Raw genomic sequence first — 230,686 nt, forward strand, 5'->3', positions numbered from 1 at the left:
CGTGAGGCATGTTATAATAAGCGGTATTCTGAGGAGGTTACCATGGTTATCGGCAATGTATACCGTAAATATTTCAAGAACAAATTATTTTTGAAAATGATTTTGTTCTTTTCAATCATCGCGATTGTGACAATTATAACTTTCTCGTACCTGATGTTCTTATCCTTGTCGGAGGCTGCCGTGCAGCGGCAGATGAACGTTCAGAAGCGGGCCGTTGAAAGCGTTAGCAGCTATATCAGCGGTAAATACGAATCCGTGCAAAATATGATGCGCGATGTATACCGGGACAGCGAGCTGGCTAACAACACTTCATTTTTTATGGAGCACCCTTATGAGGAGTATGTCCGTTTCAGATTGGATAAGTTCTACAACGATATCGGGTCAACGACCGATGCGGTACAGTTTTTCCGCAATAAGATGGAGGATGACCCTGACATTCGCAGCTTGATGCTGTACAGTGCGGATCAACAGCATTTATATGTTTACAATCAGCATAAGCAGTTCAAAATCATATCCACGAACGCCGCTCGTTCATTCATTCCTGATGTCATGTATTTGGAAGAGGAGGCTCAGGTCTCCATTCCGAACGTTTGGGTACGGAAAACGATTAATTTGCCGGACGAGCCCATGTACTCGCTTCGCGTTCCGGTAAATAACAAGCAATCGCTGCGCAATATCGGACAGCTGCTCGTTTATTTTGACGGGGAGCGGATTAGGGAGAGTCTCGCCAACTATCGGGAAGATCTTAAAGGAACGATTGTCGTGCTGTCCGCCGATGGCAATGTGCTGTTCGATTCATCAAATACGCTGTATGGCCAAAAGTACCCTTATGCCGAGCAGCTCAATTCGATTTATGATACAGGTGTCATCGGTGGGGACATGACCGTAACGAAGCTGACCCAGAGTCAGGGAGGATTTACCGTACTCAGTGCCGTTCCCAAAGAGGAAATCGCCGCCACCTATGAGGGCATTCGGAACTCAATCATTATGATCGCCTTGATGGGTATATTGGTGGCAATCGTCGTTCCCTCCTTATTCATTGGCAATTTTGCCAAACGAACCTATAACATTATCCGTTTTATGAGAAAGGTGAAGAAGGGCGACCTGAAGGCGCGTATCGCAGACTCTCGGGAGGATGAGCTCGGCCAAATTTCCAAGAGCTTTAATGATATGCTCGATGAATTGAACCTGTATATCGACCGGGTGCTTAAGGCGGAAATTAAACAGAAGCACACCGAGCTTGCCGCGCTGGAAGCTAGGGTGAATCCCCACTTTTTATACAATACGCTTGAGGTCATCCGCATGCGGGCTATATCGCAAGGAGCCGGCGATGTCGCTGAGATGATCTACAGCTTGTCGGTTCTTTTCAAAAGCTATGTTCAGCAAAAGAGCAACTACACGCTGAAAGATGAGCTGGAGGCTTGCCAATTGTATCTCGAGCTGTTTCGCATTCGCTATAGGGATAAATTCGCTTATACGATCCATTGCAACAAGTCCTTCGAGAGTATCCCGATTTTCAAGATGTCCTTGCAGCCGATCATCGAAAATTACATTTTGCACGGCATGAGACTTGACCGAAATGACAATCATATAGAAATATCCGTCGAGTCCCGCGGCGAGGATTGCATCGTTCAGGTCAGGGATAACGGAAAGGGCATACACCCGGATCGATTGGAGCAAATCATCCTGGGGCTATCCCGTCCGCAGGAGAACGCGGAGTCATTCGGGCTTCGCAGCATACATGAAAGACTGGGGCTGCTCTTTGGCGAGCGTTACGGCCTGAAAATAGAAAGCGAGGAAGGACGGGGCACCACGCTGACCGTTCGTTTTCCCCGGCAGGGAGAGGGGGCAATCCAACATGTTTAAAGTGTTTATTGTCGACGATGAACCGTTCATTATTGAAGGTCTTTACGATATTCTGGACTGGGCCAAGCTAGGCATGGAAATTGTAGGTCATGCCGAGAATGGCGCCCTCGCGCTTGAAGCGATGAAGGGAACGCCGGCCGATATTTTGATTACGGATATTTCGATGCCGGTAATGAACGGGCTGGAGCTGATTCGCCAGGTGCGGGCCATTCACCCCGAGCTCAAGGTTATCGTCCTTAGCGGCTATAATGAATTCGATTATTTGAAGGAAGGCATGGCTTTGGGCATAGAGAATTATTTGCTGAAGCCCATTAATTTGGAGGAATTCCAGGGGACTTTACGAACGGTTGCACAGAAATTGAACGAAACTCGATCAGAGCTTGCTTTTAACGAGCACAGCATCCGGATTTTGAAGGATAATGTGATGTATCGCTGGCTTCGCAATCAAATTAGCCCGAAGGAATTCCAGGAGCGGGCGGATCTTCTGGGCACCCAATTGGATAAGCCTTTTGTACAGGTCGCCGTCATTCGCGTCGAGCATTCGTTCACGGAGGTGTTCGATTCCATTACGAATCAATTGATTCAGGCGTCCGATGTTGTTCCTTTTCGCGATATGGATGGCGATATTGTGTTGGTCTTTAACGTCGATGACGAGACATCAGGCAAGGAGTATGCGGAATGGGTCAGCGATAATTTACGCCTGCTGCTATCTTCTCATAACAAGCTCTATGTCTCGCTTGGCAGCGTAGAGAGGATCGAGGACGGCTCCCAAAGCTACGACAATGCCAAGCGGGCTCAGGAATATTTTATGGTCAGGCAGCCTGACCGGATTTTACGCTACGAGGATTTGGTCAGCCAGCAGCAGGAGACGCGTCTAAAGGATGGGCCGATCGACTGGAATGAATACGAGAAGGAGGTTATGGCAAAGGATACGGAGGCGCTGTTTCTCCGAATCGAGAGGGATTTCACCTACCTGCAGCAATTGGAAGACATTACGCCGGATATGCTTCAGGAGATGGCGATGGAATGGCTGATCCGCTTCAAAATGCTGCTTCAGGAAATCACCCATACTGAAGAGCCGGAGCTGTATAAGGGCGGCCTTAGCCAAATTCGGAGGACGATGACGGTAGCTGGGCTGATCGAAATGATCAAGGAAGCAGCAGCGATGACGGTGGACATGCTGGATCGCGATGTGAAAAGTCCGGTCGTGCAGCAGGTGCTCAATTATATTCATGACTCGTACAATGAGGACTTGTCGCTTAAGGTGCTCGGCTCGATGTACAATATTCATCCGGTGTACCTGGGACAATTGTTCCATAAAGAGGTCAACGAGACGTTTACGGAGTACATTAACCGATACCGGATCGAGAAAGCGAAGGAGCTGCTCCGAACGACAAACCTGAAGGTGCAGGAAATTGCACGCAATGTCGGTTACTGGGAGACGGGTTATTTTTATAAACAATTCAAAAAATATGTCGGCATATCGCCGACCGAATTCAAAGGGCTTATCTAGCGGAAGGATCGCTGGAGAGCTCTTTTCTTTATTTTAGACATGATTTATTTAATTTAGCTTCTATTTGAAAATGCTTTCATAAATTACAGTAAAGATAGTCCTTATAAGGAAACAAGGCGAAAAGCCAGCCTGCGAACGGCAATCCGGTCAATTCCTCCAGCAGGAGCCGAAGCATGAATAATTCGGAAATCCGGAGGAACGATAGCGTTGTCATGCTTTATCATTCGACAGGCTACATCAAAGGGGAGGTTCACAAGTAATGGCTAAACAAAGAAAAAGATTTTCTCTGGTGCTTGCGTCTCTGATGGCGCTTACATTGGTGCTCAGCGCATGCGGAGGCGGCAAGGCTAATGATAGTGGAGCGGCTGCAGGCTCGGGGGGCAGCTCGGATAAGCCGGTTGAGCTGATCTGGTACACGATCGGTCCGCCGCAGAAAGACGTAAACAGAGTCATGGAGGAAGTCAATAAATACACCGCTGAAAAAATCAATGCGACGGTCAAAATGAAAATGATCGATTTCGGCGATTACACGCAAAAAATGCAGGTCATGGCCGCATCCGGCGAGCCGATGGACATTCTGTTCACCAGCTCATGGGCCTTTGATTACGTGCAAAATGCACGCAAGGGCGCATTCATGGAAATCGACGAGCTTCTGGAAACGCATGGCCAAGGCATCAAAGAAGTGCTGGATCCTGCTTTCCTGGAGGGCTCCAAGGTTGACGGACATAACTATGCGGTTCCTGCCAACAAGGAATTGCCAGCTCAGGAGGTTTACCGCTTCAATCAAGATTTGCTTGATAAATACAATTTAGACATTTCGAGCGTTCGCTCTCTGGAAGGCCTCGAGCCTCTGCTGAAGGTCATCAAGGAGAATGAGCCGGGCATAACGCCATATGCCATCGTGAATGACCATGTACCGCTGATGCCGTTCGACTATGTGATTGAGAAAATGCCGATGGCTGTATACACGGATACCAAGGACTATAAGGTCGTGAACATCCTGGAAACCCAGGAAGCGAAGGAAATATTAAAGACGATGCGTAAGTTTTATCAAGCCGGTTACATTTCTCCAGAGGCAGCAACCACGACTTCGGTAGACGACTTGTATAAATCCGGAAGATGGTTCTCGGATCGTGCTGCTACACAGCCGCTGGCTAATAACCTCTGGTCCGCAAGCTACGGTTACCCTGTAACCTCAACGCCGGCTGGCGATGCTTATGTATATAACTGGTCCGTTATGGGTTCGATGCAGGCGATTTCCGCGAACTCGAAATACCCTGAGAAAGCCATGGAATTCTTGAACCTGCTCAACACAGACCCTGTGCTTCGCAACATGATCGATTCGGGGATCGAAGGCGTCCACTATGAAAAAGTTGGCGACAACGTCATGAAAAACCTGGAGGAATCCAAGAACTATGACATGCCTACCTTCTCCCTGGGGAACATCCTGATCACTTACTTGAACGAGAACGATCCTGCCGACAAATGGGAGCAATTCAAGGAGTTCAATGCTTCAGGTAAAAACGCGCCGCTGCTAGGCTTCAACTTCGATGCGACGAATGTAGCCAGTGAAATTGCCGCCGTTCAGAACGTGAAGGATGAGTTCTGGGCATCTCTCATGACGGGTACCGTAGATCCTGAAGAGTACCTGCCAAAAGCAAATGAGAAATTAAAAGCCGCAGGTCTGGACAAGATTATGGCGGAAGCTCAAAAACAGATTGACGAGTGGAGAGCTGCAAACAACAAATAGGAACGAATCGAAGATCGGGCGGGTGAATGGCCCGCCCGGTCTTCTTTTTCAATAACCAACAGGAGGGGTAAGCGTGAGAAAAATCGGCAGCTTTTTTAAAGACATCGCGAAAAACAAAGTTATGCTGCTAATGGTTTTGCCGGGTGCATTGTGGTTTCTCTTCTTCTCCTATCTGCCGATGCTGGGTACCGTCATTGCCTTCAAGCAGTATCGTTTCCATAGAGACGGCTTCTGGGCGAGTATCGTGAACAGTAAATGGGTCGGATGGGACAATTTCAAGTTTCTGTTCAGCACGAACGACGCTTACATTATTACGCGCAACACGCTGCTGTATAATCTAGCATTTATTTTTATCGGTTTAATATTGTCCGTTTTACTGGCCATTGTACTTTCCGAAATCGTAAACAAACGCTTAGCGAAAATATATCAAACCGGCATGTTCCTCCCGTATTTTTTGTCCTGGGTCATCGTCGGCTATTTTGCGTTCAGCTTCCTGAGCTCCGAGCGCGGGCTGCTGAATCAGGTATTCAAAGGTTTTGGCATGGATCCTATCCAATGGTATGCCGATCCGAAATATTGGCCTTTCATCATTATTTTGGTCTATCTGTGGAAGGCGGTCGGCTACAACAGCGTCGTCTATCTGGCGGCGATTATGGGGATCGACAGATCGCTATATGAAGCGGCGATGATCGACGGTGCGAACAAATGGCAGCAAATTCGCCGCATCACGGTGCCGATGCTTGCTCCGATCATTACGATTATGACGCTGCTTGCGGTCGGGAAAATATTCTATGCGGACTTCGGTCTCTTCTACCAGGTGCCGAGAAACTCCGGAAGCCTGTATGCCGTGACGAACGTTATCGATACGTATGTGTACCGCGGTCTTAAGACGACAGGCGAAATCGGCATGAGTACCGCAGCAGGCCTGTATCAGTCGATCGTCGGCTTTACGCTCGTCATGACGTCAAACTACATTGTGCGCAAGTTCGATAAGGACAACGCACTGTTCTAGAAGGGAGTGAGAAGCAATGGCACAAAGTGCTATAAAAACGAGGGATTTTCACCATTTATCCAAGCCTTGGAATATTATATTCAATCTGGTTGCCGGGATTTTCTCCTTTATATGCGTATTTCCATTTCTATTCGTAGTCATCATTTCCTTCACGGATGAAGGAGTATTGGCGCGTGACGGCTATCGCCTGCTGCCTGCCAAGTGGAGTCTTGAAGCCTACAAATACGTGTTTCAGACGGGGGATACGCTGCTCCGTTCATATGGAGTAACGATATTCGTAACCGTCGTAGGGACGTTGATCAGTCTATTGTTTATCGCATTTTATGCTTATGCCATCTCGCGCAAAAGCTTTAAATATCGCAATTTTTTCTCCTTCTTTGCTTTCTTTACCATGCTGTTCAACGGCGGACTCGTTCCGACGTATATCGTTACGACGCAGCTGCTCGGCCTGAAAGATACGATTTGGGCGCTGATTCTGCCGCTGGCCGTTAATGCGTTCTATATTATGATTCTGCGAACCTTCTATAGTACGAGTGTTCCGGATGCGATTCTGGAATCGGGTAAAATCGACGGGGCGGGCGAATTCCGTATTTTCCTGAAGCTTGTATTGCCGCTGTCTTTGCCGGGCCTCGCTACGATTGGACTGTTCAGCACGCTGGGCTACTGGAATGACTGGTTCAATGCCCTGCTCTATATCGACAATCCTAATCTGGTTCCGCTGCAATCGATGCTGATGCGGATCGAGACGAGCATGCAATTCATTATGCAAAACTCTCAGAATAGCTCACTTAGCCTGGAGGCGCTGCGTTCGATGCCGCAGGATACATCCCGTATGGCGATGGTTGTTCTCGCGACAGGGCCGATTATTTTCGCTTATCCCTTCTTCCAGCGCTATTTCATTCAAGGTCTGACCATTGGCGCTGTTAAAGAATAAGATCATCGATAGAGGAGAGAGTGGAGACGATGACTATGATCTATAAAGATATCAACAAACCAACGGAAGAACGGGTAGAGCATCTGCTCGGGCTTATGACTTTGGAAGAGAAGGCGGGACAGCTGATTCAAAATTTCGGCTGGCAGGCCTATGAGAATATAGATGGAAAAATCAGTCTTGCTGAATCCTTCAAGGAACAGGTGAAAAACGGAGGCATTGGCTCTCTCTACGGTACGCTTCGAGCCGACCCTTGGACAGGGGTTACGCTGGAGACGGGTCTGTCACCCCGGGAAGGGGCCGAGGCCGTGAATGAAATTCAGCGCTACGCCATCGAGAATTCCCGGCTCGGCATCCCGATTCTGATCGGGGAGGAATGCTCGCACGGTCATATGGCGATCGGCGCAACGGTGTTCCCCGTGCCGCTGTCCCTCGGCAGCACTTGGAATGTAGAGCTGTATCGCGAGATGTGCCGGGCTGTCGCATTGGAGACAAGAAGCCAAGGCGGAGCAGTCACTTATTCTCCCGTGCTGGATGTCGTTCGCGATCCGCGCTGGGGCCGCACAGAGGAATGCTTCGGGGAAGACCCGCACCTCATTAGCGAAATGGCGGTCGCTTCGGTGGAAGGGCTGCAAGGAGATTCGTTAGATCGGGAAGACGCCGTTGCAGCTACCCTCAAGCACTTTGTCGGGTATGGCAGCTCCGAAGGCGGCAGAAATGCCGGGCCTGTACACATGGGCATGCGAGAGCTGCTGGAAGTGGACATGCTTCCGTTCAAGAAGGCGGTCGAAGCAGGCGCGTTGTCGATTATGCCGGCTTACAACGAAATTGACGGGGTTCCTTGCACGACGAACCGGGAGCTGCTGGAGCAGGTGCTCCGTTTGGAGTGGGGCTTCGATGGCATGGTCATTACCGATTGCGGCGCAATCGATATGCTTGCGGCGGGGCATGATGTGGCTGAAGACGGGATGGATGCCGCGATCCAGGCCATTACCGCAGGCATTGATATGGAAATGTCCGGCGAAATGTTCGGCAAGTACCTGGTTGAAGCGGTACGCCAAGGAAAGTTGGATGTGGAAGTGGTCGATACGGCCGTGCGCCGGGTGCTGACGCTGAAATTCAAGCTGGGCTTGTTCGAGCGTCCGTATGCTGACCCGGAGCGGGCGGCGGAAGTGATCGGCAGCGATGAGCATAAAGAGCTGGCTCGCCAAATCGCCGGTGAAGGCATCGTGCTGCTGAAGAACGAGGGCGGCATTCTGCCGCTGTCGAAAACGGCAGGCAAGGTCGCGGTGATCGGGCCGAATGCGGACGTGGGGTACAACCAGCTTGGGGATTATACGTCCCCTCAGCCGAAGGATAAGGTGGTCACCGTGCTGGACGGCATTCGCAGCAAGCTTGCCGACCAGCCGGAACGGGTGCTGTATGCGCCAGGATGCCGCATTAAGGGTGATTCAAGGGAAGGCTTCGAATATGCATTATCCTGCGCGGAGCAGGCCGATACGGTCGTTATGGTCGTTGGAGGCTCCAGTGCCCGCGATTTCGGCGAGGGCACGATCGATCTGCGGACGGGAGCATCCAAGGTGACGGAAAATTCCTGGAGCGACATGGACTGCGGCGAAGGGATCGACCGCATCTCTCTGCAATTGTCGGGCGTACAGCTGGAGCTTGTTCAAGAGATTCACAAGCTGGGCAAGCCGGTTGTGGTCGTCTACATTAACGGCCGGCCGATTGCCGAGCCATGGATCGAGGATCATGCTCATGCGGTCGTAGAGGCTTGGTATCCGGGACAGGAGGGCGGCCACGCGGTCGCGGACGTGTTGTTCGGCGATGTGAACCCTTCAGGGCGTCTGACGATATCGATTCCGAAGCATGTCGGTCAGCTTCCGGTCTACTATAACGGCAAGCGCTCGCGGGGCAAGCGCTATTTGGAAGAGGACTCCCAGCCGCGCTATCCGTTCGGTTATGGTCTGAGCTACACCGAGTTTGCTTATTCTGGCCTGCGCGTAGAGCCGGAGGTCATTTCGGCGGATGAAGAGGCTGTCGTCAGCCTAACCGTGACGAATGCCGGTCAGCTTGCAGGAGCAGAGGTCGTGCAGATGTATATTTCCGATGTAGCGAGCAAAGTAACAAGACCGGCCAAGGAGTTGAAGGGCTTTGAGAAGATCCGGCTCGCGCCGGGGGAAAGCCGGGAAGTAAGCTTTAAGGTCGGCCGGGAGCAGTTGGAGTACATCGGGCTCGATCATAAACCGGTCGTGGAGCCGGGGCAATTCAAAATCTATGTCGGCAAGCACGTGAACGACGGACAGAGCGTTGAGCTCAGGGTACGGGAGGAGGAATAGCGATGGAACGGATCAGGAGATTCATTCGTGAGTTGTCGGAATGTCAGTGGCTCGAGTACCGTGAGCTGACGAATTGGGATATTTCTTATGCGACGTATCATTTGCCTGGTCAGTATGAGCATTTCGGAACGTATACCGAAGGACGGAATTTGCAGCGGTTCCCGAGTACGCAGGGGACGACCTATTTTTTCAGACAAAAGCTTGAAATTCCTGCGGCTTGGCTTAACGGGCACATCGGTCTCATCTTTGAGTCGGGCGGAGAAGGACTTCTTCGAATCAATGGAGCCTCTTATCAGGGGCTGGATCGCAACCATACGTTCGTTACGTTAAGACCTGGGCGGGATAGCCGAGAGCTGGAGCTTGAAATTGAGCTCTTCGATCCGATTCCCGAGCCGGTGGATCCACTGAATCAGCAGGCGGTCATTCAGCCGCCGATTACGGCGATCCGCAGCGGTCTGGCGCTGGTGAATCGTGCCGTGCAAAGCCTGATGTACACGGTTACGATCGTCCGTGACTCTGCGATTCTCCTGCCGGAACAGGATTTCCGCCGTACTCGGCTGATCGAGGCGCTGTATCATGCGATGGATCAGTTTGTATCCTTGAGCGAGGCGGAAGTCTATAACGGTGAAGCCGTTGAACATATAGAGAAAGACCTGAAGGAAAGAATTCAGGAAATTGGCGGAAATGCGGAAGGCACGCTGCATATGGTAGGGCAATCGCATATCGATATCGCCTGGCTGTGGCCGGTACGAGAGACGGTTCGCAAGGCGAGCCGCACCTTCTCAACGGTTGATGCCCTGATGGATGAGTATCCGCAGTATCGTTATGCGCAAAGCCAGCCGCAATTGTTCGCTTATTTGAAGGATAACGACCCGGAGCTGTATGAACGCGTCAAAGAAAGAATCCGGGAAGGGCGCTGGGAGCTCGTTGGCGGTATGTGGGTCGAACCGGATTTGAACATTCCGAGCGGCGAATCGCTGATGCGGCAAATGCTGTACGGTCAGCGGTTTTACCAAGAGGAATTCGGCATGACTTCAAATATCGAATGGCTGCCGGATACATTTGGGTATTGCGCTTCGCTGCCGCAAATTTTGCAGCACGGCGGTATTCGCTACTTCATGACCACGAAGCTCGGCTGGAACGATACGAATGTGTTCCCGTATGATCTGTTTCACTGGGTCGGCATAGACGGAACGGCGATGCTGTCCTATTTGAACCATGGCGTGAACGAAAATACGCTGCCGAAGGATGTCCATGATCACTGGCAGTCCTACCGGGAGAAGGCCAAGCATAACGAGCAGATGCTGCTCTATGGCCATGGGGACGGCGGAGGCGGCGTCACTCGCGAAATGCTGGAGTATATTGACCGTGCAGAGCTGATGGTCGGGCAGCCTGCCAGCCGGTACAGCACGGCGAAGGAGTTCTTTGCCGGAATCACGGAGGCGGAGCCGAAGCTGCCGGAATGGCACGGCGACCTGTACCTGGAGCTGCACCGCGGAACGTATACGACCCATGGCCGCAACAAGCTGAACAATCGCAAGGCGGAAATATTGTATCGCGAGGCTGAGCTGTGGAACGCATTGGCGGGGCAGGATATGAAGCCGGAGCTGCAGCAAGAGGTCGATCAGCGCCTCCATGACGGCTGGAAGCTTATTTTGCTGAACCAGTTCCATGACATTATTCCTGGCTCGGCGATCACCGAGAGCTACGTTACTTCCATGAAGGAGTATGCCGAAGTATTCGACCACGGCCAGTTTGCGCTGAAGCATGGCGTTAACGCACTGGCGGAAATGATTACGACGATACCAGGCGCAGATACAGGGAATGATGCAGCCCAAGGTATTAGCCAAGACGACACGGGTAAGCCCTATATTATTTTTAACAGCCTGGGGTGGAGCCGCAGTGAAGTCGTCGCGATTGAAATCGGGGAGAGTAATGCGGAAAAGAATGATTCCCCTGCTGGTGTTGCCGCTTATGATGCGGAAGGACAGCGCCTCACGCTTGACGTTTACACCGATGAACAGGGCAAGCGGACAGCATCGGTACTGGTAAAAAATATTCCGGCCTTCGGTTATACGACAATTTGGCTCAAGAAGGATGGCGCAACGGCTGACGCGTCAGCTGATCTTGGATTGCACAGCAGCGAGAACTCTATTTTGCCTGCTGACAAAGCCGAAGCCAAGCAGGAACTTGGCGACATCTGGGAGACGGAGTATTACCTTGTCCGCTTCAATCCAAGAGGCGAAATCGTCAGCCTGCTCGACAAGCGGGCGAGTCGCGAGATTGTGAAGCAAGGAGAAGCCGCCAATAGGTTTCATTTCTTCCATGATCGTCCGACACTATGGGACGCATGGGATATCGATGACCGTTACGAACAGCAGCCGGCGGGAGAGGCTGGGCTGCTGGAGAAGCGCATTTTGCGGACGGGGGCGACCAAGGACGTGCTTCGCTTCCGTTGGAGCATCAGCCAGTCGATCATTACGCAGGATGTGATTTTCTATCACGATAGTCCGCGCATCGACTTCAAGACACATGTCGACTGGAATGAGGCGCACAAGCTCCTCAAGGTCGGTTTCCCGATCGATGTTGTGACGGACAAGGCGACCTATGAAATTCCTTTCGGGGCCTTAGAACGTACGACTCACCGCAATACGAGCTGGGAGCAGGCACAATATGAGGTGTGCGGCCATCGCTTTGTCGATGTGTCCGAGCGGGGGTATGGCGTAAGCCTGCTCAATGATAGCAAATACGGATATGATGTTCAGGGCAGCACTATCCGGCTATCCTTGCTGCGCGCGCCGAAATGGCCCGATATAACGGCAGATCTTGGCGAGCATGAGTTTATATACTCGCTCTACCCTCACCAAGGGGACTGGCAGTCTGCGCATACGGTAAGGCAAGCGTCCGAGCTGAACCATGCTTCCGTCATTGCCGCCGCTGAGCGGAGACAAGGCCAGCTTCCTGCGGAGCATTCTTTCATCGCCTTCACGGGAGAGCACGTGATTATCGATACCGTCAAGCCGGCAGAGGATGGAAGCGGGACGATCCTGCGTTTCTATGAATCCTCCGGGGGCCGGGAGGACGTGGAGCTTCGCTGGGCACAGCCTGTGCAGGACGCTTGGCTGTCTAATGCACTGGAAGAGGAAGCGGAACGGCTAAGCCATGACAACGGGGTTATTGCTCTGTCTTTTGCGCCGTATGAGATTAAGACGTTGAAGATCAAGCATTAAATATTCGCACTCATGAAGCCTATTATTACTGATATATAAGGAGAGAAACGACATGGAACAATTCAGATTACCGAAGATTCCAATGCCGAAGCTGGAGCTGCCAAGGGCTGTGCAGGAGGTACTGCAGGAGGCCGAGGAGAAGCTGGCGCACCGTCCTAAGCTGCTGAAGCTGTTTAAAAATACTTTTCCAAACACGCTGGAGACAACCACCAAGCTGATGGATGACGGCACAACCTTCGTCATTACCGGCGATATCCCGGCGCTATGGCTGCGCGACTCCGTGGAGCAGGTCATTCATTACGTTCCTCTAGCTAAGAATGATGCGGATTTGCAGCGTATTATCGGCGGGCTGATCAAGCGCCATATTCAATATATCCATATCGACCCGTATGCCAATGCGTTTAATGAGACAGCCAATGACTGGCACTGGAACACGACGGACGAGACGGAAATGTCGCCATGGGTATGGGAGCGGAAGTTCGAAATCGATTCATTATGCTTCGTGATTCGTCTCGCTTATATGTATTGGAAAGAGACGGAGCTTACCGATATTTTTGATGCGGGATTTAAAGCGGCTATGCGTAAAATCGTCGATGTATTCAAGATAGAGCAGCGTCATTTCGAGCAATCGTCCTATCGTTTTACCCGGAATAACGGGATACCGGAGGATTCCCTTCGCAACAACGGCCTGGGGATGCCAGTCAACTATACCGGCATGATCTGGTCAGGCTTCCGTTCGAGCGACGATGCGTGCGATTTCCACTACAACATTCCGGGCAATATGTTTGCGGTCGTGGCTTTGCGTCAGATGCAGGAGTTTGCGGAATGGGTGTTCCGGGATATGGACTTCCTGGCGGAGCTGAAGGAGCTGGAATTTGAAGTGGACTACGGAATCAAGCTGTACGGCATTTACCGCCATCCGGAATTTGGGCCGATTTATGCTTACGAAACCGACGGCTACGGCAACTACTGTCTGATGGATGATGCGGGAACACCGGGATTGATGTCGATTCCGTATCTCGGCTATGTAACGGCAGACGATGAAATTTATCAAAATACACGTCGTTTCGCGCTCAGCAAAGAGAATCCATTCTACTTCGAAGGCAAGGCGGCGCGAGGAATCGGCAGCCCGCATACGCCGAAGGATTACATCTGGCATATGGCTCTGTCCATGCAAGGCATTACCGCTCAGACGAAGGAAGAGAAGCTGGAAATGATTGCGCTGCTGGAATCGACAGACGCCGATACAGGCTTTATGCATGAAGGCTTCCACGCGGACGATCCTACGGTCTTTACGCGGAGCTGGTTCGCTTGGTCGAACAGCTTGTTCTCCCAGCTCGTGTACCGTGCGATGAAGGAAGGTATATTGTAAGCCCAGCCATCTTGTGATTTTGTAAGATTTTCGATGATTAGCAGGTTCTTCGGTTATGGATTGAACCCCAATTTCAATGAATGATAACCCAAGTGCAGTGCAATTATGATGCAAAGGAGACATAAACAATGAGTAAAATTATTGGAGAGTCCTTAAAAAATATCCCTTGGCAGGATAAGCCTGCTGGTTTGAACGCGCCGGTCTGGCGTTATTCTGCAAACCCGATTATCGAACGGAATGCGATACCTAATTCCAACAGTGTATTTAATTCCGCCGTTGTTCCATTCGAGGGCAAGTTTGCTGGTGTGTTCCGCTGCGATTCCAGATCCGTGAGCATGGATATTTTCGCCGGGTTTAGCGATGATGGCGTGAACTGGACGATCAATCACGAGCCGATTGTTTTTGAGGGCGACCCTGAAATCACCAAACGGGAATACCGTTACGACCCTCGGGTGATTAAGATTGGAGAACGCTATTATATTACCTGGTGCAACGGTTATCATGGCCCAACGATCGGAATCGGCTATACGACCGACTTCAAAACGTTCCACCAGCTGGAAAACGCCTTTTTGCCATATAACCGCAACGGGGTGCTGTTCCCGCGTAAAATCGGTGATTATTATGCTATGGTCAGCCGTCCGAGCGATACGGGGCACACGCCTTTTGGGGATATCTTTTACAGCGTAAGCCCGGATCTCACTTTCTGGGGAAAACACCGCTATGTGATGGGAACCGTTAACGGCGATGAATCCGCCTGGCAGTCCAAAAAAATCGGGCCTGGCCCGGTTCCAATCGAAACCGACAAGGGCTGGCTGTTGATCTACCACGGGGTTATCAATACTTGCAATGGATTTGTTTACCGCATGGGTTGTGCTTTGCTTGACCTGGATGAGCCATGGAAGGTGATCGCTAGGTCGCGCAACTATATCCTCGGCCCTGAAACGATGTACGAGTGCGTAGGCGACGTGCCGAATGTAACCTTCCCTTGCGCTGCTTTGACGGATGCAGATACCGGCCGCATTGCGATCTATTACGGCTGTGCTGACACGGTGACAGGACTGGCCTTCACGACGGTGGATGAGCTGCTGAGCTATATGGATGAGTACCCACTATAAGTTGTAGTCAGTGTGATATAAATAGTTAAAGAAGGCGGGTAATCGAGACATGAAAAAAATAAAAACAGCGCACATCATTTCCCATACCCACTGGGATCGGGAATGGTATTTGCCTTATGAGAAGCATCATGTAAGGCTGGTGCAGCTTATCGATGCTTTGCTGGACAAGCTGGACGGAGATAGCGAATTCCGCAGCTTTTATCTCGATGGACAGACGATTATCCTGGAGGATTACCTTCAGGTTCGCCCGGAAAATCAGGAGCGGCTGCAGCGGCATATTGCCGACGGCCGTCTGCTGATTGGCCCTTGGTATATTTTGCAGGATGCCTTTCTGACGAGCGGGGAAGCCAATGTGCGGAACATGCAAATCGGACATCAGGATGCCAAACGTTACGGAGAGGTCGCCAAAATCGGCTACTTCCCGGATACGTTCGGGCTGGTGGGACAGACTCCGCAGCTTATGCAGCAGTCCGGGATTACGAACGTATTCTTCGGACGCGGCGTGAAGCCGACCGGGTTCAACAATACGGTATCGGATGCGGGTTATGAGTCTTCCTTCTCGGAGCTGATCTGGGAGGGGCCGGACGGCTCCAAGGTGCTCGGCATTCTATTTGCGAACTGGTACTCGAACGGGAATGAAGTACCGGCAGATGAAGCGGAAGCAAGAGCGTTCTGGGATCGCAAGCTGGCGGATGCGGAGAAATACGCTTCGACGAGCCAGCTGCTGTTCATGAACGGCTGCGACCACCAGCCAGTGCAGCTGGATTTGCCGGAGGCGATCGAAACGGCGCGGAAGCTGTACACGGATACGGAGTTCGTTCATTCGAACTTCCCGGATTATCTACAGGCGGTGGAGCAGGCGATAGACAACGACAGTCTGTCGACCGTTAAGGGCGAGCTGCGCAGCCAGCGTACGGACGGATGGGGCACGCTCGTCAATACCGCGTCGGCTCGTGTCTATTTGAAGCAGATGAACCAGGAGGGACAGGCGCTGCTGGAAAAGGTCGCGGAACCGCTGGCATCGTTTGCTCAGGTGCTCGGCCAGGACTATCCGCATCATTTGTTTACCTACGCCTGGAAGACGCTCATGCAGAATCATCCGCATGACAGCATTTGCGGCTGCAGCGTAGACGAGGTTCACCGGGAGATGGTGACGCGCTTTGATAAGAGCCGCCATGTCGCGGAGTCGATCATCGACGATAGCAAGCAGGTTATCGCGTCTGCGGTGGATACATCTGTCTTCGCTTCCTTTGGCGAGGATGCGCTGCCGCTTGTAGCGATGAATACAACGGGCTGGAAGCGTTCCGGCACGATTAGTGTCGAGCTGGATGCAGCCCGCCTGTATTTACGGGAAGGCTTTACGCTCGAGGAGACGGCTCGGCGCATGAAAGAGGTCGACCTCTCCGGCCGCGTGCTTGTAGACGATCAAGGAAATACGCTCGATGTGACGGTAGAGGATCTCGGCCTGCTGTTCGGCTATGATCTGCCGGACGACAAGTTCCGTCAGCCGTACATGTGCCGCCGGGTGAAGCTGACGTTCCTGGCGGAGCAGGTGCCTGCGCTTGGACTCCGTGCGTATGCATGGGTACGTCGTTCCGAGGCTGCCGCGCCTCGCGCCGGCAAATCGCTTCTGAATGGCCAGCGGATGATGGAGAACGAAATGCTCCAAGTCGAGGTGGCTGATGATGGATCGTTCTCACTGACAGACAAGGCGACCGGCCGCGTCTACCGCGATCTTGGCGTGTACGAGAACACGGGAGATATCGGGAACGAGTATATGTACAAGCAGCCGGAGGGGGAAGCAGCGCTGACGACAAAAGGGCTACAGGCTAGCATTTCTATACTGGAGGATACCCCCTACCGCGCATCCTTAGAGATTTTGCATGATTGGGAGATTCCGGCTTCGGCGGATGCCAAGCTCGATGAGGAGCAGCGTGCACTCGTGTACTATCCAGAGCGTAAAGCTCAGCGCAGCCGGGAGACCGTAAGCTTGAAGCTGCGGACGATCTTGTCCCTGGAGCGGGGCGGCAGAGGGGTTCATATCGAGACGACCATCGATAACAAGGCCAAAGATCATCGGGTACGGGCTTTGTTCCCGACGGATCTGTCGGCTTCCGCGCATCATGTCGATTCGATGTTTGAAATCCCGGTACGGGACAACGAGCCGGCGCCGGAATGGGTCAACCCTAGCAACACGCAGCATCAGCAGGCGTTCGTGGATGTTAGTGACGAGGCTGGCGGGGCAGGCTTGACCGTAGCTAACCTCGGCTTGAATGAATACGAAGTGCTGCGCGACGGGCGCAACACGATTGCGATCACATTGCTGCGCAGCGTGGGCGAGCTTGGCGACTGGGGCTTGTTCCCGACGCCGGAAGCGCAGTGCCTTGGGGAGCATACGGCGCACATGATGCTGATCCCGCATTCCGGAGACGGCATGACGTCTGGTGCTTATGCGGAAGCCTACCAGTTCCAGATTCCGTGGACGGTATGCCAGACTGAGGTGCATGAGGGAGTCATTGCACCGGCTTATACGCCGTTTCAATGGGAGAGCCCAGAGCTGGCCTTCTCTTCATTGAAAATGAATGAGGAGACGGGAGATCTGCTGCTGCGCTGGTACAATATGAGCAATCAGACGGCAGAGCTCACGTTGACTTCAGATATGAATCAGAAGTATTTCTATAAAACGACGATTCTGGAACAGCCGCAGGAGCCGATTTCCGGCAATGCCGCAGGCGGATTATCCCTGCTGGTACAGCCGAGCGAAATTGTGACCTTGGGTCTTCGCCGATAAGTTGCGCTAGTTTCGTTCCAAAGACTGTCTCCAATGCCAATAGGCTTGGAGGCAGTCTTTTTGCTTCGGTACGGAAAGTTGACTTTCGAATATGCAGCTAGTAAAATGTGTGGAAAATAAGCGAAACCAAATGTTTTCCTTGTTTTTCAGTCGTAAGTCTACTAATGAACGGAATGCTAGAGATATGTATGCACGCTGCTTCATTATTAAAAAGCGGTATAAAAAGGAAGGTGCAAGGTCATTGAGAGAGGCTATTATTCAAGCGGCGACGACGGAGATTCGCTACAGGGGGCTGAAATTTTCGATTCGCGATGTCACTGCACGGCTCGGTATGAGCACGAAGACATTGTATCAGTATTTTTCGTCCAAGGATGCCTTGATAAGTGCAGTCATTCAGCAGTCCATTGAGGAAATGCGGGCGACGGAGAGGCGGATCCGGGAGGATGAGACCTTAAGCTTGACGGATAAATTGCGGCAGTCGCTCGTCATTTTGCCTGGTAGTATGGCCTTTAAGGATCTGCGTATGTTGAATGAGCTTCGAATCGGCTATCCTGAGGCATGGGAATATGCGGATAAGTACATGCGTGAGGGCTGGGATGGAATCAGGCTGCTCACGGAGGAAGGGATTCAAAGCGGGAAGATCAGGCCATTTAACTTCGAGCTTTTTGTGCAAATGTATATAGGTTCGATATATCAGCTTACTGAGCATGTATTGGCATCGCGGTATGACGGTCTTTCCTTCCAGGAAGCGTTAAACGGGATTGTCGATATTTTGCTAAATGGCATAACTGAGGGAAAAGGGGGTTGCTAGCATGGCATATGTTTGGCTTGCGATTGCTATCGTATTTGAGGTTATTGGCACAACTTCAATGAAAATGTCGGAGGGCTTTACCCGGCTGTGGCCTTCCATTGGCATGGCTGTCTTTTACGTAATCAGTTTTTCTTCTCTAAGTATGTCGCTTAAAAGCCTGAACGTTGGTACGACCTATGCGATTTGGTCAGGGCTAGGCACAGTTCTAATCGTCATCGTCGGCATGTTCCTGTTCAAGGAACAGATGACCTGGTTTAAGGCCATTTGCCTCATGCTCATTATCGCGGGTGTTATTGGTCTTAATCTGGCCGAGGCTACGAAGGATTCCGTTGCAGCCTCCGGGAGGATGGACGCGGAGAGTAGCTATCAAGGTAAATAACAGGGAACCGCGGGAACAAGGCTGTTTATCAATAAGGGATAGCCAAAGGTGGTTACCGTTATACTGTGTCGGTTAGTTAAGCAATGATTTAGGTGGTAAAAAAAGCCCCTCTGCTAGCAGTGGAGGCACATCTGTGATCGCTAGGCAATGTACAGATGTCTTCGCTCGCTGCTGGCTAAGAGGGGCTTAATATTTTAATGAGTGATGGAGATACGGATTGGAGCTGCTTGTCGTCAGACTTCGTTCCAGATCCGGTTTACGTTGTCGAAGGCGATTTTCGTGGCTGCTCGGCATTCCTCCATGCCCTCGTACTCGATGGACATGTAGCCGTCGTATCCGGACGCCTTGATCAAACGCAGAATTTCATATAAGTCAAGATCGCCATGTCCGGCGATGGCGCCGCGCAGGTAGTCGCCGCCTGTGCTTTTAAACCAGCCTTCCCCCGGATTGCGGTACGAAGGGCGGATGTAAAAATCCTTGATATGAATCATGGAAGCATACGGAAGATTGTTTTTTACAGCAGCGACCGGATTTTCATCTACGCATACGAAGTTGCCGACGTCGAGCGTCGTCTTGAAGTTCGGGCGGTCTACCGCATGAATAAGCGCTTGTACCCGATCGCTGGCTTGTACGTAGTAGCCATGATTCTCCACGCTCGTCGTAATGTCATACTGCTTGGCATGATCGGCGATGCGCTGGCAGGCCGCGGCAATTTTGTCCAAATCTTCATTGAAGCGGGCAATGGAAGTATCCGGGCGGGAAGCAACGTCATGGCGCATCAATTTGGCACCCAGGCGATGAACGCGGTCTACCTCGCGAATGAGCCGGGCGATTTCCGCTTCGTACTGCTCCTCCGTCTCCGTGATAAAGTTGCCGCCGATGGCATAGTTGGAAATATCCAGACCAACGGCTGCGGCCTTCTCCCTGATTTGATCCTCCAGCTCAGGATTCGCCTCAAAGTCAAAGCCGAGGTTCGGCACAATCTCGATATGGCTGGCGCCGATTTCCGCCACCCATTCGATAACCTCCCCAATGGTCATGCTGCCCGCGTGCATAGCTTGATACAAGCTGTAAGAACTGATTCCCAATTTCATAAGGATGACTCCTTTTCGGTATGTTTAGGTGTGAAAGTATAAGCAAGTATCTTCAATGATTTAGCCTCGGTAAGAGCGGATGAATTCCACGGCCTTGCGGATATCTTCAGCCGGGTTGGTGCCGACCTCCCGCTCAATCGTCAAATAGCCTTTATAGCCAATTTCTTGTAATGCCGCAAAATAAGCCGGGAAGTCGACCGCGCCTTCGCCAAGCGGAAGCTCTTCAAAGGCGGCCCCGGAGGAAGCCATCTCGGCGATTTTCTCGTGATCCATAGCGCCGTATCCCAAAAAGCCGTATACATCCCTCGGATCAACCGGTCGCAGTCTCCGTCCGTCTTTGACATGGGTATGGACAAGATAGTCTTTCAGCAGTTTAACCCCTTCCACAGGGTCATCGCCCGTCACCATCACCATGTTGGCCGGGTCAAAGTTAACGGAGACTCCGTTCGTGCTCAGCGTGTCCAGGAAGCTCTTTAAATGTGCGGCTGGCTCCGGCCCGGTCTCAATGGCAAAATAAGCATTCATGCTCTTCGCGTATACGCCAAGCTCTTCACAGGCCTCCTGCATCGCATTGTAGATGCGTCCATTCTTATCGTCCGGGACGATGCCGATATGCGTTGTTACGACGTTGCTGCCGAGCTCGACGGCCAGGTCGAGAATACGCTTAGACTTTTCGATTTTCTCGGGATTGGCTTCTGCATCCTGGAACCCATGTCCGGCCAGATCACCGCAAAGGGCCGATATTTCGAGCCCAAGCCCGTCAATGTAGCTGTACAGCTCCTTGCGTTTGGCCGGTGTAAGCACCGCAGGATCCATTTCGCCGGATACGGCATAGATTTGTACCCCTTCCGCACCGACTTCCTTTGCTTTTTTCAATCCTTCCGTTACGCCAACTCCAAAGCTGTCTACAATTACACCAATTTTGTTGTTTAGTTTCATCTTTCCTTCGCCTCCTTTAATACTAATAAAAGTTTGACTATATATAAGTCGAACGGATGGCACGACAACAGCGGAGAGCACGAAATGATTCTGAAGAAGTGAAACGGTCGCCTTTGTCCCCGAATTTCAACGATTAGAAAGACTTAATTAAGAAATTTGGGGACAACAGCGATCATAAGAATATTTCGTACTCGTAGCACCTAGAAATGGATTTCGCGGCCTTCTGCGGCGGACTGATAAATCGCGTTCAAAATTTTGATCATTTCCACGCCGTCTTCAACCGGACTGTTCGTGTCGATTAATCCGAGGCAGCTATCGACGAAATGATCGATCTCGCGATTGAAGGCTCCCTGAAAATCAAAGCCTGGCGTGCTGATTTGCGGATCGATGTTAATAATCGTGTCATGGCGCTCCGTGACGATGGACAATAAGGGTTCGACTTCGGCGCCGCCTTTGTCGCCGTAGATATTGATCTGGGCCGAGTTGTCCTTGGCATGCAGCGAGAAGCTGACATCGACCATCAGGGAGGCGCCATTTTCAAAACGAATAAGGGCATTAGCCATATCCTCGACGGTATTCAACGATGCATCGTAATCGGCGGCTTGGTAGAACTCGTAATTTTGAATGTTCGAGCGGTTGCCTAGCTTGTTATATGTGTTGCCGCTAACGGATTTAACCTTCGGTTTGCCCATCAAATACCAGCACAGGTCAATGGCGTGAACGCCGATGTCGATCAGCGGGCCTCCCCCGGAACGCTCGCGATCCGCGAACCATCCGCCCGGGTTGCCGAGGCGGCGGATCAGGCTCGCTTTGGCATAATAAATGCTGCCAAGGTCTCCGGCATCAATGAATTTCTTCAATACGGCAATATTGGAAGCATGGCGCCGCACATAGCCGACCTGGAGCAGCTTGCCGGTATCGCGTACCGCCTGTTCGACTTGCAGGGCTTCATCCACGGTTTTGCAGAGCGGTTTTTCGCAAAGCACATTTTTACCTGCCCGAAGTGCTGCGATGCTGATTTCGGCATGGGAGTTGTTCCATGTGCAGATGCTGACCGCTTGTACCTCCGGGTTGGCAAGAAGCTCGCGATAATCGGTGTATACATGCGGAATATTGTATTTTGCGGCGGTGTCGCGTACTCTATTCTCGTTCAAATCACAGACAGCGACCAGTTGTACTTTCGGATTGGCTTGATAAGCTTGCAGATGGGATTCGGAGATCGATCCAGTACCGATAAGGCCAATTTTCAGTTCACTCATGCGTACGCTTACATCCTTTCGTTTATCTGTGTAGAATTTGTGCGATTGAGCAGGACGTTTCAACACAGATATGTTATATTTATTCATAATTGTTTAAGCACAACTAATTTAACATAGTTGTTTTAAAGGGAGAATGTATAGGATGACAAAATACATGGACTATATGATCAGTTCTCATCCGATCCGTATCTTCAACCCGATGGTGGATTCCAGCCGCCAGAAGGTCAAATCCCTGAACCTGGTAAATGCCGGGCATTTGCCGGGTAGAACCATGCAGCGGAGACAGGCCAACTTCAATAATTGGGCCTTTGTGGTGATTACGGGCGGGAGCGGGTATTACCAGGTGAACGGTGGAGAAATGCAGCAGGTTGAGGCGGGCAGCTGGTTTTGTCTTTTTCCCGATGCCGTATTTAATTATGGCCCCCATACGGGTGGCTATTGGGACGAATACTATTTTACCGTAAAAGGCAGCCGGGTGGCCGAATGGCTGACGGACTGGCTGCCCCATCCAGGCCTGGTGAAGAAAGCTGCTTTCGACGACTCGTTCATCCACCGGATGGAGATGATGTTCCTTCTGATTGACAGCGGGGTGCCGACCAATCTGGATCGAGCTGCGTTGATGCTGGAATCCTTTCTTTATGATGTGGTGTCGCAATCGGATCGTCGCGAGGCGAACAATCGGGAGAGATTCGTGCTGAAGGTGATCGAGGATCTATCGCAATCTCTGCATACGCCTCAGGAGCCCGCGCAAATGGCAGCGCGGCATCATATATCCGTATCAACGCTCCGTCGTATAGTACATGATTACACAGGCTACCCTCTGAACGAATTCCTTCACCGGCTTAAAGTCGCGGAGGCGAGGAATATTTTGCTGAATACGGAGCTGACCGTAAAAGAAATCGGCGAGGCCCTGGGATATAAAGATACGTTTTATTTTTCCCGGGTATTCAAAAGAATTACAGGCGTCTCTCCAAGAAGCTACCGCAATAGGGGCGGCCAGTAGCTGGAACGCGGGTTAGCAGGCTGTAGGCTATATACTTTGTTCCTCATGAAGTATCGCCCCCGTCATGCTAACCTTTAATGGAGTAAATTTGAAATATGCTATAGTATTAACGTTGTTAATTAGATGGAGTTAGTAAAGATGGGAGTGGACGGTCAACATGACGATCCGTGAAGCTGTAGAAAATGAGTTCGTGGACGCTTCTATTGCCAGGATCGGCAGAGAGGCTTTATATCTATATACGCCTTTATGCGGGACATGCAAGCTGGGGGAGACGATGCTGGATATTGCCCTGCAATCCGGGTCTACCATGCCCGTGTCGAAGCTGAATATTAACTTTGCGCCCCGGCTGCGGAATGATTGGCAAATATCCAGCGTGCCTTGTCTTGTCCTGCTGGAGCATGGAAAACCGGTGGCCAAGGAGTATGCGCTGCGTTCGGTAGTAGATCTGCATCAGTGGCTCAAAATATAACAAGCAGGCGTCGGCAAACTGCACCAAGGATGGATTATTTTGATCAATGGATGGATGATCTATCCCTTTCGGGCATAGGCTAAACACACGGCGGAAGTCTTCCGCATAGGGTGTAGCATCATCATATTCTCGAAGGATAGGGAAGGAGCAGAACAGTATGGCAGAAATGGAACGTCACTATTTTGCGCGGGGCAACACGGCTGAAGGCTTGGTAAGCCTGGTGGAATCTATCTATAATAGATTGGATACGATATACGTGCTGAAGGGAGATCCTCAGGAGATCGGCACCATTCTAGCCCGCCTGGCTAACGGCTGGAGCCGCAAGGGCTGGAGCCTGCATCATATCCACCAGCCGCTGCAAAGCGATTTGCTGGAAGGGATCATTATCGAGGACGCGCGGATTGGCCTGATTGATCGCCGGGCTTGGCCGGAGGATTGGAGCGCGGAGGGAACGGAGATTTATCACGTCGATTTCCGAAGTGATCCGGACGGTGTACAATTAGCAGAGCATCAGGAGCATATTGCCGCGCTGGAACAAAATATTGCCGAAGGCTATACGAAAGCGTATGAGACCTTTCAACGTACCCTGCGCATTCATGACGATTGGGAGAAAATTTACATCGACAGCCTGGATCGTGCAGTCATGAACCAGCTTGCCGTAGATTGGGCCGATCAGTATCTCGTAGCGGCGGCAGATTCGGGAAAGGAAACGGAAGCAAGCAAAGAACCTGGCACGATAACTCGCCGCTTCCTTGGAGCTGCCACCTGGAGAGGGGCGGTTGATTTCATTCTCAATCTGACCGAGGATGTACCGACACGAATATTCGTGAAGGGCCGTCCCGGCTCAGGGAAATCTACTTTATTCAAAAAGATTGCGGCCACCGCGGCCGAGCGCGGCATAGATACCGAGGTGTACCACTGCGGCTTTGATCCGAACAGCCTTGATATGCTGGTTTTTCGCTCGCTGGGCGTAGCGATTTTTGATAGTACGTCGCCGCATGAGCACTTCCCGCTGCGTGAAGGGGACAGCATCCTGGATGTCTATGAGCTGGCCATTGCGCCGGAAACGGATGAGAAGCATGCGGAGGAAATTGCCGATGTAAAATCCCGTTACACTACCTCCATGCAAATCGCCATTTCCTATTTGGCGGAAGTGAAGCAAAATCAGGATCAATTAAGCGCCATTTACCGCAGTGTGAGGGACGAGGAAGCCGTATCCAAGCAGGAGCAGCGATTGGCCGAGGAAATCGAAGCGAGGGTGGCGAAATAAGACGCGAAATCCGCAGAATTGGGACAAATCTTGGAACGGAGACGGGCGCTCTGCAGGGGCGTGCGTCTTTTTTCCATGAATGCTCTATATCTTGCTTTTTAAATATGTAATAATCTTATTATGATAGCGCATACAAAACTATGAACAATCGGGTGACATTATGATATCAAGCAGACAACAGCGCATGGTCAAGCAATTGATGGAAAGCGATGTCTATATACCCTTGCAGCAGCTGGCCGAGGATTATGGGATATCCCTGCGTACGGTGCGGGGCGATTTGCTGCAGCTGGAGGATTGGCTCCGGAAGCGGGGCGTCCGTCTGGATCGTGACCGTTCTGCCGGCGTTCGTCTGCGGCTGGATACCGGCCAATCGGAGAGCCTTACCGTTCAAATGGGGAAGAGGCCAGATTACATGGATGCCGAGCAGCGAATCAGCCTACTGTTGAGGCAACTGCTGCAGGAGACGAAGCTAGCGGTGAAGGCAGTCATGGAGGAGCTGGGGATCAGCAAGAATACGCTGCTGCAGGATTTGAACGAAATTAAGCTGTGGCTCCAAGATTGGGAGCTCACCTTGGTTCGGGATCGAGGCCTGCTCCATATCGAAGGCGCGGAGAAACGAAAGCGCAGAGCTTATTTGAATTTGCTTCGATCCGAAATTACGGATGACAAGCTGCTTCGATATATTCTCGATCAGCGGGGAGAGTCGTATTTGCCGATGGCGCCGTGGAAAGAATGGTTTGAGACGGACGATGCGATCATGCTGTTCGATACGATCCAGCGGCTGGAGGAGAAGATGGGCGTGCAGTTCACGGATGCCGGGTACTCTACGCTGATCCTCCATATGCTGATGGCGATGGAGCGGCTGAAGGGCACGCATTCGATCGAGATGGATCAGGACTCGCTGTCCGAGCTGCAAGGCCACGAAGTATATGAGCTGGTGAACAACGAGGTCGCGCCGCAGATTGAGCAGCACTTCGGGGTGAAGCTGCCCGCTTCAGAGATTGGGTACATTACGCAGCATATTCTAGGCGCGCAGAAGCAGAGTCTGCCTGCCGAGGAGCTGATCATTGCCGATTTGGCCAAGCAAATTATATTGCGAACCGAGCAGGAGCTCGGCCGTCCACTGCAAATGATCGATCAGATCGTGCAGGGCTTAGTCATCCACTTGAAGCCGGCCATTTACCGGGCAAAGTTCGGGCTGCAGTCCAAAAACCCGCTCATGGAACAATTGGAGGCGCAGTACGGATCGCTGCTCAATTTGCTGGAGCGGGTGGTGAACGAAGTGATGGAGCCTTGGTCGGTCGTCTTCGACCGGGATGAGGTCGGCTACATTATGTTCCATATCGGCAGCGGGCTCATTCCACCGAAGGCCCCTGTTCGGAAGCGCGTGGCGATCGTATGCGGCTCGGGGCTCGGCACTTCAGCGATGCTGAAGCGGCGGGTGGCGGTGATTTTTCCGCAGGTGGATATTTCAGGCACCTACTCATACAAGGAATCTGCGGGCATTACGCTGGAGGAAGCGGATGCGGTTATCAGCACGATGGAAATCAGCCATGCCTTGCAGGTGCCATGGATCAAAGTATCGCCGCTGCTGAATCAAGAGGATCAGAAGCAGATTACCAGCTTCCTCGGCGTGGCGCCTTCGGGCGAGTCGGCAGCGGCTGCAGCGGCGGTGCAGGCGGTGAATGATATTTTTCAGGTGGTGGAGCGGAACGCGCATATCCATAACCGCAATCGATTGCTGGAGGAGCTGCTGCACCTGTTTCAGGGCGGAGGCCGGTTGGACGAGCAGGAGGAAGAGAATTACGCATTGACTGCGCTGTTATCGCCAGAGTCGATCCAGCTTGGATTAGCGGCTATGCCGTGGGAGGAAGCGGTTCGCGAGGGCAATCGGCTGCTCATGGATCGCGGCGTATCGGACGCCAAATACGGGGACAAGCTGATCGAGATTATTCGTTCCAACAAGCATCCGTTCATCATTCGTTCCGGCGTGGCTTTTCCCCATGTGTATATGCCGGAGTGCGTGAAGCGCACGGGATTTAGCGTGATGACTTTTCGCGAGGAGCTTGCGTTTGGGCCCTCTGCACAGCCGGTCTGGCTCATGATCACTTTGGCGGCTGTGGATAAGGAGCGGCATGTCGCCGCCTTGGGAACGCTGCTTGATGCGCTGAACGATGAAGCGTTCATGACGGATTTGCGGCATTCGCAGGATGCGCGGGCGATGTGGCAAAGGCTGCGGGAGAAGGAGGGCTTATGAAGAAAATCATTGTAGCTTGCAACAGCGGCCTCGGCACCAGTCTGATGATTCGGCTGAACGTGGAGGCGCTATTGAAGGAATGGGGGCTCAAAGCGTGGGTTGAGCATACGGACATTTCGTCGGTTGATGCTTTTGATGCCGATCTGATTATAGGCTCCAATTATGTTATGGAATCGCTGCAGCTCGCCAAGGACGTCGAGACAATCGGGCTGGACGATATTACGGATCGCCAGTACTTAAAGGCTAGGCTGCTGGAGAACGATACGTTCCAACAATGGCTGGCCATGTAGGCATTATAATTTATAGGTCAAAAAATCAGATTTTCAGCACCAAAGCTTATGCTTTCGATGTAGCGTTTTGTCAAAACGCTTTAGGTCGGATGAAGGTGAAACTGAGGAGTGTAGCGTAGGAGAAGCCTACGTGAGCACCGGAAGGTTCGATTGAATTCAAGATTCGATGTCGAATTCGCTCCTGGGAGTACTTCGTGATCAAAAGATGTTTTTTTGACTACCTATATAGATATAGACAAATATTATGACAAAAGCGGGGGCTACCCATGAACGCAACGCAAATGATCAGTAAAGGGCTGCTCGGGGAACCTGCCCTGCTGCTCGGGTTAATCGCGTTTGTTGGATTACTGCTGCAGAAGCAGCCGTTCCAAAGGCTGATTCACGGTACGATCAAGACGATGCTCGGGTACACATTATTGCAAATCGGGGCTAATGCCGCAGGGTCTTCCCTTTCCAATTTATCGGCGGTCATCCAGAAGGGGTTCCAAATTATCGGGATCATTCCCCATAATGAGACGATTACCGCTTTGGCACAAATCAATTACGGCGAGGAAATTGCGTTAATTATGCTGGCCGGTATGATCGTCCACTTAATGATCGCCCGTTTTACACGGATCAAATATATTTTCCTAACCGGGCACCATATGCTGTTCATGGCTTCTCTTCTGGCGGGAGTGCTAGTGTCGATGTCCATGCCATTATGGCAAGTCATGGTGGGCGGAGGAATCGTGCTGGCCTTGAGCATGTCCTTTGCTCCGCTGATCACGCAGCCGTATGTTCGGCGGGTCACGGGGAGCGATGACTTTGCTATAGGGCATTTCAACAGTGTCGGCTATGTGCTGAGCGGATTTATCGCTTCCTGGTTCAAAAAAGGGCCGGAGCCGCCGGAGTCGAAGGGGCTGCAGAAGCTGCGCTCTTTTTTCCAGGATCATATGGTCGTCATTACGGTGTTTACCTTCGTGCTGTTTCTCTTCTCGGGACTATTCATCTCGCCCGGCGGGATTGAGGAAATGTTCTCGGGCAGGCATATTCTGGTCGTGTCCTTGATCCAGGCGACTTGGTTCGCGGGGGGCTGCTACGTCATTCTGGCGGGGGTTCGCATGCTGCTGTCCGAAATCGTGCCCGCCTTCAAAGGGATTGCCGACCGGATCGTACCGGGGGCGATTCCAGCGCTCGACTGTCCGGTGTTATTCAAATTTTCGCCGTTTTCGGCGATGATCGGGTTCCTGCTTAGCTTTGCCGGAGGGCTTGCGGCCATGGTCGTTCTGCTGCAGGTTCAGTATACCGTTATTATACCCGGGGTTATCCCGCATTTTTTCTCCGGAGGAGCGGCTGGGGTTATCGCTTATAAAATCGGGGGTCGTCGGGCGCTGATCGTATCGTCCTTAATCCATGGGTTTGCGATTACGATTCTGCCGACCTTCCTCATTCCGCTGCTGTCGAATCTTGGCTATTTGCGGGCAACCTTTGCCGACAGCGATTTTTCGGTGATCGGGGTGCTGGTGAATGAGCTGTTCAGCTGGTTCAAGTGACGACGGATCAAAGGCGATCATGAGAAGCCTGATTCCATCCTTGCAAGAGGGGTGGGGTCAGGCTTTTTTGCTGTCTATTTTTTTGCCGGAAGAAGTGGCAGAGACTTGGACTCACGCTATTGTAAGCGCATCCAATATAATTAAGCCATAAACAACAAAGGGGGATATTCAATATGGGTATGAAAAAATGGATGAGCTCCGTTACCGCATTAACGATGGCTGCGCTTCTGTTCACAGGCTGCGGGTCATCGGGCGGCAACAGTGCCGCAACGGGGAATAACGGAGGCGGGGACGCCGCACCGGCGAAGCCGCAAGGCAAGCTGACGGTGTACGTCGGATTCCAGGAAGACCACGCGGTAGCCGCGATCAAAAAGTTCACAGAAGATACAGGCATCGAGGCCAGCATGATTCGGATGTCTGGAGGCGAGATTCTCGCGAAAGTCCGGGCGGAGCAAGGCAACCCGCAAGCCGACGTGTGGTATGGCGGGCCAGCGGACACGTTCGTGCAGGCCACGGCGGAAGGACTGCTGCAGCCGTACAATTCGCCGATCGCCGAAAAGGTCGACGCGAAGTATAAAGATCCGGATGGCAACTGGACAGGCATCTATGTAGGGGCGCTTGGTTTTGCTTCCAATAAGGAGTTTTTGGCGAAAAAAGGCCTGGAAGCTCCAAAGACATGGGAAGACCTGCTTAACCCGGCGTATAAAGGCGAAATCGTCATGGCGGATCCTGCTTCCTCCGGTACGGCTTATACGGCCATGTATACCGTGCTGAAGGTTATGGGCAGCGAAGAGAAGGGCTTCGAGTATCTCAGCAAGCTGCATCCGCAAATCCAGCAGTATACGACCAGCGGCTCCGCTCCAGGACGAATGGTCGGTATGGGTGAAGCTGGCGTAGGCGTTCTGTTCGCGCATGACGTGATCAAGTATCAAGAGGAAGGCTTCGATAGTCTGGAGTTGACGATTCCTGAAGACGGGACGGGCTACGAGACAGGCGCGATCGGGATTGTCAAAAATACGAAAAACGAAGAGCTTGCGCAGAAGTTCGTAGACTGGGCACTGTCTCCGGCAGGCCAAGAGGTCGGCAAAACCGTAGGCAGCTACCAGAACCTGACGAATCCAGATGCGGTAGGTCCGGAGAAAGCCGTCAAGCTGTCGGATATCAACACGATCGACTACGACGTCGTTGAAGCCGGTAAAGAGCGTCAACGCTTGATCGACAAATGGAGTGCCGAGGTTAAGAAATAACTATCAGTAGATACTCAGAGAGGAGAGAGCTTGAATGAGCGCCATGTTCAAGAGATTCAAGCGCGAGCCGCTCCTGCCGATTCTCATCGTGTTGGTCATGCTCTGCTTACTCGTATTCATCGTCTATCCATTATTCCAAATCGCGAAATCCAGCTTCGTCGGGTCTACCGGCGAAGTTGGCTTACAAGGGTATCAGCGGGTGCTGTCCGGGGGAGGATTATTCCAGGCCCTGGTCAATTCCCTGGTGCTGGCCGTCCTGACGGCCACGTTGTCCACGGCGATTGCGTATGTTTTTGCCTATACGTTTGCTTATGTAAAAGTACCATTCAAAAAGCTGTTTAACGGCATTGCCATTCTGCCGGTCATTTCACCGCCGTTCGTCATTGCACTATCCGCCATGCTGCTTCTCGGGAAGCAGGGGCTGATCACGAAAAATTTGCTGGGACTCGAAAATGCGAATATTTACGGGCTGCACGGCCTGGTTCTCGTTCAGACGCTATCTTTTTTCCCGATTGCATTCCTGACACTGTCAGGGCTGCTGCGTTCCATTAGCCCTTCTCTGGAAGAGGCCAGCCAGAACATGGGGGCCAGCCGGCTGAAGACGTTCCTTAGCGTCACGCTGCCGCTGTCCGTACCGGGCATCGCCAATGCGTTCCTGCTCGTGTTCGTCCAATCGCTTGCCGACTTCGGGAACCCGATGACGATCGGGGGGAACTACTCCACCGTTGCCAGAGAGATTTATTTGCAGGCCGTCGGAAGTTATAATTTGCAGGCCGGTGCCGCTCTAGCGATGGTATTGCTCACGGTGACAATTATCGTCTACATTCTGCAAAATTTCTGGGTAGGCAAGAAAAGCTATGTCACTGTAACGGGCAAGCCGACCGGACAGCGGAGAATGATTGAGTCCGGGGCTATTAAATATGGACTATTCACATTTTGTATGATCATGTCGATAGCTGTTATCGCGTTCTATGCACTTGTACCGATCGGTTCGTTCATCAAGCTGTGGGGCATCAACAACAGCCTGACTTTGGATCATTACAAATATGTATTCTCTATAGGACAGAAGGCGGTTAAGGATACGCTGATGCTAGCCATTGTCGCCACGCCGATTGCTGGCTTGCTGGGTATGATCATTGCCTTCCTGATTGTCCGCAAACGTTTCTTTGGTAAAAAAGCTTTGGAAATCATCAGCATGCTGTCGATTGCGGTGCCGGGCACGGTCATCGGGATCGGGTATATTCTCGCTTTCAACAAAGCTCCATTAGCGCTGACCGGCACAGGGATTATTATCGTTGCTGCGTTCGTCGTGCGCTCCATGCCAGTGGGCATTCGCTCCGGCGTCGCAGCCCTGCAGCAAATTGATCCGAGCATCGAGGAGGCGGCGACGAATCTGGGAGCCAGTGGAGGCAAAGTGTTCACGAGCGTCGTGCTGCCGCTGATCAAGTCCGCCTTTTTCAGCGGTCTCGTGAACAGCTTCGTCAAGAGCATGACCGCGATGAGCGCCGTTATTTTCCTCATCTCGGCCAAGTACAACCTCATTACCGCGTCGATTTTGGCGCAGGTCGAGGCCGGCCGGATCGGCGTCGCCAGCGCCTATTGTACGATCCTGATCCTGATCATGATCGTGGCGCTAGTATTGTTAAACTTGCTTGTGAAATGGGTGGGCGGCAAAGAGCAGTCCGCTTGATGTGCGGATGGTTAGGAGCAGCGGTTGGCCGAACTGGCGGGGGCGAGTGTGTAGTTGGCCGAGTGGGTGTAAAGCCGCTGCCATAGTGCAGTCACTGGTGTTTTAGTGAAGTTACTGTTGCTTGGTAAAGCTGCTGAAGCTTAGTGAAGCCGTTGTGCTTAGAGCAGCCGAAGCGCTTAATGTGCCATTGATTTGATGGGCAGCTTCTAGTACTAATACAGCCAATAGTTACTGCCCACTCGCCTAACGCTGCTCTCTGACTGTTCTGCATTTTCTCGAGACTAACGCTTCCATTGCCGGTTGGAACCATCCTTAAGGAGGTATGTTAAATATGGCTAAATCAGTCACACTTAAAAATATATCCAAAGCCTTCATGAACGATAAAGGCGAGAAATCCTACGCCGTGACCGGGGTCAATTTGGAGATCGGGCAGGGAGAGTTCGTAACTCTCCTTGGCCCGTCCGGCTGCGGCAAAACGACAACGCTCCGCATGATCGCCGGATTTGAGGATATCACCGAGGGGCATATTTACTTCGGGGACGAAGCGGTGGATCAGATTCCGCCGAACCGCAGGGACTGCACGATGGTGTTCCAATCCTACGCCTTGTTCCCGCACCTGAACGTATTCGACAACATCGCTTACGGCCTCAAGATCAAGAAAATGGCCAAGCCGGAAATTAGCTCGAAAGTTGAATCCGTCTTGGATATAATGAATCTACAGGATTATCGGGATCGGATGCCGAACCAGCTGTCGGGCGGTCAGCAGCAGCGGGTAGCGCTGGCCAGGGCGCTCGTCATGGAGCCGGGCGTGCTGCTGTTCGACGAGCCGCTGTCCAACCTCGACGCGAAGCTGCGCCTGGTGATGCGGGATGAAATTCGCCGCATTCAGCAGCAGATCGGTATTACTGCCGTGTACGTCACGCATGACCAGAGCGAAGCGATGAGCATGAGTGATAAAGTAATTGTCATGAATAAAGGTAGAATCGAGCAGGTCGGTACGCCGATGGAGATTTACCAGCGTCCGAAGACAAAGTTTGTAGCAGACTTTATCGGAACCGCCAACTTTATGGAGGGTACGGTCAAAGGTTCGGAAGACGGCCGTTTGCTCGTAGAGACAACTTCCGGTGTACTGCGGGTTCGCCGTGAGGGATACAAGGCAGGAGACCGGGTTATCGTTGTGATTCGCCCGGAAGCCGTAACACTGGCTAAAGGCTCGGGGCATAAAGGCGTCGTTAAGAAAAGCGTATTCATGGGACAAACGCAGGAATACGAGGTGCAGGTGGAGGATCAAGTGTTCCAGATTACCGAGCATAACCCGATTCAGGAGAAGGTCTATTCAGTCGGCACTACTGTATCGCTGCAGTTTGCGGAGGATGCCCTTCATGTAATTTAACTTCAGCCTGCATCTAGAATCGTTGACATCATGCCACAGAAAGAAGGGGATTGCATGAAAAAAATAGCCATAGGCGGTTTGCTGCTCTCCCTGCTGATGTCATTATTTCTGTCCGCCTGCGGCAAGGAGAGCCCGGGAACGCTGACGGTGTATGCCGGGCTGTATGAAGACCATGCGATTAAGGCGATGGAGACCTTTCAGAAGCAAACCGGGATCAAGGTGAATTACGTGCGCATGTCGAACGGGGAGATTTTGTCGAGAATCCGGGCGGAGCGGAATGCACCGAATGCCAGCATTTGGTTCGGCGGGCCGGCAGACACGTTTATTCAAGCCAAGACGGAAGGCCTTCTGGAACCGTATGTTTCTAAAAATGCCGAATCCATCCCTTCGGAATATCGAGATCCTGAGGGATATTGGACGGGGATTTATGTTGGCTCAATCGCTTTTGTCTCCAACAAAACCTGGCTGCAGGAGGTTGGACTGCAAGCACCGCAATCTTGGCATGATCTGCTGAAGCCGGAATACCGGGGCATGATCTCGATGGCAGATCCCCGTTCCTCTGGGACGGCCTATACCACATTGGCTACACTGGTGCAGCTGTTTGGCGAAGAGAAGGCGTTTGACTATTTGCGCCAGCTGCATCAGCAGGATGTTATCTACACCACCTCCGGCAGTGTTCCCGGGCGGACGGTTGGCATGGGAGAAGTGGGAACGGCCATCATGTTCTCTCATGATGCGCTGAAGTTCTACAAAGAGGGCTTCCGCAATCTCATCATCGGCTTCCCGACCGAAGGCACGGGCTACGAGATCGGCGCCGTCGGCATCATCAAGGGCGGCCCGCACCAGGAGGAAGCCCGCCAATTCGTCGACTGGGCGCTGACCAAGCAAGCCCAGGAGCTCGGCAAGCAGGTCGGCAACTATCAGCAGCTCACCAACCGCGACGCCGTCGCGCCCGAGGAAGCCATCCCGCTGGAGAAGCTGAACGTCATCCCCTACGACCTCGACTGGGCCGGCCAAAACCGCGAGCGCCTGATCAATAAATGGACGACCGAGGTGCTGGGAGTGGGCAAGGGGAAGGATTGATGGCGTTTTTTGGCAAGTGAGGGTTTGGTGAGGGAATGCAAAGAGCTTAACTACAATGTTGTAGTTAGGCTCTTTTTGTCGTTTCCTTGATTTTACAAATGGGCTATAATCTTGGGTAATGATGGATGGTGTTGGGGGTAGAGGTACAGCAAAGAAAGGATGGGAGGGATGAGGGGGGAATTCCGCAGGAATGGAACGGTATGCGAAGTTCGAGAAGCATCCGCTTGGAGCGGATTTGCGAGGCTCGCAAAAAGTAGTTATAGGAATTCAATGCAAAAAATGATAGGAGTAATTCAAGATGACATTTCCAAAAAGAAATAAGAATCAATTAAAAGGGAACGTAGGACAAACATTCTTTCAACATTTTGTTAATGCAGAACTTAATTGTATATATCACCCCATTAACCAAGAAAACGATTTTGGAATTGATGGTTATATTGAACTAGTAGAAAATGATAATGTTACAGGAAGACTTATAGGTATTCAATTGAAGCATGGAAATTCATTTTTTAAATCAAAAACTAGTGGAGGATACAAGTTCATTGGCGAGAGCAAGCATTTAAACTACTATTTAAACAATCAATCTCCGGTATACATTGTCATAATGGATGAAGAATTTAAGCGTATGCACTGGGTTCAGTTCGAATTAGATAAAACCTCACCTTATGGTGGAAATGGCTGGTGGATAGAAGTATCAAAAGATAATGTACTTACAAGTAATTTTATTAATGAACTTTTTCAAACTTCAGGTCCTATTGTTGATTATGAAGAACAGATCAAACTAAACTGGGCAATTGACGCTCTTCTGTACGATTCCAAATTTAGAATTGTAGCGATTCCAAAAAGTGAAATTCTTACAGGAAGCTATGAATTTTTAACTGGTTTTATTGAACGATTATCAAAAAATAAAGATATGTTAATAAGATCAAGAGCAACATTGGATATATTCTTTCCGGAATACGATGAAGATGACCGAGAAATTTTTCAAATACCAGAAATAATGAATTGGTTAAAAAACTCTATAGAAATAGGAATACCGTGGTTTTACTTTTTGAATACATATAAAAAAAGTGCTGGACTAACATTGTTAATGCACTCCTTTTGTAAGAAAATCAATATTTACGAGAAGGATAGAGGTTATTTGATTGAATTCGACAAAAATGACTTAGGTCAATTCTTAGAACAAAATTACATTAATCTGAATGCTTACATGGAAAAAAATAATCTATCGTTAAAAATTAACAAAGAGATTTCATCAGGTATATTTGAGTACTTAAAAAAATATTTACTAGAAAAACCATAAATTCGAATTTCTCTTCATATAACACCGTATTCACGCTGCGTTGCTATCGCTCCTTGGTCCGGCCGAAGTAGGAAGATGAGGTTTCGAAGAAGGGAATTCAGTAGCAGGAAAGATTATTCAGCCGGACAACCTTGAACTGCCTAACCGCATGGCGGCCACTCCCTATAGTCGTTTAAGGCAGTGAAGATTCGTGAATGCAAGAACGTTAGGTGAAATGCTCTAAACAGATATAATCAATGATATCAATCGTTTTTTCTTTAGAATTCTAATTCAGGAGGTAGTTTTTTTGAATGTCATCGAAAAGTTTTTGAAAAGTTATTCAAAAGAGTATGATTTTTATCTGAAATTAGCTGGAATGTGTGCTGTTCAATGTGAAAATATACTTGAAGGTAGTGGTATTAGAGCAATAGTAACATATAGAGCAAAAAGACCAGATAGACTTAAAGAAAAGCTAGAGAAAAGAATTATAGACAAAAAGTATAAAAGCGTAGATGCAATCTATAAAGATATTGTAGATCTTGCAGGCGTACGAATTGCCATATATTTTCCAGGGGATAGAGAAGAGATTAATAACTTTATTGCAAAGAATTTCTTTATACATAGTAAGAAAGAATTCCCTAGTGAAGCCACCCCGTCATATGATAAACGATTTTCTGGTTATTGGGCATATCACTATCGTGTTTCTTTACAACCTGAAGTGTTAACAGATTCAAACAAGAGATATACCGATGCAATTGTAGAAATACAGGTTGCATCGGTATTAATGCATGCATGGTCTGAAGTTGAACATGATTTAGTTTATAAGCCCTTAAGTGGTGAGCTTTCTGTAGAGGAATACCAAATATTAGATGAGCTAAATGGGCTTGTTCTGACTTGAGAAATTGCTTTAGAGCGTTTACAAGATGCAGCAAAAAATCGCGTCTCAAAAACGGATAAAGAATTTAATAATCATTACGAGTTGTCAGCTTACCTTTATGATTTAATAAGAAGTCACATCAAAAAGGGCGACTATAAAAACCTGTTATGGGTAGAGCAGATGTATTATATAAATTTTTGCAATATGTTGAATTAAACTCACCCCAAAAATTATCTCAATTTACAGTGGATTTAGATCCTGATACTGAAAACAGGCCGATAGTAGACCAACTTGTAGATAGAATCTTGTTAGGAAGTGAAGACAATTATGAGTTTTACAGCAGAGCAAAAAATGAAATTGGAGCTAGAAACCCTTACAGCACTAAAAACGAAAAAGTATCGTCTTTGGTAAATACTAAATTGGCTCTAGGATTATTTTTGTCCAAGTGGATTATTTTTGAATCTGTATTAAGAGAAATTTCTAATATCCAAAATAATAATATGGTCACAATATTTGAATCAAGAAATCAAGTTTTTAATTTTAGGCGGATAGAATCTTTAGGGATTTTTGATCAAGCATCATTATTTGAAATAAATAGTACTAGAAAACTCAGAAATGAGGCCGTACACGGAATTAGGGCATACCCTGATAATGTGTTATTTAATGCTGCTGCTACCTTAGAAGCTGTGCTGGAACATAGTAAAGAGAACGTTCCAAATGAATATAAAGAAATAATGAACAATGCAATTAACGAGATGAAGAAAATTAGCATGTAGGAATCTAAACTCTTAAGTCGTATCATTTGTTTGTAATCCAGAAAGAAGGCCACTCCACCTAACATAATATTCAAGCTGCGGCTTCTAAGGGAATCTTGGTCTGCTTGGATGAATTTCGAAGAGGTGTTTCAGCAGATACATCCGGCTTTGCCGGACGTCCTGAATACGGGAACGTTATGCGAAAAAATTCTGAAAATGATAGGTGATAGTTTGATCGGTGATGAAGAAACCCTACAGGATAAACTTGAGTTGTTTCATTTAGTTTTTGCAGAAGAGTTTGATTCAATTTTCTCCGCTAATATTATTGGTTGTGAAAACTGAAGATTTATTAAAACTTAAAGACAATATGAAGTAATAAGTGTGTAACGCAAGGATGACCCCAATATCACATAACACGATATTAGATATTCCACGCATCGGGCATTCGCCCTTTGTCTGGCAGAAGTTTAAGAGGTTGACTGGAGCGAGCTCAGATTACAGGGAAGCGGAATCAGGCCGGGTACATCGCACTGGCTACGCAAGCGCAGCCGGTTCCTGACGAAACCTCAAGCCAGCGGGATGTCGTGAATACGAGAACGTTATTTGAAATTGAAGATTAGTCTGGAGGTAATTATGATTTGGAGGATAATTACAATAATTACTTAATGGCAAAGCGAGATTTTGAAAACATCGCCAAGGAAGTTCCGTTGCTTTTTACATGGTTAATCGACATGCTTCAGAAGTTAGAGTATAAGCTCGCTACTATATTGTTTTTAAGAGAGCAAGCAGAACTTGTGGAAAAGGAAGGGGTAAGCAAGCTAAGTCCGGATCTTTTCGACGAAAATATGGAAGTTCATATTAGTGAGAAAAATAGAAAAAGATTCGTTGAAAAGATTGAAAAATCAGTTGGAGATGTATCATTTGACAATGAGAAGTTACTAACTATTTTGAGAAATGTTGAGTTTAATGTTTTTAAGTTTGGAGATAGTAGTAGATTCGTAGATATTTTTCATGAATGTAGAAAGTACAGAAATTATCTAGCTCACGACTTTTTTGTGAAACACACCCTTAGTGGAGTTGAGGTAAATAAAGTGAAGGAAATGGAAAAAGAACTTGAGAACATTCTATGGGATACAAATAAAGTAGTTTTCTTGGCGGATCAAATATGTTATTCATATGCTCATTTTATTCTTCAATTCATTGTCGCTGAAGCTGAGGAGATAGAATGGACAGAGTAGTGTTAGAATTACAAAAACTTCAACTTTACATAACAATAAATCTACGCTGCAGGCTTACCCTCGGTTCGCAAGATGAGGTAAGTGGGAAGTCATTCATTTTACAGCTCTTTGAGGCTAAGCACCTTAAGCTTTTCGGGTTCCTAGATACAATATTAAACTTTAATATTATATTAAGAGAATTCTTTGGGGGGGGGATAAGTTGAAAGAAAAATTTAAGATCTATTATAAAGGTAGTGAGGAAGAATACTCCGAGTTATGGGGGGATTGTATATTTGTTTTCGACGCAAATGTATTTTTAAATTTATATAGATACTCTGAAGAAACAAGAAATCAACTAATAGATATTATGAATCAGTTAAAAGATAGAATCTGGATACCCCATCAAGCTGCATTAGAATATCATTCTAACAGGATATCTGTATTACTTGAACAACAGGATGCCTTTAATAATGTGCAAAATAAACTCCAAGAGGTATCAAATGACTTTTTGAAGGATCTTGAAAAAAGATTAAGAGACTATAATAAACAACATCCAAGTATCAATATTAAATCTATCCATGAACGTATAAAATTGGCAATCTCAGAAATAATTGATGACTTAAAAGGTAAAGAGACAAAGCATCCTGATTTTTTTAAATCTGATTCAATACTGGAGACATTAACGGAAGTATTCACCAATAATGTAGGAAATGAATATGACCAGCAAAAACTTGATCAGATATATCAAGAAGGAGAGAAACGTTATAAAGATAAGTATCCACCTGGATACGAAGATGAGGCTGATAAAAAAGGGAAGAAAAAATACTATAATAACCTAGTTATTTTAGATATGTATGGGGATTTGATTATCTGGAATCAAATAATAGATAAAGCTATAGAGCTAAATAAGGCAGTTATATTTATTACAGGTGATAATAAAGAGGATTGGTGGCAAAAGATACGTGGAAGAACGATTGGCCCTAGGGTTGAACTACTGAATGAATTTCAAACTAAAGTTAATTTACAATTCCATATGTATCAACCAGAAAAATTTATTGAATACGCTCAAAATTATCTTAACCAACAAATTAATACTAAAGCCATTAATGAGATAATTGACCTGAGAAACTCAGACGAGGAGAAGATGAACTTATCGGATGATGACGATTTGATCGAAGAATTTTATGAAGTTTCCGAACCACCAGAAGAAATATTAGACGAGATTAAAAAAATGTTTAACTTAAATGAAATTCACAAAGCACCAGTTAAAATACCTAAAAAAAGAGAGGTGAATTATTCAATTGGAGAGCAAGTTGCACATTCTAAATGGGGGATAGGTGTGATTGTTAATGTTTTAAAGTGGAAGGGAGAACAAGAAATACATGTAAGCTTTCCTGCTCCTTTTGGTGTTAAACGATTATTAGCAAGGTATGCTCCAATCACGAAGGTAGAAACATAAATTTTGAGGGTTACCTTAAAAAGAGCGGCTTCGTATAACACCGTATTCATTCTGGGTGCTTTTCGACCTTTGGTCACAACCTTGTACTGGCTAAGTCCCCCGGATCTGGAACTAAGCTCCCTTTAAGCCAGTGCAGGGTTCGTGAATCTAGGACGTTATATGACAGGGTCAGAAAATAAAAAGAAAAGGGCCACAGGCCCTTATTTCATTTTGATATGTAATTCATTAAAAAGATATAATGCATCTTTAAAACCTTGTAGATATATTTTACTTTCCAAAACAGTTTGTAATGAAGTCAGGGCATCTTCATAAAGGAATAGGGTATGTTGAAGGTTATCGGGAAGCGATTCTCGAAGTATTTTTAGATACTGCTCACATTCAGAAGAAAATGGTTCAAGGTTTGAGTTTGAGCATAACTTTTCTATACGATTGCGAATTAAAGGCTCAGCTAAAACATCTAATGATTCAATCAATGACTTCCCTCCTTTTATTAACTCTACAAGGTGATTATATACCTCTTTGAGGTTAGTTGTAAAGATAATTATTAACTCCGTAAGGCGAAATAATGATTTCTAATTGAAAAATATGATTTTGAGAGATAATATAGTGGGCATAGGAGGGAGTTCGTTTGATAAAGTGTAATATTAGAGTCCTAATGGCAGAGCACCGGATCGATGATATAACAGAGTTGATGGAAAAATCAGGACTGAGTAGAAATTCGATTAACAAACTTTATAAAGAATTAAATATTGAGACGACAAAATTAGAAACATTATTTAAGCTGTGCGATACATTTGAGTGCCAGCTATCTGATTTAATTGAATACACACCTGATAATTAAAGACTGTTAATGATGAGGGTATATTCATAGAAAAGTCCTATCGTATAACAATGCATCTACGCTACGGGGCATTTGCTCCTTGGTTGTCAAATGTAAAAGCATAGAAGAATATTATGACAACACACGACCCGACCTAAGATAAGAACTATCTAAGGCCGGGTTTCGTCGTAGATCCGGGAATTTTTTCAGAATTACAAAAATAAAAGGGGAGAAAACATTATGAACTATAGTCAGGAAGCAATAAAATACGTAAAAGATTTCTTTAAGGATGTACCAAATGAAGTGTTGAGTAAAAGGATGTATCTGGAAGAGAGAGATGATTCCAGAGAAAGGAATCAATATCAAAGAGACTATGCTAGAATTCTATATTCCTCGTCTTTTAGAAGGCTTCAAGGCAAGATGCAACTTCTTGGAGTGCAAAGTGAACAGTTTTATAGGAACAGGTTAACTCATAGTCTTGAGGTTTCACAAATTGCTCGTGCTATAGCACATGATTTAGGATACAGCGAGGAAGAGTTATATATTGTCGAATCATGTTCACTAGCTCATGATATTGGGAATCCCCCATTTGGTCATTATGGAGAGACAATATTAAATCAAATATCCGATGATTTTGGTGGTTTTGAAGGTAATGCACAAACTTTACGTATTCTTTTGGATTTAGAAAAGAAAAGCCCAAACATTCCTGGATTAAATCTTTCTTTAAGAACAAATTTAGGAATAATAAAGTACTTTAATACTAGGGAAAAGGGGAAAAAGAAATTTATATATAAAAAAAACTATGATCAAATTAATCATTTTGTGAGTGAATATAAAATCAATCCTAGAACTATTGATGTTCAGATAATTGATTTAGCTGACGAGATAGCATATGCTGCCCATGATCTGGAGGATGCATTAAGTCTCAAACTGTTCACAATAGATGAACTAGTACATGAGTTTTATTTATATACAAAAAAAAATGAACAATTAAAAGTATTACAAGATATCATTGAGCAAGCATCTGATGTAGCTAGGAAGGGCTGTGCATTCAACTCTTCAGAAGAATACTCCTTTCTATTCAGAAAAGAACTAACTTCAATTATTGTAAATAAACTTGTAAATGATATTGATCTTGTAGAAGTTACTACAGAGTTTATTGAGAAAACGGGAACTAGAAACAAGAAAGAACTAGGGTTTAAATCTTTAGATTTCCTTGCCAAGGGCCTTAAGGAAATAACATTTAAATGTATAAATAGATCAAATGTAATTCATATATATGAAAAACGTGGAGAGAAAATATTAAAAGGTTTGTACGAAGTTTATATAAATGAAAAATATAATTCGAAATTTAACCTATTACCAGTAGAGTACAGGCCACGGGAAGGAATGGATAAAAGAAGACTTGTTATTGATTATATCTCCGGTATGATGGATTTATTTTCCGTATCAATGTATGAAAAATTTTATGGTAAGGGTAGTCTTGAACAGCATTTTGATAAGAATATTTTTATGTAGCACCACAGAGTAGGGTCGGTCGCCGATTCCTTAAGGTTCTAGCTATCGTGAATACAAAAACTTTAACTAAAACAGACGAGGAGGACATATGTGAAAGACGGATTAATCTATATAACGGATGGGATAACATTTCAAGATTTAAGAAAAGGAACAATAAAAAAATCAGAAGTCTATTTAAAACAGATGAAAAATTGGTTTATTAAACCCGCTAGAATATTACTTGAGAATAGTAAAGAAACAGGTGATTACGAGAATGAGCTTCCATTACTAACAATACTGATTACATTTTTTGAATCACATGGGCAATATCTAAATGGTACAAGCAGTCATGGTGATTCAAATAGAGTTTTTCAATGTGGTTTTAATGCGTACCTAGATTATCTTATTACTGTTAAGAAACATGATAATGGAATATACAGAGACCTGGATCGTAGAAAGTTTTATACTCTGGTTAGATGTGGCCTATTACATAACGGATACATAAAGAATGATGGAGTTAGTTTCTTTATTGATAGGTTTAAAATTGATAATACTCATGTGATTTATCCTAACAAAATCATTCATAACAGTTGGCTAATAAACACAAAAAATATGCTTGATTGTATTGAAGACTACCTAAGCCACTATATAAATTTAATAGAGACAGAAAAAGAATATAAGAATAAATTTGAAAAAATGTTTGAAACATTTTATAACATAGACTAGTAAATTCGAAAAATCGTCGGCATATCGTGAATAAGGAAACGTTAGGCGACGTCCTTAATAAGGAGTTATTCAATGAAGATAGAACCTAATAAAGAATTTGCTTGTAAATTAAGTATCATGCTTGATAGTAAATTAATCTGGTATAAGCACTTCCAGTTGTTTTGTGATGATATAATTCTTGAATATACAAAACCACCGTATTGGCTAATTGAATTAGCAACAGTGCGCTTTCAAGGAAGCGCTATCGAAATAGTCAACAAATATATTAATTCAGAACCATTTATTGATTTTTATAATAGTAATTTGTTTGATCAATACATTGCTTGCTTGTACATAAAGTACAATCGAAGAGAAATATCTTGGGCTAGTTTTCTACTTGCGTCTGGGCAATATGCTGACAATTGCCAAGGTGTGAAAGAACCTTGTGAATATTTTTTTGATTTACTAAATGAGTATGAGGACTCTGATTTCAATATTGACCTCGAATACAAACAAAAAGCAGAGATACAGAATAAATTCTCTGAGGAAATCAAAGAAATACAAGCTGTTTATGAAGTATTTAGGGGTTATTACAAACAGTTCATTAATAAGGAGAGGAATACATCTTAGTAGGGATTAGGGCCTTCGCCTAGCCCCGTATCTACTTTGAAGTATTACTGAGATCAGCAGAGAAGTTGTTTCGGTTATCTTTTTATAAGCTTCTAATAAATAACTTAAATCAGAGACTCCACTTTCGTGGAGTCTCCTTTTGTCATTTCCTCCCTTTTACAAATAGGCTATAATCTTGGGGAAGAGTGTAGAAAATTGTAGAAAGTTGTAGGAATATAGTTGCGCCTGAGTGGTCAGCCATTTGTTTATGGGATTGTTTTCAAAATAAAGAGGGGTCTAATTTGAATTTCATAGAGTAGTTACAAGTTCTAGCAACTGGAGGTTGATGTGATGCAAGTTCGGAAGATTAAGATAGTAGGAACGGGTAAATATATGCCGGAGCAAGTGATTACAGCAGAAGACTTAGATAAAAAATTAGGTGTGCCCAGCGGATGGGTGCTGAAGAAAACAGATGTTAGAGTTAGACATGTTGTAAAAGAGGAATCCGCTTCTCTCATGGGAGCAAGGGCAGCGGAGGCTGCGTTAGAGGATGCTGGGCTTACTTTTTCGGATATCGACTGTCTTGTATCCACGAGCGGCACCGTGGAGCAGTCCATTCCATGCACAGCTTCTTTAATCCAAAAGGCATTGGGACAAGAGCATTCCGGAGTTCCTGCATTTGATATAAATTCGACTTGTTTAAGTTTTTTAACTGGACTGGATGTTATGTCTTATATGGTAGCGGCAGGGCGTTATGATCGCGTTTTGCTCGTAGCGTCTGAAGTTGCTTCGGTTGGTTTAGATTGGTCTCATAAAGAAAGTGCGGCTTTGTTTGGGGATGGGGCTGCGGCTGTGGTGATCAGTAGGGCAGAGGAGCATGAAACCTCCCGCATTATCTGTTCCTCCATGCAAACGTTCAGTGCGGGAGCTCATCTCTCTCAGATTAGAGGCGGAGGGACGAAAATTCATCGCCGGCATACCGATCAGCTAGAGCCATTCTTATTTGAGATGGATGGACGAGCGATTTATAAAATGGCGTCACAAATAATGCCTGACTTTGTCGATGCTTTATTCCAAGCGGGGGGCTGTAAGATGACCGATCTGAAGCTCGTCATTCCGCATCAAGGCAGCGCGATGGCTATGCGGTTGATATCGAAGAAGCTAGGGATAGCGGAACACCAATTAGTGAATATTTCACCAACGCACGGAAATACGATTGCAGCATCGATTCCGATGGCATTGCATGAAGCCATCAAGCAAGGGCGGATCAAGCGGGGAGAGCGGCTGTTATTGTTAGGCACATCGGCAGGCTTCTCTGTCGGAGGAATGATCCTTGAATACTAACTCAAGGTCAAGAATACGAGAGGAAGAAGGGCAAGGGTGGCAGCGAGGGCAAGAAGGGGCGGAAAGGCAAGAAGGACAAGAGAGGCATGAAAGCCAAGAGAGGCAAGAAAGTCAAGAGGGACAAGAAGGACGGCATCAGCGGATATTGCTGACAGGCGGAAGAGCGCCGGCTACTTTGGATTTAGCTCGTCAGCTTGCTGCGGCGGGGCATAAGGTCTACATGGCAGAGAGCTGTCCGGTTCACCTTTGTTATCATTCGCGCGCGATCGTTCGAAACTATAGTGTGCCAAAGCCCAATGAGGATCCAGATGGCTATATTAGCGCACTCCAAGAAATTATTTTGCAAGAAAAGATAGATTGGCTGATTCCAACTTGCGAGGAGATATTTTTTGTTGCCCGAGGTTTAGATCGTTTAAGCCAGCATTGCCTAGTTTTTACGGATTCACTAGACAAGCTGCGGCGCTTACATAGTAAATGGGAATTTATTGTCCAGGCGAGGGAGTTTGATTTATTCGTACCGGCAACAAGTCTATTAACCTCTCAAGAGGATGTGAAGGCCGCCTTGGCTGTCCCGGGAAAATGGGTTTTTAAGCCGGTCTACTCCCGTTTTGCGGCAAAGGTTTTCATGGTGCAAACGAGGGTAGCGAGTACAGTTGCTAAGGGCGAGAAGAACAAGGAGCCAGATGAAACAGAAATACCAGATGAGACTGAAATATTGGAGAAAATGAAGCATCTCTCTCCACAGCAGCCTTGGGTTGCACAGCAATTTATTGAAGGTACAGTCTATTGCAGCTACAGTATAGCCAAGCAAGGGAAACTGACGGCTCATGCGGTTTATCCCGTGAGATTTACGGCTGGGCCTGGTGCTTGTATTAGCTTCGAGGCTGTACATCACCCAGACATTGACCGCTGGGTCCAACACTTCGTGAGTTTAGGGCAATTTACGGGGCAAATTTCTTTTGATTTTATCGTCACCGATGCTGGCCATGTCTATCCTATTGAGTGCAATCCAAGAGCAACAAGCGGAATACACCTATTTCGAGTGGAAGATCAGCTTGATCAGGCGCTTTTTCATCATGAAGAGGGGTCAGAGCAGATCATAACCCCGCGCCCGGGTCATAAAGCCATCATTTCCTTGGCGATGTTGTCCTATGGATTGCTTTCGATTCGTTCATGGTTCAAATTCAAGGAGTGGCTTCGGTTATTCATGGGTGGTAAAGACGTTGTGTTTCGATTTCGAGATCCGCAGCCGTTCTTTCAGCAGTTTAGGCTTCTTTGGTGGAATGTAAAGGTAAGCAGGCAGCAGCATATCTCGATATTAGAAGCATCAACGAATGATATTGAATGGAATGGTGAGGAAGAGAAATGAGTTCAAGCGTATTAGTGACAGGCGGGACGGGATTTCTCGGAAGGAGCTTGGCACAAACCTTAAGTAAGCTGGGTTATCAGGTTACAGCGACTGGACGAAATGAATCCATAGGGGAGGAATTGAAAAACGAAGGTATCGCCTTCATCCCCTGTGATCTTGCGGACACCAAGCGTATCGTTCAGCTATGTGCTGGACAAGACTTTGTGTTTCATTGCGGCGCATTGTCTTCACCTTGGGGGAAATACAGTCACTTTTATGATAGTAATGTGGTTGGTACCCGAAATATATTGGAAGGCTGCTGGCAGCATCATGTTGGCAGGTTGATCTATGTGTCGACACCGAGCTTATATTTTGATTATACCGATCGCTTTAACGTATCAGAATCAGCTCCACTTCCAGATCAAGCAGTGAATGCGTATGCCGCAACGAAGCGTCTGGCCGAAGGAGAAGTGGATCTTGCCTTTGAGGCAGGACTTCCGGTGATTACCATCCGTCCTCGTGCGATCTTTGGCCCGGGGGATCAGGCGATACTTCCGCGGCTGCTTCAAGCGAACCGTAAAGGACGTGTTCCATTAATTAATGGCGGCCAAGCTCTGATGGATTTGACCTATATCGATAATGTGGTTGATGCGCTAATCCAATGCATGTCCTCCCCTACATCGACGCTAGGCAAAAAGTACAATATTACCAATGGCGAGCCGGTAGCTTTGATAGATTTACTTCAACGTCTATTTGATAAGCTGGGGGAACCGCTGCGCGGAAAACACATTTCCTATCCTCTGGCCTACGGGGCAGCCGCCTTGCTAGAGTGGAAAGCCCACCTGACCAGGAGTAAAAAGGAACCTCTGCTCACTCGCTATACGGTGGGTCTATTAGGAAAAAGTCTTACGTTAGATATATCAGCGGCGGAAAAAGATCTGAACTATACACCACTTAAAAGTGTTGATGAAGGGATATCCGAATATGTCACATGGATCAAACAACGAGACCCACATATTTAGCACCAGTGTCAAATTGACTCTGTTTTCGGCGGGGAGCTGCTCCCAATCTGAAAAAATAACGATCCGTGGCGGAGAGCGGCGGACGATTCAAATTCCTGCTCTGTTTGCCTGCATGGAGCATCCGAGGTTAGGCCCGATCTTATTTGATACGGGGTATTCGGAACGATTCTTCCAAGCAGCAAGTCGTTTTCCTTATTCGCTCTATCGAAAGGCGACCCCTGTTTCTATCCCAGAAAGGGAGACGGCGGTCTACCAATTAAAAGAGGCGGGGATTAAATTAAGCGACATTAAATATGTAATTTTATCCCACCTTCATGCAGATCATATTGCCGGGGTTTGTGATTTTCCTGAAGCTTCGTTTATTTATTTAAAAGCAGCTTACGATAAAATGAAGCACCGCAGAGGGCTAGCGGCGGTTCGGGCAGGCTTCCTGCCGGACTTATTACCGAGTGATTTTGAGGAGCGTTCTCTACCGATAGATGAACAACAACTAATCTCGCTGCCCTCTAGTTTTCCATTTGAACGGGGCTTGGATCTTTTTGGCGATGGAAGTGTGATTGCCGTGGATTTGCCAGGACACGCTGCCGGTCAAATTGGCGTTCTACTTCATACTGGGGACCAGCCGTATTTTTTATGTGCGGATGCTGTATGGTCCAGTCGAGCGTATCGGGAATCCCGGCCTCCCCATTGGCTTGCTGGCCTGATTATGGATGACCGGCGGCAGTATCAAGAAAGCTTCCAGCGCATATGCCAATTCCACAAGCAGCACCCAGAATATCGAATTATTCCATCCCATTGCAGCGAAATCGGGGAATCTCTTAAATAGGGGAGGGAGTCATGTTGATCGACAAAGGAGCTATTGTATACCACTACTTGCGGACAAAATTTCGTCAATGGCCAGCCAGTCGTCAAGGGGTTGTACAGTGGCAGGAGGAGAGAGTACGAAGCCATGTTCGTTTTGTCCGCAAGCATTCTGCTTTTTATCGAGAGCTTTGGAAGGATTATACGGATGCCCAGTGGCGGCAATTTCCGATCATTGATAAAGAGCTGATGATGGAGCATTTCGACCCATTAAATACGGTGGGGATAACGAAAGAAGAAGCTTTTGCCGTTGCGTATCAAGCGGAAAACAGCCGGGATTTTGCACCTACCATCGGTTCGATTACGGTCGGACTCTCATCAGGGACATCTGGAAATCGAGGTATTTTCCTCGTCAGTCCGCAAGAAAGAAGGGCATGGGCTGGAACAGTCCTCGCTAAAATGCTGCCTAACTCACTGCTGCAAAAGGAGAGCATCGCTTTTTTTCTGAGGGCGAATAGCAATTTATATGGCAGTGTCGGCAGCAATCGGCTTCAATTTCATTATTATGATTTGTTAAGTCCGGTTCAGGAGCATATTGAACGATTGAACGGGCAACGTCCAGGATTAATAGTCGCTCCGCCATCGATGCTCCGGATTTTGGCTCAAGCTAGACAACAAGGGCATTTGCAAATCCATCCCCATAAAATCATCTCTGTTGCCGAAGTGCTGGATCCGTTGGATCGGAAGGAAATAGAGACGCAGTTCGAACAAAGGGTTCATCAAGTCTACCAATGCACGGAAGGTTTTCTGGCTTGTACTTGCTCCCATGGCACCCTTCACCTGAACGAAGATATTGTGATCATTGAAAAAGATTATTTAGATCAGAAGCTTGGTCGATTTGTTCCGATTATTACTGACTTTTCGAGAAGGACTCAACCGATCGTGCGCTACCGATTAAATGATGTCCTAACCGAACGTGCTGAGCCATGTCCGTGTGGCTCTCCTTTTTTAGCAATAGAGTCCATAGAAGGACGCTGTGATGATATATTTTATGGCTACAGTTTGCATGACAACAGGCTAAAGCCGATATTTCCTGACTTTATTAGCCGGGCGATTATTCATGCCTCCGAGCAAGTGCTTGAGTATTTAGCGATTCAGCATACGCCTGACCGCGTTGAAATTTTCTTGAGGATAGATGAGGCTGGCTCTAGGTCTGCACAAATTGAAGAGCACATCACTCATGCCATGAATGATTTATTTCTTAAAATAAATTGCAAGCCGCCAGCTATTGAATTTAATGTATACGAACAGGATATTTACGCTAGATACGATAAGCAGGGAGAGCTAACCGAACTGAAAAAACTACGCCGAGTGGAAAGGAGATTTCAGCTTGGAGAGGATACAGATCCGTTTGTATGATGCAGATACCATAGACGATCTGCCATGGCCGGACACCAAAGATGGGCAGTACGCTAAACAGCTTCTTTTGCCGTTCGTGAAGCGCCAGCCCTCGCATTATATAAACAATGTTCAAGGTAGGTATTTGGCGGTATCAGTTGATGGTATCGTGCTTCCTATTTCAATCACTGAAACACAATATGAAAATTCCTATGTATGCTCTCCTTATACGCATTATGTAAGCTATGCCAAGCAAGAGCTCGTATTGCTCCAAAATGCACTGCTGCGTAAAGGCTTGTCAGCTCTGCTCAGCGGATTAGGGCAATTTTTTAAAGCGAGCCAGATCAATAAGGCGGTTCATGTAAACAACTGGTTAGTCTCAACTAATTTATATCCCGAATTAACACCTGATCAACTAAGGGCGCTTCACTCTTTTTTCACAGGGCAGTTCCCTGACTATGCGATCATCTATCGATCCCTTAATGAAGCGAACCATGAGAAAATCATTCAGGAGTTTCGCCGATTAAATTATAAAATGGTAGCTTCCCGCCAAATCTATCTCGTTCATCCTAGCCAGTCTGCTTCGTTAAGTTCCAAGTCACGCAAACTGTTAAAAAAGGACTATGCATTAATCGATCGTCATGGCTATGAGATGTTAGATAATGAACAATTGTCAGATCAAGATATTTCGCGAATATTGGAGCTGTACAATGCTTTGTATTTGCAAAAATATTCGATGTACAATCCGCAATTTAACGAAGATTTTATCGCTCTCGCACTCAAGAATAAGATTCTTCATCTTAAGGCGCTTCGGAAAAATGGCCGCATTGATGCCGTGATAGGTTATTTTTGCCGCAACGGAGTCATGACTACCCCATTGCTCGGTTACGATCTTTCTCTGCCGAGAGAAATGGGTTTGTACCGGATGTTGTCTGCACTTTTATTCTACATTGCGCTGGAGAACGGTTATTTATTAAACAGAAGCTCTGGTGCTGCTCATTTCAAAAGGAATCGAGGTGCTGCGGCTGAGATCGAGTACTCGGCTGTTTACGATGCGCATTTACCGCTTCGCCGGCGGCTTTGCTGGTCATTCTTGCAAACCGTCATTAACAAAATTGGAATTCCTTTGATTCGAAAATATAAACTCTAACTATAAAGGAGGATGCAGGGCATGATGCAAAACAGACCGATTGCTTTGGTAACGGGAACATCCAGCGGCTTTGGGTTACTGATCACGCTGGCATTAGCCGGAAGCGGCTATCATGTCATTGCCACGATGCGCAATATCACGAAGCAGGATGCGTTGATGCAAGCTGCGGAACAAAACGGTCTAAGCCAGCATATAGAGTGCTGTTCCCTTGATGTGAGCGATCGGCAAGCAATTCGCAAGACCGTGGATGAACTGATGAAGCGTTATGGGCGCATTGATGTGCTTGTGAATAATGCCGGCATCTCACTTGGTGGCTTTGTGGAGGAGATTCCACTAGAGGATTGGATGCATGCCATGGACACCAATTTTTTCGGTCTTGTTGCTCTGACTCAAGAGGTATTGCCACATATGCGATCGAGAAAATACGGGAAAATTATTAACATGAGCAGCATCAGCGGCAGACTTGGCTTTCCAGGATACGGGCCTTACGCTGCTTCAAAGTTTGCAGTGGAAGGATTCAGTGAATCACTTCGTTTGGAAATGCTGCCATACGGGGTTTATGTATCTTTAGTTGAACCAGGCGCATACAAAACCGCGATTTGGTCCAAAGGCTTCGATTATATTTCGATGAGGGCAAAGAAAGATTCACCCTATCAGGAGCCTCTTGCAGCCATTCTGGCCTACAGCAACAACGTAGCTAACAGCGCAAGCGATCCACAAGATGTGGCTAGGACGGTGGTGCGAATCGTTCAAGCTCGCTATCCCAAATTGCGTTACGTTTTAGGAAAGGGAGCATGGACTGCGATATGGGGAAAGGCGCTTATCCCTTGGAAATGGTTCGAACAAATTGTATTGCGCCAGCTCCGGAAATAGGAAATTAAGAATATCCAGACAACAGAGGATCTGGCCTAGGATAAGAGCTTCAAAGCCCGGGTCGTACATTGATGCGGGAACGTATCAGAAATCGAGGAAAAGGAAGTAATCATCATGAAGCTATTGCCAGAATATGCACAAATCTTAATTGTGGGAGTAGTATTTCAGAATTCATGGACTTGGTATATAACTGAAAGAGAGTATTGGTTTTTGAACATAGAAATGGAAGATCGATTTGGGATTGAAGTTCTTGATGAATCAACAGCTGAGACTTTTTTAAATAAAATAAAGGAATATAAAGTATCAACCTTAGAACTGACTGATATGATCGTGGAGCTTAAAGATGTATTCCAGAATTACGACGAAGTGTTAGAGTTTTTACCTACAATTTATGTCGACTTTGATAAGAGAGAATTCTTTTCGTCATTTCCAGAGCCTATGTCTTTTGAAGATTATGTTCCAGAAGGTTGGATAGGCGAATATAAAAGTTTCCATGAGTTAGTACCGGTTAAGGAAAGATATTGGCTCGTCGACAATGAAGATATATTTAAAAAATTATGCATATTATGAGAATGAATATCTAGGTGTTGTGCCTGTGTTGTAAGGAAAGTGAAGGGAGTGATTACAGGAACGTTATCTGAAATTCGGGCAATTTATAAAAAAAACATTTGTAAACAAATGTATCATAAATAACGGCAAGTTTTTTACAGACAAAACGAAGCATTTACGAACCGGAAGCCATTTAGTCGTTCTTCTAAACTGAATACAGAAAGGAGATGAGAACGAGTGGAAGCACTTCGATTGCTCCAGCAAGCGATTGATTATGTAGAAGATAATTTACAATCGAGCATTCAAGTTGAGGATATTGCTAAAGCTGCGATGTCATCAAAGTATCACTTTCAGCGGATGTTCCATGCTTTGACTGGCTTTACGGCAACTGAATATTTGCGTAACCGTAGACTTACACTGGCTGCCGAAGAGTTAGCCGGTACGGATATTAAAGTCATCGAGGTTGCGTTGAAATATGGTTACGAGAGTCCAGAGTCGTTCTCTAAAGCGTTTCAACGCTTACATGATGTAACGCCGCTTGCTGCCAAGAAAAAGAACGTGAAGCTCAAATCATTTCCTCGCATCTCCTTTCAAGTTCAGATTAAAGGGGAAGTAGAAATGAATTATCGAATTGTAGAGGAAGAGGCTTTGACGGTTGTCGGAAAGGATGTCATGATCAAGAGTGATCCATATAAGGAGATTCCGGCTTTCGTAGAGGAAATTTGGAAGAACGGTACAATTGCACGAATTAATGAAGCGGTAGGTAAAAGTGGAAATGCTTTGCTAAACGGCTATCATTACGACTTTAATGAAGATGGCACCAAACGCTATCTCTTTGGAACCGATTTGCCTAAGGGCAGCAACACAGTACCACCAGAGTTTGCGATCCTCTCTATTCCTGCCCAAACTTATGCTGTGTTCGATAGCCATGAGAAGGTACCAGAGACTGAGGAGATAGGCTTGGAGGTTCTAAATGTCTGGAGACGGATTTATTCGGAATGGTTTCCATCTTCAAATTTTGAACAGGTTGAAGGGCCATGCTTGGAGAAGTATTATTGGATGGATGAAAGCGAAACAGAATCCACTTGTGAGGTTTGGATTCCCGTTAGACGAAAAGCATAATTGATAGTCCAGGCCGCCATAATGGCGGCCAATCTTTATGAAAACTTGCCGGTACAGATAGCACTGAGAAGACGGTAATCACATAACAAAGCATTAACGCAGCGGGCCTGACGATCCTTGTCGCCCGGAGCGATTAGAGGGAGAAAGTACATAACACATTAGAAACCAAGTGAAACCTAATTTTAAGTTCAGAGGTAATGGAGAAATTAAACAATAAGTTTCGGCCAGAGGTAGAGGGATTTGTTAAGGTCTCATTAAGCCGGAAATAATAGATTAAGATAACTAATAAAAACAAATTGAGAACGCTTGTACGCAGATGTAAATAAAGGTAAAATATAACTACAATTGAATCTTGGGTGGGCATGGTTTCCCTTCGAGCAGATGCTTTCGAAGTAAGTTTCCTTCGGAAACTTTGGAGGAGGTGAAGCCATGGAAGTAAAAGATGCATTAACGATCATGTTCCTCTTTGGAACGTTCATTCTTGCTCTTTTAACATACATCAATAATAACAACAAGAGAAAGTAAAAACCCACCCAAAGGTTAAGGCCAAAGGTGGGTTTTGTTCCTATACGACTTAGAAGGGAATAAACCATCCAAGCCAATTGTACTGACCAAGTGTTCGAGCACTTGGTCTTTATTACATATATAATAACACAAAGAAAAAAATGTATCAAAGCGTGAAATACAATTGAACAAAAAATAAGTTGAAGGTAAAACGAAGATGGCATCCAATTACCTTTATATAACTCGAATGGTAGTGGGCCGCTTCATCCATACATATATTAATCCTTAGAGATAACGACATTGAAATCATATCCCATCACAGTAAGTCCTACAAAGATATCTCCTTTGGAATAATAGGAAATCTCATTATCGGATGTATCACTTTCATAGATATACCCCTGCTTCTCCAATTCCTTAACATACTTTTGGATATATTCATCAGTCGCATTCGTAACATCATATGCATACATCACCGTTTTTCCATCGGATAGCTCTATTCTTTTTCCGGACGAGATACCATTTACACTTGCATAATTAGGTATATCACCATTGTAATCCGAATAAAACTGTCCCTTTCCGGTGTTAATTTCCACTCTTCCAAGTTGATCATTCCAAACATAGTCTACACCAGTAATGTCGCCTAACTTAGCAAGAGGAACATAAGTGCTGCCTTCATAATTTAATACTGGACGTTTAACGTCCTTATACTCTACGCCATCGACAATTATGGGATAAGTGACAGGAGTCAATATGAACTGCTTAATTTGTTCTGCATAGGCCGTTGTTCCTAGCATGAGACAAGCACCTACAAGGCAACCAGAGATAAATTTTTTCAACGAAAGACCCTCCCTAATATTTTCCTACCATTCTATCATAATTAGATAGCAGTACGTATAGATAAACTTCTAAAAAATATCAATATCGTCGATCATGTGAAATACGAAGCCGCCTTCGGTGCGAAGACAACTTGGGCATCCCGAAGCGATTCGGGATGCCGTGGAGTGGTTTAAAAGGCGGGTTTGATCCTACTTAAGAAAACTGTGGGAAATAGTCTTTTGACTAAAGTGCCAGCATCAGCGCCATCCTACATGCCACCACCGCCACCCTATGGTGCTTACCAGCAATCTAGCGAGGATGAACTCATTCATTTACTAAGATTACATACAAAGAATGATAGATCCCTGAATCTCTTTGCGATTTATAAGGATTTTTATGATTTTATAGGCAAACCGGAATTGTTTAAGCTGAAAAAAGCGAGGGTGCTGGAGTTTTCTGATGTTTTTCCACTTGTATATTTGCAGATTCTTGTGGAAGGAGTGAAGAGCTTCGATGCCGTGAAACATTTATTGGTGGATGAAATGCAGGACTATACCCCCGTTCAATACGCCGTAATATCCCGCCTGTTCACCTGCAAGAAGACGATTCTGGGAGACAGCAGCCAATCTGTCAATCCTTACTCCTCTTCATCGATCACCGAAATTCAGAAGGTTTTTCCCGAAGCGGATACAGTTGAACTATTAAAAAGCTACCGATCCACGATTGAAATCATCAATTTTGCCAGACAAATCAACCCGAACAGCAGGATCGTTCCCATTGAACGCCATGGGTTGTTCCCCCAGATCAAAAAGTCTGAAGGTTGGGCTGGCGAATTGGCGGATGTGAAACATGCGATCATGGAATTTCTGAATTCGGATCATCGCTCGTTAGGCATCGTTTGCAAGACGCAAGCTCAAGCCGAGCAGATTTATGAAGAAATCGCGGATATTCATAAGGATGTCCATCTGCTCAATTTCAGCAGCGACCAATTTCATGAGGGGATTATGGTAACTTCGTGCCATATGGCAAAAGGCTTGGAGTTCGATCATGTGATCGTGCCGTTGGTTGACGGTTCGAATTATAAGACGGACATGGACAGAAGCCTGCTGTATATTGCGTGCACGAGAGCCATGCATGCCCTGACGTTAACCTTCCATGGAGAGCAATCGTCGTTTATCTCGAATATGAACATTGATTGAAGCAAAATTGGCGGTTCTCGCTCTTCCCCTCTATCTGGACGGATCGCTGAACGCGGCTTCGATGGAGTGGAGCGTCATCTGACGGCCGCTCTTGACTGGTGTGGGTATAGGTCTCTCCGTGGCTCCTGTAATGGGGGCTTCCATCCGCAACGTACCGGAGGAGAAGGTTGGCATCGCCTCGGGGATCACGAACTATGTCCAAATGTAAACAAGATAAAGCAGCAAGTCCCAATTGTCCGACGCTTCTGAAGCGGTGAAGCCAGAGACCCAAGCCGCCTTCGCACAACTGCGGCAAGAATTGGGGCAGCAGCTGTACCGTATCATAGTTTTTCGACAGGGGTCAGGCCAACTCCAACTGAACCTTTGCAGGGCGCTAAAAGTAATTAAAAAAACGCTGCTCTCACAGCATCACGGACTTTATGGATCGACCACTTTTTTCTTTTTGGTTTTGTCACTAGGTTTGAACGTTAAGCCTTGGGAGTGCAAAGCATCCCTAAGTATTGGCATTGAACGAGGTCCCATGCCGTGCAGTTGCAATATCTCGCGTTCAGTAAAGGCCGATAGCTTTTGTAAAGTGGTGATCCCGTGGTGCTGCAATGCCCGTCTGGCAGGATTCGAAAGAAGCGAAAGGAATCCGGTGTCTAGTTTCATTCCTTGTTCACAAACCGGACAGGTTGGACAATCACTGCTTTTGTAGTATTGGTGTCCTTTATCGCAAGTTTTTAATGTCTTTTGTGAAGGTGCCATCGTAGATATCCTCCTTCATAACTTGGCTAACACAATTATGTACTTGGAAGATAATTAAATCAATGACGATTTGTTACAACCGCCTGTCCTTGATATGACTATAAGTTTATCCTATAATTCAAAATATGGAGATGGGGAAGGGGACTCGCAGGCTAATGTGGACATCCTTGTAATGGTTTGATTGAAACCGATCCGCATGAATCCGGTAATGGCATACGCCATTGCTCTGGTTCTTCATGCCGATCTTCAACCATTTCAAGGAGCGCGAGCAACCGTTTGAATTACCTGCTGCGCGGATACTTGAGGTATCCGCTTTTTTGTTTAGCGGCGGGATGAATCCATCTCCAGGGGCAGCTCTCGCCTCCTCTTAACGGGAGGTATATCAAAAAATGACCAAATTGCAAAATAAAATTGCCATAATCACAGGTGTGAGCCGTCCAGGCGGAATTGGCGCCGCGATTTGCCAAGCATTGGCTAGTGAAGGTGCTAACCTGTTCTTTACACATCTGTATGACTACGACAAAAAGTTTTATCCAAATGTTGCTGATGAAAATTGGCCCGATGATTTCGCAGGAGAACTGCGGCTATTGGGCGTTCAAGCTGCACACATGAGCTTGAACCTCGCCGTACCGGGTTCCGCGTCTTATTTGTTGGAGGAGGTCCGGAAAAGAGTTGGTCTTCCCACGATCCTCGTCAATAATGCAACGTATAGCGTTGATGCTGATTTCCGCCAATTAAATGAGTCTCTCATCGACGCTCATTGTGCAGTGAACATTAGGGGTACCTTCATGTTATCCGCCGAATTCGCACGCATGCTCGAGGCGGAGAACAACGCTTGCTCCTCTAATAGCGAACTCGGCGGCCGGATCATCAACCTCACTTCCGGCCAAGGGAAGGGTCCTATGCCTGGAAATCTTGCTTATGCAGCGACAAAAGGGGCCATCTCCGTGTTTACCGAATCCCTGGCCGCAGAGCTGGCACCACTACACATTACCGTCAACGCGGTCGATCCTGGTCCTACTGATTCCGGCTGGATGTCCGAAGAGGTGAAGAATGTACTGCTGTTGCAATCTCCGATGGGCCGGATTGGTCTTCCGGAAGATGCGGCTCGACTCGTCGCTTTTCTGGCAAGCGATGATTCACGATGGATTACCGGCCAAATCATTCATTCTAGAGGCGGCTTCTAAGGGAGTGTTATGGGCCATCCGTGAAGGATGGCCCTACAACTTGTTTATGACATTTGTTCATAGTCGACCGCAGAGCAAGCCAAATGGCCTCTCCAACCTTCATCGCTTTGTACAAAGCTAGCGTGCTGTCCTTTCCTCCGCTAAAAGAAGCTAATGTCCACAAGCGCCTCTTTTCCAATTTGAAGTCACGATCATTCCTCTCGTTCTCCTTCAAAACTTGTTTAATTTGCAAGCCTTTTTCTTAAGTTAATATATATCTTTTAACAACATATCTATGTATACTTTGCAGTAATTATTGAAGAGGGCTTAAGCTGGATAAAAAACAGCAGCAGAAAGGAAGTCACTATGGAATTCATAATTTCACAAGAGATTTTAAAAAATGTAACCGCTTTAAACAACGGCACATCCATGTCAGGCGCGTTATTTTACCGGGAAGAGGAAGCTTTCAGCGGCGTGAATAAGATTGCCCAAAAGGTGATGCATGATGTGGAGCTGGTATTTGGTTATGCACCGCAAGCCACCACAGACAGAAGTCAGCTTGGGAAGAATGCAATTCTGTATGGAACCGTGGGCCACAGCCCCATGCTCCTCGAGCTTGAAGAGAAACAGCTGATTAATTTGTCAGAAATTCGGGGAAAGAGGGAAGTATTTTTATTTCAGGTCATCGATCGTCCCTTTGAAGGCGTCGAAAAAGCATTAGTCATTGCAGGCAGCGATAAACGCGGTACGATCTACGGTCTGTTTCATCTGTCGGAGCGGCTAGGGGTTTCCCCGTTGGTGGACTGGGCGAATGTGAAGCCACAGCGCAAAGCATCCTTTTCTTTAATTGAGGATTTGAAATATATCTCTAAGGAACCCTCTGTTCGTTTTCGCGGCTTTTTTATCAATGATGAATGGCCGGCGTTTGGCAATTGGACGATGAAAAATTTCGGCGGGTTTAATGCGGAAATGTATGAGCATGTGTTTGAATTGCTGCTGAGATTGAAGGGGAACTATCTCTGGCCTGCGATGTGGTCAGCTCGTTTCTATGATGATGGCCCTGGCCTAGCTAATGCGGAATTGGCAGATGAATATGGCGTCGTCATGGGGGCGTCCCATCATGAGCCTTGCTTGCGTTATGGAGAGGAATATAAGTATCTTCGCGGTAAGGATTCGATTTATGGAGACGCCTGGAATTTCAACACGAACCGAGAAGGGATTACGAAATTCTGGGAAGACGGCCTGAAGCGGAGCGGTAAATTTGAGAGTGTGATTACGGTCGGGATGCGGGGCGAAGCGGATACGGCCATCATGGGTAAAGAAGCTACACTTGCGGACAATATCCAGCTGCTGCGAGAGGTACTGCAGACCCAAAACCGGTTAATTCGGGAACAGGTTCATCCTAACCTATCTGAAGTTCCAAGAATGCTGGCTTTGTATAAAGAAGTGGAGCCTTTCTTCTATGGAGATGAGCATACGCCTGGATTAATCAACTCCGAGGAGCTGGAGGACGTCATCCTTATGCTCTGCGATGATAATCACGGCAATCTCCGGACCCTGCCAACGGAAGAAATGCGCAGCCATAAAGGCGGATATGGAATGTATTATCATTTTGATTACCATGGCGGACCCATCTCTTTTGAATGGATAAACAGTTCTTATCTCCCGAAAGTTTGGGAGCAGATGACGATGGCTTATGATTTTGGAATCCGCGATCTTTGGATCGTCAATGTGGGGGATATTGCAACTCAAGAATTCCCGTTATCTTACTTTCTGGACTTGGCTTATGATTTTGAACAATGGGGAACTCAAGCCATCAACAAGACGGATCTATATACGAAGCAATGGATCCATAAGCAGTTTGCCGGCGTGTTCGATGAGGGTGATATAGCCAAGATATATGAGCTAGTGACAGGCTATACCCGGATTGCCCATAAGCGCAGACCTGAACATATGAATTCAAATGTATATCATCCGGTAAATTACAAGGAAACGGATGATTTGCTGCATCAAATCGATCACCTGTTGGATCTGGCGAATGAACTGGTTAAGACGGTGGATGAAGCGGATTTGCCGGTTTATTTTGGGCTAGTCTATTATCCGGCTGTCGGGAATCTCAATTTGCAGAAAATGTGGCTGCTTACAGGTAAAAATCATTACAAAGCCAAGCTCGGGAAAATGGAAGCCAACAAGCTCGCGGAACAGATTCGAGAATGTATGAATAGAGATAGGGAGCTTGTGAACCAATTCCATACGATAGATCATGGCAGGTGGTACGGCATGGGGCTTTCCGAGCATATCGGCTTTACGCAATGGAATGAAGACGAAGCTCACAATCCGATTCTCATGCATGTTTTGCCTGCGAATAAACCTAGATTATTGGTAACTGTAGATGGAACGACTCAACGCAGTGAAGGGAGCGCTTGGCATAATAATAAATTAGTTATGAATGATTTTTTACAGCCGGATGTGGAGGAAGCTTCATTTACGATTTCCAGTATTAGCGATCTTCCTGCGGAGTATAAGATTACATGCAATCATCCGTGGCTGAAGTGTTCTAGCACGAGCGGGAGCCTGGACGGAAAAGAGAAAACTACGGAAGTCATTCAAGTAAAAATTGACCGCAGCGCGATGAATGGTGAGACAGAAGGCCATATTGTTATTGAAATGCCGGTAGGTACCTGTACAATAATGTAAACGTGTCTAGCTATGATTTTAATGAGCTGCCTAATATGACCTTTGTAGAAACCAATGGGTATATTTCCATAGAAGCCGAACATTATGCTCTAAACAAGGAAGCTGCCAAGGCGAATGGGGATGTTAGCAGATTTGAGGTAATTCACGGATACGGCAAGACCGTATCAGCGGTGAAGGCTTTTCCAACAACAGAATATTTTGCGGCCGGTGAAGACGCCCCTTATCTGGAATATCATTTCTGGGTACAGGAAGGCGGAGGGTATGAGGTGGAGCTCTATATACAGCCGTCTAATCCAGTGACAAATGAAGGTACGTTATTGTGCGGGATTCAAGTCAATGAGGAAGAGATCAGCGTAGTCAATACACTTCCTGAGGGCTACCGTGTGGATGACGAGAATTGGGCCATAGGCGTGCTTGATCACATTCGCAGGCACAGTACTGGAGTACATTGCCGGGAAGGATTGAATACATTAAGGATTTTTGCCGTAAGCCCAGGGTTTGTATTGGAAAAACTGGTCATTTACCCAGTTGGCAAGAAACCTGCAGACAGCTATCTGGGACCTACAGAAACCTACTTTGTAGGTAAAGAAGGTAAGCTGTAGTTCACTATGACTACCTATATTATTCTCCCTACAAAAATTGTCTAACTTGTTGATGTGGATGATAATAGAAAGAAAAATATACATAACTCTAGTTATTAAGGCGGTGGAATGATGGACTTGCAGGAAGCGGTATCGATATCGAAACGGATTCATGCCAATATCAGCCAAGTGATCGTAGGGAAGGAAGAAGTGATTGAACTGTTGCTGGCTTCCTTGTTCGGCAACGGACATGTGCTGCTAGAGGATGTGCCTGGGACGGGCAAGACGCTCATGGCCAAGGCTCTGGCCCGTTCACTGGACGGACAGTTTAAGAGAATCCAATTTACCCCCGATTTATTACCCTCTGATCTGAGCGGAATCAATTTCTATAACCAGAAGACGAGTGAGTTTGAGTTCAGACCAGGCCCTGTGTTCACTCAGGTGTTGCTGGCCGATGAGATTAACCGGGCCACGCCGCGAACCCAGTCCAGTCTATTGGAATGCATGGAGGAACGGCAGGTAACGATAGACGGCGTGACCCATGAGCTGGCCAGACCGTTCTTCGTTATGGCTACTCAGAATCCGATCGATAACCAGGGAACGTTCCCGCTCCCCGAAGCTCAACTTGACCGCTTCCTGATGCGTATTGAGGTCGGTTATCCTTCGCTTGAGGAGGGCGTAGACATCCTGCAGCGGTTCCAGGTGCAAAGCCCGCTGCAGGAGTTAGGCCCCGTAGCTGCTGGTGTGGAAGTTGCTGCTGCGCAGCGGTTTGTGGCCGGAATCAGCGTGTCCAGGGATTTGCTGGGATACATAGTTCGTCTCACCGAGGCGACCCGGAGACATCCTGATGTGAGGCTGGGCGCTAGTCCACGGGCGAGCAATGCTTTGTTGCGTGCCTCGCAGGGAATTGCTCTGCTTCAAGGCCGCGCTTATGTAACGCCGGATGATATCAAGCGGGTTGCCGAGCCGGTGCTGGCTCATCGTCTGCTGTTGCGCCGTGGACTCCGTCCTGATGATCAGCAAGGAGATGCTGTAGTACGTCAAGTGCTCAGTGAAGTTGAGGTTCCTGCGGAGGATGTACTGGGAGGAAGAGGGAAGTAGGTGGAGACATGCAATTAACCTGGTTGATGATTAGCGCGTGCATTCTGATCGGATTGCTGTCGTTCGTGTATCAGCGAGGGGCGATGAGAGGGCTGACTTATACCCGTTACTTCACAAAGGATGCGGTATTCGAGGGGGATACGGTTGAAATGGTGGAGGTTATCTCCAATGCGAAATGGCTGCCGCTCCCCTGGCTGCGATTGGAGTCAAGCATTCAGACCGGGCTCCGGTTCGGTGACCAGGCTAACCTGGATATATACTCCGGTGATATTTATCAGAATCATATCAGTCTGTTCTATCTTCGTCCTTATCGCCGGATTAAGAGACATCATCAGGTGATGTGCGCGCGGCGCGGCCTCTTCCGCCTCGATTCGGCTACGCTGACGACAGGTGATCCGCTAGGGCTGATCTCCAGGGCGCAGAAATTTCCGCTTCATCTGGAACTACTGGTATATCCGCAAATCTTGGCTTTGCAGGAACTGCCGCTGCCGAATCATAGCTGGATTGGGGAGCTGGCGGTGCAGCGCTGGATTGTGGAGGACCCGTTCTTGACCTCGGGGATCCGCGAATACCGTCCCGGAGATGCCATGGGAACGATCAACTGGAAGGCAACCGCTCGCACGGGAACTATGCAGGTTCATAAGCGCGACTATACCGCCGATCATCGGTTAATCATCTGTCTCAATCTGGAGGATAGCGACACGATGTGGCGCAATATTAATGATCCGGAGCGGATTGAGCTAGGGATCAGGTATGCGGCTACCGTTGCTGATCAGGCGCTGCGCAGCGGGATTGAGACGGGCTTGATCTGCAATGGACATCTGATCGATGGACCAAGACAATCTGTCAGCATCGGCCCCTCCGCCGCTGCGGACCAGTTTGAACTCTTGCTGACGACCTTGGCCAGACTGGTCCTCGACCGAACGGTCTCCATGCCGACCTTGCTCGAAGAGGTGCTGAGTGAGGAGCCTGTAGATACGGATTATTTACTTATTAGCTGCCATCAGGGCGAGAAGCTGAGCAAGGCAGCCGATCAGCTGCTGCAGCGGGGGAACGGAATGGAATGGATGATTATTCCCGAAATCGAACCTATGTGAGGGAGGGCATTTCCAATGGGAAATAGGGGTAACACTTACATAATAAGAACATTGAAGCTATGCTTGTCCTGCCTTGGCGAGATCGTGGTGCTGATGCCGCTCTATCTTGCTGCAGTTATCCTGCTGAGCCCACGGTTTTTGCCCTTAGGCTGGATGGTGATCCTGCCTTTTATTTCTTCCCTCGGCGCAGCTATTCACAGTTATGTATCAGTTTTGTGGAAAAAGCTTGGAATCGCCGTCCTGATTGGCGCTGCGAGCGCTGCTATTTTCATAGGAACCGGAGCAGAGGGGCTGTCCTCCTTGATCGGTCTCGGCGCGGCGTTGTTTGCGCTGCAAGGGATGACGGCTGCCGCGCGGGCAGGGGAAGCCAAGCTGTACTGGTATGGGATCGCGCTATATTTTGTCGCTGGAATCGCTTATTCAAGAATTGCTCTGCTGCGTGGAGAGCTTGGCCTGCTTACCTGGCTGGGTGCGGCCTGCCTGGGGATCGCGCTGTTCATGACGAATTATGAATACTTGCGCTATACAACGTTGGCTAATAAATCAGCATCTCCGCTGCCGAGGGGCTTGCGCCGGCATAATACCGTTTTTATCGTCATTATTTTGGGGCTCATTGTTCTGTTTGCAGCGGGGGTCGGGCGTTGGATCGGACATATGCTGCTGCAAGTCATCAGACATATCGTCGCCTGGATTACGCGTTCATCCGGAGAGCCGGAGGCATTGCAGCCGGAAGAAGTCCAGGAGCCACCGATGATGTTTATTCCAGAGGAAATACAAAAGCCGGGTCTGTTATCGCAGATTCTGGATATTCTCTTCCATGTGATCGGCGGTGCTGTGGTCGCGGCCATAGTCGTATTTGCACTTTACTGGTTGTATAAAAATGCAGGGGGCTTCTGGAAGCGCAGTATTGACCGCCTGCTGGCCCTGCTGCGCCGGCAGGATCGGGCTGGTGAAAGCGCGGGCTATCGTGACGAGGAGAGCTCGATCTTCTCGTGGGAAGAGAAGCGGCAGAAATGGGGTCAATGGAGAGGTGCTCTTGCCCGGTTCGGCAAGCGCCAGGAGCGATACGAGGATATGCACAGCAATCAAGAGAGAGTACGCTTTTTGTATCGGCGTTTTCTCTTAGCCAGACTCAAGGAAGGCTGCGAATGGAGGCCTGGGCATACTCCGTTGGAAATGGCCCGGGATATGCTGCTCCATGATGATAAGAAGAAGGATCAGAAGGGGAAGCCAGGGCAGGCTGCCCACAAGGCCGCTATAGAGCCGTTAATCAAGCTGTATTACCGGGTTAGATACGGTGGACAGGAGCCTGATGATGAAGAGGTAGCTAATATAATACGGATGTTGAGTCAGAAGTAAAAGAGGTGTCTGCATGTTCAAAATTGGAGCGTTCGTGAAGCTGGGCGGCGTGACGGTAAAGACATTGCGGCCATTATGACGGACTCGGTTTACTGAAGCCTGTACGGGTGGATGAAGAATCGGGGTATCGTTATTATACGGCGGACCAGCTCTTGACCCTCCGCCGTATTGCGGGATTCAAGGAGCAGGGACTGAAAGTATCGCCAGATTGTTAAAATAAAAAGTAGACAGGGTGTCCCAAAACGTAATGGGGCACCCTGAATGATTTGAGGAAATAAAAAATGGTACTGAAAAGTGAATTAGAATGAATGTTACGACTTCCGGGCATGTTAGGACAAAAGCATAAGAGGTGTTCATCGAGATGGCAAGAAAAAGAAGGAGATATGTCGTGCCAGGAGCAGAAGAAGGAATGCAGGCTTTTAAAGCAGAAGTGATGAGGCGCGAAGGATATACTGTTGACCCGAATCGGCCGGACGATGTCAAATATGAAGTAGCGAAAGAGCTAGGGGTACCTTTAGAGCCTGGTGGAAATGGCGAATTGAAGACGGAGTCGGTTGGTCAGGTAGGCGGTAAAATTGGCGGCTTCATGGTTCGGGAAATGGTTCGGCTTGCTGAGCAGCAGCTAGCGAAGAACAATCAGCAGGTTGATGAGTAACCTCGAATTGATACTGTAGATTGGATATCCCTATAACAGAACATTGACCATAACTGGCAAATCAAACAAACCACGTCGTCATGAGGTGGTTTATTTTGAATTAAGCTTAGCAAAAACGCCAAAGGAATAAGCTTCGTAAATGGTAAACTCAGGGTGTACCAGTACGGAATCGTATCTTGGGTTAGCGGACGAACCGACGAGCGTTAGATACCAAGGCAGGAGAACAAATTATGGATTTGTTTTGAGCCTGAACGATGTCGGAACAGCCATCGGTATTGATCATGCGGTGACAGGGTGACAGGGAATGACAATTGCCAGCTGATTAGCTCCGTTCGCTTTGCGCTACCGCACGATATGCCATGGGTTTGCCAAGCACCAGCACTATGTCGTAAGAACGGGTTCCCCTAGGTGGAATCTGCCGTAATTGTTCCCAGACGCTCCATTGAAAAGATGATCCAATAAGTTGGAACGTTGACGCAGCGAAGAGGGCATGCGCGCATGCTGTATTAGCACAAGCAGGCAGCCCGCCCCTAGCGTACAATGAACCATAACCAGTGAGCGAGGTGAAACTTCCATGGCACAATCCAAAGAGGTGCTCGGACGGGCCAAACGTTTACAGGGGGAGCCGGTATGCATCACACTGCACAGTGGCAAGACCTACGTTGGCTACATTACTGACATCAACAGCAGCGGCTTGACGCTGGCCAGCGCCGGAGCTCAGCCGAGCACCTCATCCAGTAAGCAAGGCTCCCGGCCTAAGCAGCGCAGAGCTGGCTCTCATGCCTCGGGCAATCGATCCGGCAGCCGGCGAAGCGGGACGCGCAAGCCATCCGTGCGTACCCGCTCACGCAAGCCGGACGCCCAGGTATCGGCTTTTCTGCCGATTTTAGGCTCGCTGTTTGGGGGATTAGGCGGCACCGGCGCTACTGCGGGGGCGCTCGGCGGTGCGCTAGGCAGTGGCCTGAAGCTGTTCGGCATGATCCAGCGATTTGTCCCGGTCGTGAAGTTGGGATACGGCATGATCAAATCCATACGCCCATTTCTCGGCGCCGTTCAAGGCTTGATGAAGCCATCCGGGTCTGCCGCGGCAGAAGGCGAATCACCGTAACCGCAAAAATGAGATGCGGCAGTTTCGCTTAAACGAAATACTACTGAGGTAGTAACAAGAAAACCAAGCCCTGATGCTCAGGAACTTGGTTTTTTTATGCATTATCAAGTGTATCCGATGCCTATTTTGCCCCGCTTTATGATTTCGCAGATGATGTTTTGCAGCTAAATGCTGTGCGCAGAGCCGTTCGATAAACAATGGAGGTCAAATCACTTTATCGATGGTCGGGAAGTTTCTGTATGATATCAGAATATATATTCATTTTTGTTTCAATATCAGATAATACAGCTTCATAGCTAGTTCCCTACTCCCAGCTAATTTGGTATGATTTTACTATATACATAGTAATGTTCAAAGTTTGATGTTACCTAATTATTAAGACACACAAAGGAAGGACTGAACAGATTGGATTACAAATTTTGTTCTTCATGTGGGAGACGACTAAATGCAGCGGCTCGATTCTGTGAGCATTGTGGTATGAATCTTGTGCCGCAGGCGGTAGGGCAGGTACCACCGCAACCACCACAACCATCACAAGTACCGCCGCCACCACCACCACGATTGCCAGCATCAGGGCCACCACCATTACCACGGATGCCAGGATCGCCGCCCGTACCGTCATCATCGCCATCATACATGCAGCCTCCGCCGCCACCATATGGTACTTACCAGCAATCTAGCGAGGATGAGCTCACTTATCTATTAAGATTACATACAAAAAATGATAAATATTTTGAAAAAATGATGAGAAAATCGAAATGGAATTGGCCTGTGTTTCTGTTTGGTCCCATTTGGTTTGGATATCGAAAAATGTACGCGGAGTGCGCAATATATGTTGTGGCTTTATCGCTGATTTCCATTTTTTTAATGCTGATAGGTTCAGAATCGAGTATTGGATTTGCAGGCGTAGGTATTGGGATCTCGATCATGGCTAATGAAATGTATTACAAAAAATCTAAAAAAACAGTTGATAAGATTATGCACTATCATAGAGAACCTGAAGTTCGTCGAAATCTAGTTATCCAAAAAGGCGGTACATCAGGATGGGGGATCGTGTATGCCATTGCAATTTTACTTGTATCGATTGTTATAGAAATCGTTATTGGGGATGCGTTATTGTAGTGCCTTTGGATGATGTGGCGTATTATACCTTTGATAAGTTAACATAAACGGAAGAATAATAAGAATATTGATATAATACCCATATAAAAGCATAGGAAAATACCCAACAACATACGACCCGACCTAAGAGCAATCTAAAGGCCGGGTTGTTTCGTCATACACGTTTTGTTATAACATATGTGATTAAGAGGATGGAAATATGAAAAATTGTTTAGCCTGTCGAAGTGTTCATGTCCAACAAAAAAGTTCTATTCTTGCTAGACTCTTTTTTTCCATTTACATGCTATTAGCTGTTTATTTTTTTACGGGTGAGTTGGGTTTCGGCGCGTTGATTGTATTCATTCCGCTGGTGATACCTTATATGCATACTTGCAGTGACTGCCACAGATCCTTTTTTCGAATGCCTGGAGTTAAGTTGAATAGCTTTTGGGTGGGTAATCATCTGGAAAAATACCTGCTGGCTCTGTTACCTTCCATACTTACAATTACACTTCTGATCCTTAACTTTCCCAATACAGGTCTAGGACGAATTGTGTATTTGCCGGGGATCTTCTGCATTAATAGTTTGATTATCGTTATTTATGTATATCAATCTGAACAGCTTAAAAAAGCCTTGAAGCTTTTTTTGGGGGTGATGGTTCTAATAAGTACTATAGTTTTATCTATATTGACTTACCCTCAAGAGTATGGGGAGAATGTATGGGAGTTAATATGGACGATTAATAATTGAAAGGTGCCTGCATTCGTATGAATGATATCGCTGATTATATGGATAACAGCCTATTCAATGGGGAGCTGCCTGGCGGAACTTTGGAGCCTGGGGAGAACTCTTTGGAGAGTTTAAGAAGGGAAATGCTTGAGGAGCTAGGTGCGGAGATAGCTAATTTTGAAGTGTTTGGGAATTTTTATTGTTTTTCCAGTGCAGAGGAGTTGTATGGGGCCTCATATCCCTCACCCCAATTTTATCTTTCTCACGACACTAGCAGCTTCTATAGATGGCTTTAACACCTTTCGTATTTCGAACTTTAGGTTAGGGAGATGGAGAGGAGCAGGGAATGAAAGAACTACGATCTATCAAGAAGGCTGTAGATTCCTTGGGACACGCAGAACTGCGGTCGTATTTGAGTTTTATTCTGGCGGAAATCAAGCTGCTGCGGGATCAGGCTGAGTCGCGTGAAGATTCGATTGCCAAGCTGCTTGAGCTCTATGACGGATTGATGGGGCTTCAGCAGCAAAGAGGATTCTGGAATCCTGTACCGGCCTGTACTCATGTCCATGTCGTGATCGGTGACTCTTTTGCCGGGAGTATGAAATATGCGCTGAAAGAACTCGGTTGGGCCGAGTCGCATAAGGTGATTACGCTTAGGGAGAATTACGCTATTGGTCCTTTGGACAGGTTGGACTCGCCGGAAGGAAGGATGGCCCGCAGCGACTGGTTCCGCGATCATATTACGGAAGCCTTTGAACATTACACGGAAGTCGAAGAGGAATACAGCGAGCTTCTGGATAATCTGGCTCAAATTCCCGAACAAGCTAGAATCATGATTTGGACCAGCAGCAACGCATGTGAGCAGACGGGAATGAGGCATGCGCTTCATCTGCTGCAGAGCAAACGAAATACGTTAGCGGTGTATGACGCTTGCGTAATTTGTGAAGAACTCTATAACCGCCCAGATGCCAGAATTGAATACAGGCGTTCGGGGGAAGTTCCGCCTGATAAGCTTAAGGAAGCACTCCTCCGCATGGAAGAAAGCAGCACGCTGAACAATGCCGAGCTAATGCGGTTGGTGCGCGAATGGGAGGCTATCTCGGAGCAAACCGCAACGCTGCGCATTTGGCGGGATGGTGCAGTGCTTGGGGTGACTGCTGATTATTTTGATTCATATCTACTGGACAAGCTGGACAAGCTAAAGCCCCCCGCCGGTGATCATGGTTTTGTGAAAGCAGCCCGCGTGATCGGAGAGGCGATAGGCTATTGCAACCAATATGTCGGGGACTCCTACTTCGAATATCGGTTGAGAGAGCTGATTTATAACGGCACCCTTGAAATTAAAGGCCTTCCTGCAGCAATGAGATTCTATAGCGTCCGACGCAAACGGCAACAAGATAAGGCGGATTCCTAAATCGTTGCATAGCAAAGGAAAATATAAATGTATTATCCATTCCAGTGGAATACGAGCTTCAATCCCTGACACACACGTATCATCATAGAGTTATAATATAACCAAAATAGGAAATGACAGCAGGATATTTTCATACCATACACGGCCCGACCTGAGATAAGAACGATCTAAGGCCGGGTTGTTTCGTAGAGTATGGCCAAAGAAGGGAGGGATGTTCGATGATCATCGCTACCAAATTACATATCCCCCGCCCGCGATCGGCGCTTGTTGCACGGCCGCGGCTCATCCATCGGCTGCATGAAGGATTGAACTGCGCGCTTACTGTCGTCACGGCGCCTGCCGGATACGGCAAAACGACGCTGCTTAGTGAGTGGGCGATGACCATGGACAGTCCCGTTGCTTGGGTATCGCTGGATCAGGGAGATAATCGCAGCATGTGCTTCTGGGCCCACACGATTGCAGCGCTAAAACAAGCTTGTCCGTCTTTTGATGAACACGCTGTTCTTCGTCATGCTGCGGAAGACGCATCGGGGGATTCACTGATTGCCGCGCTCGTTAATAGCATGCACCGTATATCGCAAACGATAGTACTTGTATGGGATGATTTTCATTATATCGAAGAACCCTTCATCCTGAAGGGAATCGTTTATCTGTTGGAACGTCTGCCGTCTCATGTTCATCTCTATATCGCAAGCCGAACCATTCCGCCGATTCCCCTTTCCAGAATAAGGGCAGGGAGCGGGCTGAACCGATTGGATGTAAGCGATCTCTGCTTCATACCGGAAGAAACATCCGAATTTTTCACGTTGTGTGGTGGGATGGAATTGTCCGCTGATGAAGCGATAGCCGTACAGGAACAGACCGAAGGATGGGCAGCCGCGATGAGGCTGGTGGTTTTGTCGTTGCACGAAAATGCCGATTCAGCCTCGATGATCCGAAAAATGACGGGAACGGAGCGTGATATTTCGGATTATTTCTTCGAAGAAGTGTTATCCCGGCAGCCTCAAACGCTGCAGCAATTTCTGCTCCGGACTTCGATATTGGCGCGGATGAATGGCGAACTGTGCAAGGCGGTTACTGGAATGGCCGAGAGCGATCTATATTTGCAGCAGTTGGAACAAATGAGCCTGTTCCTGGTGCCTTTGGACGAGCAGCGGGAATGGTACAGGTACCATTATCTGTTCCAGCAATTTTTGACCGCGCAGCTGAAAATACGGGAACCACTGCAATGGAAAATGCTGCATCTGGAAGCGGGAAAATGGCTGGAGGAGAACGGTTATCTTTATGAGGCGGTAGATCATTATTTGGCCGGGACAGGTTATGAGGAAGCGCTGACGTTGTTGGAAACCATTGCGCCTGCGTTAATGATTAATGAATGGACGACACTTTGCACATGGCTAAGCGCCATTCCCGACTCGCTGCTGTTTGCGAGGCCGATGCTGTTTTTGACCAAGCTAGCTTCCCAGTATATGTCCGGTCGCATTGAAGCAGCCACGGACGGGTATTGGTGGGCGGTACGCAGGCTGGAACAGAATACAGCTTCCCATCATTCTGATAAAGGCAAGACATTGCAAGCCGGACTGGCCTTTCTCGCCGCATTCCGCACATTTTTGGATCGGGATTTTGACTATGCTGTGCAATACTCGAAGGAGTATGTCGAAAGACATCCAGAAGGGGATTTCTTCATTGGGTTTGGAAGCGACAGGGATGGCTATCATCCGGTGTGGAATATCTATGTGTCGGATGACAGTCTTATATTGGCGGAACAGGTGTTGACTCCTTTGCTGTCGATTTGGTCGGCAAGCCGAAATGTGTATTTTATCGCTCATCTATGCATAGATTTAGGCAAATTGCAGTATGAACGCAATCGTCTGGATGAAGCGGAGAAGTATATGCGTCGAGCGTACGATACCGGAAGATCGCATGACAATACAAGCTTGGAGACGATCGCGGCACTTTGGCTTGCCCGCATTGCCGCCGTACAAAGAGACGAGGAGAGAGCAAATGCTATAGTTCAAGAATTAACCAAACAGCCGGTACTGAAGGCGAATCCCCATTTGTCAGGAAAAATCGCCTGGTTTCGGGCCATGCTGGGCAGGATGCAAGGAGAAGAGAAGCCTGTGCGACAATGGCTGAAAAGGAGCGGTTTACGGGCAAGCGATGAAATCCCGCTGACGATGATCAAGGAATATGAGCTGCTGGCCTCCCTGCTGACAGAGCAGGGGAAAACCGAAGAAGCTATGGCTTTAACCGATCGTATCCTCTGCATTGCGAGCAAAGCAGGACGGCAAAGCGACAGAATTCGTCTGCTCGTCAATAAGAGCCGGATTCTCGCTTTGAAAGGACAGGTTGCACCGAGTATGGATGTATTGGAAGAAGCGCTTGCCTTGGCATGGCCGGAAGGCTACGTTCGTACTTTTGTTGATGAAGGAGCGCCGCTAGGCCATTTATTGGCTCAATATCTCACATTGCGTCAAAGTCAGCAGCATCGCCCCGTCCGAAAGGTCCCTTTACCGTATGTGAAACGACTGCTGCGACTTATTTTTCCCATCGTAGGAGGGATGAGCGACCCGCTTTCGAAGGAAGGAAACATAGCTGTTCTAACCGCCAAAGAACAAGCTGTGCTTCGGCTGATGGAAAAGGGGTTGTCGAACAAAGAAATGGCGCTTCAGCTGAATGTTTCTTTGGCAACGATAAAAACGCATATTAACAATATCTATGGCAAATTACAGACCAAAGGCCGATTACAAGCGTTGGAACGTGCCAGAACACTAGAGTTGTTCTGATCCGTTCCTTTTTTTTGCCTAAATCGTCTCCACCCCCTATTTCAACCTTTTCGCTTGAGGCGACAAGTAGGGTTGATCACGAAAGAGTAGGAAATGTGTATAATCGCCTGGATGGAGCTTTTAGAAAGTAAAAAAGGAGGATTTGTATGAAATGAATCAGGGAAGAAACAAAGTCTGTCTCTTGATGCTGGCGATGTGGCTCGGCTTTACGGGACTGTTCCCCACCACGATCGTACAGGCCGCCGATGTTCCCTTTATTCAAGGAGCAGGTTATGAGCGAGGTGCTTATGATTACGAAGCGGCGCAGCCGACAGCCTTTAATTGGACGAGACAGTCCAGGTTTATGGGAAGCCCGGATCACGATGTGAACTGGTCGTTTGAAGCAGGAGATAAGATATATTCTACCCCTGCGATCGGGGCAGACGGCACGCTGTATGTCGGCTCGTATGATGGAAAGCTGTATGCGCTAAATTCAAAGACGGGCAAGCAGAAATGGGTGTTTGAGACAGGATGGGCCATCGCCTCATCGCCTGCCATCGGAGTAGACGGCACGATCTATATCGGTTCTGGCGATGGGAAGCTGTATGCATTGGATCCGAATGCGGCAGATGATGACGAACGAGAGAAATGGTCGTTTGCAACAGGGGATCGGATATATTCTTCTCCTGCGATTGGACAGGACGGTACCATTTATATTAGTTCGTATGATGGGAAATTGTACGCGCTGGATCCTGATGCTGATGATGACAAACGGGAGATATGGTCCTATGAAATAGGTGGCCATATTGATTCATCGCCTGCGGTCGGAGCAGATGGCACGATCTATGTCGGATCCGGCGATGGAATCTTCTATGCGCTGAACCCCAGTGCGGAGGATGATACCCATCGGTTGAAGTGGTCGTTTGAACCGGAGACGGCAGAAGATTGTTTGTGGATGATGGATGAACCGTGTTCGTTCTACTCATCGCCGGCGATCGGAGCAGACAGCGGCACAATCTATGTTGGTTCGGATGACGGATACGTGTATGCGCTGGATCCGAATGCCGATGATGATGAAAATCGGTTGAAGTGGTCCTATGAAACATGGGGATCGGTATCCTCATCGCCTGCGATTGGGAAGGACGGCACGGTCTATGTCGGTTCGTCTGATGGATCGTTATATGCGCTGGATCCTGATGCGGTTGATAAAGACAAACGGGAAAAGTGGTCGTTCGATACATCGATAAATACTTGGAGTATGATCGTTTCATCGCCTGTGGTTGGAGCAGACGGCACCATCTATATCGGTTCGATTGGCTGGTACGGGGACGGATCGTTATATGCGTTGGATCCGAATGCTGAGGATGATGACGAACGGGTAAAATGGTCGTTTTCAACAAAGAGAGAAATACGCTCATCGCCTGTGATCGGATCGGACGGTACGATATACATCGGGGCTGATGATTATAAGCTCTACGCCATTGGCACGAGATCAATAGCTGCTCCGAATAAAGCTGCAGCCGATGCCGGCGAAAATGGAGCAAGGCTCGCATGGGAAGCCGTTGACGGAGCTGTCGGCTATAGGGTTTATCACTATCAGGGTACAGCGGCTCCTGTTCAATCAGATCAGTGGGAGCTCGTCAATGAGGATGAGCTTATTACCGAAACAGAATATACTGTAAAAAGCCTGACGGCAGGGGAGTTGTATTGGTTTGCAATACAAGCAGTTGGCAAGGAAGGAACTGAAAGCGATTTATCGGAGCATGCATCCGCAACGCCGTACACGAACGTAGCGGAAGTAACAGCCCTTGCAACGATTCGGGCTGCCAAGGGCACGAAGCTGGAGGAACTGTCTTTGCCTGTTGGGGCGCAGGCTCGTCTGACCGACGGTTCTGAGCGCGATCTGCCTGTAAGCTGGGATTTGGTGAACACAGACTATGACCCAGAACAGGTGGGGAACTACACGGTTATAGGGGAGCTGCAGTTCCCAGGGCACATTCGTAATCCAAATTACTTGAATGCGGAACTGACGGTGAGCGTGCTGCCGAGCAATGATGCGAAGCTGCGCGATATTCAACTAAACGGGGAACGGCTGCAGGGCTTCAAGTCGGAAATTTACACTTACAATGTACGCTTTCCTTATCCAACAGAACAGATTACAGTGACGGCCGCAACATACGAGCCGGGAGCCGACTTTGAGATCGTCGGAGGAAATCTGCAGCGATTGCAGGTTGGAAGCAACCCGATTGAAATTATCGTCACAGCGGAAAATGGAGACATACAGCGGTACATGGTCAATGTGATCAGAGAACCGGATACGGCAGCCCCCGTCTGGCCGTCTGGCAGCGAACTGACCGTCTCGGACATTACTCAGACGAGTGTGAAACTAACGTGGCCTTCGACACAAGATGATTTTGCAGTTATCGGATATCGTCTATATCTGAATGGTGATAAAAAAGTAGATCAAGTAAGCGGCCATTATGAATACTCGGTTACGGAAAGCGTCTATACGTACACGATGACAAATCTATCTCCAAATACGAACTACCGCTTTACCGTCAAAGCCTATGATTCTGCGGGGAATGGAAGTGAACCTGGGTTAAGCAAGACAGCTGCGACACTTCCGAATGCAGCCTCTGGCGTCGGTGATTCAGGTGGAGGCTCGGCAGGCGTCGGCTGGTATTTATCCCGTAACGCCAACTTGAAGACGCTGGAAGTATGGGCGGACGGCAAACGTGTTTCTTTAACGCCATCGTTTAAAGCGGATACCTTGTCTTATACAGCCAAGACGGAAGCGAAGCAAATCAAGGTGAAAGCATCTGCCGAGCACTCAGCGGCCAAAATGACATGGCAGGATCAAGCGTTAGGCGATGGCATTAAAATCGACTTGCAGGAAGGGGTTAATGTCATTTCGTTGAACGTTCAGGCGGAGGATGGTACCCGCAAGACGTATACGCTCTCTATTGAGCGAAAATCATCCCAACCTGCTGAACCTGAAACGTCAGCGATCTCGTTTAACGACATCTCCGGACATTGGGGAGAAAGCTATATCAAACGCGCAGCGTCGGAAGGCTTCATTAGCGGTTATCCAGACGGCATGTTCAAACCGAACAGCCCGCTTACCCGCGCCGAGTTTGCAGTCATGCTGGCAGGCGCTTTAAAATTGGAAGGCGCCGCTCCCGCACTTGCGTTCACCGATTATGATCAAATCGGTGCATGGGCGAATGGGGCCGTTGCGCAAGCAGTGCAGGCGGGCATCATCAGCGGATATGAAGATGGGAGCTTCCGTCCGAACGCTCGCATCACCCGTGCAGAAATGGCAGCGATGATCGCTCGAACACTCAAACTGCAGCCTTACACTGATGAGGCAACCGGCTTTGCTGATGACGGGGCGATTCCTCAGTGGGCCAAAGGCGCGGTAGAGGCAATCCGCGAACTTGGCCTCGTGGCTGGCCGCGGCGGGAACCGTTTTGTACCAAACGACACGGCGACCCGTATGGAAGCGACGGTGACTGTACTCCGAATGCTAGAGCTTAAATAAATGTATTGAGCGGGTTTGCGCGGCTGCGCAGAACTCGCTCTTTTTTGTGTGCAGTTGACCGGAGATGTTTGCGTTAATTCAACGGACTGTTTTGGTTGAAAGCGATAAGGCGTGGATTTGTGCTAAACGCTTGACAAAGCAAAGCAAAAAGAATATATACTAAGTAGTAAGTGATAAGTAGTAAGTAGTAAGTGATAAGTAGTAACCGATAATTCCTCATACAAAGTAAACATCAGCGAAGAAAAAATGATGATTAGGAGAGGATTACTATGACAGATCTAAAATTAGCCCAAAGCTTCTCAATGATAGCGCTAAATGCGCAGAGAAGTCTTGAGATGACTACTGCAAAGAAGGTGGCTCTCCGTTGCATAGCTGCAGCGGTAATTCTAGAGGTTTACTTAGACAACGCTTTTACACAAACTAAGAATAAATTAGTTCTGAAAAAAGATGTACTTGAGCAATCTCATACAATGCCCTATCAGGAATTCATTTTGAAATCCTTCGTTCACCATAATGCTAGGGGATCGGGTGATTTGAATTCGTGGCTGAAAAAGGCCTCCAGGCTTTCCGCAACAAAATTAAAAAAGTTTGAACGCGCAATATCAGATTCTCTAAAGGAATTGAGCTTACTTGAGGAAATACCTCATATTTTGGGGTGCGACCTGTATTTTGATTCTGCAGGCGTTAATATCAAAGAATATCGCAGCGATATTCAGGAATATTCCAGGATTTCAGAGAATATTCGAGCAGAGATTCTAGAGGATGGTACGGTAACAGATGAGACAATTTGTATGATTTGGCTTCTTCGTGAAAGTGGATGCATGCATGATTTTTTCTCGCGGAATGAGCTGGAAAAGGTAGCTGCCCGAATGTATGAATTATATCAAAGTGCTCCACTGGCTAGAGCCGTGTATCCAATCCGAATCCAACGCGGCATCGAATTAGCAATAAAACAATTTTTCCGTATAAAAAAAGGGGTAGTAAAGACACAAGTAGGCAGCGGTTTGAATTTTCTTTTTCCCATCCTTGAACGCTCACAGGCTATTTTCATTGACCTGGAGGCAATGTTTTCTAACCCAACTAAAAGGCTGCATGATGTAAGGGCGCGGTTAGAGTCTAAGGGCCATACGGTTGCAGTGTTACAGGAGGGGCAGATTCCGACAATTAAAGTAGATAATATTGTGTATGAAGCGATTCCGCATGCCACTTACGGGAGAGTGCCAATCCATGGTGTGCGTCTAATCCCGAAGCCCCAAATTTAAAGGAGTCCGGTAATCATGTCGAGACAGCGTTCCATGGAGACCATATTGGCATCTGAGTTTGTAACTATAGGTGAATTAGTGCGGCTTACGGATTCTCGCTATAGTACACTAAAATTTTACACAGAAGAGGGGATGCTGCCTTTTACACAGGCGGAAGAGAATCTGACACGCCGATATAAAAGAGAGGAAACCGTCGCGCGCATTCATTTAATTAAAAAACTGAGATCAGACGGTTTATCTGTCCCGCAAATTAAAGAAGCTCTCAACATGGATAAATGAGCACTTTATTGGGGGCTATCCCACTTTGTTTGTTGGATGTATAATCATGGAAGAAGCTTAATCAGCAAATGACCTAGCCTAAGATAAGAGTTATCTAGGCTGGGTCATTTTCGTGAATGCAAGAACGATAGGTGACATTCCCAGGAACAAAATACATAGGCATAATTAGGAGGTTCTATGAAGCGAACAATTATGATTAGCGATATTCATGGATGCATTGATGAGTTTAATCAGATGCTGCAGCTGATCGAATACAATTCTGTAAGTGATCAATTAATCCTGCTTGGCGATTATGTAGATAGAGGGCCTAATAGTAAAGATGTAGTAGATAAAGTTATCGAACTCGTAAAGAGGAATAATGCAATTGCTTTACGAGGTAACCATGATCAACGGTTAGTTGATTTGATCAATAGCGATAGCACTTTGGTTAGATCAAAGTTTTTAAAATATGGGGGAATTCAAACCCTTCAAAGCTACTGTGATATTTATAATGAAATCACTGATGAGATACTCACCCTAGCAATAGAAACGATTAAGACTCATTTCGGTCACCACATTGATTTTTTAGATAAATTGCCTTTGTATCATGAAGACAAGGATCACATTTATGTTCATGCCGGTTTGAATCCCAATTATATCGATTGGAAGAAGCAACCGGAAACGGACTTCATGTATATTCGAGATGAATTCATTCAATCTAGTTTTGATCTAAACCAAAAAATCATTTTTGGACATACAAGGACAATTGATATCCATGGAACATCCGACATATGGTTCAGTGAGGACAAGATAGGGATTGATGGAGGATGTGCATATGGCATGCAATTAAATGGCTTAATTTTTTGTGATGGACTCTATACAACAGAACAAATAAAGAGGCGTTAAAGTGATTAACGATGAGGTGGCATTTCCACAACCAATAATAAATAAGGGGAGCGGGGGAACAAGTTGATCCATTTTTGGCTTTCTTTAATCATGGTAGTTGTCAGTATTCCTGGTATCATTCTAATGAGTGTTCACTCGAGCAAATTATTATCTGAAAAACCTGAAAATGAGTCCGTATCCAAACGAACTTTATTCATGCTTGTTACATTACAAACCTTGATTATAGTTGCCTTAGCCTCTGCTTCTGGGGCATATTTGGGCCCGAAAGTTGGACTTGGTGATTCATTTATAGAAGGAATTATCAATAACGAGTTCAATATGCAGTCCTTGTTAGAGCAAGTGACTTGGGGGCTCGTTGGGGGAATAATTTGTTCTTTGGTCTGGATGTTCAGCTATTATGTCATAATAAGACCCAAATTAGATGCTGAAACGGTGCGGATCTCTGAAATACTGAGAAATCGATTAGGGTTATGGACAAGAATAACTTCTGGGGGAATTGTTGAAGAAGTATTGTTTAGATGGGGTTTATTAAGCCTGGTTGCATGGGGGTTGTCGTTCATAATCTCATCCCCAGTTTTGGTTTTCTGGTTGAGTATTGTGATCACGGGCTTATTATTTGGTTGGCTTCATCTACCAGCCAATATCCAGGAAGGCTGCAAGCCATCCGTATGGTTTGTTGCTACAGCATTGCTCGGAAACCTATGGGTCTCTTTGTTCTGCGGATATCTTTTCTGGCAATATGGCATTCTTTCTGCATTTATTGTCCATATCCTTTTTCATGTATTATGGTATCCGTTAGATATGAGGAGCTACAAACATCACTTGATTGCTACTCGAAGTTAGCATCTGCGTGATTTATGCTGCAGCTTAAATAGAATTGAAAGGTGCCTGCATTTTTATGAATGATATAGCTGACTATTTGGAAAATCTGCCTACATTGAAAGAGCCTATAAGATGGGGAAATATATCAAGCCAATTCAAATTAGGCAAGGTATACAATGAAGCTTTGGTGAGTAATGTAAGTATTATCCCGTTTGTTGGGTCAAAGTGTGTTGTAATACAATTAGATGATAGTCGGTGGGAGTTGCCTGGTGGAACCTTGGAACCGGGGGAGAATTATTTGGAATGTTTAGGAAGGGAAGTGCTTGAGGAATTAGGTGCGGAATTAAGTAATTTTGAAGTATTTGGGTATTTTGATTGTTTTTCGAGTGCAGGGGAGCCATATCGGCCTCACATACCTCATCCTAACTTTATTAGATTGGTTGGCTTGGGAGAAGTAAGAATAGTTTCGGAGCCCCTAAATCCAATCGGTGGCGAGAAGGTTGTTGCAGTAGAAGCGGTTAGTATCGACGAGGCGGTCAAAAGATTTGAAGCCATCGATCGATTCGACATCGCTGATCTGTATAAGCTTGCTTATAGGATAAAAGCTGATTTTTGAGCCTGTTAACCTGGCTTGTCTTTCCTGCCGAAAACGAGTGTTATCACGATGAAATGAATGGGATCAGGATGAGTAGTGTGAAGATTTGATTACGAAGCTGCTTAAGCTCTATGATGGCGCATATCGTAGTTGGTATATTGGAGAAGTTTAGCGGACAAGGAATTGGCCACAAGCTATTTGTTGAACATTGGAGAAAAACAACCTGCATTACTAGACTGGAACTAACTGTAATGGCTAATTATGATGGCAGGCCGGCCTACTTCTTTTTCATGCAGGTAAGAAGCGCTATAATGAACGTGCCGAATATGACTTAGGGCAGGATAACGCGAAGTTATCCTGCCCTTTTATGCTTTGCGCGCGCGCATTGCCATCAACCGCAAGCAATCAATAAATCCGATAGTTCCCGCTCAACGCCAGCAGGCTGAAGAAGTACAGGCAGTTGTCGTAATAGCGGCGATCACCGGTGCGAAGCGGCGTGTTCCAGAACAGGCGGACGAAATGCTCTGCGTCCGGGTCGTCGGCAGCGAGGGAAGCCATTGCGTTGGTTGCCAGAAGTCCGATCGGATGCAGCGCCGGCTCGTCGAAGGGTTTCCCGTCAATGGTATATCGGCGGTAGTCGGATACCTCGATGTTCCGGAAAAACGCCTGAATCCGATTAGACTGCTCGACTTGCCACGGATCCTTGCGGAACCATATCCAATCCAGGCCGATATTGGCGGCCACCCGGTAAGAATCGCTGAAGAAATGACGGAAGTCGCCATGCCGCTGCGGCTCTGCCGGGGTTCCGTCGAAATTTGCGTATTCCGGAGCAAGGCCGGTTTTCGGGTGGCATGCCGTATGCAGGTAAGCGCGGCTGGCCTTGGCAGCCTCCCGCCAAAACGCTGCGTCCCGCTCGTCGGCCAGCAGGGCGAACAAGTCGTAAAAATGAGGGAGGTGATATGACGGATCGCTAAACGCAGATTCCGGTATGAACTTGATCAGCTTCGTTTCCGGATCCCACATCGGATCGCCTTCGCCGTTCTCCCCCTGATGCAAGCATGCCCTCAAAATTGTACGTGCCTGCTCGGAATAGTTATAGGGTTCAGGCCCGTCTCCCCAACGGCTTGCTGCAAAAAATAAGGCCATTGCGAAAAACTCCTCCCCGTCTGGCGCGGGACCCTGGGAGATGCGAGTGCCGTCAGGCTTGCAATGCCAGGCGAAGTAGTTGGCGTAACGGCCTTCCTTATGCTGCATAAACGTCTTTGAGAAGTTCCACAGCCGGTCAAACTCTTCTTTCTTGTTCATTTGCACGGCCATCATCATCCCGTAAGACATGCCTTCCGTCCGCACGTCCAGGTTGCCAGTATCGAGAATGTAGCCTTTATCGCCGCCCAACGGATGGTAGATCCGCACATCTGGCTCCCCATAGAACAGATCGATCCAGGCCTGTTCCAGCTTGGCTTCGATGTCTGCTTCGGTATAGCCGAGCTCCTTGAACAGGTTCCTATATTCTTTGGTATAAAAAGCACCGAGTTGGCTCGCAGACATATAAACAACCTCCATTTATATGAGTTTGCTATATCATAGCACAACAGAAGGTGAGTAAATTAAAGCGCTTTCCCCAAAAATATTAGTATTTCTCTTTACAAGACGGATAATTATTGTTCCTCGTCCCGTTTCTTTATTTGATTGCCTAATTTCCCAAGAAGAGTAATGAGTCCATACAAAAAAAGAACCAACAGAAATTCTGTTTGAATATTTCCAATCTCTACACCGCTCACCCACTGGTCGATCCAATAAATCATTCCTCCAAAAAGAATGATCAGCAAAACTTCCTGAATCACCATGCCTCCAAACTTAAAGCTATCTTTAAATAGATGCCTTCGTAAACTGTCTAAAATGGAGCCAATTACGCTTAACGCACCTGTCCCCAGCATCAAAAGTACGGTAAAGGCAAATACCGAAGACGTGGAAGAAATCCGAATATCCATAAAATCCAGACTTTTTAAAGAATAAACGGCAAATATAAGGATAGCAACCAATATAAGAATTATTGCGGTTAGAACAAGAAGCAATAGAGCGCGTTCCTTCAGGCTATTTTTATTCAAAACATGCACCTCCGAGAGATAGTTATCGCCTGTTTGACAACTGGATGTATAATGATGGAAAGATTACAACTCAGCAGTAATGGGTTGTTAAAGGCTTAGGGATAATGAAATGAATAGAAATAGAGATGAAGGAATTAAACAGATGAATTAGAAAAACATGTTATAAAAATAACCAAAACCTGAAAGGAAATAAAAAATGACATTACTTTTTATGATTGTTCTTGTCATCGGAATAGCAGGAATTATTGGAAACCAATATGCAGGACTAAGAAGGATGGATAATATTCAGAAGTCATTAGATGATCTAAATCAGAGTCTTAAATTCCTAATGGAGAAGGAAAAATAAAGACCAAACTAATATTGGTTAATTGAATATCCAATGTCATCTTTATGCTAGAAGCATCGGCCAGATCCGCACTACAACGCCTTGTGAATAGTGCAGCACTGGAGGTACTTGCTCTACAACTATGTTTTGGGCTAAAAGAACAGTGTTCTCACGAATTTCAGCTTCCGCTCGCTGCAGAGGCCAAGGCCGATGTAGAATGTCGCAGCGCAGAACACGCCCCTTGGCATTGGTCGTGTAGAAGCAATACCTTTCGGTCAACCACTCATCGAAGGAGCCCCTCGCAGCCAGGAAGGGCTTGGAAGTGGGGCAGTAGCTGCAATCGAGGCGGATTGCAGTGTCTTTCTTCCGGCGGCTTTTAAAGGTTATTGAATCCCCGTTCCGCTGTATATCTATGTTGGCGTGAGAATAAGGCAGGTAACAAAATTTCTGCGCAAAAGCAACCATGGGCAAATTCGTTGCATCCAGGCTAAAAAAATAGACGCCTGGTTTACCGTTAATCGTTACATAGGTTCGAACATTGAGTTCGGGAAAGGTGGAGGATACCGGCATACCCCGAAAACGAACTCCCTCCATATGAAAAGGAACAATACCGATCCATCCCCAGCCATCGTAAGAGTCGAGGGTGAGCACTTCAGGCACTAGCTTCTGCAAAGCATCGATCTGGATTGGGTAATGGATGAACAGCGCATTGTTCCAGGTTTGCTTCATGACCCAGGGCAGCTTTGGGAGAGGCCAAGGACGATGGCTGGCTGCCCAGGTTTTTTTGTTAACCTTCTCTGACATCAGGAATCAACCTCTCTTTAGATATCGCCGATCTTTTATGTAAATCGTTACCATCATAACATACGGATACTCCCGGCAAAAAAAACTGCCAACTCCACTCGGATCATTCTAAGTATAAAAAAATCAAGACTAACCGCTATTTAGCTGTTATCTTGATTTTTTTACTTTAATAACTATTCGAATTGATTGTCAGTTTGGTTTAAGCATTTAGACTTTCTGCTTTCCACGCTTGTCTTCCGTGGATTTTTTTCATTACAAATCTTGCTATCGGCTGTGCAATCAATATTTCGTCCAAAATACCAAACTTACAATAGGCCCTGCAACTGGAGAGCAAGCGCCTTAGCCTGAGATAGATATTTAAGCTACTGATTGACAGATATTTATAAGTGTTTAATAATGTACTTATACAACAAGTACACTATTAAACACTAGGGAGGGCATTTGTGGAAATTATCATTAGTAGTAATACAAGTAAACCCATTTACGAACAAATCACTTCCCAAATAAAGGCCAAAATCATGAGCGGTGAATTACAGACAGGGGATCTTATTCCTTCCATGCGTTCATTAGCAAAATCACTCCATGTAAGTGTGATTACGGTTCAAAAGGCTTATGAAGACTTGCAGCGGGATGGATTTATTGAAACGACCGTTGGACGCGGCAGCTTCGTATCTGCTCAAAACAGAGATTTTATTCAGGAAGAACAGCAACGTAGAGCCGAGGAGCATTTACGTGAGGCTGCAGAAATAGGAAGATCAAGCGGTATTTCGGTTGAGAAGCTTGTCGAATTATTAAAACTGTTCTATCAGGAGGAAGATTGAGCATGCATACCCATGCTTTAGAATTAAGGGGTGTGACAAAAACATATCCCAACTTCACATTAGACAACGTATCCTTTTGCGTGCCGAAGGGTAGTATCGTAGGCTTAATCGGTGAGAATGGAGCTGGCAAAAGCACCACGATCAACGCCATTTTGGATTTGATTCAAAAGAATGCCGGAACAGTGACCTTTTGGGGAAAAGAGTTATCTGCGGATCCAAAGCAGCTTAAAGAAGATATAGGCGTAGTTTTCGATGGCATTCATTTTTATGAAACACTCACGCCAGCAAAAGTCGGCAAAATTTCAGCGCATGCTTACCAACAATGGGATTCTGCAGTATTCAACAGCTACTTAAGTAAATTTCAATTGCCGCTGGACAAAAAAATAAAAACCTTTTCCAAGGGGATGAAAATGAAGCTTGGTATTGCAGTTGCTCTATCCCATCATCCCAAAATCTTGATTTTGGATGAAGCCACTAGTGGGCTTGACCCGGTGATGCGAGACGATATATTAGATGTTTTTCTGGATTTTGTTCAAGATGAACATCATTCTATCCTTATGTCCTCGCATATTACAACTGACCTGGAAAAGGTAGCAGACTACATCACTTTTATTCACCAAGGCAAAATCGTCTTTAGTAAGCAAAAAGATGAGCTTATTTACAACTATGGTGTTATCCGTTGCGGCGCAGCCATGTTTGATGCCATTAACAAGAACGATATTTTGGCCTTCCGGAAGCGTGATTTTCAATGGGATGTTTTAGTGGCAGACAAGGAAAAGGCTCGTCGGACATACAAAAATGCAATCGTTGATGATGCTTCCATAGATGATATTCTGTTGCTCTATGTGAAGGGGGAGCGAGTGGGATGAAAAGCTTGATATGGAAAGATTTATATAACATCGGACATAACATATGGTCAATGGTGTTCATGCTCGTTGTGTTTGTTTTTATATTGGTTCCGCAAAACGGACCTATCAGTTATATTATTACTTCCGGCATTTTATGTGGAATGATGGTGATTACGACATTCGCATTTGATGACCATGCAAAATGGACGAAATATGCGATGATCATGCCACTGACTAGGAAAGACATTGTACGGAGCAAATTTATCGTATTATTAATTTTTTCAATCATCGGCGTTGTTTCGGGAACGATTTTAGGTGTAGCAGGCGGAGCGATATTTAAAAAAATTGATCTTACGAGCATGAACGATTGGATGAGCTTGCTGGTTGCAGCTGGCATAGGATTAGTTATATCTTGCTTCTTCGGATGTTTGATCATTCCACTGCTTTTTAAATATGGTGCGGAAAAAGCACGTGCTCTGTCTCTTGTTGCTTTTGTAATCCCCGTACTAATCTTCCTTGGGATATATTACCTGCTGTTGATGGCGGGGATTGTTTTAGATGATACTATGGTTTTGATTGTCATAAGTATTTCCCCAGTAGTGGTTCTGTTATGGGCTCTGCTGATGTATAAAGTCAGTTATGGCATATTTAGACGTCAGGAATTTTAAAGAATAAGGTGTTCTGACCGCTTCCGTCCTAAGCAAAAGCGTAGTAGCTGCTATAAAGCAATTGGGAATCGTAAGCGGGCGGCACAGTAATTTGTTTACTCCGAACGATACGATCATGAGGGCCGTCCTTTAGACGGTCTATTTCTCTTTTGGCCCGATGCGACGGAGAAGTGCAGCTATCATTAAAAAATCTCTATCGTCCCTTGTTGATCAGTTGTATAATCATGTTAGAAAACAGAAAACTCAGACAACAAACGACCCAGCCTAAGATTAAGAACGATCTAAGGCTGGGTCGTTTCGTAAAAGCAAGGACATTACACTCAAATCATACCGATCTAAAGAATCTCTTGAAGATCGTGGATTAAGTATGTATAAGAAATTTCCTTTGGGAGTGTATCTGTGGAAAAAGCACATGAATTTTTATTTGAACGATTCGAGCATCGAGAATCGATTATTTTTGTAATAAAAGATACGAGCAAGAATATGATCAGTGGGTTTACGCAATTATACCCTGTCTTTTCTTAATTTCTTTGGAGAGATCTCTCATATTAAACGACTTATATGTACTTGAAGAATATAGGAAGCAAGGTTTTTATATGAACGAAATGGATATGTGAAAGACCAACAAAAGAAAACTAATCTAGCGAGGAAGAGTGAAATGAACCTATTAATTCGAGAAATAAATGAAAATGATCCAGCCATTATTTCAAATGCTTTTTTAGAACAAGGCTGGGTTAAGCCCAAAGATCAATTTGAAGGATATATTATAGAACAAAGAAATGGAGAACGAGTGACATTAATAGCTGAAATTGACGGTACATTTGCTGGTTATGTGAATGTACTGTGGAACTCATATTACCAAGCGTTCAGGGAACATAACGTTCCTGAAATAAATGATTTTAACATTCTTATAAAATATCGTGGACTGGGGATAGGATCAAAATTAATGGATAGGGCTGAGGAGATGATCAAGGAGCGATCTCCGGTTGCTGGAATTGGAGTGGGCCTTTTTGCTGATTATGGTATTGCTCAGGCGCTATATGTAAAACGCGGTTATATCCCGGACGGGAAAGGGATACATAATGGACAACGCTATATTAGCTCTGGGGATACAGTAGTCATAGATGATGATGTTGTTCTTTATTTTACAAAGAAATTATCAGACTAACATTTGAATGCAATGCTTCGAAATCGGGAACATCGTACTTATTCCGTATGGCAGCAGCCCCGGTTATTCGTACCAAAATCTACGAAGCAGAGTATGTCGGAGGAGTTACTATGGAGATAGAATTGGCAACCGAGAAAGATTATAAGTACATTGTTGAAAGGGACAAACATATTCCTGAGGCACTTGTAAGAACGAAGATTAAAGAAAAGGAGATTTTCATACTCAAAGATACAGACCAAGAAATAGGTTGGATGAGATACGGTTATTTCTGGGACAGCATTCCTTTTATGAACATGTTATTTATTGAAGAAGCATATAGAGGGCAAGGGATCGGTAAGAAAATGGTACTCTATTGGGAAGAAATAATGCGTCAAAGAGGATTTACTCTAGTCATGACGTCAACACAATCGAATGAAGAAGCGCAGCATTTTTACAGGAAGATGGGATATCGTGATGCTGGATGTCTACTATTAGACACTCAACCTCTAGAAGTAATTTTAGTAAAAAATCTATGAAAGGGGTCTGATCATTCCTGCAAAGAGGGTACTGACATGAGATCACAAGCGATCCAAATAAAAGGAGTGTATATGATGGAGATTACTTACAAGGACAGTAAAGACATCAAACCGGAGGATATTTCAAGAGTATTTATGACATCAGGGATTAAGAGACCGTATCAAGATTTGGACAGATTAGAGCGAATGCTCCAGAATTCAGACATTGTAATTACAGCCTGGCAGGATGAAAAGATGATAGGAATTGCTCGGGCATTAACGGATTATTCGTATTGTTGTTACCTTTCGGATTTAGCTGTTGATTTGGATTACCAGAAACGTGGTATAGGCCAAAAATTAATTAACATGGTTAGGGAAAAAATCGGAGAAGAGTCTTCGTTAGTTTTACTCTCTGCCCCAGGAGCAGTGAACTATTATCCAAAGGTAGGATTTGCTCATAACGATAGAGCGTTTGTAATTGCAAGAGCGAAATAATAGTTATTGGGCAGATATAGTATGAATTGAAGTGGAAAGATTTTTTTCGATTAATTTTTCATTGTGGTGCCAAGGTAACAAGTATCGAAGTAACAAGTAATTAAGCAAGGCCATTTTGTAATCATTTGTAATACTAATTCGTGTACGGAAGGTGCAAGTTTACCCCTCTAAGATCAAAAGAGGCCCATACAATGGCGTATGGGCCTCTTAACCTTGGTTGTTCTGGAGAAAATGGTGGCTTAGGTAATTGGGATTTGGATAGGTTCGGACAAAGTGGAGGAATAAAGTGAGCTATCCGACCAAATAATAGCGTTGAAGACAAAGTATAGAGGACACTGCATGAGCGTTCTACAGCGTTTCTTTACTTTGAATGGGGATTACTCAGCCGCCAATGGAAGTGCATTGTGAAATGAGAAATAAGATTGTACCCCTGAGCCGCAAGGGTTTAGGGGTACAATCCTCTAAATGCAGATACCAAATTACATGCTTAGAGGTGAACGAAAAGTGGATAAAGTAAAAACGGATCTTTGGCGGAAAGGCGACTGGGCTGCATACTTCGGCCTGCTGGCCAACAACTTGACTAACCTTTTGACCATGAGCTCGCTGCTGCTGTTTGTGGTTGGATTTCCTAAAGAGATGGTATATGGCAGAATCGTTCCTGCGTTCGGACTATCCATCTTTATCGCCAGTGTATGTTATTTCTGGTTTGCAATCCAGCTTGCCAAGAAAACGGGAAGAAGCGACGTGACCGCCCTTCCATCGGGCCCCAGCGCGCCATCCATCTTCACAGTTACCTTCCTGGTTATCCTGCCTGTCTTTAAAACGACGAACAATGCCGAGTTCGCATTTCAAATCGGGCTGGTGTGGTGTTTGTTTGAAGCGGCTATTCTCATCGTGGGAGCGTTCCTCGGTGACACCATCCGCCGCTTGGTGCCAAGAACCGTCCTGTTGTCCACCTTGGGCGGCTTGGGGCTCTTATTGCTTGCAATGAATCCGATGCTGCAGGCGTTTGAAACACCGATTGTCGCATTTGTGGTGTTGATCATTATCTTCATTAACTGGTTCGGTAAATCACCGATCTTCAAAAGAATTCCAACGGGATTCCTGCTGCTGCTCGTGGGTACGGCCTTAGCTTGGATCTTCGGCTTGCAGAACCCTGAAGCGGTATCCGCTGCGCTGGGCACGATAGGCTTTAACCCGCCAGAAGTGCATGTGACCAGCTTGATCCAAGGCATTCCGAATGCGCTGCCGTACCTTGCATCTGCGGTACCGCTTGGACTGGCAAACTATGTGTTTGATCTAGAGAATATCGAGGCCGCACATGCCGCGGGGGATCCCTATAGAACTCGCCGTGTCATGCTGGCTAACGGAATCTCTTCCAGTGTCGGGGCATTCTGCGGAAATCCGTATCCAGTAACGGTTTACATCGGACATACCGGCTGGAAGTCTATGGGAGCAGGTATCGGTTATTCGATCGCCACGGGTGTTTCGATGCTGGTCATTGCCCTGTTCGGACTTGGAGCATTGCTGCTATCTGTCATACCGGTCGTCGCGATCGTACCGATCCTGGTCTATGTCGGTATCGTATCCGCCAATCAGGCTGTAAGGGAAACGCCGAAAATGGAGGTTCCCGTCGTCTTTATTGCCTTGTTCCCATGGATTGCCAACTGGGCATTGACGATGGCCAATAATATATTTAGCGCGGCAGGCACCGATGCAGCGAGCGTTGGCATCGATGTGCTTCTTTCGAAGGGCGTGTATTACAACGGTTTGTTCCATCTTGGCAATGGCGCGCCTCTGAGCAGCTTGCTGTGGGGCATGCTTACCATATTCGCCATACAGGACAAACCGCTCAGCGGCATGATTGCCGCATGCATGGCCTCCTTGCTGTCCTTGTTCGGTATTATCCATTCGGCCATGGTCGAATTCGCGAATCCGGGGGTAATGCCGTTCGTATGGGCCTATCTTATGATTGCCGCGATCTTTGCATATAAATATTTTACAGATCGCAATACTTCGAAGCTCGAAGAACCGGCCAACGCGAAGTAAAAAAGGAGTGAGTACGACATGGATCAACAATTAAATCAAAACCTTATTTATGCAAGCGAACAAGGCGACTTGCCCTCCGTTGAACAGCTTTTAAGAGAAGGGGCGAGCGTGGAATATAAAGATGCGGGCGGTCGAACCGCGCTGATGGCGGCCGTGCAAAAAAACCAAATCCCCGTCGCAAAGCGGTTAATTGAAGCGAAAAGCGATGTCAACGCCAGAGACGTCACCCAGTTGACCCCGTATTTGTGTGCGGGTGCTAACGGTTTTCATGAAATCTTGAAGCTAACGATAGCAGCAGGGGCCGATATCAAGAGCGTAAACCGTTTCGGAGGAACCGCATTGCTGCCCTCCAGTGAGAAGGGATATTTAAGAACCGTTCGGGTTTGCCTGGACAGCGGCATTGCGGTGAATCACATAAACGACCTGGGCTGGTCGGCCTTGCTGGAAGCCGTCATTCTGGGCAATGGCGGCCGTTTGTACTCCGATATCATTGAACTGCTGGTCGCGGCGGGAGCCGATCCCCATCTAGAGGATCGGGACGGAAAGTCGTCACTGGAGCATGCGCAAGCGATGGGCCAGACGGAAGTAGTCAAGATCTTGCAGAACGAAAGCAGAGGGCAGCACGATGCGATTCTACAGGCAAAAGAGCTGATTAGAACGGATAACTATGAGGAAGCGCTCGGAATCATGGATGAGGCGCTCGGCAAGGAAAGCAACAATGCCGATTTGATCTATTACAAAGGGTACTTCTTAAGCGAGCTGAAGCGTTACGGCGAAGCGCTTGAACAGTATCGCAAAGCACTTGCGCTGAATCCGAACGATCTCGACTTTTATTTCTACACCGCGAATACGCTACGAATGATGAGAAAGCCGGAAGAGGCGCTTGCCGAATACGATAAAGCCGTGGAGCTCGATCCAAAGAGAACCTTTTACAGATACCACAAATCCAATTACTTAAGAGAATTGGGAAGACATGAAGCCGCTGTGGAAGAAATGGACAAGCTGCTGACGCAGCAGCCGCATCGCTACGATTTCTCTTTTCATAAAGCAAACAGCCTGCGATCCTTGGGTAGACATCAAGAAGCAATTGATGCGATCGAGAATGCCATTAAGCACGATCCGACTAATCCGTTGTATCAAAAGCATAAAGCCCAATCGCAAGAGCTGCTGGACAAGGTATAAGGCGAATATGTCTAACCGAGCGGTATTCGGTTGCTGAACCCGAAAGGCCGCTCGGTTTTTTTACGTGGGTATGCCCCAGGTTATATTTACTTGGACTCCACCCGCTGCATGAATTCGCGAGGGGATATGCCCTCGACCTTTTTGAATACTTTGCTGAAATAGAAGGCACTGTCGTAACCGAGCTTATGGGAAATTTCATTAATTCGCCCTTCTCCGCGCAGCATCATGTCCTTGGCTGCCGCGATTTTAGTATCGGTGACGTATTTCACGAAATTCACCTTGGCTGTTCTGGAGAACAGGTGGCTTAAATAATTGGGGCTGAAGTTGAAAATATCCGCGACCTGGTTCAAGGACAGCTTGCTGTCGAGATTGCGTTTGATATAATCCTGGACATTTCGGATGACCTGCTCCTTGTAGCTCTGTCTCCTGGAGGAGAGCATATCGCAGCATCCGTCCCGGAACTGGATCAGCCAGGCAACAATGCCATCCATGGAGCTCTTCTGGTAGATTGCCCGGTAGCCCTCAGGTTCGTTTTCAAAAATCTGCTCCACTAAGTTTTCTCCATCAGCCAGCAGGGAGGTTGCCATATACAGCACATTGCAGGCCGCATCTGTTGCCGCAACAAGTAAATCGGGCTGCCCTTCAAATATTTCAATCATGTTGGTAATAATGCTGTAGAGCGCATCGGTATCCATCTCTTCGAAGGCGCGCCGAATTTCGGAGCGGGATGCCGAGTAGTCAAAGATGGGCTGCTCCAGATGAGGGTCCTTTTTATCGGTGGAATAGAACACAAAGGCTTGCTGCTCCAGTGCAGCGGGCAAAACTCGGCGTGCTGCAAGATAGCTCTCATGAATCAAATAAGGATCCTCTACGGCATGACCGATGCCGCCAACAATCGTGACGTTGAAATAATTGCGCAAAACCTGGGCCATATCTTTCAGAAGCTTCTCCATGTCAGGCTTCCAATGCTCCAGGTGAACCTCCTCGACCGGCAGAATGACTGCAAAATTGCGCAGATCAAGGCTGGTCACATAACAGGATTTGACGGAAGTCAGCCTGTCTCTGGCCATTTTCACGGTGCTGGTACATAGGGTAACCAGCTTGTCGCCGCTTGGCGGAACGGTATCCGGGGCCATGATCCGGCAGGTACATACCATATAAGCAGGAGCGGACAATTCCAGCTCCAGATCTTCTTTTTGCAGCAGGTATTGGTTTTTGTTCTCGAAAAGATTGTTAAACAGCCGGACGAAAAACTTCTCCCGCAGCTCATGCAAATTAGTGCGATGGATAAGCTCCGGGTAGCTTTCCACCGTTTGATGTTCTTTCAGCAGCTTGATCGCCTTTTTGATCGAGGCCTCCAGCGCTTGGGGAGTCAGCTCCAGCTTCACGAGGTAATCGACGGCCTGCATCTCGATAGCCGTGCGTGCATACTCGAACTCCTCATAGCTTGTCAAAATAATAAAGAGCGGAATACGCCCGTATTTGCGGCGAACCGATTCAGCAACCTGCAGGCCGGTTTTGATCGGCATTTTGATATCGGTAATGACGATGTCCGGTCGATAGGCATCAATCATTTCCTCTTCCTGGGCTCCGTTATGGGCGACGCCCACCACTTCGATTCCGTATTCCTCCCATTTCAGCATGGATTGCAGGCCGATACAGACCAGCGCTTCATCATCAGCAATCAGCAATTTGATCAATACAATCACTTCCTTACCTATTTCCGAATAAAAAAGCGGATCATTCCGTTTTGCGATAAGGCAGAAGAATGAGCATCTTCGTATATTGACCCTTTTCACTTTCGATCGACAAGCCGTATTGCTCCCCGAAGGTCAGCTGCAGCCGTTCATTGACATTGCGCAGTCCCATGCCTTCAAGCAGCCCTTTTGAGCTTGGTTCCCGACGGGCCAAAATATCGCTCACCTGCTCTTCCCCGATCCCGACTCCGTTATCCTCCAGGGTAATCAGAATATCATTGAACCCGCTGCGTTCTACGCTCAGCATGATATGTCCACTGCCCTTAGGCTCAATGCCGTGAAAAATGGCGTTTTCCACCAGAGGCTGCAGGGTAAACCTCGGAATGAGTCCCGTCAGCAGCTGTTCATCATGGAGGATGGTCTCCATCGTAATATTGCTGCCGTAGCGGTATTTCTGGATCAGAAAATAATCCTCTAATAAACCTAATTCCTCCTGCAATGGCACCAGCTTGCGCATATCCTTGGCGATGCTTCGCAGCAGGCGCGAGAGGGAGGTGGTCATTTCCGCGATGCCGGTAGCATTCTGAATGGTAGCCATCCATTTGATCGAATTCAGGGTGTTATATAGGAAATGCGGGTTGATCTGACTCTGCAGCATCCGGTATTCCAGCTCCTGCCGCTGCTTCTCGTCCGCCACTCTGGTCTCCATCAAGGCTACGATGTCCTGGGATAAGCGGTTGATCCCGCGTCCCACATCACCGAGCTCACTGTTCCACTCCATATTGCGATCGATCAGGAAATTGCCTTGGGCAATTTTGTCGATTCGTTTTTTTAACTTTTCTACAGGAAGACTGATGGTTTTGGTCAAATATATAGTAATCACTCCGCTGGAAGCAATAACGAGCAGGCAGACGCCGAGCATGAGCAGCAGCCAGAGATTAAATTGCGGAGCAAATTGCTTGTCCGATAACGTCTGTGACAGCGTCACTCCTTTGCGTACCGGATACGAGACAGAGATGAACTCCTCTCCTTCCTTCATCTCCAGCAATGACAATGACGTCACACTGCCGCTGGCCGCCTCCTGTTCATAAGGAGTAACCTTATAGTCGGTAGAGAGGGAGAGAATCTGGTCGCCCTGGATTTCATATTTATGCTCCCCGAGCGTCAGCAGCAGCTTGGATTCCGCTGGCAGACCATACCCCTTCAGCTTATCGGTAATGACGGAGGTGTTGGCCAGAAGATACACGGTTCCGATCCGGTTGGCATTATCCCCGTAAATCGGCATCACAAAGGGGATGGTTTTGGTGATGGATAGCGGATCCTGGATCACCCGTTCCCACTCCTCCGTGGAGTCCGAGGAAAGACCGGGAAGGTTATTAATGTTATGAATATTTAATGGGATGGAGGTACTGACCGAGTTATCTACTTGAAAAAATTTATCCTTATTGTCGGTCACGATAAGCCGGCGCACATAGCCATTGGAACGGTTCATCCGGAAATCCTCCTGCAGGGAGGAGAAGACATGGATCGCCTCCATCGGATTTGGTTGATCCGACTTGAAATACTCATTCAGCATGCGATTGGTGGAGGAATTGGTGCTGCAGGTCATCGCCAGAACCGATAAATTCATGAGATCCTGTTCAATAATGTGAGAAACGAGCTGCAGGTTGAATTCCGTTGCTTGAATGGTTGTTTTTCTCTGAAAATATGAAATCAGCTCATAGCTGAAAAAAGATAACAGGGACGCGATCAGCAGAGCAAATACCGTCATGATCAGGATGATCCGGCTTTTTATCGTTGCCTTTCGTTTCGTAGAAACCACCTCTTTCAGCACTCCTATAAAGCGCTTTCACTCTGGTTAGTAACATTACCATAACATGAACCTTGGCCCGCAGATATAGCAGGTTAGACAGGAACAACGAATTTTACAGGTTTTTATGATAATTTTACAGCTTTAAGAGTTGGGTTAAAAGAAGAGAACAGAAAAGTGAATGAACTGGGTTTAAAAATGTATGCCCTTTCATTTTGGAATCCACTAGGATAAACGTAGAGGTTCGGAATACCGAATCAGGCATCAAAACCAGGAGGAAAAGGGGACAAAAACATGAGACTAAAAAAATTCTTAGGGTTCACCCTGGCTGCTGTACTTTCTCTCAGCATGCTTGCCGGATGCTCCGGCAATAGTGGAGGCAACGCAACTGCATCAGAACCGCCAGCCTCGAACAATACTGGAACCGCTTCCAACACGCCTTCAACGGATCCAATCACATTGAAGTGGGCATTGTGGGATTGGGAAGCCACCGCGTACTACCAGCCGTTAATTGATGCTTATAAGGAAAAGCACCCGAACGTAACCATTGAGTATGTGGATCTGGGCTCGACCGATTATATGACCATGCTCAGCACGCAGCTCTCCGGCGGTGCGGATCTCGATATTCTTACAGTGAAGGATATCCCGGGTTACGCCAACCTCGTGAAGCAAAATCATCTGGAGCCGCTGAAAAAGTACATGAGCGAGCAAAGCATCGACGTATCTCTATATGGCGGTACAGTCGAACAGATCCAAATGAACGATGAAGTGTATGCGCTTCCTTTCCGCAGTGACTTCTGGCTGATTTATTATAACAAGGATTTATTCGATAAAGCCGGCGTGCCTTATCCAACCAATGATATGACCCTGGAGCAGTACGATGAGCTGGCTAGAAAAATGACATCCGGCAGCGGCTCCGAAAAAGTATACGGGGCTCACTATCATACCTGGCGCAGCGCGGTGCAGCTGTTTGGAATTCTGGATGGCCAGCACACCGTGGTTGATGGGGAATATGACTTCCTGAAGCCGACCTACGAGCGCATCCTGAAGCAGCAGGAAGACGGTATTGTCATGGATTACGCGACCCTAAAAACATCCAGCACGCACTATTCCGGCGTATTTTACAATAACTCCGTTGCCATGATGAATATGGGCAGCTGGTTCATTGCCACGCAAATCGAGAAGGTAAAAAGCGGCGAATCGCAGGCGACGAACTGGGGAATGGTGAAATACCCTCATCCAGAAGGCGTAGAGGCAGGTACGACGCTGGGAACGATTACTTCACTGGCTGTGAACAAGAAATCTGCTAACAAGGAAGCAGCGCTGGATTTCATGAAATTCGTAACCGGTGAAGAGGGTGCTGCCGTTATCGCTGCTACGGGTACCATTCCAGCGATCAAGAATGACGAGGTTGTGAACTCTATTGCTTCCGTTGAAGGATTCCCGACAGATGAAGCAAGCAAAGAAGCTCTGACTACAGCGAAAACTTATCTGGAAATGCCGCTTCACGAAAAGAGTGCAGACATCGAAGTCATCCTGAACGAAGCGCATGACAGCATTATGACCAAAAATGCAACCATCGATAAGGGCTTGGCCGATATGAACACGCGGGTGCAGCTGATTCTGAATAATTAGACGCATGCGATAGATACAAGGATGCCTACAGGGGCGGGCGGAAAGCCCGCCCTTTGCCAAATCCTTTTTAGCGAGCAGGTTTGGAGGAGAAGCTATGCAGAATGAAACCGTGATAAACCATAAAACAATAAAAAAGAGCGGCCGGACAAAGAGGGTCAAGGATCATCTGGTGGCCTACAGCTTTATTGCGCCCAACTTTATCGGCTTTGCGATTTTTACGTTGGTACCCATGGTGTTTGCTTTTATCTTGGCTTTTGTGAAATGGGACGGGGCCAACCCGATGGAGTTCATTGGGATGAACAACTTTGTTCGTCTTTGGAAGGATCCCACCTTTCATAAATCTTTATGGAATACCGTTATTTATACCGTTGGTGTTGTGCCGCTGACGATGGTGTGCGCGCTTGGGCTCGCCATTTTGCTGAATCAGAAAATGTTCGGGCGGAACTTTATGAGAACGGTCTTCTTTTTCCCGTATGTGGCTTCGCTTGTTGCGGTCGCTGCGGTTTGGAACTTTATTTTTAGCCCGACGATGGGGCCTGTCAACAATATACTCCATTTAATTACCGGGATTCCGATGGAAGAGCTTCCACGCTGGGCTGCGGATAAAGACTGGGCGATGTTTACGGTTGTGCTGTTCACCGTGTGGAAGAATATGGGCTACTATATGGTCATTTATCTGGCCGGGCTTCAAGGGGTTAACCCTGAATTGTACGAAGCCGCCGAGCTTGATGGCGCGAACGCCTGGCAAAGATTTCGGAATGTGACCATTCCGCAGCTTGCGCCTACTACCTTCTTTGTACTGATGATTCTGATCATTAACTCGTTTAAGGTCTACGATATCTTTATCAACCTATTTGCCGGCGCCGACAACCAGCTGAACGACTCGACAAGAGTACTTGTCTATCAAATTTACAACACGGCATTCCGTTCACTGGATTACGGTTATGCAAGCGCGATGGCGATTGTATTATTCCTGCTCGTTTTGGGCATCACTCTGGTTCAGTTCCAGGGTGAAAAGAAGTATGGACAATAGGAGGATCTACAGATATGGTAGGAGCAAATAAAGGAGTTAAAATCGGTGCAAAGGTGTTTGCATATCTCATTTTGATCATAGTCGTACTGTGCATGCTTGTTCCTTATTTGTGGATGCTGTCCTCTTCGCTCAAGCTGAACAAGGACGTGTTCACCTTTCCGATGCAGTGGATCCCGGAGCTTCCCCGCTGGAGCAATTACAAAGAAATTTGGACACGGATTCCGCTGGGAACATTCATCTACAATACCGCGAAATTATCGATTATCGTGACAATTTTACAGATTCTGACCTCGAGCTTTGCAGCCTATGCCTTTTCGAAGCTGCAGTTTACCGGCAAAAATACGCTGTTTCTCGGTTATATCGCCACGATTGCGATCCCTTGGCAGGCTTACATGGTGCCGCAATTCATCATGATGCGTTCGATGGGGCTGAACAACACTCACCTTGCGATTATCCTGCTTCAGGCGTTTTCGGCTTTCGGTGTGTTCCTGATGCGGCAGTTCTATCAGAGCATTCCGGATGAGCTGTGTGAAGCTGCCCGGATCGACGGTCTTAGCGAGTACGGCATCTGGGCCCGGATTATGCTTCCATTATCGAAGCCGGCTCTGTCGACGCTGACGATTTTTACATTTGTATCTACGTGGAATGATTTTCTGGGGCCGATGATCTACCTGACTAAAACCGAGCTGAAAACGATTCAGATTGGTCTCCGAATGTTCATCTCGCAATATTCGGCGGAGTACGGCCTGATTATGGCGGCGAGTGTCGTATCCATTATTCCGGTGCTGATTGTATTTCTGGCGCTGCAGAAATATTTTGTGCAAGGGGTTGCCTCTTCCGGCATTAAAGGATGACCTCAGGTGGTTGCGAAATCAATGAGTCAAAGGAGAATGGAGAGATGGGCAACGAATCATTGGCATATGGAAGACTTGCGGACAATCCGCTAAAAACCCGTGAGGATATGGCAGCCGCGCTGCAGGAGCTGCTTGTGCCACTCCAGCCCTTTTACAGTAAGGGCAAGGCGAGGCTTGAGCTTGGAGCTACCGGAGCGAGCTACCCGGCTGCGGTTGCCGGGATGGAAGGCTTCTCCCGGGTGCTATGGGGACTTGTCCCCCTGCTGGCTGGCGGGGGAACGAGCGAATTATGGGACAACGTCCTTGAAGGAATAACCAGTGGTACAGATCCAAGACACGTGGAATATTGGGGCGAGGTTGCCGATTATGATCAGCGTCTTGTTGAAATGGCTGCTTTTGGTTACGCTTTGGCGCTCATCCCGGACAAGATCTGGGATCCGCTTGAGGCAGATGCCCGGAGCAACCTTTATGCCTGGCTGAACCAAATCAATGCTCATCCTTGCCATGACTGCAACTGGCTGTTCTTTAACGTCCTCGTTAACATCGGGTTCCGTAAAGCGGGGCTGCCGTATGATGCGGCGCAGCTTGAGAAGAACTTGGATCGGCTCGATGCCTTTTATCTGGGGGACGGGTGGTATAGCGACGGGGTAGAGGGACATAGCGATTATTATGTGCCGTTTGCTTTTCATTACTATGGTCTGCTCTATTCCAGACTGATGCTGGAGGAGGATCATGATCGCTCTCTCAAGTTCCAGCAGCGCGCAGGTGAATTTGCTGCGAGCTTCCTGGCCTGGTTCTCCTCGGACGGCTCGGCGCTTCCGTACGGGCGGAGCCTGACCTATCGCTTCTCGCAATCGGCTTTCTGGGGTGCCATGGCTTTTGCGGAAGCGGATGGCCTGCCGTTGGGCGTGCTGAAGGGACTCGTGCTGCGGAATTTGCGCTGGTGGTTTAGCCAGCCGATCCTTGATGCAGGCGGTATTCTGACCATAGGTTATGCCTATCCAAACCTGGTGATGGCGGAGAATTACAATTCACCCGGCTCCCCGTATTGGGCGTTCAAGACTTTTCTGCCGCTGGCTCTGCCTTCGGATCATCCCTTCTGGATGGCTGAGGAGCTGCCGCTGCCGAAAATGGATGCCTTAAACGTTCAGAAACCAGCTCATCTTGTATTGGTTCGGGATGAGGGCTCCAGACATGTGGCTGCCTTTAACAGCGGTCATCACGGAACCAACGAACACACCCATACCTCGGCTAAATACGAGAAATTTGTGTATTCCACCTGGTTCGGATTCAGCGTGCCGCGCTCCGAATGGGGATTGTCCCAGGGGGCTTTCGATTCTATGCTGGCGCTGAGCGAAGGCGGAGATAATTTGTACCGGGTCAAACGCCGTAATACAGACACCATGATTCAGGATAACGTACTGCATGCGGTGTGGAAGCCCTGGTCTGATGTTGAAGTGAGCACCTGGCTGGTCGCTGGACTCCCTTGGCATATCCGGGTTCATCGGATTGAGACGAAGCGGAGCCTGGATGCCGCCGAAGGCGGGTTTGCCCTCGGCGTCGAATCGCTGCCGCAGCAGAAAGTGGGGATGAATGAGGCTGTCGCAGGCAGCCTATCAGGTGTCAGCGGTGTGCGAAGCCTGCTTGGCTATGATGCGGCGGGACTGGTCTGGCCGAACGCGAACACTAATATTTTGCAGCCGCGAACGGTGATTCCGACGCTTACCGCTTCGCTGGAGCCGGGCGTTCATTGGCTGGTATCTGCCGTCTACGGCGATCCGGGGGATGGGAGCAGCTCGAGGAATTCTGGTCATCCAGCACTGACGAGCTCCCTTGATGATCTGCCCGAGATCGGGCTGAACGTAGCGATCGGAGAAGAAGCAATTACAATTCACAGCAGCGTAGGGCAGGAGATTGTAATCCCCCGTACTTAAGGATAGCTCCTTAGATCGCTGCACATGGCAACGAGGTTCCATTATGCTAAAATCATAAATCCGTATGATGGAAAGGGAAGGTAATGAAAGAATCCGGTGAGAAGATAACCAAACCATTGATGGAGGATGCGGAAATCACAGAGATATCAGAGGCCGCAGAGACTGCAGAGATTCCAGAGATTGCAGAAGCTGTAGGGAGGATGTCACCGGCCGGGCTGCATTTCTATTATCCGGAAGGCGATGCCTCGCGATTTTGGCGAAAAGTTCGCAGCAGTCGGGAGTATGCAGCAGACCTTGCAGAGATCAGGTCGGAAGGGGAGCGAATACGGGGTACCACTCCGCCGAACCTGACGTATTCGCTCTTCTCCCAGTTTGCCAAAAAGGGTTCCAGACTGGAGTATGAACGTGCATACTTTGAGCGAAGGAGGCGGCTGAATACTTTTGCGTTTTTGTCGCTGCTGGAGCCGGAGTGCGAGGACTATCATACGGAACTGCTCGATGCCATTTGGGAAATTTGCAGTGAATTGACCTGGTGCTTGCCTGCTCATATCAACCCGCAGCGTCCGGTCTCGGAGACAATCGACCTGTTCGCGGCGGAAACCGGTTTTACGCTGGCAGAGCTGAGGCTGCTGCTAGGTGACAGGCTGCCTGAGCTGTTGTGGACGCAATTAACGGAGCTGGTTTGCGACCGGCTGCTGAGGCCCTTCCTTGAGAAGGGCCCCTATGAATGGGAGGAAGCGGAGCATAATTGGTCGGCGGTATGCGCTGGATCGATTGGCTCTGCGGCTCTTTTGCTGCTGGATGGGAATCGGGAGAGGGAGATGCTGACACGGATTTTGGAAAAGACGCAGCGCAGCATGACCTATTACCTCAAAGGCTTTGGAGACGATGGCGCCTGTCTGGAAGGGCTTGGTTACTGGAACTATGGCTTCGGCTATTTCGTATATTACGCCGATCTGCTGCATAAGCGCAGCAGGGGAGAACTGAATTGGTTCTCGCAGAAAAAGGTTAAGGCGATTGCCAGTTTTCAGCAAAAATGCTTCTTGGGCGGCAATGCGGTTGTTAATTTCTCCGATGCATTGCCTCATGGCAGCGTGCATATCGGGCTCTCACGTTATATTGCCAGCAAATATGAAAGCGCCCTATCGCCCCCAACCCGTCTGCGCGCGGATTACCGCGAGGATCATTGCAGCAGATGGGCGCCCGCGCTGCGCAATCTGCTTTGGCGTGAGCTGGCAGGAGATGCGCAGGATTGGGAGCCGGGCGATTTTATGCTGGAGGATGCAGGCTGGCTTATCTCTCGCATGATCTCGCAGGAAGGAGTCTTTGGCTTTGCCGCCAAGGGTGGGCATAACGACGAGCCGCATAATCATAACGACCTCGGCCAGTTTATGCTGGCGGGTGGCGGAGAATTTTTTCTCTCTGATCTTGGCTGCGGGGAATATACGAAGGATTATTTCAGCACAGCCCGTTATGCCTATGATTGCAACGGCTCCCAGGGGCATTCGGTTCCTATCATTAACGGCTGCCTTCAGGCTGCAGGAAGCGGTAGAACCGCATCTATACTGGAGTATGCAAGCAGCGGAATGGAAAGCTTGCTGACGGTAGAGCTGTCCGAAGCTTACGATTGTGAGGGGCTGCATTCCTTCAAGCGCTTCTGGCAGTGGCACAAGAGTGAACTGCCTAGTCTGGTGCTGAAGGATGAGTTTTCTTTTGCAAACCAGCCGGGTAGTTTAGTGGAACGATTTGTAACGCTGATTCAACCGGAAGAGCTGGGAGAAGGGCGTCTCTCGTTATCCCGCAGCGATCTCGCTTTAGAGTTAGTTTATAATCATCGGCAGCTCGAGGCAGAAGTGACGGAGCGCTCTTATCGCGATCATTTCGGGAAGGATCAGGTATGGTATACGCTGGATTTCCATGTGCTGCAGACGGAGAGGCACCTTGAACTGAGCTTTCTTTTTCAATTTATACGACTGTAGGCTGTTGGATTGAAACTAAGCAGTGGCAAAGGCCATCTTAGAGAAATAGCATCTAAGAATCAAAACGAAGCATTGAGGAGAGATACGGATTGAAGACAGACTATGCTTGGGTGAATGAAGCTTGGCACAAATCGCTGGAAAAAACATTGCGCAATACAGCTCGAATCGGATCAGGGTTCCCGCATGCAAGTCAAGCTGGAGTATACCAGCTGGCTGAACCGAGCTGGTGGACGGCTGGCTTCTGGCCAGGCCTGCTGTGGCTGTTGCATAACGAAAGCGGGAGGGAGGAGCTAAAGTCGCTGGCCGAGGAATGTGAAGCTAAACTGGATGAAGTCCTAAATGGTTATGTGAAGCTGGATCACGATATCGGGTTCATGTGGACATTGACCAGCGTAGCGAACTACACGCTGACCGGCAACGAGGCTTCGCGAATCAGGGCGATGAAGGCTGCCAACTATCTTGCTGCCCGTTTTAATCTGAAGGGGCAATATATTCGGGCATGGAACCCCTGGACGGAAGGGGAACGGAATGAGGGGCAGGCGATTATTGACTGCTGCATGAATATGCCGCTCTTGTTCTGGGCGTCCCGTATGAGCGGAGATCCGCGTTATGCCCATATTGCCGAGGCGCATATGGATACCGTGTTGAAATACTTCATCCGAGCAGACGGCTCGGTTTATCATATCGTCAATTTTGATCCGCAAACGGGAGAAATGCTGGAAGGGCTGGGCGGCCAGGGATATGCTCCGGAATCGGCCTGGTCCCGAGGAGCCGCTTGGGGTATTTATGGCCTGACGCTGGCCTATCATCATACCGGCAAGGACGAATATCACCAGGCCGCGAAGCGGGTAGCGAACTTCTTTCTCAGCAGACTGCCGGAGGATAATGTGCCGGCTTGGGATTTTCGGGCACCTGTTGAGCTGCGCAATCTGCGCGACAGTTCGGCTGGCTCCTGTGCGGCAAGCGGTCTTTTGCTGCTCGCCGATCAGAGCGAGGGCGGGGATGCGGATGTCTACCGTGCAGGCGGTGAGCGAATATTAAACTCACTGTACGAAAACTACGGCACCTGGAATCTCCCTGAAGAGGAAGGGCTGCTCCTGCATGGTACGAGCAACTATCCGCAGGGTACCAATATCGATGTTCCGCTGATCTACGGCGACTTCTTCTTTGTGGAGGGCTTGGCTCGGCTGAAGGGCTGTGGGCCGTTCTATTGGGAGTAATCTTTTTCAGGCGGCGCATGTATGTCGATTTCAGCGGATTGCTACGTAGCTCTAGCGTTTCTTGGATCGTGTATGTATAATTATGGAATAAGCTCAAACAACAAACGCCTCAGCCTGGATAAGAGCAATCTTAAGGCTGAGGCATTTTGCTGGATAGGCGAGCATAAGCAATAGAAAGTATATTGGCGAGGAGAAGATGACATAGATATGGGCTTGTATAGCATTTTTCCAGTCTTGGCTTTTCTTGTTTATTTGGTACTGATCGGTCTAAGTGTTTACTGCTTGATTTTATTTATTAAGCTTGCTCACAGAGGAATTAAGGCATTGGATATTTACATTCGTGAAAAGGGGCGTTAGTTTTGAAAAGGGTTTGGTAATGTCCAATATATTACCGATGAAAAGAATAAGGTTGTCCGTATGGTAGCCAATAGTAGCCAAAGGGGAAATGCCATATGCGTTTTCTTTTGATAACTTTGACCATGCTGCTCCTATTCGGATGTTCAAACACGACCAACACCGAAGAGATGACTCAGATCAAACCCGATCAGATCCAAGATATTTCGTTTAAAGACCAGCCTGGTCGTTTGACAATCTTCGAGATACAGCAGAAGTAAAAGCCGTTATTAAAACACGTGATCGCAAAATAGTCACGGAATCCTTCTCATTTAAATTTAGCTAGAATCCAGGCCAATGATAATAAAATCACCATCTTCCGAGGGAAGACGGTGATTTGTCTTAAAAGGTCTATAGCAGCCTCGAACTAAAGGGGATTAATCCACGTTCCAGTTCGCCATCATGCCTCTCGCCATTTCCATATCGGCCTCTTTTCCTGTGGTAAGGGCGAACTTGGCGACTAAAGCCGGATAAGCAGCCCATTGCTCCGCGATGTGCTCATGCATACGGGGCCAGGTTTTGCCCCCAGCCTTTTCATAACGTCTAAGCAAATTCCGCAATCCTTCTTGGCCAAAAAGGGCATATAGAATGACAAAATCTTTACCGGGATCGGCAATCTCCGCTTCTGTCCAGTCAATTAAGCCCATGACGCGCTGATTATCGTCAACAATAATATGAGGGGGATGCAAATCGCCGTGATGAAGCACCGTATGCTCAGGCCAATACGTATCTGTAGACAGCCATTCATTCCATCGGACAAACAGCTTCTCAGGGATGGTGAAGGATTGTTGTATTTCTTCAATGTTCGCGGCGAAGGCTTTTCGTGCTTCCTCAGGTGTGTTGAATCGAACGCCACTCTGGATTGCTTCGCTGTGTTCGATACTATGCAATGCCGCTAATGTACCGGCTAGAGACTCGAAGAACTCATCGGCCAATGAATCCTGAGGGAATCTCCATGCATAGCCGCCCCCGGCAGGGTCGACCGTCGCAATGGGATGGCCGCCCAGCAAAGGGTAAGCGATTAGGCCCTGTGTAAAAATACGCCAGTCAGGGACTTCAGCTCCTTGGATGGTAAATGTATAATCATGTAACCGACTTATATGACACCATTAAATAATGGATTGGAGGAGGAATCTTTTTGAGTAAAATATTTATTACGGATTTAGACGGAACCTTACTGAGGTCAGACCAAACTCTTTCTAATTACACTATAAATACACTCAATACAGCCCTTGAAAATAATTTTATCGTTAGCTTCGCGACCGCAAGGGGCTTGGTCAGTGCAATTCATGTCGTTTCAAACATAGCCTGGAAACATCCGGTCATTTTATACAATGGCGCACTTCTGTATGATGTCGCAAAAAATGAGGTCATCGACGGCTACATGTTAAATGACGAGCTGAGCAATGAAATCATTTATAGAGGAAAAAGGCACCAGCTCGCTCCATTCTGCTTCTTGCTGGACGCAGATAACAAAGAACGTGTGCACCACGAGAAATTAACTACCTTTGGCATGATTGAATTTCTGAAAAGCCGCACTAACGATCCGAGGTTCTGTGAGGTAGAGACCATCGAATGCTCTCCAAGCTTCAGTACTTTAGCCTTGACGTATATTGGCGAATTAGAGAATTTGCTGCCCCTCAAAGAAGAAATAACCGCTGATTTAGGAGACAGGGTCAATTGCCATATTATGAAGGACTACTATATTGAAAATCAATATTTTCTAGAATTCAGCCACCCGCTAGCCTCCAAAAAGGAAGGATTAAAATTATGGGCTAGCTATATGGGCGTGGAGACTAAAGATATTTGTATTTTTGGGGACAATCTCAACGATTTGGGCTTATTTGAAGCGGGAGGGAAAAGGATCGCAGTCTCTAACTCGCATGAAGATATTTTGAGGCTTGCAGATAAGGTGATCGGTAGCAATGATGAGGATAGCGTGGCACAGTACATAAATGCTTATTTGATGGTAGCCCAGGAAAGTAATAACCGATAATCAGATTAGTACATAAAAAGCCTGAATGTGCAGAAAAATGAAATATACCACTGTGAATGGAAGTGTCCTAATGAAAAGAAAGTTTATAGGTTTTCTGATAGCTATTTGTATAGTTCTGGATGCACCTGTCATTGCTTCTGCTGATGAACCAATTCAATTGTATGTAGATGATAAAGAAATTCTAGGCATAAACCCTATTTTAAAGTCGGGAGTAATGTATGTTCCTTACCGCAATTTTTTTAATGCATTAGGTTATAAGGTAACTTTTGATCAGGACACTGCGGACATTTGGGGATTCATTAACGGTTCTGAGATGGTATTTCAAGCGGATGATGATGTAGTTGACTATAATGGATATACTTATCATCTGAACGAGCCAATTCCGGTAATTAATGGGCAGGTTTACTTTCCTGTTCGTCTTGCTGGTCAAATTTTTAAGTATTCTGTTAATTATGATGAAGAAAACCAGATCATAAGTATGAAGAAATATGGCCATGGTCAGGAAACGGCTGTGCAAGATCTACTATTAAAATACTATAAATTTTTTAGTCCAAAGTTACTAACGTTCGATAATCTTAAACTAGGATATTATAATCCTTATTATGACTATGAATCAAACCACCATGTAAGTGAAATCCCTGTCAGGGATTTCGTTATAAAGATCAATAGCATAGAATATTCTTCCGCTAACGAAGCTACTCTGCAGGTTACTTACATAGACCATACTGAAATACTAAATAGACAAGATGAATATGTGTTTGAAATTCGAAATGAAAGAGGACAGTGGAAGATAGCAGATTCATCTTTACTTTCCGTTACTATGGATCTTCCAAAGGACATTAATGAAACAGCTGCAAAAGTAATGGAAGAACAGTATCAAGAGCAAAGTGCCGTCTTGTTGGATCTAAGAACTTATTTCAAAGCTCTTAACGATGAAAATCTTGAGCTGACAGTTCAATATAGATCGCCATCATTTCTTAAAAAGTGGAATGCTGGGAAGGTCGATCTAGAGACAGAGTTAACATGGGAAAATTTGATGAAACTCGGGTATGAATCTGACGAATGGAAGTATAAATTGACGGGAGAACGAGTAGTATTCGTTGGAGAAAAAGAGGCAGTCGTTCACGGAATAATCGAGTGGAGTGATGTCTTAAAAGGGGATATGGACGTTTATGAAGCTCTTATCTTTCTGGAATATGCAAATGGTCACTGGAATTATGATGATGAATTGGAACTTGAAAAAATGGATGTACGCGAGGGCGATTTGCTAGATTAATTAACTTCACATGACGATTCAAATAATAAACACCTTAATTCATAACCTTTCATGCCAGTGGAGGGTTATTTTTTATGATTGAAATATACTGTTTTACAGGATTGAGACTATGAAGGTCGGCATTTCGGGAAAGATTATCGGTAGATTAAGGAATAATTTAGGGAAATAAATGTTGTTAGTGAGCCTGTTACATATTATGATTAGTAGGACTATTGTTGCAGATTTCTGCAAAATATTAGGAAATACGACTTAATATGATAGGGGGCTTTTATGAATATTTCTAAAAAATTGAGCATTGCAGCTATTGCAACAATAGCGCTTGCGCTTGGCGCAACGACTCAATCGAATGTATTGTTGGCTTCAAATTCGGCGGCTATTCCGTTTAAGGACTTAAGTGATGCTTCTCCATGGGCAAGAGGGCTTATTCAAGAGGCTCAAGAGAAGCATTTAATGAATGGGGATCGTGAGGGGCTGTTCCGGCCTATGCAGGCAGTAACCCGTCAAGAAGTCGCGGTTGCCCTGGCTAAAGCATTGGATCTGCAGGTAAGCAACATCGAAGCATCTTCATTCGCGGACGTTCCTGCGGATTCCTGGAGTGCCGGAGCGATAGAAGCCGTGAGACAGCAAGGGTGGATGAAGGGTGACAGCAATGGAGCCTTCCGTCCTAAAGACGAGATGACTCGTGAAGAGCTGGCTTCAGTCCTAGCTCGGGCAGCGAAATTAGAGGCAGAAGCTTCGAAGAATGATGAATCTTCTCCTTTTACAGATAGTCACACGGTATCCGCTTGGGCGAAGGAATCCGTCTCTGCCGTCGTATCATCTGGATTTATGGTAGGAAGTGATGGAAGGTTTCATCCTCAGCAATCCGTGCTTCGTCAGGAGCTGGCAGCTATTTTGCTTAGAGTTGAGTCAGCGAATAGCGGCCTTCAAACCATTGAACGGATGGAGAATGGCAAGGTGACGATCGGAGATACAACGTACACCGTGGTTGATTCTTTGCAGCCATTTTTTGCGGCATCCAATGCTCCTGTGCTAACGAATGCGGGGATTCGTTTTGAATCTGCAGATGGCCAAATCACGCGGTTATTAGCGCTGGAGCTTGCTTCACCGGGTAAAGCCGCAGCTTCAGGACAGTCTGAGTTTTCTGGAAATCTTGTATTGGACGGCGGAAAAGCCATCATTGAAGGAAACGTGAAAATAGCTGCGGATTACATAACCATTCAAAATATGAGCATCAACGGTGACCTGGAAATCGGCGAAGAACTGAACAATGATTTCTACGCACAGCATATTTCGGTCAAAGGCAGCACCTATGTGAACGGGGGAGATGAGAACACGGTTGTGTTCGATCAGTCTTCACTGCAAGGGATGAATATCCGCAAGGAAGGTGTACGGGTTGAGGCTGTAAACAAGACCGTCGTTCAGAAGGTTCAAATTGATTCCAAGCTGTCGGGGCTATGGGGAGACAAATCAATTACATATCAACAAGTGACGGTCGGAGCAGACGTAGAGAAGGTTTCCCTTTATGCGCATATCAGCAATTTGGAATTAGTCTCGGGGACTGGCGCAACAACGGTAACCGGAAACGGCAGCTTCGATTCTGTGACGATTCAGGGAACGGGCGAGGTGTCGCTGTTGAGCACGGGAGCAATCGGTACGATAACAATTGCTGATAAAGACGCGAAAATTACTTTGCCGTCTAACGTAACGATTCAAAATATCGTGCTTCCGGAAGGGGTTTCTCCAGAACAGGTTATCGTAAACTATGACGCGGTTAAGACACGGGTTGTTACCGTGAATGATGTATCCAACCCTAGCCATACTCCGGGTACGGGATCAGGAAGTCCTTCTACTGGGGGTAGCGGAGGCAGTGGCTCAGGCTCTGGGGGAGGCGGCAACCCTTCCGGCCCGGAATCCCCATCTCCTTCCATTCCGGAAAACGGGAATCCTTTTCTTTCAGCAAGCTATGAGAATCGCAAGGTCAATTCAGCTGATGGTACGCTTATAGCCGACAAAGCGGGAACGGTATACTATATGGCGATTCCGTTAGATGCAAATGTTCGTCCAACCGTAGAACAAGTCAAAAGCGGAACCTTGCCGGGCAACGTTCCGTTTGTGAGCGGAAGTATCGCTGTAACGGCCAATCAACTAGCAGTTTATAAGCTGGAAGGGCTTGAGGAGAGCAAAGCGTATGGCGTATGGGCTGTGTTCAAGAGTGCTGGCTCCGGTGAGGAGACGAAGTCCTTATATGTCACATATATCTCGAATTATATTCGGTATACGACGAATGTGCTTCCTTACTCAACTAAGAACCTGTCTCAAATACGTATTCAGTTTACGGGCGAACTCACCTTGCAAATGACCAGTACGTTGGATCCGTCAGCATTGATTAAGGATGGACGCTTAAGAAATTACGGGTATGGATATATTCCGATCACGTCGGTCAGCTGGGATTTGGATATCCCGGACATGCCGATTCTAAATTTACACTTCGATTCGGTCACGCTGGGGAACGGTAAATCCTATAGACTAGACTGGTCTTATGTAAAGGATGCCCTTTATATTATGGAGATCAGACCGGATGGTTCATCGACGCGGCACGGATTTGGCGGTCACGGCAGCTATAGCGGGGAGGATGTTGTCTCGCTTATTACGGCACAGCTGGCGATTGAAGCCGGTACGGCTGTCGACCCTGCGAAAGCAGAGGATGTGCTGCATGTCCTGAAGGCATATCCTTCGCCACTGAATAAGGAGCTGGGTTTGATAGATTTTAATGCCCAGGAATATCAGAAGGCTCTTGCGAATGCGGCGGGAGGGTATACCACATTTGCAGATGTCAAACAGATTATTACAGCGGTAAATGATCAATATCCGGCTCCGTCTAACGATGCGGCTGCTGCTATACGAGGGATTAATAACTCACAGAGTGCGACGGCGATAGAATCACAATTAAAAAGATACGCAGCTGTGCTGAATATTGACGCAACCGCGTATGGGCAACTGCATGAGGCTAGCCGCCTGGAAATTGCCCAGTCTATTCTTGATCAGCGCAGCCTGCTTCCTCAGAAGGAATTTACAAGCATTGAGGAGATTAAGGCAGCATTTGAGCAAGCTAATCTTCCGGTGTCCGCTGTTCCTATCACGCTGAATTTCGTTGATACTGACACACGGGCGGGTTATGCAGGTGGAGAAGTAAGCTGGACTCCGGGTGCCGACGAGAGCTCGGTAGAAGCTTATGAATTGCTATGGGGGGCAAACGGACAGGCCCTTGTATCTATCGCCACTATAGACAAAAATATGGGTAATCGTTATACCTTGCCGCAAGGAACGGCCATCCCTTCCGGGGCTTCCCAACTGCTTGTTCGCGCAGTACTGCAGGATGGAGCAAGCACAATAGCGATTTATACGACGGTGACGGATACGCTGCCATCCGCGCCGGAAAGACCGAATGTCAGCAAGGATGACAAAAGAAATATTCTAATCGGTGCCGACGCCAGCATGGAATTCTCTGTGGACGGGGAAGTAACCTGGATACCGTATGATGAACAGAATCCCCCACTCTTCCCGGGCGACGTAACTGTTAGGGTTCGCGTACAAGCTGATCCGGTGAACCAGGTCCCGGCAGGCAAGGTAGAGATGGTTACCTTTGTCGACAATGTGTATATGTACATCGATATCAACGATGTGAGCAACACGTTCGACGCGGCGTATATTTCATCGGCCATGGAATATTCCGCGGACGACGGTGCAACCTGGACGACTTACGATGAGGTGAATCCACCGGAATTCCCGGGGGATCTAACGATATTGCTTCGTGAGAAAGGCGGAGACTACTTGCCGCCAGGTCCGGCGAAGAGCTTTACATTCACCTCCAAGGTACACATGCAATTCCCAGGCGATAATTACCTTTGGACAACGAGCAATGGAGCCGAATACTCCCTAAATGGCGGAGCTTGGCAGCCGCTTCCATACGACCAACAGGTTGTATTCCAGCCAGGTGACGTCGTTGAAGTCCGCGAGGCAGCTCGTGGCGCTTTCCCAGCTGGTGCTATAGAAACGTATAATTTTTAAGTTAAATGCATAAGGGTCTGGCTGCTTTAGCGGCCAGACACATCCGATTAACACCGGACGTCGTGAATACGGGAACGTTAACCGAAATCGGTGCAATATGTAAAGAGTCAACAAAAAAAGAGACACTTGCGTGTCTCTAAGATTTATATACATCACCACGAGAGCTAACCTTGATGATAACAATAATTAACTGATCATTAAATATCGAATAAACAATCCTATATGATCCGACTCTGAGACGATATTGGTTTTTAGTACCTTGCATTCTTTTGATATCTAACTCAGGATGTTTTGGATTCTCTGAAAGAATATTTATATGATCAAGAATTCGGTTTCGAGTGGGTTTATCAAGTTTCTGGATATTTTTGATGGCTTCTTTATAGAATTTAATTGCGTAACTCATGTTCGATGTCCTTTAAATTGATGAGTTCTCCCTTGTTCATTGCTTCGTGAGCTGCTTTGATGGCTATCATGTCTTCATCGGTAGTGGGTTCGTCATCGATAGGAATATCAGATTGTTTATTATTCTGAACAAGTCGTTCCATTAAGTCTATAACAAGTTCGAGATCTTTATCATTGAGGTGATTTAAGAGATAGTCAATCCGCTCTTTACTGACTGCCATGAATAACAGCTCCTTTCAAACCTAATTATAACCATTGTAACATTTATAAAACCGTATCTAAAGAATCAAGAATAGATTTATTAATAAAGAATATTTAGGGAGGCACCGACTTCAGTTAACAATGTATCTACTCTGTGGGGGACAAGCCCCCTTTATAAAGAGATAGAACAAATCACAAGTAATCCTAATTTTCTACGATGAAAATGAAGATGTTTTAGAACTGGTTGAGCACCAAGTCTTCTGACGGATGGAGTCAATAAAAAGTTATGCAAAATAAGATCTTCCTAGATTTTGTAAGAATAAATCCTTATTCGTTAAAGCTTACCATCAGAATTACCTATCATAACCATAAGAAATCTATAATTGATCTTGGCTTGCGGCCTCTCCTATACTATAAATAAGTAGCAATGCTACATAATTACTAAGGAGATGATCGTAATGTCAAAAGCGGTTTTTTATCATGCGGGTTGTCCGATTTGCGTGGATGCGGAGCAGGTTGTGCTCAGGTATCTTGACGAATCTAAAATCACTACGGAGATCGTGCATCTGGGCACGGCTCGGAATCGTATTGAAGAAGCGGAGAGTGCCGGGGTTCAATCCGTTCCTGCTTTGGTGATTGATGGAAATGTGTATCACATCAACTATGGCGCAAGCCTGGAGGATGTCAAAAAGGGTTAATGCCGCCCATAGGGGAGGTGCCTTCTTAGGCGCCTTTTCCTTTTTCAAATCAGCTTTTATCTAACCATGTTTGCATGTAAAATGGATACAAGAATGAACATGGAAGGTACGAATAGCTATGATATTTGATCCCCAGCACCGCAAAGACAATCGTTCAGCCCGCGTGAGCATGGCTCTCTTCCGGATGTCGCAGGCCATCAAAAAGGTGACGCAGGCAGAGAGTGACGCGCTGGGATTGTCGCCCATACAGATTCAAGCGCTGCTGTTTGCGGCATATACCCGAAGCGATGTGGCTACCGTGGGCAACTTTGCAGGTGCCATCGGTACGACCCATGTAACTGCGGTGAAGATTATAAATGGATTGGTCAGAAAAGGGCTGGTGACCAAAGCACAAAAGCCCGAGGATCGCCGAGTGACCTTGCTCAATTTGACTGCAGAAGGTAGAGTCATCGTTTCGCAGTTGAACCATTGGGGACACTCCCTGGAAGAAGCGCTCGGTTCTATTTCAGATGAAGCTTTGGCGGATTTCGAGCTAGGGCTCGGCGCTATCATTTCGGCCATGCAAAAACGCGGCCAGCTTGTGGTTGCTGAACCCTGCTTAGGCTGTGTGCATTTTCACCCGAATGCCGGCGATGCCGCGGCACCTCATTATTGCGGGCTTATCCAAAAATATCTTACCCACGAAGCATCTCTCCAAGAATGCCCCGAACATACTCCTTCTATCGAAGTCTGAAAGGAAATGGGCCGGATTTTATCTTCCCCTTGCCTACACAGGACTTCATTTCTCCTAAAATCATAGGAATAACCTATCGAAATGATATAAATTATTGAATTGAACGATCGATTCCTGCGATTTATACTAGATCGAAATACGGATACCGTCTCCTGAAAGGAATTGAACATAAATTATGGTTCATCACCGTACCCCCTTATTTACTGCTTTAACCGAGCATGCCAAGCGCAATCCAATTCCGTTCCATATACCCGGCCACAAAAAAGGCGAGGGCATGGAAAATGGGTTTAAAACCTTTTTGGGCGACAATGCCTTGTCCATTGATCTAATCAATATTGCGCCTTTGGATGATTTGCACCAGCCCACCGGAGTGATTGATGAAGCACAGCGCTTGGCTGCATATGCTTTTGGTGCGGATTATTCTTTGTTTTCCGTGCAGGGTACAAGTACCGCGATTATGACGATGATCATGTCGGTTTGCGGCCCGGGCGATAAAATTATCGTGCCGCGCAACCTGCATAAGTCGATTTTATCAGCGATCATTTTCGCCGGAGCTAAGCCGATCTTTGTTACCCCGGAGCGGGATGAAGATTGGGGCATCGATCACGGCATTTCCGTTCGCTCGGTCAAGAAGGCGATCGAAAGGCATCCGGATGCCAAGGCCGTACTGGTGATCAATCCGACGTATTTCGGGGTATGCACGAATTTAAAGGCGATCGTTGATCTGGCCCACCATTACGGGATACCCGTACTAGTCGACGAGGCGCATGGAGCGCTGCTGCATTTTCACGACAAGCTTCCGCTATCGGCGATGCAGGCCGGCGCAGATATGGCGGCGACAAGCATGCACAAGCTTGGTGGATCATTGACCCAAAGCTCGCTTCTCCACATCAAGAAGGGCATTGTTCAACCGGAAAAAGTACAGGCGATGTTCAGTATGCTGACAACGACCTCCACTTCTTACATTCTGTTAGCCTCCTTGGATGCGGCACGCAAGCAGCTCGCCCTGCAAGGCTGCGAGATGTCGAGTAAAGCGATTCGTTTGGCGGAGTACGCCAGAAACCGGATCAATGAAATTCCCGGGCTGTCTTCCTTTGGGAGAGAGATTTTGTGGACGGACGCGGCGTTTGATTTCGATCCTACCAAGCTTACGGTGCATGTTCGGGAGCTTGGAATTACCGGATATGATGCGGAGCAATGGCTGCGAGACCATTACAACATCGAAGTGGAGCTGAGCGATTTATACAATATCCTGTGCTTAATCACGCCGGGCGACTCGAAAGAAACCATAGACTGCCTACTGAACGCTTTAGCTGAGCTCGCTAACGAGCACTACAAGCAACAAGCGGATCTTCAAGCTGTGGATGTAAAATTACCCGAGATTCCGCAGCTGGCCTTAACGCCGAGAGACGCTTTTTACGGGGATGTCGAGCTTATACCGATCGGCCAGTCCGCTGGACGCATCATTGCAGAGTCCATCTATGTTTATCCTCCGGGCATTCCTATTTTGCTGCCGGGGGAAGTGATTGCAAAGCAGCATATCCGTTACATTCTGGAGCATTTGGAAGTCGGTCTTCCTGTAAAGGGCCCCGAGGATTTGACGGTTCAAAACGTTAAGGTTGTGGTCGAAGTGAAGGCCATTTTTTAAAGGGAGGAATAGGGAATCGAACACCTCTCTTTGTATGAGAAAACAATGAGCTGAAGGAGGAGCAGCAATGACATCCAGCACCAGAAGGAAGGATTCTTACTCTAGAGCAGCCTTCGCTGAGGCCAAAAGCGTGATCCCCGGAGGGGTGAACAGCCCGGTTCGCGCCTTTTCATCGGTTGATTTGCCCCCTGTGTTCATCGCAGGCGGACAAGGCTCACACGTGTTCGATATCGATGGAAATGAGTTCATAGATTATATCGGCTCGTGGGGGCCGTTGATCTTGGGACATGCTCATCCGGAGGTTGTCGAGGCAATAGGAAAAGCGGCGGCTCAAGGAACAAGCTTTGGCTTGCCTACAGAAATTGAAACGAAAATGGCCAGGCTGATCATCGAAAGCGTTCCGTCTATAGATATGGTACGCATGGTGAATTCCGGCACGGAAGCTTCAATGAGTGTCCTGCGTTTAGCCAGAGGATTTACGAAGCGGCAAAAAATTGTAAAGTTTCAAGGAGGCTATCACGGGCATGCGGATGCTCTGCTCATTAAATCCGGCTCCGGGGTGGCGACCTTGGGCTTGCCAGACAGCCCGGGAGTCCCTGAAAGTGTCGCTGCAAATACAATTACGGTGCCTTATAACAGTATGGCTAGCATTCGTCATACATTCGAGCAATTTGGCGACCAAATCGCGGCCGTCATCGTTGAGCCGGTCGCCGGAAATATGGGTGTCGTGCCGCCCTTGCCCGGTTTTCTTCAAGGGTTAAGGGAGATTACCGCACAGTACGGCAGCCTGCTGATCTTCGATGAGGTCATGACGGGATTCCGGGTGAGCTATCATGGGGCGCAAGAGTTATACGGAATCGAGCCGGATCTTACCTGCCTTGGAAAAGTGATTGGCGGAGGTCTCCCGGTTGGCGCTTATGGCGGCAAGCATGAAATTATGCAGCAGATTGCTCCTGCCGGGCCCATCTATCAAGCCGGAACGTTATCGGGTAATCCGCTCGCCATGACGGCTGGATATACGACTTTGCAATTGCTTGGACAGCCTGGAATCTATGACGAATTGGAAAGAAAAGCGGCTCGGCTGGCGGAAGGTTTTATGCGAAATGCCGAAATGACAGGGATTCCGCTCCAGGTCAATAGGGTCGGTTCGATGCTTTCTATTTTTTTTACGGAACATGACGTCGTGGATTATGAGACAGCTAAACGATCGAATATGGGGTTGTTTAAACAATACTATGCAGCGATGCTGGATCGTGGCATCTTGACAGCACCTACTCCATATGAAGTCATGTTCGTATCGGCTGCCCATTCGGATGAGGATATCGAAGCTACGATTAAAGCCCATTACGAGGCATTAAAAATGATAGAATTCGTCAAGGAGTGATTTGGTTTGAATATGGCTGAGCCTAGTGGCGACGACGCCCTGTTCCCGACCTATACGAAGTATCCCGTCTCGCTAGTCAAAGGGGATGGAAGCCGACTATGGGACGATCAAGGCAAAGAGTATTTGGACTTTATGTCGGGAATTGCGGTATGTAATTTGGGACATGTACCTATGAAAATAAAACGAAGAATCCAGGAGCAGCTCGAACAAGTGTGGCATGTATCCAACCTGTTCCATATTCCGAACCAGCAGAAGCTGGCGCAGATGCTCACCGCTCACAGCTGTGCGGATCTCGTCTTTTTTTGCAATAGCGGGGCGGAAGCCAATGAAGCGGCGATTAAATGTGCCAGAAGATATCACCAGCGCGTGCTCGGGAACGACAGATACGAGATCATTACGTTCGAAAAATCCTTTCATGGGCGCACGATAGCCACATTGACCGCGACAGGGCAGGATAAGGTCAAGGATGGATTTTTTCCGCTGCCGGAGGGGTTTGCCTATGCACGATATAACGATATTCAATCGGTAGAAAATATAATTACTGAGCGAACCGCAGCGATCATGCTTGAGCTGGTACAGGGGGAGGGCGGCGTTTATGCCGCGGATCCCGAGTTTGTGACTCGGCTCTCCACGCTATGCAAGGAGCAAGGACTCCTGCTTATGATCGATGAAGTGCAGACGGGGATGGGGCGAACGGGAAAGTTGTTTGCTTACGAGCATTATGGCATCGAGCCGGATATCATCACGCTTGCCAAAGGGCTGGCCAACGGATTTCCAATCGGCGCAATGATGGGGAAGAAAAAGCTTCGCAACGCCTTCTCTCCAGGAAGCCATGCGTCGACGTTTGGAGGAGCCCCGCTTGCGATGGCGGCTGGTCTGGCTACGCTGGAGACGATAATAGAGGAACGCTTGTGTGAACGCGCGGAACAGATGGGCGCATATGCTCTGCAAAGGCTGCGGGAGCAGCTTCAGTCTTATTCCATCGTTCAATCCGTAAGGGGCCTCGGTCTATTGATCGGCATTGAATGCCGCGAACCGATTGCCCCCATCATTCAAGAGCTGCTGCAGCATGGACTATTGGTTTTGGCAGCAGGTACCCATGTGATCCGTTTTATACCGAGCTTATATATTTCGAAGGAAGAAATCGACCAAGCCGTAGACATTGTCTCCACCGTGCTGGAGAAGCGTTAGTCCAAACTTTTGCTTTTGATCGTAGTAATCAGTTGCTCCATAAACACCCGGCTAGCCGCGCATAAATATTTATTTTTCCGATAGACGACACCGATTTGAGTCGTAGGCACCGGGTTTTGAATCGGGATTGTTCGAATATGCGGATGGCTTATGTAGTCGAGATAACCTTTCGGCAAAATGGTAACGCCGAGGCCCTGAGCGACCATATTGATAATCGATTCCATAGTCGTCATTTCCATAATCGGCTGCGGCGCGAATGCAAGGGCCCGGCATTGCTCGTTAATGAGCTGCCGTAGAAAATACGTGCTTGGCAATAAAACACTTGGCGTCTCTTTAAGAATATCAAGCGTCACAAAAGATTCCTGAGTAAGGGGATGATCCGCAGGCAAGGCTAGAGCAAGATTTTCTTTGTAGAGCGGGATCGTTTCAAGATCATCATGCTCCATCGGCAAATATACGATGCCCAAATCGAGCTCATTTTGCAGCAGTCCGTTGTAGATATCTCCGGTTCGCAGACCGAGCACAGACAGCTCCACATTGGGATAGCTGCGATGGAAGCCAATCACGGTTGGGGGGAGCAAGTAATTGACTACCGTCAGCAGCGCGCCGATTTTTAATGAACCTCTTTTCAATCCCTGAATTTCGCTGATCGCGGCACGTGCCTGGGAGAGCTCATGAAATACATTGTAGCTGTGGTGCAGCAAGGTCTTGCCCGCTTCGGTAATGACGGTTTTCTTGCCGATGCGATCGAACAGGGGCGTACCGATTTCGTGCTCCAGCAAACGAATTTGCTGACTTAGCGAGGGTTGGGCGATGCCCAGCTTCTCGGCGGCACGGGTAAAATGCAGTTCGTGGCATACGGCCATGAAATACTCCAATTGCCTGAGTTCCATAAATTTTCCTCCTTGAAAAGCCTATTTCCAAAGAAACAATAGGATGTTTCTATCATTGTAAGACAAATCATATGAAATATCTATATATATGATAAAAGGAGAATGGAGATGAAACAAGTCTATAACTTTAATGCGGGGCCCGCAGGATTGCCTGGGGAAGTGATGCATCAAGTACGGGAGGAGCTCCTTGACCTGCAGGGCACCGGTCTATCTGTCCTGGAAATTTCGCATAGAAGCAAGGAATATGAACAAATCAACGACGAAACTCAGCAGCTGTTAAAGGAGCTTCTTCACATTCCCTCCGGTTATGAAGTGATGTTTATGCAGGGAGGTGCAAGTACGCAGTTTGCCATGGTGCCGATGAATTTTTTGACCACAGGACGTGTAGCGAGTTACATCCACAGCGGGACGTGGTCGGGCAAGGCCATAGCGGAAGCGAGAAAAATGGGCGATACGGCAATTGCTGCAAGCTCGGAGGCGGATCATTTTACAAGGGTTCCCGATTTGCATGGAGTGGATTTCCGTCCTGAAACAGCCTACGTTCACCTTACTTCCAATGAAACGATTGCGGGTACCCAATACCGAAACTTTGCCGATACGGGGGAAGTGCCGCTGATTGCAGATATGTCCAGTGATATTTTGTCTCGTCCGGTTGATGTATCTAACTTTGCGCTTATCTATGCCGGCGCTCAGAAGAACCTAGGGCCTTCCGGCGTTACCGTTGTGATCGCTAAACGTGAGCTGCTGAGCAAAATTCCTGCAAATATCCCTGATATTATGAATTATCGGATTCATGCGAACAGTGGCTCGCTGTATAACACGCCGCCTGTGTTTGCCGTGTACATGGTCAATCTTGTGCTGAAATGGATTCGGAATAACGGCGGAGTAAAAGGCATGGAACAGCGCAATCGGCTCAAAGCCGATTTGCTGTATAGCACTATCGACCATAGTGGCGGTTTTTATAACGGGCTGGCTCATAAGGACAGTCGTTCACTGATGAATGCGACGTTTCGCGTGATGAATGATGAATTGGAATTGAAATTTTTACAAGAAGCGGAGCAGAACGGCTTTGTGGGGTTGAAGGGACATCGGGATGCCGGGCATCTGCGGGCTTCGATCTATAACGCTGTTACGTATGAGCAATGTAAAGCTTTGACGGACTTCATGGTGGATTTTCAACGGCGCTTTGGTTAGAAAATAACCTATAAACTGAAATTTCGGCCCTTAATCGTCGGAATTTCAGTTTATGAAGCATAGTCCTGGAACCTTTTATGCGCTACTGATATTGGGTGCAGAACCATAGGTAAAACCAATCATTATGAGTAAAAACATGTAATTGAACATATGCAAGAAGACAGGTAATATCAGGTTACAGCTATTCCAATATTCCATTTTCGGGAGTATAGCCAAATGGTAAGGCGAGGGTTCGCAAAGCCCTAGGTTCTGGTTCGAATCCAGATACTCCCTTCAAATGTGTAGGTACGGATCTGACTGATACGTTCACTTCTTTGCTGTAATCATAGGAATAAACTATTATTTTTTCATGAATGATTAAACTAAATAATTTTGAATACTTGAAAACATGGAGGAACAAGAGATGGAAACAGGAACGAACCGAGTCAAACGTGGAATGGCGGAAATGCAAAAAGGCGGTGTCATCATGGACGTGATGAATGCCGAGCAGGCCAAAATTGCGGAAGCGGCTGGAGCTACTGCCGTAATGGCACTGGAAAGAGTGCCGGCGGATATCCGTGCGGCAGGCGGAGTTGCACGGATGGCCGATCCGGTTGTTGTAGAGCAGGTGATGAAGGCAGTATCGATCCCAGTGATGGCGAAAGCGCGAATCGGTCACTATGTAGAAGCCAAAGTACTTGAAGCCCTAAGCGTGGACTATATCGACGAAAGTGAAGTGTTAACGCCCGCTGATGATATTTTTCATATCGACAAAAATAAGTTTGCCGTTCCGTTCGTTTGCGGGGCCAGGGATTTGGGAGAGGCCTTGCGTCGCATCGGAGAGGGGGCATCGATGATTCGCACGAAAGGGGAGCCGGGGACGGGGAATATTGTAGAGGCTGTACGCCATATGCGCATGATGCTTGGGCAAATACGAAAAGTGCAGGGAATGAGCAAGGATGAACTCATGGTGGAGGCCAAGCAGCTCGGCGCACCTTATGAATTATTGCTGCAGGTCAAGGAAACAGGAAGATTACCGGTCGTTAACTTTGCTGCCGGAGGGGTCGCTACTCCCGCTGATGCGGCTTTAATGATGACTTTGGGAGCCGACGGCGTGTTTGTTGGATCAGGTATTTTCAAATCGGAGCAGCCGGAAAAATTTGCTCGGGCCATTGTGGAGGCAACGACGCATTATACGGATTTTGGTTTGATTGCGGAAATATCCAAAAACCTGGGTACCCCCATGAAAGGGATAGAAATCTCGAAGCTAGAGGCAGGCGACCGCATGCAGGAACGTGGTATATAATTAGGAGAGAGGCAGTTGATGCTTGAATTCAAAGTCGGAAACGGAAGTGATCCCTAATGGGGCAGGGTGAAATTATATCCATCAATGTAGGCAAACCCGTGCAGGTGCAGTTTAATAATAGAGAAGTCTCGACAGGTATCTTCAAGACGCCCAGCGATGAACCGCTGTTCTTATCCTGGTTGAACTTCGATGGGGATGGCCAAGCCGACCTTGTTCACCACGGAGGCAGGGAGAAGGCCGTCTGTGTGTACCCCTATGAACACTATCCCTATTGGGAGAGGGAACTGGATCGGGCGTTGGGGTACAGCGCGTTTGGAGAAAATTTAACGACGCGGGGTCTGCTGGAGACGGAGGTTTGCATCGGCGATATTTTTCAGCTGGGGGAAGCGATCGTCCAGGTAAGTCAACCAAGACAGCCTTGTTTCAAACTATCCGTAAAGTACGGGGCGCCTGATATGCCGTTAAAAGTCCAGGAAACCGGCTATACCGGCTTTTATTTTCGGGTGCTTCAGGAAGGGCTCGTATCCAAAGCCGATGGTTTAATTAGAACCCGCCGCCATCCGCAGGGAATTACGGTTTACTACGCCAACCGCATTATGCATCGTGAGAAAGATAACCTCGAAGGGGTTAGAAAGATCCTCCAGGTGGAAGAATTATCGGCAAACTGGAGAAAAACATTTTTGAAGCGTCTCGAAGGAAGCGAGACGGATCCGAAGGAAAGATTAACCGGCGATAAATGAGTAAGTGGTGTTTCAGCCTTTTCCTTCCCATGTAGGTCTACCGTACCTGAATGATCAGAGGTATAATCATGGGAGAAGCTCATGCGACAGACGCCCCAGCTAAAGATAAGAGCTATCTTAGGCTGGGGCGTTTTGGCATATAAGAGTACCCCGACCTGTCAGAATTTTCGTTTAAAGATCCTGATGGAAATATAATTATGGTCTGTACCTGCTTTAGCTGAGGAGGAAAGGATAGAAATATGCCCTATAATATTGAGGATAAGTTTGTAATTGCAGTTGCTTCTAGCGCCCTGTTTGACTTAAGCGAGTCGGATCGCGTATTTCAGGAGAAAGGAGAAGATGCCTATAGAAAATATCAGCGAGAAAATGAGCATATCGTACTCGAGACTGGTGTTGCCTATCCTCTAATTAAAAGGCTGCTCAGTATAAATACGGAGGAGCCAGAGGATCAGCCGGTGGAGGTCGTTTTGCTGTCCCGTAATGATCCAGATACAGGGCTTCGCGTTTTTAAATCCATAGAGCATTATCAGCTTCCGATCAGCCGAGCCGTGTTTATTGCAGGAAGTAATCCTTTTGAATACATGGAAGCCTTCAATGCATCGATTTTTTTGTCGGGGAATCCTGATGATGTTAAAGAAGCCGTCGAACAGGGCTTTCCGGCAGGCTGTATTTATCCGACGGATTACATAGATGATGACGAGGATCAGGAGCTTAGAATCGCATTTGATTTTGACGGCATTATCGCGGATGATTCGGCAGAGTCCGTCTTCCAGCAAGGCGGGGAACTGGCGTTATTTCATGACCACGAAAGGTCGAAAGCGGGCGAGTCGCTTCCGCCGGGACCGTTGTTAAAGTTTTTTAAAGAGATATCCAAATTACAAAAAAGAATTTTAGAGAAATATCCAACGAACGACAAAGACAAGCCTAGAATAAGAATTGCCATCGCTACGGCTCGGAATGCCCCTGCACATGAGAGAGTAATAACGACTCTAAGGAATTTGGATATTAGGGTAGATGAGGCTTTCTTTTTAGGTGGAATTGATAAAGGCAGAGTTTTGCGAATATTCAAACCGCATATTTTCTTTGATGATCAGGTGGGACACATTGAAGGTGTCGCTAGAATTGTGCCATCCGTTCATGTCCCGTTTGGAATAACAAATGTAACAAAAGCCCCGGTTCTGAGATAAACGTACGCTCGAGGATATCGTTTCCGGTTATATGAAAAGGTGCTGGTCAGTCCCGTCAAAAGAATGCAGATTGCCATCGGCCCAATGCTGTCCTCGACAACGATTGCAGTGCTGCAGGGCATCCTCAATCTGAAAGTGGGTTATTTCATCGGCATGACCTACACCTCTATTTTCACGCCTTTAGCCATCCTCGGCTTTATGATTGTGGTGGTCTAGAGAAAATGTCCCTGCCCGCAGATGAGTTAATCGCGGAACAGCTTGCGTTCAAAATCAGCGGCTTCGTTATTACACCTCAGATCAGCATCCTCATCGTATTGTCATTCGGTGTCTTATTTTTGCTTCTTTCCACGCTTCCCTTCTTCAAAGTCGATTTCTCACGAATCAACCGCACTCCAGGGAAGAAAGATATTTTTCAGCAGTAGATGCACGTCTTGTCTGGGCTTAATTCCATATGTTCCCTGTCAGGGGGGGCTGAGCGTCAAAAGCGCACAGATCCCTTATTTGTAATGGGATTGAATGGTTTCTAGTAAAGAAATCATAGAAAATTCTCCCTCTTGAGGGAGAAAATCCTCGAAAAATAGGGAAAATTCATGTGATCATATTACCTTATATGTTTATATTTGCTAGTTTATTTATGTAACGATAATACTAATTTTTGGAGAGAAATGGGGTCCTCATGTGCTTAAGAATGAACGTGGAGCAGCCCTTCCAATTGTGTTTATTCTGTCTATGGCGCTTATCATTCTCGGAGCTTCATTATTTACTGTGAGCCTAGCTCAAGCGTCGCGCACTGTTTTGCAGGAGAAGAGGGAACAAGCCTTCTATATTGCCAAATCGGGGGCAGATGCGATTGCGTCTTATATCATTGACAATTATCGTGTTACCACTTTAACGGATACGGCTATTACTAATTTAAATAATCATTATTTGAATCAGGACATCTCTTTTGGCGATGGTTTTTTTCGCGCTAAAGTAAGTAGGAATCCAAGTGATCCGAATGTAATTGTGATTGAATCTAAGGGAATCATTGATAATGTTTCAAATCGGACGACCTTAACCTTGGGGCCAGATGGTCCCGTAATAAACATGACTCATGCCATCCTTTCAAATGGGGAAATTAAGGTTACAGGTGGTTTTAAGGTCTGGAACAGAGGAGACGTTGCAGCTGTTAAAGGGATCGAAGGAATTGGGTCGAGTAACCTTGATGGTGGCGACCTGCAACCTCGGTATACAGGAGAATTTCCTCCGGAAATCCCAATTCCAAGTGACTTGGATCCTAGAACCACGTTAACGTCGCCCATTACTAGATCAGCTAACTATGGGGACTACGAAGGTGGCGGGTTTGAAATTCGTGTTTCAGATGGAAAAGATATACATATTAATTTTGATAAATTTAAGATCAATGGAATCATCAATATTAGAGGTAGTGGTACGGGAGCAGTACATATTTATACAAATACCATAAAGAGTGAAGGTTCCTTCACGATTAATAACCTAGATAGAAAAGTAGTCATTCTTTATGCTCAAAGCTCAATAGATTTAAAAGGTTCTTTTGATTTGAATGGTGTGCTCTTGTATGCTCCAAATTCAACTTTAACGCAAGGAGAGGGAAGTGTTTCTATAACTGGAGCTATGATTACTAGTAATCTTGAACTATCTGGGGGCACCGTTGTCCATTACGATGAGACTATAGCTAATTTCATTAATGCAATTCGCAAGTTTGAAAGATATAAGTGGAGTGATGAATAGTCATATTGGGAAGAAAGGTGCGGTGAAAGAAGTGAGAACTGTTAGGCGGGAGCAAGGGTTTACGCTAATTGAAGTGTTGGCTTCCATGGTCTTGCTCATGATTTTGGCTACTGTTTTCATCGGTTTTTTCACGAACGGATTCCAGGCTGTCATGAAATTTGGTGACAGAAGTGAAGGGCTGCACGAAACCCGGCAAAATATCGAGGGGGCTCAAGCAGGAACAAGTGCAACGATAGTCATTCCCAAGATCGGTGGTGGTGACAGCATCATAATCCATGGGCAAATGGTGGAAGAGCAGATTGCTGGGACATCGAATAGCTCAATGACCGTATTTATTCCTACTAATGCTTCAAGTCCATAAGTTACATATTGAATGATCAGGTTCATGTTTATTTTGCTGTCGTGATAAATGAATATCACTGTAGATCGGGAGGGGCCATGCGGAAGTGGAGGCTTGATCAAAAAGGTATCACCTTAATAGAATTATTAGCCGCGCTTGTTCTGTTATCTCTTATTCTTTCTTTGGCAGTGTCTGCCTACAATTTTGGAATGAATTCATTTCATCGGACGACCCAGCGCAGCGAGCTTCAGGATAATGTACGATTGATCTCTCATACGATCACTAGTGAACTGCGTTATGCGAATGAGGTGAAACTATTGGATTCCTGTCCATCTTCGGCAGATCTCATGGAAGGATACAGTTATATATGCTTGAGTTCGGATGGGACAAGTATCGATCAAATGCAGTATGCAGGGGGAACTCATGAAACCTCGAGTATCGTTGCTGCCAATCAAAAGGATTCAGTGACCTATGATTTGGAATTTAAAATTGATTCTAGCAACAGCAGTCTTCTGAGTTACACCATAGAGAGCCGAACGGGGAATCAGACCTTCCATGTGGAAACGAAGCTCTCGTTATTAAATATGGAATTATTGGAATCGGGAGCGATAACTAGCGTCGGTTCCGAGCCTTATAGAGCCATTGAATTTACCTATAAGGAAGCGCTTGACGGGACAGGTTAAGTTGGCTGTATGACTATCATGAACATAGGGTGATGAACGATGAAAAAACCGCGTACACGTCAAAGAATTGGAGAATTGTTACTTGGCTCCGGCCTGATAACGAATGAACAATTACAAATCGCCCTTAAGGAAAAAAAACCTAATCAAAAGATTGGAGAAAAGCTCGTTGAGTTAGGGATCATTAGCGAACAAAGAATCATGGAGGTACTAGAGTTTCAACTAGGCATTCCGTATATAAGCCTCTTCAAGTATCCGATCGATACGAAGCTGATCCATATTGTACCTAAAGAAATGGCTGAACGAAACAAGCTAATTCCTTTAAAAAAGGAAGGGGAGAAATTATATATTGCAATGGCAGACCCCCTGGATTTCTATGCTATTGATGATTTAAGACTGTCTACGGGGTTTGAAATCGAAGTGTCCATCGCAACCAAGGAAGATATTCAGAAGTCGATCAATAAATATTATGGCTTGTCGGATGATATGGAGGAACTGCTTGGTGTTGAACTGAAGCGTCAGCCTCGAGAAGAAGACAATGTTACCGATGAACATTCGCCGGTTGTCAAGCTGGTCAATCAATTTTTTATTCAAGCCTACCAGCAAAGGGCGAGCGATATTCACATCGATCCGCAGGAGAAAGAGGTAGTAGTTCGTTATAGAGTCGATGGCATATTAAGAACGGAAAGAAAGTTTCCACGGCATATGCTAAACATGATTGTCGCCAGAATAAAAATTTTAGCCAACCTCAATATTACCGAGTTTCGGATTCCTCAAGATGGCAGAATTAAATTGAATTTGGAAGCGTACGCAGTCGATCTTAGAGTATCTACCCTTCCTACCGTCTATGGCGAGAAGGTCGTGATGCGGCTGCTTGATTTAGATAGTGCCAACATGGATTTGAAAAGAATGAATTTCCACCCTTTAAATTATGAGAGATTTATTGAGATGATCGACAAGCCTACAGGCATTGTGCTGATTACGGGTCCAACAGGCTCGGGGAAATCCTCCACATTATACTCTGCTTTAAATCGCTTGAACACGCCGGATGTCAACATCATTACGGTTGAGGATCCAGTTGAGTATAGGCTGGAGGGAATTAATCAGGTTCAAGTTAACACAAGCGTAGGCATGACCTTTGCCAAAGGGCTGCGAGCTATTCTGCGTCAAGATCCTAATATTGTGATGGTCGGCGAAATTCGTGATACGGAGACCGCAGAAATCGCTGTTCGCGCATCGTTAACCGGACATCTGGTCTTAAGCACGATTCATACGAATGATGCTATTAGTACCATTACCAGATTAATCGATATGGGAATTGAGCCCTTTCTCGTGGCTGCATCGATCACGGGGATCGTATCGCAGCGGCTAGTACGGCGAATTTGCCAGGATTGCAAGACGACTCACATGCCGACGGAGCGAGAACGGGAAATTTTTGAGAGGCGTGGTCTACAAATTGATACTGTAACTCGTGGAAAAGGCTGCGGAACATGCAATTTGACAGGATATAAGGGAAGAATTGCACTTCATGAGATTTTGGTGATTGATGACGAAATCAGGCGTATGATCATGAACAATCGCTCTATCGAAGAGATTCGGGAAATTGCGATAAAGAAAGAAACGATATTCTTGATTGATGATGGCCTTCTTAAAGTAAAAGAAGGATTTACAACGACGGAAGAAGTACTGCGGGTAGCAATAAGTGAATAAAGGTGTGGTTGAATGGAACGGCTGGAACGACTGCTGCGAATGGCTCATGAGCTTAAAGCCTCTGACTTGCATCTCACGGTGGGCGTGCCGCCCACGTTGAGGATCAATGGAGAATTGAAGCAGGATGAATCTGAGAATCTCTCTTCAGAGGATACCGTGAAAATGGCGAAAAGCATTATGTCCAAGGAACAATGGGACATCTTGCAGGAAAAAAGGGAGTTGGATTTTTCTTTTGGCATTAAGGGTTTAACACGCTTTCGTGTAAATGTGTACTATCAACGTGCAAATATAGGCATTGCACTTCGACTTATTCCATCCGAAATTCCAGAACTGGACAACTTGCATATTCCACAAGTCATGCGGCAGCTCGCCACAAAAGCGCAAGGGCTCATACTTGTGACAGGACCTACCGGGAGCGGCAAGTCAACAACGTTAGCTTCTTTGATCGATTATATGAACAAGCATATGCGCAAACACATTGTGACACTCGAAGACCCCATTGAATATTTACACACACATCATTACTCGGTCATTAATCAACGAGAAATCGGCTATGATTCACAAAGCTTTGGCAATGGACTCAGAGCCGCATTGCGGCAAGATCCCGATGTCATTCTTGTAGGGGAGCTGCGGGATCTAGAAACGATATCGATTGCGGTTACAGCGGCAGAGACGGGCCATCTGGTATTAGGGACGCTGCACACCCCTAACGCTCCTGCAACGATCGATCGTATTCTGGATGTGTTTCCAGCTAGCCAGCAACCGCAAATAAGGGTTCAACTCGCGTCTGTCCTACTAGCTATTCTGTCCCAGCGGTTATTTCCTACCATTGACCATAAAGGAAGGCGAGTCGCCACGGAGCTGCTGATTAACACCCATGCGATAGCCAATCTGATTCGCGATCATAAGGTTCACCAAATTACCAACTTTATGCAGACGGGTAAATCTCACGGAATGCACACGCTGGATATGTCGATGACCGAATTAATAGAGAATCGGATTATTACCAGAGAATCAGCCGAACCATACTTTAGGGAGATGAAGTAATGGCACAGTTCAAATACACAGGTCGTGACCGGTTCGGAAAATCCCGTAAGGGTAAAATCTCGAGTACTACGAGGAAGGATGCCGTAGTTGAGCTGCGCGGAAAAGGGATAGCCGTTACAGAGATTATAGAGCTGAAAGAGGATTTGCTCACGAAGGAAATAACGATCGGGAATCCCGTCAAAACGCAGGATTTCGTTCTCTATCTTAGACAATTCTCTACGCTGATCGTTGCCGGTGTGTCGGTGGCGGAAGCTACGAGAATATTGGCAGAACAAACGGAGAGTAAGGCATTGTCCAGGGCTTTGAAAAATGTGGAGGTGGATTTGCGTTCAGGTCAACCCCTATCCGAAGCGGCGGTCAAACATGAGAAAATCTTTCCTCCAATGTTTATCAATCTGGTTCAGGCTGGCGAAGCATCGGGAAATCTCGATGACACATTGGATCGATTAGCTACCTATTTTGAGAAAATGCACTATTCGATGCAAAAAGTGAAATCGGCACTGACCTATCCGATTGTCATTATGATTGTGGCGGTCATCGTGGTGATTTACTTGCTGACTAACGTTGTTCCTATGTTTGCTGAGATGTTTGCCCAATTCAATGCGGAGCTTCCTGCAATTACGAAGTTCGTTTTGGCGATAAGTCATTGGATTAAGTCATTCTGGTGGCTGATTCCACTGTTGATTATAGGTATTATTGTCGGAATCACGCTTGTTTTAAAGGATCCTAAAAGTAAATATTACATGGACTACGCCATTCTTAAGACGCCAATATTCGGTAAATTGGTACAAAAATCCATGATTGCCCGGATGACGCGCACATTAAGCTCACTCTTTAAGAGCTCTGTACCGATTCTGGATGCGCTAGTCATCGTAGAAAAAGTCGTTATGAACGAAGTGATGGTCGGTGTACTGAAGGAATCGAGAACCTCATTGGAGGGGGGGAACGCATTATCGGAGCCTATGAAGAAGCATTGGATTATTCCCCCCCTCGTGACCCAGATGATCGCGATCGGCGAACAATCAGGCTCTCTGGATTTCATGCTGGAGAAAATATCGGATTTCTACGAAAAGGAAGTCGAGTCAACGGCCGATGCGCTAAAGGGCTTGATTGAGCCGCTTATGATTGTCTTTCTAGCCGGGATTGTCGGGGGCATTGTGATATCGATCATTGTTCCGATGTTTGATATTTTCAATCACGTGAAGTGAGTTGTGAACATGGTTATAATGGCAACATTATAATATATTTTGCAATTAATACAAATTTTGAGGAGGGTTTACATGTTACAAAGGGCAGTAAGAACAGTAAAAAATGAGAAAGGTTTAACGCTGATTGAGTTATTGGCGGTCGTCGTCATTCTCGGGATTATCGCAGCCATTGCGATTCCGGCGATCGGCGGACTGATTGACAACAGCAAGAAGGATGCGCACGTGGCCAATGCGGTACAAATGATTAATTCGGCGAAATTAATGGTAGTTGGAGACGATACTAAAAGACCAGATGTTGAAAAACCAGATGTAGCAGTCGAAATAACCTTGAAAGATTTGGTTGATGAAGGTTATCTAGAGCCAGTTAGAGACCCGGATACTAATAAAACGGATACCTATAACGAAACTGAATCTAAGGTTTATGTAAAATTTGTTACTGGCAGCACTACACAATTCGAATACTCAGTAATACTTCAAAATGCTAAACGGGCTGTAAAAACGGAGGCTGGCGGCGCAGTAGCAGAAGCAGATGTTGCAAGATCTTCAGTGAGAGAATAGTTAAACGCCGATTGAAAAATCAAAAAGGCTTAACGCTAATCGAGCTATTAGCTGTCGTTGTTATTCTTAGCATTATCGCTTTAATTGCAATTCCGGCGATCGGCGGACTGATTGATAACTCGAAGAAAGACGCCCATGTTGCGAATGCCATCCAGATGGTCGATTCGGCTAAGCTGGCTGTGATCGCCCATCGCGAAGTGAGGCCGCCAAGCAGCGGTCATGTGGTTTACATTTCTCTGCAATGGCTGATTGACGAAGGTTATCTAGATGAAGTGAGAGATCCGGACGGTGGAGCTTATACTACTCAAGATGCAGGATCAGGGAATTTTAGGCTTACAGGCGGATCTGACGTACCATCCACACCAGGTACATACATACGAGTCGAGGCCATTGGTAATAGTCACTCATTTAGTGTCTTCACCGATAACGGCACCAGAGGAGTACGAGCTGCTGACGACAATGATGGAACTAACGTCTCTCACTATGTGGCTGAATACAATATAAAGCGAAGCAGTGTCCGTAATTAAGCACTCCCCCCTAGCGGGGGAGTGTTATTCTAACAAGGGGATGTACGATGTCCGCATTTTATTATATTTATGTATCCATTGTCGGCCTATGCCTGGGCTCCTTTTATAACGTGGTTGGTCTGCGGGTTCCTAAGGGCGAATCGATTATAACACCGCGTTCTCATTGTACCCAGTGTCAGCGGATCTTGGGCCCTGGAGAACTGGTTCCCTTTTTCTCTTACTTGTGGCTACGCGGTAAATGCCGCAATTGCGGGACAAGCATTTCTCCCCTATATCCTGTCTTTGAAATCACGACTTCGTTCTTGTTTTTAATAGCGCCTTGGCTGCTGGGATGGTCAAATGAATTGATCATTGCTTGGACGCTGATTTCTTTATTGATCATTATTTGTATTACGGATATTCACTACATGCTGATTCCAGATAAAATCCTGATCGCGTTTACGCTTGTGCTTCTCCCGCTGCGTTTAGTATTTCCCTTGGATCCTTGGTGGGATCTGTTCGTGGGAGCCTTAGTCGGTTTTACCTTACTGTTCTTGATTGCTCTGATCAGTAGAGGCGGCATGGGTGGAGGAGATATTAAACTATTTGCGGTTCTCGGTCTCATCTTGGGATGGAAGGGCGTTTTAATAGCCTTTTTTTTCTCAACAGTTTATGGAACGATCATCGGTGGCGTTGGAATGATATTTGGAAAGGTTCGGAGGGGAAAACCGATGCCCTTTGGGCCTGCCATTGGCTTAGGAACAATAACTGCTTATTTTTGGGGTGAGGCGTTGATTGATTGGTACTTCCAGTTCTTTAGGATCTAGTGGAGGCGAAAATATGAATGCAAGCCGCAAGCGTACACAAAACAAGAGAAAAATGATTAACCTGGTCATTAAAGATTATGCGATTCGCTATATAGATGCCAAAAAGCCAAATTTATACGGAGTGGCGGAAATCGGCGAATATATTTTACCCCCTAACATTATACGTGAAGGAAAAATTGTTGATCCAGATCGGCTTCGTTCGATTCTTAAAGACTGTGTTCGAAGATGGAAGATCAGGGATAGGGAAGTTCAATTTCTTGTTCCGGATCCATTCGTGATGGTTCGAAAAATTGATATTCCGCTTGATGTGAAAGACGAGGAAATTAAAGGACACTTATATCTTGAGCTTGGCTCCAACATTCACCTGCCATTTGAGGATCCTCTCTTTGATTTTGATTTTCTCGAAGCGCGGGAGGATAAGAAGGAAATATTATTGTTTGCAGCGCCTGAACATATTGTTACGCAATATGCGGAACTTATAGAGAGTGCAGGGCTTAAGCCTGTCGCAGCGGACATTTCGTCTTTAGCTATCTATCGTTTATTTCATCAAATGAGTAAGAAATCAAGATCGCAGCCTACGGGCAGCGCATCGACCTTGTCTATTCAATATGATCTACATACCGTTACGATAAGCATATTTAACAATCATAAATTAATGTTAGTTCGTCAGCTGAAGTTGGGCCTGTCTCCAGACAGTTGGGAGACTACAGTCGATAGAATGGGGGCCTCGACAACCGTTTGGAATGGCGATGAAGCGTATTTGAAATACGAAGCTAAAGTAATCATGGAGGAAATCCAGCGAGTGATCAACTTTTATTATTCCTCGATCAGCCGAAGTGACGAAGAACTCGAAAGTATCATTTTGACAGGAGATTATCCGTATCTTGAGAATATCACTGAGGATTTGCAGCAAATTTTCGGAAAGACGCCGATCACTTTCTCTGAAGAATGGTTTGAAGCCCAGTCCGGTGAACTAATAACCCCTAAATATTTTCTAACACTTGGCTTGGCGTTAAAGGGGGGGACCTAATGTTAAGTGAGATCAATCTACTCCCGCAAAAGGAAAGAAGAAGCGTTTTATTTGTCATTGTGCTGACGATTATTTTGGCGGTGGGGGTTATTGGCGGAACATTGCTGTCTTTTCACTATCAATCCCTTGCAAGGCAGAAAAGTATGAAGGAAGCCGAAATTGCAACAATAGCGAAGGAGATCGAAATCGCCACGATACAATTGCAAGAAGCATCTTCTAAATCAAATGTATTACATTATAAATCGATCGTGGAAACTGTCAGGCAGTTGCCTTTGCGAACCGTGGCTATTCTTGATGATATGGCAGCTGTATTGCCAACTAGCGGGCATTTCTATAAATATGAATATATGGATACAGGCGAGATAATTTTAACAGTCCAATTTAACAACTTAAACGATGTAGCTTATTACTTGCATGAATTGACTTACGCGGATTGGGTCAAAGATGTAGAGATTAACTTAGTAAATAGGGTGGAAGGAAATGGTGTATCGTTTTATCGCGCAAATTACAATGTTGAGCTAGATAAGAAAGCCTTCTTGCTTTGGGAAGGGGATGGTGTAGATTGAACGCAAAACAAGTGAGAGTTACTATTCTAATAGCCGTGGCTATTCTAGTTATATCTACCCTGTTATTGTTATATTTTAATTTTGCCAACCCTCTCAAGAAGGAAGTGGAGACTTTATCCGAGAAAATTGTGGCGGATACCAAGATACTGGAGACTGTGAGGGAAAAGATTGCGGAACAACCGAAGCTGGATAAGGAAGAGGCCTTGAAATTGCAGACTGAGGTACCGCTTGAACCTTTTGTCGATAAACTTATTGTGGATATAAGATCGATAGTACAAGAAACGCAGAATGCAGTTGAAAATATAAGTGTTAACTATTCACAAGTTACAATGGACGAGTTAATAAATACGACAGGTACTGAGATTGCTGCAACTAACACGGATGAAGTCCAAGAAGGGGGTGTGGGCGCACTTGAAGTATATAAAGTTACATTAAACATGAATCTGGAATCGCTAACGTACGATCACTTGCGTCAATTTATTCTGGGGATCGAGGGCTTGGAGCGGGTCATTAATATAGATTCAATCTCATTTTCAGTTGATAACAGGTATTATCAAGTAAGTCTATCTATCTTTTATGCACCTCAATTTGAAGCTATCGAGGATCGTCTTCCAAAGGCCAATTTCCCTCAACCTGTTAAGAAGAGCAACCCGACGGCAAGCTGGGGGGGAACGCCATAAAAGCTGCAACAAGAACCTAAAAGTGAGGGTGGAATTACAATGTCACTTCGTATTCTTATCGTTGACGATACCAGATTTTTACGTATGATGCTGACGGATATATTAACTAATTCAGGATATGAGGTAGTAGGTCAAGCGGAAAATGGGCTGATTGGCATTGAAAAATTTAAAGAGCTTAGACCCGACATTGTTATGATGGATATTTCCATGCCTGAAATGGACGGAATACAGGCTCTGAAGGAAATTAGAAAAATAGACGCCGATGCGGTGGTGCTTATATGCTCGGCGATGAGTCAAAGAGAGCTGATCTCCAAGGCGATAGAGGCAGGGGCGAACAACTATGTTACCAAGCCTTTCGATTCGGATAGTATTAATGCGCTTATCGAAAACGTTATACCACTGATCGAACGGAACAAAATGGCGGACAGTGAAGAAACAGAGGATCATGAAGATACAGAGGATCGTGTAGAAACAAAGGACCACGAGGAGACAACGGTGAGTTTTGGAGAAGAGCCGGTGCTGAGCCAACTGGAGATTGAACAGTTAAGTCAGCTATGGAGTGATGAAAAATGGGACAACGATTCTCCTTCGAATACTGAGGCAAGCCCAGATTTGGATTCAGGGCTCGAGTTGGAGCACGATTTGGCGTCAAATTCAGAACTGGACTCAGAATCAGACCTAGGTCAGAAGCAAAATCATCTAATAGAAGGGAAATACTACGAGCTGGATCAGCCCGAGGAGCTGCCATTAGAAGACGAGCCGGGTAAAGAGGAATCTACAGATCAATCTGCAGATCAATTTGGATCGATCCTTAGAGCCTTTGCAGAATTCAGGGATGAGGAAGAGGCTGAGGATGCCTATAAGGACGACGGTAAGGAAGAAAAAGAATATATGTCTTTGTTTGAAGGCGTGCATACTGACTTAGAGCTAGGATCAGGGAGCGAGCTTGGCAGCATGTCAGAAGAAGCTGCCACATTAATGCAAGCCGAAGAGGAAGAAGTTGGGGACGTTGGTGAAGATGTCATGGAAGAAGCGGCCAAGGAAAGCGATGAAGAATCAATAGAACAATGGGATGAAGAAGCAATAGAACAATTAAATGAAGAAACCGGGGACGTGTTTATGATAAATAATGAAATGGCAAATGTAGATCGTGAGGAAGAGCGAATAGAAAAAATGGTTCAGACCGAGAATATCCCCTCTACATCTGACTTTAAAAAAATAAATGTAAAAAATATTGTCAGTAGTATCATGTGTAATTGGACTGAAGTATCTGAGAATCATGAGGCAAATCATTTAGTAATCTTTAATGAACATGATAAAACAATTCAGATTGATATTGTAGCATCGAATGATCAAAAACAAAGTATAAAGTTAACTTTAGACAGCTTTTCTTACTTAGTCAGTTGGCTCAAAGAAAAGGGAATTCCAGTCGATCCTCAGTAATAGTGAGCGAGCAAAATAACTTAACTAAGCAACCAGTTACTAGAATTCAATAGGTGACTGGTTATTTAGTTTCGCCTATAATCATTATAACAACATGAGAACAACAACCCACTAGAATAAGGTGGGTTTTTCATTTTCTGCTGGTAGCGCATGGGTAGACTTTAATTAATCATATTTAGTAACCTTCCAACGCTTTGCTGCTGGATGTATAATCATGGAAGATTAGAAGTAGTGATAGTGATCCGTATATCGTATTAACTTTTGAACCTTAAATCAGTTAATTAGACATCAAACGGCCTGGCCCTATGAGAAGTGTTGATCTAGGAACAGGTCGTTTATTTATAGGAGGAAGCCATGGCAGTAACCGTTCAGCTCCAAAACCGAGCTTTCGAATTGCAAACCTTTCATGACTTTGCATGGCTGGATAGCATGGGAGAGGTAATTGCGGTATTCGATCAGCAGGATTCCGGTAATATTTCATTTGGAATCAAGCAAGAGGATGGTCAGAAAATTTTTGTGAAGTATGCAGGAGCAGAAACTATAAACTACCAGGGAGACGTTAGGGAAGCTATTCTGCAGCTGCAGCAGGCTATGACGGTGTATGAAGATCTGACGCACCCTTGTTTGGTGAAGCTGGTGAGGCATTTTTCAACGAGGGATGGTTATGCTGCGGTTTTTGAATGGTTCGAGGGGGAGAATCTTCATCCTCATTGGTCTTTCCCGCCGCCTGCGAAGTATACAGACCCTGCGTCACCGTATTACCAATATAGGCAGCTCTCCGTAGAACAGCGCCTCTCTTCTTTAGATGATATTTTTGCGTTTCATGCTGCTGTCGAGAAGCGAGGTTATGTTGCTATTGATTTTTATGATGGGAGCATTATGTATGATTTTAAATTAGGAGTTACTCGATTATGCGACATTGATCTGTATCGGAAAAGGCCCTTTATCAACCGCATGGGTAGAATGTGGGGCTCTTCCAGATTCATGTCCCCGGAGGAGTTTGAAAGAGGCGCCGTAATCGATGGAATAACCAATGTGTTTAATATGGGAGCCACGGCTTTTGCGCTGCTCGGCAGAGAGCTCGACCGTTCATTGGCAAAATGGGAGGCTGGCCCAGAGCTGTATGAGGTGGCCTTGAAGGCTGTTGAACCGGAGCGGAACCGCCGATATTCATCCGTGGCGGAGTTTAATGCGGCATGGAAGCAAAGGAGATAGAAGCTTATGAAGATACGCCCTCACTGATAGGGCAAAGTGATATTTGTCTATCAGCGGGATACCTTTTTCTAGTAAAATAGACGGTGGAGCAACTGGATTGGCATCTTGCGGAAATTTTTATCGTATAACATGCAGGGGCTGACGCCGGATGTATCGTCTATTTATTGAGATATAAGAATTTATAAGCTTCACTCTTATACAAGGCTTATATTTCTACGCGAAACGTAGTTGTGCCGTTCATGGGCGGCGTCAGCCGTTTACGCTTGAGAGATTCATATAAAGGAGTGGAGAACTTGCTTCGTGTAGAGGGCTTGTCCCATGCTTTCAAGAATGGCGGCGAGACCACGCTGGTTCTGCAGAACATCAATTTTCACGTCCGCAAGGGCGAGATGATTGCACTGCTGGGCAGCTCGGGCTCAGGAAAGTCGACCCTGCTCAATCTGATGGCGGGGCTGATGAAGCCGACCGAAGGCGAAATTTATATCGCCGATCATAACATTGTGAAGATGAACGAGAACAAGCTGGCCGAGTTCCGCCGCGAGCATATCGGTTTTATATTTCAAGCTTATGAGCTCCTGCCGAACTTGACGGTGCGTGAAAATATCGAGATGCCGCTTGTCTTTCAATCTACCCGCCCCTCCGTCCGCAAGCAAAAAGCGCTGCAGTTGCTCGAGCAGGTCGGCATCCCGGACAAGGCCGAACTGTTCCCGTCCCAGCTGTCGGGCGGACAGCAGCAGCGGGTCAGCATCGCCCGGTCGCTGATTACCGAGCCTTCGGTCATCTTCGCCGACGAGCCGACCGGGAATCTGGATACGAAGACGGAGGAAGAAATTTTGGCAATCCTCAAGCGGCTCAACCAGACGATGAACACCACCTTTATTATTGTCACGCATGAGCAAGAGGTGGCGCAACAAACGCAGAAGATTATTACGCTACGGGATGGACAGCTCCAGACATCACAGCCGGCTGTAGATCCGCAAGCGGAAGCAGAGGAGGTACAAGCTTGAGAATCAGCGATCTGACAAGGCTGTCTTGGGATCAGGTGCGGCGGCGCAAAGTCGTGACCATGCTGTGCGCAGCCGGCTTGTCCATCGGCTGCGCCGCAATTATATTGGCGATGAGCATCGGCGAATCGACACAACAGATCGTCGAATCCGAGCTGAACAGCTTTCTAAAGATGGATGAGATTACGGTCATGCCCAATTCCGGCGCCATGCCGGGTCAGGGCAACCCTGACCAGGTCAGCGAAGAGGCGATTAACCGCGGGCTGCTGACGGATCAGAAGCTCGAGGTTATGCGCAATATGAAGCATGTAACGGCTGTCGCGCCATATCAGACATTCGATCATTTGGAAATGACGACAGCGGACAGCAAGGAGGGCTTCGTCGAAGTGGTCGCTACGGATCTGACCCGGCTTGAGGACTTTGGCGAGACCTTCGCGCAGGGCAAGGCCGACAGCGTTGATATCAATTCAGTTGTGCTCAGTTACGGCGCCACGATGGGCTTGATGGACGAGGAGACTAGAAACAAACTGTATGAAGCAATGGAACGTTCAGGATATGATCGAAGCTCCCAGGAGCAATACCGCAATATGATGGTCATACCGACAGCTATGTACCAGACGCAAATTCAGCTCGTGAAGTATGACGAAAATGGCAAACAGCTAACGAGCACTCCCTTGCAGGTCGTTGGCGTGCTGAAGAAGCCCAAGGGCCGCAGCGATATGTCCATCGCCCAGGACAGCAAGATTTACATCTCAATCGAAACGGCTGAGCAGCTGCGAAAAGAGCTGATTCCTTCCTCGGTGCAAAGCAGCACAACTACATACAACAAGGTTAAGGTGAAGGTGGACGCGGAGCAGAACGTAAAGCAGGTCGAGGAGCAGCTGCAGCGGCTTACCGTATCGACACAGTCGAATCTGCTGCAGAAGGAGCAGCTGGAGGAGCAATTCGCCGTGTTCAAGGCGATTGCGATCGGTGCGGGCGTCTTTATTTTGATCATCGCCTCGATCTCCATTATTGTCGCCATGACGATGTCGACCTATCAGCGCCGCCGGCAGATCGGCATTATGAAGGTGCTGGGGGCCAATCTGTCCCAGATCCGCAATATGTTCATTGTTGAAGCAGCCTTACTCGGCTTCCTGGGAGGGCTGCTGGGCATTATGTTTTCTTACTGGATCGTATGGGGAATCAACGCGCTCATTTTGTCATTGAATAGCGGGGAGTCGGATATATCGATTTTTATTCCGTATACAGCCATTCCGGTCGGGCTGGCCTTTGCGATCATGACAGGCATTATATCGGGCATTTATCCGGCGGTCAGCGCATCGCGGACGGATGCTTTAACCGCTATCAAGCGGGATTAGAGATTCGATATCCGTTCCGCATGGCCTAAGATGCTCCGCCAAGACGGTGCAACAGAGGGAAACGGGGCTGCATACAGAGTCATACACGGCCTCGCAGCTGCCAATTCTAAGCGGTATGAGAGAAGGAGAGCAGGGAAAGTGAAGAAAAAAATAAAATGGATCATTATCGCCATCATTCTTGCCGGAATCAGCTACGTGCTGTATTCCATGTCGAAGCCTGCCCAGATCGCCGATCCGGGAATGGAGTCCCAAGCCATCACATTCCAGGTAACGAAAGAGACACTGGTTCACACGATACGGGTCAAGGGAAAATCGCTGTATGAGCAGGAGACGCCAGTCTATGCTCCGTTCAGCTCCAAAGTAACGGAATGGAAGATCGAGGACGGCCAGCAGGTCAATAAAGACGATGTGCTGTTCAGGCTGGATCAGACCGAGCTGCAGAACCAGATTACACGTGAGGAAGCGGAGCTTCGCAAAGCCGAGCTGGAAACCCAACTGCAGTCTTTTGTCGCAGAGCTCGACACCGAGACGACAGGAGGCGAACTAACCGATGAGAGCCGCAAGAAATTGCTCGCCAACCGGGAGAGTGCGCGGTTGACGAAGGAGCTGGAGGACGTGCGTAAATCGATTCAGCATCAGGAGCTGCAGCAGAAAAAGCTGAAGCTGCAGGATTCCGAATTCCGCGCTCCGGCTGCGGGCATTTTCCTGTTCGATTCGGCAGCGAAGAAGCCGCAAGCGCTTAGCGACAATCAATATATTGGCAAGATTGTCGATCTGAACAAGCTGCAATTTACCGCCCTCGTCGGGGAGCAGGATGTATTCCGGATCAAGCCGGATATGAATGTGAAGGTGACAATGAGCGCGATGAAGGATGTGCCGCTGACCGGAACCGTGAAGCATGTCTCCAAATTTGCCAAGACGGGAACCGACCAGGACAGCTTGAATAAAGCGGCGCAATTCGAGGTCATCATCTCTCTTGAGCCAAGCGAGTATCTGATTGCCGGGCTATCGCTCACCGGCGATATCGAGACCAGCCGCAAGGAAAATGTATTGGCTCTTCCGTCGATAGCTGTCATGCGCGATCAGACCTCCGCCTATGTCATGCTGGATAAAGGATCGGGTCAATACGAGCGCAGAGATATCAAGACAGGCCTGGAGACGACGGATAAAACCGAGGTGTTGGAAGGCTTGAAGGAAGGCGATACGGTCGCCCTGCAATAAGTGCCAGGCGGCGCTCCATTTATTTCAGACGAACCTGACAGGTAGTTGTCAGGTTCGTCTGTTTATACTATATATAAGTTGAACTAAAGAAGCAGCAGTGACTGGTCAGAGTGTGACATGTTCTGGAGAAACGAAGCGTTCCCCTTTGTTCACGGATTTCTACCTCTACTAGAGCTAGAGCGTGTCTTCAAACCTAATTTAGCCATAACAAAATAGCGGCCAGTGATAAAAAGGCAGCAATTGTACATGTTAGTTTATCGTAACGAGTAGCTAGTCTGCGATAATGTTTGAGCTTGTTGAATAAACATTCCACAAGATGGCGTTCTTTGTACCGGGGAGCAGCGGCAGCAGAATAATATCGGAAAAATGGCTTTGCTGAAATGGGCAGAATTGTTTTTCCAAAAAAATTGGAGTTGATTTCAAATGATCATTGATCTTTCCCACCTTATTGTAGATGGAATGCCTGTATTTCCAGGCGATGAAGAGACGGTATTGCACCAGTCCAGGCGCTTCGAGAAGGATCACTATAACAATCACCAGCTATCGATTAACATGCATGCGGGGACTCACATTGATGGCCCTATGCACTTAACGGATTCGAACATATATCTTAATGAACTATCGCTGGAGACTTTTATTGGAGAAGGGTGTCTGCTAGACGTATCTACCCAAACAACCATTCATTATAAGGAAGAGTATGAGCACTTCATTAGACCCCATCAAATCGTGCTTTTGTACACGGGCCATAGCAAGCACTTTGGGGATGCGAAGTATTTTACGGACTATCCTGTATTGACCCCAGAATTTGCGGAACTGTTGATCAGGAAGCAGGTGAAAATGATCGGCATGGATACGCCTTCGCCTGATAAGCATCCATTTGATATCCACAAATATTTATTTAACCACGGTATGCCCATTGCCGAGAATCTGACTAACCTGGAGCAGCTATTGAATGTGAAATCGTTCGAGGTCATTGCACTTCCGCTTCATATTAAATCCGACTCTTCCCTAGCTCGAGTCATTGCCCGTCTGCTATAATCTCTCGTTGAGGCAAGGAAATGGGCTCGTACGAACTGTTTTGAAAAAATTATCCTGATGGAGGTGCGCTTGTTGAAAGAGGTCATTTTATTATTACAGGAACGTCCAAAGGAATCGGCGAGCAGTTGGCAGGCATGCTGCTTGATCTAGGACACCAGGTATACGGCATTGCCCGTGGAAGCTCAGAGCGTTTACATAGCTATAGCAACTACACCCATCGCACGTTTGATTTGAACGATATTATGGGAATTGAATCCCTGATTGAAGGGATTGTTAATGAGGTGAATATAAACGACTCCAAAATATTTTGCCTGATAAATAATGCAGCTATGCTTGAGCCGCTAAAACCAATTGATCGCTGTACCGCCCAGGAAATCCATCATAATCTGCAAGTCAGCTTAATAGCACTGCAGGCAGCGGCCAGAGGAAAGAACGAGCAGGAGTTTGAGATGGCAAAATATTTCAAGCAAGCTGGACAATCATCTGATCGACAGGAGGATTAATCATGGCTAAGCATCATAGACGAGGAGCAGCATTGATTCAAGAGGTGAACCGCACCGAGGTTCCCTTCGGGACGCTGGCGATTTGGTTTCTAGGGCAAGAGAGCGTAATTATCAAGGGTGACGGAGTAACAGTGTATGTCGATCCCTATGTATCGGATCACTTGGATTTACCTCGTACTTACCCTGCGCCGATCACCCCTGAGGATATTATCGGGGCTGACCTTTGCCTGATTACGCATAAGCATGTAGATCATATGGATGCAGGCACACTGCCTATTTTTCATCGGCAAAACAAAGAAGCGCTCATCATGGCTCCCGCTTGCTGTAAACTGGACTTGGTCGAAATGGGCGTAGACGCCTCGCAAATATTGGAAGCGGACGACAGCCAGCAGGCAAAGCTGTTTTCAAAAGTCAAAATCACGACGATTCCTGCAGCCCATGAGCAGCTGGAGAAGGACTCGGCCGGGAAGCCACGCTATGTGGGATATGTCATCGAGCTGAACGGGGTCACGCTTTATCATGCGGGAGACACGGTGATTTTTCCCGAGCTGGTGGAGAAAATGAGTGCGATACAACCTGACGTTGCCCTGCTCCCAATCAATGGGGCGGATTACTTCCGCCGGGAGCGCGGGATTGTCGGCAACATGAATTACAGAGAAGCTGCCGAGCTCGCGGTGAGAATAGGCGCGGAGACGGTCATCCCGCTGCATTATGACGTGTTCGCCGGGAATGCAGAGAAGCCGGGCCACTTCGTAGATTATCTCTATGAGCATTTCCCTGAGCAGAAATGCCATGTCATGGCTCGTGGCGAGCGGTTTATATATGTGACGGACAGAGCCTTTCTTCAGCCGTAAGGCAAGGTGGTACCTACGTTTTCGCACCGCGCGCAGCTCCCAGCGCGCGGTGTTTCGCTGCATGACGGCGGTCGGTCGACCACAGAGATAGATCTTAGGAGAATCGTTATTACTAATTTTTAGGTTGAGGTCGGTTTATGCCGGCATTTTTAGCTTATATATGACAACGGTTGACGTATATCTATGATAAAATCGGGTCAGATGGTAGGTCAGATGGTACCAAGGGAACGATAAAAAGGAGGCAGGCGGCTTGCGGGCAGATCGGCTTGTATCTATACTGTTATTGCTGCAAAACTACGGACAGCTGACGACGCGCGAGCTGGCAGAGCGGCTGGAGGTATCCGAGCGGACGATTCATCGAGATATGGAGGCGTTAAGCGCCTCGGGAGTTCCAGTGTTTGCGGAACGGGGAGCCGGTGGGGGCTGGGCGTTAACAGAGGGCTACCGCACCGATCTGACGGGAATGAAACCGGAAGAGATGCAGGCCCTGCTGCTGGCTCATTCCTCTTCATTGCTTAGCGACCTTGGGCTCGGCAGTGTTTTTGAGCTTGCTTATCAAAAAATGCTGGCCGCTTTTCCCGATCGGCTGCAGGGAGACGCCGAAAGGGTACGTCAGCGCATTCATATCGACGGTGCCGGTTGGCATCGATCGGCCGAGCAGCTGCCGGACTTGCCGATCATTCAAGAAGCGATTTGGCAGGACAGCAAGCTCAGCTTGGAGTATCACCGAGAAGAAGCTGTCGTGGAACGGATTGTCGAGCCGCTCGGCTTAGTCGCCAAGGGCAGCATCTGGTATCTCGTAGCCCGGGTGGAAGGGGAAATGCGTACCTATCGCGTCTCTCGGGTAATGAATGCCAGGATATTGGATGAGACGTTTCAGCGACCGGAATCCTTTGACTTGGCTGTTTACTGGGAGCATTCCACGCAGCAATTCAGAGCCAATTTACCCCGCTTTCCTGCTAGAATCAAGTTTAATAAAACCGTGTTGACCCGTATAAATCAGCAGCGTTATATGAAGCTTTTACATACCCGTTCGGATGAAAATGGTTGGATCGAAGCGGATGTTGAGTTCAATACACTGGACTCCGCTTGTGAAATAATGCTTGGTTATGGATCGCTGGCCAGGGTGCTGGAGCCGTTCGAACTACGTGATCGGGTGATTTCAGAAGCAAAGGCGATCATCGAGATGTATAGAGGGTAGGTGAAATAGGATGAAGAGAATATATTTTATGATCGTTTGTAGTGTTGTTTTATTGTTGGGAGCTTACTACGTCTATCATGAGTCAAATAAGAATGAAGCGACCCCGGAAGATATCCATATTGAGGCTTCATTGAAGCGCAACCTCAACCCAAACATGGATCATAAAGATTACATGCTCGAGGTTTATATCGATAAAAAGAAGTACAGTCAGCACATGGTATATCCGTATATGCCAGGGCTGCATTTCATGTCTTTCGACGCCAAAGAGGATGAGGGCTTTTTTGTGCCGGGCAGCATAGGAAGTGCAGGCGATGATGAAATAAAGGTTGCAGATACATTGAATAAGCACAATATCCCCAAGGAAAATTTGGAGAACGGTTACATGAATTTCATCGGTTTTTGGAGCCCCCAGGAAGAAGGAAGCCACAAATTGAGAATGTACTTCGAGGCAGATGACGATTTTAAATTTTCGGATGAAATGTACCTCGTATATGTTCATAAAGAGGAAGGAGCATTTAGACAGGATTTAGGCTGGACTAAATTAGTGAAGGTTCAGGCAGAGTGATTGAACTTTTGTTTTAGTTCGATTGAAGTTGGATTGAAGTTTGTGTGTTTTTTCGTTAGAATTGGAGGTGGGGTGAATGTATATGTTTAATCTTACTGACAAGGAAATTGCAATATCTGAGGCAATCATGATATCCGAACTGATTAAAGGTCATCTTTCGGAATACGATACTGATAAGGTATCGATATTTATTAAGGCACTATCTAACTATATAGAGAAGACATCGATAGAAAGTCCAGATGCTTTGTTGCAAGAGATTCGCAAATCCATGGAAGAAAATAACTATCACCGAGCCCTGCAGAGAATGTTGATCCATATGGCTAATATGGGGACATCTGAGGAGGCACTTGCAGTAAGAATGTATACAACAGGGGACATTGCGCGTTTTTTTGGAGTTAGTGTCGCTACCGTTAACAACTGGCTGAATCAAGGCAGATTTATCGGTTTTGAAAAAGCTGCACGTTACAAGCAGGCAAGAATTCCAGAGAATGCCCTCTACTTGTTTCCAACCGGAGATCGAATGACGATCAGAGAGGTCGCTGAAACATATAAAGTAGAGCAGTCTCGTTTAAAGCGGAAAGCAGAGATGACACCTGCCGAAGAACTTGCTGAAATGTTGTCAGTCGTCATTCATTATGAGAAAAAATACGGCGGCGAATATAAGGATACCCTTGCCCTAAAGGGTGAAGGTGAGTTAACACCGGAAGAAGAAAGGGATGCGCACGAGTGGGCTTATCTCCTTCGTGTTATTAAATAAACATTTATGAAACTACGTCCTGCATAAAACATTACGTTGTTGGAGCGTGAATTTCGTTCTATTATTATGGACTCTAGTGACGGTGACGGATCGGGGTTATTATCCAGCCGTTCTTTTACCCGTTGGACACTGACATTTCATGACGGATCTAAATTATATATTACTGAGCATTTAAATCAGGGTATCATTCAGATGTATTTCTATAACTGGGTAAGTATTTCTGGTGAAGTGCTTGCTAAATTTCATAGCGAACCACACGACGAAGATAAGCGCTATCAGACGGTAACTGAACCATTTCACATTCATCCCCCAGAAGAAGCGAAAATACATAACTCCACTCGACACCCAAATTTTTACCATCAGGAATTACCGCAAATTTTAGAGGCCATCTTCATTTATATGTTAGCCTCAAAGAAGATCTAAGTGAACTATCAAGAGTGCACAAGGCTTGGCCATTCCAATGACCTCACCCACATTATTCTATAAGAGAAGGAAGGATGGATTGAGAAGCAGGATGAACATAAACAAGCGAGTACTTGTTGAGTCGGTCATAGTTGCTATCGTTATTATTATATCCGTGTTTGGTTTCAACATCGTTCGGGGAATGTTACTGACTAAAAATTATGTACCCGATATAATTGACAGCTATGCATCCGTAGAGTATCTGCAAACTCAGGTGGCTTTTGGAACCATCACTCGTGTCGATTGGTTAACCATTGTTCTTGGATGTGTTGGCTTACTATTGTTTGTAGTGATGTACTATAGGCTCCGAATGAAACTGAGTCAGAGGGGAAGGCGTTAAGGTCATTTTGCTTGCCGATAACGCATGAAGATCAACAACATTCCATTATATGAGCATTTTCGAGAATTCATAGATTTTTATAAAGGAGCAGATTTCATATGAGCAAAGGTTTTTCTAGTTGTTTACAAATTTTTCCGACACCTGACATACATAAGACTGCCCAATTTTATGAGGGGCTTGGTTTTCGGGCCGTCTATTATCTTGAATCGAAGGAACCCCATGTTTGTTTATACCGGGATGCGATCGAGATTGTGCTGACAGAGTCGAACCGCAAGGAGGGTTTCTTGCCGAATCGAGCTGTGCACGGGTATGGATATGATGCCTATTTTATCACTACAGAGCAGGAAGAAATCCAACGTGAGCTGCTGGGTTTAGGCGTTAATATTGTTCGTCCGCTATCGACAACCGATTACGATAACAAGGAATTCGTCTTTGAAGATGTGGATGGACGATGGATCGCCATCGGGAACAAAGAGAACTGAGGGTGAGGTGTCGCCCGGCGGCTGACAATGATAGAATGGAAATGAATAAAAAGGAGGGGAACGAGCTATGGACATAATGGAAGCGATTTCGACTAGAAGAAGTATTGGAAAAGTCAAACAAGACAACATTCCTGTGGAGATGATTGAGCGGATCCTTGAGGCTGGAACCTGGGCGCCCAATCATAGACATACTGAGCCGTGGCAGTTCTTTGTACTTCGAGGACAAGGACGGGGAAAATTGGGCCAGGCGCTGGCGGATATTATGCGCGATGAACTCGAAGACCCTGATTCCCCAGAGGTACGGGAATCTATGGATAAAGCTTATGCCAAGGCATTTCGCGCTCCCGTTATCATTGCCGTTGCCGTAACTCCCGTTGATCGGCCGGGCGTCATCGAGCTGGAGGAATACGGGGCCGTTTTCGCTGCGATACAGAACATGCTTCTTGCGATACACAGCTTGGGCCTCGGAGCGGTATGGAGAACAGGAGAGCCGTGCTATAGCTCCATCATGAACGAAGCTTTTGGGCTTCGTTCACAGGATAAGATGCTGGGCTTCATCTACCTTGGCGTTTCGGACATGAGCGAGCCTAAGGGCAGGCGAGAGGACTTCCGCAGCAAAACCGTGTGGATTGGCGAAGAGGAATGAATATAACTATCATATCTGCATAATTCCCAAAAAACCTCGATCCCGAGATTTATATCTCTCAGGATCGAGGTTTTTAATGTTAGTCTTATTCCTGTGCTTCTCCAGGCTCAGCTGCTTGCTTGATAATTTCAAGCTTTCTGAAGCGATGTGGCTCCTTCTCCAGCAGCTTAAAGGTGAGGCCCTGGTGCTCGAAAGTCTCATCCTCGTTCATTTCCGGTTGCATGCCATACAGCCAGCCGCCGATCGTATCGACATCCTCGGTATTAAGGTCGGTCAGCATGATGTCATTAATCTGGTTAATCGTTACTTTACCATCGACGATCAAGTGGTACTCATCCAGATGGACAATCGGCTGTTCCTCTTCCTTATCGAATTCGTCACGGATTTCGCCGACGATTTCCTCCAGGATGTCTTCAATGGTGATCAGTCCGGCCGTCCCGCCGTATTCATCGATTAAGATAGCGATATGAGTGCCTTCATCCTGCATTCTTTTTAACAGCTCATTGACTGGTGTCACCTCGGATACAGCCATAACCGGCTGCAAAATCGAGGAAACCTCCAGGTTCGGATTATCCTCATATGCGAGGAAAAATTGCTTCGTGTTAATAATCCCTACGATATTATCCTTATGTCCCTCGACGACAGGGAATCGGGTATACTGCTGCTCTTTGATAATTTCCAGGTTTTCTTGCCGGGTCTTGTCTGTATATAAGCACACCATATCGGTACGCGGAATCATAATTTCTTTGGCTAATAGATTGTCAAACGCAAATATCCGATTTACATAGCCGTATTCGCTCTGATTGATTTTACCGCTCTCAAAGCTTTCGTTAATAATAATTTGCAGCTCTTCCTCGGAGTGGGCCTCTTCATGCTCGCTGGCAGGCTTAATCCCGAAAAGACGGACAAGCTGAAGCGCTGAGCCGTTTAGCGCCCAAATGAAAGGATGCATGATCTTGGTGAAAATAATAAGTGGTTTTGCTGTAATCAAAGCAACTTGCTCTGCTCTGCGGATGGCGATCGTCTTCGGAGCCAATTCCCCCACAACAACGTGAAGATAAGTAATCACGGCAAAAGCGATGATAAATGAAATAACGCTGCTTACTGCTTCAGGTACATTCAAACTATGGAACAATGGATGAAGTATTTTCTCCACTGTTGGCTCCCCTAACCAGCCAAGTCCGAGCGCTGTAATCGTGATTCCCAATTGGCAAGCCGACAAGTAACCGTCCAGATTGCTAGTCACTTGCTTTACCGATAAAGCATTCTTGCTTCCTTCGGCTATCATTTGATCCACTCGACTTGCCCGTACCCGTACGATGGCAAACTCCACGGCTACGAAAAACGCTGTAAACCCGATTAGTATGGCGACCAGCACCAAGTTTAGTACCAAAAGCCTGTCACTATCCATTCGATTCATCTACTCCTTCAAATAATAAGATATGAAATACTATTAATTATATAGCATGCTTGGCTGGAAAGCTAATCAAAGACACAAATTTGCCACGGATGATATTTTACAATAATTTTACAATAAAACCATACTGAGGAATTTATCTGCAATTATTATAAGGAGGTAATCTATGAATTGAGAGAGGGAGGAATCGATTACGGATGACTATGAAATGGACAAGAAAGTGGCTTCAGTGGGTAGTAGCGGGTGCGTTAACGGTAACGACGGTTATTGGCTTCACTCCTTTTACGGCGGCGAATGTGCATGCCCAGGGGGATCAGCTTCAAAGCAGCCCGGAGCCTAGTGGTTGGCATGCCGAGGTAAGCGTCAACGCTGAGGCGCAAGCAGCAGCCGCACTTACGGTATCTGAGGCTATCGCTAAAGGAAACAATGGGGAGGCAGCCCGGGTCAGCGGCTATATTGTTGGACATGCTGCCGGCTCCCTTACGGCGAAGTTCCAAAGTCCCTTTTCGAATGACTACAATTTCTTGATTGCCGACGATCCGGCCGAGCGAGAACCGGCTAAGCTGATCGATGTGCAGATTCCTTCCAGCCTTAGAGCCGATTTCGGCTTGCAAAGCAACCCGGGGTTGATCGGACAACGCGTAGATGTGGCTGGCACCCTTACGGCCTATAACAATTTCCCTGGGCTCAAGAGCGTCTCAACGATTCAGCTTGCAGACCCTGTGCAGCCGGAGCCGGGTGAAGATCCGGGAGAAGAACAGCCTGGCGAGGGCCAACCGGGTGAAGGCCAACCGGGTGAGGAGCATCCGGGGAATGGGGGCAATCCGGCACTGCCTGACGGTACGGGAAAAAGAGTGCTCTTCGACAACGCCCACGCCCAAACCGCTGGGGCTGCCGATTGGATCATCGACGGAGCGTTCTCCGACTTTGCCGACGGGCTGCGGGCCGCAGGATTTGCGGTAGAGTCGCTGGAGCGCACGGCTCCTCATCAATTCGATACCCCGGCGATAACGTACGATCACCTCAAAGACTATGACGTATTCGTCATTCCGGAAGCGAATATCCCCTTCAAGTCTGCAGAGCAGGACGCCATCGTCCAGTATGTTCAAGGCGGAGGCGCGGTATTCTTTATCGCGGATCATTATAATGCGGATCGCAATAAGAACCGCTGGGATTCCTCGGAGGTATTCAACGGGTACCGCCGCGGCGCCTATGAGCTTCCGACCAAAGGCATGAGCGTAGCTGAAGCATCCTCTCCAGCGATGCAGAACGTTACAAGCTCGGATTGGCTCGCCGACCATTTTGGCGTTCGCTTCCGCTATAATGCGCTTGGCGATGTCAACGCGACCGATATTGTCGCGCCCTCCCAATCGTTCGGGATTACGTCGGGAGTAAGCGCAGTCGCCATGCATGCCGGCTCCACGCTGGCGATTATCGACCCGACGAAGGCGAAGGGAATTGTGTACGTTCCTACCGGAGTACCGGCATGGGGCAATGCCGTAGATAGCGGCGTCTATAACGGCGGTGGACGGGCGGAAGGGCCGTATGCGGCCATTGCCAAGCTTGGACTTGGCAAAGCGGCATTTATCGGCGATTCTTCACCTGTTGAGGATGCCACGCCGAAGTATGTTCGAGAAGAAAATGGGGCCAAGAAGACGACATATGACGGCTTCAAAGAAGCGGATGACGGGCTATTCCTCGTGCAGACTATGAAATGGCTTGCTCATGATGAAAGCTATACATCTTTAAGCCAGGTGCCAGGACTTATTCTTGATAATCCGACTGTGCTGCGTGCAGATGAGGTGCCATCGGCCTCGACGGAGCCGGCGCCTGAGCCGTGGTCATCGCCGGCCGCAGGCTATAAATGGTATGACCCGTCAACCTTCAAGCCAGGCTCTTACGGCTCTTCGCAGCCGCCGGCGATCGAGCCTTCATATGCCTTCGTGCATCAGTCCCAGCTGCCGAGCGCGCAGGAGTTCACTATTCGTTTAACCGTGGATGGCCTTGCCCCAGGGCAAACGGTAACCGGCCTTAAGGCAGGAATTTACCTCAGCGGCGGTGAGCAAATTGCCCGGTTCAAAAATAGTAACGGAACCTGGTCGGCCTATGGATATAGCCCGGATTTTTCACTGACGGCGAATGCCCAGGGGCAGGCCTACAAAGACCTTACCGTTCAGCTCAAGCCGAATCAGTCGGGAGCGGCGAGTCTTCGCCTGAAGCAGGGCAGCGCCAATGTAATCACGAAGTCGGTAACCATAGCTAATGTGAATGCCGAACCGCTTGTCCAAGCAAGCCCTTCCCCGTTCAAAGAAGAAAAGAACGCGGTCCTTGCTGCGATTTTTCCCCATCGCTTGCATAGCAATCTGCATTTAATTTCCGCGAAAAGCGCCTAATATTTGCATTGTTTAGCGTGGTGTCGATAAGGATACAAAGGATGAGAATACCACGATACCCATTCGGCGTAAGATAGAATACAGACGGGCAGCCTCTAAGAAGGGGCTGTTCTTTCTTTCCTAAATATTTTCGTTGTCATTTTGTCCGTTACTTTGTGCCTTATTCCCCATTCGGATATGATATTAGTAATAAGAAACAGCCAAAAGCGTTTGGTGGGGGATTAAGGAATGAACAAGGTGACAATGAAGGATATTGCCGAGGCAGCCCATGTATCTTTGGCCACGGTATCCTATGTGCTTAACAACAATACGAAGCAAAAAATAAGCGAGGAGACCCGGCAGCGCATTCTCGAAATATCCAAACAGCTTCAATATGTACCTAATATGGCCGCACGCAGTCTGGTAGGGAATACGTCTTCCAAGCTGGTCGCTATTGTTACGCTTAAGGATCACAACGATATGCCTTGGCAGAAGAGCCGTTACCACGACTTGGCGATGAAGCTTCAGGAACTGCTCAATGAACGGGGCTACGACGTGATCGTGGCAGGCACAGACAGTGTGGAGGTAGAGCTGGACATTATTTTAAAAAGAACGCTCGATGCGCTGTTCATCATCGATGTGCCGGAGCAGCACTTTTTCAACATCTCACGTAAATTTACCGTACCGATTATCGTCATCGATAGCTATATCGACGATACGATGTTTCGAAAGATCGTTCCCGATTATAAATTTGCGATCAAGCGGGCCAGGCAAATGATTGCCGAAGGCAGCAGCATGGCCGGTCTGGAACCTTTTCTCGTAACGGGGAAATTTAATAATCAAGGGATGGAGGAAGCCCTCACGGAAAGCTTCTGCCCGGAGAATGTATACAAAATGAACACGCGGGAAGAGCTGGAGCAATACGTCCAAGCACGCCAGGGCAGGCCGGGGATCTTTGTAAATGAGTGGCTGGCAGTTATGGCCGTGCCTTACATGCGGGCCGAGGATATGATCGTTATCGCGAATGTTGGGGCAGAGTATCTGCTTCCAAGGGAAGTGCGGCGTATTGTGTTCAATAACGAGGACAAAGCCCAAACGGCTATTGCCGTCATGGAGAAGCTGCTGCGCAAGGCATATGATGAAATTGAGGATTATCATTATGTGTCCCCTGCTGATAGTGAATCAACGAATTGACACTCGCGCTTGAACGGTGATATAATGCCGCTCATATCATAGCTTAAGCGTTTAAGTTGACCTTTATATTTCGTGATTGGAGTGAATAGATTGGCGGTACAACGTGAGCATGACGTAGTTGTCGATTATGGTGACCTTGCGGTAACTGGAGGCATATCCGTCTTCGATGAGCGATTTGATGAAATGTTCTATTATGACGGCGATGACCTGGGTGCTGCTTACTCGCCGAAGGAGAGTAAATTCCGTCTTTGGGCACCGACGGCTTCGGAAGCGCATGTTGTGTTCTATCGATCATGGGACGATTCGGAGCCTATGATGATGCTGCCTATGAAGCGTGATGTACAGGGCACCTGGTTACTGACTGCGTCAGGAGATCATCAGGGGCGCTACTATACGTATCGTGTAAAAATAGGGCAGGACTGGAATGAAGCAGCCGATCCTTATGCCAGAGCCGTAGGGGTAAACGGAGATCGAGCAGCTATTATTGATTTGCAGAGCACAAACCCGGAGCGGTGGGAGGATGACCGTAAACCGCCGTTTGAGGCAGCCGTCGATGCGGTCATTTACGAGCTGCACGTCAAGGATCTTTCGAGTCACCCACGCAGCGGCATTACGCATAAGGGGAAGTACCTCGGTCTTGCGGAGAGTGGGACTAGGGGGCCGGATAACATCCAAACAGGCCTCGATCATATCGCATCATTAGGCGTGACGCATGTTCAGCTCCTGCCGGTCTACGATTACGCCACCGAAAGCGTCGATGAAACAAAGCTGGATCAGCCCCAGTACAATTGGGGATATGATCCTAAAAATTACAACGTTCCCGAAGGCTCCTATGCCACCGATCCTTATGTGCCGGGCTTGCGCATTAGCGAGTTGAAACAGAGCATTCAAGCCTTGCATGAGCAGGGGCTGCGAGTCATTATGGACGTCGTCTACAATCATGTCTATGATTGGTATCTGATCAATTTCACCAAGCTTGTTCCAGGATATTACTTGCGTTATAAAGAGGACAGAACACTGTCGGACGGTTCTTTCTGCGGGAATGAATGTGCTTCCGAACGAGCGATGATGAGAAAATTCATCGTGGACTCGGTGCTGTACTGGGCGTCCGAATATCATATGGACGGCTTTCGCTTTGATTTGATGGGGCTGATGGACGTTGAGACGATGAATGAGATTCGGCGGCGCCTCGATGCCATCGATCCTTCGCTCCTCACGATCGGGGAGGGCTGGGTGATGGACACCGTTCTTCCAGAAGAGCAAAGAGCCCACCAGAACAACGCTGCCAAGCTCCCCGGGATTGGACATTTTAATGACGATTATCGGGACGCGATAAAAGGAAACATATTCTATTTTGACCAAAAAGGGTTTATTAGCGGCGCAGAGGGATACGAGGAACGAATTCGCAGAGGGGTCGTTGGTGCTATAGCGTATGATGACCAAATCCGTAATTTTGCGGATCAGCCCGGGCAAGCGGTCAACTATGTCGAATGCCATGATAACCATACCTTATGGGATAAAATCGTTCTCTCCACGGCCCATGACTCCGAGGAACGCCGTATGAGCATGCATCGGCTGGCATCGGCGATGATTTTGACGAGCCAGGGGATTCCCTTCCTGCATGCGGGGCAGGAATTCATGAGAACGAAGGGCGGGGAGGAGAACAGCTACAAATCCCCGGAGAGCGTGAATTGGCTGGACTGGGAGCGCTGCGCGGCACACCAAAACGACGTTGCGTATATGAGGGAACTGATTGCATTGCGCAAGAGCCACCCGGCGTTCCGTCTGCGTACAGCGGAGCAAATTCGCGAGCATCTGTTCTTTGAGCCGGTGCCTGAGCATGGCGTAGCGTTTACGCTGCGAAATCATGCAGGCGGGGATGCAGCCAAGCACATTTATGTGCTGTATAAGGCTGCGGCAGATTTTACCCTTGTGACCTTACCTGAACTGGGGGGATGGACGATCCGCTTTGGAGGCGAGCATATTGCTTCACTGGAGGGCAGCCGCTTGGAGGCTAATGGCATCGGTATGATTGTACTTACGGTTAGCAATTAACAAGCCATTTAATACTCTTCGGCTAGTCGCCAGTTAACGTGCTTCGGCGTAGAAATTTGGCACAGCATTGCAATTGCATGGTATGGTCGGTTCCTTATCACAGATGCTTAATCCTTTTTACCCGCTCCAGATTCTAAAGCTAAGCTTTTAGGTCGTGCAAGGCTGCAGTTTTAACAGTACGTTATCAACTCAACATCATATTGAAAATAATCGTTGTGCAAAATATAGTAATAAAGACGATTAAAATTTGAATTAAGTCGCGCATTCAGAAATAGGAGATGATGGAATGAAAACGATCTGTGTTTTTGCAGGCTCGAATTTAGGTTCGCATGAAGACTATAAGCAGGCAGCCATACAACTGGGAAGTTATTTGGCGGAGCATCAATATCGCTTAGTATATGGCGGTTCCAGAATCGGATTAATGGGCGAAGCGGCCAATGCCGCCATGACTGCTGGCGGAGAGGTTATCGGCGTCATGCCGTCCGGCCTGTTCGCTGGAGAGATGGTACACCGGGAGCTGACCGAGCTTATTGAAGTAGATGGCATGCATGCGCGAAAAGCGAAAATGGGAGAGCTGGCAGATGGATTCATTGCCCTGCCTGGCGGCTTCGGAACCTATGAGGAGCTGTTCGAGGTGCTGTGCTGGTCGCAAATCGGAATTCATAAGAAGCCGATCGGCCTCCTGAATGTCAGAGGCTTCTATGATCCTCTGCTTCAAATGGTCGAGCATAGCATCAAAGAGGGCTTCTCTAATTCTTCTCACCTGAGCCTGATCAACATCTCCCCGGAACCGGCCGAACTTTTGCAGCGGATGGAGTCTTATGAACCGCAGGTTCTGGAAAATAAATGGAAAGAGCTTGTTTAAGTAAGTCCTTGCATAATGAATGGTAGGCCGGGTACTAATTCTTATATAGAATTCTGCGGGAGAAGGTGAAGAAGCGCACCTCCCTGGAGCCGCAGTTAATCATTAGGCAGAACACGGCCGGCCTAACTAATCCACACAGCTACAAGCACAAAGGGTGTCCTTAACCGCAACGAACGGTTAGGACACCCTTTTTTAACATACAACTTAAATTTTCACGGAAGATCTGGCGCATTGAATTTCGCCAAGGCCGCTTACCGTGTAGCTGCGGTCATAGACGACGATCGCTGCAGGCGTGTCGGTCTCGTTCGTGACCGTAATGCTGTCCTCGGTGACATTGACGTTCAAACGAGCACCCCGGAACATAACCTTGAAGGAGAACGATGTCCAATGGGATGGGACGAACGGGTGCAGCTGCAGCGCATGATCCTTCACCTTCAGTCCGCCGAAGCCCTGAACTACGGACATCCAAGTGCCCGCCATACTCGTAATGTGCAGTCCGTCCTCGGTATCATTGTTATAATTATCGAGATCCAGACGTGCGGTACGCAGATACATTTCGTACGCCTTCTCCTGATAGCCGAGCTCGCAAGCGATAATAGCATGCAGGCATGGGGACAGGGAGGATTCATGAACGGTGAGCGGCTCATAGAAATCGAAGTTGCGTTTCTTCGTCTCCAGGTCGAACTGGTCGCCAAGGAAGTAAATGCCTTGCAGCACGTCAGCTTGCTTAATGAAGCAGGAGCGGAGAATGCGATCCCAGGACCAGTTTTGGTTGAGCGGCAAATGCTCCGGCTTAAGGTCTTTGACCGGGATGATTTCTTTATCCAGGAATCCATCCTGCTGCAGGAATACGCCGCGCTCCTCATCGTACGGATAGTACATATTGCCGATGATGTCGTTCCACTTGGCGATCTCCTCGTCCTTCAGCTCCAGCTTATCGACCAGCTCCGAATAACGGGTCTGCTCATGCTCCTTCAAATAGCTCATGACTTCCTGCGTATATTCCATCGTCCAGACGGCAATCCGGTTCGTATACCAGTTGTTGTTCACGTTGTTTTCGTACTCGTTCGGGCCCGTGACGCCAAGCATGACATATTTGCCCTTGTCTTTGGAGAAATTGACGCGCTCTTCCCAGAAGCGGGAAATTTCCACGAGCACCTCCAGACCGTATTGGCCGAGATAAGATTGATCCCCGGTATAGTTGACGTAATTGTAAATCGCATAAGCGATAGCGCCGTTGCGGTGAATTTCCTCAAACGTAATTTCCCACTCGTTATGGCACTCTTCGCCGTTCATCGTTACCATCGGATAGAGGGCGCCTTTAGTAAAGCCAAGATTTCTGGCATTCTCTTTCGCCTTCTCCAGATGCTTATAGCGGTAGATAAGCAGGTTGCGGGCGATGCTGGAATCCGCCGTGCTGAGGTAGAACGGCAGGCAGTAAGCTTCCGTATCCCAGTAGGTGCTGCCGCCGTATTTTTCACCCGTAAAGCCCTTAGGGCCAATATTCAGGCGATCATCATCGCCGGTATAAGTCTGGTTCAATTGGAAAATGTTAAAACGAATCGCCTGCTGTGCAGACACGTCGCCTTCAATAATAATGTCGCTCTCGCGCCACTTCGCGGCCCAGGTGTCTACCTGTTCGCGAAGCAATGTGTCGAACCCGGCCTTAGCAGCTTCTGCCAGCGATCTTTTGCCGGCTTCCACAAGCTGGCCCAGGCCATAGTTTCGGGAAGTCACATTAGCCACGTATTTATACAGTGTCACTTGTTCTCCGGCGGCAGCTTCAATCGTTACCTCACTGGAAACGAATTTTTCACGCTCCTGAAGGGATGGAGTTATCTCCAGCTTATTGCCGTCTTTGAAAATATCATATGCCATGACCGAGGTCACATGGAAATCGAGCTTCTTCGTCTTCAGCGTCACGTAGGACATATCCGCCGCTGCTGCCTTCTCTACTTCCAGCCAGAACTTCTCGTCATAGTTGGAATCCTTATTCTGTACGTCACCGTCAAGATAAGGAACGAGGCGAATCGTACCGCTGAAATTCAGCGGGGTAATCGCATAGCGGATCGCTCCGATTTCATGGCGGGCCATGCTGACGAAGCGCAGCGCCTCCACTTGGATTTGCTTGCCGTCCTCAAGCTCTGCCTTGAAGCTGCGTGACAGTGTGCCTTCCTTCATGTTCAATTCACGAACGAAATCGCTGACCTTGCATTGAGCGAGATCAAGCTCCACGCCTCCTATAAATACGTCGATCCCAATCCAGTTCGTGCTGTTCAGTACTTTGGCGAAGTATTCCGGATATCCGTTCTTCCACCAGCCAACACGCGTTTTGTCCGGGTAATAGACGCCTGCCATGTAACTTCCCTGCAGAGAGGAACCACTGTATTTCTCTTCGAAATTTGCCCGCTGGCCCATGAACCCGTTGCCGATGCTGAATATGCTTTCAGATATTTCATGGGTGGTCGGATCGAAGGATTCCTCGATAATCGACCATTCGTTTATTTTTAAGTATTGTCTCACTATAACCAGACTCCTTTAATCATATGATGAAGTAGAAAATGCACTTTCATACGGACTTGCAAAACGAGCAGAGGAAGTCAACGAACGACATTCAACTCCTTAAGACGGCCTACCGTCATATGCTGCAGGGAGGGAATAACTAGCTCAGCCTGGCCCAGTGTGGCCGCCGAGCCGATTCCGATGCAGCTCATACCCGCGCGATGCGCCGCCTCAACCCCGGCCTCGGCGTCTTCAAAGACGACGCATTGACCCGGAGGTACGGAGAGGGCCGCAGCCCCAAGGAGGAATACCTCCGGATCGGGCTTAGCATGGCTTGTATGTGTTCCATCGATAATGGCATCGAAGTATGGGGTTAAACCGGTATGATCAAGAATGGTCATCGCGTTCTTGCTGGCCGATCCGAGAGCCGTCTTGAGGCCGTTTTCCCGGCAGGCCATAAGGAACTCCAGCGCCCCCGGCAATATTTCCGTATGATCCATTTTGGAAATGGATTCGAAATACCAGTTGTTTTTTCGCTCGGCGAGCTCGAGCTTCTTAGCGTCATCGAACTGCAGTTGACCAATGCCAAGCAAAATATCCAGGGATGCCATGCGGCTAACCCCTTTAAGCTTCTCGTTATCCTGCTCGGTGAACTTGAACCCGAGCTCATCCGCGAGCCGCTTCCATGCCAGATAGTGATACTTGGCCGTGTCGACGAGGACTCCGTCCAGGTCAAAGAGACATGCTTTGATTGAGGTCATAACCTCTCCTCCTTTTAGCGCAAACGTTTGAACAAAATGTTAAAAATAAAAGAAGCAGCAAGGCTTCAATTATTTTAAGAGGACAGAGCTTCAACGCGAATGAATCTAAGTGAAGCTCGATTCTCATGGACAAGGCTTCATGAATCCCGTCGGTTATGAGCGGACGGAATGGATGGATGATTCACGGATCATCAGCCGGTGCGGAATAATCTGGCGCTTCTGGTAAGAAGCGTCCTGATTATTTTTGATCGACTGGATCAGTACCTGGGAAGCGGTATATCCCAAATTGTAAATGCCGATATCGATACTGCTCAGCGGCGGCGTTGACAACTCGGACAAAGGTATATTGTTAAAGCTCACCAGACACAAGTCCTCGGGCACTTTATAATTTAGTTCATGCAAACCGCGTAATATCCCAAAGGCGACCACATCATCGATCAGGACGAGCGCGGTCGGGCGATTCGGAAGATTCATGAAGAACGACATGGCCCGGTAGCCGCTTTCCTGCAGAAATTCTCCCTCTACAATCCATTCAGGACGGGATTCCAGTCCCGCATCTGCAAGAGCTTTCATGTAGCCCTTCAAGCGATCCTTGGAGACGACAAGCTCCGGCGGGCCGCTTACGAATCCGATGCGTTCATGTCCAAGTGAAATCAGGTGCTTCGTCGCATCATAGGATGCCTGGACGTTGTCGGTATCCACGGACAAAATATCGGAGTACTGGTCGCTCCGTCCGATCAGGACAAAGGGATGGCCGTTCTCATGCAGAAAATCGATGACAGGATCCTCTGTTCTGGAATAGAGCAAAATGACTCCATCGACCCTGCGTCCGTTAAGCAGTCTGGATACGCCTTCAACCTCTTCTTTCTCATTCGCTCCCGAGCTGATTAATACATCATATCCCAAACGGCTTGCCTGGGTGACGATACCGCGGATCAATTCCATGAAGAAGTAATTCGAGAACAATTCCTCGGCCGATTTCGGAAGCATAATGCAGATGCTGTTCGTTGTCTTGGATACCAGGCTCTTCGCCATAATGTTGGGATGGTAGCCAAGCTGCTCCATGATCGCTTTTACTTTTTGAGAAGTCTCCGTGCTGATTCTTGGATGATTGGACAGCACCCGGGACACGGTGGAGGGAGATACTCCGGCCTTTCTAGCAACATCTTTAATGGTTACAGCCATAATAACCTCCTGTGGAACCGTTTGCTTTACATTGTAATCTTAATCCAAAGGCCAACGAAAGTAAATAGATAATCCCCGACAAAGTGAGATATTCAGGGGCATATCTATGAAATATAACGCATTTTACTAAAATATATACGGCAAAGGCGGCAGGTTCGAATATGAAAGACAAAACGAGAAATGAAGAGATAAATGAAGAAAAGTTTGTAAAAATGCTAAAAAACAACTCGTGCAAACGTTTTAATTAAGTTAAACGCTTAAGTTATATTGGGGATGCGGATATAGCGCTTACATATTTTTTGGATCATTCTAGAATATTTTTCGACAAATGTGGTAACGTTTGCGCACCGAAGTGTCAATGTCGAATGTCAATCAGGCGCGGAAAGGGGGGATGCGCTTTTTAGCTGTAGATTTGAGGCGATTGTTTGAGTTCAAAAATGCATTGCCAAGAAAGGAGTCTATTGCTCATATGGCTAATCAAAAATCATTTCGCTTTGTTGCATTAGGTCTGGTTATCTTGATGATCGTTAACTTGCTGGGGGTCGGTCAAGCGTTCGGGGAGGCTGATCAGCAGTCATCGATGGCCGCCAGGCAAGGAGGTCAGAATGAACTGCACAGCCCCTTGTTCCACGAAGACGGTTCAGTAACTGTAGCCGGGGTCACGGAAGAGAACAGGCTGTACGTAGTGGGAAGCTTTGGAGCATCCCGCTGGAATAGCTTTATAGAAATGACGCCAGTAAGCTCTTACACCGAGAATGGAACCCGGTTGAATGTATATTCATACACTATTCCGAAAACGGATTTCATCGCTAATAAAGGAGTCGTCGAATATAAATTTTCGACAGCAGACGGGGATTGGAATGCTTCTTATGCTGATCCTCTCAATGAATCTAAAATTAGCGTGAACTCCGCGATCTATAGCTTAAGCATGCGAGATGCCGCGGGGCATCCACCTGGAAAAGAAGTGGTCAAAGGGCAGTCCTTCGACTTGAAGGCCGTAAGAATTCTCGCGGATGGCACGGTGTTGGATTTAACGGGCTATGCCGCATGGTCATCCAGCCAACCGGGCGAGATTTCCGTAGCCGGCGGCAAAGTAGAGGTTGCCGAACATGCGGCTGCCGGAACCAGTACGGTCATATCGGCCGTCTATGAAGATATCGCAACAGAAGTGGATTTGAAGGTTGTTGATCGCATTCTTGTCAGCCCTGTCATTCATGGGGATGGAACCGTCACCTTCAACAACAATACCTATACGGGAAATGAGCTTTACGTCATCGGTTCGATGAACGGCTGGTCGTTAGATAAGAGCGAGGCGATGGTTAAAGATGCAGAGGACGTGTTCTCGGCAACAATGCATCTCTCACCGGGCTCTTATCTATATAAGTTCAATTCAAGCCGTACGAAATGGGATGACAATTTTACAGACCCGCTAAATCCCCTGCAAAGCGACGGCAATTCGGTTGTTCACGTTCCAGGCATCCAAATCGGCCTGCCGGATAGCGTTGGAAAGGGAAGCTCGATAGACCTGCAAGCGACGCTTGTTCAACCGGACGGGACGACTGCAAGCGTGTCTCCGCAATGGTCATTGAAGGAGAGCGGCCTGGTCGGGGTAGCGATATCCGGCGGCAAGCTGGTCATTGGGGAAGATACGACCGTCACGAAATTTACGCTCGTTGCCGAACACGGGGGGCGAAGCAGCGAGAAAGAGATAACTGTGGCATCTGATCTGTATACCTTCAATCTGCATTATTTCCGTTATGACGGCAAGCAGAGCGATTGGAATATGTGGATTTGGCCAGAGGGCAAGGATGGCAGCGGCTATGCCTTTACCGGCGTGGATGCAGAAGGATTTGCGGTTGGAACCTATACCTCCGTTTCTCCGAAAATCGGCGTCCTGATGCGTTTGAGCGTTCCCGGCAACGACTGGAGCGCTCAGGAGATGGATCGCAAAGTAGAAATGCCGGCGGGTCAGACTATGGCTGACGTGTACATGGTGGAGAACGACCCGAAGGTATACTTTACGAAGCCGGATACTTCACCGAAGTTCAGCAGCGTGATGGCGGACAGCTTGGATACGTTAATCGCTGAAGCCAGCAGCGCAGTAGCGGATGCAGATATAAGCACGATCGAGCTGACGGATATCACTGATGGAAACAGGAAGCTGTCCGTGAATGCCGTCAAATTGAGCGACCGAAAGCTTAAAATCACGATAGCTGATCCACAAGAGTTCGACGTTACTCATGCGTACACCGTGCAGTCGGCTAACCTGGCGCCTACCTCGGTCACGATGCGCAAAATATTGGACGATCCATCCTTTTATTATGCTGGCACCGATCTGGGATTGACGTATAGCCCGGCTGGCAGCACGTTCAAGGTATGGGCGCCTACCGCGGCTAAAGTCAGCGTATCGCTATACGGCAGCGAAGGCGATTATAACGAGAACGGCCTGGTGACCGATGATTCGGGCGGGACGGAGCGGATTTTGAGCCGTTCGGAAAACGGGGTATGGTCGGGATCCGTATCCGGCGATTTAAAAGGGCAATTTTACATGTACAAGGTAGAGTTTGCGGACGGGACGGTGAATTATGCGGTAGATCCGTATGCGGTTGCCGTGTCGGCGAACGGGCAGCGTACAGCCATCATTGATTTGAAGGATACGAATCCCGCCTCGTGGACACCGGAAAATAAACCGGCGCTGGTTCAGCCTACCGATGCGGTACTATATGAACTGCACATCCGCGATTTCTCCATTAGCCCGGATTCGGGAATGACGCATAAAGGAAAATACAAGGCTTTTACAGAGAAAGGAACGACGACGTCCCAGGGGCATCCCACGGGAATCGATCACTTAAAAGCGCTCGGAGTAACACATATTCACCTATTGCCCGCCTATGATTTCAAGACGGTGAACGAGCTGGCGGTAGACGATCCGTCCTCCGCTGCTCCGAAATACAATTGGGGCTATGATCCGCAAAACTACAATGTGCCCGAAGGATCTTATTCCAGTAATCCAACCGATCCAGGGGCAAGAATCCGCGAATTTAAAGAAATGGTTCAGAGCCTGCACGACGAAGGCATCGGAGTTGTGATGGACGTCGTATACAACCATACCTTCTCGATTGAAGACGGGCCTTTCAACAAGATCGTACCGGGCTACTATTATCGTACGACAGATACAGGAACGTATTCTAACGCCACCGGAGTCGGCAATGAAATCGCTTCGGAACGGCCGATGGTCAGCAAGTATATTCGCGATTCCGTGAAATATTGGGCTAAAGAATACGGCGTGGACGGATTCCGGTTTGACCTGATGGGACTCATTGATATCGATACGATGACCGAGGTGACGAATGAGCTGCACCAGGAGGTAGACCCAGATCTGATCGTGTATGGCGAGCCATGGGATATGGGGCCGACGCCGCTGCCGCAAAACCAAAAGACGATCAAGGGGACGCAGCGCAATAAAGGCTTTGCCGTATTCAACGATGATGTCCGCGGAGCGATCAAAGGGGATAGCGACGGGGCAGGCAAGGGCTTTGCGACCGGCGAATCCGGCCAGGAGTCGGCTGTCATTGCCGGAGTTAAAGGAGCGACGGATACCTTCGCTGCGAAGCCTTCTGAAGCGGTCAACTATGTTACCGCGCATGACAATTTGAATCTCTGGGATAAAATCATCAGAACGCAGGGGCTGGATGCCGAGCTCGGCATGCTGAACATCCGCGACGGCATACTGGACGGCGGAGGAAGCATCGACGACGCGGTTGCTGCCGCACAGCCTTACAAGTATGTCGGGACGGGGAACGGCGTGTTTGACAATGAGACGGTGCGGCGTTCGCTGCTGGCTAACGGAATCGTGCTTACCTCGCAGGGGGTACCGTTTCTGCATGCGGGCGATGAACTGCTGCGCACCAAATATGGCGACCATAACAGCTATCGAAGCCCGGATGCGATCAATCAGATTCGCTGGGATAACAAGAATGACTACAAACCCATATTCGATTACTATCAAGGCTTGATTGAGCTTCGCAAAAGCCATCCGGCCTTCCGGATGAATTCCAAGGAAGCAATCGCTAACCATTTGCAGGTGACGAAGAGCGATGGCAACATCGTGTCGTTTCAATTGAAAAATTATGCAAACGGTGACACCTGGAACAATATCGTCGTCATTTACAACGCCAATCAGACGGCCCGAACCGTAGCGCTTCCCGGCGAATCAGCCTGGAACATCGTTGTTAATGACCGAACTGCCGGGACGGCGAAGCTGGGGGCTCCGGTAACGGGAAATGTTGAGGTTGCCGGATGGTCGATGATGGTGCTGTACGACGAAGAGACGGTGTACACGCCGGAGGTGAGCAAGATTGACCTGACTCCTGACACCTTAGGGCTGGAACCAGGCATGATTCGCTCGATGTCGGCCGTTGTCCGTGACCAGAAGGGCAACCCGATGACTGGAGTGAGCATGAAGTGGAGCACTTCAGACCGTACGGTTGCCACGGTAAGCGACAGGGGAATGATCAGTGCCATATCGGAAGGGACGGCAACGATTACGGCGGCCGTCGGCCAGATTCAGGCTGCCTCTACGGTGCAGGTCGGCACTCTGCATCCAACTACGCTTACATTAACGGGTGCGAGCGAAGTCTATGCTACCCAGTCAACGATATTAAATGCGACGCTGAAGGATCAATTCGGCCAGATATTGAAAGGCAAGACGCTAGCCTGGAGCAGCTCGGACGCTTCTATCGCGACCGTAAGCGGGTCTGGGGAAGTTAAGGGACTTAAGCCGGGGAACGTGACGATCACCGCCCAGATTGGACAGCTTAAGGCGGAGAAGCAAATTCAGGTTGTACCTTTCGTCAAGAAGACCGTACAGCTGCGCTACACGCGTCCGGATCAAAATTATGAGGACTGGAATCTATGGATTTGGGGAACCGGCGGCGTGAGCGACGGGCAAGTGAACTTTACCGTTCGGGACGGCGTGGCGATTGCGAATATCGAGACTGCGCCGGACAGTAGCTCTGTCGGCTTTGTCGTCCGCAAAGGCACGGACTGGAGCACGGCGAAGCAGGATATCCCTGATGATCGGAGTATTCCGATCGGTACAGGGCAGACCTTCGTTAAGGTCAACGTACAAAGCATGGTTATGGAGGTTGAAATACTGCCTGAAGTTAGCGGGCCAGTATTGAACGAAGGAAATATTATTTTCTATTACCGGGATGACAGCCTGTTCCGGCAGGATGCGATGGATACGATTTCCGCTGTGAAGCTGAATGTGTCGTCTGGGCAGGATGAGCAGAGCTATGCTATGACCTATGATGCGAAGAACGAGTATTTTGTGTATACCTTGGAAAATGTCGAGCAGGGCAAGTATTACTATGATTTCACGGTTACCGAAAATGGTCGGGACAAGGTTGTCCCGGATGACAAAAATCCACAGCGCGAAGGAGGCCGCTCCGTAGTCGAGTTCCTCAAGCCGGAGCTGAACATTGAGGCAGAGGTGTCTCCATCAAGCCTGAATGGAGCGATTGCTTACCATGAAAATGCGGTGTTGACGCTGAAAGTAACCGGGGATGAAGGCGTTAGGCTGCGCGAGGCTTATGCGGATTTGCGGGAGCTCGGGGGCGGAGCCAAAGAAGTCATAGATCCTCAGCTGCTGGAACGGACGATATCCGTTGCAGATCACATAGCAGCTGGCACTAAAAGGATAGGACTTACGGTTATTGATGAATACGGCAATAAGCACCAGGGTGCCGTCGAAATTACAGTGAAGGCGAGAACGGGGAACTCGCCGCTGGATTTTGACTGGGATGAAGCGAGAATCTACTTCTTGCTGACAGATCGTTTCTATAATGGCGATCCGAGCAATGACGATCCGAACCATATTCCGGGAAGCTACGATCCAGCTCAGCCGGAAGCGTACCATGGTGGCGATATCCGGGGAATTATCGAGAAGCTCGATTACTTGAATGAGCTGGGGATCAACACGATTTGGATTACGCCGATCGTAGACAACATCGATTTTGATGTTCGTCATGGCAAGAATGGGCCGCAGTTCGGCTACCACGGGTACTGGGCTAAGAACTTCGAGATCATGGATGAGCATCTCGGCGATATCGACGATTTCAAGGAGCTCATCGACAAGGCTCATGATCGCGGCATCAAAATCATGGTCGACGTGGTGCTGAATCATGCCGGCTATGGCTTGAAGCAAGGCGATCAGGCTGCCGGAGTTGCGGGCTACCCGACAGCGGACGATCAGGAAAGATTCGCCGGCATGCTGCGTGACGGCGGCACGGACACGGTTCGTGGCGAATTGGCGGGCTTGCCGGACTTTAAGACGGAGGAGGCCGAGGTCAGGAATAAGCTGATTGAGTGGCAGGTCGGCTGGCTGGATAAAGCGCGTACGGATCGCGGCGACACGATTGACTATTTCCGCGTGGATACGGTGAAGCATGTCGATGAGACGACATGGAGGGCCTTCAAGAACGAGCTGACGAAGGTGAAGCCGGACTTCAAGCTGATTGGCGAGTACTATGGGGCATCTCCAGGCAATACCGGGGGATTTTTGGGGAACGGTCAAATGGATTCATTATTGGATTTTCAGTTTAAAGAAAAAGCCAGGGATTTCGTCAATGGCCAAATCGACAGCGTGGAGTCTTATTTGCAGCAGCGGAACGGCATGCTGGCGAGCGATAAGACGTTCGGGCAATTTTTAAGCAGCCATGATGAAAGCGGATTTCTATCCCACTATGTAGACGGAGACATCGGCAAGCTGAAGGTTGCAGCAGCGCTGCAAATGACGAGCAAGGGTCAGCCGGTCATTTATTACGGTGAGGAATTGGGGCAATCGGGCAGTACGGCCGGCGACATGGATCTGGGCGAATTCAATGAGAATCGCGATGATATGCCTTGGGATAAAGTAGACGGGCATGATACCGAGGCTATGGATATTCATGGCCACTACACAAAGCTGCTGCAAATTCGGGCGAAGCATTCGAAGGCGTTCTCCAAGGGGACGCGGACTAAGCTTGGCGGATCGGACGAGAGCGGATATGTCATATTCTCCAGAACGCATGGAAATGAGAAGGTAATCGTTGGATTAAACACGAAGGCAGAGGCCAAGGCAGTCGAGTTTACAGTTCCTTATGCCGCAGGAACGATCCTGACCGAGGAATACAGTCAGACCAAGCACACAGTAGCTGACGGCGGTAAGGTGACCGTATCTATTCCGGGCAAGGACCAGGGTGGAACCATCGTCTTATCTGCTCCAGAAAAAGAAAAGCCGCAAGAACCTGGAAACGGGGATTCCGGTTCTTCGCCATCCGCACCTTCCACGCCGTCCAGTGGTGGAGGCGGAGGAAGGGGGAGTGCGGCGCGTCCTGCGGATGAGCAGACAGTGAGCAGCCCTGCTGCGCAAGATGGCATGGTTACGGTCATGGTCGAGCCGGGCAAAAGCAAGCTGCTGCTGCCGGGGGATGCAGCGGCCATGGATGGTACGAACGGGCTTACCGTGAAGACAGAGCCGTTTACGCTAGACGTGCCTGCTTCCGTCGTGAAGCAGTTGGTCGGCTTGATTCCGGACGGCAAGCTAAGCAGCGCGCAGATTGTATTCTCCTTCCAGCCTTTGGCCGACGCGGAAGCTCGGAAGCTGCTGGATCTGGCAGAGCAGCGCGGGCACGCCGTTCTTGCAGCGCAAGGGAAGGTATATGAACTGGCATTGTACGTTGTAACAGGGGACGGAGAAATATTGACGCTGGATAAGTACTCCGCGCCGCTCCACATTCATTTTCATCAGGATTTAGCACCGGGAGATGCAATGGCAGTCTTGCGCGGCGTGCTCGGAATATATCGTCTTGGCGATGACGGATCGCTTGATTTTGCAGGAGCCCGCTGGTCAGAGACAGGATTGTCGGCGAAGCTGCACGCGCTTGGCAAGCTTGCGCTTGTAAGCTATAAGAAAGCGTTCAGCGACGTCCCAGCCGGGCATTGGGCCAACGATGTGATTCAGCAGCTGGCGGCACGGCAGATCGTCATGGGTGTGTCCGAGGATACGTTTGCACCAGCATCTAGCGTAACTAGAGCGGAATTTACCGCTATGCTCGTCAGAGCGCTGGAGATGGAGCAGAAGCTAGGAGTCGGGCTGCAGTCAGCACTTGAACCAGAATCCGGGTTGGTACAAGGAGAGGAGCAGCAATCTGAGCTGGCGCAAGAGTTTAAAGCATCCGCTAGCATAACTTTCAGCGATGTTCCTGCTGCGGCTTGGTATGCGAATGCGATAGAAGCGGCTAGTGCAGCAGGTATTGTAAAGGGACGTGCGGACGGCACGTTTGGCAGTAGCGACGTTATTACTCGCGAGGAAATGGCGGTTATGCTCGTTAAAGCCTATGCTGTGATGAACGGCGAAGAGGGCAAGAACAGCAATAGCGGTAAAGAGGGGACTAACGCTGCTGCAGCTGTAAAAGCTGGCACTGTAGCCGACGAACGGGATATGGGGGCGGATCATGCCAGTCAAGCGCTTGCCGCCTTCAAGGACAGCCAGAGCGTGGCTCCTTGGGCGCAGCAGGCGGCAGCCGAGGCAGCAGCTCTAGGCCTGCTGCACGGCAAGGGCAGCGGCTTGTTTGCACCGAAGGATCAGCTGACCCGTGCGGAGAGTGCACAGGTCATTTGGAAGCTGCTGCAGTGATCCGGGAAGCGCATAACCAGAAATAAGCAAGAGACCCTTGAGCAGAGAAATTCGCTCAAGGGTCTCTTTAGTGTTTGAACAGACACAGGGAAGCCTAAGTTCATCAATTGCGTTAGCAACGTCCAACAATATAAACCGCCACGAAAGGAGTGAGGCTATATAAGGCTATGCAGATGCAGCTTACTGGCTTACTTCTCTTTCGTCAGAATCGCATAGCCGTAGGCTGGCAGCTTGACGGAGAGCGTTCCACGCTCCGTCGGCCACTCCCGGCCATCGAACGCATCGCTCCAAGCCTCGCCATCGGCTTCGACCTGGATCGTCTGCCCCGCGCTGTCGTTGTTCAGAAGCACGAGTACCGACTGCTCGCCCAAGCGGCGCTCGAAGGCCAGCTTGCCCCCTTTCGCCTCGGCGGCAAGAAAGTGGATGGAGCCGGTACGAAGCGCGGGCAGCTCTTTGCGGATCGCGATCAGCTTCTGGTAAAAGGCGAACAAATTGCGATCCTGCTTGGCGGGATCCCATTCCATGCATTTGCGGCAGTCCGGATCTTGATCGCCGTCAAGGCCGATCTCGTCCCCGTAGTAGATGCAAGGCGTGCCGCTGTATGTGAATAACAGAACCGCGGCAAGCTTCATCAAATCCTTGTTGCCTTCGCAAAGGGTGAGAAGGCGCGGCGTGTCGTGGCTGTCCAGCAAGTTAAAGGCTACTTCGCTCGCCTGCTGCGGATAACGGGACAGCTGCTTGCCGATCGCATTGGCAAACCCTTTCGAATCCAGCGAACGACGGACGATGAAATCGAGCACCGCCTCGGTGAAGGGATAATTCATCACGGCATCGAATTGGTCGCCCTGCAGCCAGCCGGACGATTCATGCCAAATCTCGCCGAGGATGTAGGCGTCGGGATTGGCTTTTTTCACTACCTTCCGAAAATCTCTCCAGAACTGGTGATCCACTTCATTCGCAACGTCTAGGCGCCAGCCGTCAATCCCGATCTCCTTAATCCAGTATTCGGCGACTTGGAGCAAGTATTCCTTAACCTCGGGGTTCTCCGTATTCAGCTTCGGCATATGCGGCTCAAAGGAGAACGTATCGTAAGTCGGAACTCCATCCTTCACCTCCAATGGGAATTGACGCACAACGAACCAGTCCTTATAGCGGGACTGCTCGCCTTTCTCCAAGACGTCAACGAAGGGGGCGAATGTTTTGCCCGAATGATTGAAGACCGCATCCAGCAGAACACGAATGCCCCGCTCATGACATGCCTTCACGAGTTTTTTTAAAGTTTCTGTATCCCCGAAATGCGGATCAATCTTCATGTAATCGGACGTATCGTATTTATGATTTGTGGTCGCCTCGAAAATGGGGGTGAAGTAAATCGCGTTGATCCCCAATTCGTTTAAATGATCGAGATGATCGATGACGCCTTGCAGATCGCCGCCAAAGAAATTATGCCGTTCCGGCTTTCTGCCCCAAGGGAGAACATTTACGGGGTCTAGACTAGCATCGCCTTTAGCGAACCGTTCAGGAAAGATTTGATAGAATATCGCATCCTTCACCCAGTCAGGCACGGTAAATACGTCCGCCGGATTAATATACGGGTAATCAAAAAGGCGATCCGGTACCGCCGGGCGCTCCTTCGAAAAATCGCTTTCCGTCATCCATATTTGCTCTTCTCCTGATTGCAGCAGAAATCCGTATTTCAAACGGCGGTAGGGCGGCTTGACGACGCATGCCCAGTAATCGAACAGCTCATCGGAGGCCATTTTGGACATAGGAATCAATTCCTTGCTTTGATCCCATATGTATTTGTCGCCGGTAAAGGCATAAACATGGGTAAGGTCATCTTTTTTAGCACGCAGGCGCAAATGGATCGTTTCACGGTCATAGGCATAGGACCAGTTCAATTTGGGACGATGATAGACGGCTTCAAGTAACATGGCATGATTCCTCCTAATAATGAAGTGGCATGAGTACAGAAATCGCACTGAATTAATAGATTAAGTATGGATCGAAACACGTCAATTCTATACTCAAGGCGAATGATTCTCTTTTCACGCTGGTTGCTCTTACTAAGAAGGTTGCAGGCTTTTCTAGCTAAAAAAGGCACACCAAGGCTAAATAGCAGGAGCCGAGGATGTACCTTTACGATAACAGTGCCTTCAGTTTTTATAACTGAAACCTAATGCCAGCAATGAGTTAACCGCATTCATGGATGGATTATAGCATTGTTCAAACCATTGCACAAGTCATAAAATAACACCCAAAAATTAGGAATGATAAACTGCTGAATATATCCAGCTAAAATCAAGAAAATGGCGGCATAACAGTGTTTTTTGAGAATAAAAATTAGGGTATGATTCAGGAAAAAATGGATGAAATTGAGTTATTGTGTGAAAACGTAAGTATTCGGGAGAAATATTGAATAAATTGAAGTATATATAGCATAAATGATATGTGCAAACGTTTTTATAATATGTTTGTTGTGTTGTATGATGTGAGCGAGGATAAAGCGCTTTCTGATCAAGAATTTGATCAATATTTCAAGATATACATATAAAACAGCGAAGGTGATCAGATTTTTTGAAATCGTTTGCGCATTTCTCCGCATTTGTTAATGCAATCATTTTTTAGGAGGGGTTAGCTTTATGAATTTTAAAAAACCATTTAGAAAAGCGCTGGTTCTCATCGCTGCAGTAACATTGATAGCGTCTATAACTGCTTGCGGTTCGAAGAGCGGCAATGGCGGAAGCAATGGCGCGAACACTCCAGCGCCGTCCAATGCAGCAGAGAACAAGGGGAATAATGCCGTAGTTCAGGATGGAGAGCTGGCGCCTGAGGAAGGGGCCGAGCTTCTCGTTTGGGAGAGTAGAGAAGAGGTTGCTTTCACGGAGGAAATCGCTAGACAGTTTGAGGAAAAGTATGGCGTGAAGGTGAAAATCGAAGAAGTGGCACCTACAGATCAAATAGCTAAATTAACGACGGATGGACCTTCAGGACTTGGCGCAGATGTGGTCATAATTCCGCATGACCATCTGGGAAATGCAGCAGCATCGGGATTGATTCTAGAAAATGACGTATTTGCCGAAGAGACAAAGCAGAACAATACGGAGGCATCGATCATAGGCTCAACGTTCGAGGGTAAGCTGTATGGGTACCCTAGAGCGGCTGAAACAACAGCCTTGTTCTATAACAAGTCGCTTGTTCCAGAACCGCCTAAGTCCTTTGAAGAATTAATTGCTTTCGGCAAAACGTTCACGGATAAGTCCAAGAAGAAATACGCCCTGATGTGGGAAGCGGGAAACATGTACTTCAACTATCCGTTTATTGCTAGCGGCGGCGGTTACCTCTACGGCGACAATGGAACGAACAAGGATGATATCGGTCTTGCTAAGGAAGGCGTCGCCGAGAGTATGAAGGTATACCAAAGCTTGGCGGAAATTCTGCCGATCAAGAGCGGCGACGTTAACCCGGATATTAAGCGCGGCTTGTTCGGAGCGGGTGACGTAGCTATGGACATTAACGGGCCTTGGGAGGTTGCCGGCTATAAAGAAGCTCTTGGCGACAATTTGGCGATTGCTCCAATACCAACGGTCAACGGAAAAACAGCGATTACCTTCTCTGGCATTAAAATTTACACGGTAAGCTCCTTTGCAAAGTATCCTAATGCGGCTAAATTGTATGCGCAATTTGCGACAACCAAAGAAGCTCAATTGATACTGAATGAGAAGGTCGGTTCAGTGCCTACAAACCTGGAAGCATTGGAAGCCGACCAAATCAAGAATGACCCGATTGTGTCCGGTTTCGCCGAGCAGGCTAAAAACTCGGAGCCCATGCCTTCCATTCCTGAAATGGCCAACGTATGGGCGCCTGTCAACGCAGCTATGGCTGATATTTGGGATAACAAAGCCGACCCTAAGTCGGCTATGGAAAAAGCGATTACGCAAATTAAGGATTTGAACAATGGGTTAGCTGCGGAGTAATTCTCTATAACATTGCCTTAATTAGAACGAATTTCACCCGTCGCGATCTGCGGCGGGTAATTCCTTTGATGATCAAGGGAGAGGAGAAGGAGGAGAAATGAGCCGACACCGAACACAAGCAACAATACTGTCGTCACTCTTGATGGGATTGGGTCAAATATATAATAGACAATTCATGAAGGGCGCACTGCTCATCGCATTTGAAACTGCGTCTGTGACTTATTTTATCCTTAATCTGAAATATGCGCTTTGGGGAATCGTCACACTTGGGGAGAACCCAAGAACAGCTGCCAACATGCAGCCCGGGGAATATGACCATTCGATCTTTATTCTCATTCAAAGCTTGATTACGCTGCTGTACTTCATCGTGTTCCTAATCGTCTATTACCTGAACATTCGGGATGCGAGAAAAATAGGCGGCGAGCGGGATGAAGGCAAGAAGCCAAACCATTTCAAGCAATCGATCCGTTACATACTCGATTATAAATTTGCTCAGGCATTCTTAAGTATTCCTGCACTCGGTATTTTGTTCTTTACGATTATGCCGATTATCTTCATGGTGATGATTGCCTTTACGAACTACTCCTCACCGAACCACGTGCCGCCGGGCAAGCTGGTTGATTGGGTAGGCTTCGATACGTTCAAAAATCTGCTTGCCCTCAAAACCTGGAGCCACACCTTTTACGGAGTGCTGACCTGGACAATTATCTGGGCTATTTTGTCAACGGTAACCACCTATTTTGGCGGTTTGCTTGTAGCGCTCCTGATCAATCAGAAGGGCATTCGTTTTAAAGGGTTTTGGAGAACGATTCTAATTCTTCCTTATGCGATTCCCCAGCTCATTTCGCTGCTTGTCATGAGAAACATGTTTAATGGCGAATTCGGCCCGATTAACCAGTATCTCGGCTATTTTGGTTTGGGGGGATTGCCGTGGCTGACCGATCCATTCTGGGCCAAGGTGACGGTCATTATCGTCAATATGTGGGTCGGTATTCCGGTATCGATGCTCTTGATTATGGGCGTACTGACGACGATCCCGCGGGATATGTATGAAGCCGCGGAAGTGGATGGAGCAAGCGGCTACCAGAAGTTCCGCATTATCACTTTGCCGATGATTTTATTTACGACGGCGCCTACGCTCATTGCGCAGTTTGCCGGCAATATCAATAATTTCAATATGATTTTCCTGCTAACGGGAGGAGATCCGGTTAAAGGGGATTATCAATACGCTGGGGCAACGGACTTGCTCGTCACCTGGCTGTACAAATTGACCTTGAACCAGAACAGATACAATATGGCTTCCGCGGTCGGTATTATTATTTTCCTGATCATCGCCTCATTCTCGATTTATAACTATCGAAGAACAAAGTCATTTAAAGAGGAGGACATGATCCAATGAGCAGACGGAAGATTCGTAATTACATACGGCTGACAGCTAGTTATATTACTCTTGCCATCTTGGCTATTGGTGCGGTTTATCCTGCGCTATGGATTGTCTTCGGGTCGCTTCGTCCGGGTACATCGCTTTATAGCAAAACGCTGCTGCCCGAGACGTTTACATTGAAGCATTACTACGGATTGTTTAACTCCAGGACTATTTTGTTTGGGCAATGGTATATGAATACTTTGAAGGTCGCTATTTTCTCCATGCTGCTCGGCGTTACTCTCACCCTGTTGACTAGTTATGCGGTATCGCGCTTTCGCTTTAAAGGTCGGCAAAATGCGCTTTCCGTCATTTTGGTTCTCGGGATGTTCCCGGGCTTTATGAGCATGATCGCAATTTTCCTGCTGCTTAAGGAAATGCAATTGCTTGACACGCATCTAGCCCTAATTATGGTGTATGCGGCAGGGGCCCCGCTAGGAATGACGCTGATCGCCAAGGGATTCTTTGATACCATTCCGCGCTCCCTGGATGAGGCGGCCCGGATTGACGGGGCAAGCAACTTTAGAATATTCACCTCGATCATTTTGCCGCTTTCCAAGCCGATCCTGACTTACATGGCATTACTGCAGTTCGTTGGCCCGTGGGTAGACTTTATTTTTGCCAGGCTGATTCTGCGAAGTAAAGATAAATGGACGGTTGCGGTCGGCATGTGGGATATGGTTCAGGCGAATCAGAACTCCAACTTCACGATGTTCGCGGCCGGAGCCGTGCTGATTGCTGTGCCGATTACCATTCTATTTATGTTCATGCAGAGACTGCTTGTAGATGGACTCACGTCCGGGGCAAGTAAGGGCTGATGTTAAGCCGCGCAGATAGATTTCGTTAAGGTATAGACTCGTTCATTCAGAGACTATACCTTTTTTTGAAGACATAAATAATATGCATCTTAATTTTATGCTTGTAATTAAGGGGGGACGACGATGAAGCGTTGGGGTCGGATTCAGCTTCAGTCGGTCGGTACGAAAATATTTATCGTTTTATTCGCTACAGTTGTACTTTTGTCCGCTGTGCTTGGTATCAGCTCCTATCTCATGTCGAAGCAAATCATTCGCGGACAAGTTGGAATGGCCTCCTCGCAAGCAATTGAGCAGGCTGCCGATAAGCTCGATTTTTTGTTTGCAGAGTATGAATCGATATCAAGGCAGCTTGCCGTTGATCAAATGCTGCGGAGCGATCTGGAAACCGTCGCCAGGCCGGATGTGGACATCATCAAGAAGACCGAGGCGGAGACGCGAATTCGCAATAAGCTGGATGCGATGCGGGGCTCGGATGAGCGTTTAGTAGGCATTCGGCTTATCGCGCCTGGGAATTTCTCGAATACATATGCGAGCTCCGGAGCCAGCGCTACGAGCAGTGAGGATGCTGTGAAGGCCAGAGTTCAGACGATACACGATGCCAAGGGAAAGCCCGTTTGGATTCCTGGACAACAGAAAGGTTTTTTCGAGACATTTACAAAGCCCACGGTGACGATGGGAAGGCTCCTGCAAAATTTAAAACATCCAGAAGCGGAATACATACTTCTCATCGAGGTCAAGGATGAGGCTCTCCTGCATACCCTTTCCAATCTAAAAATCGGTGACTCCGGCGAGGTTCGTATCCTGACCGCAGATAATGTCATTGTCCATGCACCGGATCAGAAATTGATCGAGACAAAATCATATATCGGTCTGGATAATCGACAGCTGCAAAGCGAAGAGGCATCCTTCACGACAGAGGATGAAGCCGGAATCAAGCAGCTCGTCGTTTACAGGCAGCTTCAATCCGTGGATTGGCGCATTATCGGCTATGCTCCGGAAAGTGATTTTCTAAGCGCGGCGGACAGGCTGATCTGGATTGCGGTATTCGTTCTGACCCTTGCGATTTTAGTCGCTTTAGCCATCGGATATTATTTATTCCGCATGGTGGGCCAACCGCTCATGAAGCTGTGCCGCCTAATGGAGGAAGGGGAGCGCGGAAATTTGCGGGTACGGACGAATTTCAGCAGCCGGGATGAAATCGGCCGGCTAGGACAAAGCTTCAATAGAATGCTGGAGCAAATTTCTCTGCTTGTCGTTCGGACGAATACATCTACCGAAGAACTACTAGCTACTGCGGAGCATTTGGCGAAAGCCTCAAGAGATACTTCGCATAACGCAGGAGAGATTGCATCAGCTACAGGGGAAATTGCTTCCGGCGCGGCCAATCTTGCGATGGAAGCCGATCAGGGCGTCGAAATAGCCAATGAGATCGGACAGCAAATGGAACATGTGATTAGCCTGAACGGTGCCATGGATGCATCAGTCGGAAGGGTCATTGAAGTCAGTCGGCAGGGCCGAGAATATATGGACAGTCTTGTCGAGAAGACCGAGTCGGTGTCCCGGATGACAGGGCTGATCGAAGACAACTCAGCGAAGTTAAATCAGAGTACCCATTCAATACGCAATATTCTAGCGCCTATGGTCGAGATGACGAAGCAGACGAACATTCTCTCTCTGAACGCTTCCATCGAAGCTTCTAGAGCCGGCGCGGCAGGCAAGGGCTTCATGGTCATCGCCGAGGAGATCCGCAAGCTGGCGGTGCAGTCCAATGATGCCATTCAGACCGTGTCGGCCATGACGGAAGAAATTCAAGAGGCGATCGAGGATACGGTTAACGTATTGATGCAGGTAACCCCAATGTTTGGAGAGCAGCTTCTCTCGGTTAAGGATGCCTCTTCGATATTCCAAAAGGTAACGCAGGAAATGGAGCAGCTCGTCAACGATATTCAGAGCTCCTCGGCGTCGGTTTATGAGCTGAGGACATCGCAGCATGTGCTGTCTGGATTCATCTCCAGCGTAAGCTCTGTCGTACAGCAGACGACGGCGTCCACCGAGGAAGTGGCCTCCATGTCCTCCGGGCAATTCAAGGTCAGTAAAGAGCTTGTCCTGCTGTCTAATCAATTGGAGCGGCTGTCGGAGACGTTAAAGCAATCCTTGAGCTCCTTTGAGATCGACTTTGAGGGAACCTCGAGCAGCGGCTTCTAATTTGAGAAAAGCAATAAAGCCAGGCAAATTTGTTGCCTGGCTTTTTGCATTTGAATGCCGGCCTAGCCACGTCACCGTGTGCACGATGTACAAAATGCCGTTGAGTTTTGGGTGATGGCTAAACGCTCTGACGCCATAAGCGTTCCTGAATCATGTGTCAGCCTTTTCGGGACTGGTTAAAACGTTGGGAGAAGGTTGTAGTGGAGCTAAGAACTTTTGTTAATCATATTAATGGATATATTTTACAATTAATGTATTGAATTAGATCCCTCAGCCATTGAGATATTAACCGAGAATTGTCTGACAATCATGGACTTCACAGAGAGAGGGATATTTATATTAAATGTTATAATAATAGGTAAAACGGGAGAATAAGGGGTATAAAAATTTATAATAAATTAATCCTACCAATTTAGTCGTATTTATGATAATATTACGTCTGTAAACGAACTTAATAATGACAACCATTGGTCAAATATTAAGTGAAAAGGGGAGTCCAATCATGGAAACTTTACAAATCATACTTAACTTAGCGGTTATGCTCGTGTTGCTCGGTATCCTCTTCTGGATGCAGAAGAAGCATATATCTTTTACTAAACGGGTGTTCACTGGACTTGGGCTGGGCATACTATTCGGGGTTGCGCTTCAATTGATCTTTCCATCCGGATCAGCGGTCATCGGGAAATCGGCGGACTGGTTCAACCTCGTTGGACGCGGCTATGTCGGCTTGCTGCAAATGATCGTTATCCCGTTGATTATGGTATCCATCATTTCCGCCATTATGAAATTGAAGGGGAAGCAAAATCTTGGAAAAATCACCGGACTTATTATCGCCGTGCTGCTTATCACGACAGCGATTGCCGCATCGGTCAGTATCGTCACTACACTGAGCTTCGATCTGCAGGCACTGGAGATCCCAGCAGGCGATCGCGAAATTGCCCGCGGCGAGAAGCTGCAGGAACGTCTCGGGGATGTAGCTGACAAGACGATTCCACAGCAAATTCTCGATTTCATTCCGACGAATCCATTTGCCGATATGACGGGAGCTCGCAGCACCTCGACGCTGGCTGTCGTTATATTCTCCGCATTTATCGGTGTTGCCGTACTTGGGCTCGATCGCAAAAAACCGGAGCAAGCGGAAACGTTCCGTAAAATCATCGATGCGCTGTATGCCGTCGTCATGCGAATTGTAACGCTGGTCTTAAGGCTGACGCCATACGGGATTCTGGCGTTAATCACCAATACTGTTGCCACGACGAATCCGCAGGAAATTTTGAAGCTGATCAAATTCGTGGGCGCATCGTATGTGGCGCTGATCGTCATGTTCATCATCCATCTCATTCTGCTGGCCATCTTCGGATACAATCCAGTGCAATATATTAGAAAGGTGCTGCCAACCCTCGTGTTTGCCTTCACATCGCGTTCAAGTGCGGCTACGATCCCGTTGAACGTAGAGACGCAAACGAAACGGCTTGGCGTACCTGACGGTATCGCAAACCTGTCGGCCTCCTTCGGGGCGACGATTGGGCAGAACGGCTGTGCCGGTATTTACCCGGCCATGCTTGCCGTGATGATTGCGCCAACGGTCGGCATTGATCCTACAAGCTGGGATTTCATTCTTACATTGATTCTTGTCGTTGTGATCAGCTCCTTTGGAGTAGCCGGCGTTGGCGGCGGAGCGACCTTTGCGTCCTTGATCGTTTTGTCCACCATGAACCTGCCGGTTGCGCTGGCTGGTCTGTTGATCTCGGTTGAGCCGTTGATCGATATGGGACGGACGGCACTCAACGTAAATGATTCCATTGCGGCTGGCGTGATTACCGGAAAAGTACTTGGCGAAAATGACCAAGACGTATTTAAGCGTAATGTGGATCTGGATGTAGCCCAGGCTTAATTTATAAATAAGACAGCTTGAAGGGGATTCCTTCATAGCTGTCTTTTCCCTTCATATAGAGCTTTTTAAGACGAGAAACAGGAAGAAATTAACTGTGAATTCAGCATGATTTTGGTATTCTTGAAAATAAGGGTAAATAGGGAGAGCATTTTCTCTATTGCTTGCTAAGTATTTGCACAATAGGGTTTTAATTCTTGATACTTTTTGCCTGGAACGCCGTATATACTATTATAATTGCGGAAAGGTGGTGTATCGGTAATGCATGCATGGGTGATTTGGCTGATTGCCGCCGGAATATTGCTAGTGCTTGAAATGATGACGTTGACCTTTTACCTTCTTTGGATCAGTATTGGGGCGGCTGTGGCTGCATTGGTTGCCTGGATTGCTCCGGATGCTTTCTTGCTCCAGGTCATTGCCGGTTGTATAGTCGCTCTCGTGTTGACGGCATTTACGAAACCGTTGGCAAAGAGACTTAGGGCGTCCAAGGGGTATGAGGATGCAGGTACTGAATTGGTTGGAAAACAGGGAGTTGTAGTTGAAGCGATTGAGCCTGGTCAGTACGGCATCGTAAAGATCGGGGGAGATACGTGGAGCGCCACATCCACACAGTTAATTGGCAAGGATGAGCTGGTGCGGGTAATGAAACGAGGAAGTACCATTATCGAAGTAGAAAGATGGGAGGAATTCTTTTAATGGAATGGGCGATTATTGTCATTATTGTCGTTGTTGTATTTGTCTTCATTTCACTTACAGTCAAAATCGTACCTCAGCAGCGGGTCGGAGTCGTAGAGCGGCTCGGTAAATTTCACCGCTTGCTGACGCCGGGTCTGAACATATTGATCCCGGTTATCGATCACGTTCGGGTAAATCACGATTTGCGGATTCAACAAGCCAATGTTCCTCCGCAAACCGTAATCACGAAGGATAACGTGCAGGTTCAGATCGATACGATTATTTTCTATCAAGTCGTAGGGCCTGAGCAAGCCACGTACGGTATTTCTGATTATGTATATGGGGTTCGCAACATCTCGACCGCAACGATGCGTCAAATTATCGGTAAGCTGGAGCTTGATGAAACGTTGTCCGGCCGGGAGAAGATCTCTACGGAAATTCGTATAGCCCTCGATGAAGCTACCGAGAAATGGGGCGTACGGATTGAGCGGGTTGAGGTTATCGACATTAAGCCTCCGCTAGACATCCAAGAGGCGATGGATAAACAAATGAAGGCCGAGCGGAGCAAGCGGGCGATCGTTCTTGAGGCGGAAGCGGCGAAGCAAGATATGATTCTTCGCGCAGAAGGGGATAAGCAAAGTAAGATCCTTAAAGCCGAGGGTGACAAGGAAGCCCGGATTCGTGAAGCGGAAGGTTTGCGTCAAGCCCAAGAGCTCGAAGCGCTCGGGGAAGCTAAGGCGATTCAAGCCGTTGCTGAAGCCGAGAAGGCAAGAATCCAATTGCTGCGTGAAGCCGGCTTGGATGAGCAGGTGCTTGCTTACCGTTCCTTCGAGGCATTGACGGAAGTGTCCAAGGGAGCAGCGAACAAAGTGTTCATCCCATCCAATGCGATCGAAACGCTGGGCAGTATCGGCGCCATTGGCGAAATGTTCAAGGGCAAAGAAGGCAAGAAATAATTTATATTCACATAGAGAAAGCACTCCTTTTCGCAGGAGTGCTTTTTTGTCGTGTTTTAATTTATAAAATTTCCAACCCGGCTATCATTGGTGGGTATTTATTGATCCTTTTTGGAAGATAACTGATCCTTCAGCCGCTGCAGCTCCTCGTTTACGGCAGGGTCATTGTCGTGATTCATTGTGCTTGCCGAATCGAAAGGACGGTATCCGGATTTCGCCATGCCTGCCTCCCATTCGGAGATTTTTTCTTCCATGCGTTCAAATCCTCTTGCTGCTGCACCGCTATAGGTGCCTTGACTGAAATTCACGCATTCTGCTTGGCTAGATTGCTCTACTTTGCGAGCGCGCTCCGCCAGCTCTTTGCGTTTTTCTTTCAAACGAGCCAGCTCTTCCTTCGCTTCCTTCAAGCGCAGCTCCAGCTCAAACACCTGGCTCTCCGCTTGCTTGGCATTTGTCGAGAAATGCTCCGCCTGATCCTCGTAATGGATTTTGGCTATAGCTGCACGACGGGCGGCTTCCTCATTGCCAGCTGTTAAAGCTTCCAAGGCTTTTTGCTCCTGGAGCTGGGCATTGTGTGCAGCATCCTTGCTTTTCTGTTCATTCATTTTAACAGCTGCTTGCTGGTCGCGAAGCAGAGTCTCTTTAGCCGCAATGTCCTCTTCCAGGTTTCTTAAGTATTGGCCTGTCATTAGGATAGGATCTTCCAATTTATTCAGTACCTCGTGAATAGTTGCTTTTGTTAAGTTGGACAGTCTATTCAATATGCTCATGTTCAGGACTCCTTCTCGTCTTATTATTTTTAATTGCTTGAATCATTTATAGGGTTAAAAATTTTTTTAGAATTTCGAGTACTGCTCGTCATAACCGTAGTCGTTAAAATCGTAGTGCATGCCGCCGGCAGGCTCCTTAGGCACAATCAAGCTTGCGATCAGGTAAATCGCAACGACGGTACCGAAGCTGCAAATGGCCGCGATTAACGCGATCAGTCGAACTACCGTGGAATCTATGTTGAAATAGCGGGCAATTCCTCCGCAGAGACCGGAAATTTGCTTATCTGTTCTGGAACGATACAATTTTCTCATCTTACACCACTCACTTTCATATATTGTCATCGGGATGCTGCAATCCGTTGTTTATGGCTTTATTTTATCGGTTTTCCCAGAGAAGCATAACGGGCTGGGGACGGTATTTGACCTGGACCATAGTCGGGCTGCTTCCTCGTCAGAAGGTGGGGGCGGTGAAGCGGAGGTTATCCTTGAGACGTAAAAATGTTCGACAAAGCCGCTTTGCCAACAGAGAAGAGCTCGATATGGAACGACAACGAAAAACATATTGAATGTGAGGGAGTGGAAGTTATGAGTATTGTGGTTTTGCATGGAAGCACAAGAAAGGGCGGCAATACGGAAACACTGACTAGCGTGGCGATGGAGGGGCTGGATCGAACAGATATTTTTCTCAGAGACAAGAAAATCTTGCCGATTCATGACCAAAGGCATGATGAGGGCGGCTTTGATCCGGTAGACGATGATTATGACGGCATCATTAGCGAAGTGCTGCAGCACGATATACTCGTGTTTACAACTCCAGTCTATTGGTATGGGGCTTCGGGAATATTGAAAAACTTCATCGACCGCTGGTCGCAGAGCCTGCGTGATTCGCGGTACGATTTCAAGGCAGCTATGGCGAGCAAGAAAGCATATGTTATCGTCGTCGGAGGAGACAATCCGCGGATTAAGGCGCTGCCGCTCATTCAGCAGCTGAAATATACCTTCGATTTCATGGGCATGCCGCTGGAGGGCTACCTGGTTGGGCAGGCAAGGCGGCCCGGTGACATTACAAGTGACTTCAGGGCGCTAACAGAAGCGCAATGGTTAAACCGCGTGCTGAAGAAGGAGAGCGAAAGCGGCAGTTGAGAGGATGAGCGCATAAGATAACGGCGGATTGAACAGCGCCTTGAATTGCTCGTGTTCAGGAGACTCAGATGGGTGGATGGACATAGGCGAGTTCAGGGCGCTTTAAGACCCGCTCCCGAATTTTATTTTCCCGCATTATATAGATTTAACATTGCAGGATTATGATAGTCGTATGGTTAATTATATGAAAAGTAAAAGCAAGCAGGGGGGCGAAAGGTGATTATGGCTCAAGTGATAAATTTTGCGCATCGCGGTGCGGCGGGGCATTGTCCCGAGAATACAATGATCGCTTTCAGGCGTGCTCTGGAGCTGGGAGCGAACGGCATTGAGACGGATGTGCAAATGACGAAGGACGGGCATCTGGTGCTGATCCATAACGAAACGCTGCAGCATACAACGGGCTCGCCGGAGTGGGTCAAGGATGTGACGCTGGCGGAGTTGTCGTCGAAGGAGGCAGGCTCGTGGTTCCATGAGGATTTTCGGGGAGAGAAGATCCCTACTTTAGAACAGCTGCTTGAGCTCGTCAAGCCATTGGACACGATCATTAATTTGGAGCTGAAGAACGGGCTCGTCCGCTATCCTGGCCTTGAGAGAAAAGTGATTGAGATGGTTCGCCGTTTTGGATTAGCCGAGCGCGTCATCATTTCCAGCTTTAATCATTATTCATTAGTTGAATGCAAGCAAATCGCCCCGGAGATTCGTACCGGCATTTTGTATATGGAAGGGCTATATGAGCCCTGGAATTATGCGAAGCGCATCGGCGCCGACGCATTGCATGCTTTTCAGTACGCTGTAATACCTGAACTGGTAGCCGCTGCCTCCGAGCATGGCATGCCCTACCATCCTTTTACGATCAATGAGCAAAGTGAGATGAAAGCATTGATCCAGGCAGGCGTGGCGGGGATTATTACCGATTATCCCGACCGTTTGGCCGAGCTGTTGACAGCCGAAGGGGGCTAACGGCATGAGAAAAACGTGGCTGCTCGGTCTCGGCTTTTTTAGTATCAGCATTACGTGGGCATTATATAATGCGTTTGTACCGCTCTTTTTGGACAATTATTTAAAAAGCGCGGCCATGATCGGCTTTATGATGACAATCGATAATTATTTTGCCATGTTCCTGCAGCCGTGGATCGGTCATCGCAGCGACAAGACGCGAAGCAAGTACGGCCGAAGAATGCCTTATTTGCTGATCGGCATGCCGCTTGGCGCCGTGTTTGCCACGTTGATTCCTCTACATACGGGTTTTGTGACCCTCGTTATTTTTATGGTGCTCATGAACCTCTCTATGAGCATATTCCGCTCGCCGACCGTGGCGCTCATGCCGGACATCACGCCGGAGAGCAAGCGTACGAAAGCTAACGGTGTGATCAACTTCATGGGTGGGCTCGGTTCCATTCTAGCCTTTGGGATCGGCTCGCCGCTTTATAAGGTGGCACCTTATTTGCCATTTCTGTGCGCGGGTCTGATTATGCTGATCTCGATGGTCATCCTGAAGAGCTTTATTAAGGAGCCGGTGCTCCTTGCCGGTTATGGCGGCGGCAGCGGCAATCCGTTTCGTAAGCAAGAGCCGACCCAACATCCGATACGGATCAAAGACCAGCTCGACCGCACCACCTTGTTCATTTTGGGAGCAATCTTTTTCTGGTTCGTGGCCTATCAGGGAGTCGAAGCCTTATTTACGCTCTATGGAACAAAATATATCGGCATGAGCGATAATGAAGCAGCCTTTTCTTTAACATTTTTCTCGCTGGCGTTTCTTGCGTTTGCGCTCCCCAGCGGATGGCTTGGCGCCAAATATGGCAAGAAGCGAATCATTGCGATCGGCGTGCTGGGCTTATTCGTCATATTCGGCTCGCTTGTGTTCGTCCAGTCCGTGCTGCTGCTGCGGACACTGCTTATTGTAGGCGGATTGTTCTGGGCTTGCATCAATATTAATTCGTACCCGTGGATTGTAGCGACAGGCAGGGAGGAGAGCATCGGGACGAGGACGGGGATTTATTATTTTGTCTCCTCGCTCGCTGCGATCAGCTCTCCGCCAGTGCTTGGATTGATCATCGATCAGTTCGGTTATCCGGCGCTATTTGTAAGCGCGTCGCTGGGTATGCTGCTGGCATCGCTCTGTCTGATTGGAGCCGGCACAGAGAACCGAACCTCCGGTAAAGATCCTATAGATCAAGCGCCTCAAGCTATAAGCGAATAATGCTCGTTGTCCAAACGGAATATAAAAAACTCGGCACCCTCGTCGTCGTTTGACGTCAGTGCCGAGTTTTTTGGCATTAAGCGGACTTTTTCGTGCTGCGAATCGTAATGCCTAAGGCGATGAGCGAGACCAGCAGCGCTGCTGACGACAGCAGGATCGTCCATGTATTCGCGGCGCTTGATCCAGGCGCGGAGCTTTCTTGTGCCGTATCCGAAATTGCGGCAGTGGTTTCGGCAGCTTGAGGATCATTGCCCGAACCATTTTCGCCCGCATGATTTTCTTCCCCTTCATGCTCCGAGCTGCTGGCAGCCGCCTGATCATGATCGTGATCGTGACTATGCTGGCTCGCGCTATCCGCGCCCGCTGGCTGGGAGGTGACTTGCGTGATAGAATGCGGTTTTTCGCTTCCCTCGCCACCCGTCCACTCCACAATACTGCCATCGCTGTAATACTGGAAGGCATCCCAGGCTAATTCTGCATCGCCATCCGGATTTTTGGCCACAAATTCAAACTGTTGAAACTCGCCGGGCAAAATGCCTTCACCCTCAGCCGTCCAGGTAACGACAGTAATTCTGTCCGAGCTGTCTTTAGTAAGCTCTACCTTCCAATCCGGGATGGCGCGATATTGTTTAAAGTCCAAGCCTTCAGGTATTTTCAGGGCTACTTTGACCGTGGGAATTTCCTTCTCGACGGGAACCTTGATCGTATAGGTCTCCCAGGCTCCGGGGGCTGTCGAACCTGGCTTAACCGTGACGTGTGCGCTGGCGATTCCGGCAAATAGCAGCAGGAATGCAGCCATCGCTGGAACCAGAGCCATTGTTTTAGTAAGCATGGCGGAAAGGTGTTGAAGCTTTTTTTGCATAGCCATTAAATCTCCTTTGTATTTGTTATTTTTTATTATTCGGTGCGGTGCCTACTTCTCGGTGCCTACTTCGAAGGCGAAGCGGCTATCGATGGTTTCCAGTGAGGACAGCAAAATATGCACGTGAAGACTCCAGCGTCCGCCCATCGATATGAGCCCATTTCCAGTTAGCGGTACTGATTCGCCTTTAGGGAGGACGAACTCGATCGTTCCCATGTCCATGCTGAGAGAGGTCAGCGTTAGCGTAATTTGCTCGATATCGTGAAGCGGCTTCTGGTCGTGATCGTGGACAGTCACTTCAAAATTGTTCTGACCGATAACATTCGGGGTCACTTTCACGGCTACATGGTAGCCGTCCGGTGTCGTACCCTTTAGGTGGACTGGGCCGGGGCTGGACAATGCTGTCGGCATGTTGGACAGGATGGCGGCGACAACGAGCACGATCAGCCCAATGCCGAACTCCAGCCAGACTCCCGCTCCCAGAGGACGGGACTGCTTGCGGCCGCGCAGAAACGCAGAGAGGCCAAGGATGAGCATGATCAGCGTAAGACCTGCCTTTATGAGCAGAACAAGGCCGTAGTTGCTGTTCAGGAGCGCGTGCCAGGTAGGTACATAGAGCAGGCCCGCATAGATCCCCGACGATAGCAAAATGATGACGCAGCAGGCAGCGAGAATGGAGAATCGCCGGATCGTTTCCCAGTAAATTTGATTTTTAGAGTCTGGCTTATCCCGTAATGCTCGAGCAGCAGCCGGCAGCAGACAAACCAGCGACAATAACCCTCCGAGCCACATAAAGGAAGAGGCCTGGTGCAGGAAGTTCATGGCGATAGCCATGCTTTTTTCGTTCGCCGCAGCGGCATGGCCGATAAACGATTTGGCCAGCAAAATGCCGAGAGTGATCATGAGTGCGATGACAGTTCCCCAGCTCGCTAACAAGCGGCTTCGTTCGGCAAAGACTGCGAGAACCACGGTGAGTCCTGCCAGCAGAAGGAGCAGCACCATTTCATACAGCCATGCATTTCCAAACGAAGTGAGCTGAAGCGTATCCTTAAGTAATGCAGGATTCCAAGCCTGGCCCCAGGGAACTCCGGCATCGCTCGCTGTCTGCTGCGGCAAGCTTAGCCCAATGCCTGCCGCGGCTAGGATGAGGGAAAGCATGAGCAGCCGCTTGCTGTGCTGCCAAACCGCTGCCGAAGCTTTCTCGCTGCGGCGCGGCAAGAGAACCAGGTGAAAGAGAAGCGTACCCATGTACAGCGCCAGGCCGCTGTATTGCAGCCAGCGTACGAGAAGAAGATCTGTACCTGGCAAAGCGCGGCCTCCGCTGCTGCCCGGCTCATTTGAAGCAGTCGTGTTATGCTTGGCTGCTTCGTCTCCGATGATGAAAGGGAACGTACCCGTTACCGTATGACCATCGCTGGACAGCACTTTGTAGTTCACGGTATAAATACCGTCAGGGAGATTTGGCCGCAGCTCTGCGAGCAATGTGGCCGAATTTCCCCCATCGATTCTGGATTCACCGCTGACGGCCTGCTGACCCGAGGGATCGGTAACTTGAATCGAATGAAAAGCGTTTTCGATCGGTTCGTTAAAGGTAATGCTGATGGAAGTAGGCGCATCCTGTAGTACTTCGTTCTCTCCCGGGGTTGACGTTACAACGTAGGCGTGAGCGGATACGGAGGCGGGAAGCGAGAGTAGAAGGCAGCAGAGTATGAGTGCAGTTAACGCTCTAGGTGCCAATCGTTTTTTCAACGAAGAGATCACCCCTTTGTTTTTTTGCAATGACATTTTTCACAACAACCCCCATTTTACAGTCGTTTTTCTTCGGAGGATATGACCATATCGGGCTATAAAAGAGCGACTAAAAACGGCAAATTTGACATTTTTGTGAATTTTTTTTGAGGCGTACCTATAGCAACAGTGAAGTAATGCCTAACTTATGAGGCTAAAGATTTAAAAATGACCCATAGTAAGATAAAATAATGAAGATCTAATTTTGAAGGAGGATACGTAAAGTGGCATCGAACATCAAAGTGGGTATCGTAGGATATGGGAATTTAGGACGCGGCGTGGAAAAAGCAATCAAGCAAAACCCGGATCTTGAGCTCCGCGCAATTTTTTCAAGAAGAAACCCGGACGATGTGGCGGCAGCTAGCGGTGTCGTACATATTTCCGAGTTGGAGAAGTATAAGGGCGATATCGACGTGTTGATTCTTTGTGGAGGTTCGGCCACGGATCTTCCGCAGCAAGGGCCGGAGCTGGCCGCCATGTTCAATACGGTAGACAGCTATGACACACATGCAAAGATTCCCGAGTATTTCGAGAAAGTAAACGCATCGGCCGTTAAAGGGGGAAATGTAAGTGTCATCTCTACCGGCTGGGATCCAGGTCTGTTCTCCTTGAACCGTTTGCTTGGACAAGCTATTCTTCCTGAAGGCAAGGAGTATACCTTCTGGGGCAAAGGCGTAAGCCAAGGGCACTCTGACGCGATTCGTCGCGTGAATGGCGTTAAAGGCGGCGTTCAGTATACGATTCCGGTTGAAACGGCCGTTGATCGCGTACGCAAAGGGGAAAACCCGGAGCTGTCCACGAGAGAGAAGCATATGCGGGAATGCTACGTTGTCGCTGAAGAGGGCGCGGATCAGGCACAGATTGAACGCGAAATCAAGGAAATGCCGAACTATTTCTCCGACTATGATACGACGGTTCATTTTATAAGCGAAGAAGAGCTGAAGGCGAATCATTCCGCCATGCCGCACGGCGGGAATGTGCTGCGGAGCGGCCGTACAGGAGAGAACAATACGCAAATTATCGAATTCGGCTTGATGCTCGACAGCAATCCGGAATTTACGGCAAGTGTTCTTGTTGCCTACGCCCGAGCGGCTTATAAGCTGTCGCAAGCGGGTGAATCCGGGGCCAGAACGGTCTTTGACATTCCTTTTGGATTGTTGTCCCCTAAGTCGCCAGAACAGCTTCGCAAAGAATTGCTGTAGGCAGACTGACGTATAGATTGATTACGGCTGACCGGTATCCTGATTTGCAGGATGCTGGTTGGCCTTTTTTTTTATCCGGTAGTAGAGAGTTAGCAAGTATTTAAGCTCGAGAGGAGCTTGAAACGGTGTGAATGTATGTGATTTTAGTTACAAAGTACCTTGATCATTATGACAATTCTGCGAACTCCGGTACTGCAAACGGCCATTGTGAACAATTATCAAAATCGCCGAATTTGGCGTTTTTTGAACGAATACGGCTGAATATCGGCTTTAAAGGGGTCGAGGGAAGCAGTGATGATGCCATCATATGTAAAATTATTACATAATTGCCTTTCTCTATGGTTTGTTTTTATTTTTGACGACTCCTAACATTATTCTTAGTTGTAATACTTAAGTTCTCACGAGTACGATTTGGCACGCTGCATCATCATTGTGAAAGCTTACTGTTTAGAAAGGGGTAACGGAATCTATGAAAAGAAGAGGGCTGCTGTTAATCGCATTTTCAGCGCTGCTTGTCTTCCTGTCCGGCTGCAGTACTCTTACGGTATTGGATCCGAAGGGACCGGTGGCCAAGACTCAATCCGACGTCATTATATTCTCCATTATTACGATGGCGCTTATACTACTCGTCGTCTATGTGCTTTTTGTTTACATGCTTACCAAATACAGAGCTTCGAAGGCTGCTCCGGATTACGAGCCACCTCATGATGAAGGGAAGACGTGGCTTGAAATTACCTGGACTGCGATTCCGTTAGCGATCGTCATCATGCTTTCCGTTGTTACGATTCGCAGTACGAACGAGGTTGAGGCTGTACCTAAAGATTATCAAGATCAGGAACCAATGGTTATTTACGCTGCTTCCTCCAACTGGAAATGGCATTTCAGCTATCCAGAGGAAGGAATCGAAACGGTCAACTATGTTAATATCCCGACGTATCGTCCAGTCGAGTTCCGTCTGTATGCGTACGGGCCAATTACCAGCTTCTGGGTGCCTCAGCTCGGCGGTCAGAAATATGCGATGAGCGATATGGTCACGAAGCTGAATCTTGTTGCCGAGCACGAGGGTTCCCTTGTGGGCAAGAATGCGAACTTCTCCGGTGAAGGCTTTGCCCATATGGAATTCGAGGTGCTGGCGATGAACCAGAAAGAGTACGACAAATGGGTGGATGAAGTAAAGAGCACGGCTACCGAATTAACACAGGAAGAATTCCAAAGCTTGCTTGATACGAAGCATGTCGGCAGAAAAACGTACTCATCCACACACCTAACGTTCTTACCGCCTCCTGAGGGTGAGCACGCCGGACATGATCACGGCGATTCTGGAACGGCCAAATCGGAAATGGATCAGTTCGACATGGATCATTTCGAGACGGATGGCGCTGAGACGGATCACTCCGGGCATAACCATTAAGCAGGCGATGACGAGCAGAACGCTCGCAAGGCAACTAAGAACTGGAAAGGAGTAAGCTAAATGAAATGGGACGAATTTTTCGTCACGGGCGAGCCGATGATTTACGGCGCAATGGTCGCTATTGTCCTTGTGTCACTCGCTATTGTTGTCGGCCTTACCTACTTTAAGAAATGGGGATACTTGTGGCGTGAATGGCTAACGACCGTTGATCATAAGAGAATCGGCATTATGTATATCATCTCTGCCCTCATCATGCTATTCCGGGGTGGGGCAGACGGCCTCATGATGCGTGCGCAGCTTGCTGTACCGGAGAACGGGATTCTGGACAGCCAGCACTATAATGAAGTCTTTACGACTCATGGAGTCATTATGATCCTCTTTATGGCGATGCCATTTATTATCGGGTTAATGAACGTTGTCGTACCGCTTCAAATCGGAGCAAGGGATGTAGCGTTTCCGCGCTTGAACGCCGTCAGCTTCTGGCTCTTTTTCTTCGGAGCGATGCTGTTCAATATTTCGTTCGTGATCGGCGGCTCTCCAGACGCTGGCTGGACGGCTTACTTCCCGCTATCAAGCATCGAGTTCAGTCCGACGGTAGGGAATAACTATTACTCTATTGCGCTGCAAATTGCCGGACTCGGTACGCTGATGACCGGGGTTAACTTTATTGTTACGATTCTCAAAATGCGCGCTCCAGGCATGACGTTAATGCGTATGCCGATGTTCACATGGTCGATTCTGGTCACTTCCGTTATCATCGTATTTGCGTTCCCGGTATTGACGATCGCGCTTCTGCTGATGATGCTGGACCGGCAGTTCGGCTCTCAGTTCTTCACGATGGCCAACGGCGGGATGGATATGCTCTGGGCCAACTTGTTCTGGGTATGGGGACATCCAGAGGTATATATCGTCATTCTGCCCGCATTCGGTATATTTAGTGAAGTCATATCCACGTTTTCACGCAAAAATCTGTATGGTTATAAATCGATGGTATTCAGTATGGTCATCATTTCGCTCTTGTCCTTTCTCGTGTGGGCTCACCACTTCTATACGATGGGACACGGCGCTATGGTTAACGGCTTCTTCTCCGTGACGACGATGGCGATTGCCATCCCGACCGGGATTAAAATATTCAACTGGCTGTTCACGATGCAGAAAGGCCGAATCGAGTTTACGACGCCGATGCTGTATGCTCTCGGTTTTATCCCGATCTTTACGATCGGTGGAGTGACCGGCGTTATGCTGGCGATGGCGAGTGCGGATTACCAATACCACAACACGATGTTCCTGGTAGCCCACTTTCACTACGTATTGATCCCTGGTACAGTCTTCGGGGTTCTCGCGGGAATGTACTATTGGTTCCCGAAACTGTTCGGCTTCCGTCTGAACGACAAGCAGGGCAAACGGGCATTCTGGGTTATTGTATTGAGCTTTAACGTAACGTTCCTGCCGCTCTTCTTCCTGGGATTAAAAGGAATGACGCGCCGGATGTACACGTATTCCGCCGAGACGGGCTTTGGCCCGCTGAACTTGATCGCCTCGATCGGTTCCATCGGTCTGGCTATCGGATTTGCTTTACTCGTTCACAACATTTACTGGAGCTTCCGCTACGCGCCGAGAGAGACTAACGGTGATCCATGGAATGCAAGAACACTGGAATGGAGTACGCCGAGCCCTGTGCCTCATTACAATTTTGCGATTATGCCTAAAATTGAGAGCCGCGATGCGTTCTGGATGGCGAAGAAGGCAGGCAAATCCCTGTACAATGAGGAATACAGCGACATTCATATGCCTAACAACAGCGGACAGCCGTTTATTCTCGGGGTAATCTTCATGTTCTTCGGATTCTTCATGGTCTTTAACTGGTGGGTAGGGGCTGTGATTGGAGCCCTTGGCATCTTCATTATGATGATAGTCAGATCCTTTGAACGCGATCACGGACATTATATTCCTGTAAAGGAAATTGTGGAGACCGAACAACGATTGCGGGGTGAACAGGTATGAAAATAGATCATTCAGTACCGCTGGAATATAGTACAGAGGAGAACAAAAACCGCATCCTTGGTTTCTGGGTATTTCTCGGGGCAGAGATTGTCATGTTCTCCACGCTCTTCGCTGTATATTTCACATTGTGGAATCGTACGGGTGACGGGCCTACGGCGAAAGAGATTTTTGAAATCGGACCGGTGCTTATTGAGACCTTCCTGCTTCTGACGAGCAGCTTTACAATCGGTTTGGCGATCAACAGTATGCGGCAAGGCTTGATGAAAGCGACGATGGGATTTTTTGCAGTCACTTTATTGCTTGGCCTTGGCTTCCTGGGCGTCGAGATATTTGAATTCGTTACGTATGTAAACGAAGGCGCGACGCTGCAAACCAACGCATTCATGTCCAGCCTATTCACGCTGCTTGGCCTCCATGGGGCCCACGTTACGCTTGGATTGGTTTGGGGCGGCGGGCTTATGCTGCAAATGAAGCGTGAAGGCTTCACGCCGGATACGGCGAACAAGTCGTTCATCTTCTCGTTGTACTGGCACTTCCTTGATGTCGTCTGGATCTTTATCTTCAGCTTTGTATACTTGAAAGGATTGATGTGACATGAAAAAACTGTTCCCGCTTCAACACGTCATGGGATATGTCTCTTCGCTGATCCTTTCGGTCGTTGCGCTGACCGTTCTGTTCTTCGATATGTCCTTCGGGATGCAAATGACGGTTTTGCTCGTTTGTGCGATCATTCAAATGTCAGTTCAACTGTTCGTATTCATGCACATCGGCGAGACGGGTTCGAAGATGTCGCTATATGCTAATATCGCTTACGCGTTGTTCGTAGGCTTGGTGACGGTTTTCGGTACTCTGTTTACGATGATCTGGGGATATCAATAAGCGAATAGGCTAAGCTTAGTCCAAGCTTGATTTACTCTAATGAAAATCACTCTGAAGGAAGGACGGGAGTCCTGAGGTCAGGGTGATTTTTTTGGCTTGGGACATCTTTACATACTATGCGGGGGTATATTATGATACATCTATGAGGAAAGAGTACCCGCGTGACAGAACCGAGGGAGAACGTGCCTCGTTGCGTGGACGATGATCTAAAGTCAAGGGGAGGAAAAAGTGATGCAAACTGTTACATTAAACGTAGAAGGCATGTCCTGCAATCATTGCGTGAGCTCTGTAGAGGGTGCGGTATCCAAGCTGGGGGCAAGCGCCAAGGTGGATTTGTCCGCGAAAAACGTCACGGTGAGCTATGATGAGAGCAAGCTCAGTGTAGAGACGATTAAGGAAGCGATTGAAGAGCAGGGCTACGACATCGTATAAATGAAGCAAGCTGTCTGGAAGCAAAGGAAGTCTTTGTTTTCAGGCAGCTTTTTCTTTTAGAAGCGAATAAGTGATTCGAAAATATTTTGGCAAGGGTGTCGAAGTCGAAGTACTTTTCCTAGCTAATCCAGGTGGTTGCTGTCTCTGTGACCTTCCAGGCTCCGTCTTCCAGCGTTAGCTTGATGTTTACACCAATAGCTCCGTTACCGGATCTATACTTTATGCCTTCGATAACGGCACCGTTCTCGCTGATGTCCACCTTATCGACCTTAAGCAGTACTCCATCTAGAATCATGTTGTTATCCCGGAGATTCTCGCTCTCCTCAAGCTGCTCGAAGGTGGCGTCTTTAACCTCGACGGCAAATTTGCCCATATATTGTTCAATGTATTGCTTATCTTCCTCTGTTAAATGGGACAGTACGCTGAAATCAATCGCAATATATTTCATGTTTTCATTTAAAGCTTCATCCATAGGCATCATCGCTTCAAAGGCCAAACCGTATAGCTGACCCGCGCTGCCGTCTACGCTGGCATACAACTCTTGTTCTCCATCTGGTTTTTGTTCTTCGTCATTTATTCTAACCCGCTCCGTATCTACTGGATCCTCCCCGGAGTCAGTTCCGGGATTGACGGGATCTGGAGGCTGATTGGCGACTGCGGATTTTGGATCGTTAGGCTTGCCGCTGAATTCATTATTATCCGCACATCCTGTAATTAGCAGAACTATGGCGATGACGCAGGCACTGCTTTGTAGAATACGCATAGAATGACCCCTCCCATCTGTATAAACGAATCCAGCGTCACAATAGTTGCTTGTCCTATTGGAATAATTTGGAGAAATATGTTATTGAATATATATCAGGATGAAATAGATTTGATAATCGCCGCTAGACGAGCAAGGCTGTACTCCATTTCTTCAAAGGAGGCAAAAGCGTAAGAAAGACGTATATATTGGTTCGCCTCCCTGTCGTACAGATGGCCGGGATTGATCAGAATGTTCTGGCGAAGAGCTTGGTCGAACAGCGTTCTTGCCGAGAGCTGGGAATGCAGCTTCAACCAGATATAGAACCCGCCGGCGGGGGCGTCCCAGCTCGCTATGCCTTTAAAATATCTGTCCAGGCAGCCCAGCATTGCGTCACGGCGCTCTCTTAATTGATGCCGAACCTGCTCCACATGCTGCTCGTACATCCCGCTGCCAAGCCATTCTGCGGCTACTTGCTGCGATAAGGCGCTTGAGCCGTAATCGCTTTGCATCTTGATATCTGCTAGGCGCTCCAATACGGGCTGAGGGCCAGCGATCCAGCCGATGCGCAATCCCGGGCTAATCGTCTTCGACATACTGCCGAGGTACAGGATATTTCCAGTTGTGTCCTGTGCCTTGAGTGGGCGGGCTGGCGGAGCATCGAGCCACAAGTCTCGATATACGTCATCTTCAATCACCGGCAGTCCGCTGGCTTCGGTGGCTTCCATCAGCCTTCTGCGGCGCTCCTCGCTCATCATCGTACCCGATGGATTATGAAAAGTAGGTATCGTGTACAACAAGGAGGCGCCGAATTGTTTCGCATAAGCACCAACCAAATCAGTCCGTATGCCATCACGATCCATTGGAACGCCTCGAAGCTTCATGCCGGCGGATTGGAATACGGGGACGGAGTACAGGTAGGAGGGACGCTCTGTCAGTACGGTAGAGCCTCGTTCAAGCAACCCTACGGCTATTAGCTGCAGCGCCTGGAGTGCGCCGGAGACGATGAGCACGGAAGCAGGGGAGACCGCGATACCGAGCTGCTGGAGCCGCGCTGCAAGCAGCTCTCGAAGCGAAGGCTCCCCCATTGGCTCGCCGTACCCCAAAGAGGGCGTCCGATCAGCTACACGGCGGAGCAGAGCGCTCGTCTCCCGATGCGGCAGCAGGTCGGGTGACAGCTCCCCTGTTCCGAGCCGGACGATGCCGGGAATAAATTCGGCGCGGTTAATCTCTTGCACGGCGGGCAGATTGGGCCGGTGTATGCCGGATTTGACGTATGCATCCCAATTTGTGGGAGGCGTTGAGGCGAGCGCTCCCCAAGTATGATTGATCACCCGGGTTCCGCCGCCCTTACAGCCTGCTAGCATCCCTGCGGCGGTTAGCTCATCTAATGCGCTTATGACCGTGCTGCGGTTGACGTTGAAGGCTTCGGCTAATTTACGCTGCGAGGGGATGCGGGTGCCTACGGGCCATTCGCCGCCGATGATTTTATCCCGAATATATTGCGTTATTTGAACATGCAGCGGAGTAGCCGACTGCCGGCTAGGCTGCCATTTTGGTTGATCCATGAATTAAACCTCCGATTGGATAGAAGAACAGGTGTACCAGGTACCCTATAAAATAATTATAGTTCTATTATATAATTTGGCTGGTTTGCAATCCATCCAAATGGCTGGAGCCAAATCCATTCCTCTGCTCTACAATGAGATCAGCAGACTTGAAAAATGGAGGAATCATGAATGTGGGAAGCATCGATTTATGGATTTGTACTAGCATTTGGATTGATACTGCCGCTGGGCGTGCAGAATGTATTTATATTTAATCAAGGGGCGGCCCATCCCAAATTACGCCATGCTCTGCCTGCGGTGATTACAGCAGCCTTGTGTGATACATTGCTTATTTTGCTTGCGGTGGCTGGGGTGTCCCTTGTTGTTCTAACGATAAACTGGTTGAAAACTTTACTGTTTATCATCGGCGCTTTATTCATGCTGTACATGGGCTGGTCGATTTGGCGCAGCCGTCCCGAGCTGCCTGTCGTTGGTGAAGCTCATCTTACGGCGGGTAAACAAATCGTGTTTGCTGTATCGGTATCGCTGCTTAATCCTCATGCGATTATGGATACGATCGGGGTCATCGGGACGAGCTCACTCCGATTTGAAGGGCTGGAGAAGGGTCTGTTTACCGCTGCTGCCATCGGTGTATCCTGGACTTGGTTCTTTGGGCTGTGCTGGGCGGGGCGTCTCATTGGCGGTTTAGATTCGAGCGGAAATGTATTGAGGCATATCAATAAGCTGTCGGCAATCATCGTGTGGGCCATGGCCGGATATATTATAATCCAGTTGTTATGACAGAAGCCTGGACGTATTCAATGAAAAAGGAGAGAAAAAGCCATGCAAGACAAGAATTCAATGGAGGCGATGAAGTCCATGAATGAGACGCTCGCCTTGCTGCTCAATCACCGTTCCATTCGCAAGTTTACAGACCAGCCTCTAACACGTGAGCAGGTCGAAACGATTGTTGCGGCCGGACAAGCGGCCTCGACTTCAAGTAATGTTCAAGCGTACAGCGTTATTGCCGTTACGGAAAAAGGACTTCAAGAGGAATTGGCCCGTTTAAGCGGCAATCAGGCATATGTGCATAGCTGCCCTGTTTTTTTGGTATGGTGTGCTGAGCTGTCGAGGCTAAAAAAAGCAGCGCAGCAACACCGCCCCGGCGAGGAAACCTACGAAGGCTCGATGGAAAACTTGATCGTAGCGACCGTGGATACCGCTTTAGCGGCCCAGAACGCAGCGATTGCTGCAGAATCGTTAGGACTCGGCATCGTATATATTGGCGGCATTCGCAACCAAAGCACTGAAGTTGCTAGTCTGCTCGGCTTGCCGAAGCTCGTTTACCCGCTGTTCGGCATGTGTGTTGGATATCCAGATCAGCAGCCTGCTCTTCGTCCGAGGCTTCCCCAGGAGGCGGTTCTGCATTGGAACGGCTACGATGCCTCCCGCTCGGAGAAACATGTCCGTCAATATGATGAGATCATGGCGGCATATCTTCGCGAAAGAACCGCAGGAGCTAAAGCTACGCCTTGGTCGGAGCTGATGGCGGACAAGCTGGCTCAGCCTTCGCGCATGCATATGGGGCAGTTTTTGCGTGATCGTGGCTTTGGCACAAAGTAGAGAAGACGCAGCCTTCTCTAAATTCTTATATCCCGTAGAAACGCCGTGTATTCTTGCGCAGCTGAAGGCAAGCCTCCTTCGGATCAATTTCCCGGATAGCTGCCCAGGCGCCGGCGACATGCAGCACCATGGGCGGCTGAGTGAGCTGCCCCTCGAATATGCTCTTGAACGGCCAGGGGCCGTCCGTCTCGACCATTACTTGGTCGGCAGGATATGTATGCGCCAGCTCGATAATTTCTGCTTCATACAGCAGGTCGGGGGTAAAAGAAATATAGTATCCTTGTTCAGCCATTCTTTGCGTTGTTTGCTTCGTGCCTTTAAACCAGTGAAAATGCGCTTTGCGAATATCGTAATGCTCCAATAAATCACAGGCGAGATCGGCATCCTCGTATACAGCATGGAGTATGACCGGCTTGTCATGCCGTTTGGCGAAGCTGAGAAACTGCTCCAAAAGCTCTATGTAGGCATTCATATTGATGGAGGTGCCTTCTTTGGCCGATTGCCGGCGTAAATAATAAGGCAGCCCGATTTCCCCGACAGCGATCATATCATCGATATGGAGCTTCATCCAGAATAGCAGGCGGCTGATATCCTCTGGGGAAGGCAAAGGATTTTCCGGATGAAAGCCAAAGGCAGGGTGGACAATGCCAGGATATTGCTTCGCGAGGGTTAGGTTCGCCTTTGACGACTCCAGGTTGGTAGACACCGACACAAGCCCTTCGATACCGTTAGGCTGCAAATTTTTAATTAATCGATCTATCGCTGCATCCTCGTATTGGTCAAGGTGAATATGGGCATCAATCATGTTAGTCAGTTCCCTCCTTATTTGCATAGGCACTATTCATGAAGCTCCAAACTGTGATCCATGTATATACCTAATCAGATCCATCATAGCATTTGTCCGTCGGATCGAGTCCCGATTATACTCAAAAAGAGATCAAGGTCACGCTAGAGAGACAGCAGGACATGGTATAATTTTCACATATTTCCATTGAACTAAACGTCGAACCAGTGTTCATCTATGAAATCAAGGAGGATTGCTATGATCTTCTGCAACGGCAGTGCCCAATCGGCGCTTGAGGACCGAGGGTACGTTAGGTTTCGTCCATTCTCAGAATCATTTATAGCTCATATGCAACATATGGGATATCGCTCGCAACCGAGCTTCCCGGACTGCCAATTTTCGTATCGATCGAAGGATGAATTGCTGCTTCTGCTGGAGTGTACTCGCAAATATAATTTTATGTGCGGGGAGAGCCTCTGTGCATCCCTGGCGAGTGAAGGGAGCAAGCAATCTTCCCTGTGGCTCGGCGTATGTCAAATGGAAAGCCGCATAAAGAATAATGATGTTCTGGGCGTAATCGTCGAAAAACGGTTCGAAAACCACATTCAGCCGATTGTTAATGCTGATGAGAAGATTGTTGGCTATGAGTTTTTGCTGCGGCCCTCCTCCAAGAAAAGACCGTTTAGTCCCCTCGAACTGTTTGCGATTGCTCGCGAGAGCGGGCTGCATTCCTCCCTTGACCAGGCGGCAAGGCTTTCGGCCATTGAGACGAGTGCACATCATTTGCCCGGGGGAATCAAGAGGTTCATTAACTTTTTGCCCTCATCCATCGAACATCCGTGCCGGAGCCTGAATGAGACCTTCAAAAAAATTGAACAGCTTGCTTTGAATGCGTGCGATTTTGTATTCGAAGTGGTGGAGACGGAGCGAATTCGGCAGATTTCTCATTTGCAGCATATATTTGAGGTGTGCCGTGGCCATGGGATATCCATGGCATTGGACGACGTAGGGGCAGGATTCTCCTCGGTGGAGGAAATGTCCCGGCTTCAGCCTGATTATGTGAAGATTGATCGAAGCATAGTGAGCGGCTGCAGAAACGATGCCCACAAACAGCGGCAAATCAAAGATATTATTGCGCGCGCCATTGACTTTGGCGGAAAAGTACTCGTAGAAGGCGTTGAGCAGCGGGAGGATTTTGAATTCTGTCTGGATAGCGGTGCCGTTCTCGCGCAGGGATATTTGTTTGGCCGGCCGGGAAAGCCATGAAGAGCATAGGAACTGCAACGACATGAATAATATTCCTATTTTGGGTAAAATATATAATCTGTATCAAGAGGGCTCGATGGCCCTCTTACCGAAATTTTACAGTTCATTTGCTTTTTTCCTTCGAGAGCGTTATAATATCAATAGTTGATTAAAGTGATACAGTATTGATATTCACACGTTGAAAAGAGTGTCACCTTTTGAGATGGAGCTTTTTTCAATGTGTGAATTTTTTATGTAAAAATGAACATGTTAATTTTTTTTAGGAGGTACCCCTAATGGAAACTGGAACAGTAAAATGGTTTAACGCTGAGAAGGGCTTTGGCTTTATCGAAGTGGAAGGCGGAAATGACGTATTCGTTCATTTCAGCGCGATTACTGGCGAAGGCTTCAAGACTCTTGATGAAGGCCAACGCGTACAATTTAACGTTGTTCAAGGCAACCGCGGACCGCAAGCCGAAAACGTAGTAAAACTGTAATGCAGGCTAAGCTGCTCTTAACGGTTCCGTTAAGGGCAGTTTTATTAAAAATATAAGATCGTTTCAGCACCTAGAGCAGCCATCCTTATATCGCAAAGCAACTACCGTTAAAGGCGGTCTGTCTACTGTGAAAATACGTCGATAGACGTTTTTCTTTATTTTTGGGGATAGGGTTTCCCCAGCCTTAAAACCCGAAGGAGGGAAAACATGAATTACCGTAAAAAAACGTTAGAAGAAATTCCTGAGGAGAACACACCGGTATGGTCGTGTACGAGTGAGAGCTGCAAAGGCTGGATGAGGGATAATTTTGCGTTTGATTACACTCCGGTATGTCCTCTGTGTTCCTCTGCCATGGAGAAGGGGATGCGAATGCTCCCCCAATTGGTGAATACGAACTTGGATCAGAAGTCGCTGTCTAAAGGCGTGAAGATTGACCGTTAAGTCACCGACCCATAACGAAGCAGCTGTACTCCGTTGGAGCTACAGCTGCTTTTTTGTACTAAAGCTTCGACGGATTGCTCCGGCCGATAGGTGAATGATACGTGAAAACCGGATTGCCCTTGCGACTATAAGTTTTTCCAATATAAAATAGCGATTTGCGTTCGGTCGCGGACTTGGAGCTTGGCGAGAATATCGGTAATGTAATTTTTTACGGTGCCCTCGCTAAGGAAGAGCTTTTGGGCAATCTCTCTATTGGACATTCCTTCTGCAATCAAGGCTACGACGTTCTGCTCCGCCGTTGTCAGTCCAGCTTCCTTTAGCTTGCTCTGAAGTAAGTTTGCCTGCGGCCTGTCATCGGCAGAGGGAATAGACGAGCCGTCATTAGCAGCATAGGGAGCAGCACCCGCAGATAGCGGGGCTGAAGTCGAATTCTCGCCCCTGTCTGGGGGCCGGAGCATTCCGGTCAGCTTGCGGGCGATATCGGGATGAATGAGCATGCTGCCGCTATGTACTGTTTTGATCCCTTGGATAATTCGATCGGGCGGGATGTTCTTGAGCAGATAACCGCTGGCTCCGCTCTGCAATGCCTCAATAATGAATTCATCATCATCGAATGTAGTCAGGATCAGCACGGAGATCTGCGGGAAAAGCGCCTTGATCCGTTTCGTTCCTTCCACTCCATCGCACTCCGGCATGCGGATATCCATGAGCATAACGTCCGGCAGGCCAGCCTCCCTGTCCTGCAGCTTGTGTACAGCCTCCAATCCATTGCACGCCGTACCTATGACCTCAATATGCGGATCCATTCCAATGAGCAGAGACAAGCTCTCTCGAATGAAAGGATCGTCGTCTACGATAAATACAGATAAGTCCGTGTTCGCCATCGATTTCTCCATGATTATCACATTCACTCCTGCATGGTTATAAGACTTCTCCTTGGTGTGCGACAGGAAGCCGAGTCGTTACCGTAAAGCAAGGCTCCAGACTAACCTCCAGCCTTCCCCCAGCGATCTGGCATCGTTCCCTCATTCCCGTTATTCCTAAGCCGGTCGTATTGCCGCTATCCCAATGAAGCGGAGGCAATGCCCCATCATTGCTTACCACCATACAGACTTCGTCCTTGCTATAAACAAGCCTGATTTCAACCGCACCGGGTTGACCGTGCTTCAGCGCGTTGGTCAGGGATTCGCGTGCATTTTTATAAAGAATGATTTCCTGGCTCGGATATAAAGAATACGGCTGGCCCTCGACGGTCAGGGCGGTGCGAATACCGTTCTCTCTGCCGATTTCCTCGAGCATTATACCCAGCGCCTGAATACCAGCTTCCTCGGAGGGAGGCTTCAAACGGCGTACGGTGGCACGCAGCTCATCCAGCCCGGTTGACAACTGATCCCGAATTTGCCGAAGCAGGGTCATTCCTTTATCGGGATCGGTCGGAATCACATGCAGCACAGCTTCCATCATCATTTTCGCCCGGATGAGGCGATGTCCCAGATCATCATGGAGCTCGCGGGATATCCTTGTTCGCTCCTCGGCTTGAGCTGCTCCTTCCACCTGCTTGCTAAACAGCATCAATCGACGATTCGTTTCATCGAGCTCATAGTGCCGTCTCCGCAGCTCATCGTACATTTGCTGGATGGCGTCATTTTTGGCCATAAAATGCTGGAGATAGGCAAGGATAGCAGCCAGAAACAGCAGGAACAGAATCAGGCCGATTCTCCAGCTTGGCGGCTGGGACAGCATGGTGAAGTAAAGTGCCCCAAGATGAAGCGCAAACAGACTGATGCGCACGAATCTGCCAAGCAAGGACGAGTAGATGAACACAGGCGACAAAGCGGCCAGGCTGATCAGACCGCCATAGGTATAACAGAGCCAGGCTGAAGAGGCTATTAGCAGAAGACACCATATCGTCAAGTGAACGTTCGCCTTTAGAAAACGGCCCAAAGCAGCCAAGGTGAACAAGGCCAAAACATGAATGACATATCGTTCATAGGGAGGATTCTGCAGAAAAAAAATTTGAAAAAATCCCGGGATCAAAATCATTCCGTACATGAAGGGATGAAGCATAGGCCTCGCCATCGATCTCAACCCTTTGCCTCGATTTAAGATACCCTATTATAGCATATTGGCTATTGCTATCAGGATGTTGAAAGTGGTGACTTTCGTCATTTCTTATTGGTGACTATCGATACCTTACGGGTAAAGAGCGGCCTGCTACAATAATAGATACTTAGGCAGGAAATGTGGGGGGCGAACGAAGGATGGCTTCTGTAGAAGTGACAAATGCAGTGAAACGATATGGCGACAAATTATCCGTGGATCACTTGAATATGAAAATAGAAGCTGGCGAAATTTTCGGGCTGCTCGGTCCGAATGGAGCAGGAAAGAGCACGACGATTAATATGATTGTCGGGCTGCTGCCTATGGATCAGGGAAAAATTTCTGTCGATGGAATCGACGTCAAGGAACAGCCGTTAGAAGTGAAGAGAAGAATCGGGCTGGTTCCGCAGGATCTTGCTCTTTACGAGAACATGCCCGCTGCGGATAACGTTGCGTTCTTTGGCAGACTGTACGGTTTGCGGGGAGGGCAGCTGAAGGAACGCGTTCAAGAGGCATTGCGGTTTGTCGGCTTGGAGGAGCGGGCGAAGCAACTGCCGCAAACGTTCTCCGGAGGAATGAAACGGCGCTTGAATATCGCCTGCTCGATTGTGCACCGTCCGAAGCTGATTATTATGGATGAGCCGACCGTAGGGATCGACCCTCAGTCGCGAAATCATATTTTGGAATCGGTGCGGCAATTGAATCGTATGGGCTCTACGGTGATTTATACGAGTCATTATATGGAGGAGGTTGCCGCCCTCTGCGATAGGGTGGCCATCGTGGATCAAGGCCGTGTTATCGCCTGCGGGACAGAGCAAGAGCTGCGGGATCGGGTAGCCGGGGAGGAGAAAATCATCATGAAGGCCTCCGGCGTCGTCGAAGCGGTTCTGGCAGAGCTAAAGCAGCATCCGCGGATCATACGCATGGTGCAAAACGAAAACGGGTTTGAGCTGTTTACACGGTCTTCGCAAAATGAGCTCCAGGATATTTTGTACATCTGTGCGAAGCATGATGCTGTCATTCATTCCGTTGTATGCGAACAGCCGACGCTAGAAACGCTGTTTCTGAATTTGACCGGGCGCACGCTGCGGGATTAGGACTGGGAGGGGACATACAGTGAAGCTATGGACAATCGCCTGGTTCGAGCTGCGAATTCTAACGCGGACGCGCGCCGTTTTGCTGAATTTATTTTTATTGCCGATGGTGTTGATTTTCATTCTTGGCAGCGCGCTTTCGGGCAATTTTACGGATAGTACGGAAGCGGCAATAGACCCGGCTCGGGTCGTGGTCGTTGAGGTACAGGCAGAGGCAGAGGGAGATGCGGCGGGGAGGTCTGGAACGGGTTTTGGGTTTAAGGAGTTTCTGGACAGTCCTGAAATTAAACAAAGATTGCAGGTTGAGAACATAACGAGCCGGGAAAAAGCCATCCAAGCGTTAACCCGGCGGGAAGCAGATTTTGCCGTGGTCATTCCGCCTGATTTCGAGCAGCGGGTAACGGCAAGAGAGGAAGTGAAGTGGGAACTGATTCCAGGGAGTGACAGCGTGAAGAATCTTGTTGCCGAAATGGTTTTCCAAGCTTATTTGGATGAAGCGAACCAGATACAGGCAGTGAGTATCGCTTTGGGGCCCAACGGCGTCCTAGAGGCGATGGGAGGGATGAATGATGCAGATTCCACCTATGTAGAGACGGCATCGTTGAGCGAACAAGGCAAGACCTATTCCTCCTTTCAATATTACGCGGCCTCCATGCTCATTATGTTCCTCCTGTATTCCGGTCTTTCAGCGAGCATCAGTCTGTCTGAGGAGAAGCGCAATAAAACACTGTACCGCTTAAACGCGATGCCTGTGAGCACACTGGAAATATTCACTGGAAAAATCGCTGGAAACGGCTTGGTCGCTTTTTTACAGGCTGCTGTCATCATCGGCGGTACATCGCAGCTCTATGGCGTGGATTGGGGCAATCATCTATGGCTGCTGATCCTGATTTGCGTACTCGTCGTTATGTCCTCGATGATGCTGTCCGTGATTATTACCTTGCTATCCAAATCATCAGCAGTTGCCCGTTCCGTCGTTGTAACGGTTATTGTGATTATGACCTTTTTGAGCGGAGGCTTTCAACCGCTGCCGATTGAGCTTGTTCAGCGGCTTGGCGAATTTACGGTGAATCACTGGGCGCTTCAGGGTACGCTGCGATTAATGCTTGGGGCAGATCCTGCGCAAGTGATGCAGTACATTTCAATGCTGAGTTTATACTGCGGTTTATTGCTGGTGGCCGGGATCTTTGTTTATCGGAAGGTGGGTTATCATGAGTAGCTTGACGATAGCTTGGAATGTCATAAGGCGAACAATCGGTACAAAAAAAGGGCTGCTAGGCTACATATTGCTGCCTTGCGTGGTCATTTCTTTAGTTATTGCCCTGCTGGGAAAGGAAGAAATGATACTCGCCCAAATTGCATATGTGGATAAAGATCAGGGGATCGCGAGCGCCTTTCTGTTGGAAGAGCTGGCTAATAAGCCAAACTATGCCTTGAAGTCGTATGCTGAAGAGGCGAGCATGAAAGAAGCGCTTCTGGCGAAAAAAGGGGCGGTAGGCTTTGTTATCCCTGCCGGCTTTACAGAGGGAGTTCGCTCCGGCAATATTCCTAAATTTCAAGTTTATGAATTAATGACGAGTGAAGCAACCTTTACGCTCAGGATCAACCTAGATGGACTCGTCCGGGGCATGGCGTCTTCCTCATGGGCTGTCAAATCCTTTGCGGGAGAGAACGATCAAGCGCAGACAGTATTGGCCGATGTGTTCGACGAGACGAGAAAACACCGGGTAACCGCCTTCAAGCAGGATCTGCACCTCTATCCGAAGGAGGGGCTGAGCACGGTCACCGGCTTTACGCTGATGTTCCTCATGAGCTTAATCAGCAGCTCGGTTACGCAGATCGTTGAAGACCGCAGTAAGCGTACGATGGCTCGCGTATTCAGCGCTCCGGTCAGGGCGTGGGAGATTGCCGCAGGCAATTTTCTTGGCAGTTTCTTTGTCGGCGTCATCCAAATTGCGGTCGTGCTTCTGCTCAGCCGCTGGGTGCTGCGTTATGATGCCGGAATCCCGCTGCTGCAGCATTTTATCGTTTTAGCCGCATTCATGCTTGTAGCGATGGGAATCGCGAGTGCAGCAGCCGGGCTGATCCGCAATCCGCAAAATGCAGGCATGCTCAACAGCCTGATCATCACCCCGACTTGCATGATTGGCGGCTGCTTCTGGCCGATCTCCTTCATGCCGGAATATATGCAGAGGGCGGCTAACTTTGTCCCGCAGAAATGGGCCATCGAAGCGGTCGAGCTGCTATCCTCCGGAAGCAGCCTCACAGGAGTCGGCGTTCCCTTGCTCATCCTTGTGCTCATGGCCTTCGTGCTGCTGATCATCGGTTCGGCTGTGCTTCGTCCCAACGAGGGGCAGGCGAGGGCATAATGGGGGATATTATGGAATAGCATAGATGCGAAAAAAACAGGTTATCCGGGCGATGGTCGGCATCATCCGGATAACCTGTTGTCGTTTAAGAAGGCGAAACTAAAATTTAGTGGAAAAAGATTGCATCCCTATATAAAATTTAATATGTTGGTAGGAAGCCGTGTTCTGGCAGAAGCCTTCAGCCTAACGAAGCTAGTTCGGTGAAACCTGTCCCGTAATACGGCGATATTCTCTCAGCATATACAATCGCCAGCTTAAGATCATTCCGTAGGCCAGCAGGAAAAATACAGAACCCGTCTGGAAAAGCGAAATATATTGCTCGACGACTTCATGGAGGACGAGCCTTAGCGCAAGCAAACCGATCAGGATGTAGGCGAAGCCCCGAGTTCGTTTGGCATATACCTCGCCGTCGATGATTTCAAATTGGGTGCTGCGATTTAACGGGTAAGAGAACAGCAGCGAACCAACAGCAAAGGCAATGACCCCCCAAAGAATCGGGATATGCGTTTCGGGGACGATAAACATCCCAAAGCCCGTAGTCATCCCAAGCGGCGGGATAACGATCTTCTTAATCGTCACGGGCCTGCGGCTGGCCTTCAACCGGATAAACAATGCGAGCACCGCCATAACGATGGCTCCCACAGTAACAAAAACCTGCAGATAAGAAGGAATGAGTATATTCATGAAATGTCCCTTTCTTGAACATGTTTAGTAATTGTTATACACGTTACCCGTGCCAGGTGTCGGCGAGACCATTATAACATAAATCATATACAGAAAATAAAAATGAGTGTATGGCTTCATGAAATGATTTACGCGTTAATGTTTCCACACATGACGGAAAGGGGAAAGACATATGAACAGCGAGTTTACGGTTGCCCTGCATTGCCTTCTTTTTCTTCATATGAATGCAAATTGCATTGCCAATAGCGAGAAAATCGCTACGAGTGTGGCAACACACCCTGCCCGTGTCCGTAAGGTGCTGAGCCTGTTGAGAAAACAAGGGTATGTGGCTACGAAGGAGGGAGTGGGCGGCGGATATCTGCTTAGCGCCGATTTGAATGCAATCACCCTTGGGGATTTGTATCGCCTGTTCGCGAGAGGCTCGCTTCAGCCGGGTTGGTGCTCAGGCAGTCAGGAGTCGGCCTGTCAGGTGTCCTCGAACATGCATGAGGTAATGGATCGGGTTTTTGCTGGAGGAGAAGATCGGCTGGAGCATTACTTTGACGAGATCAAAGTGTCTCGGGTGAAGGATCTGCTTCAGGAGCTGCAGGCTGAACCGCGATTGTAAATTAGCGGCCGAATTGCGTTTTGGATATAAGTTCAGGATAATAAAGGTATTGTAACCAATCGATAGGGGAGGAAAAAATGCTATGAGCATCTTTGATCAAGATGAGCAGTATTTCTACGTTGGGGGTTATTCGTCCGATAAGGAGCCGGGAATTCACCTTTGCGCCTTAAATACCGGCAGCGGAAAGCTTCGCCATATTCATAGTACATCAGGGATAGAAAATCCGTCTTTTCTTATCGTAACCGACATTGCGGCTGGAAGCCGCCATGCGCTGCCGAATAGTGAGGGGGACGCTGCAGATGGTTCGAGAATGCTGCGATTGTTTGCGGCCATGGAATGCGAGGAGGGCAAGGTAGCTGCATATGGCATTCAGCCGAATGACGGCCAGCTGACGCTGCTTCGCACGGAAAGCACAGATGGAGCGAGTCCGTGTCATGTATCGATGTCCCCTTCCGGACACCTGCTTGTCGCCAATTATTCCAGCGGGCATGTCAACAGCTTTGAGCTGGATGAGCAGGGCAGCTTAGCCGGTATGGCCGCCGCCGTTCAGCATGTCGGGAGCGGCTTTCGCCAAGACCGTCAGGGATCGGCCCATGCGCATCATATTTACCCGTCCAAGGATGGCAAATACGCCTTCGCATCGGATCTAGGTCTCGACCAGATCATCGTCTACAGATTAGAAGAGGGCAAGCTGGTTACACACCGCGAGGTGGCGCTACCGCCTGGAGCAGGCCCAAGACATTTTATCATTCATCCATCCGACACGATCGCATACGGCATTAATGAACTTAACAATACGATTACCGTGTTTGCCTACAATCCGACGCACGGCATTCTGGAAATATTGCAGCATGTCAGCACTTTGCCGGAGGAATTTTCTGAGGAGAGCTATGCAGCAGATTTACACTTTTCACCCGATGGAAAATATTTATACGCATCGAACCGGGGCCATGACAGCATTGTCCGCTTCAAGCTGGACGCGGCGACCGGAGGGCTGAGCGATCCGGAGTGGACAAGCGTCGGTGGGAAGTGGCCGCGTAATTTTGCGGTCATTGACAACTACGTGCTTGTGGCGAACCAGTTCAGCAATAATATTACCGTTCTTCGCAGAGATCCGAGTACTGGAAGCCTCACGCCTGCCGACAGCAAGCTAGAAGTGAAGGAGCCGTCCTGCATTGCGCCTGTGCGGCGTTAACTACAGTTTATAAATTATTGCAGCAACCCTAAGACGAGGCCGGCAGCCTCGTCTTTTTGCCGTAGTCAACAACTTGCTCTTAGATGGGAATATAAGATCATCTTATAGATTTTTAATGTATTTCCAATAAAAGTGTTTGACAAGAAAACCCAGCGCATATAGAATACAATCATAGCATACTAAACAGGTAGGAATAATAAAATAATGTTCTCACCGTACGGACGGAGGAACGCTCTACTTGCCTTGGCAGACACGGTAGCAGTTCGGTCTGACCGTAGGGATAGGGGCGTTCCTCTTTCTATTTTGCCAAACAGATGGCCTGAGCCGGTGAATCAGGTACTGAGGCGTCAGGCAGTATCATGTACGAGAATTCAGAGGAAATTACAGAGATTTTAAAGAGAGTATGGGGAGAGTGAATGGTAATGAAAATGGGATTGAAGCAAGGGTTCGTCGTTAGTCTCGCATTGGCTGTGTCTTTGGTTGCAGCGGCCTGCGGAAATTCCAGCAAGAGCAGCGCTTCCGATGTCAGTGCACAAGGGGGGAAAGCAAAAGAAGTAACCCTGCTGAACGTATCCTACGATCCGACCCGTGAATTGTATACCGAATTTAACAAGGCCTTCGCCGCCCATTGGGAGCAGGAGAACGGGCAGAAGGTATCTATTAAGCAGTCTCATGGCGGTTCGGGCAAACAGGGCCGGGCTGTCATCGACGGACTTGATGCGGATGTCGTTACGCTGGCTCTCGGTTATGATATCGATGCGATTCAGCAAGCGGGATTGATCCATGAAGGCTGGCAGCAGAAGTATGACCATAACAGCTCGCCATACACCTCGACGATCGTGTTCCTTGTTCGCAAAGGAAATCCGAAAGGGATCAAGGATTGGGATGATTTGATCAAGGATGGAATCGAGGTCATTACGCCGAACCCGCAAACGTCGGGCGGAGCACGCTGGAATTATCTTGCGGCATGGGGTTATGCGCTGCACCAGAACAACAATGACGAGGCAAAAGCGCAGGAGTTCGTGAAAGAACTGTATGAGCATGTTCCGGTACTGGACAGCGGTGCCCGCGGAGCAACGACGACATTCGTGGAACGCGGACTCGGTGATGTGCTGCTCGCTTGGGAGAATGAGGCTTGGCTGTCAGTGGAAGAGCTTGGCCCGGATAAATTCGATATTATCTACCCGTCGGAGAGTATTTTGGCCGAGCCGCCTGTAGCTGTTGTAGATAAAAATACCGATAAAAAAGGCACGCGCGAGGTGGCCGAGGCATATTTAGAGTATTTGTACTCGGAGGAAGGCCAGACGATTGCGGCCGAAAATTATTATCGCCCTACACTGGACAGTGTAAAGAGCAAATTTAAAGATGCTTTTCCGGAAATTAAACTGTTTACGATTGACGAAGAATTTGGCGGATGGGCCGCAGCCCAAGAGAAGCATTTTAGCGACGGCGGCATATTCACGCAAATTTATGCGCCTAAATAACCGACCGGACTAACGGAGGGGCATTCCTGCTCAAACAGATAGGGATGCACAGATGGAAAGGATGAACATTCATGCACAGTGGCACTTCAAAGCGCGGAGTGCTTCCCGGCTTCGGGATCACGATGGGTTACAGCGTACTATATATTAGCTTGGTTGTATTGATTCCGTTATCTGCGCTGCTGCTGAACTCTACGGGTCTAACCTGGGAGAAGTTCTGGGATGTTGCGACAGATTCACGCGTACTTGCTTCCTATAAGGTCAGCTTCCTGACCGCGGCAGCGGCGGGACTGATTGATACCGTGCTCGGTCTGCTGATCGCGTGGGTACTCGTTCGATATGATTTTCCTGGCAAGAGCATTTTCGATGCGATGATCGATCTTCCCTTTGCCCTGCCCACTGCGGTAGCGGGGGTGTCGCTGACGGCGATCTATTCGGCGAACGGCTGGATCGGCTCTTTGTTCGAACCGTTGGGGATAAAAATCGCCTTCACGCCGATCGGCATCACGCTGGCTCTGATGTTCATCGGGATCCCGTTCGTCGTCAGAACGGTTCAGCCAGTGCTTCAGGATCTGGATGCCGAGGTGGAGGAGGCGGCAGCAACGCTGGGCGCAAGCCGCTTCCGGACGTTTCGTTCCGTCGTTCTGCCAGAGCTGCTGCCGCCCCTACTGACGGGGTTCGCCCTGGCATTCGCCCGCGGGATTGGCGAGTACGGCTCCGTCGTTTTCATTTCCGGCAATATGCCGATGAAGACGGAGATCGCCCCTCTGCTCATCATGTCGAAGCTGGAGCAGTTCGATTACGCCGGCGCTACGGCTGTGGCCTTGATGCTGCTGATCATTTCTTTTGTGCTGCTGCTGCTCATTAACTCTTTGCAGCGGAGAGTACGCAAGACAGCGAGGTAATTGCGCTTAATGCATTGGTGCCGACAGCAGGAAGCCGCTGGCGGCGAACACGCGCCGGGTGAAGAAGCAAGCAATCGCATGGAGAACTAGAACGCGAGAATCTAGCATCCAGAATTCAGGGAGGTATCAGGAAATGGCAGGCTCTGTTCCGCTATCTACAAAGAAGCCATCCACGGTCAGACAGCGCAAATTGAATGAGTCTAGCGCTATTAAATGGATTCTGATCGGGGCGGCAGTGCTGGTGCTGCTGTGGCTCATCGTTTTACCGCTGGTTGTCGTACTAAGCGAAGCTCTGAAGAAGGGCTGGGGAGTATATATCGAGGCGATCCGCGACCCGGATGCTTTGTCGGCTTTGAAGCTAACGCTTCTAGTAGCCGTTATTACCGTACCGTTGAATACGATTTTTGGCGTTGCCGCAGCTTGGGCCGTGACGAAATTCAAATTCCGCGGAAAGCAGCTGCTTATCACGCTTATCGATTTGCCGTTTGCCGTATCTCCCGTGATCGGCGGATTGATCTATGTTCTTGTTTACGGCGCAAATGGCTGGTTCGGCCCGTGGCTGCAGGAGCATGATTTGAAGATCATTTTCGCACTGCCGGGGATCATTCTAGCGACCTTATTCGTTACCTTTCCATTCGTTGCCCGCGAGCTCATTCCGTTAATGGAGGATCAGGGCCAGCAGGAGGAAGAGGCGGCGGTCATGCTTGGAGCACGCGGCTTTAAAATTTTCTGGAAAGTAACGCTGCCAAACATTAAATGGGGATTGTTGTACGGCATTATATTATGTAATGCAAGAGCGATGGGGGAATTCGGCGCGGTGTCCGTTGTCTCCGGACATATCCGGGGAGAGACCAATACGCTTCCCCTGCACGTTGAAATATTGTATAACGAATACCAGTTCTCCGCATCATTTGCAGTAGCCTCTTTATTGCTGTTATTAGCGCTCGTTACCCTGGTATTTAAAAGCTGGTTTACACGCAAAAGTCAGCATTAGTGTTTCATGGACAAATATGGATAGGCTGAATTGCCGAGGAGAGGGAGGCAGTAAGTATGGCAAAACCATTAAAGGTTGACGGTGTATGGTTAGATCGGATTGCGGGATTGTTAAACGAGATGGAATTCGGGTCGCTCAACATTGTCGTCCATGAAGGGCAAATCGTCCAAGTGGAGCGTACAGAGCGGAAGCGATACGAAATGGGAGCTTCCAATGCTGCCAAGTCCTCCGGAAACCAGCGGAATGCGGCCAGACCCTTGCGTCAATCAGGAACGAGATAGATCATTATCGATATGAAAAAGAGCAACCCCGAATCAGGTGGCTTCGAGGTCGGTAGACCTGCGAGAGAACACAGATATCGGGGTTATTTATGTCATAAATCCGTAGGCTTAAGGTGAAGTAGAGTCTTTCGATTTCATATTGGATTCCGTTTCAATGTCATCTATATCAGTCAGTTGAGCCTCCAGTGTAGAAAGCTCGTCCTCCTCGAAATAGTGGCCGACAAAGGGTCGAGATTTACGCGGTTTGCTATGGTTGAAGCGAAATCCTGCCAGAAAGAGCAGCAGCTGCAGCGTAAGTATATACGGTGCCCATGGCAAGCCTATCATATGAAGCAGAGCAGTCAAGGCAATCGTGACAGCCAGCCAGCGCTGCAGCAAAGAGCTGGACGACTCCCTGCGCCAGCCTCTGAGAAATGGATACAGAATAAGCAGTGAGAATAGGCAGGAGAGGAAGCGAGACCAAATATACAACGCGGCCCACCGCTCGTATGACGCGCTCCATCGTTCGTTCTCCATATAGCTGAGTTGACTCAGCGAGCCTAGGAGCCAGAGAACAAGCATAAAAATACTGGTCGTAAATATAAACGGCAGCGCATGATGGAACTGCTGCCATAAAGACCAGCCCCATCCGGGCTTCTCCGTGCGGCTTAACAGCACGCTCCGCTCCTCGATCAATCGTTCGGTCTCCCGCTCAAGCGTTCTTAGCAGCAGTGTGAGGCGCGTCTTATCTCCTTCGTCCAAGGTATAAGCCGTAATTTGCGCCAGCAAATCCTCTGTGGCGTAAGGCGCAGCTTTACAAGCCAGCAATTGATCGATCAACGAGGGATGCTCGGCAGATGACGGCTCATGCTGGCTGCCGATTTCCCGAAGAAGTGCTCCTGTGGCTGCGGTATACAGCTCCAGGCTGCGGTGGAGACGGTCAAGCCGAACGTTAATCCTATATGTCGTTCTTCGCTTTGAGGCGCCATATTGCCAAACGAACAGTATAAGCGCAAACGCTAAAATGACGGCTGTAGGAGTATATAGTTGAGGCCACGCTAACCAATCCGAAAGTGACACCCGAACCACCCTTTCGATATTCCTCATTCCACTATTGCATACGTTAGGTACGTTTTTCAAGCGGCAGAATTGGAAAAAAGCGGCGTGCCTGTATTTTGCATGTCAAGCTCTCCCTAAAGCGGGTATATAGTAAGCACTATCATATTCAGGGGGGATTTTTGTGGACATCGGAAAAATGGCTCTTAAAATCTTAATCGGTTTTATTGGGTTATGGGTGCTGACCCGTCTGCTGGGGAAAAAAGAAATCTCTCAGCTTACGCCGTTTGATTTCGTTTCCTCCGTCATGCTAAGCGATCTTGTAGGAGAGACGGTCTATTCGGAAGACATCGATTATTCCGAATTGATACTTGCTCTATTTTTATGGGGAGCATTATCCTTCATTTTCGAAAAGGTGTCACAAAAGATTAAACAGGTTCGCGGCTTTCTGGACGGGAATCAGCAACGGTGAGGTGGATTTGAAGCATATGCGGCAAAATGGACTGGACTTTGACCAGCTGCGCATGCTGCTTAGACAGCACGAAGTCTTCTTCATAAGCGAGGTGGCTTATGCTATATTTGAACCTAACGGGACGCTTAGCGTGATGAAGAAGCCTTCGGAGGAAGCGGTAAAGCGTAAGGATCTGGGCCTGGATACCTTTAATGAGGAGGCGCATTTATCCTATTGCTTGGTTGAGAATGGAGTAATCGACCAAACCAGTCTTCAATTGATCGGTAAAGACGAAGCTTGGCTTAAACAATTGCTGCAGAAGAATGGATATGAACGGCTGCAGGGTGTGGCCTATGCCGAGTGGAAGGAAGACGAAGATCTTTACGTAGTGCCGAAGCAGCGGAACAGAAAGGAGAAATAGCATGAAGGAGCAACAAGTTCGTATAGTCAGAGAGGTTCCGGATGCTGAAAATTACGCCGCCCTGAGAAAGCAAGCCGGGCTAAGCCCGAGAAGCGAGCAGGGGATAAAGATCGGCCTGGGCAACTCTCTTTTTGCGGTGTCGTTATACGCTGGGGATGAACTCATCGGTATGGGGAGAGTGATAGGCGACGGCGGCTGTTTCCTGCAAATTGTGGATATCGCCGTGCGTCCTGATTATCAGGGGCAAGGGCTTGGAAAGCTCATTATGGATGAGCTGATAAATTACTTGAAGGAGGAGACGCCTGTGGATGCTTATGTAAGCCTGATCGCCGACCAGCCTGCAGACAAGTTGTATTTGAAATATGGCTTTCGGTATACGGCACCGGATTCTCTCGGAATGTATTTAAGGATCACTAAATAGCCCAGCGTTTGCTTCATGACCTCTGAAATGATCACAAAGGAGATGTCTATTTGACTGCCACTGTCATTGAAATTTTTTTGATTGCTATTCTGGCGGGAATTGTAGGTTCTATTCTCGGCCTTGGCGGAGGGATCGTCGTTACTCCGGCATTAACTCTATTATTCGGGGTAGATATTAATCATGCGATCGGAGCCAGTCTGATTTCGGTTATTGCGACCTCCAGCGGTTCGGCCGTAGCTTACATAAGGGATCGAATCACGAATGTGAGGGTAGGCATGTTCCTGGAAATTGCCACGACGGTCGGGGCAATTACGGGGGCTTTCCTCGCGGCGTTAGTCGCGCCGAATTTCCTATACTACATTTTTGCCCTGCTGCTGCTTTATTCTGCCTATGCAATGGTTAAGAAGGGCAAGGAGGAAATACCCGTTAACGTTCCGCAGCATCCCGTAGCGGAAAAGCTGGGGCTTAGCGGAGAATATTATGATAAAGCGCTCGGTAAAAATATCACTTATAACGTAGATCGCGTATACGAAGGCTTCGGTGTAATGTATGGAGCCGGTGTAGTGTCCGGGCTGCTGGGGATCGGCAGCGGCAGCTTTAAGGTCATGGCGATGGACGTCTTTATGAAGATGCCGCTCAAAGTGTCGACGGCAACGAGCAACTTCATGATGGGCGTGACCGCTGCGGCCAGTGCGGGAATCTATTTCCTGCGCGGCGATATTGTGCCCGTCATTTCGGCGCCGGTAGCTCTCGGCGTATTGATCGGGGCGACGGTCGGAGCAAGAATTATGCAGCGGCTAAAAAGCAAAACCATCCGCAAGCTGTTCATTCCCATCATGATCTATGTTGCCTTCCAAATGATATACCAAGGATGGAGGGGTTGACCTATGGCGGAGCAGCAGCAGCAAGCAAGCCGTCAGGATCGTGCAGCCGAGGTAGAAATCGCTATCAGCAAAATGCTGCGGATCGGCATTGTCCTAGCCGGCCTTGTTATTGTTACCGGTCTGGTTCTGTTTCTTGTTACAGGGGACAGCGGTTACCCTGGCGACACCTTCCCGACGAGCCTGCCGGATATTTTCCAGGGTCTGATTCAATTGAAATCCGTAGCAATTATTGAAGTTGGCTTAATCCTGCTTATCTTGACCCCGGTATTTCGGGTATTCGTCTCTATGTTCGCATTCATTCATGAGAAGGATTACCGATTCGTGCTCATTTCGATATTCGTGCTCATCATCCTGGGCATCAGCTTTGCGCTTGGCAAGGTCGGAGCCTAAGTTAGCTTTAACGATAGCCTGGACGTTAGTTAGAACTTTAGATAAAGCAGAAGCATAACCAGAACCAGAAATAGAGATAGAAGTAGAACCATAACCGGAATCAGAAGTTTTTCGCACCGCGCGCAACTCCCAGCGCGCGGTGTTTCGCTGCATGACGGCGGTCTGTCGACCACATGTAGAGATAGAAGTAGAAGCATGACCGGAATCAGAAGTAGAGGTAGAAGCAGAAGCATAACCATAACCAGAACCAGAAGTAGAGATAGAAGCAGAAGCAGAAGCATAACCGGAATCAGAAGTAGAACTATAACCAGAACCAGAACCTGGAGTGGCACTAGACCGTGCGAGAACCAGAACCTAAAGTGGCACCAGAACCAGTATAAGATGAACTTAAGAGTGAGTTGCAGACAAGGGAGTAAATAATTCCGAAGAAACTGAAGGGGTTGTCCAGAAAATCAGTGAAAACTGACTGCTGGACACCCCGTTTTTTTGAAAGAAAGCTGCTTCGGAAACACAAGCCTGTAGCGCCTTTGTGACCGGATTCCTAACACTTATGAACCTATACAACTTAGGAATTTTGGGAACAACAGCGAGAGTAGTAACATTTTACGGACTTGTCCCACATCCATTTCAATCGTTCAACTTGTATAAATGGATTTATAGTAGTTAGTTTCTACGGCAAAGAAGGAATAGTAGATTTAAATGGATTACATGTAGTTAGAAGACAGGGAAAGGGGCAATCCTGGGCTGAATTCTTGATTTTAGGTACATAAAATCCATCTAATCCCCTGAAACATTCGTTTAGAGTATTATTAGATACATGAATTCCAGTTAGTGTACGGCAATGGCTTTGTTATATAAATAGAACTGGGTATATTTGGCAAGCGGCTGCTATCGTTTTATACCGGTGACGTTTGATCCCATGCCATTTGTGATAATTATAATAAAAGCACAATCAAATTCAGAAGAGAGAGGGCGTTCGGGATGAAAATCGTAATTTTTGGAAGCACGGGTACGATTGGCAAGGCTATTTTGACGGAGGCGCTTCGCCGCGGGCATGAAGTAACTGCAGTCGTTCGCAATATATCAAAGCTGGAAGGCCAGGCAGGCCAAGAAGGGCTTCATCTGCTGACGGGAGATATTTTGATGCCCGAATCGATTGCACGGGCGGTAGAAGGGAAGGATCTCGTCATTAGCGCCTATGGCCCTCAATTTGGACAGGAGGATGAGCTGCCGGAAGCGGCACGCTCTTTAGTGGAAGGCGTAAAGCGCGGAGGTGTTCGCCGATTGATCGTAGTCGGCGGAGCTGGGGGGCTGGAGGTTGAACCCGGCGTCTTGCTGATGGATACCCCGGAATTCCCCGAGGAGATTCGCCCCTTGGCGAGAGCGCATAATGAAGCATATCAAGTTTATAGCGCATCTGATTTGCTGTGGACGGTCATGAGCCCCGCAGCGATCATTGAGCCGGGCAAGCGTACGGGACATTTTCGGATAGGCACGAATCGGCTGGTTACGGATGAAAGAGACCAAAGCCGCATCTCGATCGAGGATTATGCCGTAGCTCTGCTGGACGAGGCGGAAGATCCGCAGTTTCCTGGCACAAGATTCACGGTTGCGTATTAGTTGTAGATTACTCCGCTGGCCAAAAATATTGCAAATGGTACAGCGCTGCTGCAGCATTACAGGCCAGAAGTGCCATAGATCGTTTGTGGAGCCTTTCGGAGTACTACAGGTTGTACGAACAGCTTGCTTAAAGTATTGCAGCTTGGAAGTGTTGTAGGCTGTTTAAAGAGAGTAAGCTTTGTACTCGCGGCGCATGCAGTATCCAGATTTGTTTGTCATAGATGGGGGGAGCCGTTCATGCAAATAGTAACCTCAGAGCAGATGAGGGAAATAGATCATTACACGATAGAAACACTGGGCATTCCGGCGATTGTCTTAATGGAAAATGCCGGCCGAGCTATTGCCGAAGAGGTGCTCTCTTATTGCCGTGCCTCATCCCGGAATGGGTACAAGCATACTGGGGATGCTCCTGACTCGGAGCAGGCTTACGAGAAAGTCTTCCGTTCAGAGCCAGGCCCGAGGGAGAGGTATCGGGAAGAGCGTTGGCTGATCCTGATTGGAAAAGGCAACAACGGCGGTGACGGGCTGGTCTGCGCCCGTCATCTCGTGGACGCGGGTGTCAGCGTGCACCTGCTCTACGCGGAGCCGCCGGAATCGCTTTGCGGGGATGCGGCGGCGCAGCGCGCGATCGCGGAAGCACTGGGGCTGCCGCGGTCGGTGTACACGCCCGGTGAAGCCGGTACTTTCTCCGGCTTCACCGGGATCGTCGACGCGCTGCTCGGCACGGGCGCGAAGGGAGCCCCGCGAGGGGCGTACGCTTCCCTTATCCGCGAAGCGAATGGAAGCGGTCTGCCGATAATCGCGGCAGACATCCCGAGCGGCTTGGACGCCGATACGGGCGGCCTGTACGACCCGTGCATCTGCGCCCGGAAGACGGTCAGCCTTGCCTTCCTGAAGGCAGGGCTGACGCAGTATCCGGGAGCTGAGGCAGCTGGGGAGGTCGTGGTGCGCTATATCGGCATTCCGCCTGCCCTGCCGCCGAACGTGCCCGGCGCAGGGCAGGTATTGACCGAGGCCTCGCTGCAGAGCGAGCTCGGCATTAAGGTGGATCGTCCCCGCAGGGCGGACGGTCATAAGGGCACATACGGGCACGTGCTGCTGGCCGCAGGCAGCCTGCCGATGAGCGGCGCGGCGCTGCTGTCGGCCAAAGCCGCGCTCCGCGCCGGCTGCGGGCTGGCCACGTGGGCGCTGCCCGCCGCACTGCTGCCGCACACGTCAGGCACCGTGCCCGAGCTCATGACCGCCCCGGTTCCCGATGACGGGAGCGGGGCGTGGAGCGAGGCCGCCGCAGGCGAAGTGCTGCGGCTCATGCAGGCGCGCGATGTGCTCGCCGTCGGCCCGGGGCTGGGCCGCTTCCCGGGCGAGGCGGGCTTCCTGCGCGCCCTGTGGGAGGGCATCCCCCGTCCACTCGTCGTGGACGCGGATGCCCTGAACATCCTCGCTGCGGCCGGAGGCCTTGCAGCGTGGCAGCGCCGGGACGCGGCGACGGTGCTGACGCCGCATCCCGGCGAAATGGCCCGGCTCGCCGGGCTGAGCACGGCCGAGGCACAGCGGGATCGCCTCGGCCTAGCGCGCCGGTTCGCCGAGCAGCACGGCGTGACGCTGGTGCTTAAGGGAGCCCGCACTGTCGTTGCGGATCCCGGCGGCCGCGTCTTCGTCAACACCACCGGTCACCCCGGGATGGCGACCGGCGGGAGCGGCGATGTGCTCACCGGCATCATCGCCTCACTGCTTGCCCAAGGCCTGAGCGGAATCCAAGCCGCTGCGCTTGGCGTTTACCTGCATGGCCTTGCCGGAGAGCGCGCCGCCTCAAAGCGATGGACATCCGCTTCACTGCTGGCTGGAGATATTGTCGAAGCCTTATAGGCAGGCATTCGGACGAGTAATAACTGTATATTTACAACCGTATTGCTGCAAGACGCCCTTTTTTTCGTTGGAATAACTCTGCCTCAATGCATCTTGGCTCTGCATCTTCATAACCCAACAGTGCAGCCAACAGTTCAAACCTAAGGCTTTACGTCGTAACCATGGCTCCGCCATTGACATGCACGACTTCCCCGGTAACGTAGCTGGAATCGTCACTCGCTAAATATACATAAGCGGGAGCCAACTCATACGGCTGTGCTGCCCGCTTCATCGGCGCATCGGTACCGAAAACAGCCACTTCCTCCGCGCTGAAGCTGGAGGGGATGAGAGGCGTCCAGGTCGAGCCCGGGGCAACGGCGTTGACGCGAATGCCGCAATCGACTAGGGAGAGTGCCAGGGATCGGGTGAATGAGACGATAGCCCCCTTGGTAGATGAATAGTCAATCAATGTCTTATGTCCTTTATAAGCCGTAATGGAGGCGGTGTTGATGATTGAGCTTCCCCGGCACAAATGGGGCAGTGCGGCCTGAACCATAAAGAAGAACGGGAATATATTCGTTTGGAAGGTTTGGTACAGCTGCTGCTCTGAAATATCGGCAATGCTGTTCTGAGGGTACTGTACCCCATGATTGTTGACCAAAATGTCGAGGCGGCCAAAAGCGGAGATGGTTTCATGAACAACTGCCTCACAGTTCTTTTTAAAGCGGAGATCGATTTTTAAGGGAAGACAGCATTGTCCGAGCGCCTCCACACGGGCTTTTGTCTCCAGTGCGTCTGAGGTTTCCCACAAATAGGGGATGACGACGTCGGCCCCTTCTTTGGCAAACGCGATGGCCGTCGCCCGGCCAATGCCGCTGTCTCCGCCTGTAATAATGGCAACCTTGCCTTTAAGCTTGCAGCTGCCGCGATGATTTGGATTTTCCGAGATCGGCCTAGGGTGCATTAAACTTTCCAGTCCAGGCTGATAAGGCTGATGCTGAGGCGGGAAGGCGATAGGCTGCTCCTTGCATATCGTTTCTTTGGCGTAATACGGATAGACGGGATTCCCGTCTTCTGCAGGGTAAGGCTGCATCTGATGTACTGGCATTAAGGGATAATCGTGCTTCATCGGCTTCATAAAATCCATCTTGCTCATGGCATTCATATGGGCCGCCATCGGATGCATTGGGTTCACCGAATTCATTGGGTTCATCGAGTTCAAAATTAAAACCTCCAGGTCATAATCATTCTTCTGAAGTATGAGTATGCATATGCCTAGATGAGCGTGCCGACGATTGACTTTTACTTCAAATATTGATAGCATTTTTTTAAAGTAGAGTGGATTGATCGGGATTAGAAAGGTCCAACTCGAATTCGTAAATGATGAGAATTAGATCAATACGAGAAAATTAGCTATGATAATATACAGCGATTGAAAATGAACCTAGTAAAGGGGAATATAGATTATGCCAAAAGTTACGATTATTAATGGCAGTCCTACGCCCGGCTCCCGCTTGACGGCGATGATTGAGCTGGCGGATCAGCTGCTGCAGAAGCAAGGCTTTGAGGTGAATCATGTTAACGTGGGCGAGCTTCCACCGGAAGATCTGATCCATACGAAGTTTGAGAGCGAGGCCATCGTGAAGGCGAACGGACTGGTAGCTGAAGCGGATGCCGTCATCATTGCCAGCCCGGTATACAAAGCCTCTTATACCGGGGTGTTGAAGACGTTCCTGGATCTAGTCCCGCAGAAGGGCCTGGCAGGGAAGATTATCCTTCCGCTCTTTATCGGCGGGAGCCTGGCGCATTTGCTGTCCATCGACTATTCGCTTAAGCCGGTTTTATCGGCATTGGGCGCACGTCATATTCTAGGCGGGGTATACGCGGTAGACGCTTATATTGCTCGCACGGATCAGGGCGGCTTCGAGATTAACGAGGAATTGACCACGAGATTGGAAGATAACATTGCAGAGCTGGCTGAGGAAACCCATCGACGCGTTCAATTTGCGGCTCTGAAATAGCTGAAATAGCTGAAATAGCTGAAATAGCTGGAGTAGCTGCGGCTGCAACTGAGAATGCTTCTTTAGCGAGCATGGTCGCCATACAAAGGGTGTGTAAAGTTAAAAAAGGCTCTAATCATTCGTTTAGAATGATTTAGAGCCTTTTCGTATCTCGGTAGTATAAAATCATCGGAGGATGAGGATTTTATGTGGCTATAAACGGTGTACACACATTAACTGTATTCGTTGTATTTAAAAGATACAGCGTGCGGCTGAATGTACAGTTAGCTGGATTTCTAGTAGTTAAAACAAGGCTAACAGGCTGGTAAGGCAAATAGTAATGCTTTAAATACACGTAATGCAGTTATTTCGCAAAAATGTCCCCACAAGGACAAATAGACACATTAAATCCATCTAAATCCGACGTTTTAAAAGCATGAACATGCCTGCCTGGCCTCTATCGCCGAATTATTGCTTCACGGACTCAACTTTGACGACGGGAACGAGTACTGTTTGTGTGGAAGGCTGGTCAATCATGATAATTTCATCAGGCGAGCCTATGAATTGTTCCTGGCCATCCCCGGTTCGCGGAGCTACCGTGTATTGTTCGGCATAATGCGTGAAGCGCCCGATGATCGTAGCCTCCCCTTCGTAGAACGTGAAGTCGCCTTGGAGCACGATATGGCTGTTCTCGCCGAAAGCGAACGCCTCTCCGGTACCTGGAGAAGTGATGGTGCAGGTGAAGCGTACAAGGGTGCCGAGATATTGGCTGACATTGTCGGCGGCAATATCTACGTAATTCTGCTTGATTCCAGTAAATTCAAAGTTATCGCCATAGCGGACATATATGGCCGTTTCGCCCTCGCCTTCACCGAGCGGATTCACGACATGCAGCGTGTCGTCATGCTGAACGATTAAGTCGTCGGCTTCGATCGAAAACATCAGCTGGATGCGATCCTCCAGCACTTCGAAGGCGGTATAGAGCGTCTCTCGCGCAGCTGATTCCGCTTCGACCACCACCACGGGGGTGCTCGAGGTGCTTAAAACCGGGTCAATGCGCAGGCTGCGGATTTGCGCATGGGTGGCCAAGTCGCGATTCGATAAAATTTGCACGCTTTCCTCGCTGTTCATTCGGCCAAAAAACAGCTGGCTGCTCGCATCGATCGCGGCGACGTAGATGCTGGAGCCGAATTTTTTCACGCCGCCGTCGGCATGCTTATAGCCTTCTCCGTCGCTAGGCACCGGAAGAAGCCTTACAGGCTCGGCAGCCGTCCAGGCCAGCTCGGTCGCTCGTATTTCTGCCTTCGTATCCTGGTAATTGCTGATTGCCGTATACAGGTCGATGGCTTCCTGGTAATTTCCGCTGCTTATGCTCTTTTTAGCAGAGCGGAGCAGCTTATTGATTCCGTTTTTGGCGTAGCCCAGTACTTTTGAACGCGTGCTCGCAGTGCTGGCATACGTTTCGAACTGGCGCGAATGCAGGGCGAAGGCCGCGTAATCCTCGTTGTCCCAGTCTTTTTTGAGCACCGCCTCCATGAGAGCCTCCGTCTTGGCTTTAATCCAAGGCGCATCATGCTGATGCTTTTCATAGACGGACAGCATGGAGGAAGCGTTTTGCAGCATGGCCTCAATATAGCCGTTTGCAGTGATCCGCTCCAGCTTTGCTTCATCATATTCCTTGAACGCCGCGTTCAGCTCATCGAGCCATTCTTGCTCCGTACCGAAAAAATGGGCAGGAATGCGCAGCAGCTTCCACTTAAACGACTCATCGTCGTATTTGCCGGCAGACAAGTTTTGTTTCGGCTGCTCCAGCAGAGCCGTACGAAATTTTTTGAAATATTCCGTGAAGCCTTGCGAAATACTGTACTGCTCAGACACCTTCTTATAGTATTCGCTGTATGGCCCTTCAGGGGTCATATAGCTGCTGCGAACCTTCTGAAGGTCGGTATAGGCGTCCATCAGACGCTCAAAATCGTTTTTTCGGGCAGCCTCGGAGGCCTGACTAGCGATGCTGGACAGGCTCTCCTTCATAGCGGTAATTGGAGCCAGCTCATCCAATCGGGAGGCGATAAGCTCTTCCTTATATCGAATCGCATTGTTGTTTCGTGCTTTTCGATACAAGGTCTCCGCGTCGATCAGATTTTTCTCCTCATACAACCGTTCTGCGTCTTGGATCATGCTCAGCTTCTGAGAAATTCCTATTCCTTTGTAAATAAGCAGCGGAATCATCAATAAACATAGTAAAATGAGTAGATGATGCAGGGTTAACCATTTTTTAAACGTCATGTATAGTAGACCTCGGCTTTATTTGTTGAAAATCGGCATCCCATTGGTATTTCTCCTCATAAATTCGTGCTGTCTCCGCCTTTAGGGCTCCCCAATTCGCATCCGGGTTCTCCGTCACGATCCGATACAGCCGAAGGAAACGATCCTTGGGCAGCTTACGGGCGTAACGGGCCATGAATCCGGTATAGGCCAGCACATAACGTTTCATTCTCACCGCTGCCCCGGCTACTCCGGCGAGGATGTCATCCCCGTTCTCCATCGCCAGAATTTGCTGCTCGTACCTTATAACATATTGGAAGGCTCGGTCTTTAATGAGCTCCCGCTTGATTTTGGCAAGCTCGCCGATGTAGGAAGCCAGCTCGGGATCGAAATTTTCCAGCAGAAGCGGCTCCAGCTCCAGCTCCATATCTTTGCGCAGCAGGATGGACTGCAGCAGGATGATTTGCAGCTTTCGAATATGGTCATTGCGAATAATGACGGCGATTTCCCGCATCAGTTCATAGGAGCGGGCTTCGTTCTCTTGCGCGGCAGCGATTTCGAGATTGCGCACAAGACCGTCAGCGATGCGATCCCGGTCACGGACAAACATTTTGCTGAGCTCGAAGGTTGCTCGGTTGACCAGCACTTTGCGATGTACGGCATAAAGCACGGCGATCAGGACGATTCCCGACACGGCTGATATCGTCATCATCTGAAAAGTTTGGCTGAACAGGATCGCGATCAGGGTAAGCAGCAGGGCTAGCAGCAAATCATTGATCAGGGAGCGTTTTGCCGCGTGCCGCGCGTGCTCCTCGATCGAGCGGAGCGCGGACTTGCCGCAGATCGTGCAGTTTTCCTCCCCGAGCGCGGTATAGCTGCGGCAATTTCTGCAGCATCTTAACTTTTCATAGGCATAATTCGTTTTTACAGGAGGGCGCAGTGTAATTCTAATTTTCTTGTTCATGGCTCTCTCTTTTCATCGTTAATAAGCTGCAGTAATTGTGCGTCGAGCGCTTGGGGAGCGACAATATGGTTTCTGCGCGTGTAATATAGAATGGACTTCGTGATAACGAAGAGAAACAAAAGGGTTAGGCATCCGTATGTAACCATATGCAGGTTCCTTTCGTAATTGAATTATGAAGGTATTAATTATATCATATGGACAACGCTTGGCTTGGTAGATTTTGACGAAACATAGGGACGAATCTTTTCAACCTCTTAACCTTTTTTTAAGGAGTATTGATTACAATAGAAAAATGATCGATGTAGTTCAAAGTAGCCAGACCGTGATTAGCGGAAGTTTTTCTTGGGATGATAGAATTGTTCAGCTCCGCTTGAAAACTATACATCTTGATTTAATCTCTAGTACAATTATACTATCTGAAACTAGAATAAAGGAGCACGATTATGCAGAAGCGTTATAAGCAGTCTTTACGTATATTAACGGCTTTTACCGTCGTTTGGTTACTCATTTCTACGCTGGGCTCCAACATTTATGGAGCTGCGCCGGCAGCGAAGGGGAACCAGCCAGGCTCCCGAATCGATGCGGTGCTCGTTGTCGATGTGAGTAACTCTATGAAGACGAGCGACTCGAATAAAGTCGGCAATGAAGCGATGAAGATGTTCATCGACATGCTGTCCACGCAGGGCGATAAGGTAGGTATCATAGCCTATACGGACAAAGTACAGCGCGAAAAGGCGCTGCTCGAAATCAAATCTCCTGAGGATAAGCAGGATTTGAAGGATTTCATCGATGGCTTGGATCGGGGGCCGTACACCGACATTGCGGTGGGGGTCAAGGAAGCGGTGAAGGTGCTGCAAAAAAGCGCTGACCCCAATCACGAGCCGATGATTGTCCTGCTTGCCGATGGCAACAACGATTTCAACAAAAGCTCCGGGCGAACGCAAAGCGCTTCCGATCAGGAGCTGAATCAAGCGGTCGAGGAAGCGAAAGCAGCCGGCATCCCCATCTATACGATCGGGCTGAATGCCGACGGCAAGCTGAACAAGGAGCCGCTGGAAGACCTCGCGAACCAGACGGGCGCGAAGTCCTTTTCGACCAGCTCGGCGGATGATCTTCCGCGGATCCTTAGCGAAATATTCGCCAGCCATCTGAAGCTGAAGATCGTGCCGATTCAAAGCATGACAGGCACGGGCAGCTTCCAGGAGGTCACGGTCAACGTGCCGAACGCGAATGTGATTGAAGCGAACATCTCGATCATGTCGGCGCAGCCGGTTGAGACGGAGCTGGTCAATCCGGCCGGGGATAAGGTAGCTGTTCCTTCGGATGAAGTGCTGCTGTCGAAGTCGAAAAGCTACTCTCTCATTAAACTGCTGAGTCCGGCCGAGGGAGATTGGAAGCTGCGGGTCAAAGGCGCGTCCAAGGACAAGATCGACATTAATCTCGTTTTCAATTACGATCTGGAGCTGGAGATGGAGCCGATTGCAGCTGGCGGTCATAAGTCCGGCGATCAGGTGAACATCGGGGCGTACCTGACAAGCAACGGGCAAAAGCTGCAAAGCGCCGAGCTGTACGCGAACATGAACGCTGTTCTGCTCGTGAAGGATCTGGACAGCGGCGATACTGAGGAAGTTAAACTGAACAATACGGGCGATAGATTTGAAGGGACTTTCAAAATTTCTGAAGCCCATGATTATGAGCTGAAGGTGCGCGCCGAGGAGCGAAGCTTCTACCGGGAGTCCGATCCGGTGACAATCAGTGCCAAGGGAACGTCCGGGGGAGCGGCGACGACGAAGCCGACAACGCCGGCCACTGGAGAAGAGGAAAAGCCATTTCCGTGGCTTACCGTCGTCATCTCGGCCATAGTCGCAGCCGTTCTCGCGGCAGCCGCCTATTTCATTGCAGCGGCCGTGAAGAAAGCGAATCGCGGTTTTGTCGGGCAAATCGTCATCGAAATCCGAGACGAGAACACGAACGAGAAGTCGTTCCCGCAGTACAAGAAGCTGAACGCCTTCAAGGGCAAATTCAATCTTCATCAGCTGCTGCAGCTTGCGCCTGAGCTGAAAGAGACGGAGAAAGTGATCTTTGTTCCGGCCAAGGGGGATCGGATCATGCTGCGCAATGGTTCGGCAGCCCCGGTCGAGAAATCCGGCCGGGTCGTAGATGCCAGCGCAGGCCTTGAGCTGAAGAGCGGAGACCGGGTTACCCTGCCGCTGCAGCATATCGATAAGACGATTTTCATAGAGTACCTGGTATAAATTTGGGGGGAATGTATATGAAACCGATAGTCAGAGAGCATATTCAGCAATTGGACGTTTCACTAGGCGGAGGCATCGTCAGCGACAAAATTCGTGTCGATACGATCGACAATCCGATCCTCATTATTGGCCTGGGCGGCACGGGCATCGATGCTTTGCTTCGTTTGAAATATCAAATCAACAGACGCTTTAAGCTGCCGGAGGATCCGTTGTCCAAGAAAAAACGCGACAAGCCCGACAACGTGGAGTTCCTCGCTTTCGAGACGAACGAGCAGGATCGCACGAAGCGTTACAAGGGAATCGGGCTCGATCCGATCAATGAATTCGTGCTGCTGTCGAACCCGGAGATTGGCGGCCTGCTGCAGAACCGCAGCATTTTAGAGCCGTATATTACGGATTGGCTGTCTCCAGAGCTTAGCATTACGGACGGCATGAACGGGGCGGCAGGCGTACGGCAGGCCGGGCGGCTGCTCCTGTTCACAAAGATCAATCAGGTCGTGCAGGCGATCGATAAGAAAATCAAAACGCTGTCGGTAGGTACGAACAAGAAGCTGATGGTATTCCTGTTGACCGGCTTGTCCGGCGGCACGGGCAGCGGCTGTTTCCTCGACATCGCTTATATCGTACGCGGCATTATCGAGCGCGATCACGGCTCGGCCGGGATCGACCGGGTGAATACGCTGGGTTACTTGTTTACGCCGGACATTAACCTGTCCAACAAGAGCCTTAGCGAGCATACGCGCGAATACATCAAGAAGAACGGCTATGCAGCATTGAAAGAGCTCGATTACTGGATGAACGTAGACAGCCGTGGCGAGCGGTTCAAGCAGCAGTATGGCAACATTCTCAGCGTTAATTCTCCGCTCCCGCCATTTAATCTGTGCCACTTGATATCAGCGACGAACACCGAGGGTAAGCTGCTGGAGAACGCCTATGATTATTGCATGAACGTAACCGCCGAGAATATTACGAACTTCATGGCGAGCGAAGAGAAGCAGTCTGGCGAGGAGTTCGCGATCCACGATTACATCAGCAACATTCGCACGAACATCGCGCAAATGAACAAGATGTACCCGGCGAATTATGAATACAACATTATCGGGGCATCCTCTGCGGTGCTGCCGATTGAGGAAATGACCACATATTTGGCATACCGTTTGTTCGGAAAAATGGAGAAGATGTTTCAGCAGGGGCCGAACCAGGAGGATGTCGAGAAGTTTGCCCGCAAGCTGGGCATCGATCTCGAGAGCATGATAAAAACGTTCGAGTCCCGCGTTCCAGAGCCGTTGCCTGGCTACGAGAACAGCGAGCGGCTGAGCTTCGCCAATGTAGTTAAGTCCCAGGTCGTGAACATGGACACGGAGCTGGAGCAAACCTTCCTGGCCCGGGCCAGAGAAGAGTACATCAAGGCGAAGAAGCAGCTGCCCGGCGAGGTGCTGGAGCAGTTCAGCGAGCAGATCCGCCGTCTTTTCCTGCATCCGGAGCAGGGGCCGTTCTATGTGTCCCGTTTGATCTACACGGAAAAAGGCTTCTGCCTGCTGAAGATGCTTCTGTCCTATATTGAGGCGCTTCGCGAGAACCTGCTGCGCATTCCGCGCGACATTGAGGCGGCGCAGGATCAAGCGCACGAGAAGCTTGGCGACGCCAAGAGCGCATTCGTCTCCAAGGAGAAGAAAAAGAACGCTTATATCGAAGCGAAAATCCATGAATATTGGCTGCATGCCGACGTCGAGCGCACGGAGCAAATGATCGAATTTTATGAGGATCTGTATCAGCTGCTCAATCAGGAGAATAACCGGATTTACAGCGTGTTTACGGAAATATTGAATGCGCTGAGCTCGATTTTCGCCAAGAACGGGGACATCCTGACGAGCGGCGAGGAGCAGGTCGACCATAAAGGCAATAAAACCTACTATTGGAATATCGTCAGCGTCCCGGATATATCCAAGGTCGTTAGCAGCATTATGGATCAGAAGGACGTCGACGATCTGATCCGCGATTTTTCCCTGGAGCTGCTGAACAATTCGAACCAGTGGGTAAAGGAGCATGAAATCGATATCGTCAGCTCGATCTCCGATTTCCTATCCGATAAGTTCGGCGATCTCATTACGAAATCGATGGAGGACTTCCTGGTCATTAAATACGGTCAGGACGAGTCGATCGAGAAGCTAGTGGAGCGCTTCATTGCCGGCAAACTGGACGAAGAGGCGGTTCCTGTCTTCCATCTGTCGAACAGCACGGGCAACTTGCATTTTCCTTCCTGGGGCTTCGTATCGGTTCCGGTGCAGGCGCCAAGCATCCTTAAAGGGATCCGCAACTACCAGAACAATGCAGTCGGCAAGTCCCATTTTACGGTGAAGGAAAGCGAAGTGAAGAACCGGATTTTCTGGCTGAATACACGCAACGGCGTGCCTTTGTTCGTCTATACGCCGCTGAAGGTGTATGAGGAGAGCTACGAGCGGACGATTCTCGATAAGGAAGGGATCGGCCGCCACCTGGTGCAGACGGACAAAAATAACTGGACGTATCTGCCTTCGCCGATTCCAGAGAAATCCTGGGGCGACACCTACAGCAACTCCCGGGTGCAGGGCTACAATGCACGCGTGCGCCAGGAGTTTGCCAAAGCGCTGGAGCTTAAGGTCATCGTGGAAAAGGATGTCGACCATAATACGAGCAACCGGTATTCGGTCGTATTTACGAAGCCGTTCGATTTGGAGAGCAAGCTGGCTGCCTATGACATGCGGCTGGACGCTCCGAAGCCGAATTTGGGCGAAGTGAAGCGGGCGGCGGTAGAGCTTAGACGGCTGCTGACCGAAGGATTGCCGCAAGAGGGCGATAAAGATATCTTCGGAAGCATCAACGAGGAGCTGGCCAAGGAGAACTTGATCCGTACTCCGGAGATGATCGCCCGTGTGCGGCAGGAGATCGCCAAGTACGACGAGATTACGGCAATGGCCTCGAAGCTCGATGCGGTGCTGGAGCAGCATCAGGATGAAGAGAAGTGGCTGGAGCAGTTCATTGAGGCGCTCTATACCGAAACGATTACGAAAAAAGGCGCGCTATACGTCTATGATCGCGATCCGGAGGAAGAGGCATGGGAGCCGTTCGCCAATCTGATGAAGAGCCGCAATTATGTAGAATATGAAGTGTTTACGCATTTCCGGGGATTGGACGAGAAGAACCGCAGCGCCTTGATGCGAAAAGCGTCGCGCCGCGATACGGAGCTAACGACCTCCGAGGATATCCAGCCGCTGCTGCAGACGCTGGATGAGCTGGCCGAACGATTCCAGGAGGGGCGGGACTCGCTGGAATACGAGAAGGTGGAGCTGGCTAACGGGGAAGAGATGTACCAGTTCTACAAGCAGGTAGCCACGAAGCTGAACGATATTCGCAGAAGGCTGAAATAATGGTCAGACAGAAGCTGGAGCAATTCGCCGCTGCCTATGATTGGGCGGAGGAGCGGAACACGGATCTGGGCGATGACCAGAGCAGCATTCATTATCCCGCGGTATTTTTGTTTATTGGAGACAAGAGCAAAGAGGCTATCCGGCCGTTAATGCAGATGAATGAGAAAAAGTGGGAGAACAGCGAGGGCCTGATCTACATTCATGCCGGAACGGAAGGCGAGCCTGCCGCTGTCGACGGTCAGCGAACGCCAGGCCATGAGCGGATGCCAAACGGTGAGCAGTTATCGGCATATGGGGAGGCGCCAGAAGCCCAGATCAAAGAGCGGTCGCAAGCCGGTCAGCCGATAAAGACCCCGGGTGCTGCGGGAATGCAAGGATGGGGCGCTTCTAGCCAATCGGGTGCTACATCTTCAGCCCGTCTCCTGCACTACCGTATCCCGGTCACGGTGCAGGAGGGGTCGGCTGCTCCTACCTCGCGCCGCGATATCTATCGGCAGTTCTACGAGGCAGGCGAGGGCTTGCCGGCGTTGAACCGGGTTTTGCGGCAGGCGAGCGGCGCCCTGGCCGAGTATGGGAGGCTGTACCCGTCCTTTGACCGGGTTCGCCTCTCGATCATTACGCGGGTCGATGACCCGCTTAATGTGTTTGTCCCGGAAATTTCGCTTCTCGCGGAAGCGATTTTCCGCCAATCGTTCAAGGCGGTGCAGCTTGATCTGTACGCCTTGATCAGCGAACGCGAGGGGGCGGAAGCGTTCGGCTACAGCAGCTCGCTGGGGGTGGCTTTTCTCCGCGAGCTGGAACTGATGCAGCAGCCGGATTACGAGTTCAGCGCCCCGCTTCACGTGACGGAGGACGGCATCTCGATCCCGGTTACTCATTCGCCGTCTCCGCTGTTTGATCTAGTTTACGTGCTGTCGGATCGGGATGAGCGGGGAATCGCCTCCCTAAATGGCATGCAGGGCTGCTATGAGATCATTTCGCATATCAGCCTGCTGAAGAACAGGCAGCAGAAGGAGCAGGCCTGGGGAGCGAATAATCCAGCCTATAACAATACTTCGTTCAAAAACAATATCATGACGGAATCCGGGCGCCAGGGCTTCGTCTCTGCCGGGCTGTCCAAGGTGAAGCGCCCGAACCAATCGATTGCGCTTGCGGTCCTCTATCACTTCTACCGCGGCCTGTTGGAACGGATGAAGCAGGAGCCTCCGCTGAGCGGGGCCGAGAAGCTGAGCTTCTTCGGATTAGATGCAGCCGCGCTGGAGCGGGCCGCCGGAAGCATGCTGCCTCCTGCGGAAGGCTTAAGCGAAATGCACGGCTTGATGACGAACGATGTCAGCTACTCGGCTATCCGCAAGCTGTCGCTCCGGGAAGCGGAGGAGACGCTATTCGGCGGCGGCGGAGAGGAATTCTTCCGCAGCAACTTCCAGGAGGAGGCGGCCCGGCATTTGAAGGGATTCGGTGCCGCAGAGTGGCTCGATCAGGCGGTTACGCGGTCGCTTGAACAGCATCCCGACGTCCAGATTTACGCCTTGTCCGCTTGGACGGGGGAGCGGGACGAGGATGCAGGCGTTGCCGTTCAGCTGCGCAACAGCAGACGTGAAACGGAGCTGCTGCTGGCTTCGGCCAAGGCCGAATTGGAGCAGTTCCGCCAAGGTCGGGTGGAAGAGCAGTCCTTCCCGCGCGTTCCGCTCATGGATCGGCATAATTTGCGCAGCTTGATTCGCTATTTATTCGACAACATATACTCCCGCAAGCGGGATATTCTGCTGCTGGAGACGAGGCTGAAGCTCATTGCCAAGCTGGAAGAGGCCATGCAGGCCCTGCACAGCCGATACCGCACTGAAATCATGCAGCTGGAGGCACTGGAGCAGGAGCTGCGCGATACGGCGCTGGGAAGCATTAAGACGGCAGATGACTATATCGGCCAGAATATTATGGAATATTACGAGCGGGTAACCGCCGACTTGATGGAGCAGTGGGAGGCGAAGCGGGGGCGGCAAGCTTTTTTTGCCGAGGGTGCCCTCGGGGATTCGCGCAGGCTGCTGGAGAACGGCACGGATGGACTGACGGAGCGGCTGATCGAGGTATGCCGGAAGACGATTTTGGCCTCGCCGCTGTTCTCGCGCACGTTTGAAGAGGAGCTGCTGCAGCGGGCCAATGTGACGGTAGAGTA

General features: G+C 48.3%; 198 protein-coding genes, 1 tRNA gene and 3 pseudogenes (1 of these 202 cut by a window edge). 165 read left to right on the plus strand and 37 right to left on the minus strand.

Annotation, left to right across the window (positions count from 1 at the left end):
* Window positions 1-42 precede the first annotated feature (42 nt).
* From ACE3MQ_RS13910 to ACE3MQ_RS13965, 12 genes are all read left to right on the plus strand, one after another.
* Window positions 43-1,866: a cache domain-containing sensor histidine kinase gene (locus tag ACE3MQ_RS13910; protein ID WP_379393560.1), complete on the plus strand. Its 1,824-nt coding sequence runs from the start codon at window positions 43-45 to the stop codon at window positions 1,864-1,866.
* Window positions 1,859-3,379: a response regulator gene (locus tag ACE3MQ_RS13915; RefSeq protein ID WP_379393562.1), complete on the plus strand. Its 1,521-nt coding sequence runs from the start codon at window positions 1,859-1,861 to the stop codon at window positions 3,377-3,379. Before ACE3MQ_RS13910 ends, ACE3MQ_RS13915 begins: the two co-directional genes overlap by 8 nt.
* Before the next feature lie 259 nt (window positions 3,380-3,638).
* A complete protein-coding gene (locus tag ACE3MQ_RS13920; RefSeq protein WP_379393564.1) occupies window positions 3,639-5,129 on the plus strand; it encodes an ABC transporter substrate-binding protein in 1,491 nt (496 codons plus the stop codon).
* A 121-nt stretch (window positions 5,130-5,250) separates the two neighbouring features.
* Window positions 5,251-6,141, plus strand: coding sequence for an ABC transporter permease (locus tag ACE3MQ_RS13925; RefSeq protein WP_379394066.1), 891 nt, complete (start codon window positions 5,251-5,253; stop codon window positions 6,139-6,141).
* A gap of 16 nt (window positions 6,142-6,157) precedes the next feature.
* Complete coding sequence (locus tag ACE3MQ_RS13930; protein WP_379393566.1) at window positions 6,158-7,075, plus strand: carbohydrate ABC transporter permease; 918 nt, start codon at window positions 6,158-6,160, stop codon at window positions 7,073-7,075.
* 35 nt (window positions 7,076-7,110) lie between these two features.
* Window positions 7,111-9,411: a glycoside hydrolase family 3 N-terminal domain-containing protein gene (locus ACE3MQ_RS13935; protein ID WP_379394068.1), complete on the plus strand. Its 2,301-nt coding sequence runs from the start codon at window positions 7,111-7,113 to the stop codon at window positions 9,409-9,411.
* Between the two features lie 2 nt (window positions 9,412-9,413).
* Window positions 9,414-12,641 (plus strand): alpha-mannosidase, encoded by a 3,228-nt coding sequence (locus ACE3MQ_RS13940; protein WP_379393568.1) that lies wholly within the window; start codon window positions 9,414-9,416, stop codon window positions 12,639-12,641.
* A 52-nt stretch (window positions 12,642-12,693) separates the two neighbouring features.
* Window positions 12,694-14,013, plus strand: coding sequence for a glycoside hydrolase family 125 protein (locus tag ACE3MQ_RS13945; RefSeq protein ID WP_379393570.1), 1,320 nt, complete (start codon window positions 12,694-12,696; stop codon window positions 14,011-14,013).
* A gap of 128 nt (window positions 14,014-14,141) precedes the next feature.
* The gene (locus ACE3MQ_RS13950) at window positions 14,142-15,128 is read left to right on the plus strand and encodes a glycoside hydrolase family 130 protein (protein ID WP_379393572.1); all 987 of its coding nucleotides are present in this window, start codon (window positions 14,142-14,144) and stop codon (window positions 15,126-15,128) included.
* A 49-nt stretch (window positions 15,129-15,177) separates the two neighbouring features.
* Window positions 15,178-17,919: an alpha-mannosidase gene (locus tag ACE3MQ_RS13955; protein ID WP_379393574.1), complete on the plus strand. Its 2,742-nt coding sequence runs from the start codon at window positions 15,178-15,180 to the stop codon at window positions 17,917-17,919.
* 241 nt (window positions 17,920-18,160) lie between these two features.
* Window positions 18,161-18,730, plus strand: coding sequence for a TetR/AcrR family transcriptional regulator (locus tag ACE3MQ_RS13960; RefSeq protein ID WP_379393576.1), 570 nt, complete (start codon window positions 18,161-18,163; stop codon window positions 18,728-18,730).
* 1 nt (window position 18,731) lies between these two features.
* The gene (locus ACE3MQ_RS13965; RefSeq protein WP_379393578.1) at window positions 18,732-19,109 is read left to right on the plus strand and encodes a DMT family transporter; all 378 of its coding nucleotides are present in this window, start codon (window positions 18,732-18,734) and stop codon (window positions 19,107-19,109) included.
* 233 nt (window positions 19,110-19,342) lie between these two features.
* On the opposite strand, the gene ACE3MQ_RS13970 is transcribed toward ACE3MQ_RS13965, so the two are convergent.
* From ACE3MQ_RS13970 to ACE3MQ_RS13980, 3 genes are all read right to left on the minus strand, one after another.
* A complete protein-coding gene (locus ACE3MQ_RS13970; protein ID WP_379393580.1) occupies window positions 19,343-20,203 on the minus strand; it encodes a sugar phosphate isomerase/epimerase family protein in 861 nt (286 codons plus the stop codon).
* A gap of 60 nt (window positions 20,204-20,263) precedes the next feature.
* Entirely contained in the window at window positions 20,264-21,142 is an 879-nt protein-coding gene (locus ACE3MQ_RS13975) for a sugar phosphate isomerase/epimerase family protein (RefSeq protein ID WP_379393582.1), read from the minus strand.
* Window positions 21,143-21,342: 200 nt separating this feature from the next.
* Window positions 21,343-22,401 (minus strand): Gfo/Idh/MocA family protein, encoded by a 1,059-nt coding sequence (locus ACE3MQ_RS13980; RefSeq protein WP_379393584.1) that lies wholly within the window; start codon window positions 22,399-22,401, stop codon window positions 21,343-21,345.
* A gap of 142 nt (window positions 22,402-22,543) precedes the next feature.
* Between ACE3MQ_RS13980 and ACE3MQ_RS13985 the strand changes: the two genes are divergently transcribed.
* From ACE3MQ_RS13985 to ACE3MQ_RS14060, 16 genes are all read left to right on the plus strand, one after another.
* Window positions 22,544-23,404 (plus strand): helix-turn-helix domain-containing protein, encoded by an 861-nt coding sequence (locus ACE3MQ_RS13985; protein WP_379393586.1) that lies wholly within the window; start codon window positions 22,544-22,546, stop codon window positions 23,402-23,404.
* 157 nt (window positions 23,405-23,561) lie between these two features.
* Window positions 23,562-23,873 (plus strand): thioredoxin family protein, encoded by a 312-nt coding sequence (locus ACE3MQ_RS13990; protein WP_379393588.1) that lies wholly within the window; start codon window positions 23,562-23,564, stop codon window positions 23,871-23,873.
* Window positions 23,874-24,030: 157 nt separating this feature from the next.
* Entirely contained in the window at window positions 24,031-25,143 is a 1,113-nt protein-coding gene (locus tag ACE3MQ_RS13995; protein ID WP_379393590.1) for a hypothetical protein, read from the plus strand.
* A 160-nt stretch (window positions 25,144-25,303) separates the two neighbouring features.
* Window positions 25,304-27,400 carry a BglG family transcription antiterminator gene (locus ACE3MQ_RS14000; protein WP_379393592.1) on the plus strand — a complete coding sequence of 699 codons (2,097 nt, stop codon included), beginning with the start codon at window positions 25,304-25,306 and terminating at the stop codon, window positions 27,398-27,400.
* Window positions 27,397-27,690 carry a PTS sugar transporter subunit IIB gene (locus ACE3MQ_RS14005; protein WP_379393593.1) on the plus strand — a complete coding sequence of 98 codons (294 nt, stop codon included), beginning with the start codon at window positions 27,397-27,399 and terminating at the stop codon, window positions 27,688-27,690. Before ACE3MQ_RS14000 ends, ACE3MQ_RS14005 begins: the two co-directional genes overlap by 4 nt.
* 266 nt (window positions 27,691-27,956) lie before the next feature.
* Window positions 27,957-29,222 (plus strand): PTS ascorbate transporter subunit IIC, encoded by a 1,266-nt coding sequence (locus ACE3MQ_RS14010; protein ID WP_379393595.1) that lies wholly within the window; start codon window positions 27,957-27,959, stop codon window positions 29,220-29,222.
* Window positions 29,223-29,395: 173 nt separating this feature from the next.
* Window positions 29,396-30,469 (plus strand): ABC transporter substrate-binding protein, encoded by a 1,074-nt coding sequence (locus tag ACE3MQ_RS14015; protein WP_379393597.1) that lies wholly within the window; start codon window positions 29,396-29,398, stop codon window positions 30,467-30,469.
* A gap of 34 nt (window positions 30,470-30,503) precedes the next feature.
* The gene (locus tag ACE3MQ_RS14020) at window positions 30,504-32,159 is read left to right on the plus strand and encodes an ABC transporter permease (RefSeq protein ID WP_379393599.1); all 1,656 of its coding nucleotides are present in this window, start codon (window positions 30,504-30,506) and stop codon (window positions 32,157-32,159) included.
* A gap of 331 nt (window positions 32,160-32,490) precedes the next feature.
* Window positions 32,491-33,552 carry an ABC transporter ATP-binding protein gene (locus ACE3MQ_RS14025; protein ID WP_379393601.1) on the plus strand — a complete coding sequence of 354 codons (1,062 nt, stop codon included), beginning with the start codon at window positions 32,491-32,493 and terminating at the stop codon, window positions 33,550-33,552.
* Window positions 33,553-33,606: 54 nt separating this feature from the next.
* Window positions 33,607-34,635, plus strand: a complete 1,029-nt coding sequence (locus tag ACE3MQ_RS14030) for an ABC transporter substrate-binding protein (RefSeq protein WP_379393603.1) — start codon at window positions 33,607-33,609, stop codon at window positions 34,633-34,635.
* 298 nt (window positions 34,636-34,933) lie between these two features.
* Window positions 34,934-35,938 (plus strand): DUF4365 domain-containing protein, encoded by a 1,005-nt coding sequence (locus ACE3MQ_RS14035; RefSeq protein WP_379393605.1) that lies wholly within the window; start codon window positions 34,934-34,936, stop codon window positions 35,936-35,938.
* Window positions 35,939-36,224: 286 nt separating this feature from the next.
* The gene (locus ACE3MQ_RS14040) at window positions 36,225-36,815 is read left to right on the plus strand and encodes a GTP pyrophosphokinase (RefSeq protein ID WP_379393607.1); all 591 of its coding nucleotides are present in this window, start codon (window positions 36,225-36,227) and stop codon (window positions 36,813-36,815) included.
* Between the two features lie 146 nt (window positions 36,816-36,961).
* Entirely contained in the window at window positions 36,962-37,570 is a 609-nt protein-coding gene (locus ACE3MQ_RS14045; RefSeq protein WP_379393609.1) for a hypothetical protein, read from the plus strand.
* Window positions 37,571-37,678: 108 nt separating this feature from the next.
* On the plus strand, window positions 37,679-37,891 hold the full coding sequence (locus tag ACE3MQ_RS14050) for a hypothetical protein (RefSeq protein ID WP_379393611.1): 213 nt from the start codon (window positions 37,679-37,681) through the stop codon (window positions 37,889-37,891).
* 296 nt (window positions 37,892-38,187) lie between these two features.
* Entirely contained in the window at window positions 38,188-38,787 is a 600-nt protein-coding gene (locus ACE3MQ_RS14055; RefSeq protein WP_379393613.1) for a hypothetical protein, read from the plus strand.
* A gap of 199 nt (window positions 38,788-38,986) precedes the next feature.
* On the plus strand, window positions 38,987-40,225 hold the full coding sequence (locus tag ACE3MQ_RS14060) for a PIN-like domain-containing protein (RefSeq protein ID WP_379393615.1): 1,239 nt from the start codon (window positions 38,987-38,989) through the stop codon (window positions 40,223-40,225).
* 200 nt (window positions 40,226-40,425) lie between these two features.
* On the opposite strand, the gene ACE3MQ_RS14065 is transcribed toward ACE3MQ_RS14060, so the two are convergent.
* Window positions 40,426-40,698 (minus strand): hypothetical protein, encoded by a 273-nt coding sequence (locus tag ACE3MQ_RS14065; RefSeq protein ID WP_379393617.1) that lies wholly within the window; start codon window positions 40,696-40,698, stop codon window positions 40,426-40,428.
* A gap of 155 nt (window positions 40,699-40,853) precedes the next feature.
* Between ACE3MQ_RS14065 and ACE3MQ_RS14070 the strand changes: the two genes are divergently transcribed.
* From ACE3MQ_RS14070 to comI, 14 genes are all read left to right on the plus strand, one after another.
* Window positions 40,854-41,066 (plus strand): helix-turn-helix domain-containing protein, encoded by a 213-nt coding sequence (locus ACE3MQ_RS14070; RefSeq protein ID WP_379393619.1) that lies wholly within the window; start codon window positions 40,854-40,856, stop codon window positions 41,064-41,066.
* Between the two features lie 219 nt (window positions 41,067-41,285).
* Window positions 41,286-42,563, plus strand: a complete 1,278-nt coding sequence (locus ACE3MQ_RS14075) for a deoxyguanosinetriphosphate triphosphohydrolase family protein (RefSeq protein WP_379393621.1) — start codon at window positions 41,286-41,288, stop codon at window positions 42,561-42,563.
* A gap of 90 nt (window positions 42,564-42,653) precedes the next feature.
* On the plus strand, window positions 42,654-43,268 hold the full coding sequence (locus ACE3MQ_RS14080) for a hypothetical protein (protein ID WP_379393623.1): 615 nt from the start codon (window positions 42,654-42,656) through the stop codon (window positions 43,266-43,268).
* Between the two features lie 72 nt (window positions 43,269-43,340).
* Window positions 43,341-43,877, plus strand: a complete 537-nt coding sequence (locus tag ACE3MQ_RS14085; RefSeq protein ID WP_379393625.1) for a hypothetical protein — start codon at window positions 43,341-43,343, stop codon at window positions 43,875-43,877.
* A gap of 330 nt (window positions 43,878-44,207) precedes the next feature.
* The gene (locus ACE3MQ_RS14090) at window positions 44,208-45,200 is read left to right on the plus strand and encodes a beta-ketoacyl-ACP synthase III (protein WP_379393627.1); all 993 of its coding nucleotides are present in this window, start codon (window positions 44,208-44,210) and stop codon (window positions 45,198-45,200) included.
* Window positions 45,190-46,569 carry a YheC/YheD family protein gene (locus tag ACE3MQ_RS14095; RefSeq protein ID WP_379393629.1) on the plus strand — a complete coding sequence of 460 codons (1,380 nt, stop codon included), beginning with the start codon at window positions 45,190-45,192 and terminating at the stop codon, window positions 46,567-46,569. Before ACE3MQ_RS14090 ends, ACE3MQ_RS14095 begins: the two co-directional genes overlap by 11 nt.
* A complete protein-coding gene (locus tag ACE3MQ_RS14100) occupies window positions 46,566-47,570 on the plus strand; it encodes an NAD-dependent epimerase/dehydratase family protein (RefSeq protein WP_379393631.1) in 1,005 nt (334 codons plus the stop codon). Before ACE3MQ_RS14095 ends, ACE3MQ_RS14100 begins: the two co-directional genes overlap by 4 nt.
* Window positions 47,533-48,396: an MBL fold metallo-hydrolase gene (locus ACE3MQ_RS14105; RefSeq protein ID WP_379393633.1), complete on the plus strand. Its 864-nt coding sequence runs from the start codon at window positions 47,533-47,535 to the stop codon at window positions 48,394-48,396. The genes ACE3MQ_RS14100 and ACE3MQ_RS14105 overlap by 38 nt, the downstream gene beginning before the upstream one ends.
* A gap of 11 nt (window positions 48,397-48,407) precedes the next feature.
* Window positions 48,408-49,790: a F390 synthetase-related protein gene (locus tag ACE3MQ_RS14110; RefSeq protein WP_379393635.1), complete on the plus strand. Its 1,383-nt coding sequence runs from the start codon at window positions 48,408-48,410 to the stop codon at window positions 49,788-49,790.
* Window positions 49,762-50,919 (plus strand): GNAT family N-acetyltransferase, encoded by a 1,158-nt coding sequence (locus tag ACE3MQ_RS14115; protein WP_379393637.1) that lies wholly within the window; start codon window positions 49,762-49,764, stop codon window positions 50,917-50,919. The genes ACE3MQ_RS14110 and ACE3MQ_RS14115 overlap by 29 nt, the downstream gene beginning before the upstream one ends.
* Window positions 50,920-50,940: 21 nt before the next feature.
* Window positions 50,941-51,792: an SDR family oxidoreductase gene (locus ACE3MQ_RS14120; protein WP_379393639.1), complete on the plus strand. Its 852-nt coding sequence runs from the start codon at window positions 50,941-50,943 to the stop codon at window positions 51,790-51,792.
* 114 nt (window positions 51,793-51,906) lie between these two features.
* A complete protein-coding gene (locus ACE3MQ_RS14125; RefSeq protein WP_379393641.1) occupies window positions 51,907-52,362 on the plus strand; it encodes a hypothetical protein in 456 nt (151 codons plus the stop codon).
* Window positions 52,363-52,578: 216 nt separating this feature from the next.
* Window positions 52,579-53,463, plus strand: a complete 885-nt coding sequence (locus ACE3MQ_RS14130; RefSeq protein ID WP_379393643.1) for an AraC family transcriptional regulator — start codon at window positions 52,579-52,581, stop codon at window positions 53,461-53,463.
* A gap of 429 nt (window positions 53,464-53,892) precedes the next feature.
* A complete protein-coding gene (gene comI / locus ACE3MQ_RS14135) occupies window positions 53,893-53,988 on the plus strand; it encodes a competence inhibitor ComI (RefSeq protein ID WP_019639195.1) in 96 nt (31 codons plus the stop codon).
* Window positions 53,989-54,245: 257 nt separating this feature from the next.
* Here the strand turns inward: comI and ACE3MQ_RS14140 are convergent, their stop codons facing one another.
* Entirely contained in the window at window positions 54,246-54,803 is a 558-nt protein-coding gene (locus tag ACE3MQ_RS14140) for a hypothetical protein (RefSeq protein ID WP_379393646.1), read from the minus strand.
* A 228-nt stretch (window positions 54,804-55,031) separates the two neighbouring features.
* Between ACE3MQ_RS14140 and ACE3MQ_RS14145 the strand changes: the two genes are divergently transcribed.
* Window positions 55,032-55,982 (plus strand): 3'-5' exonuclease, encoded by a 951-nt coding sequence (locus ACE3MQ_RS14145; protein WP_379394070.1) that lies wholly within the window; start codon window positions 55,032-55,034, stop codon window positions 55,980-55,982.
* A gap of 417 nt (window positions 55,983-56,399) precedes the next feature.
* Here ACE3MQ_RS14145 and ACE3MQ_RS14150 read toward each other — a convergent pair whose 3' ends face one another.
* A complete protein-coding gene (locus ACE3MQ_RS14150; protein WP_379393648.1) occupies window positions 56,400-56,729 on the minus strand; it encodes an RNA polymerase alpha subunit C-terminal domain-containing protein in 330 nt (109 codons plus the stop codon).
* A 389-nt stretch (window positions 56,730-57,118) separates the two neighbouring features.
* On the opposite strand from ACE3MQ_RS14150, the gene ACE3MQ_RS14155 reads away from it, so the two are divergent.
* A complete protein-coding gene (locus tag ACE3MQ_RS14155; protein ID WP_379393649.1) occupies window positions 57,119-57,916 on the plus strand; it encodes an SDR family oxidoreductase in 798 nt (265 codons plus the stop codon).
* A 76-nt stretch (window positions 57,917-57,992) separates the two neighbouring features.
* On the opposite strand, the pseudogene ACE3MQ_RS14160 reads toward ACE3MQ_RS14155, so the two are convergent.
* A pseudogene (locus ACE3MQ_RS14160) lies at window positions 57,993-58,111 on the minus strand (Dph6-related ATP pyrophosphatase); the annotation flags it as partial.
* Window positions 58,112-58,261: 150 nt separating this feature from the next.
* On the opposite strand from ACE3MQ_RS14160, the gene ACE3MQ_RS14165 reads away from it, so the two are divergent.
* From ACE3MQ_RS14165 to ACE3MQ_RS14200, 8 genes are all read left to right on the plus strand, one after another.
* Window positions 58,262-60,592 (plus strand): glycosyl hydrolase 115 family protein, encoded by a 2,331-nt coding sequence (locus ACE3MQ_RS14165; protein WP_379393650.1) that lies wholly within the window; start codon window positions 58,262-58,264, stop codon window positions 60,590-60,592.
* 35 nt (window positions 60,593-60,627) lie between these two features.
* A complete protein-coding gene (locus tag ACE3MQ_RS14170; protein WP_379393651.1) occupies window positions 60,628-61,194 on the plus strand; it encodes a hypothetical protein in 567 nt (188 codons plus the stop codon).
* 111 nt (window positions 61,195-61,305) lie between these two features.
* Window positions 61,306-62,274 carry an AAA family ATPase gene (locus ACE3MQ_RS14175; protein ID WP_379394072.1) on the plus strand — a complete coding sequence of 323 codons (969 nt, stop codon included), beginning with the start codon at window positions 61,306-61,308 and terminating at the stop codon, window positions 62,272-62,274.
* An 8-nt stretch (window positions 62,275-62,282) separates the two neighbouring features.
* Window positions 62,283-63,371, plus strand: a complete 1,089-nt coding sequence (locus ACE3MQ_RS14180) for a DUF58 domain-containing protein (RefSeq protein WP_379393653.1) — start codon at window positions 62,283-62,285, stop codon at window positions 63,369-63,371.
* Between the two features lie 15 nt (window positions 63,372-63,386).
* Window positions 63,387-64,730: a DUF4129 domain-containing protein gene (locus ACE3MQ_RS14185; protein WP_379393655.1), complete on the plus strand. Its 1,344-nt coding sequence runs from the start codon at window positions 63,387-63,389 to the stop codon at window positions 64,728-64,730.
* A gap of 107 nt (window positions 64,731-64,837) precedes the next feature.
* On the plus strand, window positions 64,838-64,945 hold the full coding sequence (locus ACE3MQ_RS14190; RefSeq protein WP_379393657.1) for a MerR family transcriptional regulator: 108 nt from the start codon (window positions 64,838-64,840) through the stop codon (window positions 64,943-64,945).
* 146 nt (window positions 64,946-65,091) lie between these two features.
* The gene (locus ACE3MQ_RS14195) at window positions 65,092-65,385 is read left to right on the plus strand and encodes an alpha/beta-type small acid-soluble spore protein (RefSeq protein WP_379393659.1); all 294 of its coding nucleotides are present in this window, start codon (window positions 65,092-65,094) and stop codon (window positions 65,383-65,385) included.
* 574 nt (window positions 65,386-65,959) lie between these two features.
* Window positions 65,960-66,493, plus strand: coding sequence for a hypothetical protein (locus ACE3MQ_RS14200; protein ID WP_379393661.1), 534 nt, complete (start codon window positions 65,960-65,962; stop codon window positions 66,491-66,493).
* Between the two features lie 364 nt (window positions 66,494-66,857).
* Here the strand turns inward: ACE3MQ_RS14200 and ACE3MQ_RS14205 are convergent, their stop codons facing one another.
* On the minus strand, window positions 66,858-67,127 hold the full coding sequence (locus tag ACE3MQ_RS14205; protein WP_379394104.1) for a hypothetical protein: 270 nt from the start codon (window positions 67,125-67,127) through the stop codon (window positions 66,858-66,860).
* Window positions 67,128-67,234: 107 nt separating this feature from the next.
* On the opposite strand from ACE3MQ_RS14205, the gene ACE3MQ_RS14210 reads away from it, so the two are divergent.
* The 11 genes from ACE3MQ_RS14210 (at window position 67,235) to ACE3MQ_RS14260 (ending at window position 79,908) form a co-directional block, all read left to right on the plus strand.
* Complete coding sequence (locus ACE3MQ_RS14210) at window positions 67,235-67,615, plus strand: DUF2628 domain-containing protein (protein ID WP_379394074.1); 381 nt, start codon at window positions 67,235-67,237, stop codon at window positions 67,613-67,615.
* Between the two features lie 199 nt (window positions 67,616-67,814).
* Window positions 67,815-68,345, plus strand: coding sequence for a hypothetical protein (locus ACE3MQ_RS14215; RefSeq protein WP_379393663.1), 531 nt, complete (start codon window positions 67,815-67,817; stop codon window positions 68,343-68,345).
* 17 nt (window positions 68,346-68,362) lie between these two features.
* Window positions 68,363-68,620 (plus strand): NUDIX domain-containing protein, encoded by a 258-nt coding sequence (locus ACE3MQ_RS14220; RefSeq protein ID WP_379393665.1) that lies wholly within the window; start codon window positions 68,363-68,365, stop codon window positions 68,618-68,620.
* Between the two features lie 50 nt (window positions 68,621-68,670).
* Window positions 68,671-69,738 carry a DUF1835 domain-containing protein gene (locus tag ACE3MQ_RS14225; protein WP_379393667.1) on the plus strand — a complete coding sequence of 356 codons (1,068 nt, stop codon included), beginning with the start codon at window positions 68,671-68,673 and terminating at the stop codon, window positions 69,736-69,738.
* A gap of 218 nt (window positions 69,739-69,956) precedes the next feature.
* Window positions 69,957-72,524: a LuxR C-terminal-related transcriptional regulator gene (locus ACE3MQ_RS14230; RefSeq protein WP_379393669.1), complete on the plus strand. Its 2,568-nt coding sequence runs from the start codon at window positions 69,957-69,959 to the stop codon at window positions 72,522-72,524.
* 151 nt (window positions 72,525-72,675) lie between these two features.
* On the plus strand, window positions 72,676-76,044 hold the full coding sequence (locus tag ACE3MQ_RS14235; RefSeq protein WP_379393671.1) for an S-layer homology domain-containing protein: 3,369 nt from the start codon (window positions 72,676-72,678) through the stop codon (window positions 76,042-76,044).
* A 269-nt stretch (window positions 76,045-76,313) separates the two neighbouring features.
* Entirely contained in the window at window positions 76,314-77,306 is a 993-nt protein-coding gene (locus ACE3MQ_RS14240; protein ID WP_379393673.1) for a hypothetical protein, read from the plus strand.
* A gap of 15 nt (window positions 77,307-77,321) precedes the next feature.
* The gene (locus tag ACE3MQ_RS14245) at window positions 77,322-77,585 is read left to right on the plus strand and encodes a helix-turn-helix domain-containing protein (RefSeq protein WP_379393675.1); all 264 of its coding nucleotides are present in this window, start codon (window positions 77,322-77,324) and stop codon (window positions 77,583-77,585) included.
* Between the two features lie 177 nt (window positions 77,586-77,762).
* Window positions 77,763-78,470: a metallophosphoesterase family protein gene (locus tag ACE3MQ_RS14250; RefSeq protein WP_379393677.1), complete on the plus strand. Its 708-nt coding sequence runs from the start codon at window positions 77,763-77,765 to the stop codon at window positions 78,468-78,470.
* Between the two features lie 63 nt (window positions 78,471-78,533).
* Window positions 78,534-79,313, plus strand: a complete 780-nt coding sequence (locus ACE3MQ_RS14255; RefSeq protein WP_379393679.1) for a CPBP family intramembrane glutamic endopeptidase — start codon at window positions 78,534-78,536, stop codon at window positions 79,311-79,313.
* A 55-nt stretch (window positions 79,314-79,368) separates the two neighbouring features.
* Window positions 79,369-79,908, plus strand: coding sequence for an NUDIX hydrolase (locus tag ACE3MQ_RS14260; protein WP_379393681.1), 540 nt, complete (start codon window positions 79,369-79,371; stop codon window positions 79,906-79,908).
* 384 nt (window positions 79,909-80,292) lie between these two features.
* Here the strand turns inward: ACE3MQ_RS14260 and ACE3MQ_RS14265 are convergent, their stop codons facing one another.
* From ACE3MQ_RS14265 to ACE3MQ_RS14275, 3 genes are all read right to left on the minus strand, one after another.
* A complete protein-coding gene (locus tag ACE3MQ_RS14265) occupies window positions 80,293-81,435 on the minus strand; it encodes a glycosyl hydrolase family 8 (RefSeq protein ID WP_379393683.1) in 1,143 nt (380 codons plus the stop codon).
* Between the two features lie 110 nt (window positions 81,436-81,545).
* Window positions 81,546-81,995: a hypothetical protein gene (locus ACE3MQ_RS14270; RefSeq protein WP_379393685.1), complete on the minus strand. Its 450-nt coding sequence runs from the start codon at window positions 81,993-81,995 to the stop codon at window positions 81,546-81,548.
* A gap of 388 nt (window positions 81,996-82,383) precedes the next feature.
* Window positions 82,384-83,124: a YqjF family protein gene (locus ACE3MQ_RS14275; RefSeq protein ID WP_379393687.1), complete on the minus strand. Its 741-nt coding sequence runs from the start codon at window positions 83,122-83,124 to the stop codon at window positions 82,384-82,386.
* A gap of 443 nt (window positions 83,125-83,567) precedes the next feature.
* Between ACE3MQ_RS14275 and ACE3MQ_RS14280 the strand changes: the two genes are divergently transcribed.
* From ACE3MQ_RS14280 to ACE3MQ_RS14320, 9 genes are all read left to right on the plus strand, one after another.
* A complete protein-coding gene (locus tag ACE3MQ_RS14280; protein ID WP_110930270.1) occupies window positions 83,568-83,945 on the plus strand; it encodes a GntR family transcriptional regulator in 378 nt (125 codons plus the stop codon).
* A 2-nt stretch (window positions 83,946-83,947) separates the two neighbouring features.
* Window positions 83,948-84,814, plus strand: coding sequence for an ABC transporter ATP-binding protein (locus ACE3MQ_RS14285; protein WP_379393689.1), 867 nt, complete (start codon window positions 83,948-83,950; stop codon window positions 84,812-84,814).
* Window positions 84,811-85,461 (plus strand): ABC-2 transporter permease, encoded by a 651-nt coding sequence (locus ACE3MQ_RS14290; protein ID WP_379393691.1) that lies wholly within the window; start codon window positions 84,811-84,813, stop codon window positions 85,459-85,461. Before ACE3MQ_RS14285 ends, ACE3MQ_RS14290 begins: the two co-directional genes overlap by 4 nt.
* Window positions 85,462-85,474: 13 nt before the next feature.
* Window positions 85,475-85,594, plus strand: a complete 120-nt coding sequence (locus ACE3MQ_RS14295) for an S-layer homology domain-containing protein (RefSeq protein WP_379394076.1) — start codon at window positions 85,475-85,477, stop codon at window positions 85,592-85,594.
* 525 nt (window positions 85,595-86,119) lie between these two features.
* On the plus strand, window positions 86,120-86,629 hold the full coding sequence (locus ACE3MQ_RS14300; protein ID WP_379393693.1) for a GNAT family N-acetyltransferase: 510 nt from the start codon (window positions 86,120-86,122) through the stop codon (window positions 86,627-86,629).
* A gap of 110 nt (window positions 86,630-86,739) precedes the next feature.
* Window positions 86,740-87,144, plus strand: a complete 405-nt coding sequence (locus tag ACE3MQ_RS14305; protein ID WP_379393695.1) for a GNAT family N-acetyltransferase — start codon at window positions 86,740-86,742, stop codon at window positions 87,142-87,144.
* Window positions 87,145-87,219: 75 nt separating this feature from the next.
* Window positions 87,220-87,618 (plus strand): GNAT family N-acetyltransferase, encoded by a 399-nt coding sequence (locus ACE3MQ_RS14310; RefSeq protein WP_379394078.1) that lies wholly within the window; start codon window positions 87,220-87,222, stop codon window positions 87,616-87,618.
* A gap of 504 nt (window positions 87,619-88,122) precedes the next feature.
* On the plus strand, window positions 88,123-89,667 hold the full coding sequence (locus tag ACE3MQ_RS14315) for a xanthine permease (protein WP_379393697.1): 1,545 nt from the start codon (window positions 88,123-88,125) through the stop codon (window positions 89,665-89,667).
* An 18-nt stretch (window positions 89,668-89,685) separates the two neighbouring features.
* Window positions 89,686-90,849, plus strand: a complete 1,164-nt coding sequence (locus tag ACE3MQ_RS14320) for an ankyrin repeat domain-containing protein (protein ID WP_379393699.1) — start codon at window positions 89,686-89,688, stop codon at window positions 90,847-90,849.
* 86 nt (window positions 90,850-90,935) lie between these two features.
* Here ACE3MQ_RS14320 and ACE3MQ_RS14325 read toward each other — a convergent pair whose 3' ends face one another.
* Both ACE3MQ_RS14325 and ACE3MQ_RS14330 read right to left on the minus strand, forming a co-directional pair.
* A complete protein-coding gene (locus ACE3MQ_RS14325) occupies window positions 90,936-92,549 on the minus strand; it encodes a response regulator (RefSeq protein WP_379393701.1) in 1,614 nt (537 codons plus the stop codon).
* A 40-nt stretch (window positions 92,550-92,589) separates the two neighbouring features.
* Complete coding sequence (locus tag ACE3MQ_RS14330; RefSeq protein WP_379393703.1) at window positions 92,590-94,368, minus strand: sensor histidine kinase; 1,779 nt, start codon at window positions 94,366-94,368, stop codon at window positions 92,590-92,592.
* Between the two features lie 282 nt (window positions 94,369-94,650).
* On the opposite strand from ACE3MQ_RS14330, the gene ACE3MQ_RS14335 reads away from it, so the two are divergent.
* The 6 genes from ACE3MQ_RS14335 to ACE3MQ_RS14360 all read left to right on the plus strand — a co-directional run bounded on the left by ACE3MQ_RS14335 (window position 94,651) and on the right by ACE3MQ_RS14360 (window position 103,011).
* Window positions 94,651-95,991: an ABC transporter substrate-binding protein gene (locus ACE3MQ_RS14335; RefSeq protein WP_379393705.1), complete on the plus strand. Its 1,341-nt coding sequence runs from the start codon at window positions 94,651-94,653 to the stop codon at window positions 95,989-95,991.
* A 94-nt stretch (window positions 95,992-96,085) separates the two neighbouring features.
* Complete coding sequence (locus ACE3MQ_RS14340) at window positions 96,086-97,024, plus strand: carbohydrate ABC transporter permease (protein ID WP_379393707.1); 939 nt, start codon at window positions 96,086-96,088, stop codon at window positions 97,022-97,024.
* 14 nt (window positions 97,025-97,038) lie between these two features.
* The gene (locus ACE3MQ_RS14345; protein WP_379393709.1) at window positions 97,039-97,878 is read left to right on the plus strand and encodes a carbohydrate ABC transporter permease; all 840 of its coding nucleotides are present in this window, start codon (window positions 97,039-97,041) and stop codon (window positions 97,876-97,878) included.
* A gap of 44 nt (window positions 97,879-97,922) precedes the next feature.
* On the plus strand, window positions 97,923-99,812 hold the full coding sequence (locus tag ACE3MQ_RS14350) for a DUF2264 domain-containing protein (RefSeq protein ID WP_379393711.1): 1,890 nt from the start codon (window positions 97,923-97,925) through the stop codon (window positions 99,810-99,812).
* An 83-nt stretch (window positions 99,813-99,895) separates the two neighbouring features.
* On the plus strand, window positions 99,896-101,791 hold the full coding sequence (locus ACE3MQ_RS14355) for a hypothetical protein (RefSeq protein WP_379393713.1): 1,896 nt from the start codon (window positions 99,896-99,898) through the stop codon (window positions 101,789-101,791).
* Window positions 101,792-101,880: 89 nt separating this feature from the next.
* Complete coding sequence (locus ACE3MQ_RS14360) at window positions 101,881-103,011, plus strand: glycoside hydrolase family 88 protein (RefSeq protein ID WP_379393715.1); 1,131 nt, start codon at window positions 101,881-101,883, stop codon at window positions 103,009-103,011.
* Between the two features lie 770 nt (window positions 103,012-103,781).
* Here the strand turns inward: ACE3MQ_RS14360 and ACE3MQ_RS14365 are convergent.
* Window positions 103,782-104,504: a macrolide 2'-phosphotransferase gene (locus ACE3MQ_RS14365; protein ID WP_379394080.1), complete on the minus strand. Its 723-nt coding sequence runs from the start codon at window positions 104,502-104,504 to the stop codon at window positions 103,782-103,784.
* Window positions 104,505-104,542: 38 nt separating this feature from the next.
* On the opposite strand from ACE3MQ_RS14365, the gene ACE3MQ_RS14370 reads away from it, so the two are divergent.
* The 3 genes from ACE3MQ_RS14370 to ACE3MQ_RS14380 all read left to right on the plus strand — a co-directional run bounded on the left by ACE3MQ_RS14370 (window position 104,543) and on the right by ACE3MQ_RS14380 (window position 110,747).
* Window positions 104,543-105,400 carry an HAD-IIB family hydrolase gene (locus ACE3MQ_RS14370; RefSeq protein ID WP_379393717.1) on the plus strand — a complete coding sequence of 286 codons (858 nt, stop codon included), beginning with the start codon at window positions 104,543-104,545 and terminating at the stop codon, window positions 105,398-105,400.
* Window positions 105,401-105,470: 70 nt separating this feature from the next.
* Window positions 105,471-106,676, plus strand: a complete 1,206-nt coding sequence (locus tag ACE3MQ_RS14375) for a copper amine oxidase N-terminal domain-containing protein (protein ID WP_379393719.1) — start codon at window positions 105,471-105,473, stop codon at window positions 106,674-106,676.
* Window positions 106,677-106,946: 270 nt separating this feature from the next.
* A complete protein-coding gene (locus ACE3MQ_RS14380; protein WP_379393721.1) occupies window positions 106,947-110,747 on the plus strand; it encodes a DUF4073 domain-containing protein in 3,801 nt (1,266 codons plus the stop codon).
* A 136-nt stretch (window positions 110,748-110,883) separates the two neighbouring features.
* Here the strand turns inward: ACE3MQ_RS14380 and ACE3MQ_RS14385 are convergent, their stop codons facing one another.
* Window positions 110,884-111,150 carry a type II toxin-antitoxin system RelE family toxin gene (locus ACE3MQ_RS14385; protein ID WP_379393723.1) on the minus strand — a complete coding sequence of 89 codons (267 nt, stop codon included), beginning with the start codon at window positions 111,148-111,150 and terminating at the stop codon, window positions 110,884-110,886.
* Window positions 111,134-111,370, minus strand: coding sequence for a hypothetical protein (locus ACE3MQ_RS14390; protein WP_379393725.1), 237 nt, complete (start codon window positions 111,368-111,370; stop codon window positions 111,134-111,136). The genes ACE3MQ_RS14385 and ACE3MQ_RS14390 overlap by 17 nt, the downstream gene beginning before the upstream one ends.
* Before the next feature lie 438 nt (window positions 111,371-111,808).
* On the opposite strand from ACE3MQ_RS14390, the gene ACE3MQ_RS14395 reads away from it, so the two are divergent.
* From ACE3MQ_RS14395 to ACE3MQ_RS14415, 5 genes are all read left to right on the plus strand, one after another.
* Window positions 111,809-112,048, plus strand: coding sequence for a thioredoxin family protein (locus tag ACE3MQ_RS14395; protein WP_379393727.1), 240 nt, complete (start codon window positions 111,809-111,811; stop codon window positions 112,046-112,048).
* Between the two features lie 118 nt (window positions 112,049-112,166).
* Window positions 112,167-112,781 (plus strand): MarR family winged helix-turn-helix transcriptional regulator, encoded by a 615-nt coding sequence (locus ACE3MQ_RS14400; protein WP_379393729.1) that lies wholly within the window; start codon window positions 112,167-112,169, stop codon window positions 112,779-112,781.
* Window positions 112,782-112,956: 175 nt separating this feature from the next.
* Window positions 112,957-114,429 carry an aminotransferase class I/II-fold pyridoxal phosphate-dependent enzyme gene (locus ACE3MQ_RS14405; RefSeq protein WP_379393731.1) on the plus strand — a complete coding sequence of 491 codons (1,473 nt, stop codon included), beginning with the start codon at window positions 112,957-112,959 and terminating at the stop codon, window positions 114,427-114,429.
* A gap of 67 nt (window positions 114,430-114,496) precedes the next feature.
* Window positions 114,497-115,813, plus strand: a complete 1,317-nt coding sequence (hemL, locus tag ACE3MQ_RS14410; RefSeq protein ID WP_379393733.1) for a glutamate-1-semialdehyde 2,1-aminomutase — start codon at window positions 114,497-114,499, stop codon at window positions 115,811-115,813.
* 12 nt (window positions 115,814-115,825) lie between these two features.
* Window positions 115,826-117,004, plus strand: coding sequence for an acetylornithine transaminase (locus ACE3MQ_RS14415; RefSeq protein ID WP_379394082.1), 1,179 nt, complete (start codon window positions 115,826-115,828; stop codon window positions 117,002-117,004).
* On the opposite strand, the gene ACE3MQ_RS14420 is transcribed toward ACE3MQ_RS14415, so the two are convergent.
* A complete protein-coding gene (locus ACE3MQ_RS14420; protein WP_379393735.1) occupies window positions 117,001-117,897 on the minus strand; it encodes a LysR substrate-binding domain-containing protein in 897 nt (298 codons plus the stop codon). The genes ACE3MQ_RS14415 and ACE3MQ_RS14420 overlap by 4 nt on opposite strands.
* Before the next feature lie 108 nt (window positions 117,898-118,005).
* On the opposite strand from ACE3MQ_RS14420, the gene serC reads away from it, so the two are divergent.
* From serC to ACE3MQ_RS14540, 24 genes and pseudogenes are all read left to right on the plus strand, one after another.
* Window positions 118,006-119,091 carry a 3-phosphoserine/phosphohydroxythreonine transaminase gene (serC, locus tag ACE3MQ_RS14425; RefSeq protein WP_379393737.1) on the plus strand — a complete coding sequence of 362 codons (1,086 nt, stop codon included), beginning with the start codon at window positions 118,006-118,008 and terminating at the stop codon, window positions 119,089-119,091.
* 202 nt (window positions 119,092-119,293) lie between these two features.
* A tRNA-Cys gene (locus ACE3MQ_RS14430) sits at window positions 119,294-119,364 on the plus strand.
* Between the two features lie 130 nt (window positions 119,365-119,494).
* Window positions 119,495-120,376 (plus strand): pyridoxal 5'-phosphate synthase lyase subunit PdxS, encoded by an 882-nt coding sequence (gene pdxS / locus ACE3MQ_RS14435; RefSeq protein ID WP_379393739.1) that lies wholly within the window; start codon window positions 119,495-119,497, stop codon window positions 120,374-120,376.
* Window positions 120,377-120,432: 56 nt separating this feature from the next.
* A complete protein-coding gene (locus tag ACE3MQ_RS14440) occupies window positions 120,433-121,116 on the plus strand; it encodes an MOSC domain-containing protein (protein WP_379393741.1) in 684 nt (227 codons plus the stop codon).
* 239 nt (window positions 121,117-121,355) lie between these two features.
* Entirely contained in the window at window positions 121,356-122,303 is a 948-nt protein-coding gene (locus ACE3MQ_RS14445; RefSeq protein ID WP_379393743.1) for a 5'-nucleotidase, read from the plus strand.
* A 39-nt stretch (window positions 122,304-122,342) separates the two neighbouring features.
* Window positions 122,343-122,519: a hypothetical protein gene (locus tag ACE3MQ_RS14450; RefSeq protein ID WP_379393745.1), complete on the plus strand. Its 177-nt coding sequence runs from the start codon at window positions 122,343-122,345 to the stop codon at window positions 122,517-122,519.
* A gap of 5 nt (window positions 122,520-122,524) precedes the next feature.
* On the plus strand, window positions 122,525-122,725 hold the full coding sequence (locus ACE3MQ_RS14455) for a hypothetical protein (RefSeq protein ID WP_379393747.1): 201 nt from the start codon (window positions 122,525-122,527) through the stop codon (window positions 122,723-122,725).
* Between the two features lie 256 nt (window positions 122,726-122,981).
* Window positions 122,982-124,052, plus strand: a complete 1,071-nt coding sequence (locus ACE3MQ_RS14460) for a DUF7305 domain-containing protein (RefSeq protein ID WP_379393749.1) — start codon at window positions 122,982-122,984, stop codon at window positions 124,050-124,052.
* 22 nt (window positions 124,053-124,074) lie between these two features.
* Window positions 124,075-124,413, plus strand: coding sequence for a type IV pilus modification PilV family protein (locus ACE3MQ_RS14465; RefSeq protein ID WP_379393751.1), 339 nt, complete (start codon window positions 124,075-124,077; stop codon window positions 124,411-124,413).
* A gap of 77 nt (window positions 124,414-124,490) precedes the next feature.
* Entirely contained in the window at window positions 124,491-125,075 is a 585-nt protein-coding gene (locus tag ACE3MQ_RS14470; protein ID WP_379393753.1) for a prepilin-type N-terminal cleavage/methylation domain-containing protein, read from the plus strand.
* Window positions 125,076-125,114: 39 nt separating this feature from the next.
* Window positions 125,115-126,782: a GspE/PulE family protein gene (locus ACE3MQ_RS14475; RefSeq protein WP_379393755.1), complete on the plus strand. Its 1,668-nt coding sequence runs from the start codon at window positions 125,115-125,117 to the stop codon at window positions 126,780-126,782.
* A 12-nt stretch (window positions 126,783-126,794) separates the two neighbouring features.
* Window positions 126,795-127,829, plus strand: a complete 1,035-nt coding sequence (locus tag ACE3MQ_RS14480) for a type IV pilus twitching motility protein PilT (protein WP_379393757.1) — start codon at window positions 126,795-126,797, stop codon at window positions 127,827-127,829.
* Window positions 127,829-129,037 carry a type II secretion system F family protein gene (locus ACE3MQ_RS14485; protein WP_379393759.1) on the plus strand — a complete coding sequence of 403 codons (1,209 nt, stop codon included), beginning with the start codon at window positions 127,829-127,831 and terminating at the stop codon, window positions 129,035-129,037. The genes ACE3MQ_RS14480 and ACE3MQ_RS14485 overlap by 1 nt, the downstream gene beginning before the upstream one ends.
* 72 nt (window positions 129,038-129,109) lie before the next feature.
* A complete protein-coding gene (locus tag ACE3MQ_RS14490; protein WP_379393761.1) occupies window positions 129,110-129,595 on the plus strand; it encodes a prepilin-type N-terminal cleavage/methylation domain-containing protein in 486 nt (161 codons plus the stop codon).
* Window positions 129,596-129,606: 11 nt separating this feature from the next.
* Window positions 129,607-130,122 (plus strand): prepilin-type N-terminal cleavage/methylation domain-containing protein, encoded by a 516-nt coding sequence (locus tag ACE3MQ_RS14495; protein ID WP_379393763.1) that lies wholly within the window; start codon window positions 129,607-129,609, stop codon window positions 130,120-130,122.
* Between the two features lie 47 nt (window positions 130,123-130,169).
* Entirely contained in the window at window positions 130,170-130,928 is a 759-nt protein-coding gene (locus ACE3MQ_RS14500) for a prepilin peptidase (RefSeq protein WP_379393765.1), read from the plus strand.
* 13 nt (window positions 130,929-130,941) lie between these two features.
* Window positions 130,942-131,958 carry a type IV pilus biogenesis protein PilM gene (gene pilM / locus ACE3MQ_RS14505; protein WP_379393767.1) on the plus strand — a complete coding sequence of 339 codons (1,017 nt, stop codon included), beginning with the start codon at window positions 130,942-130,944 and terminating at the stop codon, window positions 131,956-131,958.
* On the plus strand, window positions 131,958-132,524 hold the full coding sequence (locus tag ACE3MQ_RS14510) for a PilN domain-containing protein (protein WP_379393769.1): 567 nt from the start codon (window positions 131,958-131,960) through the stop codon (window positions 132,522-132,524). Before pilM ends, ACE3MQ_RS14510 begins: the two co-directional genes overlap by 1 nt.
* Window positions 132,521-133,204 (plus strand): hypothetical protein, encoded by a 684-nt coding sequence (locus ACE3MQ_RS14515; RefSeq protein ID WP_379393771.1) that lies wholly within the window; start codon window positions 132,521-132,523, stop codon window positions 133,202-133,204. Before ACE3MQ_RS14510 ends, ACE3MQ_RS14515 begins: the two co-directional genes overlap by 4 nt.
* 39 nt (window positions 133,205-133,243) lie before the next feature.
* A pseudogene (locus ACE3MQ_RS14520) lies at window positions 133,244-133,600 on the plus strand (response regulator); the annotation flags it as partial.
* Between the two features lie 1,401 nt (window positions 133,601-135,001).
* Window positions 135,002-135,862 carry a serine/threonine-protein kinase gene (locus ACE3MQ_RS14525; RefSeq protein ID WP_379393773.1) on the plus strand — a complete coding sequence of 287 codons (861 nt, stop codon included), beginning with the start codon at window positions 135,002-135,004 and terminating at the stop codon, window positions 135,860-135,862.
* A gap of 293 nt (window positions 135,863-136,155) precedes the next feature.
* Entirely contained in the window at window positions 136,156-136,869 is a 714-nt protein-coding gene (locus ACE3MQ_RS14530) for an ABC transporter ATP-binding protein (protein WP_379393775.1), read from the plus strand.
* A complete protein-coding gene (locus ACE3MQ_RS14535) occupies window positions 136,866-138,227 on the plus strand; it encodes an ABC transporter permease (protein ID WP_379393777.1) in 1,362 nt (453 codons plus the stop codon). The genes ACE3MQ_RS14530 and ACE3MQ_RS14535 overlap by 4 nt, the downstream gene beginning before the upstream one ends.
* A gap of 138 nt (window positions 138,228-138,365) precedes the next feature.
* A complete protein-coding gene (locus ACE3MQ_RS14540) occupies window positions 138,366-139,448 on the plus strand; it encodes an efflux RND transporter periplasmic adaptor subunit (protein ID WP_379393779.1) in 1,083 nt (360 codons plus the stop codon).
* A gap of 193 nt (window positions 139,449-139,641) precedes the next feature.
* On the opposite strand, the pseudogene ACE3MQ_RS14545 reads toward ACE3MQ_RS14540, so the two are convergent.
* Window positions 139,642-139,779 (minus strand): annotated as a pseudogene (locus ACE3MQ_RS14545) (IS5/IS1182 family transposase); the annotation flags it as partial.
* 92 nt (window positions 139,780-139,871) lie between these two features.
* Here ACE3MQ_RS14545 and ACE3MQ_RS14550 point away from each other — a divergent pair.
* The 9 genes from ACE3MQ_RS14550 (at window position 139,872) to ACE3MQ_RS14590 (ending at window position 146,296) form a co-directional block, all read left to right on the plus strand.
* Window positions 139,872-140,486, plus strand: a complete 615-nt coding sequence (locus ACE3MQ_RS14550; RefSeq protein WP_379393781.1) for a cyclase family protein — start codon at window positions 139,872-139,874, stop codon at window positions 140,484-140,486.
* A 92-nt stretch (window positions 140,487-140,578) separates the two neighbouring features.
* On the plus strand, window positions 140,579-140,989 hold the full coding sequence (locus tag ACE3MQ_RS14555; RefSeq protein WP_379394084.1) for an SDR family NAD(P)-dependent oxidoreductase: 411 nt from the start codon (window positions 140,579-140,581) through the stop codon (window positions 140,987-140,989).
* A gap of 2 nt (window positions 140,990-140,991) precedes the next feature.
* Window positions 140,992-141,843, plus strand: a complete 852-nt coding sequence (locus tag ACE3MQ_RS14560; protein ID WP_379393783.1) for an MBL fold metallo-hydrolase — start codon at window positions 140,992-140,994, stop codon at window positions 141,841-141,843.
* A 250-nt stretch (window positions 141,844-142,093) separates the two neighbouring features.
* Window positions 142,094-143,044 (plus strand): helix-turn-helix transcriptional regulator, encoded by a 951-nt coding sequence (locus tag ACE3MQ_RS14565; RefSeq protein WP_379393785.1) that lies wholly within the window; start codon window positions 142,094-142,096, stop codon window positions 143,042-143,044.
* A gap of 10 nt (window positions 143,045-143,054) precedes the next feature.
* Complete coding sequence (locus ACE3MQ_RS14570) at window positions 143,055-143,609, plus strand: hypothetical protein (RefSeq protein ID WP_379393787.1); 555 nt, start codon at window positions 143,055-143,057, stop codon at window positions 143,607-143,609.
* Between the two features lie 76 nt (window positions 143,610-143,685).
* Window positions 143,686-144,366 (plus strand): helix-turn-helix domain-containing protein, encoded by a 681-nt coding sequence (locus ACE3MQ_RS14575; protein ID WP_379393789.1) that lies wholly within the window; start codon window positions 143,686-143,688, stop codon window positions 144,364-144,366.
* Between the two features lie 66 nt (window positions 144,367-144,432).
* Complete coding sequence (locus tag ACE3MQ_RS14580; RefSeq protein WP_379394086.1) at window positions 144,433-144,789, plus strand: toxin-antitoxin system TumE family protein; 357 nt, start codon at window positions 144,433-144,435, stop codon at window positions 144,787-144,789.
* 477 nt (window positions 144,790-145,266) lie between these two features.
* Complete coding sequence (locus ACE3MQ_RS14585) at window positions 145,267-145,650, plus strand: VOC family protein (protein ID WP_379393791.1); 384 nt, start codon at window positions 145,267-145,269, stop codon at window positions 145,648-145,650.
* A gap of 67 nt (window positions 145,651-145,717) precedes the next feature.
* A complete protein-coding gene (locus tag ACE3MQ_RS14590; protein WP_379393793.1) occupies window positions 145,718-146,296 on the plus strand; it encodes a nitroreductase family protein in 579 nt (192 codons plus the stop codon).
* An 85-nt stretch (window positions 146,297-146,381) separates the two neighbouring features.
* Here ACE3MQ_RS14590 and ACE3MQ_RS14595 read toward each other — a convergent pair whose 3' ends face one another.
* Window positions 146,382-147,707, minus strand: a complete 1,326-nt coding sequence (locus ACE3MQ_RS14595) for a hemolysin family protein (RefSeq protein ID WP_379393795.1) — start codon at window positions 147,705-147,707, stop codon at window positions 146,382-146,384.
* A gap of 203 nt (window positions 147,708-147,910) precedes the next feature.
* Here ACE3MQ_RS14595 and ACE3MQ_RS14600 point away from each other — a divergent pair, with 203 nt between their 5' ends.
* From ACE3MQ_RS14600 to ACE3MQ_RS14615, 4 genes are all read left to right on the plus strand, one after another.
* A complete protein-coding gene (locus ACE3MQ_RS14600) occupies window positions 147,911-150,106 on the plus strand; it encodes a DUF6359 domain-containing protein (protein WP_379393797.1) in 2,196 nt (731 codons plus the stop codon).
* Window positions 150,107-150,334: 228 nt separating this feature from the next.
* Window positions 150,335-151,279, plus strand: coding sequence for a LacI family DNA-binding transcriptional regulator (locus tag ACE3MQ_RS14605; protein ID WP_379393799.1), 945 nt, complete (start codon window positions 150,335-150,337; stop codon window positions 151,277-151,279).
* 90 nt (window positions 151,280-151,369) lie between these two features.
* Window positions 151,370-153,334, plus strand: coding sequence for a type I pullulanase (gene pulA / locus ACE3MQ_RS14610; RefSeq protein WP_379393802.1), 1,965 nt, complete (start codon window positions 151,370-151,372; stop codon window positions 153,332-153,334).
* A 286-nt stretch (window positions 153,335-153,620) separates the two neighbouring features.
* A complete protein-coding gene (locus tag ACE3MQ_RS14615; RefSeq protein WP_379393804.1) occupies window positions 153,621-154,199 on the plus strand; it encodes an LOG family protein in 579 nt (192 codons plus the stop codon).
* A 204-nt stretch (window positions 154,200-154,403) separates the two neighbouring features.
* On the opposite strand, the gene ACE3MQ_RS14620 is transcribed toward ACE3MQ_RS14615, so the two are convergent.
* The 3 genes from ACE3MQ_RS14620 to ACE3MQ_RS14630 all read right to left on the minus strand — a co-directional run bounded on the left by ACE3MQ_RS14620 (window position 154,404) and on the right by ACE3MQ_RS14630 (window position 158,647).
* Complete coding sequence (locus ACE3MQ_RS14620; RefSeq protein ID WP_379393806.1) at window positions 154,404-156,722, minus strand: glycoside hydrolase family 65 protein; 2,319 nt, start codon at window positions 156,720-156,722, stop codon at window positions 154,404-154,406.
* Between the two features lie 77 nt (window positions 156,723-156,799).
* Window positions 156,800-157,462, minus strand: a complete 663-nt coding sequence (gene pgmB / locus ACE3MQ_RS14625; protein ID WP_379393808.1) for a beta-phosphoglucomutase — start codon at window positions 157,460-157,462, stop codon at window positions 156,800-156,802.
* Between the two features lie 153 nt (window positions 157,463-157,615).
* The gene (locus tag ACE3MQ_RS14630; protein ID WP_379393810.1) at window positions 157,616-158,647 is read right to left on the minus strand and encodes a LacI family DNA-binding transcriptional regulator; all 1,032 of its coding nucleotides are present in this window, start codon (window positions 158,645-158,647) and stop codon (window positions 157,616-157,618) included.
* 469 nt (window positions 158,648-159,116) lie between these two features.
* Between ACE3MQ_RS14630 and pulA (ACE3MQ_RS14635) the strand changes: the two genes are divergently transcribed.
* Window positions 159,117-167,327, plus strand: a complete 8,211-nt coding sequence (gene pulA / locus ACE3MQ_RS14635) for a type I pullulanase (RefSeq protein WP_379393812.1) — start codon at window positions 159,117-159,119, stop codon at window positions 167,325-167,327.
* 188 nt (window positions 167,328-167,515) lie between these two features.
* Here the strand turns inward: pulA (ACE3MQ_RS14635) and ACE3MQ_RS14640 are convergent, their stop codons facing one another.
* Window positions 167,516-169,261, minus strand: a complete 1,746-nt coding sequence (locus ACE3MQ_RS14640; RefSeq protein WP_379393814.1) for an alpha-glycosidase — start codon at window positions 169,259-169,261, stop codon at window positions 167,516-167,518.
* Between the two features lie 708 nt (window positions 169,262-169,969).
* On the opposite strand from ACE3MQ_RS14640, the gene ACE3MQ_RS14645 reads away from it, so the two are divergent.
* From ACE3MQ_RS14645 to ACE3MQ_RS14675, 7 genes are all read left to right on the plus strand, one after another.
* Window positions 169,970-171,304, plus strand: coding sequence for a sugar ABC transporter substrate-binding protein (locus tag ACE3MQ_RS14645; protein WP_379393816.1), 1,335 nt, complete (start codon window positions 169,970-169,972; stop codon window positions 171,302-171,304).
* A 97-nt stretch (window positions 171,305-171,401) separates the two neighbouring features.
* Complete coding sequence (locus tag ACE3MQ_RS14650; protein ID WP_379393818.1) at window positions 171,402-172,703, plus strand: carbohydrate ABC transporter permease; 1,302 nt, start codon at window positions 171,402-171,404, stop codon at window positions 172,701-172,703.
* A complete protein-coding gene (locus ACE3MQ_RS14655; protein WP_379393820.1) occupies window positions 172,700-173,545 on the plus strand; it encodes a sugar ABC transporter permease in 846 nt (281 codons plus the stop codon). The genes ACE3MQ_RS14650 and ACE3MQ_RS14655 overlap by 4 nt, the downstream gene beginning before the upstream one ends.
* A 123-nt stretch (window positions 173,546-173,668) precedes the next feature.
* Entirely contained in the window at window positions 173,669-175,750 is a 2,082-nt protein-coding gene (locus ACE3MQ_RS14660) for a methyl-accepting chemotaxis protein (RefSeq protein WP_379393822.1), read from the plus strand.
* A gap of 502 nt (window positions 175,751-176,252) precedes the next feature.
* Window positions 176,253-177,644 (plus strand): L-cystine transporter, encoded by a 1,392-nt coding sequence (locus ACE3MQ_RS14665; RefSeq protein ID WP_379393824.1) that lies wholly within the window; start codon window positions 176,253-176,255, stop codon window positions 177,642-177,644.
* A 258-nt stretch (window positions 177,645-177,902) separates the two neighbouring features.
* Window positions 177,903-178,337 (plus strand): NfeD family protein, encoded by a 435-nt coding sequence (locus ACE3MQ_RS14670; protein ID WP_379393826.1) that lies wholly within the window; start codon window positions 177,903-177,905, stop codon window positions 178,335-178,337.
* Entirely contained in the window at window positions 178,337-179,272 is a 936-nt protein-coding gene (locus tag ACE3MQ_RS14675; RefSeq protein ID WP_379393828.1) for an SPFH domain-containing protein, read from the plus strand. Before ACE3MQ_RS14670 ends, ACE3MQ_RS14675 begins: the two co-directional genes overlap by 1 nt.
* Before the next feature lie 98 nt (window positions 179,273-179,370).
* Here the strand turns inward: ACE3MQ_RS14675 and ACE3MQ_RS14680 are convergent, their stop codons facing one another.
* On the minus strand, window positions 179,371-180,042 hold the full coding sequence (locus ACE3MQ_RS14680) for a PspA/IM30 family protein (protein ID WP_379393830.1): 672 nt from the start codon (window positions 180,040-180,042) through the stop codon (window positions 179,371-179,373).
* Window positions 180,043-180,108: 66 nt separating this feature from the next.
* The gene (locus ACE3MQ_RS14685) at window positions 180,109-180,354 is read right to left on the minus strand and encodes a PspC domain-containing protein (protein ID WP_379393832.1); all 246 of its coding nucleotides are present in this window, start codon (window positions 180,352-180,354) and stop codon (window positions 180,109-180,111) included.
* A 273-nt stretch (window positions 180,355-180,627) separates the two neighbouring features.
* Between ACE3MQ_RS14685 and ACE3MQ_RS14690 the strand changes: the two genes are divergently transcribed.
* From ACE3MQ_RS14690 to ACE3MQ_RS14700, 3 genes are all read left to right on the plus strand, one after another.
* The gene (locus ACE3MQ_RS14690; RefSeq protein WP_379393834.1) at window positions 180,628-181,185 is read left to right on the plus strand and encodes a flavodoxin family protein; all 558 of its coding nucleotides are present in this window, start codon (window positions 180,628-180,630) and stop codon (window positions 181,183-181,185) included.
* Between the two features lie 222 nt (window positions 181,186-181,407).
* Window positions 181,408-182,145, plus strand: coding sequence for a glycerophosphodiester phosphodiesterase (locus tag ACE3MQ_RS14695; RefSeq protein WP_379393836.1), 738 nt, complete (start codon window positions 181,408-181,410; stop codon window positions 182,143-182,145).
* 4 nt (window positions 182,146-182,149) lie between these two features.
* On the plus strand, window positions 182,150-183,388 hold the full coding sequence (locus ACE3MQ_RS14700) for an SLC45 family MFS transporter (protein WP_379393838.1): 1,239 nt from the start codon (window positions 182,150-182,152) through the stop codon (window positions 183,386-183,388).
* Window positions 183,389-183,464: 76 nt separating this feature from the next.
* On the opposite strand, the gene ACE3MQ_RS14705 is transcribed toward ACE3MQ_RS14700, so the two are convergent.
* Together ACE3MQ_RS14705 and ACE3MQ_RS14710 are read right to left on the minus strand one after the other, a co-directional pair.
* The gene (locus ACE3MQ_RS14705; protein ID WP_379393840.1) at window positions 183,465-184,256 is read right to left on the minus strand and encodes a YcnI family copper-binding membrane protein; all 792 of its coding nucleotides are present in this window, start codon (window positions 184,254-184,256) and stop codon (window positions 183,465-183,467) included.
* 45 nt (window positions 184,257-184,301) lie between these two features.
* A complete protein-coding gene (locus tag ACE3MQ_RS14710; RefSeq protein WP_379393842.1) occupies window positions 184,302-186,035 on the minus strand; it encodes a copper resistance protein CopC in 1,734 nt (577 codons plus the stop codon).
* A gap of 227 nt (window positions 186,036-186,262) precedes the next feature.
* Here ACE3MQ_RS14710 and ACE3MQ_RS14715 point away from each other — a divergent pair, with 227 nt between their 5' ends.
* From ACE3MQ_RS14715 to copZ, 6 genes are all read left to right on the plus strand, one after another.
* A complete protein-coding gene (locus ACE3MQ_RS14715) occupies window positions 186,263-187,240 on the plus strand; it encodes a diaminopimelate dehydrogenase (RefSeq protein WP_379393844.1) in 978 nt (325 codons plus the stop codon).
* A 469-nt stretch (window positions 187,241-187,709) separates the two neighbouring features.
* Window positions 187,710-188,651, plus strand: a complete 942-nt coding sequence (qoxA, locus tag ACE3MQ_RS14720) for a cytochrome aa3 quinol oxidase subunit II (RefSeq protein WP_379393846.1) — start codon at window positions 187,710-187,712, stop codon at window positions 188,649-188,651.
* 60 nt (window positions 188,652-188,711) lie between these two features.
* A complete protein-coding gene (gene qoxB, locus ACE3MQ_RS14725) occupies window positions 188,712-190,655 on the plus strand; it encodes a cytochrome aa3 quinol oxidase subunit I (protein ID WP_379393848.1) in 1,944 nt (647 codons plus the stop codon).
* Window positions 190,652-191,248: a cytochrome aa3 quinol oxidase subunit III gene (gene qoxC / locus ACE3MQ_RS14730; protein ID WP_379393850.1), complete on the plus strand. Its 597-nt coding sequence runs from the start codon at window positions 190,652-190,654 to the stop codon at window positions 191,246-191,248. The genes qoxB and qoxC overlap by 4 nt, the downstream gene beginning before the upstream one ends.
* A 1-nt stretch (window position 191,249) precedes the next feature.
* The gene (gene qoxD, locus ACE3MQ_RS14735) at window positions 191,250-191,534 is read left to right on the plus strand and encodes a cytochrome aa3 quinol oxidase subunit IV (RefSeq protein ID WP_379393852.1); all 285 of its coding nucleotides are present in this window, start codon (window positions 191,250-191,252) and stop codon (window positions 191,532-191,534) included.
* A 231-nt stretch (window positions 191,535-191,765) separates the two neighbouring features.
* A complete protein-coding gene (copZ, locus tag ACE3MQ_RS14740; protein WP_379393854.1) occupies window positions 191,766-191,966 on the plus strand; it encodes a copper chaperone CopZ in 201 nt (66 codons plus the stop codon).
* 118 nt (window positions 191,967-192,084) lie between these two features.
* Here copZ and ACE3MQ_RS14745 read toward each other — a convergent pair whose 3' ends face one another.
* Both ACE3MQ_RS14745 and ACE3MQ_RS14750 read right to left on the minus strand, forming a co-directional pair.
* Window positions 192,085-192,729: a hypothetical protein gene (locus ACE3MQ_RS14745; protein WP_379393856.1), complete on the minus strand. Its 645-nt coding sequence runs from the start codon at window positions 192,727-192,729 to the stop codon at window positions 192,085-192,087.
* A gap of 95 nt (window positions 192,730-192,824) precedes the next feature.
* Window positions 192,825-194,276, minus strand: a complete 1,452-nt coding sequence (locus ACE3MQ_RS14750; protein WP_379393858.1) for an aminotransferase-like domain-containing protein — start codon at window positions 194,274-194,276, stop codon at window positions 192,825-192,827.
* Window positions 194,277-194,447: 171 nt separating this feature from the next.
* On the opposite strand from ACE3MQ_RS14750, the gene ACE3MQ_RS14755 reads away from it, so the two are divergent.
* Both ACE3MQ_RS14755 and nfsA read left to right on the plus strand, forming a co-directional pair.
* Window positions 194,448-195,056 (plus strand): LysE/ArgO family amino acid transporter, encoded by a 609-nt coding sequence (locus ACE3MQ_RS14755; protein WP_379393860.1) that lies wholly within the window; start codon window positions 194,448-194,450, stop codon window positions 195,054-195,056.
* Window positions 195,057-195,134: 78 nt separating this feature from the next.
* The gene (gene nfsA / locus ACE3MQ_RS14760) at window positions 195,135-195,878 is read left to right on the plus strand and encodes an oxygen-insensitive NADPH nitroreductase (RefSeq protein ID WP_379394088.1); all 744 of its coding nucleotides are present in this window, start codon (window positions 195,135-195,137) and stop codon (window positions 195,876-195,878) included.
* A 25-nt stretch (window positions 195,879-195,903) separates the two neighbouring features.
* On the opposite strand, the gene ACE3MQ_RS14765 is transcribed toward nfsA, so the two are convergent.
* On the minus strand, window positions 195,904-196,683 hold the full coding sequence (locus tag ACE3MQ_RS14765; protein ID WP_379393863.1) for a TatD family hydrolase: 780 nt from the start codon (window positions 196,681-196,683) through the stop codon (window positions 195,904-195,906).
* A 237-nt stretch (window positions 196,684-196,920) separates the two neighbouring features.
* Between ACE3MQ_RS14765 and ACE3MQ_RS14770 the strand changes: the two genes are divergently transcribed.
* From ACE3MQ_RS14770 to ACE3MQ_RS14780, 3 genes are all read left to right on the plus strand, one after another.
* On the plus strand, window positions 196,921-197,928 hold the full coding sequence (locus tag ACE3MQ_RS14770) for an EAL domain-containing protein (protein WP_379393865.1): 1,008 nt from the start codon (window positions 196,921-196,923) through the stop codon (window positions 197,926-197,928).
* 275 nt (window positions 197,929-198,203) lie between these two features.
* On the plus strand, window positions 198,204-198,404 hold the full coding sequence (locus ACE3MQ_RS14775) for a cold-shock protein (RefSeq protein ID WP_009223993.1): 201 nt from the start codon (window positions 198,204-198,206) through the stop codon (window positions 198,402-198,404).
* A gap of 207 nt (window positions 198,405-198,611) precedes the next feature.
* On the plus strand, window positions 198,612-198,845 hold the full coding sequence (locus tag ACE3MQ_RS14780; RefSeq protein WP_379393867.1) for a cold-shock protein: 234 nt from the start codon (window positions 198,612-198,614) through the stop codon (window positions 198,843-198,845).
* 125 nt (window positions 198,846-198,970) lie between these two features.
* Here ACE3MQ_RS14780 and ACE3MQ_RS14785 read toward each other — a convergent pair whose 3' ends face one another.
* The gene (locus ACE3MQ_RS14785) at window positions 198,971-199,741 is read right to left on the minus strand and encodes a response regulator (protein ID WP_379393869.1); all 771 of its coding nucleotides are present in this window, start codon (window positions 199,739-199,741) and stop codon (window positions 198,971-198,973) included.
* Between the two features lie 25 nt (window positions 199,742-199,766).
* The gene (locus ACE3MQ_RS14790) at window positions 199,767-200,924 is read right to left on the minus strand and encodes a sensor histidine kinase (RefSeq protein WP_379393871.1); all 1,158 of its coding nucleotides are present in this window, start codon (window positions 200,922-200,924) and stop codon (window positions 199,767-199,769) included.
* A gap of 182 nt (window positions 200,925-201,106) precedes the next feature.
* Here ACE3MQ_RS14790 and ACE3MQ_RS14795 point away from each other — a divergent pair, with 182 nt between their 5' ends.
* Genes ACE3MQ_RS14795 through ACE3MQ_RS14805 form a run of 3 tightly spaced genes read left to right on the plus strand, consistent with a single transcriptional unit; the run spans window position 201,107 to window position 204,408 of the window.
* Window positions 201,107-202,042: an ABC transporter ATP-binding protein gene (locus tag ACE3MQ_RS14795; protein ID WP_379393873.1), complete on the plus strand. Its 936-nt coding sequence runs from the start codon at window positions 201,107-201,109 to the stop codon at window positions 202,040-202,042.
* Window positions 202,043-202,061: 19 nt separating this feature from the next.
* Window positions 202,062-203,258 (plus strand): ABC transporter permease, encoded by a 1,197-nt coding sequence (locus ACE3MQ_RS14800; RefSeq protein WP_379393875.1) that lies wholly within the window; start codon window positions 202,062-202,064, stop codon window positions 203,256-203,258.
* A complete protein-coding gene (locus ACE3MQ_RS14805) occupies window positions 203,251-204,408 on the plus strand; it encodes an ABC transporter permease (RefSeq protein ID WP_379393877.1) in 1,158 nt (385 codons plus the stop codon). The genes ACE3MQ_RS14800 and ACE3MQ_RS14805 overlap by 8 nt, the downstream gene beginning before the upstream one ends.
* 192 nt (window positions 204,409-204,600) lie before the next feature.
* Here the strand turns inward: ACE3MQ_RS14805 and ACE3MQ_RS14810 are convergent, their stop codons facing one another.
* On the minus strand, window positions 204,601-205,092 hold the full coding sequence (locus tag ACE3MQ_RS14810; RefSeq protein WP_379393879.1) for a CcdC family protein: 492 nt from the start codon (window positions 205,090-205,092) through the stop codon (window positions 204,601-204,603).
* A gap of 172 nt (window positions 205,093-205,264) precedes the next feature.
* Between ACE3MQ_RS14810 and ACE3MQ_RS14815 the strand changes: the two genes are divergently transcribed.
* From ACE3MQ_RS14815 to ACE3MQ_RS14840, 6 genes are all read left to right on the plus strand, one after another.
* Entirely contained in the window at window positions 205,265-205,699 is a 435-nt protein-coding gene (locus ACE3MQ_RS14815; protein WP_379393881.1) for an Rrf2 family transcriptional regulator, read from the plus strand.
* An 82-nt stretch (window positions 205,700-205,781) separates the two neighbouring features.
* Window positions 205,782-206,894 carry a lactonase family protein gene (locus ACE3MQ_RS14820; RefSeq protein ID WP_379393883.1) on the plus strand — a complete coding sequence of 371 codons (1,113 nt, stop codon included), beginning with the start codon at window positions 205,782-205,784 and terminating at the stop codon, window positions 206,892-206,894.
* 422 nt (window positions 206,895-207,316) lie between these two features.
* A complete protein-coding gene (locus tag ACE3MQ_RS14825) occupies window positions 207,317-208,378 on the plus strand; it encodes a sulfate ABC transporter substrate-binding protein (RefSeq protein WP_379393885.1) in 1,062 nt (353 codons plus the stop codon).
* Between the two features lie 71 nt (window positions 208,379-208,449).
* A complete protein-coding gene (gene cysT / locus ACE3MQ_RS14830) occupies window positions 208,450-209,280 on the plus strand; it encodes a sulfate ABC transporter permease subunit CysT (protein WP_379393887.1) in 831 nt (276 codons plus the stop codon).
* A gap of 133 nt (window positions 209,281-209,413) precedes the next feature.
* Complete coding sequence (cysW, locus tag ACE3MQ_RS14835; RefSeq protein ID WP_379393889.1) at window positions 209,414-210,274, plus strand: sulfate ABC transporter permease subunit CysW; 861 nt, start codon at window positions 209,414-209,416, stop codon at window positions 210,272-210,274.
* 56 nt (window positions 210,275-210,330) lie between these two features.
* Complete coding sequence (locus ACE3MQ_RS14840) at window positions 210,331-210,555, plus strand: YezD family protein (RefSeq protein ID WP_379393891.1); 225 nt, start codon at window positions 210,331-210,333, stop codon at window positions 210,553-210,555.
* Between the two features lie 108 nt (window positions 210,556-210,663).
* On the opposite strand, the gene ACE3MQ_RS14845 is transcribed toward ACE3MQ_RS14840, so the two are convergent.
* Window positions 210,664-211,614 (minus strand): hypothetical protein, encoded by a 951-nt coding sequence (locus tag ACE3MQ_RS14845; protein ID WP_379393893.1) that lies wholly within the window; start codon window positions 211,612-211,614, stop codon window positions 210,664-210,666.
* Between the two features lie 160 nt (window positions 211,615-211,774).
* Between ACE3MQ_RS14845 and ACE3MQ_RS14850 the strand changes: the two genes are divergently transcribed.
* The 7 genes from ACE3MQ_RS14850 (at window position 211,775) to ACE3MQ_RS14880 (ending at window position 217,643) form a co-directional block, all read left to right on the plus strand.
* A complete protein-coding gene (locus ACE3MQ_RS14850) occupies window positions 211,775-212,062 on the plus strand; it encodes a DUF421 domain-containing protein (RefSeq protein ID WP_379393895.1) in 288 nt (95 codons plus the stop codon).
* Between the two features lie 16 nt (window positions 212,063-212,078).
* Window positions 212,079-212,462 carry a DUF421 domain-containing protein gene (locus ACE3MQ_RS14855; RefSeq protein WP_379393897.1) on the plus strand — a complete coding sequence of 128 codons (384 nt, stop codon included), beginning with the start codon at window positions 212,079-212,081 and terminating at the stop codon, window positions 212,460-212,462.
* 1 nt (window position 212,463) lies between these two features.
* The gene (locus ACE3MQ_RS14860; RefSeq protein WP_379393899.1) at window positions 212,464-212,883 is read left to right on the plus strand and encodes a GNAT family N-acetyltransferase; all 420 of its coding nucleotides are present in this window, start codon (window positions 212,464-212,466) and stop codon (window positions 212,881-212,883) included.
* A 50-nt stretch (window positions 212,884-212,933) separates the two neighbouring features.
* Window positions 212,934-213,767 (plus strand): sulfite exporter TauE/SafE family protein, encoded by an 834-nt coding sequence (locus tag ACE3MQ_RS14865; protein WP_379393901.1) that lies wholly within the window; start codon window positions 212,934-212,936, stop codon window positions 213,765-213,767.
* 3 nt (window positions 213,768-213,770) lie between these two features.
* Entirely contained in the window at window positions 213,771-214,157 is a 387-nt protein-coding gene (locus tag ACE3MQ_RS14870) for a DUF1634 domain-containing protein (RefSeq protein ID WP_379393903.1), read from the plus strand.
* 981 nt (window positions 214,158-215,138) lie between these two features.
* Entirely contained in the window at window positions 215,139-215,777 is a 639-nt protein-coding gene (locus ACE3MQ_RS14875; protein ID WP_379393905.1) for an NAD(P)-dependent oxidoreductase, read from the plus strand.
* Window positions 215,778-216,014: 237 nt separating this feature from the next.
* Window positions 216,015-217,643: an NAD(P)H-hydrate dehydratase gene (locus tag ACE3MQ_RS14880; protein ID WP_379393907.1), complete on the plus strand. Its 1,629-nt coding sequence runs from the start codon at window positions 216,015-216,017 to the stop codon at window positions 217,641-217,643.
* Window positions 217,644-217,791: 148 nt separating this feature from the next.
* On the opposite strand, the gene ACE3MQ_RS14885 is transcribed toward ACE3MQ_RS14880, so the two are convergent.
* Window positions 217,792-218,715, minus strand: a complete 924-nt coding sequence (locus tag ACE3MQ_RS14885; RefSeq protein ID WP_379394090.1) for an SDR family oxidoreductase — start codon at window positions 218,713-218,715, stop codon at window positions 217,792-217,794.
* A gap of 373 nt (window positions 218,716-219,088) precedes the next feature.
* Here ACE3MQ_RS14885 and ssuE point away from each other — a divergent pair, with 373 nt between their 5' ends.
* Window positions 219,089-219,643, plus strand: a complete 555-nt coding sequence (gene ssuE / locus ACE3MQ_RS14890) for an NADPH-dependent FMN reductase (RefSeq protein ID WP_379393909.1) — start codon at window positions 219,089-219,091, stop codon at window positions 219,641-219,643.
* 447 nt (window positions 219,644-220,090) lie between these two features.
* On the opposite strand, the gene ACE3MQ_RS14895 is transcribed toward ssuE, so the two are convergent.
* Together ACE3MQ_RS14895 and ACE3MQ_RS14900 are read right to left on the minus strand one after the other, a co-directional pair.
* Complete coding sequence (locus ACE3MQ_RS14895) at window positions 220,091-221,908, minus strand: hypothetical protein (protein WP_379393911.1); 1,818 nt, start codon at window positions 221,906-221,908, stop codon at window positions 220,091-220,093.
* A complete protein-coding gene (locus ACE3MQ_RS14900; RefSeq protein ID WP_379393913.1) occupies window positions 221,898-222,851 on the minus strand; it encodes a hypothetical protein in 954 nt (317 codons plus the stop codon). The genes ACE3MQ_RS14895 and ACE3MQ_RS14900 overlap by 11 nt, the downstream gene beginning before the upstream one ends.
* A 443-nt stretch (window positions 222,852-223,294) precedes the next feature.
* Between ACE3MQ_RS14900 and ACE3MQ_RS14905 the strand changes: the two genes are divergently transcribed.
* The 3 genes in view from ACE3MQ_RS14905 to ACE3MQ_RS14915 are tightly spaced (at most 17 nt apart) and all read left to right on the plus strand, a layout consistent with a single transcriptional unit that may run on beyond the window.
* A complete protein-coding gene (locus tag ACE3MQ_RS14905; protein ID WP_379393915.1) occupies window positions 223,295-225,106 on the plus strand; it encodes a vWA domain-containing protein in 1,812 nt (603 codons plus the stop codon).
* Window positions 225,107-225,123: 17 nt separating this feature from the next.
* Window positions 225,124-228,513: a tubulin-like doman-containing protein gene (locus tag ACE3MQ_RS14910; protein ID WP_379393917.1), complete on the plus strand. Its 3,390-nt coding sequence runs from the start codon at window positions 225,124-225,126 to the stop codon at window positions 228,511-228,513.
* Window positions 228,513-230,686: the 5' portion of a transcription initiation factor TFIID gene (locus tag ACE3MQ_RS14915; protein WP_379393919.1), read on the plus strand. It continues 376 nt past the right edge of the window; the window shows 2,174 of its 2,550 coding nt (coding positions 1-2,174); the start codon lies at window positions 228,513-228,515; its stop codon lies beyond the right edge, outside the window. The genes ACE3MQ_RS14910 and ACE3MQ_RS14915 overlap by 1 nt, the downstream gene beginning before the upstream one ends.

Source organism: Paenibacillus lentus, from assembly GCF_042714055.1.
GTDB lineage: Bacteria > Bacillota > Bacilli > Paenibacillales > Paenibacillaceae > Fontibacillus > Fontibacillus lentus_A.

Coding starts and splice junctions, on each gene's coding strand:
- ACE3MQ_RS14120 (WP_379393639.1), top strand. CDS start 50,941: ATGATGCAAAACAGACCGATTGCTTTGGTAACGGGAACATCCAGCGGC.
- ACE3MQ_RS13935 (WP_379394068.1), top strand. CDS start 7,111: ATGATCTATAAAGATATCAACAAACCAACGGAAGAACGGGTAGAGCAT.
- ACE3MQ_RS14380 (WP_379393721.1), top strand. CDS start 106,947: ATGAATATTTCTAAAAAATTGAGCATTGCAGCTATTGCAACAATAGCG.
- ACE3MQ_RS14225 (WP_379393667.1), top strand. CDS start 68,671: ATGAAAGAACTACGATCTATCAAGAAGGCTGTAGATTCCTTGGGACAC.
- ACE3MQ_RS14020 (WP_379393599.1), top strand. CDS start 30,504: ATGAGCGCCATGTTCAAGAGATTCAAGCGCGAGCCGCTCCTGCCGATT.
- ACE3MQ_RS14775 (WP_009223993.1), top strand. CDS start 198,204: ATGGAAACTGGAACAGTAAAATGGTTTAACGCTGAGAAGGGCTTTGGC.
- ACE3MQ_RS14395 (WP_379393727.1), top strand. CDS start 111,809: ATGTCAAAAGCGGTTTTTTATCATGCGGGTTGTCCGATTTGCGTGGAT.
- ACE3MQ_RS14605 (WP_379393799.1), top strand. CDS start 150,335: ATGAACAAGGTGACAATGAAGGATATTGCCGAGGCAGCCCATGTATCT.
- ACE3MQ_RS14750 (WP_379393858.1), bottom strand. CDS start 194,276: ATGGATCAACCAAAATGGCAGCCTAGCCGGCAGTCGGCTACTCCGCTG.
- copZ (WP_379393854.1), top strand. CDS start 191,766: ATGCAAACTGTTACATTAAACGTAGAAGGCATGTCCTGCAATCATTGC.
- ACE3MQ_RS14210 (WP_379394074.1), top strand. CDS start 67,235: ATGATGAGAAAATCGAAATGGAATTGGCCTGTGTTTCTGTTTGGTCCC.
- ACE3MQ_RS14630 (WP_379393810.1), bottom strand. CDS start 158,647: ATGGCTGTAACCATTAAAGATGTTGCTAGAAAGGCCGGAGTATCTCCC.
- ACE3MQ_RS14335 (WP_379393705.1), top strand. CDS start 94,651: ATGAGACTAAAAAAATTCTTAGGGTTCACCCTGGCTGCTGTACTTTCT.
- ACE3MQ_RS14405 (WP_379393731.1), top strand. CDS start 112,957: ATGGTTCATCACCGTACCCCCTTATTTACTGCTTTAACCGAGCATGCC.
- ACE3MQ_RS14100 (WP_379393631.1), top strand. CDS start 46,566: ATGAGTTCAAGCGTATTAGTGACAGGCGGGACGGGATTTCTCGGAAGG.
- ACE3MQ_RS13930 (WP_379393566.1), top strand. CDS start 6,158: ATGGCACAAAGTGCTATAAAAACGAGGGATTTTCACCATTTATCCAAG.
- ACE3MQ_RS14640 (WP_379393814.1), bottom strand. CDS start 169,261: ATGTTACTTGAAGCCGTCTATCATCGTCCCAAATTGAACTGGTCCTAT.
- ACE3MQ_RS14420 (WP_379393735.1), bottom strand. CDS start 117,897: ATGGAACTCAGGCAATTGGAGTATTTCATGGCCGTATGCCACGAACTG.
- pgmB (WP_379393808.1), bottom strand. CDS start 157,462: ATGACCTCAATCAAAGCATGTCTCTTTGACCTGGACGGAGTCCTCGTC.
- ACE3MQ_RS14490 (WP_379393761.1), top strand. CDS start 129,110: ATGTTACAAAGGGCAGTAAGAACAGTAAAAAATGAGAAAGGTTTAACG.
- ACE3MQ_RS14875 (WP_379393905.1), top strand. CDS start 215,139: ATGAAAATCGTAATTTTTGGAAGCACGGGTACGATTGGCAAGGCTATT.
- ACE3MQ_RS13990 (WP_379393588.1), top strand. CDS start 23,562: ATGACGATCCGTGAAGCTGTAGAAAATGAGTTCGTGGACGCTTCTATT.
- ACE3MQ_RS14675 (WP_379393828.1), top strand. CDS start 178,337: ATGGAATGGGCGATTATTGTCATTATTGTCGTTGTTGTATTTGTCTTC.
- pulA (WP_379393812.1), top strand. CDS start 159,117: ATGGCTAATCAAAAATCATTTCGCTTTGTTGCATTAGGTCTGGTTATC.
- ACE3MQ_RS14030 (WP_379393603.1), top strand. CDS start 33,607: ATGAAAAAAATAGCCATAGGCGGTTTGCTGCTCTCCCTGCTGATGTCA.
- qoxC (WP_379393850.1), top strand. CDS start 190,652: ATGAAAATAGATCATTCAGTACCGCTGGAATATAGTACAGAGGAGAAC.
- ACE3MQ_RS14525 (WP_379393773.1), top strand. CDS start 135,002: ATGGCAGTAACCGTTCAGCTCCAAAACCGAGCTTTCGAATTGCAAACC.
- ACE3MQ_RS14260 (WP_379393681.1), top strand. CDS start 79,369: ATGAATGATATAGCTGACTATTTGGAAAATCTGCCTACATTGAAAGAG.
- ACE3MQ_RS14780 (WP_379393867.1), top strand. CDS start 198,612: ATGAATTACCGTAAAAAAACGTTAGAAGAAATTCCTGAGGAGAACACA.
- ACE3MQ_RS14825 (WP_379393885.1), top strand. CDS start 207,317: ATGAAAATGGGATTGAAGCAAGGGTTCGTCGTTAGTCTCGCATTGGCT.
- ACE3MQ_RS14005 (WP_379393593.1), top strand. CDS start 27,397: ATGAAGAAAATCATTGTAGCTTGCAACAGCGGCCTCGGCACCAGTCTG.
- ACE3MQ_RS14235 (WP_379393671.1), top strand. CDS start 72,676: ATGAATCAGGGAAGAAACAAAGTCTGTCTCTTGATGCTGGCGATGTGG.
- ACE3MQ_RS14710 (WP_379393842.1), bottom strand. CDS start 186,035: ATGTCATTGCAAAAAAACAAAGGGGTGATCTCTTCGTTGAAAAAACGA.
- ACE3MQ_RS13920 (WP_379393564.1), top strand. CDS start 3,639: ATGGCTAAACAAAGAAAAAGATTTTCTCTGGTGCTTGCGTCTCTGATG.
- ACE3MQ_RS13955 (WP_379393574.1), top strand. CDS start 15,178: ATGAAAAAAATAAAAACAGCGCACATCATTTCCCATACCCACTGGGAT.
- ACE3MQ_RS13940 (WP_379393568.1), top strand. CDS start 9,414: ATGGAACGGATCAGGAGATTCATTCGTGAGTTGTCGGAATGTCAGTGG.
- ACE3MQ_RS14220 (WP_379393665.1), top strand. CDS start 68,363: ATGAATGATATCGCTGATTATATGGATAACAGCCTATTCAATGGGGAG.
- ACE3MQ_RS14510 (WP_379393769.1), top strand. CDS start 131,958: ATGTTAAGTGAGATCAATCTACTCCCGCAAAAGGAAAGAAGAAGCGTT.
- ACE3MQ_RS14660 (WP_379393822.1), top strand. CDS start 173,669: ATGAAGCGTTGGGGTCGGATTCAGCTTCAGTCGGTCGGTACGAAAATA.
- ACE3MQ_RS14085 (WP_379393625.1), top strand. CDS start 43,341: ATGAAGATAGAACCTAATAAAGAATTTGCTTGTAAATTAAGTATCATG.
- ACE3MQ_RS14550 (WP_379393781.1), top strand. CDS start 139,872: ATGATCATTGATCTTTCCCACCTTATTGTAGATGGAATGCCTGTATTT.
- ACE3MQ_RS14575 (WP_379393789.1), top strand. CDS start 143,686: ATGTATATGTTTAATCTTACTGACAAGGAAATTGCAATATCTGAGGCA.
- ACE3MQ_RS14895 (WP_379393911.1), bottom strand. CDS start 221,908: ATGACGTTTAAAAAATGGTTAACCCTGCATCATCTACTCATTTTACTA.
- ACE3MQ_RS14385 (WP_379393723.1), bottom strand. CDS start 111,150: ATGAGTTACGCAATTAAATTCTATAAAGAAGCCATCAAAAATATCCAG.
- ssuE (WP_379393909.1), top strand. CDS start 219,089: ATGCCAAAAGTTACGATTATTAATGGCAGTCCTACGCCCGGCTCCCGC.
- cysW (WP_379393889.1), top strand. CDS start 209,414: ATGGCAGGCTCTGTTCCGCTATCTACAAAGAAGCCATCCACGGTCAGA.
- ACE3MQ_RS14165 (WP_379393650.1), top strand. CDS start 58,262: ATGGAATTCATAATTTCACAAGAGATTTTAAAAAATGTAACCGCTTTA.
- ACE3MQ_RS14445 (WP_379393743.1), top strand. CDS start 121,356: ATGCCCTATAATATTGAGGATAAGTTTGTAATTGCAGTTGCTTCTAGC.
- ACE3MQ_RS14390 (WP_379393725.1), bottom strand. CDS start 111,370: ATGGCAGTCAGTAAAGAGCGGATTGACTATCTCTTAAATCACCTCAAT.
- ACE3MQ_RS13980 (WP_379393584.1), bottom strand. CDS start 22,401: ATGAGTGAACTGAAAATTGGCCTTATCGGTACTGGATCGATCTCCGAA.
- ACE3MQ_RS14340 (WP_379393707.1), top strand. CDS start 96,086: ATGCAGAATGAAACCGTGATAAACCATAAAACAATAAAAAAGAGCGGC.
- ACE3MQ_RS14230 (WP_379393669.1), top strand. CDS start 69,957: ATGATCATCGCTACCAAATTACATATCCCCCGCCCGCGATCGGCGCTT.
- ACE3MQ_RS14790 (WP_379393871.1), bottom strand. CDS start 200,924: ATGGCGAGGCCTATGCTTCATCCCTTCATGTACGGAATGATTTTGATC.
- ACE3MQ_RS14455 (WP_379393747.1), top strand. CDS start 122,525: ATGTCCCTGCCCGCAGATGAGTTAATCGCGGAACAGCTTGCGTTCAAA.
- ACE3MQ_RS14215 (WP_379393663.1), top strand. CDS start 67,815: ATGAAAAATTGTTTAGCCTGTCGAAGTGTTCATGTCCAACAAAAAAGT.
- ACE3MQ_RS14150 (WP_379393648.1), bottom strand. CDS start 56,729: ATGGCACCTTCACAAAAGACATTAAAAACTTGCGATAAAGGACACCAA.
- ACE3MQ_RS14320 (WP_379393699.1), top strand. CDS start 89,686: ATGGATCAACAATTAAATCAAAACCTTATTTATGCAAGCGAACAAGGC.
- ACE3MQ_RS14820 (WP_379393883.1), top strand. CDS start 205,782: ATGAGCATCTTTGATCAAGATGAGCAGTATTTCTACGTTGGGGGTTAT.
- ACE3MQ_RS14200 (WP_379393661.1), top strand. CDS start 65,960: ATGGCACAATCCAAAGAGGTGCTCGGACGGGCCAAACGTTTACAGGGG.
- pdxS (WP_379393739.1), top strand. CDS start 119,495: ATGGAAACAGGAACGAACCGAGTCAAACGTGGAATGGCGGAAATGCAA.
- ACE3MQ_RS14305 (WP_379393695.1), top strand. CDS start 86,740: ATGGAGATAGAATTGGCAACCGAGAAAGATTATAAGTACATTGTTGAA.
- qoxD (WP_379393852.1), top strand. CDS start 191,250: ATGAAAAAACTGTTCCCGCTTCAACACGTCATGGGATATGTCTCTTCG.
- ACE3MQ_RS14195 (WP_379393659.1), top strand. CDS start 65,092: ATGGCAAGAAAAAGAAGGAGATATGTCGTGCCAGGAGCAGAAGAAGGA.
- ACE3MQ_RS14050 (WP_379393611.1), top strand. CDS start 37,679: ATGAATTTCGAAGAGGTGTTTCAGCAGATACATCCGGCTTTGCCGGAC.
- ACE3MQ_RS14285 (WP_379393689.1), top strand. CDS start 83,948: ATGCATACCCATGCTTTAGAATTAAGGGGTGTGACAAAAACATATCCC.
- ACE3MQ_RS14310 (WP_379394078.1), top strand. CDS start 87,220: ATGGAGATTACTTACAAGGACAGTAAAGACATCAAACCGGAGGATATT.
- ACE3MQ_RS14815 (WP_379393881.1), top strand. CDS start 205,265: ATGAACAGCGAGTTTACGGTTGCCCTGCATTGCCTTCTTTTTCTTCAT.
- ACE3MQ_RS13970 (WP_379393580.1), bottom strand. CDS start 20,203: ATGAAATTGGGAATCAGTTCTTACAGCTTGTATCAAGCTATGCACGCG.
- ACE3MQ_RS14500 (WP_379393765.1), top strand. CDS start 130,170: ATGTCCGCATTTTATTATATTTATGTATCCATTGTCGGCCTATGCCTG.
- ACE3MQ_RS14185 (WP_379393655.1), top strand. CDS start 63,387: ATGGGAAATAGGGGTAACACTTACATAATAAGAACATTGAAGCTATGC.
- ACE3MQ_RS14015 (WP_379393597.1), top strand. CDS start 29,396: ATGGGTATGAAAAAATGGATGAGCTCCGTTACCGCATTAACGATGGCT.
- ACE3MQ_RS14900 (WP_379393913.1), bottom strand. CDS start 222,851: ATGAACAAGAAAATTAGAATTACACTGCGCCCTCCTGTAAAAACGAAT.
- ACE3MQ_RS14170 (WP_379393651.1), top strand. CDS start 60,628: ATGACCTTTGTAGAAACCAATGGGTATATTTCCATAGAAGCCGAACAT.
- nfsA (WP_379394088.1), top strand. CDS start 195,135: ATGAATGAGACGCTCGCCTTGCTGCTCAATCACCGTTCCATTCGCAAG.
- ACE3MQ_RS14290 (WP_379393691.1), top strand. CDS start 84,811: ATGAAAAGCTTGATATGGAAAGATTTATATAACATCGGACATAACATA.
- ACE3MQ_RS14205 (WP_379394104.1), bottom strand. CDS start 67,127: ATGATGGCGATGATGACGGTACGGGCGGCGATCCTGGCATCCGTGGTA.
- ACE3MQ_RS14470 (WP_379393753.1), top strand. CDS start 124,491: ATGCGGAAGTGGAGGCTTGATCAAAAAGGTATCACCTTAATAGAATTA.
- qoxA (WP_379393846.1), top strand. CDS start 187,710: ATGAAAAGAAGAGGGCTGCTGTTAATCGCATTTTCAGCGCTGCTTGTC.
- hemL (WP_379393733.1), top strand. CDS start 114,497: ATGACATCCAGCACCAGAAGGAAGGATTCTTACTCTAGAGCAGCCTTC.
- ACE3MQ_RS14700 (WP_379393838.1), top strand. CDS start 182,150: ATGAGAAAAACGTGGCTGCTCGGTCTCGGCTTTTTTAGTATCAGCATT.
- ACE3MQ_RS14670 (WP_379393826.1), top strand. CDS start 177,903: ATGCATGCATGGGTGATTTGGCTGATTGCCGCCGGAATATTGCTAGTG.
- ACE3MQ_RS14785 (WP_379393869.1), bottom strand. CDS start 199,741: ATGGAGAAATCGATGGCGAACACGGACTTATCTGTATTTATCGTAGAC.
- ACE3MQ_RS13965 (WP_379393578.1), top strand. CDS start 18,732: ATGGCATATGTTTGGCTTGCGATTGCTATCGTATTTGAGGTTATTGGC.
- ACE3MQ_RS14805 (WP_379393877.1), top strand. CDS start 203,251: ATGAGTAGCTTGACGATAGCTTGGAATGTCATAAGGCGAACAATCGGT.
- ACE3MQ_RS14885 (WP_379394090.1), bottom strand. CDS start 218,715: ATGCAGCCTTACCCTGCAGAAGACGGGAATCCCGTCTATCCGTATTAC.
- ACE3MQ_RS14485 (WP_379393759.1), top strand. CDS start 127,829: ATGGCACAGTTCAAATACACAGGTCGTGACCGGTTCGGAAAATCCCGT.
- ACE3MQ_RS14375 (WP_379393719.1), top strand. CDS start 105,471: ATGAAAAGAAAGTTTATAGGTTTTCTGATAGCTATTTGTATAGTTCTG.
- ACE3MQ_RS14745 (WP_379393856.1), bottom strand. CDS start 192,729: ATGCGTATTCTACAAAGCAGTGCCTGCGTCATCGCCATAGTTCTGCTA.
- comI (WP_019639195.1), top strand. CDS start 53,893: ATGGAAGTAAAAGATGCATTAACGATCATGTTCCTCTTTGGAACGTTC.
- ACE3MQ_RS14910 (WP_379393917.1), top strand. CDS start 225,124: ATGAAACCGATAGTCAGAGAGCATATTCAGCAATTGGACGTTTCACTA.
- ACE3MQ_RS14655 (WP_379393820.1), top strand. CDS start 172,700: ATGAGCAGACGGAAGATTCGTAATTACATACGGCTGACAGCTAGTTAT.
- ACE3MQ_RS14440 (WP_379393741.1), top strand. CDS start 120,433: ATGGGGCAGGGTGAAATTATATCCATCAATGTAGGCAAACCCGTGCAG.
- ACE3MQ_RS14275 (WP_379393687.1), bottom strand. CDS start 83,124: ATGTCAGAGAAGGTTAACAAAAAAACCTGGGCAGCCAGCCATCGTCCT.
- ACE3MQ_RS14595 (WP_379393795.1), bottom strand. CDS start 147,707: ATGGATAGTGACAGGCTTTTGGTACTAAACTTGGTGCTGGTCGCCATA.
- ACE3MQ_RS14680 (WP_379393830.1), bottom strand. CDS start 180,042: ATGAGCATATTGAATAGACTGTCCAACTTAACAAAAGCAACTATTCAC.
- ACE3MQ_RS14765 (WP_379393863.1), bottom strand. CDS start 196,683: ATGATTGATGCCCATATTCACCTTGACCAATACGAGGATGCAGCGATA.
- ACE3MQ_RS14580 (WP_379394086.1), top strand. CDS start 144,433: ATGGACTCTAGTGACGGTGACGGATCGGGGTTATTATCCAGCCGTTCT.
- ACE3MQ_RS14025 (WP_379393601.1), top strand. CDS start 32,491: ATGGCTAAATCAGTCACACTTAAAAATATATCCAAAGCCTTCATGAAC.
- ACE3MQ_RS14155 (WP_379393649.1), top strand. CDS start 57,119: ATGACCAAATTGCAAAATAAAATTGCCATAATCACAGGTGTGAGCCGT.
- ACE3MQ_RS13915 (WP_379393562.1), top strand. CDS start 1,859: ATGTTTAAAGTGTTTATTGTCGACGATGAACCGTTCATTATTGAAGGT.
- ACE3MQ_RS14355 (WP_379393713.1), top strand. CDS start 99,896: ATGAAAGAATCCGGTGAGAAGATAACCAAACCATTGATGGAGGATGCG.
- ACE3MQ_RS13950 (WP_379393572.1), top strand. CDS start 14,142: ATGAGTAAAATTATTGGAGAGTCCTTAAAAAATATCCCTTGGCAGGAT.
- ACE3MQ_RS14125 (WP_379393641.1), top strand. CDS start 51,907: ATGAAGCTATTGCCAGAATATGCACAAATCTTAATTGTGGGAGTAGTA.
- pilM (WP_379393767.1), top strand. CDS start 130,942: ATGAATGCAAGCCGCAAGCGTACACAAAACAAGAGAAAAATGATTAAC.
- ACE3MQ_RS13925 (WP_379394066.1), top strand. CDS start 5,251: ATGCTGCTAATGGTTTTGCCGGGTGCATTGTGGTTTCTCTTCTTCTCC.
- ACE3MQ_RS14665 (WP_379393824.1), top strand. CDS start 176,253: ATGGAAACTTTACAAATCATACTTAACTTAGCGGTTATGCTCGTGTTG.
- ACE3MQ_RS14175 (WP_379394072.1), top strand. CDS start 61,306: ATGGACTTGCAGGAAGCGGTATCGATATCGAAACGGATTCATGCCAAT.
- ACE3MQ_RS14870 (WP_379393903.1), top strand. CDS start 213,771: ATGGCGGAGCAGCAGCAGCAAGCAAGCCGTCAGGATCGTGCAGCCGAG.
- ACE3MQ_RS14600 (WP_379393797.1), top strand. CDS start 147,911: ATGACTATGAAATGGACAAGAAAGTGGCTTCAGTGGGTAGTAGCGGGT.
- ACE3MQ_RS14840 (WP_379393891.1), top strand. CDS start 210,331: ATGGCAAAACCATTAAAGGTTGACGGTGTATGGTTAGATCGGATTGCG.
- ACE3MQ_RS14690 (WP_379393834.1), top strand. CDS start 180,628: ATGAGTATTGTGGTTTTGCATGGAAGCACAAGAAAGGGCGGCAATACG.
- ACE3MQ_RS13985 (WP_379393586.1), top strand. CDS start 22,544: ATGACAAAATACATGGACTATATGATCAGTTCTCATCCGATCCGTATC.
- ACE3MQ_RS14000 (WP_379393592.1), top strand. CDS start 25,304: ATGATATCAAGCAGACAACAGCGCATGGTCAAGCAATTGATGGAAAGC.
- ACE3MQ_RS14855 (WP_379393897.1), top strand. CDS start 212,079: ATGCGGCAAAATGGACTGGACTTTGACCAGCTGCGCATGCTGCTTAGA.
- ACE3MQ_RS14645 (WP_379393816.1), top strand. CDS start 169,970: ATGAATTTTAAAAAACCATTTAGAAAAGCGCTGGTTCTCATCGCTGCA.
- serC (WP_379393737.1), top strand. CDS start 118,006: ATGAAACAAGTCTATAACTTTAATGCGGGGCCCGCAGGATTGCCTGGG.
- ACE3MQ_RS14250 (WP_379393677.1), top strand. CDS start 77,763: ATGAAGCGAACAATTATGATTAGCGATATTCATGGATGCATTGATGAG.
- ACE3MQ_RS14810 (WP_379393879.1), bottom strand. CDS start 205,092: ATGAATATACTCATTCCTTCTTATCTGCAGGTTTTTGTTACTGTGGGA.
- ACE3MQ_RS14685 (WP_379393832.1), bottom strand. CDS start 180,354: ATGAGAAAATTGTATCGTTCCAGAACAGATAAGCAAATTTCCGGTCTC.
- qoxB (WP_379393848.1), top strand. CDS start 188,712: ATGAAATGGGACGAATTTTTCGTCACGGGCGAGCCGATGATTTACGGC.
- ACE3MQ_RS14475 (WP_379393755.1), top strand. CDS start 125,115: ATGAAAAAACCGCGTACACGTCAAAGAATTGGAGAATTGTTACTTGGC.
- ACE3MQ_RS13975 (WP_379393582.1), bottom strand. CDS start 21,142: ATGAAACTAAACAACAAAATTGGTGTAATTGTAGACAGCTTTGGAGTT.
- ACE3MQ_RS14755 (WP_379393860.1), top strand. CDS start 194,448: ATGTGGGAAGCATCGATTTATGGATTTGTACTAGCATTTGGATTGATA.
- ACE3MQ_RS14105 (WP_379393633.1), top strand. CDS start 47,533: ATGTCACATGGATCAAACAACGAGACCCACATATTTAGCACCAGTGTC.
- ACE3MQ_RS14045 (WP_379393609.1), top strand. CDS start 36,962: ATGGGTAGAGCAGATGTATTATATAAATTTTTGCAATATGTTGAATTA.
- ACE3MQ_RS14695 (WP_379393836.1), top strand. CDS start 181,408: ATGGCTCAAGTGATAAATTTTGCGCATCGCGGTGCGGCGGGGCATTGT.
- ACE3MQ_RS14345 (WP_379393709.1), top strand. CDS start 97,039: ATGGTAGGAGCAAATAAAGGAGTTAAAATCGGTGCAAAGGTGTTTGCA.
- ACE3MQ_RS14075 (WP_379393621.1), top strand. CDS start 41,286: ATGAACTATAGTCAGGAAGCAATAAAATACGTAAAAGATTTCTTTAAG.
- ACE3MQ_RS14400 (WP_379393729.1), top strand. CDS start 112,167: ATGATATTTGATCCCCAGCACCGCAAAGACAATCGTTCAGCCCGCGTG.
- ACE3MQ_RS14590 (WP_379393793.1), top strand. CDS start 145,718: ATGGACATAATGGAAGCGATTTCGACTAGAAGAAGTATTGGAAAAGTC.
- ACE3MQ_RS14570 (WP_379393787.1), top strand. CDS start 143,055: ATGAAGAGAATATATTTTATGATCGTTTGTAGTGTTGTTTTATTGTTG.
- ACE3MQ_RS13910 (WP_379393560.1), top strand. CDS start 43: ATGGTTATCGGCAATGTATACCGTAAATATTTCAAGAACAAATTATTT.
- ACE3MQ_RS14240 (WP_379393673.1), top strand. CDS start 76,314: ATGACAGATCTAAAATTAGCCCAAAGCTTCTCAATGATAGCGCTAAAT.
- ACE3MQ_RS14795 (WP_379393873.1), top strand. CDS start 201,107: ATGGCTTCTGTAGAAGTGACAAATGCAGTGAAACGATATGGCGACAAA.
- ACE3MQ_RS13945 (WP_379393570.1), top strand. CDS start 12,694: ATGGAACAATTCAGATTACCGAAGATTCCAATGCCGAAGCTGGAGCTG.
- ACE3MQ_RS14010 (WP_379393595.1), top strand. CDS start 27,957: ATGAACGCAACGCAAATGATCAGTAAAGGGCTGCTCGGGGAACCTGCC.
- cysT (WP_379393887.1), top strand. CDS start 208,450: ATGCACAGTGGCACTTCAAAGCGCGGAGTGCTTCCCGGCTTCGGGATC.
- ACE3MQ_RS13995 (WP_379393590.1), top strand. CDS start 24,031: ATGGCAGAAATGGAACGTCACTATTTTGCGCGGGGCAACACGGCTGAA.
- ACE3MQ_RS14560 (WP_379393783.1), top strand. CDS start 140,992: ATGGCTAAGCATCATAGACGAGGAGCAGCATTGATTCAAGAGGTGAAC.
- ACE3MQ_RS14245 (WP_379393675.1), top strand. CDS start 77,322: ATGTCGAGACAGCGTTCCATGGAGACCATATTGGCATCTGAGTTTGTA.
- ACE3MQ_RS14180 (WP_379393653.1), top strand. CDS start 62,283: ATGCAATTAACCTGGTTGATGATTAGCGCGTGCATTCTGATCGGATTG.
- ACE3MQ_RS14860 (WP_379393899.1), top strand. CDS start 212,464: ATGAAGGAGCAACAAGTTCGTATAGTCAGAGAGGTTCCGGATGCTGAA.
- ACE3MQ_RS14585 (WP_379393791.1), top strand. CDS start 145,267: ATGAGCAAAGGTTTTTCTAGTTGTTTACAAATTTTTCCGACACCTGAC.
- ACE3MQ_RS14035 (WP_379393605.1), top strand. CDS start 34,934: ATGACATTTCCAAAAAGAAATAAGAATCAATTAAAAGGGAACGTAGGA.
- ACE3MQ_RS14705 (WP_379393840.1), bottom strand. CDS start 184,256: ATGGCTATGCAAAAAAAGCTTCAACACCTTTCCGCCATGCTTACTAAA.
- ACE3MQ_RS14650 (WP_379393818.1), top strand. CDS start 171,402: ATGAGCCGACACCGAACACAAGCAACAATACTGTCGTCACTCTTGATG.
- ACE3MQ_RS14480 (WP_379393757.1), top strand. CDS start 126,795: ATGGAACGGCTGGAACGACTGCTGCGAATGGCTCATGAGCTTAAAGCC.
- ACE3MQ_RS14905 (WP_379393915.1), top strand. CDS start 223,295: ATGCAGAAGCGTTATAAGCAGTCTTTACGTATATTAACGGCTTTTACC.
- ACE3MQ_RS14265 (WP_379393683.1), bottom strand. CDS start 81,435: ATGTCTGCGAGCCAACTCGGTGCTTTTTATACCAAAGAATATAGGAAC.
- ACE3MQ_RS14300 (WP_379393693.1), top strand. CDS start 86,120: ATGAACCTATTAATTCGAGAAATAAATGAAAATGATCCAGCCATTATT.
- ACE3MQ_RS14350 (WP_379393711.1), top strand. CDS start 97,923: ATGGGCAACGAATCATTGGCATATGGAAGACTTGCGGACAATCCGCTA.
- ACE3MQ_RS14415 (WP_379394082.1), top strand. CDS start 115,826: ATGGCTGAGCCTAGTGGCGACGACGCCCTGTTCCCGACCTATACGAAG.
- ACE3MQ_RS14090 (WP_379393627.1), top strand. CDS start 44,208: ATGCAAGTTCGGAAGATTAAGATAGTAGGAACGGGTAAATATATGCCG.
- ACE3MQ_RS14615 (WP_379393804.1), top strand. CDS start 153,621: ATGAAAACGATCTGTGTTTTTGCAGGCTCGAATTTAGGTTCGCATGAA.
- ACE3MQ_RS14110 (WP_379393635.1), top strand. CDS start 48,408: ATGTTGATCGACAAAGGAGCTATTGTATACCACTACTTGCGGACAAAA.
- ACE3MQ_RS14770 (WP_379393865.1), top strand. CDS start 196,921: ATGATCTTCTGCAACGGCAGTGCCCAATCGGCGCTTGAGGACCGAGGG.
- ACE3MQ_RS14880 (WP_379393907.1), top strand. CDS start 216,015: ATGCAAATAGTAACCTCAGAGCAGATGAGGGAAATAGATCATTACACG.